The sequence below is a fragment of the Photorhabdus asymbiotica genome (genome assembly GCF_003634575.1).
GTDB classification, from domain to species: domain Bacteria; phylum Pseudomonadota; class Gammaproteobacteria; order Enterobacterales; family Enterobacteriaceae; genus Photorhabdus; species Photorhabdus asymbiotica.
Genome location: NZ_RBLJ01000001.1, coordinates 980,414 through 1,211,099 on the forward strand (window position 1 = coordinate 980,414; position 230,686 = coordinate 1,211,099).

The following is a 230,686-nucleotide window of genomic DNA, read 5'->3' on the forward strand; positions in this document are numbered from 1 at the left end:
TTTTCGGGCTTCTTCCGGTGACATCTTTCTACGCATAGCAAATTGAGAAAGTAAAATCATTAACCAGACCCACACCGTAGCAAAAGTGGCAATCGAAGCAATGATTACGAATATCTGTTCAGGGAGCAAGTAATTGAGAACAACAGCACACAGCAGCGCTAGCGTCATAATCATAATAGTCACCCAAGGCACGCCGTTACGGCTTAGATTCATAAATTTTTTATGCGCTAACCCTTTCTCAGCCATACCGTACATCATACGACCTGCACCAAAAATATCACTGTTAATAGCCGAAATCGCAGCAGTAATAACGATAATATTTAGAATATTCGCCGCCGAACTAATTCCTAGTCCCTGAAATATTGCAACAAATGGGCTGCCTTCCTGACCGATGCTGTTCCAAGGGTAAATTGCCATCAATACAAAAATAGTCAGAACATAGAACAGTAGTATGCGAAATGGAATGGAGTTAATCGCTTGCGGGATCATTTTCGCCGGATTTTTAGCTTCACTAGATGTAATACCAATGATTTCAATACCACCGAAAGCAAACATAACGACGGCCAAAGATTCGATGATGCCACCAAATCCATTAGGCATAAATCCGCCGTGTTGCCACAGATTTTGCACTCCAGTTGCCTGAAAATGGCCACTGAAACCAAATAAAATAATACCAACCCCGGCAATAATCATAGCGCTGATCGCGGCAACCTTCAGAATCGACAGCCAGAATTCCATTTCACCAAATACTTTCACTTTACAAAGATTCAGCGCGCCAATAATGAAAATAATGCTGAGTACCCATATCCAACGTGGCACTTCTGGATACCACAATCCCATATAAATACCGAAAGCAGTCACATCAGCCAGACAAACTATGATCATTTCAAAAGTATAAGTCCAGCCAGTAATAAATCCCAATAACGGACCTAAGTATTGATGAGCGTAGCTGGCAAAAGAACCGGCATCCGGCTTATGGACCGCCATTTCCCCAAGAGTACGCATTACCATAAAGACCGCAGCACCGCCCACTAAATAAGCTAACAATACCGCCGGACCCGCCATTTTTATTGCTTCAGCAGAACCATAAAAAAGACCTGTACCAATCGCAGAACCCAACGCCATAAACCGAATATGACGGGCGTTAAGTCCTCGTTCTAGTTGTGATGAGGCTTGCATGATTTACCCTCTTATCTTTTATTATTGGGTTTTATGAAATATAAATGCAACAATCGGGCCGGACAGCAGCCGGCCATCGGTTTATTTAACTGTTATTTTTAGTATGTAATATCTGTCCAGCAGGAAGTAGTGAGGAAAGGTGTTGCTCAGACAATAGCTGTACAGCGACAGCAATATCTGGAGCAAAAAAACGATCTTTATCGTAATAATCTACCTTTTCGCGTAGAATGCGACGCGCTTTTTCCAGAACCGGGCTACTTTTCAAACCATTTCGAAAATCAATTCCCTGACAGGCAGATAACCATTCAATTGCCAGAATACCTCTGGTATTGTCCGCCATCTCCCATAAACGACGCCCAGCAGCTGGGGCCATTGATACATGATCTTCCTGATTGGCTGAAGTAGGTAAACTGTCAACACTAGAAGGGTGTGCCAACGCTTTATTTTCACTGGCAAGCGCCGCCGCCGTCACCTGAGCAATCATAAAACCTGAATTCACACCACCGTTATCAACCAGAAAAGGTGGAAGCTGTGACATATGCGAATCCATCAACAACGCAATCCGCCGTTCCGATAATGCCCCTATTTCTGCTAATACCAGCGCCAAATTATCAGACGCCATTGCAACAGGTTCAGCATGGAAGTTACCACCAGAAATCACTTCACCTTGTTCAGCAAAGACCAATGGGTTATCAGATACAGCATTAGCTTCAGTTAGAATAACATCGGCAGCATGACGCAATTGAGTCAGACAAGCTCCCATGACCTGTGGCTGACAACGTAATGAATAAGGGTCCTGAACCTTAGGGCAATTTATATGAGAATCTGATAGTTCACTGCTTTTTTCTAATACGTAACGATACAATGTAGCAACATCAATCTGTCCCTGTTGCCCCCGAACGGCATGTACACGCGCATCAAATGGTTTACGAGAACCCAACGCCGCCTCTACAGATAAAGAACCGCAAACTATTGCCGCTGCTAACAGATCTTCTGCCTCAAATAATCCACGTAAAGCAAAAGCCGTGGATACTTGGGTACCATTGAGTAATGCCAAACCTTCTTTGGCTGCCAATGTAATAGGTTGTAAATTAGCTTTTGCCAGAGCTTCTTTAGCTGGCAACCACTCTCCCTGATAACGAGCCTGCCCTTCGCCAAGTAATAACAAGCTCATATGTGCCAACGGTGCCAAATCACCAGAGGCCCCCACCGATCCTTTACAGGGAATATGAGGATAAATTTCCGCATTAACTAACGCAATTAATGCCTGAATAACTTCAAGACGAATACCAGAGTAACCACGGGAAAGACTGTTAATTTTCAATACCATGATCAATCGGGTCATATTATCATCCAACGCTTCACCTATCCCTGCGGCATGAGACACGACAAGCGAGCGTTGTAGTTTTTCTAAATTATCTTTTTCAATTCGTGTACTGGCTAATAACCCGAATCCGGTATTAATTCCGTAAGCAGTGCGATTTTCAGTAAGAATAGCATTAACGCATTCCACGCTACGCTCAATTGCGGGAAAAATCTGGCTATCCAGTGTTATTTTTACTGGTTGTAGATAAACCTGACGTAATTCATCAAGGGTCAATTTGCCTGGGTAAATAGTTAACTGTTTCATAATATTCCTTATTTTGTATTGAGCATCGGCAAATCTAATCCTTGCTCTTTAGCACAATGGATAGCGATTTCATAACCTGCATCGGCATGACGCATCACTCCGGTAGCTGGATCGTTGTGTAGTACCCGTGCTATACGCTCAGCGGCTTCATCAGTTCCATCACAAACAATCACCATACCGGCATGTTGTGAGAAACCCATACCAACACCGCCGCCATGATGCAGAGAAACCCAGGTAGCACCGCTAGCAGTGTTAAGCAAAGCATTCAACAACGGCCAATCAGAAACGGCATCAGAGCCATCACACATAGATTCGGTTTCACGGTTCGGACTAGCAACAGAGCCGGAATCCAGATGGTCACGCCCAATGACAATAGGGGCAGAAAGTTCGCCACTGCGTACCATTTCATTAAAAGCTAACCCCAGCTTGGCTCGTTCCCCTAAACCAACCCAGCAAATACGGGCGGGTAATCCCTGAAAACTAATGCGTTCCCTTGCCATATCCAGCCAACGATGCAAATGTTTGTCATCGGAGAGCAATTCTTTAACTTTGGCATCAGTTTTATAGATATCCTGTGGATCGCCAGAAAGTGCTACCCAGCGGAAGGGGCCAATACCACGGCAGAATAACGGGCGGATATAAGCAGGAACAAAGCCAGGAAAATCGAAGGCATTTTCTACGCCGACCTCATATGCCATTTGGCGAATATTGTTACCGTAATCAAAAACAGGAATACCCCATTGCTGGAAAGTCAACATCGCTTCAACATGTTCTGCCATCGAAGATTTTGCTGCTTCGATAACTTCTGCCGGTGCTGAAATAGCACGTTGACGATATTCTTCCCAACTCCAGTTTTTAGGCAGATAGCCGTTGAGAGGATCGTGTGAACTTGTCTGGTCAGTGACCAAATCCGGACGTACACCCCGACGAACTAATTCTGGCAAGATTTCAGCAGCATTGCCGCACAATGCGATAGAGATGGCTTTGCCTTCCTGAGTATATTTTTCAATCCGGGCCAGTGCATCATCCAAATCTTTCGCTTGTTCATCAACATAACAAGTGCGCAGGCGGAAATCGATCCGACTTTGTTGACATTCAATATTCAACGAACATGCTCCGGCTAATGTGGCAGCCAGTGGTTGTGCCCCGCCCATACCACCCAAACCCGCAGTTAGCACCCAGCGCCCTTGTAAATTACCGTTATAATGCTGTCGGCCAGCTTCCACAAACGTTTCATAAGTACCCTGCACAATTCCCTGACTGCCAATGTAGATCCAGCTACCCGCCGTCATTTGACCGTACATAGCCAGCCCTTTAGCATCCAACTCGTTGAAGTGTTCCCAAGTAGCCCAATGCGGTACCAGATTTGAGTTTGCAATCAGTACCCGAGGGGCATTCTTGTGGGTTTTAAACACCCCAACCGGTTTACCCGACTGAATTAACAGCGTTTCGTCGTCTTCCAGTTTCTTCAACGTTTCAACAATCTTGTCATAGCATTCCCAGTTTCTGGCAGCTCGACCAATACCGCCATACACCACCAGCCCATGCGAATCTTCAGCCACTTCCGGATCAAGATTATTCATTAACATGCGCAGAGGAGCTTCAGTTAACCAGCTTTTAGCGGTTAATTGCGTTCCTCTGGGTGCCCGGATATCAATATCACGAAATTTACTCTTCTGGGCAGTCACGGTTTGGCTCCTTGTTTGTCTTTGTATATTTGTTAAATGTATAGTTGTATATACATGTATATTCAATAGACCAAACTGTTAGCTAAAATGATATATTTATAGGTTTATTGTTATTATTTTCTTATAAATCAATTTGTTAATATTATTTCTTTCTGATTATCAAGGAGTAATATTTTTCTTATTTTTGTGTTTATAATCACAAATTATTTACATTAATTTTACAAAAATATAATTTAAGGAAGGAAAGGCTTTACCTGATTTGTCACCAGTAATACAGGCAAGTTCTGAGCGGTAACAAACTGATACCCGGAGTAAATAAAAGGGCATCAGTCACTGTATTGATATGTTATAAAAGGTCCAAATTTGCAGTTGAACACGCATCTTTAACAGCAATCTCTATTAGGAAAGGGCTTTATAGCACTTCTTACTAAGACACTGTTTAGCTATGAACTGAAACGTCCTTTCAATTTGTAGCGATTTCCGGGAAATAGCAGCCCAGCACTGGAAACTGTGTAGTGAGTTGACCAAGTTCGTCGACTAATTAATAAACAGGGAGCACCTGACTCAATTTGCAACAATTTACAGGATCGGGGATCGCCAGCAATAGCCTCCACAATATGCTCACCTTCCGTTAACGGTGCAATCATTGACAAATAATCGTGTGGCGTAAGCTTCGTAAAATCCTGTTGCAAATAGCCAGGAGCTGCCTGGGCATTAACATAACGATCTTCTATCTGAACAGGAACGTCGTTTTCATAATGGACAATAACTGACTGGTAAATCGGCATACCAACGATAATATCCAATTCAGCGGCCTGTTTTACGTTAGCGTGCAACTCTGATAACTTTAATATTTTGCAGCGATGCTGATGAGAACGGGCTGAGATCTCATCAGCAATACTGTGAATTTCGAATAATGCGGATTGCCCTTTCGGCTCAGCAACAAACGATCCCACCCCTTGTAGCCGTACTAATAGCCCTTCCGCAGTCAATTCACGCAACGCACGGTTGGCAGTCATACGGCTACAGTTAAACTGCTTAACTAACTCAGCCTCCGATGGAACACGATCATTAACTTTCCATTCACCAGTATAGATTTTTTCGATAATGGACTGTTTTACTCTGGCATACAAAGGCACAGGTTTGGCAAATGATCCTGATAAATGTGTCGTCACAATAAATTCCTTGTTGCTATAAAAATGTTAAGTGATTAATTACACTAATTTTATCAGGCTATCTTTGCCAAAAAATAACAGCACCATAGTACTGTTATCTTAAGCAATCAATACCACCAATGTACTAATTGCCAGGCAAGACGTGCTGCCGCTTTCCCTCCCATCCCTTGAATATCAAATATTGGATTGAGTTCAACCAAATCAGCCGCCTGTAATTTCCCACTCTGACAAATCGGCTGAATCAATTGCAGAAGGCGTTCCAATGGTAACCCCAGTGCTGCCGGCGCAGAGACTGCTGGCATCTGATATGCAGGTAATACATCCAAATCGATTGTCATGTAAATCAAATCCACTTGCTGAAGTGTATCTTGTATCTGCTGTTGTACTCTGTCTAACATGGTTTCACAACACTGATTATCCCAAATGATCTTAACATTCAAGTGACTTGCTTCATCCAACAACGCTTGGGTATTAGACGCCAAACTTGCGCCAATACAAGTATAGTGAAATGGTCGGTGATGTTGCTGACAATATTCAGCAAGCTGACGAAATGGTGTTCCGGAAGTTGGTTGCGATGACCGCCGTAAATCAAGATGAGCATCAAAGTTAATAATACCAACACGTTGATGTGGAAAAGCATCATAAATTCCGACACCATGAGCAAAAGCTGTTTCATGTCCACCACCTAGTACCAGAGTGCGCACATTCTGATGTTGGCATTGAGTAACTGCATCAGCCAAGGCTTGTTGTGCCTCACTCAATTGATTGAGATTAACGCGAATACTGCCCAAGTCCACCAATCTGTCATGCCCTTTATGACTAGCCATATTTGCCAATGACTGCCGTAAATAATCAGGACCTTGATTAGCACCTGGCCTCCCCTGGTTGCGTTTTACACCCTCATCACATTCGAACCCCAGCAGTGCAATATGGTGAGAAAATTCTTCCGGTGTAAAATAAGGGGATTGTTTGATCGTTTGAAAAATCCGCAGTGCATTATCTGCTTCTGCCAAATCATTTCGCCCTTGCCAAATAGTAGGCGAAGTAGCATGCCATAAATTCATTTACTGCTCCTTATCTGCTATATATTAATATTAGAATGAGTAATAGCGCCACGAAATACCCTAGTATTCAATAGGTTACGACCTAGCTCATAGAAAATATCGACAGGATTTTCTGCATCCCAAACAATAAAATCAGCATAAGCACCTGCACGTAGCTGTCCATGACTATTTTCTCTACCCAATGCGCGAGCAGCATGTCGAGTAACGCCTAACCATACCTCTTCAGGAGTCAGCCCAAATTGCACACAAGCCATATTCATCGCCAAACGCAGAGAAGCAAATGGACTGGTTCCAGGATTAAAATCAGTAGATACAGCTATCGGTACCTTAAATTGTCGTAATAAATCGACAGGTGGGCGCTGTGTTTCCTGCAAAAAATAGAAAGCACCGGGAAGTAAAACAGCAACTGTGCCACTGTGGCTAAGAGCTTCTACTCCCGCTAGATCCAGATATTCAATATGATCAACTGAAAGACCGTGATAACGAGCTACCAGTTCACTCCCTCCCAAATTGGATAATTGCTCCACATGTCCTTTTACCGGGATGCCCCAGCGCTGTGCTTCCTGAAAAAGCCGCTCGGTTTGTTCCAGATTAAATCCTACGCTTTCACAGAAAACATCTACCGATTCAAACAACTTTTTTCGCCAGAGTTGTGGCAAGATCACTTCACAAACCAAATCCATATAAGCATTAGGATCGTGTTTATATTCAGGTGGGCAAGTATGAGCGGCGAGCAATGTCGCGCTGATTTCTATCGGATTATATTTCCCTAGGTTTTGTGCAACCTGTAGCAATTTTTCTTCATTTTCCAGATCTAATCCATAACCCGATTTAGCCTCAATAGTGGTTACGCCTTCAGCCATAAATGCAGTCAGACGCTGCTGGGCAGAATGGCCAAGTTGCTCAAGAGAACTAGTTCTAGTCGCTGAAACTGTCGCATTAATACCCCCTCCCTGTGCGCTGAGTTCAGCATAAGACATACCATTTAAACGCTGTTCCCATTCATAAGCTCGATTACCGCCAAAAACTAAATGAGTGTGACAATCAATTAAACCTGGGGTAATCAGGCGTTGTTGGACATCAATTACCTGACAACGATTCGTCTGTAATGTTGCTACAGGCAAAATAGCTAAAATTTTGTCATCACGCACCAGAAGATCATGTTCTGTTAATAATCCATAAGCTGCATTGATAGTCGAGTCCATTGTTGCCAGTCTTGCATTACGCCAGATGACATCAGTATCACGCAGTTCTATTGCCATGGTTAGAATCCTGTATTCGTCTGTATCTGATAAAGCAGGCCATTAGTTGTATATACATTTATTTTCTAACCAACAATAATTGTCAAATCATTTCGTTGACTACCTGAACACAACGTCTTGTTCGCATTTTCAGTCAACAAACCGGGCAAAGCCCGGTTCTATTAGACATAATCAGGTTAAACAGTTAAAAAGATAGCGTACACTTGTCACAAAATAGTTTGATTAATTGAGCAATGATGAAAAATAAATATTCCCTGAATGAGGAAGAGATTAACTTGTTTAAAGAATCGGTATCGGGTATCAAACGCATGAGCCAAGATACTGTCTTACATCCTCCCGTAAGAAAAAGAACCAGCCATGTTGCCCCTGAACGAATACAGCAAGAGCAAATTGATGCCAGCTACTATTTTTCCGATGAATTCCAACCTAACCTCAATACAGAAGGCCCTACTCGTTACATACGAGAAGATGCAAACCATTATGAACTGAAAAAACTACGCCGAGGTGATTATTCGCCAGAACTGTTTCTTGATTTACATGGGTTAACTCAAATGCAAGCCAAGCAGGAAATAGGTGCACTAATCGCTGCTTGCCGCCGGGAACATGTCTATTGTGCCTGCATCATGCACGGCCATGGAAAACACATTCTCAAGCAACAAACTCCACTATGGCTAGCCCAACACCCAGATATTATGGCCTTCCATCAAGCACCAAAGGAATGGGGGGGTAACGCCGCATTATTAATACTTGTCGAACTTGATGAGCCTATACATCGCTGAATTATCAAACTTTTGCTGCCAATTGTGACGGACTTACCTGCCAGACAAGAGTACCTTTACCAGTCTGGTTGTTTAAATCCACACATGTAATTGCAGATGTTGCAAACATCAGCGGAATTTCTGCTGGACATAGCTCTGCAACCAAATAACCGACTAACGGTAAATGAGAGACAACCAAAACAGCATCATGCCCTTGTTCAGCAAGAACCTGTAGATAGCTGCTAACCATAGCAGCATCACCTGATGGCGTTAATCCTGGTAACACTTCTTCACCGACTGGTAATGACAAAGATTTGCGAACAACCTGTAACGTCTGTTCAGCACGGATATAAGGACTCACTAACACCAGATCAATCTTAGGCCCCTGCTGTTCCAACCAATAAGCCATTTCTTGTGATTCATGGCAACCGCGGGGAGTGAGTTGCCGGGCTGAATCGCTGATGGCATCTAAAGCTGCTTCACCATGACGCATAATAAAAACTTGCATAGTCCACCGTATGAATGAGTTTACGTAGTTATTCTGCTAATAATAAATATCAGTAATTGCCACCTGAGTTATACAACAAAAATTGTTATCACAAAAACATTTCAGTATATAGTGAACGAACATCCTGCTGTGACTACTCCCCATTCTGAACCAAAAATTATCGCAAAAGGCTCGTGTTTCTTACTAAAACAAAGGCAAAAAATGATTTAACCACAATTTCAATTGATCTTACTGAAATTCAAAAGGGATTTTGTTATTCAAAAATCCTAAAGATGATGCCGGCGCTCCAATATGGTGCCGGCATCGATTTCTTCAAAAATGCAACATAGGTTACTATGGATAGAAATTTTTATTCTGTTCAGCCATTTTCACCAAACGCTCACAAGGTACGAATCTATCTCCATACTGACTTTCCAACCTACGTAGAATTTCCACCACCCTGGCACAACCAAGGCTATCAATATAGCGGAAGGGGCCACCAAAGAATGGTGGAAAACCTATACCAAATACCGCACCAATATCACCATCACGCGGACTTCTGATAATCCCTTCATCCAAACAACGAACGGCTTCATTAAGCATCAACATCACACAACGCTGAGCAATTTCTGAAGAAAGCATACGAGATTCAGGCTTTATATTCATCAAGGTATAAATTGAACTATCAACTTTTTTACCTTTCTTACCCATCCGCCAAAATTTTCCGGATTCTGATGTATATAAATAGAAACCACGACCGTTTTTCCTACCTTTGCGACCATCTTTCAGTACAACATTAAGAGATTCAGGAGCCGCAAAACGTTGCCCTAATTGCTCTACCAAAATAGGCATAATTTTGGTGCCAACATCAATTCCTACTTCATCCAATAAATTAATTGGCCCTATTGGAAAACCAAAATTAACCAGAGCCTTATCTATACGATCAATTGGCTCTCCTGCTACCAGGCAATTTGATGCCTCACTGATATAAGGAACAAGGATACGGTTTACATAAAATCCGGCTTTATCACCTACCACAATAGCGGTTTTACCCTGCTTCTTAGCCAAAGCAACTGCTGTAGCAATCGTTTTCTCACTGGTGTCTTTATGTGGAATAACTTCCACCAGAGGCATTTTATCTACCGGGCTGAAATAATGCAGACCAATAACCTGCTCTGGTCGTTGAGCTTTTTCAGCAATCTGATGGATAGGAAGCGAAGATGTATTAGATGCAAATACCGTTTCCGGTTTGGTATTCGCTTCAATTTCTGCCACCATTTGTTGTTTCAGTGATAAATCTTCAAATACCGCCTCAACAACAATATCTACCTGTTCGAAACCACTATAATCCGTCGTTCCTGAAATAAGCATCATTTGCTGATCTCGTTCTACCGGACGTAATCGTTTTTGTTTCACGCGCTTGGACAGTAAATCCCAAGAGTACTTTAATGCCTGGCTAATACCCTTTTCATTAATATCTTTAATACGCGCTGGTAATTTGCCCCGGGTAGCTGTTACATTCGCAATTCCCCCACCCATCAAACCACCACCTAATATGCCAACACGTTCAATTTTTGCTGGTTTCTCTGATGAACCAGTCTCATTTTTCAATGACGTTGCGGCAAAAAATAGATTGCGTAAAGCGGCAGATTCCCGTGTCATTGCTAGTTCACCAAATGCCATTGCCTCGGCCCGTAAACCTTGATTCATGCCTTTTTCAAGACCTTCTTTGACAACGTCAATAATTCGTTCAGTTGCAGGATAATGCCCACGAGTTTTCGCCAGTGTTTTTTTACGAACGATATTAAACAAAAAGTATCTTCCGACAGGCCCTACCAATAACCGCTGTTGCCACGGTAAAGACTTACGCATAGGAATGCCTTTTTTGACTTTTTCAACAGCAATTTCCAGCAAAATATCCAATGGCACAGCATCATCCACGACTCCCAGCCGCAATGCCTGTCTTGCTCTTAATTGCTTACCTGTCAGGATCATATCCAACGCTGAACTAACACCAATAAGTCTCGGCAATCGCTGAGTACCACCTGAACCAGGTAATAATCCAAGCTGAACCTCAGGTAATCCAAGACGGGTTTTATCATCCAGTGAACATATACGCCAATGACATGCCAGCGCTAATTCCAAACCACCTCCCAAACAAGCACCATGAATTGCCGCTACAACAGGCAAAGGATAATTGGCTATCTGAGAAAATAACTTTTGCCCCTTTTCAGCCAGATCTTGTGCTTCTTCTTTGGTTTTACATCCAGCAATCATCGAAATATCAGCACCGGCAATAAAATTGTCCGGTTTACCGGAAATCAATATTAATCCTTTAAGGCCAGAAACCTGCTGAGCTTGTTTGAAAACATGCAGAAATTGATCAACAAATTCTGCTTTCAGCGTATTTACTTTTTCTCCTGGCACATCAATCGTGATAACACCGATTTTATCCGGCCTGACATCAAAATTGAAAACAGAAGCAGCCTGTTTTGTATCTGTAGTAACGGCTACAGTATCATTCTGAAACTGAGTCATTATTCTACCTCCAATACCATAGCTGTACCCAACCCGCCAGCAGCACAAGCGGTTGTTAATCCAAGCCCCCCTCCACGGCGACGCAACTCATTCAATACCTGAGTCACCATGCGAGCTCCTGTTGCTGCAAACGGATGCCCATAAGCAATTGAACCACCTAAGACATTAAATTTATCCATATCTACTTCACCAATTGCTTGAGCACGCCCTAATTTATTACGGGCAAACTCATCACTGGCAAACATTTTCAAGTTTGCCAATGTCTGAGCAGCAAAAGCTTCATGCATATCAATTAAAGTTAAATCTTTCAGCGTAATACCGGCACGTTCGAGCGCTATTGGCGTCGCATACGATGGACCCAATAGCATATCCTGCCAAACATCAATCGCTGAGAATGCATAACTACGCAGATAACCCAGCGGTTTTATTCCCCATTCTTTAGCCACAGACTCACGCATCAACATGACTGCTGCGGCGCCGTCTGTCAGTGGTGTACTATTTGCCACGGTCACCGTTCCATACTTGCGATCAAATGCCGGGCGCAACTTTGCATAAGAAGTTAAGACTGAATTTTTACGAATATTATTGTCTTCAGGCAATGCTTCACGATATGGAGGAAAATGGGCTGTCATGACCTCATCAGACAACAAACCCTGTTCCCAGGCTTTTGCTGCAAGAATATGGGAACGATGTGCCAACGCATCCTGATCTTCCCGACTGATACGATAAGTCTTCGCCATTTGTTCTGCGGTATCTCCCATACGCAGACCTGTCGAATATTCTGCTACGGCCGGAGATACGGGCAATAAGTCACGAAATTTGAGGCGACTAAGTAATTTAAGACGCTGTGGCAAAGATTTCGCTTTATTCATATCAACAAGGGTACGAGCCAGAGATTTAGTTACACCAATCGGTAATACAGAAGAAGAATCTGCACCACCCGCAATCCCGATATTCACCGTACCAGCCATAATGCTTTCCGCCACATTGGCAATCGCCTGAAAACTGGTCGCACATGCACGAGATACGCTGTAAGCATCTGTATTCACACTTAACCCAGTACCAAGAACGATTTCACGGGCAATATTTGGCGCTTCAGGCATTTGCACTACTTGTCCAAACACCAGTTGGTCAATCTTTTCAGGGAGTAAACCACTTCTGGCTACCAGTTCATTGACCACTGATTTACCCAAATCCACAGCCGGTATGCCGTGATACGATGTTGCCTGTTTAGCAAATGGAATACGTAGACCGCTGACAATTGCGATACGATCACCTTGCTGTGTCACTTTTGTTAAAGGACGACTCATAACGGCTCCTGAAAAATTATTATTAACTACCTCAAATTACTGAAAAAATTTTTTGACCAACCTGGACAGGTCAGACCTGACAGATCATTGTTAGCGTAATGTTTATAAATAGCAAACCTGAATAAACTAAAAATGAGAGCGAGCGCAACTTTAATTTACTTAATGTCTAAATGATCTCAATGCCTCTTCGAGCATGTTCGCAAGCAGTAAAAAAGAAATAACGATTAAGGAGGGACTAAGTGAAATACCTCCGCTACCTACTTAAGACAACGGAGAATACCCGCTCTTGAATTAACGCAATCCCAACTGGAAAATCAGTGTTTCTGCCTGGCAACAGAAAACGAAATTAGCAATCAGTTGAACACCATCCTGAACGGGCTCAATTTTATGATTAATAACACAGGGTTCTGATTCAATAAATTTTGCTTTTTCAATCAAAATATTCAGCATTCCCTCTGCTTCCTGTTTATTAGCAAAAACGTGTTGGTAAGATACAATGCAGTCTGTATTATCTATCACCGTACCTACATCTACGCAGCAGCAAGCAGCCGTCTCTTCTGCATTATATTTCATTAGTCATACTCCACTCTCCAAATATTAATCACTTATCTTAATATTTTATTCCTCCCATCATCGGAGAACTAGTACTTACTTTTTATGAGTATATTTATCCTACCGAAATGAAATCTGATTTCAAAAATCCATTTTTAAACGTTTTTATTAACACCTAAAATCATTTTTTTGTTAACTGAGTCGCGTTTTTGATATCAATTTGGACATATTTTAAAAACATTCTTGCAACACCAACAGATGTCAGACCTATACTTCACCACTGGTCTGATTTGTCATGAAGGCAAACCGACTCTACAATCCTGCGCTCCTTGCTAAGTTAAGTGGCATAGTTAAATAATAAACAAGAGGGTTTTGGTCATGAACCAGAAAAACCTGTTCACCCGTTCAGCATTAGCGGTTGCAGTGGCTCTAATTTCATCCAACGCGGGTGCCGCTGGTTTCCAGTTAAATGAATTTTCTACTTCGGCTTTGGGCCGGGCTTTTTCCGGGGAAGGCGTTGTTGCTGATAACGCAACGGTAGGAAGCCGTAACCCAGCAGCAATGACTCTGTTTGATCGCCCATCATTTTCTATCGGTGCTATCTATATCAACCCAGATGTTGATATTACAGGTAAATCACCGGTGACGGGTAAAAGTACTAATGCTAAAAATATTGCTCCAGTAGCTTGGATACCTAACCTACATTTCATTATGCCTATTGATGATCAATGGTTTGTTGGTACTTCAGTCACTACTAACTTTGGACTGGCTACTGATTTTAGCAATAACTACGAAGCGGGCCTTATCGGCGGCAAAACTGACCTGACAACGTTAAACTTCAACCTGAGCGGAGCTTATCGACTAAACGATAACTTCAGCTTCGGTTTAGGGTTGAATGCTATCTATGCAGACGCAGAAATTACCCGTCATGCGGGTATTCTGGCACAACAAACTGGGGGTATGCTAAAACCAACAGATGAAGTTGCTAATCTGCAAGGTAAAGATTGGGGCTATGGCTGGAACGCAGGCATCATGTATGAAGTGGATGAAAATAACCGCTACAGCCTGACTTACCGTTCTAAAGTTAAAGTTAAATTTAAAGACGGTGACTATAAAAATGATATTCCTCCCGTGCGAGGCGCAATACTAAAGCAGCAAAGAGGAATCTCTCTACCTGCAACCGGAGGCCAAACTATTGGCGGCAGATTAGACCTCAATTTGCCGGACATCTGGGAAGTTTCTGGTTACAACCGCGTAGCACCTAAATGGGCTATACACTATAGCCTGGCATATACGGGCTGGAGTGAGTTTGATGAACTGAAAGGGACCAAAAATAAAGATGGCTCAGTTCTGTTTAGTAAACATGAAGGCTTCAAAGATGCCTATCGTATTGCCTTAGGTGCAACTTATTATCACGATGACAACTGGACATTCCGTACTGGTATCGCTTTTGATGACAGTCCAATTCCGGCTGAAAACCGTTCTATTTCTATTCCTGATCAAGACCGTTTCTGGTTAAGTGCTGGTGCAACCTACGCATTTAATAAAGACATGTCTGTAGACGTAGGTGTTTCTTATATGCATGGACAGAAAGTCACGGTTAAAGAGAAGTTGCATGAAAAACTACCTTACACATATGAATTTGATGCAAAAGGTTCTGCCTGGTTATATGGTGTGAACTTCAACTATGCATTCTAATCAAATGTAGTTTTCAAAAAAGGATAGCTCTACGGCTATCCTTTTTATTTATGAAGTTAACTCAGACAATGACTATCAATCAATACTGTCCAAATCATCCTGTAATGCTTCAGCATTGGGATTTTTTGTAGATTCCAGTTTACCGCCGCTTGCCATAAAGTCATGGCTCTGGAAGTAAGCCTCTCGCATCATCAGATACGGATCAGATGAATTCATCAACAAACCATCAGAATCCAGTAAACGAGCACGAGTTTCAATACCTTCAAACACCCACTTACCAGCTGACATCCAAATGGTCAAATAACTCAACATTGGATAAGTCATATCAGCCCAGTTTCCCCCTTCATCACGCAGAGTAAAACTGCCATAGCCGGGTAATACAACATAAGGACCATATCCCACATCATAATAGCCCAAAGTACTACCAAAACGGTTTGGCTCTTCTTTTGCCAACTTAGGGTTTGCCATAGTTGCAACATCAATCAAACCACCTATACCCCAAATGGTATTCAGGAAAAAACGATTAAAATGTTTCATTCCCTGATATGGGTTACCACGCAAGAAACTGTTTACCATACTGGCTGGTTCTTCGAGATTACTAAGAAAATTACCCAAACCATTTCGTACAGGCATCGGTACATAATCGCGCCACGTTACAGCTACCGGACGTAAGATATAGGGATCAAGGACATTATAATTAAAGTTGAACATTGTACGGTTAAAACCTTCCAGAGGATCTGCACGCCCCTGTTCAACACTATTAGATGAACCGGCACATCCCACAAGTAATGTAGCTGTAAGAACGATTCCGCCCAAACGATACTTCATACAATTCTCCAAGTAACAACCTTTTAGATCCGGCAAACCAATCTTGTCGCATTACCTGCCGATGATCATCAATAAATATAAATATTACTGACAATTCAATTTGAATGGTACTCAATTTGAGTGGTTGCTAAATAGGCAAACAGTTCATAACACCTTATATTAAGAAAAAAAAGCAGTTATAATGCGGCAGTTGTCTGTCCCCTTAGTTAAATGGATATAACGAGCCCCTCCTAAGGGCTAATTGCAGGTTCGATTCCTGCAGGGGACGCCATTAGCAGAACCAATAACCACATATGCAATATTTTGAGAAATGTAAGAAAATATTACGATAATATATGAATAAAATAATATTATTTTCATATGTATACCCAATAGATTTCAAGATGCATCGCGACGGCAAGGGAGCGAATCGCCGGGAGCATAGATAACTATGTGACCGGGGTGAGTGAGTGCAGCCAACAAAGAGGCAACTTGAAAGATAACAGGTATAAATTAATATTTTTATATAACAAATCAAATATAAAGTTTTATTTAACTTACCAAGATTATAAATATTCTAAATAAATTCAAGGTCATTTAATTTTATTGGTTTTTTCAACAAATCATATTCTTGTTAATTCGTTCAAAAAAAAATTGAATATATTTAATCATGCATTTAAAATTTCATATCAAACCTAAAAATTCATTACAATATTTATTTAAAACATGATTTAACTTTATTTTAAGATTTAAATAATATCATTAAAAACTAATTATAAGAATAATAATCTCCAATAAAAACATAACCGACCCATTATAAAATAAAACCTTCAACAATTTCAATTAAATAAAATATAATTAAATCTAAAAATTATTTATAATCCCACCTACAATTCTATAGTAACCAAGAAATAAATATATTATCTAAAATCCAACTGGAGTATTTTTATTATTGATTTAAAAATCTTATTATTCCTCCAACGATAAAACATGAAAATAAAAACCAAAAAAACTTAACTTTATTTTTATATTGATTAGTAAAAACAAAAATAACATAAAAGCATCACATAAAAAACAATAAAAATAACAACTAATATTTTCTCATAATTATTTAACTCATCAATTTACATTTAATAAATGTCACACTTTAAAAAATTTTAACCAGATATATACCCCATAGATTTCGAGTTACAAAGCGACGGCAAGTGAACAAATCCCCAGGAGCATAGATAACTATGTGACTGGGGTGAGTGAAAGCAGCCAACAAAGCAGCAACTTGAAGGATGAAGGGTATATACAATTATTAATTCTAATATGTATATATCTGTGTCTTTATAACTTAGGCAATCAACGATAACTGTTGCCGTAAATATGTCCCCGAACCTAGCAATCCAGGTTGTGGATGAGTAATCAAATAAACAGGAATCTGTTGTATTAATGTTTTAAAGCGCCCTTTATCTTCAAACCCATACAAGAAATTTGACTGCTTAAAAAAATCAAGAAATCGTGGCACTATACCACCAGCGATATACACACCACCAAAAGTTCCCAGATTTAACGCTAAATTTCCGCCAAATCTCCCCATGATTTCACAAAATAATGAGAGAGCACGATGGCAATATTGGCAACTTTCATCCAGCGCTCGCTGTGTCACTGTTTCTGGTTCCAAATCTTCCGGCTGACTATGATTCAAAATAGTAATGGCCTGATAGAGATTCACCAGTCCACTACCAGATAAGATTCTTTCGACCGAAACATGGCCCAGTTTGCGGCGCAAAACAGCCAATATTGCATCTTGCTCTTCACTATTCGCTGCAAAATCCACATGACCACCCTCACCAGGCAAACTTATCCATTGTTTGTCCACTTTTATCAGATGAGCCACTCCAAGGCCAGTTCCAGCTCCATAAACAGCAATCGGTTTATCTTCAACCGCCTTCCCCCCTCCCAACTGAACTTTATGTTCCTCTGTCAACATTGGAATAGCCATAGAGACGGCAGTGAAATCATTAATAACATCTAATTTTTCTAGCTTAAGCGCCTGTTTCAGCTCACTAATAGAAAATGCCCATTGGTTATTAGTCATTTCAACCCAATCACCACTGATCGGGCAAGCAATAGCGATACAAGCACAAGTTACTACTGTTTTTTGCTCCGCCAAATAGTGGCTAATAATAGACTCTAATCCAGCGTATTGTCTTGCGTTATATGTTTCAATCTGCTCAATAGCCCCATTTTTCAAATTACAAAGTGCTAATCTGGCATTCGTGCCACCAATATCAGCCACCAGTCCATAGAGATTCATTTTTATATCCCAATAATTAACTAGTACAACAATATATGTAAAGCTTATCTCATCTAGCATTATTGGTATATAGGTAGTTTGAGCGCGAATAACTCTCATAATTAAGGCATACACGTAGTATATGAAGTTAGTTTGCCCTCATTCGAATCTGTAACCATTGTTCAAAATCCAACAGTTCTACTGACTGAGCTAATGACCCACCCGGGATGGTATTTTGATTTAACTAGGCTTTTTAGATGGTGGGTCGTGCAGGATGACTCGGGCTACGCCCTCGCCCTTCGGGCCAGCGCTAAAGCGCTGTTGTCTCGCTTCGCTCGGCTCGAACCTGCGAACAATTGGTTAAAAGCCCACTGCTCTACCGACTGAGCTAACAACCCACCCGGGATGGTATTTTGATTTAACTAGGCTTTTTTGAATGGTGGGTCGTGCAGGATGACTCGGGCTATACCCTCGCCCTTCGGGCCAGCGCTAAAGCGCTGTTGTCTCGCTTCGCTCGGCTCGAACCTGCGACCAATTGATTAAAAGTCAACTGCTCTACCGACTGAGCTAACGACCCATCTGAGATGGTATTCTGATTTAACTAGGCTTTTTTGAATGGTGGGTCGTGCAGGATGACTCGGGCTACGCCCTCGCCCTTCGGGCCAGCGCTAAAGCGCTGTTGTCTCGCTTCGCTCGGCTCGAACCTGCGACCAATTGATTAAGAGCCAACTGCTCTACCGACTGAGCTAACAACCCACCCGGGATGGTATTTTGATTTAACTAGGCTTTTTTGAATGGTGGGTCGTGCAGGATGACTCGGGCTATACCCTCGCCCTTCGGGCCAGCGCTAAAGCGCTGTTGTCTCGCTTCGCTCGGCTCGAACCTGCGACCAATTGATTAAAAGTCAACTGCTCTACCGACTGAGCTAACGACCCATCTGAGATGGTATTCTGATTTAACTAGGCTTTTTTGAATGGTGGGTCGTGCAGGATGACTCGGGCTACGCCCTCGCCCTTCGGGCCAGCGCTAAAGCGCTGTTGTCTCGCTTCGCTCGGCTCGAACCTGCGACCAATTGATTAAGAGCCAACTGCTCTACCGACTGAGCTAACAACCCACCCGGGATGGTATTTTGATTTAACTAGGCTTTTTTGAATGGTGGGTCGTGCAGGATTCGAACCTGCGACCAATTGATTAAAAGTCAACTGCTCTACCGACTGAGCTAACGACCCATCTGAGATGGTATTCTGATTTAACTAGGCTTTTTGAATGGTGGGTCGTGCAGGATTCGAACCTGCGACCAATTGATTAAAAGTCAACTGCTCTACCGACTGAGCTAACGACCCATGCCAAAAATACACAATACCGCTGGAACAATCTAATGAAGTGGTGGGCGATACCAGATTCGAACTGATGACCCCCTCCTTGTAAGGGAGATGCTCTACCAACTGAGCTAATCGCCCACTTCAATGACTATCACTGCATTTATACCACTGAATCTATGATTGGTGGGCGATACCAGATTCGAACTGATGACCCCCTCCTTGTAAGGGAGATGCTCTACCAACTGAGCTAATCGCCCAATCATAAAATCATTTTTATCACAACGAGATGGTGGGCGATACCAGATTCGAACTGATGACCCCCTCCTTGTAAGGGAGATGCTCTACCAACTGAGCTAATCGCCCCGTCGTGATGGAGTCGCATTATAGGGATAGTTCAAGATGAGTCAACGCTTTTTCTAGGGAAAAATATCGTTCGTCTCAAAATTAAACAAACGTGAGATAATTATCATCACTTAGGGTATAGTTTAAGCAGATATGCTGACTTTTCTCAACAACACCCCGCTAACAGCATTGAGGAATTAAGGTGCAGTGATAAAATAACCCCCCACTTTATTACTTTAAATCACCAATAACGTTCATTGAAAAGTGAAACGTAATTAAGGGCAATCCCCAATGCGTAAAATTAAAACCCGTTTTGCACCTAGCCCAACTGGCTATCTCCATGTTGGTGGTGCACGTACCGCACTTTATTCCTGGTTATACAGCCGCCATAATAAAGGCGAATTTGTATTGCGTATCGAAGATACTGATCTTGAACGCTCAACTCAGGAAGCCATTGATGCTATTATGGACGGTATGAACTGGTTAAATCTGAATTGGGATGAAGGCCCTTTTTATCAGACAAAACGTTTTGATCGTTATAACCAAGTCATTGATCAAATGTTAGAACAAGGGTCTGCTTACTATTGCTATTGTTCTAAAGATCGTTTAGAACAATTGCGCGAAACTCAGATGGCCAATGGCGAGAAGCCCCGTTACGACGGACATTGCCGTGATAGTCAATGTCAGCATAACCCAGATCAACCCCATGTTGTTCGTTTCCGTAATCCACAAGAAGGCTCTGTTATTTTCAATGATAGTATCCGTGGCCCAATTGAATTCAGTAATCAGGAGCTTGATGATCTGATTATCCGCCGTACCGATGGCTCACCAACCTATAATTTCTGTGTGGTTATTGATGATTGGGATATGGAAATTACCCATGTAATTCGCGGTGAAGACCATATTAATAATACACCACGTCAAATCAATATCCTGAAAGCTCTGGGTGCTCCAGTTCCAGAGTACGCACACGTTTCAATGATTCTAGGGGATGATGGCAAAAAACTATCCAAACGCCACGGGGCTGTCAGCGTTATGCAATACCGCGATGATGGCTACCTGCCAGAAGCATTGCTGAATTATCTGGTTCGCCTAGGTTGGTCACACGGTGATCAAGAGATTTTTAGTCTTGAAGAGATGACCGAGTTTTTCAGTCTTGATGCTATCAATAAATCGGCTAGTGCATTCAATACGGAAAAATTGCAATGGCTAAACCATCATTACATTAATACTCTACCCCCAGAGAAAGTTGCTGTTCATCTGGCATGGCATATTGAGCAGCAAGGTATTGATACCCGTAATGGTCCACAGCTGGTTGATCTGATTAAGTTATTGGGTGAACGCTGCAAAACTTTGAAAGAAATGGCTGAATCCTGCCGCTACTTTTATGAAGATTTGACTGAGTTTGATACAGATGCAGCGAAGAAACATTTGCGCCCAGTTGCCCGTCAACCCCTTGAAGTTGTTCATTCAAAGCTGGCTTCAATTACTGACTGGACAGCAGAAAATGTTCATCATGCCATTCAATCTACAGCCGATGAATTGGAAGTTGGTATGGGTAAAGTCGGTATGCCGCTGCGCGTGGCTGCCACTGGTGCCGGGCAGTCTCCGGGTTTAGATGTGACTATTCATGCTATCGGGCAAACCCGTACTCTATCTCGCATTAATCAGGCTCTGGAATTCATTGCTCAGCGTGAAACCCAACAGTAATTAATGCAATAAAGGCATCACTAACTCTATAGCGGTGCCTTTCTTTCCTAAAAAAGCTTTCATTTAGCTGATCACATTATCCATCGATATCATACGCCCTAAGCTGATTTCTCTCTCACTGCAACCCATTGCCTAACCTTTATTTTATCGATTTATCACAAAAATGATGACTTTTTCAACGCTCGTTCTGAGAATGATAAGTTAGCCGTTGACAGTATTTGCTGGGTTTCATATTATGCGCCCCGTTCCATTAATTTTGATTGGGGCTATAGCTCAGCTGGGAGAGCGCTTGCATGGCATGCAAGAGGTCAGCGGTTCGATCCCGCTTAGCTCCACCAAATACTTTAACCAGAATAAAGTATTTGGTACTAAAATCTAAAATTAATGAAAACCACAATCGTGGGGCTATAGCTCAGCTGGGAGAGCGCTTGCATGGCATGCAAGAGGTCAGCGGTTCGATCCCGCTTAGCTCCACCAAAATTATTAGGCCCTGAAAGCTATGCTTTCAGGGCCTTTTCTCATTATCATTTATCACTACCATTAATAAGTTTTCACTTCGGTTGATTCTTTTTCAATGGTTTCACCAGTGAATCTAACCCTTCTATTTTTATTGCCAAAGTCATCTCCATCAGTGCCCCCAATTTTCCTTGTGGAAATTCACCCTTGCGGGCAAACCACAGTAAATATTCTTCGGGTAAATCAATCAGCATACGCCCTTTATATTTCCCAAACGGCATAACAGTATTAGCAATTTCTATCAAGTTTTCTTTTTCCATAATTTACATGTACATAAGGAGAAATATGCGAAAAGGAAGCTGCACCATTCATGATGCAACATTCCACGATAAAAAGTTATCCTTTTACAGCACCAAACCTGCAATAGCTGCGGATAGAAAACTAACAAGAGTTGAACCAAACAGGAGTTTCAAACCAAAGCGAGAAACTACGTTACCCTGTTTCTCATTCAAGCCCTTAATCGCACCTGCAACAATCCCAATTGAAGAGAAATTAGCAAAGGAAACCAAGAATACCGACAAAATACCCTGTGAACGCGGAGAAATTTCTGTAGTAATTGACTGCAAACTATGCATCGCAACAAATTCGTTAGAAACCAGTTTAGTTGCCATGATGCTGCCGACCTGCAACGCTTCATCAGCTGGGATACCAACCACCCAAGCAAATGGATAGAAAACATAACCCAACGTTTCCTGGAAATCCTTATCAAAAATCATGCTAAACAGCGCGTTAATAGCTGCAATCAGAGCAATGAAACCAATCAACATAGCAGCGACAATCAATGCCACCTTAAAACCAGCCAAAATATATTCACCTAGCATTTCGAAGAAACTTTGACTTTCGTGAAGATTACTCATCTGAATATCTTCTTCACTGTCAACAGTATACGGGTTAATTAGTGACAAAATGATAAAAGTGCTAAACATATTAAGCACCAGTGCCGCCACAACATATTTAGGCTCCAGAATTGTCATGTAAGCACCAACTATCGACATAGAAACCGTTGACATTGCAGTCGCCGCCATTGTGTACATTCGGCGTTCAGACATTTTTCCTAATACGTCTTTATAGGCAATAAAGTTTTCAGACTGACCCAATATCAAAGAACTGACCGCATTAAATGATTCTAGTTTACCCATGCCGTTAACTTTAGACAGTAGAGTACCGATAACTCGGATAACGATTGGTAATACTTTGATATGCTGTAAAATTCCAATCAATGCGGAAATAAAGATAATGGGACACAATACATTCAGAAAAAAGAACGCCAGTTTTGCACCCATCATGCCGCCAAAAATGAATTCAGTCCCTTCACGCGCAAATTTCAGCAATTGTTCAAATAAACCAGCAAATCCCATGACAAATTCCTGACCAGCATCAGAATTCAGGAAAAACCACGCCAGAACAAGCTCAATAACAAGCAACTGAATAATATAGCGAGGGCGAATCCCTTTACGGTTACTACTCGCCAGAATAGCAAGACCACCAATAACAACCAGAGCTAAAAGGAAATGCAGGATCTGAAACATATCATACTCCAAACATGAGAGAGCTAGTTTTAAATGCATTCTATACCCTATGGATTTCAAGATGCATCGCAACGGCAAGGGAGCGAATCCCCGGGAGCATAGATAACGCTGTGACCGGGGTGAGTGAGTACAGCCAACAAAGAGGCAACTTGAAAGATAACGGGTATATGCAATAAGAGCCAACAAAATAGGATAAATATCACACTAGGCTGAAATAATTCTTGTCCTAAATCTTTATTTAGTGAGATTGATCACATTTTTAACTGAATCGTGTAAGCTAGATTTAAAAACACCTCATCGCACATTACGGATTATTGAGAAACCTCCCAATAATCCGTATGCAAACAAAAAATTATTCACCCAATAAACGGATCATTTCTTCTTCATCAATGACTGCGATATTTAGCTCATTAGCTTTAGCTAATTTTGAACCCGCAGCTTCACCCGCGATCACCAAATCTGTTTTCTTAGAAACACTGCCGGTAACTTTTGCCCCAAGCGCAATAAGTTTATCTTTGGCTTCATCTCTGGATAGCTGATGCAATGAACCAGTAAGCACAATTGTTTTACCTGCAAATGGGCTGTCAATCTTCTCAGCCTTTGTCACGGCAATCGGTTCCCAGTTAATTCCTATATTATCAATCAGATCATCAATAACTTTTTGATTATGAGGTTCATTGAAGAAGTGAACTACATGTTTCGCCACTACTTCGCCAACATCTTGAACTTCTTTCAACGCTTCTTCATCAGCGGCTCGTAATTTATTCAGATCACCAAAATAAGCGGCCAGGTTAGCTGCGGTCGCTTCCCCAACTTCACGGATACCCAAAGCATAAAGGAAACGGGCAAATGTGGTTTTCTTTGCTTTTTCCAATGCATCTACCACATTCTGAGCAGATTTCGGCCCCATACGATCAAGCCCAGTTAATTTACCCGCCGTAAGCCTGAAAAGATCTGCTGGGGTTTCGACATATTCTTTATCCACCAGTTGATCAATAATCTTTTCTCCCATACCGTCAACATCCATCGCCCGCCGGGAAACAAAGTGTCTAAGCGCTTCTTTACGCTGAGCACCACAGACTAAACCACCGGTACAACGTGCTACAGCTTCCCCTTCAATCTTCTCAATATCTGCCCCACATACTGGACAATATTCAGGGAAAATCACTTCATCACTGTCCTGCGGCCTTCTGTCCTCCACAACACCGACAACCTGTGGAATAACATCACCGGCACGACGGATAATAACAGTATCACCAATACGTAAACCTAAACGTTCAATCTCATCTGCATTATGTAATGTTGCATTACTAACCGTTACACCAGAGACCTGAACAGGTTCTAAACGCGCTACCGGTGTAATTGCACCAGTACGCCCAACTTGAAACTCAATATCGCGAACAATCGTCATTTGTTCCTGAGCAGGAAATTTGAATGCCGTTGCCCAACGTGGCGCACGGGCGACAAAGCCTAGCGTTTCCTGTAATTCCAGCGAATTCACTTTAATAACAACACCATCGATATCAAATCCCAACGTTGAGCGCTGATTTTCAATATTTCTGTAAAAATCAATAACTTGATTGCTATCAGTACAAACTCTAACTTTATCGCTGACCGGTAATCCCCATTTTTTAAACTGCATTAATCGCTCATAATGACTGGCCGGTAATTCTCCCCCTTCCAAAACACCAACACCATAACAGAGGAAAGCCAGTGGGCGTTTAGCGGTAATACGAGGATCAAGCTGACGTAGAGAGCCAGCCGCCGCATTACGTGGGTTAGCAAATACTTTTGCACCAGTGCGACGGGCCTCTTCATTCAGTTTCTCAAACCCGTTTTGTGGCATAAAAACTTCACCACGGACTTCAATACGGGCAGGAATATTTTCTCCAATCAGACGCAACGGAACCGCGTTAATCGTTCGTACATTCGATGTAATGTTTTCTCCCGTTGTTCCATCACCACGGGTTGCCGCTCGCACCAGTTCACCATTTTCATACAACAAACTAACAGCCAGACCATCCAGTTTCAGCTCACAGCAAACGACTAAATCCTGAGTATCTTTCAAGCGATCACGTACCCGCTTATCAAACGCCAAATAACTCTCCTCATCGAATACGTTATCCAGTGACAGCATAGGAATTTCATGGCGGACTTGTTCAAAAGCAGCCAGAGGAGCAGCACCAACTCGTTGGGTTGGTGAATCAGATGTAATCAGTTCAGGATGCTGTCCTTCAAGAGTCTTCAGTTCCTGCATTAACCGATCATATTCTGCATCAGAGATCTCTGGCGCATCCATGACATGATACAGATATTCATGATGACGCAATGTTTTTCTGAGATTTTCTATTTGTTGAGCAGTTGATTTCATAACTTATAGCCAGCGATAAAAAGCCCCCGGCTGGCGGGGGCTTGAATGTTCGATAAGTTGATTATACCTGAGCATCGAGTGTGCTGCGAATACGGGCCTTATATAATTCGATTTTTTGCGGAGTTAGCATTTTGCGTTCATCATCAAGCACCACTCCTCCAACATCGGAAGCAATGCGCTGGGCCGCCTGCAACATTAACTTAAAATTCTGATTCGATTCTCCGTAAGAGGGTACCATCATAAACATAGAAACCCCTGGAGTGGTAAAATCAACCATCGCTTCAGGATTAAATGAACCTGGTTTCACCATATTAGCAAGACTGAATAACACCGGACCACTGCCTGATGGATTTAAATGACGATGAAAAATCTGCATTTCTCCAAACTGGAAACCAGATTGCAAAATACTTTGCAGCAGAGATTCACCATTTAATACCTGACCTTGGTGTGCTGCCACATGAAGAACCAAAACAATTTCTTTCAATTGGTTCTGCCCTTCTTCTGCGTTACTTCCCTCTTTTTTTGCCATTTCCTGAGACTTTTCTTCCGCCACTGGAGTTTGCTCAAACTCGTCCAGCTCTTCAGATTCAAACAGTCCAAGCTGCGGTTCCTGCTCTTCTTGTACTGTTTTTCTAGTTGCCGCTTCAGACCGACGACCAACCAGTAGCGGATCATGACTCTCTTCAGGAACTACAGCATCAATTGACTGACGGCGCTCAATCACCGGTTCAGCTTTATGCTCCTGATAGGGTTTCACCTGCTTATGGGCGTAAGGCTTTTGTTGATTGTCGAACACTTCATCTTCGCTGTCATCGACGAAACTATTCTGACGATCAGGTTTATGACGTTTAACTGGGCGATCACGAAAAAGCGAAGAACGCTCTTTACGGTTGGTCCACAACCCATGTAACAGCAAAGCTATTATTGCTATCGCACCAACAATGATTAATATCAGACGCAAATCCTGCATCATTGCTATCTCTGTTGTTTAAATTAATATGCCACCACGGCAGAACATTTTCTGTATTAACTCTATTTGTCAAATAACACAAGTGCAAGCTTATACACACTTTTCTTCTCAGAAACATGCCTGACAAGCATTTTTTGCGTTTTTTTTATACAGAACTAGGCTAGTCAGTCGAAAATCCTGCCTATATGATAGCGTTTCAATCATACAGAAGAGAATAGGAAGTATGCTTAATTTGACAAAACCGCCCAAAAATTTGAGCGGCTTTCAATATTTGATGAAAGGTTGCAGATTAATTACTCGACGTGGCATTAAAAGATTCGTTCTATTGCCCTTGCTGGCAAATATTTTGTTACTTGGTGGTTCATTCTGGTGGCTCTACCAGAAACTCGGAAACTGGGTCCACTGGATATTGAACAAAGTACCAGATTGGATGCAATGGCTGAGTTATATTTTATGGCCGCTGGCAGTGATTTCCATTCTGCTAATTTTTACTTATTTCTTCAGTACGATAGCAAATTTTATAGCCGCACCATTTAATGGCTTGCTGGCAGAGAAGCTGGAAGCGGATTTAACCGGAATCCCTGCACCAGATACCGGAGTTATAGAACTGGTAAAAGACGTTCCGCGTATCCTAAAACGGGAATTAGCAAAACTGCTCTATTATATCCCACGCGCTCTGCTATTACTGCTTCTTTATTTTATTCCTGTTATTGGACAAACTGTCGCACCTGTTATCTGGTTTATTTTCAGTGCCTGGATGTTGTCAATTCAATATTGTGATTATCCATTCGATAACCACAAAGTCAGTTTTCCCGCAATGCGTAACGCCCTCCGCCAAAATAAAATAGAGAATCTGCAATTTGGTGCCACGGTGAGTATTTTTACAATGATCCCTATTGTCAACTTAGTAGTTATGCCAATCGCAGTATGCGCTGCCACTGCGATGTGGGTGGATCGTTACCGCGATAAGCATGCAACTCATATTATGCAAAAATATTAATTTAAAGTTATTCTTTTAGACGATAAGAATATATTTAATCTATATTTCCATAAATTGATTGCTGGCGTATTATTAACCGGATATCACCAAAGATATCACTAAAGGGAGTTGAAAAACGAGTATGAGTAAAATTTATGAAGATAATTCTTTAACTATTGGTCGTACCCCGTTAGTTCGCTTAAAACACTTTGGTAATGGACGTATTCTGGCAAAAGTGGAATCCCGTAATCCCAGCTTTAGTGTGAAATGTCGTATCGGTTCTAACATGATTTGGGATGCTGAAAAACGCGGTATTCTGCAACCAGGAAAAGAATTGGTAGAGCCAACGAGTGGCAATACCGGGATAGCACTTGCTTACGTTGCTGCCGCTCGTGGTTACAAATTAACGCTGACGATGCCTGAAACCATGAGTATCGAGCGTCGTAAGTTGCTAAAAGCTCTGGGAGCAAATTTAGTGCTGACTGAAGGCGCTAAAGGCATGAAAGGTGCCATTGAGAAAGCTAATGAAATTCAGGCAAGCGATCCCGATCGCTATATCATTCTGCAACAGTTCAGTAATCCAGCAAACCCAGAAATTCACGAAAAAACCACTGGCCCAGAAATCTGGGAAGATACAGATGGTGAAGTAGATGTCTTTGTTACTGGTGTAGGTACCGGCGGTACACTAACCGGTGTCGCCCGTTATCTCAAAAACACCAAAGGTAAAAATATTACCGCAGTGGCAGTAGAACCCGAAGACTCCCCAGTCATTAGTCAGACGTTGGCCGGTGAAGAAATAAAACCAGGCCCACATAAAATTCAAGGTATTGGTGCCGGCTTTATTCCAGACAACCTTGATCTAAAACTGGTTGATCGAGTTTTCAAAATCAGTAACGAAGAAGCTATCAAAACTGCCCGTGAAATCACGAAGAAAGAAGGTATTCTGGCGGGTATTTCTTCTGGTGCGACCGTTGCAGCTGCCGTAAAACTTTCTCAGGAGCCAGAATATCAAGATAAAAATATCGTTGTTATTCTGGCTTCATCAGGTGAACGTTATCTGAGCAGCGTACTGTTTGCCGACTTATCCGATGAATAAAAGTATCTGAGTAAATTACTTAGTTTTATTGATAAAAAAGCACCTAAATGGTGCTTTTTCTGTGTGGTAGATCAAATTTTTACACTTTGCCAGATGATTTCTTACAATGGGTTTAGTATTTAACCAATAATAATTATTTCGATGCTCGAAATTAATTAACAGAAGTAGTAGTTTCGGTTAAGGAATTCTGCGATCTATCTTTACTTCAAACTATCAATCAGAAGCATCGAAAAAAACAATTTTTTGATAATGAATACTCAAGTTAAGATTTACCTACTACACATAGTCTTAGCTTAACAGCAGAAATCTAAGTTATTGAGGAAACGTTATGTTCCAGCAAGAAGTTACTATTACCGCGCCAAATGGTCTACACACCCGCCCCGCTGCCCAGTTTGTTAAAGAAGCAAAAAGTTTCACCTCCGACATTACGCTAACTTCTGGCGGCAAAACTGCCAGTGCGAAGAGCCTGTTTAAACTGCAAACTTTAGGACTGACTCAAGGTACCGTTGTGACCATTTCTGCTGAAGGTGAAGATGAGCAAAAAGCAATCGAACATCTGGTTAAATTGATGGCAGAACTGGAATAACAATCTGTTAGCCACAAAGCCAGTCAAGATTCAGACGTTATGAATAAACCGATATTCACTTAGCCGTCTTCCATCCCCGGATAAACCTTTATCTGGGGATGTCAGTTTAAATGCATATCCTAAACAGCAAACCATTTGCAGGCTGGCTCTTTTAAAAAATAATTATTAGTAGTTAGGTAACATTATGATTTCAGGTATCTTAGTATCACCAGGCATCGCTTTCGGTAAGGCTCTATTACTGAAAGAAGACCCCATCATTATTAATCAAAAAAAAATCAACCAAGAACAAGTCGAACAAGAAATCTCCTACTTCAAGCAAGGTCGTGAAAAAGCCTCATCCCAATTAGAAATAATCAAGAACATAGCAGCAAAAAACCTCGGAGAAGAAAAAGCTGAAATCTTCGAAGGACATATCATGCTGCTGGAAGATGAAGAACTTGAACAAGAAATTATTTCATTCATCAAAAATGAACTCAAAACTGCGGATGCTGCGGTTTACTCCGTCATTGAAACTCAGGCTCATGCTCTTGAAGAACTGGATGATGAATACCTGAAAGAACGGGCTACAGATGTGCGAGATATCGGTAAACGCCTGTTGAAGAACATTCTAGGTATGCCTATTGTCGATCTTGGTTCGATTTCTGAAGAAGTCATTCTAGTTGCCAGCGACCTAACCCCCTCTGAAACTGCACAGCTCAATCTGGAAAAAGTGCTTGGTTTCATTACTGATTTTGGTGGCCGCACCTCCCACACATCAATCATGGCCCGCTCTCTCGAACTGCCAGCAATTGTGGGTACCACTCATGCGACAACAGAAATCCAAAATGGCGATTACCTAATCCTAGATGCGGTAAATAACCATATTTATGTTAACCCATCCGATACAGACATTGAGCAGCTAAAAAAAACTAAAAATGAATATCTGGCAGAAAAAGCTGAACTTGCAAAACTGAAAGATCTGCCAGCCATTACACTTGATGGTCATCAGGTTGAAGTCTGCGCCAATATCGGTACTGTTCGGGATGTTGCCGGTGCTGAACGCAATGGCGCTGAAGGTGTTGGTTTATACCGCACAGAATTTTTATTTATGGATCGTGATTCACTGCCAACAGAGGAAGAACAATTCCAAGCTTATAAAGCCGTTGCTGAAGCAATGGGCAGCCAAGCAGTTATTATACGCACGATGGATATCGGCGGTGATAAAGATCTACCCTATATGAACCTACCGAAAGAAGAGAACCCATTCCTCGGTTGGCGTGCAATTCGCATTTGCCTTGATCGAAAAGAGATCTTACATTCTCAGTTACGTGCTATTTTACGTGCATCTGCTTTCGGTAAATTACGTATTATGTTTCCAATGATTATTTCTGTAGAAGAAGTACAGGAGCTGAAAGCAGAACTTGAATTGCTGAAAGGTCAATTACGTGAAGAAGGTAAAAAATTCGATGAAGCAATTGAAGTGGGCGTGATGGTAGAAACACCAGCTTCAGCAGTTATTGCTCGTCACCTGGCAAAAGAAGTTGACTTTTTCAGTATTGGGACAAACGATTTAACTCAGTATACTCTCGCTGTAGACCGCGGTAACGAGTTGATTTCTCATCTTTATAACCCGATGCTACCAGCAGTATTGAGCCTGATTAAGCAAACCATTGATGCTTCACACGCTGAAGGTAAATGGACGGGGATGTGTGGCGAGCTTGCAGGTGATGAACGTGCTACACTGTTGTTATTAGGTATGGGGCTAGATGAGTTTAGTATGAGTGCGATTTCTATTCCCGGCATCAAAAAAATCATTCGTAATACGCGTTACGAAGATGCAAAGGCACTGGCTGAACAGGCCCTTTCTCAGCCAACCGCTAAGGGATTGATGGAGTTAGTTGATACCTTCATTAAGGAAAAAACACTTTGCTAACAATATTCGGTTAAAACGCGGTCCAGTATAAACAATTAGGAGAAGATTCATGGGTCTGTTTGATAAACTGAAATCTCTGGTTTCAGATGATAAAAAAAACAGCGGCACTATTGAAATAATCGCGCCTTTGTCTGGTGAGATTGTCAATATTGAAGATGTTCCAGATGTTGTTTTCGCCGAGAAAATTGTCGGTGATGGTATCGCTATAAAACCTGCTGGCAATAAGATAGTTGCACCAGTTGATGGGACTATTGGTAAAATCTTTGAAACCAACCATGCGTTTTCTATCGAATCGGACAGCGGTATTGAGCTATTTGTCCACTTTGGTATAGATACGGTTGAGCTTAAAGGTGAAGGCTTTAAGCGCATTGCTGAAGAAGGTCAGCGTGTACAGAAGGGAGATTTAGTTTTGGAGTTCGATCTTAAACTCCTTGAGGAAAGAGCGAAATCAACTCTGACACCTGTTGTTATTTCTAACATGGATGAAATTAAAGAATTATCCAAACTGAGTGGCTCTGTCACTGTTGGCGAAACCCCCATCATGCGGATTAAAAAGTAGCAATACTTTTATTCCATATAAAAATACCATGTTCATCTTAAAAAACAGCCGACAATTGCGGCTGTTTTTTCATCCCGTTATTTAACCTATCCAACCTTCCCATTTAATAATCAGGTAATATGGGCAGGGTTTACCTTATTGAAGCTATTACTTTTTCCTCTACTTGCTCTAATTTTTTGATAGCTGCCAACATAACAGAACTCATGTTGGCTGCTACTCACCCCAGTCATATAGTTATCTATACGCCTGGAGATTCGTTCACTTGCCGCCGCGTTGCAACTCGAAATCTATTGGGTATACATGATATAAATTCAGAACGACATTGACGGATATTTTAATCAGATTAATTAAATACTCCGGTAGAAAGATACCTGTCACCACGATCACAGATAATTGCAACAATGATAGCGCCCGGATTCTGTGCTGCCACTTTTAATGCGCCAGCAATAGCACCACCAGAACTAACCCCACAAAAAATTCCTTCTTTCTGAGCTAATAAACGCATGGTATCTTCAGCTTCCTTCTGATCAATATCCAACACCTGATCCACCAGCTCCTGCTGAAAAATACCAGGCAGATAGGCTGGCGACCAACGACGAATACCTGGAATATGGCTATTTTCCGCTGGTTGTAATCCAATAACTTGCACACTATCAGACTGACTTTTCAAATAGCGACTAACACCGGTAATCGTCCCCGTTGTTCCCATGCTGGAAACAAAATGTGTAATGCGCCCTCTTGTCTGTTGCCAAATTTCTGGTCCCGTAGTAGTAAAATGTGCTAACGGATTATCCGGGTTATTAAATTGATCAAGAACCTTACCTTCACCATTGCGCTCCATTTGTTGCGCTAAATCACGTGCACCTTCCATACCCACTTCTTTACTCACCAAAATCAGTTCTGCACCATAAGCGCGCATAGAAGCTTGACGTTCAAGACTCATATTGTCAGGCATCAATAATTTAAGCTGATAACCTTTTATCGCAGAGATCATTGCCAACGCAATACCTGTATTTCCACTCGTTGCTTCAATTAATACGTCACCAGGAGAAATTTCACCTCGTAATTCAGCCTGCTGAATCATTGACAGTGCTGCTCTGTCTTTTATTGAACCCGCAGGGTTATTACCTTCAAGTTTTATCCATATTTCCACACCCAACTGATCGGTCATTCGTTGTAATTTTACCAGCGGGGTATTACCTATAAAGTGTTCCAAGCTTGCCACAGCTATTACCTAATTTTTATTTAATAGAAAAGCGAAATAACCATATTCAGAAATATATCACAAGACTTTAAATAAAAAATGCTCATCTCTTGGCGGTAAAGAGATGAGCAAATGGTACCAACCAAAATTTAAATTATTATCAAGCGGTCTGGGCTAAACTAAGGGCTTGCAGTTGTTTATCACCAGCATATAAACGTGCTTCAGTACCCCCAATAAAATAACGGCTTCCCCTCGCCGGTACTGAGGCTTCATCAAACCAAATAATAGCAACTGGCTCCTGATGCCAACCCAGAGGCTGAACGGAAAGCTGCCAAAAATGCCCACGAGGACTGACCTCAGTCACCTGTACCGGCAGTGGGCTAGATGGTGTAGGCTGCGAATTCATCATGACCTCCCACGGACGCAGGAAGACATCAACACTCCCCTGATGGATTGGGGTCACATTGAGGGGCAAGTGTTGTCCACCAATCAAAAGCTGAGAACCTTTAATCTCACCACGAAAGTGGTTAACCTCCCCCAAGAACTCCATGACAAAACGACTTGCCGGATAGCGCCATACCTCTTGTGGTGTACCTACTTGTTCAATATTACCTTGGCTCATGACAACAATCCGATCAGCCACTTCCATAGCTTCTTCCTGATCATGAGTCACAAAAACGCTGGTAAATTTTAATTCTTCATGGAGCCGACGCAACCAACGACGTAATTCCATTCTTACCTGAGCATCCAGTGCACCAAAGGGCTCATCCAGTAATAAAATTTGTGGTTCAACAGCCAGTGCCCTTGCCAATGCTACCCGTTGCTTTTGTCCCCCAGAAAGCTGCGACGGATAACGTTCAGCAAGATGAGTCAATTGCACCATTTCCAATAATTTCATCACCTTACGGCGAATATAAGCCGTATCAGGACGCTTACGTCGCGGAAGTACTGTCAGCCCAAAGGCAACGTTATCAAATACAGTCATATGCCGAAACAACGCATAATGCTGAAATACAAATCCAACCTGCCGTTCTTTTGCATGCATACGGCTAACATCCTGCCCGTGGAAACTCAGTTTTCCTGAAGTCTGCTGTTCCAGACCTGCAATAATCCTTAACAAGGTTGTTTTACCGGAGCCTGACGGACCAAGCAAAGCGACCATTTCTCCGGAAAAAATATTCAGAGTGATATCGCTCAGAACCTGAGTGCGACCAAAATATTTACTGATATTGTTAATTTCAATACTCATATTCGCTTCTGCCTTAACCATGCTGGCGGTTTAACCGCCATTGCAAAGCACTTTTAACAACTAATGTGATAATTGCCATCAACGCCAGCAATGCCGCCGCGGTAAATGCCCCTACGGTATTGTAATCTTGATGCAATAATTCAACCTGCAACGGCAATGTGTAAGTTTCACCACGAATAGCACCAGACACTACTGAAACAGCACCAAATTCACCAATCGCCCGGGCATTGGTCAAAACCACACCATATAACAACGCCCAACGGATATTTGGTAACGTCACCCGCCAAAACATTTTCCAACCAGATGCTCCCAGCAATATTGCTGCTTCATCTTCCTGGCTCCCTTGACTAAGCATCATTGGCACCAGTTCTCGAACAACAAACGGGCAAGTAACAAATACTGTCACCAGCACCATTCCCGGCCAGGAAAACATCAATTGGATATCATAGGCCTCCAGTACACTCCCAGCCCAACCATTCGAACCATAAAATAATAGGTAGAGCAAACCAGCCACTACCGGCGAAACAGCAAATGGAATATCAATTAACGTCAGCAAACATTGCCGCCCAGGAAACTGAAAACGTGTTACCAACCAAGCAATCATTACGCCAAAAATCAGGTTTACCGGAACCGTGATCAATGCAATCAATACCGTTAACCAAATGGCATGCAACATATCAGGATCTAAAAGATTCTGAGCGACTACGCCAATTCCTTTAGAAAAGGCTGTCATAAAGATCCACACAATGGGTATCACTAACAGTAAGACTGAAAACAGTACTCCTGTTGCGATAAGTGCCCATTTCCCCCAATTCACAGGAGGTCGTTGCACCACATAAGATTCGGATAATTCGACCATTAATGCCCTCCAATCCGCTTACCAAAGCGGCTTTGTAAGGTATTAATGCTAAACAGTAATATCAAGGATACAGCCAATATGACTGATGCAATGGCACTCGCAGCCGGATAATCAAACTCCTGTAAGCGAATAAAAATCATCAACGATACTACTTCTGTCTGCCATGCGATGTTACCTGCAATAAAGATCACTGCGCCAAATTCTCCCAAACTACGGGTAAAAGAGAGCGCGGCTCCCGCAATTAAAGCTGGAGATAATTCCGGTAATACTACTCGCCAGAAAGTCTGCCAACGGCTTGCGCCCAACGTCTGAGCGGCTTCTTCATACTCTGGCTCTAACTCTTCAAGTACTGGCTGAATCGTTCTTACCACAAATGGCAAGCTTGTAAATGCCATCGCTACCGCAATACCCAGCCAAGTATTCACTACTTTCACATCAAAATGCCCAAGCAGTGAACCATACCAACCGGTAGCAGAAAATAAGGTTGCTAATGTCAGACCGGCTACCGCAGTAGGTAACGCAAAAGGGAGATCCATCAAACCATCCAGTAAGCTACGACCGGGGAAACGATAGCGAGTGAGTACCCATGCCATTAGCATACCAAATACCGCATTAAACAAGCTGGCAGCCGCCGCTGCTAATAATGTGACTTTATAAGCCGCCACCACTTGAGGATTAGCAATAACCTGCCAATACTGTTCCCAGGTCATACTAGAAAGCTGCACAACCAATGCACTCAAGGGCAATAATAAGATCAGACAGGTATAGAACAAACTGCTGCCTAAACTCAGCCCAAAACCAGGCAATACCCGCTTACTGGAAACCGTAAACATTACTTATTCCCTTCTGCCAACAATTGATCCAAAGTACCACCAGTGTTAAAGTGAATTTTCATCACCTGCGGCCAACCACCAAACTGCTCTTCCAGCCGGAACAATTTGGTTTCTGGAAATCGGGCTTTCTGCTGCTCCATCACTTTCTTATCACTGACACGATAATTAAAACTGGCGATGATCCGCTGTGCCTGTGGGCTATAAAGATAATTCAGATAAGCCTTAGCCGCTTCCTCAGTGCCATTTTTCATAACATTCTTATCAACCCAAGCCACAGGGAATTCAGCCAGAATATCTACCGACGGGACGATCACTTCGTATTTGTCGTCACCATATTGTTTACGGATATTATTTACTTCAGATTCAAAACTTATCAGCGCATCACCCAAACCCCGCTCAATAAATGAAGTCGTTGCACCACGGCCTCCAATATCAAACACAGTGACATTTTTCAGGAAACGCTTCATCCACTCACGGGTTTTCCCCTGATCACCGTGATTTTTTTGTTGCATCGCTCCCCAGGCAGCCAGATAGGTGTAACGGCCATTACCGGAAGTTTTAGGGTTTGGGAAGACTAATTTGACATCCTTATGTACTAAGTCGCTCCAATCATGAATATTTTTAGGATTACCTTTGCGTACCAAAAATGCCATCGTGGAATAGTAAGGTGAACTGTTATTCGGCAGACGGTTTTGCCAGTCAGCTGGGATTAAACCGCCACGATCATGCAAAATTTGTACATCTGTCACTTGATTGTAAGTCACTACATCAGCCCGCAATCCTTGAATAATTGCCAGTGCCTGTTTGGAAGAACCTGCGTGGGATTGTTTAATTAGCAATTTGTCTTGTGGATGCAGTTCATTCCACCGTTTTTCAAATTCAGGATTAAGTGCAGAAAATAGCTCACGCGCAACGTCATAAGAGCTATTTAACAACTCTACAGCAAAGGCATTACCGCTGCTCAATAAAGTTACGGCTACTAGTCCGTTTAGTATTTTATTTTTCACTGAATACTTTTTCATTGCTCACCTTAGTGCCTATCTCAGCAGGGGTTATTGGTGCAGGAAAACAACATAGCCTAATGAAAGGTTCTTAACCTGTTATCTCACTCAAAACACGCCAGTCACTAATGTATCCAGTTTATTTATAACAGGGTAGATAACTATCGCTGTTTAATATACCGAATTGCAATTAGAAAGCATGAAACGCAATAAGCTGGCAAAAATAGTAAGGTTTTTAAATGAAAAATGCGGGCCTGCTACGGCTCCGCACAACATAATATGAAGAAAGAACGATGCTCCAATCAACAATAGCTCTTTATTGCTCCCAGACTATACGTTCCACTTTCCAGTTTTTCAGCACATCATCAGAAGGAATCAAACCTTCAGGACCATCCCAATTACCTGTAAACAGATAACTGACATTTTTGCTCTGCGGAGATACGCAGATAATCGCTTTCTTCTCTGATTCACTAACCGTATTTCGACAAGCACCAAATGCTTTGTTATAAAGCGCCGAGAATGGAGTACCAATCTTTGTTCCCCAAACGGTTTTAACGTCTTTATCTAACACATCAATACGACTAACCTTTCCACCGGCCTGACCGAAAAGTTCTATTTTCAATTGATTGCCGTCCATTGCTTGAAATACCGTCATCAACTGACCATTTTTAGTCGCCATACCACTACGTAAATGGTACTTCCCATCCAGCCCTTTATCTATCGCGTCTTTATTGATTACCGTCAGTGCATTTATTTCTCCAACTCCCTGATCTGAGATTTGTAGTGAATTACCAAACCAGCTAAAAGGCGACAAATCCGACCATGAAAAACCAGATGAACCCGCACAACCGGCCAATAACAATGAGCTACCTATTATGGCAAAACGTAATCCTGACAATATGTTAGCGAAAGAAAACTCCGGCATAACTGACCCCTTTTGATTAAATACAAGGATGGCTTACTGAGACACCACACCTGATCGTTAGTTTCAGAGAGCAAAAAAGTTTGCTTATTACTAACAATAGGTAAATATTATATTGATTAAATATCACTTCGCGGTATCCTTCTTTTCCCAAGAAAAAACCATTACTATTACAAGGTCAATATGATGAAAAAAACATTCGTAACCACCGCCTTAATAGCTCTATTCAGTGCGCCATTAATGGCTCAAACCTCACATATGCAATCTGGCGGTTTTTCTGGCCCAAATGCTACACAACCCCAAACCCAGACAGCACCACAAGGTGGTTTTATCGATAACAATGTAAAAATATCGACTACTGAACAAGTTAAAAATATGTGGGATGACAGCTGGGTTGTACTGGAAGGAAATATTGAATCCCGTATCCGTGGTGATCACTTCATATTCCGTGATAACTCAGGCGTCATTGAAGTCGAAATTGATCATAAGTATTGGAATGGTCAAACAATAACACCTCAGGATAAAGTCCGCCTTGAAGGTGAAGTTGATAAAGAGTGGAGTTCCACAACCGTTGATGTGAAAAAAGTGACTAAATTGCACTAATGATTTGTGGCTGAATGACACTCATTCAGCCACATGACTCAACTCAATATTCCTGATCAATAATCAGACGCTTACTGAAAATAACACTTTCCTGATGGCGATCTTCATATTCCAGCTTTTCACACATATAGAGAATGGCATCATTATCCTCAGGAACAATAAAAATTATTTTCGGGCAACCACGAGCCATCAGCTTCTTTTCCAACCGGGAGACCAATGCATTTGCAATTCCCCGCCCCCGGAATTCAGGATGAACCCCTAAATAATAAGCCGAACCCCGGTGACCATCATAACCACCCATAACAGTCCCAACCACTTCACCAGCCACTTCCGCGACTAAAAACAGGTCAGGATCATGAGTCAATTTACGCTCAATATCCACTTCAGGATCAACACCAGGATTAAGTAAATCGCAGCGTTCCCATAAGGTGATCACTTCTTCAAAATCATCTTGTCGAAATACCCGAATTTCCATCCCTAACCAACCTGTTTTTATTGAAATAACAATTTTCTCATTATCTCCGCTTTAACCTCGGAATCAATACGAAAATGCCTTCTCTATCACCAATAGGTATAATATGGTATATCACCGCATTACAATGAGAAAAGAGTAATGAACACACCAAACATTAATCAAATTAAATCTTTTTTCCTTTCATTACAGGATAAAATTTGCCAGCAATTGGAACAAGCAGACGGCACGGCAAAATTTACAGAACAGAGCTGGCAACGCAAAGAAGGCGGCGGTGGCCGCAGTCGAATTATGCAAGAAGGTACAGTATTCGAACAAGCAGGCGCTAATTTTTCCCATATATCAGGAACCAGACTCCCCGTATCAGCAACATCTTATCGCCCTGAATTAGCGGGTCGCAGTTATCAGGCAATGGGAATCTCTGTGGTTATTCATCCTTTAAATCCATATATACCAACCAGCCATGCTAACGTCCGGTTCTTTATTGCAGAAAAAGAAGGTGAATCTCCAGTATGGTGGTTCGGTGGAGGTTTTGATTTAACACCCTATTATGGCTTTGAGGAAGACGCTATTCACTGGCACACTACCGCCAGCAATATATGCCAGCCATATGGCGAAGATATTTACCCAAAATATAAAAAATGGTGTGATGATTATTTCTATATTAAACATCGTAATGAAGCTCGTGGAATTGGCGGTCTATTTTATGATGACTTAAACACCCCTAACTTTGAATATTGTTTCAACTTTACTCAAGATATAGGTAAAGGTTTTCTTCATGCCTATTTACCTATTGTAGAAAAAAGGAAAAGCCTATTATGGGGTGAACGTGAACGACAATTCCAATTATATCGCCGTGGTCGCTACGTAGAATTTAACTTAGTTTGGGACAGAGGAACTCTATTTGGATTACAAAGCGGTGGACGAACAGAATCCATATTAATGTCTATGCCACCTTTAGTACGCTGGGAATATGATTATCACCCTGAACCTGGATCTGCGGAAGCCTCTTTATATACTGACTTTCTACCAGTAAAACGCTGGATATGATTTTTTATAATGTTAGGAATATTACATACAATTATTCCTAACTAGTTATATTTTTAATACGACCAATACAAAAATCCCTCACACAAATGATATAACAATTTATTAACAACCCTTTAACATAAAAGAAGCATATCACCCTGATGACTATCAGCTGGAAACGTGTTTAATATGAAACCGTACTTAAAGAGTACCTCTTATTAAAAATCTAATAATTTATTCCAGGAGATATTTATGCAAATACAAAACAATAACTACAAGGGTTTAATACCACCGTACATTCTGCAAAATATTTATAACAATAATAGCGACAGTGAAAAACACAAGGCATTAATGACGTTAAATCATACCAATAGTTTAATGTTGAATAGTGTTATTGAAACCATAGAGCCATCTGATAAAGATGACAAAGTTGTCAGTACAACTCTACATCGTTCTATTCACGATGCAGAAAATAAACGCAAGTTGCCAGGAAAGTTAGTACGAGATGAAGGCGATCCAGATAATGGAGATAAATCAGTTGATAACGCATATAAATATTTAGAAGCAACTTATAATTTCTATAAAGAAGTTTTTAATCGCAATTCATTAGATGATAAAGGAATGAAATTGATTGCCACTGTGCATTATGGCCAAGAATATATGAATGCATTCTGGGGCGACGGTCAAATGGTATTTGGCGATGGAGATGGAAAACTTTTCAATGATTTCACAACATCTATTGATGTTATCGGCCATGAATTATCTCATGGTGTTATTGAAAAAACCGCAGACTTGGTCTATTTCTTCCAGTCTGGATCATTGAATGAATCAATAGCGGATGTTTTTGGCTCATTAGTAAAACAACATTATTTGAAACAAAAAGCTGACGAAGCCGATTGGATTATAGGCAGTGGGTTACTGGGCAAAGACGTTAAAGGTGTAGGGATTCGCTCAATGAAAAACCCCGGCAGTGCATATGATGATAAGGATCTCGGTAAAGATCCACAGCCTGGTCATATGGATGATTATAAAGACCTGCCGATTTTTAGAGATAATGGTGGTGTTCATATCAATTCAGGTATTCCTAATAAAGCCTTCTATAATCTGGCGACAAAATTAGGTGGATATTCCTGGGAGAAAGCAGGAAAAATATGGTACAACACATTGTTGGATAAAGATCTTGCACGTGATGCTAACTTCTCATCCTTCGCTAAATTAACAATTAAACATGCTCGTGAGTTATTTGATGAGGATGTTGAAAAAGCAACGATTGACAGTTGGAAAGAAGTGGGTGTTAAAGTAGAGGAAGATAAGGGCGACAAGGACAAAAATAAAGATAAAACTAAGGATAAAACTGAAGATTAATCTATCAACATATCGCTGGTTTAATGCCAGCGATATTTTATTATTTGTAATACCTGACTAGTAAAAAATATATCTAATAGAAGATGCCAAAATTGTTAACGACGAATTTCACGCTATACTAAAGAGATGTGAAAAATAACCGTAAGAAACTGGTATATCATGAATAATAAAACTTTCAAACTCACAACTGATAGTAAAATCACAATTTCCCTACAAGGAGGATTTGCCTCTACACCCGGCCTTAACCAAGATAAGGTTGTGAATTTAAATTCATTGTCTCCGCACCAACTGCAATTATTTCGTCAAGCCATAGAACAAGACTTCTCTGATTTCATGCCGCCATCACCATATCCTGATCAACATTATTATCTGCTCCACATTGTCACTGGAAATGAAGAACACTACCTAACCTTTCCAGAGTTAGATGCACCAGAAATAATTACCCAGATATGGGATGCTCACAAAAAGGGTGGTTAATACCACCCTTTCCTTTTTGAATTAACGCTTTTTTAGGTGAGCCATCAGACGCTTACGTTTACGCATCTGATTTGGTGTCAACGTATTACGTTTGTCTGCATACGGGTTTGCCCCTTCTTTAAACTGAATCCGAATAGGTGTCCCCATCACGTTCAGGGATCGACGGAAATAGTTCATCAGATAGCGTTTATAAGAATCAGACAAATTAGTTACTTGATTACCGTGGATCACAACGATTGGTGGATTATAACCACCAGCATGCGCATATTTCATTTTCACCCTGCGGCCACGGATCATTGGCGGCTGATGATCTTCTTCAGCCATACGCATAATACGGGTTAATAATGAGGTACTTACACGGCGAGTCGCGCAATCATAAGCCTCAAGAATCGAGTCAAACAAGTTACCCACACCACTACCATGCAAAGCAGAAATAAAATGGACTCTAGCGAAATCAACAAAACCAAGACGATAATCAAGCATCTCTTTCACTTGCTCTTTATCTTCCTGTGACATGCCATCCCATTTATTGACCGCAATAACTAACGAGCGCCCACTGTTCAATATAAAACCCAGCAACGACAAATCCTGATCAGAGATGCCTTCACGCGCATCAATCACCAGTAACACAACATTAGCATCCTCAATCGCCTGAAGCGTTTTGATTACTGAAAATTTTTCAACTGTTTCAGTAACCTTACCCCGCTTACGCACACCCGCGGTATCAATCAGAACATATTCTCGGCCATCGCGTTCCATTGGGATATAAATGCTGTCACGAGTGGTACCCGGCATGTCATAAACCACCACCCTCTCTTCACCTAAGATACGGTTAGTCAACGTAGATTTCCCTACGTTTGGCCTGCCGACAATTGCTAATTTCAATGGCAGAGTTGATGGATCAAAATCATCTTCCTCTTCTTCTGCCATCTCAGACTCATTCTGTTCCTGTTCAGCCCAATATGCTGCGTTCGCTTGTTCTTCGGTCAGCTCAACCTCTTCTTCCTCATCTTTACCGGAGAAAGGCAGCAATACCCGTTCGATAAGCTGGGTTACACCACGGCCATGAGAAGCAGCGATGGAATATATATCACCCAATCCGAGCGAATAAAATTCAGCAATGGATGTATCAATATCAATACCATCGGTTTTATTTGCAACCAAGAAAGTCGCTTTTTCACGGCTACGCAGATGTTTTGCTATAGCATGGTCTGCTGGCATTAAACCAGCACGGGCATCTACCATAAACAAAACAATGTCGGCCTCTTCAATCGCCATCAAAGATTGTGCTGCCATATGTGTTTCAACACCATCTTCTGTACCATCGATACCTCCGGTATCAATGATGATAAATTCCTGCCCTTCGACCTCAGCTCGACCATATTTACGGTCACGGGTCAAACCTGGGAAATCCGCTACCAGCGCATCTCTTGTACGAGTTAAACGGTTAAATAATGTGGACTTACCCACATTTGGGCGCCCTACCAGAGCGACGACAGGTATCATTTGTTGATGCCTCATGACTTAAATTTGAAATCAGTATCTTGCTGCTTATGGTTAACGCAACAGAATACTAAAAAGACGAAACGGCTCCTGTTCTTTTCAGGAGCCGTGGAACAATAACAACTCTTTATACCCTTCATCCTTCAAGTTGCTGCTTTGTTGGCTGCTTTCACTCACCCCAGTCACAAAGTTATCTATGCTCCTGGGGATTCGTTCACTTGCCGCCGCGCTGCAACTCGAAATCTATTGGGTATATCTTATTTCGATAAATAGATAGTAAAAATACTCAACGGGTAAACAGATAAACTGAGCCGTCTTTCGCCTGTACCATCAGTTTATCGCTGGCAACAACCGGACGACTCATTAAGCCAGAACTATCAACTTTATGCTGAGCAACAAACTTACCATCATCCATATTCAACCAGTGCAAATAACCTTCACTATCACCAACAACTAAATAGCCATTATACATTTCAGGTGCAGTCAGATTACGGTGCTGTAATTTTGTCTGAGTCCACAGCGTCACACCATCACTTTGACGCAGACTCATAACACGATCGTTTTGATCAACAATGTAAATATTATCACCAGAAACAACCATTTCGTTCACTGAACCCAAATCGCGTTTCCAGAGAATTTGACCTGAACGCATATCAAGCGCCACCAGATTACCATTATATGCTATTGCATATATCACACCCTCTGAAATAACGGGCGTCATATCAATATCATTAAGACGGCCAATTTCTGTAGAGCTGGTTACCTGAGAAATACGTTGTTGCCAAATCAGTTGCCCCTGAGAAATCAGGATAGCATTGATACGGCCATTATCTCCTCCCACAATTGCTGCACCATAAGCCACAGCAGGAGCCGATTCACCACGCAATGATAATGATGGCGTGTCCATATTAACAGACCACTGAATTTTACCATCTGACTCATTCAATGCCTGCAACATACCGTTGCTGGTATGAATCAACACTAAACCATCGCTCACAACCGGGCGCGACAATGCCTCACCGGCAACTTCAGATTCCCAAGCAACCTGACCATCCGCCGTATTCAGTGCAATCACTTTCGCACGTTCAGTACCTACATATAAATGATCCCCGGAAACCGTCAGACCACCAGAGAGCAACGCAGGTATGCGGGAAGAGAGAAAACCTGCTTTTTCAGCGAGATTTACCGACCATATCTCTTTGCCACTATCAATATCCAGCGCCTTAACGATGCCATTACGATCAGCAACATAGACAACAGAACCTTGCCAGGTTGGTGTCAAATGAGAGTAATAACGACCTACACCATCACCTACGGATTTATCCCAAACAACATGTGGGTTAAATTGATTTTCAACCTGTGGTAACGGTGACATAGTTACCGTATCCTGCTCACTTGCACAACCAGCTAATAGAACGGAAGTAACCAGACCAACCAAGAGTGTTTTACGCAATTGCATTGAAGAAATCCCCTTAGCTGGATAAGTTATTCAATTTAAGATTTAACATCGATTTGATCGCCTGAGATGGATTTGCTGCCAAACCTTTGGTATAGGCGGCACGAGCACCAGCAATATCGCCTTTTTTCAACAATGCATCACCACGGACATCCTCTGCGACTGCAATCCATCCAGAACCTTTCACCTGTTCAAGTGTTTTCAGTGCAACATCCGCTTTATCTTCTGCTAATTGAACCCTGGCCAAACGAATATTAACCAGAGACTGCAAATTTTCACTTTTTGTCTGCCCAACCGCTGTAGACAAAAACTGCTCCGCTTTAGCTAACTCATTCTTTTCAACAGCAAGCTTAGCCAGTTGCATATAAGCCATTACGCCATAACTATTATTCGTTTCACTGGCAAATTTCTCAACGGCAGTATTGCTCTCTTTTGTACCAGACAATAATCCACTATTTACCTGTTCAAAAGCTTCAGCACTTGTCTGCAACTGATTTGTCTGATGGGATTGCCAGTAACGCCAACCAATCAGTGCGCCAGCACCCAGCACCAACCCGAAAACCAACGCCTTACCATTATTGGCAAAAAAGCGGCGGATCGCGTCAACTTGTTCATTCTCATTGGTATAGACTTCCACAGAGTCTCTCCTTAGCCTAACAGTTCAGCCAAACGAGCTGCAATTTCGCCTTGCGACAACGTCTGTTGTTCGCCTGTACGTAAATCTTTAATGGCTACCTGACCAGAGCGTATTTCATCCTCACCAAGGATCAACGCAATTTTAGCGCCATGTTTATCTGCACGCCCTAGTTGCTTCTTAAAATTACCTCCGCCGTGGTTCATCATCAGGCGCAATTGAGGCAACATATCACGTACCTGTTCAGCCAAAATCAATGCTGCCTGCTGACTACCTTCACCGAAAGAAGCCAGATAAACATCAGCAACTGACAGCTCCGCCATAAATGCTGGGTTAATTTCCTGCACCAACAGAACCAAACGCTCCATTCCCATGGCAAAACCCACAGCCGGAGTCGAGCGGCCACCCAACTGTTCAACCAGCCCGTCGTACCGGCCACCAGCACAGACAGTCCCCTGAGCCCCAAGAGCCGTTGTCACCCATTCAAATACCGTGCGGTTATAATAATCCAGACCGCGAACCAAACGCTGATTAATCCGGTACTTGATACCAGTCGCATCAAGAAGTGCGCACAGGCTATTAAAATGCTCCTTTGATTCGGCATCAAGATAATCAAACAGTTCCGGCGCATTATTAAGAAGTTGCTGAACTTCAGGATTTTTCGAATCCAAAACACGCAATGGATTGCTGTACATACGACGCTTGCAATCTTCATCTAGCTTATCTTTATGCTGCTCAAGGAAAGCAACCAGTGCTTCGCGATAGCTAGCACGCGCTTCCAATGAACCAATAGAGTTCAGCTCAAGCGTTACATGTTCAGAAATACCAAGCTCACGCCACCAGCGGGCGGTCATTAAAATCAGTTCAGCATCAATATCAGGCCCCTGAAGACCAAATACTTCAGCACCTAATTGGTAAAATTGACGATAACGGCCTTTTTGGGGACGCTCATAACGAAACATTGGCCCGATATACCATACGCGCTGTTCCTGATTGTACAGAAGACCATGTTCAATACCGGCACGCACACAACCTGCGGTATTTTCAGGACGTAAAGTCAAACTTTCACCATTGCGATCATCAAAGGTGTACATCTCCTTTTCAACCACATCAGTCACTTCCCCGATAGCACGTTTAAATAATGGGGTCTGCTCTACAATCGGTGTGCGGATCTCACTATAACCATAACCCGCAAGCACTCGTTTCAAAGTATTTTCAATACGCTGCCAGATGGCAGTATCTGCTGGCAAGTAGTCGTTCATGCCACGGAGAGCTTGGATATTTTTTGCCACGTCTTATCTCTGTTAATAATTCAAAAATGATGTTGATTATAGAAGCGAATAGTGATGAGGTTCAATTAGCAAACAAAAGCAACACTAGCTCACAATAACTATGAGCCAGTGTCAGATTTATTATTTATCTAATTGACTTATTTCAATACGCTTATTCTCATCCAGCATTGATGCCTTAGCACGGATCTTAGCCTCAAGCTGATCGATCATATCAGCATTATCGAGACGCTCTTTCTGCCGTATTCCATCTTCATAAAAACCACTTTTCGTCTTAGCGCCGGTGACGCCCAAAGTGGAAACTTCCGCTTCACCCGGCCCATTGACCACACAACCAATGATCGAAACATCCATCGGTGTCAATAAATCTTCCAGGCGCTGTTCCAAAGCATTAACTGTACCGATAACATCAAATTCCTGACGAGAACAGGTTGGACAAGCAATAAAATTAATGCCACGGGAACGAATACGTAGTGCCTTAAGAATGTCAAAACCGACTTTGACTTCCTCAACCGGATCGGCGGCTAGTGAAATACGCAGGGTATCACCGATACCTTCTGACAGAAGAATCCCCAAACCAATGGCCGATTTTACAGAGCCGGCACGAGCACCACCGGCTTCTGTGATGCCAAGATGTAATGGCTGATCGATCTTCTGAGCCAGCAAACGATAAGCTCCAACCGCCAGAAATACATCAGACGCTTTTACGCTGATTTTGAACTGATCAAAATTAAGTCTGTCGAGAATATCCACATGACGCATAGCCGATTCCACCAAGGCTTCTGGCGTTGGCTCACCATATTTTTCCTGAATATCCTTTTCCAATGATCCGCCATTCACACCAATACGGATTGGGATACTTTTATCACGAGCAGAAGCCACAACCTCACGGATACGTGCCTCATTACCGATATTACCCGGGTTAATACGTAGACAATCAACACCGTATTCGGCAACTTTAAGTGCAATACGGTAATCAAAATGAATATCTGCAACCAAAGGAACATTAACTTGCTGCTTAATCAGCTTAAATGCTTCTGCTGCGTCCATCGTTGGTACTGATACTCGGACAATATCAACCCCAACACGTTCCAGCGACTTAATCTGTTTAACCGTTGCTTCCACATCTGTAGTGCGTGTGTTTGTCATTGACTGCACCGCAATTGGTGCATCATCCCCGACTGGCACATTCCCTACATAAATACGCGTAGATTTGCGTCTTTTTATCGGCGATTCATTATGCATACCGGTGTTTCTCCCATACTTCCATGTGCTTACTTATGAAATAACAATTAATGCTGTACTACCAAGGCATTTACTGTGTTTCTGGCACTTTAAGACGCGCAATACGACCCGCCTTAATGAAACTGCTCAAATCGACAGCCTGCCCTTGGAACTGCACATCCACTGCCGCTGGGGCACCAATAGTTAACTTATAAGGCAATGAACCGGAAAGGTTCAGACTATCACCCTTCTTTTTAGTTCCGCTAAACAGCGTTTTCCCATGAGCATCAGCAACCTGCAACCAGCAGGATGCTTTAAAATTCATCACCAATTTATCACTACCAGTCACTACCGCTGATCTATTTTCCACAACATCGGGTATTTGAGCTGTATTCTGATTAATTGAATTAGTTGGTAATGGGGCAGTCATCTGTGGCTGAACTTCAGGTGCTTCCCCTGCCTGCTTGTGAGTTGATATTACAGGTTGAGTCGCTTCTCCACTATTATTATTCGCTTGCGCGGTATTTTCTGTTGAGACAACAGGCACCTGCGGCTCACTGGTCTGCAATTGTGTTGTTTGCTCGTGATTTCCCGCAGATAAATCCACCGCGTTAGTATTTTGCTGAGCAATCTGCACTGCCGACTGATCAGCCATCGAAATCAATTCCTTCTGCTGAGCTGTGTGGTTTTGCCACCACCATGCTCCTGTCAAACTAATCACCACCAAAATAATTAGCCACGTAATCCGCATTAACCAGTTGTCACGCTTTTTACGTTTCTTACCCAATGAAAAACTCTGCATTGGTGAAACTTTTGCTGTTTTCGCCGGAGTATGTTTATCCAAAATTGCCAAGATTTCTGCCTCTGGAATTTGTACCAACTTAGCATAAGAGCGCACATAACCACGTAGAAAAGTCGGCACCATATTGGCCGGTATATTGTCCTCTTCAATATCGCGAATAGTGGAAAGTTTCAGACACAGGCGATCAGCCACAGTCTGCTGAGTTAGCCCGTGTTGTTCGCGAGCCTGACGCAGGAGGTGACCTGCTGTTAAGTGAGCTTGTTCTGGAGTCGTTTCAGTATTCATTAGCAAGAAGATGCAGCACTGTTCAGGTTGTGAAAAACTTCGCGCCGGCTTCTTGCGATAATTTTTACATTATACAACAGCCTGCGCGGCGAAATAGATTTGCTATTTTACTAGCGGCAAATCATTGATAACAAATACGCCTGTCAGCATTGCTCCCGGCAAACAAAGTTTTAGCTTCTTCATATTGCCCCTGTTCACAGAGAAAAGCGCTGTAATAATGCAATACCGTATCATTTCCTGACGCATACTGCATTGCTATTTTGTAACGCTGACGAGCAGCTTCTGGCTGGCCGGAATATTGTTCATATAATGCCATACCTAATTGAGCCTGATAATGGTTAGGCTCTACCAGTAATACTTTATCAAAGTGATACCTGGCAGCCGGTAAATTACCTTCAGCCAGATAAGCCATTCCCAGTTGAATCCGCGTTTCTGCTGCCACTATTCGCGGTTTATTTCCGTTTACTGGTTGACTGGAACAACCTACCAATAATGTAGCAGCAACAACCATTCCCGATAACATCCTTATCATACTATCCCCATTGATCAAGGATTCGCAATTGTAGCAATAATTTCAGTGACTGTATTTACAGGACATACGTGAATTCAGACTGTTCTCAGCTGAATAGGTTCACCTAACTGACGTTTTTTCAATGTACGTTTTGTACGATCAATAACATCACCAGCAAGCTGACCACATGCTGCATCAATATCATCGCCACGGGTCTTACGAACAATAGTTGTAAAACCATATCCCATCAGTACCTTGGCAAAACGGTCGATACGACTGTTAGAACTACGACCATATGGCGCACCCGGAAATGGGTTCCACGGGATCAAATTGATCTTACTCGGTGTATCTTTTAAGCATTCAGCTAATTGATGTGCCTGTTCCACGCTGTCATTAATATGATCCAACATGACATATTCCACTGTCACCCGCCCTTGATTGGCATTGGACTTAGCCAAATAACGGCGTACACCAGCAAGAAATTGCTCAATATTATATTTACGATTGATAGGGACAATATCATCACGAATATCATCTGTCGGTGCATGCAAGGAAATTGCCAAAGCAACATCAATCATATCGCCAAGTTTATCCAACGCAGGCACCACACCAGATGTAGATAGCGTCACGCGACGTTTGGACAGGCCAAAACCAAAATCATCCATCATGATTTCCATGGCAGGAACCACGTTATTCAGGTTAAGCAGAGGCTCGCCCATTCCCATCATAACGACGTTAGTAATCGGACGACGCCCGCTAGATTTCAATGAGCCAATAATTTTTGCTGCGCGCCAAACCTGCCCGATAATTTCAGAAACCCGCAAATTACGGTTAAACCCTTGCTGAGCGGTAGAGCAAAATTTACATTCCAATGCACAGCCTACCTGAGAAGAGACACACAACGTCGCTCTATCATCTTCCGGGATATAAACCGTTTCAACTTGTTGATCGCCAACACTGATAGCCCATTTAATCGTGCCATCGGCTGAACGTTGTTCTTCTGCAACTTCAGGTGCACGAATCTCGGCAACCTGCTGCAATTTTGCCCGCAGTGTTTTGTTAATATCCGTCATCTGCTCAAAATCGTCATAGCAGTAGTGATATATCCACTTCATCACTTGATCAGCACGGAAAGGTTTTTCCCCCATATCAACGAAAAACTGGCGCATTTGCTTGCGATCCAGATCAAGTAAGTTAATTTTACCGCTTTTCTTTTCCTGAGTTTCAGACACGACAGAAGCAGCAACTTGTGCCACAGTATTTGGTTGGGACATTTTTTATATCGCCTCGTTGTTACACTTTCGGCTCTACGCTGATGAATTCAACGCGAAGTTTCAATTCGGGTACCACTATCAATTTAGTATAGTGACAAATAATAAACGCCCCGTTGAGTTAACAACGGGGCGCCGCATTGTACAAACTTTAATGCGATGATGCTACGGCTAACTGTAAATCAGTTAGCGGGGGCAAATTTCATCTTCAGTGAAGAAATACGCGATTTCACGGTTGGCAGATTCAACCGCATCAGAACCGTGCACCGCGTTCTCAGTAAAACTGTCCGCGTAATCAGCACGCAGAGTACCGGCCAATGCATTATCAGGATTGGTTGCACCCATCAGGTCACGGTGACGCTGTACTGCATTCTCGCCTTCCAATACCTGAACTACAATTGGACCCGAAGTCATAAATTCCACCAGACCATCAAAGAAAGGGCGACCTTTGTGTTCTGCATAGAAACCTTCAGCCTGTTCACGAGTCAGGTGCAGCATTTTGGCGGCAATGATTTTAAACCCGGCGCTTTCAAAACGGGCATAAATAGACCCGATAGCATTTTTCTTCACAGCGTTAGGCTTAATAATAGAAAAAGTACGTTCAACCGTCATGGATAACCTCTTGGCTTTTCTTTCAGCAACAGATAATTTTAATTTTTTATTCCCGATAAAAATTGATCGGTCAATACTCATCCCACAACCCTAGCAGGGATAAAAGAGGCGTTGATTATAGGGGCACGAAAGACGGTTGCCTACAGAAAACATAACAATCTATTAAATTTTCCTTAGCGAAAATTACCATTTTTTCGTACAAATCACACTTTTAACTGAATCGTTTACTTCAAGATAAAATTAACAGAATCTATCTGCCCTCCCAAATCCAAAACACTAAGCTGATATTTTCCCGGTTGGGTCAATGTCTGCACCAACGCCTGATTATTTTCTGTGGTCATAATTTGTTCTCCATTTAGAAACCACCATTGCTGACCACTTCCTCCTTGAGTCGTAATACGTAAATCAAGACTGTCAATACCGGGAAGCCGTTTCAACACATCGCCGTTATGAATACCTACAATCAACAAGGGTGCTTGATCCGGCTTCAGCGGTGGGCATTGCAGATTAACCGGTGGCAGACGTTGTGCTCGACGCTCCTCCTCCGGTAACCATGATTCGAGAGTAATCGGCCATAAAGCAATATTTTTAGGCTCAGCATTAGGACAATCGGAAGCGACACGCAACTCTTTTTTATCCACCCAAACCTGTTCATTAATGCCCGAAATCCCTTCTTGCCCAACAGCAGGCAATGTAGGAGGAACCGTATGATCAAGTATCCAACTCAAACGACGTTGACGGCAATTACTATCTCCCGGCGGCAAACTCTGCCCTCCTGGCCAACAAATTATTGCCTGACTAACACTTGCCGGGCGTGGATCAGAAGGAATCCATTTAGCACCATTATGCATATTCGCCAACAACAAGTTATTGATCTGAGTCATTATCGGAATCGCAGTAGCGTAACCGAATTGCCCTACAACCGGCGTTCCATCCGGCCTGCCAACCCAAACACCTATGGTATAACGGGCATTTAAGCCAATAGCCCAAGCATCGCGGTAGCCATAGCTGGTACCGGTTTTCCAGGCCAGTGGCACTTGTGCCGGTAAAACATCGTCAGGTTGAGGGCGCCCTTCTCCAGCCATAATCCGTCTGACTATCCATGCGGCCCCCGGAGAAAAAAGTTGTCTGTCACGCAATTTCTGCTGCGGTGTGAATCTCAGAGGAGAAACCTTCCCCTGACGGGCAAACGCGGTGTAAGCCGCCACCAGTTGATCCATCCGAGCTGCCGTTCCACCAAGAATCAATGACAAATTAGGCTCACTACCGGGCGGAAAACGTAATACGGTTCCCACATTACGCATATTGGCGGTAAACCGCTTAGCGCCATATGCTTCAAGCAGTTGTACTGCGGGTAAATTCAACGAGCGGACCAATGCCTCACTGGCACTGACCGGACCATTAAAACCACTGTCAAAATTTCCCGGACGGTAATAATCAAAGCGGCGAGGTACATCCTGTAAAAGTGATTCCCCATGAATCATCCCGTCATCCAACACCATGGCATACAAAAATGGTTTCAGGGTTGATCCTGGTGAACGCCAGGAACTTATCATATCAACATGACCAAAACGGCTGTCATCCCGGAAGTCCAGAGAACCGACATAAGCTTTCACTGCCATATCCGTGTGATCAACCACCAACACTCCGACAGAGGTTTTATCCGATAATTGGTACTTCCAATTTACGGCCATATCCTCAAGTTGGCGTTGTAATCCCACATCAATAGTTGTTTTGATGATTTCCTGACGACGGCCTTTAGCCATTCGTCTGGCAAAAAGCGGCGCAAGTTGTGGAACCTGTCGCGGTGCTAACCACAATGTCTCTTGTCGAATATCAGCCACTTTCTCAGCCGGCCAAACTTTATACTCAGCCAACCGTTGCAACACCTTACCTCGGGCAGCTTGTGCTCGTTCAGGATAACGATCTGGTCTTAAACGGCTGGGGGCCTGGGGCAAAACCGCCAATAAAACCGCTTCTCCCGAAGAGAGCTCAGATGGCGGCTTTCCCAGATAAGCCCAACTCGCAGCGCCAATTCCCTGCAATGTGCCACCGAACGGGGCACGATTCAGATACATTTCAAGAATATCATTTTTAGAGTAGTGCCATTCAAGCTGTAATGTACGTCCGATCTGTTTCAACTTCCCGCTCAAGGTACGTGAATGCGGATCAATCAACCGGGCAACCTGCATTGACAACGTACTCCCCCCCGACAAAATTTTACCGGCTCGTATATCTTGCCAGGCAGCCCTGACAAGAGAAATCGGGTTAATTCCTGGATGCTGATAGAACCAGCGATCTTCATAAGTCAATAGTGCTTGAATATATTCCGGCGACACCTGATCCAATGTTACCGGATAGCGCCAAACCCCTTCATCATCAGCAAAACGCCAAAGTGGAGTACCATCCTCACTCACGACAATTCGCGCCATTTTGGCCTCACGCAATGGCAGAGGCCAGATTTTATCTGCCAGCCATAAACCTGCCAGAATCAGAAGCAACAACAGCACAATCAGCCAAATAAGGTGATATGTTTTTTTCATCGATGAGATACCTGACAAGAAATCAGCCCTTACGCCTAAGCGTAAGGGCTGAGTTTAGCGGACAACTTCCAGTGTTTCAGGCGTAGATCCCACTGCTCTCCAGTAAGGGACATACATAGATTCGACCTGAGGTGCCGGAATCGTGTAGACACCCGGTGTCACTGCACGAGCCAGATATAGCAACGTCACTGGCTGATATGGTTCAACTGCGACTGCTGCCACATACCGATCATCACGATATTCAGTATGACGGATAGTCGCCTGTTGCATATCACCAATCAATTCCTGGAGATTAGCCGCACTATCGCTCAAACTAGCACTGCTATTAGCCAGATTCTGGTTTTCCACTTCTAAACCGGCAGGCAGCAAATCAACAACCAAAGCATCCGGTACTGATTTATCTGAGTTGACCACCAGCTTCACCACCACCATTTCACCACTTCTCAGACGATCAATAGAAACCGAATTACCGTTTAGATCCAGATAACTACGCTGGATATTCAACACATTAGAGTAGGGTTTCGGTGAATGCTGTGGATAACCGACGACATTCAAACGAGAATAGAGCGTGCTGTTACCACGGTTGCTGATATTAACACCTTGCAAGATCTGCTCTGCATTCATCATCTGATTCCATGATCTGCTGCTGCTCAACGGTGGCACTTGCTGATTAACCACCGCTTCCCATGGTTGCTCCGAAGTATTTATAAAGAAACGCCCTGCCAGATAGAGCGAATTACTCTCCTGAGTTGAAAAATAGTTACGGGATGTCAACTCATCAGACAGTTCCAGCAATTTCTCATCACGATCTTTTGGCAACATATTATTTTCAGTCAACAGAGCGACAATCAAAGCATTGTCACGGATAGCACTACCGTAATCCCCCAACCCGAAATCATCATTACGGTTTTTATTGATTCCCAAGCGAACCGCCTCATCCGCTCTGGTGTTATCACCCATCAGTTTCAGTGCAACTCCCAATTGTACTAATGACAAGCCATTTCCTGCCTGATTACGACGTTCATAAACTTGTCTTAGGGCACCTAATGGGGCTTTCTGCTGACTGGCAAGCACCAAACCAGCATAAGCCTGAGCTGAGAACCGCATGGCTTCTTGATTCTGGCTGTAGCGATAGTTAATGACATTCTTATCCTGTAAATAACGCAACAGACGGTTATTGGCAGAATTGAGTACATCAATCGGTACGCTATAGCCTCTCTGACTTGCACGGAACAGAAAATCTGTAGCATAAGCCGTCAACCAATATTCTTCATCACCGGCCTTATCCCACAAGGCAAATCCACCGTCGTGGCGCTGCATACTTAACAAATGGATAATACCCTCATCAATACTCGCCCGACGTTGGTTGTCACTTTCCGTTTTGATACCCAGTTTTTTCAACTCTGCTTCATTTGAATAAAGCGATGGATAAAGTCCGCTGATAGTCTGCTCCAAGCAACCGTACGGGTAGGCGTACAGTTCACGAATATAACGTGAAATCTGTAACGGCGGACGGCTGGTCAGTAACAACTGTCCTTCGAGCGTTTCTGGTGCTAAACCCGATATTGCATCTAACGGCAACTGCCAATTTTCCCCCTGATGGATAACATCAGCAAACAGCATAGTTTCTGCTGGCTGCGCCGGACGCACACCAATCTTCCAACTATTTTTATACTGTTTCAGATCTTCACCCGGCAGATTAAGACCATCAGCTGTCAGGAAAATTTCCCCCTGACCAAAACCCCGATCCGCTGTAACAGGAATCTCAACTGTCACACGTTTACCTTTCTCCAGGGTTATTTCCTTATTGGCAGCGCCTTCTAATTTAATCAGACCATCAGTAGTAAAATTTAAAGTCAGATTTTGCGTCTGTTCAGTCAAGTTAGTCAGATCCAACGCTAGCAATGAATGATCACCACCGGCCATAAAGCGCGGTAATGCCATCTGTGCAATCACCGGTGCAGCAATGGTAATTTTGCTTTCAGCGTTGCCGAACTCATCCTCACTCCACGCCTGAGCCATCAACCTCAATTCACCATTGAAATCAGGAATTGGCAAAACGATCTCACCTTCTCCTTTTTCATTCAACGTTACAGGCTGTGCCTGTTCAGCGATAATATTGACTTCAGTCAGTGGTTTTCTGCCACCACGATCAAGCGCATCCTCATCACCATCACCATCACCACCAAAGCGCAAATTTGCCAGGCGACCTTCACCTTCAATCAACTGACCATACACATCATATTGGTCAACGCTGTAACGTTTACGACCAAAAAAGGCATCATAAGGATCGGGGGTTTTAAAATTAGTAATATTCAGTACGCCAGTATCAACCGCTGAAAGCAACACATTAACCTGTTTAGGCAATGACTGCCCTGGCTGTGGTATCGCTTTTACCTTAACTGTCAAGTTCTGATTCGGGCGCATTTTTTCTGGCGCAGATAACGTTAGATTTAATTTACGGTTCTCATCTGCCAACGGCAGATGTAATACGCCAATAGCACGCTTTGGTGTCGCCTGACGGGATTTATCACCCGGACGTACAACTACTGCTGTCAGATAGAGGTCATGACGACGCCACTCTTTATTGATCGGCACTTCCACATCCAGACCTTGTTCCGGCACATTAATTTCCTGCCACCAGAGCGGACCTTCGCTGGATTCCACCAACAGATAACCTTTACCTGCCTGTGGTGCAACCATATGCAATTTTACTTTCTCGCCCACCTGATAAGCCGGTTTATCCAGTGATAGTTTTACCTGATCAGGGCGAACGGCACCTGTACCACCGGTATTATCTTGCCATGAATAACCTGCCCAGAAATTAAGGCTGGTAACCAGTTGATTTTGTGGATTGACAACCTCAATACGGTACGAACCCCAATCAACTGGGAAACTGACCTTTGCCGTACCATCCTGAGCAATCTGGATATGCTCATCTGCCATCACCAAATCTTTCTGATCATAACCTGATTGCCAACCCTCTCCATCCGACCAACGCCAATAATAATCACGACGTTCATAAACCAGACGAGCCGTTAGATCTTTCGCCGCATATTTTTCACCATTAGCATCTGCATAAACTAGCTCAAATTCAGCTAATGAATTTTCATCCACGTTATAACGGCTTTGGTCGCGGCCAGTGCGATAGTTATAGACTTGTTTCTGACCAAACAATGGACGGATACCAACCAATTTTTCTGCCGGCCACACAGCTTGATCAACCCGACGTGTAACCGGGCGACCACCAGATTCGAGTAGGCTTGCCTGTACAATCACTTTTACTGGTGAAGTAACTGAACGCCAGTTTTCCGCATCAACATTCAGTGCAGTTTCACCATCACTATCCAACGTCAGATCAAACTCATCTAATGTGCGACTAAGATTTTCTTCATTGATAGCACCAAATTCATAGCCAGGTAGCTTTGCTACCGCATCACGGTCCGGACGCAGAAATAATTGTCCTTGCAAGCGATTATTCGCAGCAGGTGCACCGTACAAGTAACGGCCTTTGATGGCAAAATCCACATTGTGGTTGTTCATCACCGGCTGAGACTCACTGCTAATTTCCAGTGCCATACGCTCTGGCATAAAATCTTCTACATTAAACTTGTAGTAGCGAAGCTTGTTATCACCCAAATCAAAACGTAACGACCAAAGGCCGGTAGCTGCTGATTGAGGAATAGTGTAGTGATACTGATACAACCCATTTTCAGGTTGCCAGACAAAACTACGGGCTACCTGACCATCTGTTTTCAGCACATCGACTTTGACTGGCTGGCTTTTAATTGCATGGCCATCACCATCACGCAACAAACCATTGACAATCAAAGTTTCACCGGGACGATAAAGATCACGAGGCCCAAAGACAAAAAACTGTTTGCTGTACCCTTGTGGACCTGCGATATCAAATTCAGACAGATCCAACGCGGGTGACACCAAATCGATCATACTGGTTTGCCCATCACGAGTGGCAAGCAGCAATTTAGCTTTCGCACTCTTCTCCAAATTTGCGTGTCCATTACCATCTGTCATTGTCTTTGACAATAACTGTCCTTTATCATCCAACAGGCGTATTTCTACGCCTTTCAAACTTCTGCCTTGCTCCAGAGATTGGGTAAATACATCCATCTGATCCAGATAGCTATGCACAGAAACCCCAACGTCGCTTAACGTAAACATGGTTGCCGGATTGGTATCGGTGTATTTACCCGCCTGTTGCATAACCGCCATATAAACACCATCTTGCTGCAACGCTTTGATGTTATTTAATGGCAATAGCAATTTTTCGCGGGTATTCAGAGTTGGATTGAGATCGAAGCGACCGGTATAAACCAATTCCGCATCTTTAAGAATATCGTCAGATTCCCAAACACTTAGGCTATTGCGATATTGCCACTGGGCAATAAAAGAAGGTAATGCCGTATCTTTGATCCTGAAAAAATTAACATCAACGTGATTAACATTAAGTGCCAGCACCGGCAAACCTTCTGCGACTTTACTGGGTAGCAGAGATCCCTTGCTGGCAAAACCGACAGAGGGAGAAATAGTTGTGGTTGTTAGGGTTTTCTCATAAGCCGCTTCAAGCTGACGCTCATTGATACCTTTAACCCCTTTATCTACGACCAATTGCAACTTACGGGACGGAGGCAGATGACGCAGACGAAGTTCCATCATGTTATCTGACAGTTCCCAAGCACCATCAAGTTTGCCTTCTTTTACATCCACCAAATGGACATTCTGGGCAAAATTTTGATTTGGATCTAACGGAACAGAAAATGTCACCACCATTGCGCTGGCGCCATCAAGCTGAAGCTCAGAAGCATCTAAAATTGTCACCTCTTTACCCGCATAGCGTTTTGCCAATTCAGCCAATGATGCCGCATCTTTCTGTTTTACTAATTTGGGTGGAATATTTGATTGAGGAGATGCTTTCTCGCTTTGAATTTCTGAGGACTGTGATTGCGCGGCTTTATTATTACCAGAACTGTCAGACTGGTCACAACCAGAAAGCATCAGCAAAGAAGCCAAAATCACCGCAAAATAACGCCTTTTTCTTTCTGGCTGCTGCCAGAATTGACCTTGATTCATGACCGTAACCCCTGTCTTATCCCAACCAATCGGTGATAGGATTTAATGAATAACTTTATCTTTATATAGCCTTCATCTTTCAAATTGCTGCTTTCACTTACCCCGGTCACAGAGTTATCTATGCTCCCGGGGATTCGCTCTCTTGCCGTCGCGATGCATCTTGAAATCTATTGGGTATATACCCTTCATCCTTCAAGTTGCTGCTTTGTTGGCTGCTTTCTCTCACCCCAGTCACAGAGTTATCTATGCTCCTGGGGATTCGTTCACTTGCCGCCGCGCTGCAACTCGAAATCTATTGGGTATAAATCAACACATTAATTTAACGCAAACAGATTAAGTAATATATGCACTACTTGAATATAGACAATATACAAATATTAAGTTTATATAATAACCTTTTTTTTACAAATTAAATATCGCATAATGCGATAAATAAGTTTGAATTTATAGCTATAATCTATGATTAAGAACTCTATATATTTTATAAATGAATAGGCTTTCATTCCCATGAACTGGCGTAAATAACCTTTATTAAATTATATTTTCCTATAACTTACGAAAAACAAGAAAATATTAAACAAAATATTAACAGGAGTTAGATAATAAATGAATGATAATTACCACGCAGTTATTGAAAGCAAATAAGCAAATAAGCAAATAAGCAAATAAGCAAATAAAGATAGTAGATATAATCAATAATAACCTAAATTAACAAAATTATAAAGTTAATATCCAACACAGAAAATATTAATATTCAGTATAATATATAGGTGCATCATGCCACTTTATGACTAAAAGTGGCAATGATCACTTATACAAAGCCTTTGTTTTTTTAGTCGTTTTTTAGAAAATGCCGACAAAGCCCTCTATGAGAGAAAATACAATAGTAAATATCAATAAAATCAGTAATAGAAATATTCACTAATCGTTATTTATAGACCAAATGATTTAGGAAGACAAAAACGCCAATTCTTAACATTGGGGAAAATTGAGTAGTAACCCAATGAAAATCCGTATGAAAATTTGCGTTCTGCATAAATCGCATCGCCATTATCCGACCAATACCACTTGTCCTGTTTTCAATCCTTTAGCATTTGGCAACCAAAGCCTTCCCCAACTACCCGTACAATGACATCCATAGACTTCTTTGATATTTTCTTTTATGAAAAACTCTCTAATCTTCAATAACTCTGTCGGTAATGCTCTCCTCAAATGGAACCCGCCTATTACTGCGAATACTTTATCCACACCTGTAATCATTTTAGCGTGGTTAATTATTTCACAAATACCAGAATGACCACAACCAACAATAATAACCAGCCCGTGATCACTTTTCCAAATTAAAGCACTATCATCAAATATATAGTCATTAGCCCAGGAACTTTTTTTTACTAAACCATAGGATTTTCGATGATTATTTGCGATTTCTCCTGAAAAAACAAATCGCTCACTTATCTTCATATGAGATTTTGTCAAACGAAAAAAAACTTTCTTCTTGATTCTTTTATTAATTTTACCCGACATTTTCTTAAATTTTAAAACACTGCTTTTGAACTTAACTCCATAATATCTCTCATTTAATGCATCAGGATGACATATTAATTTAGCATTATGAGGGAAATAGTTAACACCACCGATATGGTCAGAATGACCATGAGAGATAACAATCTTAGATATATCATCAATAGATATTCCCATCCTGTTCGCATTCTCGATATAGCTGTCATCCGGACCGGTGTCAAAAATTATCTTCTCCTCTCCATCCTCAAGTAAAAGGCTTAACCCAGGCTTAGCTATCAAATATGAATCAGATGTTTTATTTTCCAAGAGTACAGTTATTTTTAATGACATGGTATATCCATTAATTTTGTTGAAGTAATGATTCTATAAAACGATACGGGTAACAATAGCATTGATGTACATCAATAAAACAATGAAAAGCATTTATATAGTCATATTATTATAAGCAGATCACAAATTATCACTTATTTTCTACACGTTAATTTTTCAACATAAAATGACTATCTCTCCATTATATTTATCGCCTTGTAATATTAACACACAATTATTATCCCTTACTGTACGACATATATTTACAGATAAAAATAACCATAACATTAAAAAAATAAAACTCAGAGAATAATCATGGGGATAATTTAACAGAATAAAACCAAACACAATATCCCAATATCTGGTGTTATTGTACAATCATTAGTTTTAAATCAAATCATTAATTAATACAACCATGCTCATTTCATCGGTATTATAGGAATATTTGCCAACATGCAATAATAAGTACTTATTATGAAAAATGGATTTCAAATAGAATAATTTTAATTCTTATCAAATTAAACAATCCTCCAGAATTATCATTATAATTTACGCACCACAAAACAACTTGTCTACTGACGGTAGCGGGCAAAACACATATTGTCCGCTACCGTCCGGCACTATAACAAATCCCCCGAAATCAAATCAAAAATTTCACCTCTAAATTGATTTTTTTCACCCTATCCCCTTTATTCATCAGTATCACAGCTGTGATTTAAATTCAGATCTAGCTTACCTATATACCCAATAAATTTCGAGTTGCAGCGCGGCGGCAAGTGAACGAATCCCCAGGAGCATAGATAACTATGTGACTGGGGTGAGTGAAAGCAGCCAACAAAGCAACAACTTGAAGGATGAAGGGTATATCATTAATTATCAAAACTTATATTAACTGCACCGCAGAATAATAGATTTTCATAGCCATAAAAAATATAATCAGCGAAGACAGTTTATTAACTAAGTGAATTTTAATCAGTAAATAATCACGAATTTTTTGATAATTTATAATCATGACTATCCCTCCGTACCATAAGAAACTGATTATGAAAGCCATTGAGATCATAATCACGGAAATACTTATATTGATATCCTGTGGTATGCTAACTGATACCGCGCTACTAATGAGCAAAATTGCTTTAGGATTATATAGTTGTAATATAAACCCAGACTTAAAGGTGCAGTCTCGCTTATCAGATAATGTGTTCAACTCAATATCATTCATTGGTTTTATTCGGAATAATCGATAAGCTAAATAAAGCAGGTATGTTCCTCCTAATATATAGAGAGTAGAAAGTATTACTGGTTCTTTCAAAACGAAAGTGAACCCACCTAACGCCAAGGTTGTGAATAATGAATTGGCCGTTGCAATACCGACCACACTCATCATTGCCACAGATTTTGGATAGGTAACCGCATTTTTCATCGTAACCAAGAAACCCGGTCCAGGGCTAGCAATACCTACCAATAAGATAGTGCAGAAACTAATAATAAATCCTTGTTCACTACTCATGTTACCCCACTAAATATTTAACATCTTTTTCATCATCGGCACAGAAACTAATATGAGACAGCTGCTCCAATGCTGTTTTTTTTCTAAAACAAAATGAAATTTTATTAATAGATTGACTAATATCGACGAAACCTCCTACACTATAGAACTTACCACCGAGACGGGACACATTCACATTGCTATCCTTATCAATTTCACCGATACCCAGTACAGCATGATCAATGAACTATTGTTATCTGGTATTTTTACCTATGGTGGTCAACAAGCACCAATGAATCCAAAGTTTTCATTGTATCGACCATTCCAGCTCGCATTACAAATTAAATTAATTAAATATTCAGGAGACATTGCGCTACCAAAAGAGACAATATCAATGGTTGAAACGCCTTTTAAGAGCTTTTTAAATCTAGCAATATCTGACAAGTTCATGGGTCTGTCCTTCTTTTGAGATAATCAAAGCATCAACTATCAGTTTTGCATCTCTGACGGTAAGCGAAGTTGCTTCTGTGAAGAAACGTGATCCATTTGTCATTGGACCAAGTACATAGATGTTTCTTTTATCATTGACTTTGCAATTTCTATCAACGTCAACTCCACTAATAAAATGCATCGGTAAGCAACTCATTTGAATAATTTCCAAATCCATTACTGGATTGAATGCTAAAATTGAATTTTTATTAACCGTGGTAGGATTATAACGTCGAGATGAAATAGACAGTTGTCCATCATCAATTAATGTCGCTAGTTTACGCGCATTTACTAATGGAAACATCGCTCTGGTTTCAATAAACTGATGTCTAATATTATGCAAAAGAACTTGATCATCCCGGCTCAATTTTTGGTAGAAATCAAGATAATTCATTGTTCCATTATATAACTTTTCTTGCCAAACAGGTGTATAAGCTGAACAATATTCGACTTCATCTTTTAACGCACAAAGAGGATTAAACAATATATCTTTCTCAATATCTTTCGTGACCAAAGATTTGAACCGCTGTATTATACTCTTAAAGGAAGGAATAATTGGATTATAGTCATCGAAAATCGATGCGCCCCCCGCTTTAAATTTCCCCCTCACTCTGGGAAACCGGCCTGATAGTGAATAACATTGCATCTTCAGATCTGGCCTGTATGTAGAAATATAAAGTAAAATGTCAATAGACGTCAGACCTGAACCGTATACATCAATTGTTCCACCGTATGGTAAACTTGCTATTCTATCAAATAAATGTTCATTTAGAATATCCTTTCCAAAACCGATACTTAGCACACTCGCATCAATTTTAAAACAGGTTCCATTGCATATGATATTACCCTCTTCATCTACATAATCTGCTTTTCCGTAAGTATGTACAACAATGCCTATTTTCTTTAATTGATCGATTAAGTTAGATTTCACATCTTGTAGATAATTACCATAAACCCGCCTCGGCAGATAATCGTCATCACAATAATCGTATTTCTTAGCAATCAACCAATCAGTTATACCTATTACGTCATTAAATTGGGTGAGAGAATCTAATCGAGTATTCATTATGAAAACTTCTGGAACATCTTTATATGCAAATCCGACTTGGTTATGATCTTTTGAAAATATTAAAATGGAACTAAGCGGATATTTATATTGTAATAAATGTTTAAGTATCGAAATACAACCCGCCCCACTACCTATAATTCCTATATTCATAATTATAATAACTCCATTCAGATCCCTACCGAAAGGTATCTTTCTGTTTGACTAGCCGCTATTGTTAGTATTTTTTTGCCTTTATTTACTTCCCTACTTGCCAATTCAATCGCACAATGCAAAGAAGCACCAGACGAAATACCGATTAATAATCCTTCACTTTCTATAATCTTTCTGGTAGTTTGGAAAGCTGAGTTTTCATCAATAATATATACTTCATCAATAATATGCCGGTCCACCGTATTCGCGATTATTCCAGGGCCAATTCCCAATATTCCATGGTTAGAGTTGATCTCATCTAAAGGAGTCATCTGGCTTAAAACAGCAGCACTTTTAGGTTCAATCGCAACAATATATGTATCCGATCGATATTTTTTAAGCGTATTCCCTATACCATTACAATGCCCACCAGTCCCAATACCTGCGATAAATATATCTGGAGTGCCATTAAAAAAATTAATAATTTCATTGCCAGTTTGATAATGTGCTTGAGGATTATTAATATTATTCCCTTGGTCAACAAGAAAATAGTTGGCCTTTTTTGAGAGCATTTGTGCTTTTTTTACTGCTCCAGCATAGTTTTCACCACTTGGCGTAAGGATAATTTTTGCTCCTAATAGAGTTAATAACTTTTTACGCTCTTCAGAAACATATTCTGGCATTACAATAATAAGCTTTAGTCCCATAGATGCACATATCCCGGCAAGAGAGATACCCGTATTACCCGTTGTCGCCTCAATAATCGTAGTTTGTGAATCTATCTGCCCATTTTTTATAGCTGATTCAAGCATTGACTTAGCTGCTCTATCTTTAATAGAACCCCAAGGATTAAGAAACTCTAATTTCACATAAATATCTGCATACAAATCTTTTGAGATCTTTTCCAACTTTATAATGGGTGTATTTCCAACTACATCATGTAATAACATTTAATTTCTCCCCCTTTAGATCTAACTTATATAGATTACTAAAACGTACACTTTAGAATAACAAACCACCTATCTCATTGATATTCACTAAAAACAATTTAAACAAATGATATAATCGCATACTTTTAAAAGGTGGAATTATATAGTTTTAATCCGTATCTATTAGTTAGTGTAACTTATGTGTTATTCGCCGCCCCTTCAAATAAATAAAATCTATATCACTTAATGTATAACAAAAATTAAATAATTCTCTAAGAAAAAATTAACAAAAACATTAATAAGATCACAAAAAATCAAGCACCACACGATTTCACATATGAAAATAAATAATTAAACCGTGCTTTATGCATGCGTATGAACTGATTATTTTGTTGTATCTATTAGTGTTAAAATAACACTTATAAGATAATTATTATAAAAAACTTATTTTTCAAAAAAAATACAACAAGAATAAGTAAGTTATCATTCAAAAAGGAAGTGTTTTTTTGACTGACAGTGTTGTTACGGTAATAGGAAAGAATGAAAATCAATATATACGATTAAAACCTGTCCCAACCTTGTGAACTGCCCCAGCAGGTTAGGCAGTTCAGAGCACACGGTCATCAAGGTCCAAGCTCTTTAACTTCTCTGAACTCAAACCTTTTAATTTCTGCTTGATTAAGTGATTATTGTCGTAATAGATACACTGTTCCAACTCTACCGACAAATATTCAATACACTCAAATTTCTTTAAGTAATACAACTAACCACACTATTATCTAAATAGTCACTTGTTCATTACCGGAATACTCCCGCGTAACCAACTGCCTAATTTACGCTGGTAAAATGGTTGCGTATGCTGAATCAAATAATGGCTGATACCACGCTCCTTTTCATCAACCAGGCAGAAGTCAATAGGCTCTTCTTCAGATGTGTATTCGCAAGCAATACCGCCAGCTTCTTGAATTAGCTGTTCAATCTCATCCTCCGTGCCATTCATTTCCAACCCAATTAATAAATTGGGTTTCTCATCCACATTTTTATCATGAGCTTGGATGATAAAAGCACGGCGGACCGGTTTACGCTGGCTAAATAAACTGACCAGAGCTTCTATGAGCTGTAAAGGATATTCTTCCAGCTGGCTGAGTGTTATCGCGCTGCCACTTGGAACATCAACCTCAACTGAAACCAACTCACTTAATGAACTCATAAAAATCTCCAATCAGTTTTTATATAAAATAGACTTATTTCGCTTTCGCCAACAACAGATTCGCAATCGAACGAACACCATAACCTGTTGCACCAGCGGACCAATGTTCTACAGCAGATTTACGGTAAGTTGCCGAGCAATCAATATGAATCCAACCTTTTTGGTATCCTTCCACAAAGTGGGACAAGAAAGCCGCCGCTGTGCTGGCACCAGCCGTATGTGACGGTGCCGCAACATTGTTTAGGTCAGCAAAATTTGATGGCAGTTGGCTACGATGGAATTCAGCTAACGGTAAACGCCAGAATAATTCATTCTCAGATTCAGAAGCAGCCAGCAGATCTGCCGCCAATTTATCATCAAAGCTGAATATAGAGTGATAGTCATTACCCACAGCCGTTTTCGCTGCACCTGTCAGAGTTGCTGCATCAATAATTAATTTAGCTTTCTCTTTGCTGGCATCAATTAAACCATCAGCCAAAACAAGACGACCTTCCGCATCCGTGTTCATCACTTCAACAGATTTTCCATTACGATAGCGGATAATATCACCCAATTTAAAGGCATTACCACTAACCATGTTATCCGCAATACAAAGGAATAGTTTGACACGCTGTTTCAGACCTCGACTGATTGCCAGGGCCAATGCACCTGCCAGCGTTGCCGCTCCGCCCATATCTGCTTTCATCGAATCCATAAAAGAAGATTGTTTTAGGCTGTAGCCCCCAGTATCAAATGTGATGCCTTTACCAACCAGACAGGCGAATGCAGGCGCTTGAGGGTTGTCAGTTGGATTGTAATCCAACACCAACAGAATCGGATCACGGGAAGAACCACGACCAACGGTATGAATACCCGCATAACCCTGCTCACGTAAATCTTCGCCTTTAGTAATACGATAACTTACTGCCTCATTCGCAACGCCACACATTAGGTCAATAGCACGTTTCGCCAATTGTTCTGGCCCAAGCTCTTCCGCTGACATATTGATGGTGTCACGTACCCAATCAATAATTTTAATTCTGTTTTCCAATTCTTGTTTTTCAGCCGCAGGCAATTGAGGCCATTCAATAGAGCGTTTACCTTTTGGCGCACGGAATCCCTGCCAGAATGCCCAACTTTTTTCTAAATCCCAGCCTTCGCCAACCAAAGCCACATGACGAATTCCCTGTCCGTCAATTTTACGCCCAGCACGTTGAACAGCACCCAGTTTACCTTTACCAACCAGATGAATAGTCATCCCTTGATCGCTCGAACTAATCAATGCTTTTTCACCCCAGCAAGCTGCTGCTGGTTCATAAGACAGTGTTATTGGCATGATTTGTTTAGTCATTCTTTTTTCACCTCTTATTATTACCGCTTGATGGCAGTTAAGGAGCTTATTCAAGCTTCTACCTGCATAATTCTTCGCCTGCCAGATATTAACCCGATAAAAAAACCGGCCAAAGCCAGTTTTTCATTGAAGGTCAGCCTACCTTAAAACGATGACTGATAAATAACAAATTTATGCTATTTGTTATTCAAACTCATCCAGCCAGATCAGGAGAATAGCTTCCAAAATCTTTTCATTAGATTTCTCGGGAGCATCATTAAAATCATCTAATTCACAAATCCATTGATGCATATCAGTAAAGCGAACTGTTTTTGGGTCCAGATTAGGAAACTTGTCATACAGTGCTTCTGCGATCTCACGGCTGTCAGACCATTTCAGACTCATTGATATTTCTCCTGCCAATCAGTGCTCACGAGCATGGTTAATAGTGTATTTTGGAATTTCTATTACCAAATCTTCATCAGAGACTCTGGCCTGACAACTCAGACGACTTTCCGGCTCCAGCCCCCAGGCTTTATCCAACATGTCATCTTCCAGTTCAGAACTCTCTTCCAGTGAATCGAAACCTTCACGAACGATACAATGGCAAGTTGTGCAAGCACAGGATTTTTCACAGGCATGCTCAATTTCAATTCCATTGCGCAATGCAACATCCAGAATGGATTCCCCTTCTCTAGCTTCCAGAACTGCACCATCAGGGCAAAGATCGTTATGAGGTAAAAATACTATTTTAGGCATAATTAAATCTCATCCACAGAATGGCCCGCCAATGCTCGACGAATAGATGTATCCATCCGACGCGCCGCGAATTCCTGCGTTTGCTTGTCCAGTTGTTTAATTGCGTTCTCTATAATTTGAGGATCGCTCCCCTCAACGCTTTTTATCAGTGCTTCTACAGCAGTGTTAATCGCCGTCCGTTCTTGTTCATTCAGTAGATCAGCATCTTTTTCTAACGCACTGGTGACACTTTCCAGTACCCGCGCCGCTTCTACTTTTTGTTCTGCCAGTTTGCGCGCATTGATATCTTCCTGAGCATTTGCCATAGAATCTTTTATCATGCGAGCTATTTCTTCATCAGATAAACCATAAGAAGGTTTCACCTGAATAGCCGCTTCCACACCGGTCGATTTTTCCAACGCGCTGACGCTCAGCAGACCATCAGCATCCACTTGAAAAGTCACTCTGATATGGGCACCACCAGCCGGTAATGGAGGAATACCACGCAATGTAAAACGTGCCAGTGAACGGCAATCGTTCACCAATTCCCTTTCCCCTTGCACCACATGAATACTCATTGCACTCTGACCGTCTTTGAAGGTCGTGAATTCCTGCGCTCTGGCTACGGGAATGGTGGTATTGCGTGGGATGACTTTTTCAACCAAGCCCCCCATGGTTTCTAATCCAAGTGAAAGCGGGATCACATCCAATAACAGCATGTCACTATCTGGTTTGTTACCCACCAAAATATCCGCCTGAATGGAAGCACCAATAGCCACAACTTTATCAGGGTCAATTGAAGTCAGTGGTTCACGGCCAAAAAACTCTCCAACCATATGACGAACCAGTGGTACACGGGTTGAACCACCCACCATAACCACCTGTAAAACTTCATCCGCAGCAACCTCTGCATCTTTCAACGCCCGGCGACTTGCCAACAAAGTACGTTTTACCAATGGGGTAATCAGTGCTTCAAATTCGGAACGGGTGATTTTCCCCTGCCAGCCAGCAATATCTATTGCTGCAACATCAGCATCACTCAAGGTAATTTTCACCTGAGTAGCAACATCCAATAGCTGGCGTTGTAGACTGTGGTCATTATGATTATTGATACCTGCCTGTTTACGAATCCAGTCAACCAGTATCAAATCGAAATCATCACCACCAAGCGCAGTGTCGCCACCGGTTGCCAGCACTTCAAATACACCACGGCTCAGTCGGAGAACAGAAACGTCAAATGTACCGCCACCTAAATCATAAACAGCAATCACACCTTCCTGACCAGAATCCAGTCCGTAAGCAATCGCGGCGGCAGTCGGTTCGTTAAGCAAGCGCAGAACATGTAATCCCGCTAAACGCGCTGCGTCTTTTGTGCCCTGACGCTGTGCATCATCAAAATAAGCAGGAACAGTGATCACAACACCATCAAGCTTACCACCCAATGTTTCTTCTGCGCGTTGTGCCAACAATTTAAGAATCTCAGAAGAAACCTGAATAGGATCAACTAAACCCATTGCCGTGTTGATTAATGGCAGCCCGTTCTCACTCGCCTGAAATTGATAAGGAAGATTGGGATAACGCTGTTGAATATCAACCAGAGAGCGCCCCATCATGCGCTTAACAGAACTGATGGTATTAGCGGGATCACGTGCAGCCTGTTGACGAGCCAACCAACCGATTTCAGTCCCATTTTCATGATAGTGAACAACCGAAGGAAGCAGGTAACGATCTTCACTGTCCATCAGGGTTTCCGCTTGCCCACTACGAACGGTTGCAACTAATGAATGCGTTGTACCTAAATCAATACCAGCAGCCAAACGATGTTGATGTGGTTCAGCTGATAAACCTGGCTCGCTGATTTGTAATAAAGCCATATCCGCTTTCCTCAAAAGTCGTCCAGTAAACGTTCTTCTAGCTGTTCAACTTGCTGTTGCAATTTATCCAGAAAACGCAATTTACGAACAGTATCGGCTGCCTGTCCCCACTGCTGTTCATTCAATTGTTGCTCCATTTGCTGACTACGGGTTTTAATCATCCCGTTCAGACGTGTAGCAAAATCCGCCAATGCGGTTTCTGCATCTGCTTTATTTTCAATAAACTCTAATTCTTCCCGCAACATAAGCTGTTCCATCAGGAAAGCATTATCATTCATAGTATGTTGCTCATTGGCTAAATCAAAACCATGTAGAGAGAGTATATATTCAGCACGTTTCAGTGGGTGTTTAAGCGTTTGATAGCCATCATTGATAGTCGCTGCCTGCTGCAACGCCAGCGTTTTTTCACGCTCTGGCTGACTAGCAAAGCGATCAGGGTGAAACTGACGCTGCAATTCCTGATAACAGTTTGTCAGTTGTTCACGGTCAATAGCATAACGAGCCGGCAGCCCGAATAGAGTAAAATAGTCCATAATCTAAACTTATTCTCTGGATTTAGCCGAAAAACGGAATTAAACGTTAAAACTTTCTCCACAACCACATTCGCTGGAAACATTTGGGTTGTTGAATTTAAAGCCTTCATTAAGGCCCTCTTTAACGAAATCCAGTTCTGTACCGTCAAGATAGACCATGCTCTTGCCATCTATGATAACTTTGACACCCTTATCTTCAAATACAGTGTCGTCTTCGTTAATTACGTCGGCAAATTCAAGCAAATATGCCATGCCTGAACAGCCTGACGTTCTAACACCAAGGCGTAAGCCAACACCTTTTCCACGGTTACTCAGGAATGACGAAACGCGTTGTGCAGCACTTTCTGTAAGGGAAATTGACATACAACAACCTCACTTTTCAAAACCAGCAAAGGCGGATACTGGATGATATAAACAGCCAGTATCCACCAAATTCATGTTCTATTTTTTTATTATCAAAGGGCAATTATTTGCCCTGGCGCTTACTTTTGTAATCCGCAATGGCTGCTTTAATTGCATCTTCTGCCAGAATAGAGCAGTGAATTTTCACTGGTGGCAGTTCTAATTCATCTGCAATTTCAGTATTTTTAATCGCTTCTGCCTGCTCCAGAGATTTGCCCTTCATCCATTCAGTGACTAAAGAGCTGGAAGCAATTGCAGAACCGCAACCATAGGTTTTGAAACGCGCATCTTCAATAATGCCTTCATTATTGACTTTGATTTGTAGTTTCATAACGTCACCACACGCCGGAGCACCGACCATGCCGCTGCCAACCGTTGGATCTTCATTATCGAAGGAACCAACGTTACGTGGGTTTTCATAGTGATCAATTACTTTTTCGCTGTAAGCCATAGTTGTTACCCCCAAAGCCGTCTAATTAGTGATGAGACCATTCGATACTGTTAAGATCTACACCTTGTTTAAACATTTCCCACAGTGGAGAAAGTTCACGCAAGCGGCCAATAGATTTGTGAATCAGTTCAATGGCGTAGTCGATCTCTTCTTCCGTGGTAAAGCGCCCTAAAGAGAAACGGATAGAACTGTGCGCTAGTTCGTCATTCATACCCAACGCACGCAATACGTAAGAAGGTTCCAAACTTGCAGAAGTACATGCAGAACCGGAAGAAACCGCCAGATCTTTTAATGACATCATCAGTGATTCACCTTCAACATAGTTGAAACTGACATTCAGAATGTGTGGCGCACCATGCTCCAAATCGCCGTTAAGGAAAACTTCTTCGATATCTTTGATACCACTCCACAAGCGTAAACGCAGACCACGCAGACGCTGAGATTCGCTTTCCATTTCCTGTTTAGCAATGCGATAGGCTTCACCCATACCGACAATTTGGTGAACAGGTAAAGTGCCAGAACGCATACCACGTTCATGACCGCCACCATGTTGCTGAGCTTCAATACGAACGCGTGGTTTACGGCGAACGTACAGCGCACCAATTCCCATTGGCCCATAAATTTTATGCGCTGAGAAAGACATCAGGTCGACTTTCAGTTTGGTTAGATCGATAGGGAGCTTACCTACGCTCTGAGTGGCATCAACATGGAAAATAATACCGCGGCTGCGACACATTTCGCCAATAGCAGCGATATCCTGTACCACACCAATTTCATTGTTAACGTGCATGATAGAGATCAAAATAGTGTCATCACGCACCGCAGCTTCCAGATCTTTTAAATCAATCAGCCCATTGCTCTGAGGCGCCAGATAAGTGACTTCAAATCCTTCACGCTCTAGCTGACGGCAAGTATCCAGAACCGCTTTATGTTCGGTTTTGCTGGTGATGATGTGCTTGCCTTTTTTCTGATAAAAATTAGCTGCACCTTTAATAGCAAGATTGTCTGATTCAGTTGCGCCAGAAGTGAAAACAATTTCACGTGGATCAGCACCCACTAAATCAGCAATCTGATTACGGGCAATATCAACCGCTTCTTCAGCCTGCCAGCCAAAACGGTGAGAACGGGAAGCCGGGTTACCAAATACCCCGTCCATGGTCAGATATTGCATCATCTTTTCAGCAACACGCGGATCAACCGGTGTCGTTGCTGAGTAGTCTAAATAAATTGGTAATTTCATTGCTCACATGCTCCCTACTTCTTAATACTTCAATTAGTCACAAGTTCTGCTTATGCGCGCAGATTGACATTAATTGTTTCTTGTGCTCTGCCATTAGGTGTACGGCGTTTATCGTTATCTTGGCGATCAGCAACATCTAACACTTCTTGATTATTTACTAATTCTTTTAAACTGATACTACTCAGGAAGCTGGTAATACGATCACTCAAATCGCGCCATAAAGCATGTGTCAAACAGCGATCACCGCCTTGACACCCTTCTTTACCCTGGCAACGGGTAGCATCTACCGATTCATCAACAGCGAAAATCACTTCGGCAACGACAATTTTACCCGCATCTCTGCCAAGCAAATAACCACCACCCGGACCACGGACACTTGAAACCAGACCATTTTTACGCAAGCGAGAAAATAATTGTTCAAGATAGGAGAGGGAAATACCCTGACGTTCAGAAATGTCGGCCAAGGGCACCGGACCTTCTTGTGAGTGTAACGCCACATCAAGCATGGCAGTTACTGCATAACGCCCTTTAGATGTCAATCTCATAAATGAATTACCCCGTGGTGAAATATGAATGAAATTGTGTCATTCCTGAGTATTTTAGTCAACTATTTAACCTAGTAATTCACTCAACTATTTTTTCGCCCATTTTTCAACAGAAGTCAGTATGCCTCGCAGAATATTCAGCTCCTGCATTTCAGGCCGAGCACGAGTAAAAAGTCGTCTTAATTTATTCATTATTTGACCAGGATGGGCTTTCCTGATGAAACCAGAATCATGTAATACATGTTCAAGGTGATGATAAAAACGTTCCATATCATCGACTAATGGATATTCAGTCTCATCTGCTGCCGGTTCAACTTTATCCTGACGCGCAAGATAGGCCATACGGATTTCATAACTGACAAGCTGAACCGCCATTGCCAGATTTAATGAACTGTATTCTGGATTAGTCGGGATATTCAGATGAAAATGGCACTTCTGCAATTCTTCATTAGTTAGTCCCACACGCTCACGCCCAAAAACAATTGCAACAGGCACATGTTCAGCTGCCTGGACGCTACGTTCGCCACATTCACGAGGTTCAACCATCGGCCATGAGAGGGTCCTTGAACGAGCACTGGTACCAATGACCAGCTCGCAACCCGCCAAAGCTTTATCCAGACTATCGACAATAGTCGCGCTACCAATAACATCGCTGGCACCAGCAGAGAGAGCAATTGCATGAGAATCTGGCTGAACGAGTGGATTAACCAGATAAAGATTAGTTAATCCCATTGTTTTCATTGCCCGGGCAGTTGAACCCATATTCCCAGTATGGGAAGTTTCAACCAGGATAATGCGGATATTTTCTAACATGACAACTTCTGGACTAGTTATAAGAGCCAAATATCTTAACACAGCATTAGTCATTTTTCCGAACTACTGCTATACTGCGCGCCGATTAATTATCCGTTCTTTAACATCCTGGTGGAAGATATCCCATGCATCCGATGCTAACCATCGCCATACGCGCTGCGCGTAAGGCCGGCAACCTGATTGCCAAGAATTACGAAACTCCTGATGCGGTTGAAGCGAGTCAAAAAGGCAATAATGACTTTGTGACTAACGTTGACAAAGCCGCGGAAGCGCTGATTATCGACGTTATCCGCAAATCTTATCCTAAGCACACGATTATTACTGAAGAAAGTGGCGAACTAGCAGGCGAAGATGATGATATTCAATGGGTAATCGATCCACTGGATGGCACCACTAACTTTATCAAGCGTCTTCCCCACTTCGCCGTTTCCATTGCGGTGCGCGTTAAAGGCCGTACTGAAGTTGCTGCTGTTTATGATCCAATGCGTAATGAACTTTTCACCGCCACCCGTGGCCAAGGTGCTCAGTTGAATGGTTACCGTCTGCGTGGCTCCAATGCCCGCGATTTGGATGGCACTATTTTGGCAACAGGTTTTCCATTCAAAGCAAAACAGCATTCCACTGTTTTCATTAATACCTTGGGCAAATTATTTGTTCGTTGCGCCGATTTCCGCCGTACAGGTTCAGCAGCACTAGATCTGGCTTACGTTGCGGCAGGCAGGGTTGATGGTTACTTTGAAATTGGCCTGAAGCCGTGGGATTTTATGGGTGGTGAACTGTTAGTTCGTGAATCTGGCGGTATCATAACTGATTTCGTTGGCGGCCATAATCACATTCATTCCGGTAATCTGGTTGCGGGTACCCCTCGTATTGTTAAAGATATTCTGGCCGAAATGCGTGATGAATTATCAGAAGCATTGAAACGCTAATTTTAAACCAGCGTTGCAAAACAGCAATTAGGTATACCGCAAAAATGCGGTATACCTTTCGATACGACAATCCCTTCAAAGTGTTGTTATTCCGCCAACCAATAAACGGCTTCATAAGGCTGTAATTGTATGTTTTTTGCAGGTAGCGGGGATTCAGGATAGTTCCCCATTAACTTAACCCACGAACAATGGGATAAAGAAGCATCCAGTGACCATTCTTGTACTTCCGCGCTGAGATTGGCGATAACCAGTAACGTTTGACTTTCCCAACGACGAACATAACACCAAAGGGAAGGATGAGACGGCAATAAGTCTTCATAGCTGCCATAAGTCAATACAGGATATTCTTTACGTAGCTTTATTAAGCGTGCATAACAATGAAAAACCGAATCACTATCCTGCATAGCGTTTTCAGCATTCACTTCCCTGTAATCACTATTCAGCGCGATCCACGGCTCACCCTGCGTAAATCCTGCATGATGAGTTGCATCCCATTGCATCGGCGTTCGCCCATTATCACGAGATTTCTTCGCCAGGATCGACAAGATTTTTTCTTTATCGCCGCCCTGCCCAATCTTCTCCTGATAAATATTTAAGCTTTCTATATCCCGGTAATCTTCAATTTGAGAAAAGTTCGGGTTAGTCATTCCCAATTCTTCCCCTTGATAGATGTAAGGAGTTCCCTGCATACCATGCAACACCATTGCTAACATTTTGGCAGATGGAACCCGCAATGCCCCTTCACCACCAAAACGCGAAACAATCCGCGGTTGATCGTGATTACACCAGAACAGCGCATTCCACGCCCGTTTATGCATTCCTTGCTGCCACTTAGTAAAAATTTTCTTCAGCTCAATAAAATCAGGTGATGCTGTCACCCATTTTTCGCCATTAGGGTAATCGACTTTCAAATGATGAAAGGCAAAAACCATCGATAGCTCTTCACCATCTAACGAGGAGTAACGCTGGCAATTTTCTAGGGAAGTAGAAGACATTTCTCCTACAGTCATTACCCCCGCAGGCTGGAATGCCTCTCTGTTTATTTCCTGCAAAAATTCATGAATACGCGGACCATCGGTATAGAACTGGCGCCCATCTCCCTCTGTTGCTTCAGGGAAATCCTGCTGCTTGGAAACCAAATTAATAACATCCAGACGGAACCCATCAACGCCAAGATCAGCCCAAAATTCACAAATCTTTTTAAGTTCAGCTCGTACTGGCTCATGCTCCCAGTTTAGGTCCGCCTGCTCAGCGGCAAACAGGTGTAAATAATACTGTTTGCTTTCCTCGTGCCACTCCCAGGCATTCCCGCCAAATTTTGACACCCAATTATTAGGCGGTGTCCCCGGTATCCCATCCCGCCAGATGTAATACTGCCGGTAAGGGCTATTAATATCTTGTGCTTGTTTGAACCAAGGGTGTTGAGTCGATGTATGGTTGAAAACAATATCCACGATAATACGGATATCACGTTGATGTGCTTCATTAACCAAACGCTTAAAATCATCCATTGATCCATAAGCTGGATCAATAGAATAATAATCAGCAACATCATAACCATTATCTACCTGTGGTGAGAGGTAAAAAGGGGTCACCCAAATAGCGTCTATGCCCAGTTTTTTCAAATAATCAAGCCGGTAAGTAATGCCGTTAAGATCACCGGTTCCACTACCAGTCGTATCCTGGAAACTTTTAGGATATATCTGATAGATGACACCTTGTAACCACCATGGAATGATTTTGTCCATCAAAAACGCCTTATCAATATATTTCCTGAATTAAAATTACTTTTAATCTGTTAGTCAGGTGAAGATTTAATAGAATTATTCAACAGCTAATACACTACTCATATTCTTCTTTCGATAAACAATCGTCGTCAGTACCAACGGAATAATAACAGCCACGAGCATAGCTAATGCGTAAATTGCCCAAAATTGCGGTTTAATCGAAAGAATACCTGGCAGACCACCAACACCAATACCGTTTGCTAATACACCACTCAACCCACAAATTAATCCAGCGAAACCAGAACCAATCATGGCACAGAGCATAGGGTATCGATATTTAATATTAATACCATACATAGCAGGCTCAGTGACGCCCAAATATGCAGAGATCGCTGCCGGTACAGATAACTCCCGTTCATTATGTTTTTTGCTGATTAAAATAATGCCAACCACCGCTGAACCTTGAGCAATATTAGATAATGCAATAATAGGCCAAATCGGCGTTCCACCTATACTTTGCACCATCTGCATATCTACCGCTAATGTGGTTTGATGAATACCCGTGATAACCAGCGGCGCATAAAAGAATCCAAATAAAGCTGCGCCGATAGGAGCAAAACTTCCCGTCATTAATGCCTTCACAACCCAAGCGACACCGTCTCCAAGTAACCGACCAAACGGCCCAATAAGACTATGCGCTAAAAAGGTTGCTAAGATCAACGAAACGACAGGAACAATCACCAAATAGAGATAACTAGGAACCACCCGTTTTAACTGAATTTCAATCCACCCCAAAGTAATACCAGCCAACAGTGATGGAATAACTTGTGCTTGATAACCAACTTTATCGATCGTAAACAAGCCAAAATTCCATATCTCAGGAATATGTTGCCCTAACTGATAAGCATTCATAAGTTGAGGAGATACCAATGTTATTCCTAATATAATTCCTAATATCGGTGTCCCACCCATTGTCCTGACGGCTGACCAACAAATACCCACAGGCAGATAGAAGAAAATAGCCTCACCTAGCAGCCATAAAAAATCATATATTGTTTTCCAGGCAGGATATATTTGGGCTAAAGATTTACCTTCACTGAAAGGAATATCACCAATAATATTACGGAAGCCTAAAATAAGCCCTCCGCTAATTAACGCCGGTAGCAAAGGAAAAAATATTTCTGCAAACTGAGAAATAATACGCTCTTGCCATTTCATATTTTTTTTCTTAGCCTGCTTTTTCTCAACCTGCTGTATATCTTTTTTACTTAATTCAGATTGACCAAGATAGTTATTTAAAACCTGATAGTAATCACCAACATTAGTACCTATCACTACCTGAAACTGTCCTGCATTGGTAAAACACCCTTTAACCATCGGCAGATTTTTTATTTTATCTGTCATCGCCTTAGCGGGCTCAACCAATACAAACCTCAATCGAGTAATACAATGAGTCACACTGGCTATATTTTCACAACCACCGATTAATGTAATTAGTTTTTCTATATCTTTAGAATTTATTTTATTTTTCATCATAGCCAATCATTATAAGTTAGTATCAATCACTAATTAGCATGCTTAGTAAAGTAATTTCATCCTAATATCATTCAGTAACGCTTGTCATGGGAACGTTCCCAAAAATGCGTTAAAGATCACATTGAAACTGCAATATTCTCACTTTTAAGCCAATTTACTGGGAACGATTACCTGCTGTTTTGGGTATTGTTGATTTATCTGAGCCATCAATTGATTAGCCGCATACTTACCTGCTTCACTATAGCCCAAATCGACAGAAAGCGTGTTAGGGTACAAAAAATTCAGCAAAGGTGTACTACCAATACTACCTATTTGTATATCTTCCCGATTATTTTGCTGCAAATACTTATATGCTCCCAACGCAAGGCTGTCTGTTGCACAGATTAAAGCCGTAGTTTCCTTTCTTAGTACTTTGTCAACATGCTGAAACCCACTTTGATAGCTTAAATCACATTGAACTGAAAGTGGGCGTAACTCTTTCTGTTCACAGCAATGTAAATAGGACTGATGACGACGAAAGCCTGTCGTGGTATCACAATCACCTACACCAAGAAAACTGATATCTCTGTGACCCCGCTGGTAAAGTTCATTCATTAGTAAGCGAACAGCACCCACATCGTCATAACATATGGAAGAAAAATCAGCATATTCACGTGCAAATACCACTATTTTGTCACGCCAGGGAAACAAGGATTCTTCTGACAATCCGGTGAAACCAAACAAAATAACACCATCCGCATTACGTAACGCCAATTGGCGTAGATGTTCCTGTAAAAGCTGCGGATTGAAATTACTTTCCATAATAATAGGATCATAACCATGCTGATAAAATAGGGGTAACATCGTACTTATAGACAGATTTTCCGAAAAGGACCCCAACCGTGACACAATTAAGGCAATAATTTTGTCACTTTTCACCCTCATCGCTCTTGCAGATTTAGAGGGAATAAAGTTATTTTGGTGAATAATCGCTTCGACTCTTTCACGTACCTGTGAACTGACGCTACTCTCATTGTTTAACACACGCGATACAGTTGATTTACTCACATTAGCCAAACGTGCGATATCTTTTATTGTTAACTTGTTCGACATGATATTTCATAAAAACATTATTAAAGCTATTCAGTTTCTTACAAAAAATTTCATAAGAAACTGAACCTATATTGTTAATAATTATGAGCTTTAACCTGTGGCCGCAAGAAGATGGCAGGAAAAGCAACTAAAGCCATTACCCAGAAAATTCCACTGTGCAGATAATCATACATAAATCCTGCAATTACCGTCATGACAGCAATCCCACCCCCCATTGCTAACGCAGAATAAGTCGCCTGCAATCGAACAATTTCCCCTTCCTTTCTGGCACCGATAAAACGCATTGCCGCCAGGTGGCAAACAGTAAATGTGCCGCAATGCAGGATTTGCACGACAATCAATACGGGTAATGAAGTGAATGTGCCCATTAATCCCCAGCGAACAACACCACATATACCGGAAAGCAGCAAAAGGTTACGAACATTCCAACGGCGGAATAATTTATTACTCAGCGTAAAAATAACAACTTCAGCTATTACTCCTAACGACCAAAGATAACCGATTATTGAGGCAGAATACCCCGCTTTCTCCCAATAAATTGCACTAAAACTGTAATATCCTGCGTGAGCGCCTTGCAACAAAGCCACACAGAGCAGAAATTGGCGTATCGATTTTTCAGACAATAGCTGTTTAAATGACACCATATCAACTTTGGCTGATTTCACGTTACTAGCAGGCATGATAGAGGGTTTCAGCAATGTTACCAGTAGCGTTGATGAGGCACTGAACAAAATAGTTATAAGAATGACTTGATGTCCCCAGACAGAGATAAACTCTCCGGTCAACGCAGAACTGATAATAAAAGCAATTGAACCCCAAACCCGTATTCTACCGTAATCGAAGGGAAATTGTTTTTGCCAAGTTCCTGCCAGCGCGTCACTTAATGGCATCATTGGCGAAAAAAACAGGTTGAAACCAATCATGATAAATAAGAGCCATGCCCAGTGATTTCCCAATGTAAAACCGATAAGAAAAACCAGAGTCAACAGTGCCAATATACGCAACGCAAGAATAAGTGCAGCCGGATTCTTAACCGTAGGGGCGATCAGTAAACTACCCAAAAAACGGGAAACTAAACCCGCACCCAATAAAATCCCCATCATATCAGGTGTTATACCTTCTCCCTGAAGCCAAACTGCCCAAAAAGGCAAAAATATCCCGTAAGAAAAGAAATATGTGAAGTAATCTAACGCCAGCCAACGCGTCGACTGAATAACCATCAATCCCTCCTGGTTAATAATGCAAAAAACCTGCTCGACACTAACTTTAAGCAAACAAGGTTAGCTGGAGCAGGTTTTAATAATGATTTATACCCTTCATCCTTCAAGTTGCTGCTTTGTTGACTGCTTTCACTTGTCGCCGCGCTGCATCTTGAAATCTATTGGGTATATTAAAATTATAATTTATGCGTAAACCGGATATTTTGCGCAAATAGCCAGAACTTTTTGCTTAGTTGTTTCAATGATCGCTTCATCATTGATGTTGTCTAATACATCGCACATCCAGCCTGCCAATTCCTGAGCTTCTGCTTGTTTGAAACCACGCCGAGTAATTGCAGGAGTACCAATACGTACACCGGAAGTCACAAATGGGCTCTTCGGATCATTAGGTACGCTATTTTTGTTTACGGTAATGTTTGCACGGCCCAACGCAGCATCAGCGTCTTTACCAGTGATGTTTTTGTCAACCAGATCCAGCAGGAATAAGTGGTTCTCAGTACCACCGGAAATGACTTTGTAGCCACGCGACAGGAAGACTTCAACCATTGCTTTCGCGTTATCAGCAACCTGATGTTGATACGCTTTAAATTCTGGTTCCATCGCTTCTTTCAATGCAACTGCTTTACCGGCAATAACATGCATCAAAGGTCCACCCTGACAACCTGGGAATACAGAAGAATTCAATTTCTTATACAGTTCTTCGTCGCCACCTTTTGCCAAAATCAAACCACCACGTGGACCCGCCAATGTTTTATGCGTCGTGGTAGTCACAATGTGAGCATGAGGAACTGGGTTAGGATAAACGCCGGCGGCAATTAGGCCAGCAACATGAGCCATATCAACGAACAAATAAGCGCCGATACTGTCGGCGATTTCACGCATTCTTGCCCAGTCAACAACCCCGGAATAAGCAGAAAAACCGCCAATAATCATTTTTGGCTGGTGTTTTTGAGCTTGTGCCGCGATATCGTCATAATCGATCTTACCGCTTTCATCAATACCGTAAGGTACGATGTTATATAATTTACCAGAGAAGTTAACTGGGGAGCCATGAGTCAAATGACCGCCATGTGCCAAATTCATCCCCAACACCGTATCACCTGGTTGCAGCAAAGCCATATAAACTGCCGCGTTCGCTTGAGAGCCAGAGTGAGGCTGAACGTTGGCATAATCAGCACCAAACAGCGCCTTAGCACGATCAATAGCCAATTGCTCAACAACGTCTACATATTCACAACCGCCGTAGTAGCGTTTACCCGGATAACCTTCGGCATATTTGTTAGTGAGCTGGGAGCCCTGTGCCTGCATAACTCTTGGGCTGGTATAGTTTTCAGAAGCAATTAACTCGATGTGTTCTTCCTGACGAACAACTTCTTGCTCCATCGCCTGCCATAGTTCGGGATCATAATTAGCAATATTCATTTCACGCTTTAACATTGGGTTCTCCTGACTCAGCTAACTTCTCTTCAAACAACACCCCAAAGGGCAGAATGGCACACAGTGTAAACCCTTTTCACAGAATGAGATAGTCTTGACAAAATATTTTACGCAAACGATTGCATGTCAATTGCAATAAGGTATTGGTTTTTTCAGACATAACAAAAACTCCCTATATTTTGGGCCATTGTCGGAATTTGTGACCTAGGGCAGCCTCAGCCTTAGTGTAAATATCTACTACAAATATTTTTTTATCATAAAGACCACATTTTATATTTACAAAATCTCCCAAAAACTATAAGTTGTATTTTATTTACATGTTATAGCTTTCATCATCACTTGAAAGAAATTCAGGAGTTTCAATCATGCTGGATAGTCAAACCATTGCAACTGTCAAATCTACTATTCCACTGCTCGCTACTACTGGCCCGAAACTAACAGCCCATTTTTATGAACGGATGTTCAAACATAATCCTGAGCTGAAAAATATTTTTAATATGAGCCATCAACTCAATGGCGATCAGCGTGAAGCCCTATTCAATGCCATCTGCGCCTATGCAGCCAATCTTGACAATCTGACAGCCCTCTTGCCGGCAGTTGAAAAAATTGCGCATAAACACGCCAGCCTGAATATTCAACCAGAACATTATCAAATTGTCGGCACTCACCTGTTGGCAACATTGGATGAAATGTTCCAACCGGGAAATGAAATTCTGGACGCTTGGGGGAAAGCTTATGGTGTGTTGGCTGATGTTTTTATCAATCGTGAAGAACAGATCTATCATAGTGGCGAATCGACAGATGGCGGCTGGCGTGGCTTGCGTCCATTCCGTATCAGCCGGAAACAAGTAAAAAGTGATGTCATTTGCAGCTTTGAGTTTGTGCCACAGGATGGCGGAAAAGTAATGGACTACAAACCCGGCCAATATTTGAGCATTTATCTGGAAGATGATAGTTTTGATAACCGTGAAATCCGCCAATACTCATTGACAACCGCACCAAATGGTTCCAGTTATCGCATTGCGATCAAGCGAGAGCCACAAGGAACCGTTTCCAACCATATGCACGATAAGATGCAAGAAGGCGACACTGTTTGGTTGGCCGCTCCACGCGGAGATTTTTTCCTTGATATTAAGCCAGAAACACCGGTTACTTTGATTTCTGCGGGGGTTGGCCTGACACCGATGATGAGTATGCTGCATCAACTCCACCAGCAAAACCACAACAGCCAGATTAACTGGTTACATGCAGCAGAGCACGGTGGTCATCACGCATTCACCCATGAAGTTGCAGACATCGCGCAAACAATGCCGAATCTTAACCGCACAATTTGGTACCGCGAACCAAGAGATGGAGACCAACAAGGCATCCATTATCAACATAAAGGTTTTATGGATTTGTCAGTTCTAAATGGGGCGCTCAACACTGAAGGAATGCATTTTTATTTCTGTGGCCCGGTTCCCTTTATGCAATATGTAGCAAAACAGCTATTGGATATAGGAATTGATAAACAATTTATCCACTATGAATGCTTTGGTCCGCATAAAGTAATTTAAATTTTCAGTTTAGTATTAAAAACGTTATACGGTGAAAATAGCCAATAAAGTCAACTGAACAGAAGCTATCTTTAATTTATGGACTCTGATGTTCAATATTCAATATTTATGTGTATTGAATGTGTTTAATATGACTAAAAAAACCAATTCATCACTATTTTAGAGACTTTAATAGATTTGTTTATCATGGAGCCCGTCCAGCTGGACGTCAGCTCCATTGATTTCAAAAATCATGGGTAAACTTAACTGGCAATTAATTTCGCCCCACAAGCTGTTTGCATTCCTTCAAGCGCAATAGGTTTCCCTTTATACCCAATAGATTTCGAGTTGCAGCGCGACGGCAAGTGAACGAATCCCCAGGAGCATAGATAACTATGTGACTGGGGTGAGTGAACGCAGCCAACAAAGCAGCAACTTGAAAGATGAAGGGTATATATTTTAAAGAGTCAGCCCCCTGAATAATAGGAAATACACCTTTGCATTGGAGACATGCGACCAAATCTCCTTTACCTGCTATAGGAATACCATTGTGAGTATATTCATCAACAGCGGTAATCACCTTACCGCCATGATCTGTCGTATCACCCAATAAAATAACCGCTTTTGACATTAAGATTCTCCACACTTTCCAATTGGCAAATAACCTCTCTCCCTATCAAACATCAGTAATTAATGGCAATAATCCCAGGTTCAGCAACTGTATTTCAACATCATTGGATTTATCAATATCGTCCTGATTTCTTCCATCAAAAATACCTTTTTGGGTGACAATCAGAGTACCTATCTGTTCATTATTCTGGTGCACTGGAAGCACATCTTCCGCCATAGGCAGATAGGATTTATCAATAATACGGGGCTGGTAAAGCATCCAGCCAACACTGAGACGGTCTGGGAAAACTTGCTTGCCTTTTAAGGTATAGCCGTTGGTTTCTACTTGAATATAAGGAAAATCACGACTGGTCGCTAAATATTTAACTAAATCAATTAATCGGGATACATTCAGTTGACTGCTGTCAATTTTTAAATTGAATTCTTGCCAAACCCAGTTGATGCCTCTTGTAGACAGTTTATTATAACTAATACCATTAGCTATCTCATCCCGCTCTCCATCCCACATATCTTCAATAAGTGAAGGAAAATCTTTTTTATAAGATTTTTCAAAATAGCTCACTGTCTTTTCTGTTGGCCCTTGTTTATCAAACACAATGTGTTTTAGGGCCTCTTTTCGTGAATAGCCCGTTAAATACCATGTCTTTTCCTGCCTGAAGAAGATATCGATTTGCCGTGTAATATGAAATAAATCCATTAACGCTGTATTTACGGTAATGGTTTCCTGTTGTTCATAATACACATTGATTTTTATACGAATTATTGTCATTTAAACCTCGAATTAGATTCTAGTCATTAAATCGGCATAGGGAGTATAATGGACACTGATATTTTTAAATTGACTAAATATTCCCTTAAAATAGGCATAACTGATTGGTTGTAAAAAATGCCATTCCACATGCGGGGTACCCTCTAGTGTGTCACAAACAGTTTGATGCCTTTCCGCCTGTTTTTTACCCGACTTACTCCCTTTCCACCAAATTTTTGGTTCACCTTCAGTATCAAAAAACTGGTCATACCGCGCTTTGGCCTCCAGAAATAAGCAATACGCCGGTCGCCAGCCATCAAAGGTCACTTTCAGGCACTGAAATTCCTGGATCATCTGTATAGTGGGATCATATTTCGTTTGGGCAATAAATCGCTGATAGTTAATTGTGATGGCGCTCCAGCGGCTCACCTTGCGATATTTTTCACTCGTCACCGGAATAGCCAGGCAAGCCTTGCACTCTTTTTTACTCTCCGTTTTTTCACACTCTTCCGCCTTAGACTGGGACTTTGCCTGAACCGCACTGGTATCAACTGATTCATCCTCTAAATCATCATCCTCCCAAAAATCCGCATGCGCTTCGGCACTCCAGACAATATTTCTGTCTTCATCCGTGATTTCAGGACTTATCACAAAATCCATTTTTTTACGGTGAATGTGTTCATCGTCTTCAACCGGTTTTTCTTTACTTGCTTCCATGATGCCGACAGCAATTAGTACCCCGACACAAGCGCTGGCAACATATTCAGCCGCACCCACTGCGACAGGGGCCAGTAACGGTATTGGCATATTAACGTCTCCTGTTTATCTTATTTTTTGCAATATAAAGAATATCTTTAAACTGTTGCTCAGATTTCTGATCAGGGGATTCCAGAGCAGATTTGATTGGCGAGGCATGCTGAAAATCAGGATTAAACGCGACCAGAGATAAATAGGATTGAATCAAGTATTTATCCTGAAAGTCTAATGTCAGTAAATAGTCATAAGCAGCCATTAGCCGTTTGTTCAACGAAGACGGAGAAGGTATTAATTCAGCGTGTTTAGCTAGAAGTTCGGCCTGTATACGATCAATAACGGTCTGCTTTTCCAGTTTGGTAATGATATCAAGTTGTGTCTGGGTCAATTCAATCATAATGGGTCTCCTGACACCGAATAGTAAGTAGCATTGTGTTGATAAACCCATACGTTAATACCCTGCATAAATGCAGACATTTGCTCATGGCTAAAAATGTCACGAATGCGATGCAAAATACGGGGATCATAAAAACGTAGCAGTGCCGTCTGTTTTGCCGACAGCTGAATATTTAAATATGGCACAAGATGGCGGGTCAATTTATCCAATGACAGAGAGGTTAACAGCCATGATACTGCCGGAGACGTTTTTTCAAGTGTTGATAATTCATCTTGCCACTGATGAGCGTATTCCATATCAAACAGCCACGGGCCTGCAAACGCAATTTTTGAATCTGGATAGTGCCGGAACAGTGGGTTGTTGATACCCGCGATATAGTTAATTTCCTCACCAAAACAGCGCTCATATTGCAAACCATTCACCAGCGCATAAAGCCGAACGCCGGGATGTTCTTTCTGATAATTAGCCAGTTTTTCGCTTAATTCAGGTGCCATGACTGCCCCCAGATAGTAGTAATAAAAGATCCCTTCATCAGCTAACAGACGCTGTAAATAGCCATAAGTAATTGTTACCTATAATTAAGTTATCATCCCGCAATATGCCCCAGACAAAATGATCACAAAAGAAGCAATCATACTGTTTTTTAATCAATGAAACAATTAAATCATAAGAAAATATGATTAAATATAACATTGGCACCAAAGTGGAATAAGATTTTATGGATTTGCCAGTTCTGAATGGGACGCTCAACACTGAAGGAATGAATTTTTATTTCTGTGGCCCAGCTCCCTTTATGCAATATGTAGCAAAACAGCTATTGGATATAGGAATTGATAAACAATTTATCCACTATGAATGCTTTGGCCCGCACAAGGTGATTTAAATTTTCAGTTTAGTATTAAAAATGTTATACGGTGAAAATAGCCAATAAAGTGAACTGAACAGAAGCTATCTTTAATTTATGGACTCTGATGTTCAATATTTATGTGTATTGAATGTGTTTAATATGACTAAAAAAACCAATTCATCACTATTTTAGAGACTTTAATAGATTTGTTTATCATGGAGCCCGTCCAGCTGGACGTCAGCTCCATTGATTTCAAAAATCATGGATAAACTTACTTTGACTGGCAATTAACTTCGCCCCACAAGCTGTTTGCATTCCTTCAATTGGCTATCAGAGACGCCGCTGATTAATCATTAATCAGGCAGAAATTTGGTTATTGTGCTGCCCAAGGAAGAGCAAACGATTATAAGCTCAATAAGGCAATGGAAGTTGGATACTTTTCCAATCCCGGTGCAGCTAATAACTCTTGGTGGTATGGTTGGAATCAATTACACTATTAAATCTTCAGGTAACCTTTTAACAAATAACTTTTCCTATTACTGTCAAGTAAGAGATAGTTGCTCATTAAGTGCCGGATAAAAATCAGCACTTTTTTATTAATCTGAATTGAACCATTATACAGTTCAATTGTTGCTCAATTAACGCCAGCAGCTTCTAAGGAAATGATTCTGTCGGCTGAAGAAATTGTTGACTGTCGATGGGCAATAATGATTCTGGTTATTTTTAATTGTGCTATTGCTTGGTTAATGATGGCCTCATTTTCCAAATCTAAATGACTCGTCGCCTCGTCCATAAATAAAATGCTAGGCCGACGATAAAGTGCCCTGGCAATCAATAATCGCTGTTTTTGTCCACCAGACAAACTTCCACCCAATTCTCCAACCAATGTTTCATATCCCATCGGCATTCGTTGAATATCATCATGGATATTACAACGTTTAGCACATGACTCTATACGTCTTAGATCTAATTCAGAATCGAACCCCGATATATTTTCTGCAATAGAGCCAGAAAGCAGCTTGTCATCCTGAAGGACGCAAGCAATGCATTGGCGATAATTATTAACTCCGATATTATATATATCTACCCCATCAACCAAGATCATCCCCGAATCCGGTGCCAGCAGCCCACACATCAACTTCATTAATGTTGTTTTCCCGCCTCCTGACGGTCCTGCAATTGCAACACTTTCTCCGGCTCGGATGCTCAGGTTAAAATCCTTAATGATAGGTTTGGAAAAATTATCATATTGATAACTCAGATTACGAACCTCAAAATTAACCGCTTTTCCTGAGGAGAAAAATTGACGATTAGGCAACTGTTTTTCTGGCTGGGATAGCACAATATCAGCAACCCTTTCATTGTGCAGGCTGAGCATGCGCAGTTTCAACATTACGTCAATTAGGCTGCTTGCCCGTTGAGAAAACTGCCCTCGGTAAGCATTGAAAGCAACAAACATCCCTATAGTCATTTGATTATCAATAACCAGTGAAGCACCTAACCAAAGGATAATAATTTGGTCGCAGGTTGCAATGAATGTATTGAGCCCACCGAACATCATATTCATTTTGGTGAGCTTAATCCCAGCATTGATAGTTTCAACATTCAAGTTCAACCAATACTGGGAGCGGGTTTCTGATAGTCCCAACGTTTTAAGAGTACCAATACTGTACAGGCTTTCCATGAAGTGAGAGCTGGCTTTAGCTCCTTTCACCAATTGCTCTTCAGCTATTTGCCTATAATATTGGTAAGTTGATAGCCGTAAAATCACATACAACACTGTAAAACCTAAAACTACCCACACCAGCCAACCACCATACAGCAGCATCATGATAAATACCCCAACTGACATGATGCTATCGACAATGCTGATCACAATATTTGTGGTGAACGTAGACCGTATAATATCCAGAGAACCAAATCGTGACTGGATATCGCCTAGCTTGCGCTTTTCGAAATAAGCTAGCGGGAGCTTCATCAAATGGTCAAATACTCCCGCCTTCCATTGGATATCAATCAGTGTTTCCATGACGATGGATATCCATGAGCGCAGCATTGATACTCCAGTACGGAACAAAATAAAGAACAACAGTCCGATGCATATCAATGATAACAGCTCATGATCGCCGGCAAAAATAACGTGATCCATAACCAATTGGGAGCCAATCGGTAGTAACAAATTACTAGCCTCTATCACCATCGATAAAGAAAAGATCTTGATCAAGGTACTTTTCAAACCGTGAACATTTGTCAGTAAGGTACGTAAACGCATTCGGTTATGTTGTTTAACCGGACTAAATTCACTATCTGGTCACAACTCTAATGCAACACCAGTAAAGTGCCGTGATAGTTCTTGCATCCCCAAAACCCTGCGGCCAAATGCAGGATCATGAACTGCAATCCGTCCACGGTTTACACTGACTAAGACAACAAAGTGATCCATGTCCCAATGTAAAATACAAGGGGCTTTCAATGCATTCAATTCATCAATATCTAGTGATAACGCTCTAGTTTTCAGTTTAAGATCGTGAGCAATATCAACCAAGGTTGCTAACGTCGCTCCCCGCGAAAACAGTCCATAACTGCTACGTAAATTAAAAAGATCAATTTGTAACCCATAGTAATGGCATACCATAGCTAAACTTGCAGCCCGCATTCCGCTGCCTCTGTTTGCAAAATTTGTGGTACCTTCCTTCTGCCCAGCGTCAAATTCAGCTTTGTCATGAGGGTTTCAAAATTCTCTTTAGTCATGAACTGGTCCCATTAGGCTTTTTTTCATATCGTAGAAAGAAGAGAACATCCATTGGTAAAGGGGTCTCTTCTCAAGGAATAACGTCGATTGAGTTCGCATACCGTTGGTAAGCTGTAGCTCTTTGCCCTGATAACTGAATCGACTCTTGTCCAAAGCCACCATTACTTTGTAATAGGATTCTGTTTGTGCATTAGATTGATAAACGGGGGGACTACTGTAGGTTGCCATTTCCTGAATAGAAGCAGGTGCATATGTAATATTTTCAATCCGACCTGAAAACTGCCCAAACTTTTCGAAAGGAAATGCATCATAGCGAATGTTAATAACATCACCAACGGAAACATAGGGAATGCTGCTATTTGGTAACCATAGCACTAAATAATAAGTTGCATTTATATTGGGAGTTAGCTGGGCTAAACTGTCCCCCATATTAACCATTTGACCTAAAGTTACGCTGAGTGATTCAATACGACCATTTGTTGGAGCATTTATAATTAAAGTGCCGTTTGCATTAACTTCTGCAAGTTGGCCTTGTAGGTTATTGCGTTGGAGTTCATATTGTGATAATTGATTGTCAAAATCTGCAGCACGAGTGACTATTTCACTGTCCAAGTTAGTAATTTGCAGTGAATCCTTAATATGTTGACTGTATAGGTTTTGAAAAAGGCTTTGCTGTTGGTAATACGAGTATGTCTGACTGCTGAGTTGATCTTTGGTAATTAACCCACGCTGTTGATAATCTTTATAGGACTGCATATTATTTTTAGCAAACTCAACACCTTGTCGCACATTGTCCAAAACACGTTTGGATTGCTGATGTGCTGCCTCATACTGTTGCTTTTGCATACGGATATTGTCAAGTGTGGTACGTTTATTGTCGCGCAATTTTTGAATAATATTGTCAACCTGCGCTAATTGGCTTTCTAAGGCGTGACGTGTATTAGCGCTCACTTTTCCCGATTCAGTAACTTGGCTGACATCAATTTGATAAAGGCGCTGGCCTTTTTCAACCACTTCCCCTACGTTTATAAATCGTTGTGAAATAAATCCTTGCTGAGGAGCAAAAATATTTACCGAACGTGGTTGTGTTGTGATTTCACCATAAACATTAATTCGCCGTATATAGTTACCGAAAACAAGTAATGTCAACAATATCAGTACAAAGAGAGTCGACAATACACTAATTATCCAAGTTGGTATTCCGGATATTAGCAATGCTTTTCCTACCCATTTGACTCTTTGATATTCAACAGCTTCTTTCCGAAATAAATCCCACATAAAAATCCATATTCTAGAGATAATCCCTAGATCCGATTCCAATTCAATCAAAAAAATAACATGAGTAGAAATGGTTGGTTATTCTTAACAAAAAACATTCATTTTCACACACTAATGCCTTGTCGAAATAACCATTTAAAAAATCCTACGCATGATTATTTAAGTTTCAAGTATCTTTACATAAGATGCTGTTGTCGTTTTCGTGTTATACAGAATAGCAATTATTATAATATGGAGATATACAATTAAATGCAACCTCTTTGAAAAGGTGAATAAGGTTTAATCACATTGATATATCCCTATTTTTCATTCGTTTTTAATTGTTCTAATAAATAAAATAGGTCACTTGAGACAGACTATCAGGGAAGTGTCCATTCTGCCATATTTGGCATACCATTTATAAATGTAGGCGCTGCCAATTATTGGTTTACGGTAAAATTCAGGAATCAGTGTATCTACTTCAGCCTATTTAAAGATTTTCTCAGGTTTAGAGAACGGGAAAACTCCACTTATGAACCCTCAGTTTTTTTGGGAGGATTACCCTTATCCACTTTTTATACAAATCTGTCTTGATTTATATGAAAAACAATTGTAAGGTAATTGAAAAATTTGTTAATAGCAGGTATAAATTGTATCATTATGTAATTATTATACCTCGATTTCTTGCCTATCTATACCCAATAGATTTCGAGTTGCAGCGCGGCGGCAAGTGAACGCGGCCAACAAAGCAGCAACTTGAAAGATGAAGGGTATAGAAATGCAGGAAATATTCTTAACTCATTTTTACTATTTATTCATTTTTTCCTTTATTTATAAATTATCGGAGAGAAGTATCATAAACAACATATAAGGCGGCTTTAATCCAATATATATCAATATATCAGAACGTAACTGAATAATTATTATATGGAGTAAAAATATGAAATCAGCCATCTTGAATATTATGAGTCTCTGTATTGCTCTCGCATTGGTTAATTCATCATCAATTAATATTTTACATCATAGCGAGAAAAATATCGCTGATATAGCTCTTTGCACTCTGTCTTTTTTGGGGGCGAGATATGCTCTTTTACTTGCTATTAAGATCTATTCTGGACTCCAAAGCAATGGAAGATAATTTTTTGCCACGAAAACCGTACCTTACATCAATTAAGCAAAACAAACAATGGAGAGAAAAAATGAGGCCGATACGTAATGACTTACTAAATAACATTTCAGGTGGCGCAGGAGCACCTGTTACTCCTGCTAATCAAATTGGAGCAGCTATGATTGTAGGGGCTGCTGCGGGGATAGCTGGTGGGCCAATTGGAGTTGCCGGTGGAGCTATTGCAGCAGGCACAACAATGGCAATTGGCCTTATGACTCCTAAGGGGCCATTATTTGGCAGTGACGGTAACAGTGGTAGTGGTAATAGCGGCAATAGTGGGGGTGGGAGTAGTGGTATCAATAGTAGTAATGGTGGGTTTGAGAGGATTGATAGGTATGATGACCGCTGATGTATATTAAATCATTTTGTGTGAACTAAGTAATCTAAGTTTGCAATCGAAACCACTTAGCTAATATTATCGTTGGGGCTGAAAATTTCATCAACCCCAATAATACCAAATATGGCTCTACTCTATACCGGTTCTGTTCAAACAAGATTAGAGAGTTCATTTCCAAAAGAATTGTCAAACTTAACAGGTGTTATGTTAAATAACCATTTTCTGAATATGATTTTTAAGGACGGAGATAGCCAAGATATACTATAATCCAAATAAAGGTTAAAACTTACTCTGTTTAACGTATTGGATTATGACTGATTTTCAGTACAGAGCTATCTCTTAAGGTACCAAAAAATATATTCAATTAGAAGGATCTTGCTATATTTTTTTCCTTCTCTAAGTTTGTCATCTAGTTATTCAAATTAACATCCGTAGTCTCAAAGCGACTCCAATATGGCCAAGTTGAGCTTTATACGTCGTTGTGGTAGGGGAATATCTGGCATTAATGAAGATGATATTCACTGTACCTTCTGGCGTAATGCATTAAGAAAGAAAATTCATATATTCATTTAATTAGATTAGCCAATGAAAAATTTGTCAGAATTGAAAGAAACACTTATACCCTTTATTGCACACCGTATCAAATCGGGTGTGTTGTGGCATAAAAATTTGTCAGACATCGAAATTAAGAAAATTCAAGCAGAAACAAGCTATCTGATCTCCAATAGATCTGATATCTCTGTTTTTAACGGTGAACCACTCCTCTCTGAGGAGAAAGTTTTTTATGCGGAACGATACGGTGGAGACGGAATTTCCCGCAATGGTGGTGGTGCACGCTGTGGCTTTGATGGTCAATGGCAAGTAAAAGGTATTGGAGCCAACCCGCTCATTGGTAAAGACTCAAAACAAGTTGATGGCGAGCTGACTATGACTGGAGCTATGTTGGAAGTTTTATGGGGAAGTCTCATGGAAAAGCTTCTGCCTTTTGGTGCTGTTCCCAATGTGGTTGTATTACTGACGGATCAAGCTATCTCTGGAAAAAAACACGCAATATCGTTTCGCTCTCAGGATCTACGTACACTGTTGGTACGAGAACCAACTATTCGCCCCGCTCATTTTTGCCGTGCACCTTATTATCTTCCCTATGCAGCTATGCTATCACAACAGCATGATGCAAGCCGAGTTGAAAACCTAATTTCTAAACTTATTGGATGCCTTCCTCATCCTTTATCAATGGACGAAGAACAATGGCATAATTTATCCCCCGAAGAAAAAGCAGGTCATGGACTCGTCGAATTAACTAGCAGACTTGCTACACAAATAGCCTACTGCCGTACACGTCATCTGGTGATGAGGACTTCACCCTCAAACTGTGACATGAGTGGCCGATTGCTCGATTTTCATGGGGTACGTCATGCCTTCCCTGCTGATAGAGAGCAAGGTATACAGAGCTATATCCGATATGAAAAATTAAACGGAGATGCCCAAATATTACTTAACGGGATGTTAGATTTATGTTTCTATCTGGCAAAATATATATTTGGCTCTGCTTTTCAGATTTATGTACAGAGACAGATAATCAATGCTTTTAATAGCAGCTATCAGAGAACATCTTGGGTAGAAAATCTACGTATAGCTGGTTTCGACGTTGAATTCTTGCATACCGTTTGTACTTACCCTAGCTATGCTGCTATGGGAAACCGATTACAGCTTATACTTGACATGTCGGTAGGTTCATTTACGCAAAAGCTGGGTGTTGGTCAGAGAGATTCTCACCCTGCAATTGCCTTGTTACACAATTTGATTGATACTTTGCAAGTAAAAAAGGCTGAAATTTTTCTAAAGAACTTCCAAACCACTGGAGAAAGTTTTTCCTTTGCCTTCCAACATCTTTGCTGTGATTATCTTCATTATAAAACCAACCAAGGTAAGTCTGGTACTGAGGTTAGAGATGAAATGAAAAATACTATTGCAAGGAGGCTTCAATCTAGGACGTTTATGAACCGTGAAGTCATATTGAAAGAAATTAATAGCTACCAAGGGACAATCAATGACATTGCTTTACAAATTAAGGAATATCAATCTCATTTTGAAAAAAAAGCTATAGATATACTTAAATAATTGGTTAGAGGAATAACTATGAGCCTTATTAAGGAAAGTTGTAATGGCAAGGATGATTTTTCCGATCACGAGAAGTTAGGTTTTGCCGTCAGCTGTATGTTAATGAACAACAATTATAGTTTTTATCATATAAAGACCTTACAGTATTGGACCTTAGAAGCGATAGGCCAAAAACAATTTAAGATTCTGTTCGATTATTTAGATAGACCCCTTGGTTATATAACCTGGGCCTATCTAAGGGAAGATACTTTACATCGATTAATCCATGATCCACATTATTGTTTGCATATTAGCGAGTGGAATGAAGGTGGGATTATGTGCATTCTTGACTTTTGCTGTCGCCCTGGCAGTGCGGTCTATTGCCTTGATTATTTCAAAGGGGTTACCCCTTTTGCTAACGTAGAAAAAATGGTTTGGCAATCCAAAAGATCCGGTAGGTTGATGACAAGAAAAAATAGAATGCAAAGAAAATAAAGTCATTCTAAATAAGAAAAATGTTGGATAAAGAAAATGGGAAAGAATATATTGTTGGATTCACAAAGTGGATTCTATTATGGAAGTAAGGAAAATATACAATCATCTTATTATAATATTGCAGAATATATTGAAATAAGTCATGCTCTTAATATTACAATATTGAAAAAAGCTATTGGGTATGTGATAGATGCAACGCCAACACTGAGAATACGGTTTGCAGAGGATAATGGCATACCATTCTTAGAAGAAGTTAATACATATTCCACGGTAGAGGTTATAAATCTAACACATTTGAAAGATAATAGAGTTGAAGCAATACTCATGATGGAACAAGATGTCACAATAGATATTGACATTTCATCTCCACCTCTATATAGACATAAAATTTTTATTCTAGGAAAAACACATTTTCTATGGTATTTCTGTACCCATCATATTCTGCTCGATGGGTATAGCATCTATTTATTTTTCCACAAGGTAGCTGAGGTATATCGCTCATTAGTAAATGGGAAATTAAATTCACTAGGGAGTCCATCTATCTCAGAAATCATAGAATCTGAATCTAAATATAAGAAATCTCTTCGTTACTCCGCGGCTAAAGATTTTTGGCAGACAGAATGTAGCCATATTCCTTTTCCAACAACATTGGCGCTAAAAAATTCACCACAGGGACGTGTAATCCGTCATTGTGCCACATGGGAATGTACGGATAATTTTTTTAAATTTAAAAATAAAGAGCCTTCATGGTTGTCGAAAATGATCGCCATGGTCATGATATACATGTACTTGTGTTCAGATGAGCAAAAACAATCCATTGGACTACCGATGATGGCTAGAGCAGATGATGTGTCGCGTCAGGCATTAATATGCAAAACCAATGTAGTTCCTCTCATACTTAGTATCGATGAAACATCCAGTTATCTTTCCGTCGCCCATGAAATAGAAAACAAGATAAAACAGTTAAAAAAACATCAGGATTTTAGATATGAGGAAATAAAAAAACTGAGGGGTAATGATAATAATACCAATCTCTTTAACGTTGTTGTTAACATTATCCCATTCGATAATGAAATTCGATTTTTAGACAATACTGACAGCAATATACATAACGTACGTTCTGGAAGTGCTCACGATATCGTTTTTAATATCCGCCCGAATGCTGCTCGGAAAAATATCAGATTAGAGATTGATGCGAATTCTGGGCTATATGACTATGAGCAACTTTCATTGCATTGCTCATCCATACAGCACCTGTTTACCTTTTTGGATAATAGTCAACAAGACTTCACAGTATCCGCTCTAAGATGCAAATTGCCAGCATCACATCTAGGTACTATTCAAACCACAGGAGAACCTGATGATATCATACAACGCATTATTCGACACGGCACGTCATGTTTTGCTGGCAACATAGCTATCCAAACACCGGAACATCTCTTGCCTTATTTCAGGTATATTTCGTACCGTCAGTTGGTAGACTATTCTTATTCTTGGATAGAACAACTGAGCAAATATCACTTGTCATCTTCTACAGTACTTCTGATTAATCTACCAAAAGGCCCTGAAGCCGTGGCCTGTATGATTGCTGCTCTTTCCTTAAAGCTTCCATTTGCAACTTTAAACATCTCAGCCAGTGAGCAAGATTGTATCTGGCTAATAAGTCAGTTTTCCGATGTAATTGTAGTTAGCTCTCAGTTATCCTCCCTCATGGAAAAGGTAAGGGTATCCCCTGCTTGGCAAATCACACAAGGATTTTGCCCACGGTTATTTCCCCACTGTGCTCTTATCCAACTAAAGACGGATCATGTGACAATTGAGCTCCCTGCCAATGTTGCCTATATTATGTTCACATCAGGTACTACAGGTACCTCGAAAGGTGTTATATGCGGAAGAGAATCATTAAACACGTTCATTCAAAGCGCAATAAGACGTTATGGTATTGTATCTGAAGACCGTATTTTAAATTTTTCTCAATTGCATTTCGATGCATGCATAGAAGAGGTTTTTTCTACACTTACTTCTGGCGCTAGTCTTATCATACCCCCTGAGTACATATCAGGAAGCTTTAGTAAATTCCTCTCATTTTGTGATGTGTATGATATAAGCGTTCTTGATTTGCCAACAGCCTATTTTAACGAATTGGTATTTTCGTTAAATGGTAAATTGCGTCTACCTCCTCAGCTGAAGACACTCATTATTGGTGGAGAAAACCTGTTGCAGCAAACCAAAAAAACATGGTTTGAACATCAACCGGAAGGAAAACGTTTGATCAATTCTTATGGTCCAACAGAAGCAACCGTGGTTGCTACAACTGCTGAAGTCCAAAGTGATAATACCCCGATATCCATTGGTCAACCACTCGACAATGTCATGACCATGATTGTAGGTAAAAACCTCCGTGTGGTTCCCAAGGGCATTGCTGGTGAATTGCTAATCGCTGGCCCAACGGTCTGCCAAGGCTATCTGAACAACCCTGAACTGACCAAAGAAAAATTTATCATTATCAATGTAGGTGGGCAACATGTTCCAGCATACCGTACTGGGGATATTGCCTATCAAGCACAAGATGACACTCTTGTGTTCCTCGGCAGAAAAATAAGAGAAGTGAAAATTGCAGGTCACAGAGTTAGTCTCGACCACATTGAATCTTGCATATCTGATGTATCTGGCGTTATTGAGGTTTGTGTGATCGCTAAAATCACTACTTCAGGTCAAGTTTTATGTGCCCATTATTACTCAGAGAAAAACCTCGAGAAAGAGATTAGATATGCCCTGCTTTTAGCACTACCAAACCTCCATGGATCGAGAGTTTTCATTCATCACAAAATGCCTTTGGAGAAATTACTCAATGGTAAGATAGATTACAAAACAGTAGAAAATTATCCTCTAACGCTTCCGAAGAAGCAAAAAATATTTAGCTCCACAACATTGCGGCTCCTCCTTGACGAGGTTTGGAGTTCAACGCTGGGAAACGCTGATGGTAATTTCTTCGATCTTGGAGGAGAATCTTTACAAGCAATAAAAATTACTAATAGAATTAATGCCTATTGTCAGCTTGACTTGAGCTTGCAAGATGTTTTTGAACATCCTGAAATTACGGATTTTTACCATCACCTGATTGAGATTGCCAATCATAATTTTGATCTGAGTGTGGATATGCTAGATATTCGTTGTCTCATCAACCAATGTATTGATGAGCATAGTTCGAATTCAATCCACGGTAGGTTAACGTTTTTTATTGAAAACCCATCATACCAAGATGAACATCAATTCTTATCGAAAATTACCAAGAAAAATAAGGTTGTTATTGTTACTTCATCAGATGCATTCTTTGGTAATTCAAATAATACAGTACATGTTGGTTTCGATGATCATATCATAAGAATGGATATTAGGGAGATTGAAGATGCTGTGGAGAGAGACTCAATTTCAATGACCATTTTCAACGTACCAAACTCAGAACAAGAAATATTACAGTGGTTGGTAAAACTAAAATCCATGTTATTACGCTTGGTGGCACTACGCACAAAAGAGATTATTTTCTTGTGTACACCAGAAAGTATGAGAATATTCAGGAAAATCTTTTTGAATGGTTATTCTCACAAAAGAATAAAATTTATTACTAAATTTGAGCACTATGAATTTAATAAGATAGAGAGAAATATCTCTAATCTTATCGATGCATCTGCCCTTATGGGGTATTTCCCCAATATAATGTTTAATTCAGCCGACGAGTTGTTATTCAGTTATGCAATGAGAAAGTTAGCTCTTGATGGGCTTAATTGCCAGGATGAAACAATTGATCATCAGACGGCATTTATGGAAGTTCAAAAGCGGAATCCAGGTGTGCAATTGTGTAAATTTACACATTGGTTAAACCTGTTTTCCGAGCATTGCCGCTCCATGAATAACAGTAAAGAATAGGTTGTAACAAAAATTGTTGCCATAGAAAGCTTATACGCAGATTAACTGTAATGGATTGATATAATGAGTATTTTTGGATTGATTAAGTTAATGGAACTGGCTAAAGCAGGAGTCCGGTTTGAACAACTATCTCCGCAACATAGGGTTATTTGCTCTGCTGCAATAAAAAACATTAATACAGACGATCCGGATATCGTTGATTTTATAGCTGGATGCCGCCATGAAACACAGCTAGATAACACAGCTATCAAGGAACGCTATGACATTGACAGGTATGCAGGTCAATATCTTTGGTTGTATGAAAACCTGACCAAGGGAAGTGCGATGTACAATATTCCTATTGCAAAGGAAATCATCGGGGACTTTGACCCTATAAGGCTAATATCCGCTCTAAAGAAACTAATAAGCTGCCATGAGATACTCCGCGGAATATACAAGATGGATGATGACACTATCTCTATCGAATTCCGTGAACCTGATGCGGAGGTTTATAACTCATGTTATCAGGATATCAGTCACTTACCTATTGAGGAGCAGGAACAGATTATTGCAGAGACATTAGCTGGACAATGCACGCAACCTTTTAATCTTGCTTCCGAACTTCCAATACGTTGTCACATATTAAAAACAAATAAATTTTGCCATTACCTTTTCCTAACTTTTCACCACTGTATAGTTGATGGCTGGACAGCAAATATCCTAGTTAATGAACTCAATCATAACTATCGGGGCGACGACAGTATATGTTCTCGTTCTGATAGAAAGTTTTTCCAATTTCTTGAAGACCCCTTCATTAACGTCAGTGACGTTGATCATAGTCTGAAATTTTGGAGGGATGAACTCCATGGTGCACCGGAAAGACATAAGTTACCTTATGATATCACAATCAACTATGACGAATTAAAAACCAATATTATCAGAAATAGTCTTCCTTGCCGCTTAACAAGAGACTTGATAAAGACGTCAAACCGTGAAGGTACATCGTTGTTCACCTTATTACACACAGCATTTGCGGTACTGATCGCCAAGAAATCTGAATCTGAACGTGTTGTTATTGGCAGTCCTGTTGCCAACAGAAATATACAGGAATTGAATAGCGTGCCCGGTAGTTTCGTTAACACTGTTGCTTATCAGTTCCAGATACGAGAAGAATATACATTCGCGGTTTTGTTGAAAGAAACGGCCAACAAATTTGCAGAGGCTTACAGGCACCAAGGGCTGCCATTCGCCTATTTGATTGAAAAATTGCAGCCAATACGTGGGCATTTTCATCCTATATTCCAAATTATGTTCGTTTGCCAACATAGAAAAAGCAATGAATTTGTTTTTGGCTCAGCGCAGATTAAAACGCTTCCTAGGCATTATGCTCCACCGAAGTTTGATTTGGTACTGGAGATTATCTCTACCGAAGAAGGCATTCACCTTGAATGGCAATATAACTCAAACTTATTCAATATTAATACGATACGTGCATTATCTGGAGCTTACCTCATTCTATTAGAACAAATTGCTCACAACGACATGTTAACCCTCAACAACTATGATCTTAATACTTCATCCGACATGGAGGAATTGCGGCGACTTTCAAAAGGTTTGGATATACCTTCATTTCTACAACAAACATTACCTTCTAGACTATGGCGAGAAATGAATAATAATCCAACGCTGCCAGCTTTAATTGAGGGGGATAATGTATTGAATTATGCCCAGCTTATAGAAAAAGCAGGCACCATTGCTCGTTGGCTGAATAACAATATCCATACGAATGACATTATTGCTGTTGACATCTCCCGTGGTGCACTTCAGGCTATCGCAATGCTGGGTATTGTGCTATCGGGGCGAACTTATTTGCCATTACCTGCTGGTCTACCACTCAAACGTATTGCATCGATTCTGGAACTTTCTAATAGCCAAATCATCCTGAGCACTGAGCAATCTTCATGTACTCAAGCCATCAGAGGAACACGCAGGGTTATTCTGAATGACAATTTTTTTACAGCTGCTAAGTCTGCCGTAGATTTTGTGCCCATAAACTGCCAGCCGCAGGATCTTGCCTATATAATCTATACTTCAGGGACAACTGGCAAACCTAAAGGAGTTGCCATTGAGCATGCATCCGTTACTAATACTCTACTGTCTATGAATCATCTTTTTGCAATTACGTCTCGGGACAATGTGTTATCTATAGCAGATGTTGGCTTCGATTTATCGGTTTATGATCTGTTCGGCAGTTGGCTTGCAGGAGCAACCGTAGTTTGTATGCATGAAGACGATATCAGAGAACCCTCTATCTGGCTGGAACTGATACAAAAACACTATATTACTGTATGGAATTCGGTGCCGGCCGTTTTGCAACTACTAGTCAGCTACTGTGAGCAAGAAAACATCTCGGAGCTACCTAGTTTACGCCATATCTGGCTTAGTGGTGATTGGATCTCTACTAGGCTAGTAAACCAAGCTCACAAACTTTTTCCTAACGCAATGATTACCAGTCTCGGTGGTGCAACGGAAGCTTCCATTTGGTCTGTATATTACTCACTAGAAAACAGCATCAGTTATAGACAATGCATTCCTTACGGCGTTGCATTGCCAAATCAAAGTATGTTCGTGCTAGATGAAAACTATGAACTATGTGGTTACGGTAAAACAGGCGACATTTATATTGGTGGTGCCGGAGTAGCACGGAAATACTGGCGTGACCACGAAAATACAACCTCCAGTTTCTTTTTTCATTCTGAGCTGGGCTGCAGATTATATAGAACTGGAGACCGTGGTAGATGGAATCGATCCGGCTATATAGAGTTTCTTGGTAGGGAAGATTATCAGGTTAAGTTACAAGGCTTTCGTATTGAAATCAATGAAGTGGAAACGGCACTTAAAAGTAGCGGTCTCATTGGCGACGTTCGTGTTATCTGTTGCAATAAGGAATCGATGTTTGAAGAGCGTTATCTGGAAGCTTATATTACTCTGTCAGATGTTTGTCTGGATCTGGTTGAATCAACAGAATCACAACTTCGTGCGCATCTTTCTACCTTGCTTCCTGTCTATATGCATCCTACAAAATACCATTTCATAGAACGTTTCCCTCTATCACGTAACGGAAAACTGGATCTTTCTCAATTGATATCGACTACTGCCATTGCTTTGCAACGAAAAGTTAGCACTGAGTTGTATGAGACAACTGAAATGGGAACTCTTAAAACATTATTGGCCGAAACTTTAACTTGTGACGAACAAGATATCACCCTTCATGCGAGTTTTTTTCAACTTGGTGGTAGTTCTTTATCCGGCATTACTTTGCTGGGAAAACTCAAGAAAGTATTTAATACCAACTTAACTTTAATGGACATCCTTGAGTGCAAGAAATTAATTGACATTACATACAGGATCACCCAGAAAAAATCTACGTTTTTACCGCTTACAAGCTTGTCAGGTAGCGATGACAAAGCAGGTAGCCCAACACTATATCTGGTTCATGCTGCTGGAGGTCATTTGCAATACTATTCTTTCTTGATTAGCCAGCTGAAAGATTATGCCAATATAAAATTTATCAGCAGCCCATGGCTGGCAAGCGACACAGTTACGTCTGATAAAACATCACTCTATCAGCTTGCTATGTCTCATGTTGACACACTCCTTCAGCGTTCGGCGACAAAATCCAACATGCTCATCGGTTGGTCCCTGGGAGGGCGATTGGCTATGCACATGGCCGCTATTGCTGCAGATAAAGGTTTTCCTTTTGCTCACGTTGGTGTGATTGATATGAGTCTTTCTGCTCAACAAACGAAAACAATCAGCATAAAAAAATGTTATAATAATATTTGTGATTCGTTTGGCATCGACCGGAGTAAACTGAAATACTCACAACATCATGAAAGTGGGGAGGACTTTTTAGCTGAGGCAAAACATACTTATATGTTAAACAAAGACATTATGTCGAATAAAGTGAGTTTGGAACAAACTCTGACATTCTGCCGAGCAATAGAAAAATCACATGGACTTATCAATGCGGACACGCACATGCCGATAATTGACAGTCCTTTATCAATATGGTTAACCAAGAAAAGAATGTCGAGATTTCAGAGTTTGACCAGCCTGTGGCAAGCCCAATCCACACAGGCAGTGAATATTTCCTATGTTGATGAAAATCATTATAGTATTCTGAATAACGTTCAAATTGTGGACGAATGTAAAATCATATTACAGAAATTAAAAGAGATTTATATACCGGACCTTAAGCATTAAATCTTTAGAAGATCTTTCCCAATGTGTTGTCTTTAAATTATTTAATTTTTTCTGGAGCGACTTCAGAACATTTATTAGATAGATACTTCATGCCTAATTCAGATGATGTTCTATTTCTGTCCATACCCGATGGATAATTACCTCTAGTATCGAAAGGCAGTCAAACATCCACAGTTTGGCTGCTTTGAACAACGAGACAAAAGGCCAGAATTGCCTTGACTATTTCTGGTATGAACAATAGCAGGATTCAGCAATTTATTTCCCCTAACTACAAAAGAGCCACCGTATAGGGAAAGCTGTACAAAATAGCCGGAGTTTACGTAACCTTGTATCTACCAGTAGTAATTTATTGATTAATATGTGACGAATAACTCGAAACGTCAACAACTCCTAGTATTTGTTTATTCAGATGTACCTCATTGATGATGACATCTTGTAGAGTGCTATGACCGGCAAAGTCGGAAGCTATGAAAAAGATGGCATTAGCAATTTCATCAAGTAAGGCAATTTTTTTCATCGTCTGATTAATTCGAAGTGAAAATTTTTGAAATCCCGATGACTTAGAATTTAAAAGGCGATCATGATAGTCATTATCTCGCTGCACTCATGTGGCTATGACGTCTGCGTTTACCGCGATTATCCTCAATACACTGTTGCTCCCGTTGCGGAATGAAAGTGTAGCAAAAATCATCGAAATCACAGAAGAATTCAACTAATTTGTCCATTCCTATTCCCCATAAGATCGGTTTTTTCTTGGTTAAAAACTCTAATCCTAGAATAGGCAATCAGTTCAATTTTCTATCCAGAGTTCCGATTAAATAACAAAACACCCGCGCCATTCCGAGGGTGTCGCAAAAGGGTTGAGGTCATTTTTCCAACGCGTTAAATTGAGCCCAGATTCCATTTTTTAGTGCCTGTTATTTGTACGAATAACAAGCTAAAAATCACCCAGAATATCAGAGCCACTGCTCTTGATAAGTTATAGGCCACCGCATGCAGGGTAAATTGCAGCTTTACCGCTGACAATCCCTTGCGTCGAAAGCGTTCCAACCCCTGAATTCCCCGCAATGCTGAAAATACCGGTTCTACGATGCTCTTTCGTTGACTCAATATCTGTTTTGACTCAGGGGTAGCCATATGTAAACGAAGTTCACCCCGCTTTTCATCTTTCAGATAGCGTTTTACGTTTATCCCACCTTTGGCCTGTGTACATTGGTTTTTTTACCTGCATTGGACGCAATTGGCACCGCCATAAACCCGATACCTCGCGTTTTTTCCGACGCGGCCACTGTGCTTTTCAAGGATAATTGATAGTGGGCAGGACAGGTATAACTGTCTTGCTCAGCATTATAGATAAATAACGATTTGGGTAGATTTTTCGGTGGCTCTGTCAGTTGGCATTTTCAGAGCAAAACAGCCGGATTTGATATTTTTGTGTCTCAGCAATCACCGCGTCATGGAAACAACCGGCATCCAATAACAATTTGTCCGGGTGATATCCCGATAAATTAAAATTCTGCGCCAATAAATTTGAAGTCAACCAATCTTTCTGAATACGAATCCCTCGGCTATGCATCAAAAATTCTGACAAATATCCATCATGAGGTACCAGTGGAGCCATCCATGTTGTTGGAATATACCCGTTATCTTTCAAGTTGCCTCTTTGTTGGCTGCACTCACTCACCCCGGTCGCATAGTTCTCTATGCTCCCGGGGATTCGCTCCCTGGCCGTCGCGATGCATCTTGAAATCCATAGGGTATATTTCCTACATAAATATTACTGATAGTTGTATCACTGAAAATAGAGTCCAGAATTTCACGTTTTTTCGAGAAGACAGTAACAACTAGCGACTTTGATAGCATTTGTAAGCTATCTGGATTCTTATAGGGTGCCACGGTTACACATGGAAATGGAAGTTCACGTTGAATTAAAGGATCTATTGGATTATCGACAACAGTAACATGGGGCCTAAGGACATATCCCAATGATGTTTGATCACCAAACAGCCGAAAATCTTCATCATTTCTCTTTTCCGAATAAAGCGACTTCTGTAATAAAACCGTGGTATTCAATGATCCTAACGGAAATATTTCTTCAGCATCCATCTGATTAAAAGCTTCAGATAAACGTTTACCAAAATCAGCAGGCTCTCCTTCTACTAATACCGCGCTAGCAGAAACACATGCTGCACCACCAAAAGCCGTGACAGATCGCGCAACAAGTGAAACTGCTTCATCAATATTAGCATCTGAACCCACCACAATCTTCGAGTGCCCCGGTCCTTGTATTAACACTCTAGGATTCGAATAGTATTTATTAATAACATCTTGTCCGCCATAAATAATAGACAAGTCTGCTACAGAAACCATTTCGTCCGCACCTTGATGATCCGTCGGTATGAGCGCGACATAATTTCCGAGTCCAGCCTGTTCCAATGAGGCAACTAATCGCTGAGCTGTGAATGGTTCACGAACAGAAGGCTTAATTAAGATTCGATACCCAAAAGCGAGGGCTTGTGGCCATAAAGCATGTGCTCCAGGTCCATTACCTCCAGTAATAACAGCCAACACATCTGCACGTCGGCTGAATAAAGCGCATCCTTCCGCAACTCTCTCATCATCCACATCCCAAATAGCGCCATGCGGCATAGATGCTTTGATTATCTCCGGCATCATCATAAGCACTTCTGAAATTTCAGTCAGCGACCTTTCGATAATACCTGCGGGTAATCCAATGACCCTATGCACCAATTGCACATACTCTGACGGAGAAAGACCAGCAACATTCTCACTGGAATAAATTATTGCAGCCTTCTTCATCGCTACATGAATTTCATCCAACCTCAATCGAGGGGCAATTCTCATCTTTCGGATAACTTCACAGATATAAACAGGGGGAACTACCGCAGTTTCTCCAACAACTTCATTGCGAGAGCTTCCACCTGTTGCAATTTGCTCTCCCTTGCTGTTTTTGCGTCAGGATTTACACCATCGATTAACATTAATAAACCCCTTCTATCACTGCCTGACCAGAAATCTCCTCAACAGGACGCACCAAAGCAACGGCAGCCCCTGGGTAATTATCTATCCTTGGCAGTCGCACAGCGGTATCACGCTCCAACATATTCGGGAATAAGGCAAATTTACTGAGACAGTTCATCACAACCTGGCCTCGCTCCCCAAAAGGAACAGGTTTTTGCGTTAACGGATCAATAACGTCAAAAAGAACGTTAGGGGCAAAACTATCAAAAATAGGTGAACCGTCAAAATCCTGACCATCTCTTGATTTGGATTCGCCAAGTATCATCGTACTGCCATAACTGGCTGTTATTTTGACATCAGGAAAAATAGAGGATTGTAAACATGCCAGTGTATCCGGGTCCATATGAGTTCCGCCCCAGACAATAAGGTCCAAAGTTTTATTCAAATGACTGACCAGAGCCGCTCTTCTTACCATGCGTTCTAAAAGTGGCGGCGTTATAATCAGATAACTAATATGTTGCGTATTAATAATATCTTCAGCCTGATCAATAATATGTTCGCAATAGGCATCTACCCCAGTAGTATCACCTTGTTGGATCATCTTCTTGACCCAACGTGGATCTAAATCTATGGTGAAAAAATATCCTCCACTGAAGCGAGCCCGAAAACGGCTTATTGCTCCTATAACATGAGGCCCGGAAGGAACCAATGCGAGCGTATTCTTTACTGCCCTCTTATTAATGATTTGTATATCATTCAGACGCCAAGTTATAAGTTGTTCTAACCATTCTTCAAATACAACAACCCGCTTAGGACGCCCTGTCGTACCACCACTTTCAAATATGCCTGCGATCACAGCTCCCTTCAAACCTCGAGGTACCAAACTTTCAACAGGAACATCCCGGAGTTCATCAGTAATATCTGGAAATAACATTAAATCAGAGAAAGTGCGCACATCTTGCAATGGATCAAAATCTAATGTTTTGCATTTCTCAAGCCAAAATGGTGTTCCCGTTTCAGGAGAAAAATGCCAATCCATGACTTGAAACAAATGAGAGTTAAAACGATGAAAATCTGTCATATGTACCTCTACATTATTAAAGTGAAGTTTATACCTGTTATCTTTCAAGTTGCCTCTTTGTTGGCTGCACTCACTCACCCCGGTCACATAGTTATCTATGCTCCCGGGGATTCGCTCCCTTGCCGTCGCGATGCATCTTGAAATCTATTGGGTATATAGTTACTACTGCATCAGCCTAAAAGGAGATAATAAATTCAATTACCTATAAGACTCTTGAGCTCCTCTCTTTAGTTAGAAAGATACTATTGCTGCAATAATACAATTTTAATTTAACTTTTAAAGACAGACTCAAATTCTTATAACAAATTCAGATTAAAAATAATAAAGTTAGCGATTAACAATTGATTTAAAAAAAATTTGTCAATTGTAAAAACAATATTACACATCAATTATCATGTTCGATTATTAAAAAAATAAATTTATTTATTAAAATCGGGTGTAACTGACTTTAAAAAAATTGATTTATATAATGGTATTTATAAATAATTGCTTAATTAAGCATATAACACATCACAATTAATGAATATATTAGACTGACATTCCTATGATATTGGCAATATTTTTACCTCAACCTATCTACAAAAAATCCAATTTTTATATTTAAGGGTGGTACTTTGATTTGCCTATTACCACCCTCAAAAATTAAATTATGCTAAATCGCCTCTTCGTCCTGTTCACCAGTACGAATACGGACAACGCGGGCAACATCAAAGACAAAGATTTTACCGTCACCGATTTTTCCGGTCTGTGCTGTCTGCATAATGGTTTCAACACAGGTATCGACAATATCATCTGGCACAACAATCTCTATTTTTACTTTTGGCAGAAAATCCACCATATATTCTGCTCCACGGTATAACTCTGTATGCCCTTTCTGACGCCCAAAGCCTTTCACCTCTGTTACCGTCATTCCAGTAATACCAACTTCCGCCAGAGCTTCACGCACATCATCCAGTTTGAAAGGTTTGATAATCGCATCAATCTTTTTCATGAAGTTTTCCTGTTGTTACCAGTTTTTACGACCGAAACCAGAGGTAATCGGGTAGCGTCTGTCTTTACCAAAATTGCGGGGAGTAATACGCGGGCCAACCGGAGCCTGACGACGTTTATATTCGTTAATATCAACCAGACGAATCACTTTGCGTACTACTTCTTCATCAAAACCCGCAGCCATCAGCTCATCTACAGATTTATCCTGTTCCACATACCCCTCCAGAATAGCATCCAGAATGTCATAGGGCGGTAAACTGTCCTGATCAAGCTGCCCAGGTGCCAATTCTGCTGATGGCGGACGATCAATAACTCTTTGAGGTATCGCTGGAGAAACCGTATTACGATATTTTGCCAATTCAAATACCAATGTTTTCGGTACATCTTTCAACGCATTAAAACCACCCGCCATATCGCCATATAATGTGGAATATCCTACAGCCGATTCACTCTTATTACTGGTTGTCAGCACCAGCCGACGACGCTTATTAGACATCGCCATCAGAATAACGGCACGACAACGCGCTTGTAAATTCTCTTCAGTGGTATCTTTGACGGTACCAACAAACATAGGTTCAAATTGCACCATAAATGCATCAAACATCGGCTCTATCGACACAACATTAAACTCAACACCCAGCATATCAGCCTGCTCTTTGGCATCTTCTATACTCATTTCAGATGTATAGCGGAACGGCATCATTACCGCCTGAACATACTCTTTACCCAATGCATCAACAGCAATGGCCAGCGTCAGGCCAGAATCAATCCCCCCAGATAAACCTAGCAGAACACCTTGAAAGCCATTCTTGCGCACATAATCACGCACTGAAAGTACTAAGGCTTGATACACCTGCTGCAATGGTGGTAATTCAGGTGCCGGATTAACCATCGGTTCAATCTTTAATTCATTAAAGCAACATTGCTGAATTTGTTCATTAAATGCAGCCAATCGGTGCGTAATTTCACCACTTGCATTAAAAACTTTAGAACAACCATCGAAAATCAATTCGTCCTGACCACCAACCTGATTAAGATAAACCATCGGTAAGTCTGTACGTTGGCAATGTTCTCTAATCAGTTCATAACGTATATAAGGTTTTTCACGATTGTATGGAGAAGCATTAATAGAAAGAATTAAATCCGCACCAGCCTGTTGCAAAGCATCAATCGGTTCATCAAACCATAAATCCTCACAAATCAACAGACCAAGATTATAGCCCTTAAACGGCACAACGCAGCTTTGATCGCCCGCTTTAAAATAGCGTTTTTCATCGAAAACACCGTAATTTGGCAACCGTTGTTTAAAATAACGTGTCAAGATCTCCCCTTGCCAGAACAAGGAAAGCGCGTTGTAAATTTCACCATCCTGTTCCCAAGGATGGCCAACCAAAATAGCCACTTGATCACTGGCAGCCTGTAAACGCGCTAGTTGCTCACGGCAACGTTGATGAAAATCAGCACGGAATAATAGATCTTCTGGAGAATAACCGGATAGTGCCAGTTCAGAAAACATGACCAAATCGGCACCTTGTTGCTGTTGCTCCTGCACTGTCTGCAACATACGTTCACAGTTGCCTTCAATGTCACCAATCATCCAATTAAGCTGTGCAAGGGCAATATTAAGAGTACGACTCATACAATTTGGCTCTCCCAAGCCATCAATCTTTAATACCAGTGTAAAAACTGCCTAAACAGCATAAAAGTTATTCTTTAAAATCATTCGCATCTAATTCATGACGCGCCAGTAATTTGTAGAATTCAGTCCGGTTACGCCCCGCCATACGCGCAGCATGAGTCACATTACCTTTGGTCATTTGCAGTAATTTACGCAGGTAATTCAGTTCAAACTGATTTCTCGCTTCTGCAAAAGTAGGTAACGCGGTATTCTCCCCTTCTAGCGCCTGCGTAACCAGCGCTTCGCTAATAACAGGTGCAGTAGTCAATGCAACACATTGTTCAATCACGTTAACAAGTTGGCGCACATTTCCAGGCCAGCTTGCCGACATCAAACATTTCATTGCATCAGCGGAGAAACTGCGGACAAAAGGTTTATGACGCTTCGCTGATTCACGTAACAAATGATTCGCTAGCAAAGGAATATCTTCAGCTCTTCCATTCAAGGCAGGAATCTTCAGATTCACAACATTTAGGCGGTAATAGAGGTCTTCACGAAATTCATTTTTTGCCATTGCCTTTGGCAAATCGCGATGGGTGGCAGAAATAATCCGCACATCAATCTCCAAATCACGGTTACTGCCTAGTGGACGCACTTTACGTTCCTGTAATACCCGCAACAACTTAACCTGTAAAGCCAACGGCATATCACCGATTTCATCAAGAAACAGCGTTCCCCCCTGTGCAGTAAGAAACAGCCCTTCACGGCTACTGACCGCACCGGTAAACGCGCCTTTGGCATGACCAAACAGTTCAGATTCAAGCAATTGTTCCGGCAAAGCCCCACAATTAATAGCGATAAACGGCTTTTTCGCTCGTGGACTGGCACGATGAATTGCCTGGGCTAATACTTCCTTCCCCGTACCACTCTGGCCATTTATCAATACACTCACATCAGATTGAGCAACCATCCGTGCCTGTTCCAACAAACGCAACATAACCGGGCTACGGGTGACGATTTGCTCCCGCCACTGCTCATCCCCCGCTGGCGTAGACAACGCCAATGCTCCATCAATTGCCTTATACAGTGCATCCCGGTCAACAGGTTTAGTCAGAAAACTGAAAACCCCTTGCTGAGTTGCTGCAACCGCGTCAGGAATGGAGCCATGGGCTGTCAAAATAATGACCGGCATTCCAGGCTGTTGTTTCTGAATTTCAGCGAACAGCGCCATACCATCCATTTCATCCATGCGCAGGTCACTGATCACCAAATCGGTTTTTTCTTTAGTTAGTAGCCTCAGCGCTTCATAACCACTTTCCGCCGTTGTGACACGAAAACCTTCGCTAGTAAGACGCATACCCAATAATTTCAACAAACCAGGATCATCATCAACCAGAAGAAGATGGGCTGGCTTACGTGCTGTCATTGTGCTGCTCCTTTATCCGATTCAGATGTGTTACCTGGCATGCTATTTTCGCCAGGTGATAGCGCCGCTGGCATTTCAGTATGTTCATTGGCATTACTTGAACTGGCACTATTCTGATTTTGTTTCCGGGAAGAGAGCTGACGTTCAATATCTGTCAGATTTTCCAGTTTACGAGACGTTTCCTGTAGTTCAAATTCTAGCCGCGCACGACTTTCACGCAGACGGTCTATTTTGTTATCAGTATCTACCTGTAATTTCTGGAATCTTGCCCGTTCCTCAGTAACTGCAATTTGCTGAACCTGTTGTTCGCGCCATAACTGCAATAACGATCGCAATGAGGTTGGGAATTTAAGTCTGTATTTGTTGAGATTTTCAACCATTTTTCGACGCTCAGCTAGCGTCGGCCTAGCACTGTTAAGTAAAATACTCTGCTTGAAAGCTGAATCCCAAGTAACCGGAGTAATATGTTTCGCAATATTACGCGCTTTAGCTGACGTCAGGCTATTTGAACAATCTATCATCTTCAGCCAGTAGAGCGCGTTCTCGATCGATTGCGGTGTCTCTAAATCCCATATTAAATCGCAACCTGCGATACGGTAATCTGTCACCTGTTGTTCTGGTATTACCACCGCTGTAGTTAAATTGTTATTAACCGGACTTTTGACACAACCCGCCAATAACAAAGGAGTGAGGATCAGCGGAATCATTCTAAAACCCCAAACTGAGACGCGTGGTAATAATAGTCTGGCGACAAAAACGTTTTTCCCAGGCTGTACCGCAATATTCTGCCGATCCGTCTTTTGTACAAAACGGTAAGTAGACCTGTTATACATTATTTATTCTCAGCAGTTAATGGCAATTCAATACGAAAACATACATCAGCAAATTCGCTCTGAATTAATAACAGTTCACCTCTCATGCGCTTAATACAATCCTGTGCAATGCTTAACCCAAGGCCGCTACCTTTCACTGCACCTTTACGCTGGAGCGTTCCCTGGTAGAACGGTTCAAAAATCATACTACGCTCTGATTCAGGAATTGGAGTACCTGTATTAGCAACATCAATTTGAACGCATTTGCCGATCTGACGACTAGAAACCCAGATGTTACCGGATTCAGCGCCATAGTGCACCGCATTGGAGTAGAGATTATCAATAACCCGCATTAATAGTGTAGGTTCTGCCCAGCAAATATCAGCATTAAGTTGAATTTCAGTCTGAATATTCTTTGATCTCGCAGGCAAACTGTGTGATAAAACCACTTCATTAACAATTTCCCATAAAGAAACTTGCTGCTGTTCCGTCGAGCTATCCGCCAGTTTACGGTTATAATCTAACAATTGTTCGATCAACTGCTGCAAATGTTTACTACTATTATCAAGAATAGCAACCACTTCTTGCTGATCAACCGTCAATGGCCCTGCAACTTCATCAGCCAGTAATTCTGTCCCTTCTCGCATACTTGCTAATGGTGTTTTCAGTTCATGAGAAATATGACGCAAAAATTCATGGCGTTGTGATTCCAACCAAGCCAATCGCTCACTAAGCCAAACAATCCGCTGTGCCAAAGAGCGAAGTTCTCGCGGCCCCTGAAAAGAATCTATACGAATTCCCAATGATTGCCCTTCTCCCAATCGGTTAATCATTCGTTCAATGCCTTTCACTGGCCCGATAATCATACGGGTAAATAACGCAACCAGTAGCGCACTCAATAAAAACAAAATAAGGCTCTGCCAGCCAAAGAATTGTCCTTTCTCGGCAATATCTTTCTGTAGTTGTTCCCCTCGACTGAAAATAATATCGCGAGTGGTCTGCACCATCTGACTATTAACATTAGAAAATTGCTCAAGTAATTGAGATGCAGATTGTGTGGGTTCACTATTGAGGCAAGTGATTTCTGTCAATGGTGACAGTAGATCGTTAAGCATCTTGATATGCTGTTGATCATCAAGTATAGCCATTTGATCTTTCAGCATCTTAGAGTATTGCCGATATTGCTTCTGATAGAGATTTTCCAGCGTTTTATCCCCCAGCACACAATACTGGCGGTAGCTACGTTCCATCTCCAACGCAATACCGGTCATAGCTTCACTACGGCGGGCGTCAGCTAACGTGGTACGGTTTATATCAGCCGCTTGTTCACTGAGCTGATCAAGACTTTGATAAGCCTGATAAGCCAAAATCAATAATGGCAATAGCACTAGCCAGAAAGCCATCACAACTAATTGGCGCAATGAGCGCGGAAATAAACGCCATTTTTTCAAGGAAATCATCTCGTAACCTGTCAGTACACCAATGCTAACCGACAAAAGGCAGATAGAAAAACCTGTCGGCTGATAAATTCTGCTGTTACTGATAAATAATCAAGATGCAAACATCCATACGATGAGGCAGGCAAACACCTGAATTATGACGGCGGGACAATAGCTTTAGCTACTATCCCGCCAGTGAGGATAACACTCTCCTGCCGTTTATCTACAGTCAGGATAGGTGGTGCCTCACTCCACGTGTCGCCCGATGTTTGATAAGGCCCGAAAGCGATATCACTGAGTTGGACGGTAGGCACCTTACTCTGGCATCATTCGATAGTTTATGTGGCATGTTTCCACCGATGTGGGCCAACATAAGAAGCTGAATGAGCAACTGTGCCAACTTAATGCAGGTTACGTGCCAATATTTAAATATTAATCATAATTAACTGTTTTTACTTAATAAAAAATTAAAATCAGCGTTTCAGCAACCAAAAATCTTTTTTTCAATATCAATAAAATCTATTTTCTGTCTCCAATTACAGACACTTAAAATCACCCAAATAAAAACAGATTAAAATCAAGCAATTAAATGTCTCCTTTTGGAGACACTTATAATAGACATTTGTCGGGTAATTGAGACACACAGAGAAACAGGACCTGAATCCCTGAAAATTTCCGATACAAAACTTTTTCATCTGAATCCCCAGGAACATAATAACTCTGTGACTGGAGTGAATGAAAGCAGTCAACAAAGCAGCAACTTGAAGAACGATATAACCATCGTAGATAATAGAAGCAAAAAGTCTCTATTCGGGGGAAAATATGTGTCAAACCCAAAACGGGGAACCGTTATATATGGTTCAAGATCCGACTCAATTTGAAATGCAGCAAGAACAAATAGCATTACTGCGCTTGCTATCCTTTGCTGAAAAAGACGTAAAATCTGGACGAATTGTGTCATCTAATGAACTGCGAAATAACCTACGGAATTTGACAAATTGAGCAATAAAAGGGTGAGCAATTTCTGCCCACCCTTTTTCGTAATTAGCTCAACATATCCTTTCCACTGTTATAACTTAATCATCTCTGTGTACTTATTCATTGCAGTATTACCCTAACTGCCTACGAGCATTACGGAAAATTCGCATCCATGGACCATCTTCATTCCATTCCTCTGGATGCCACGAGTTACTGACAGTGCGGGCTACCCTTTCCGGATGCGGCATCATCACAGTTGCCCGTCCATCAAGGCTGGTAACAGCAGTAATACCATTCACTGAACCATTTGGATTAGCCGGATAATTTTCAGTGACCTGACCATAGTTGTTCACATAACGCAGAGCCACTAACTGGCTGCTTTCAAGCATATGAAGATGTTGACTATCGCGGAATTCCACTTGCCCTTCCCCATGAGAAACCGCAATCGGCATACGAGAACCCACCATATCTTTCAGGAATAATGACGGGCTGTCAGCAACCTCTACCAAACTGAATCGTGCTTCAAAGCGCTCTGAACGGTTACGCACAAAACGCGGCCAATGTTCTGCACCTGGAATTAATTCCCGCAAGTTAGACATCATCTGGCAACCATTACAAACACCAAGCGCCAAAGTATCCGGTCGTGTAAAGAAAGCCGCAAATTCATCACGAACACGTTCATTGAACAGAATTGATTTTGCCCAACCTTCACCCGCTCCCAATACGTCACCATAAGAGAAGCCACCACAGGCAACCAGTGTCTGGAACTGGCTTAATCCAATACGTCCAGACAACAAATCACTCATATGAACATCAATAGCCTCGAAACCTGCTCGGTGGAACGCAGCGGCCATTTCAACATGAGAGTTAACGCCCTGTTCACGTAATACAGCGACTTTCGGTCTTACCTGCTGCAAAATATAAGGCGCTGCAATATCTTCTGCGGGATCAAAGGTCAATTTAACATTCAAACCCGGGTCCTGATTATCCTGTTTAGCCTGATGCTCCTGATCGGCACATTCTGGGTTATCACGCAGGCGCTGCATTTGCCATGTCGTTTCTGCCCACCACAGACGCAAAGTACTGCGATTCTGACGATACACTTCGGTATTACCGCTGAAGATGACAAAATCATCACCCGCTTTAGCCTTACCCAAATAATGCACACAATCAGCCAGACCATGTTCTGCCAGAACGTTTTCAACAAATGCTCTATCAGATGCACAAATCTGAATCACGGCCCCCAACTCTTCCGTAAAGAGCGCTGCCAGAATGTCTTCATCAAACACACTAATATCGGCTTCAATTCCACAATGACCAGCAAAGGCCATTTCAGCCAACGTTACCAACAAACCACCATCAGAACGGTCATGATAAGCCAGTAATTTCTGTTCCGAAATCAGTTGCTGAATCGCATTGAAGAATCCCGCCAATTGTTTCGCACTACGCACATCTGCGGTTTTATTACCCAATTGACGGTAAACCTGCGCCAATGCTGTACCGCCCAATGTGTTCTGCCCTTTCCCCAGATCGATTAGCAACAACGCATTATCTTCATCAATGGAAAGCTCTGGCGTTACGGTACGGCGTACATCTTCCACTCTGGCAAAAGCAGTAATAACCAGCGACAAAGGTGATGTCATTTCGCGCTCTTCACCTTTAGCATTCCAGTTGGTTTTCATCGACATAGAATCTTTACCCACAGGAATAGTCAGCCCCAACTCCGGACACAACTCCTCACCCACCGCTTTGACCGCCGCATACAAACCAGCATCTTCACCAGGATGACCGGCAGCAGACATCCAGTTAGCTGAAAGTTTAATACGCTTCAAATCCTGGACATAAGCAGAAGCGATATTGGTCAACGCTTCACCAACAGCCAGACGAGCAGAAGCGGCAAAATCCAACAAAGCAACTGGAGCACGTTCACCCATAGACATCGCTTCGCCATAATAACTATCAAGGCTGGCAGTAGTCACAGCACAGTTAGCTACCGGGATCTGCCATGGACCTACCATCTGATCACGAGAAACCATCCCCGTGACTGAACGATCACCTATGGTTATCAAGAATGTTTTTTCTGCCACGGCTGGCAAATGCATAATACGTTTAACCGCTTCTGCCAAATCAATATCTCGACGATCAAGGCTTTCCCCTTTGGCTTTTAATGTACTGACATTACGCAACATTTTTGGCGTTTTACCCAGCAACACATCCAGAGGCATATCGATTGGTTGGTTATCAAAATGCTCATCATTCAGCAGCAAATGACGTTCTTCTGTTGCCTCACCGATAACCGCATAAGGTGCACGCTCACGCCGACAAATCTCTTCAAACAAAGGAAGTTGTTCTGGCGCAACAGCCAGTACATAACGCTCCTGAGATTCATTACACCAGACTTCCAGTGGACTCATTCCTGGTTCATCATTAAGAATCTTGCGTAGTTCAAACCGTCCACCGCGACCACCATCACTCACCAATTCAGGCATAGCGTTGGAAAGCCCACCAGCACCAACATCATGAATGAACAAAATCGGATTGCTTTCGCCCAATTGCCAACAACGATCAATCACTTCCTGACAACGGCGTTCCATTTCTGGGTTATCACGTTGTACAGAAGCAAAATCCAGATCAGCATCGGATTGACCAGATGCCATAGAAGATGCAGCACCACCACCCAAACCGATGTTCATGGATGGACCACCAAGAACAATCAGTTTCGCGCCAACAGAAATCTCACCCTTTTTGACATGTTCATCACGGATATTACCAATCCCGCCAGCCAACATAATTGGCTTGTGATAACCGCGCAATTCACTGCCATTATGACTGTTTACTTTTTCCTCATAAGTACGGAAATAACCAAGCAACGCTGGGCGGCCAAATTCGTTATTAAATGCAGCGCCTCCCAAAGGACCTTCAGTCATAATATCCAGTGCGCTGACGATACGCTCCGGTTTACCAAAATCCTCTTCCCATGGCTGCTCAAAACCCGGTATCCGCAGATTAGATACAGAAAATCCTACCAACCCAGCTTTTGGTTTGGCACCGCGTCCCGTCGCACCTTCATCACGAATTTCACCACCGGAACCGGTCGAAGCGCCCGGCCAAGGAGAGATTGCCGTTGGATGATTATGGGTTTCAACCTTCATCAGAATATGCACTTGTTCCTGATGATAATCATATGAACCGTCTTCTACACCAGCAAAGAAACGGCCAACCGAAGATCCCTCCATCACTGCGGCATTATCTTTATAAGCTGACAACACATAATCAGGGGTTTGCTCATAGGTATTTTTAATCATTTTAAACAATGACTTTGGCTGTTCCTGACCATCAATGATCCAATCAGCATTAAAGATTTTATGACGGCAGTGTTCTGAGTTAGCTTGAGCAAACATATAAAGTTCAACATCTGTTGGATTGCGCCCCAATTTTTCGAAGGCTTCCACCAGATAATCAATTTCATCCGATGCCAATGCCAATCCAAGTTCAGTATTGGCTTTCTCTAGCGCACCTCGCCCTTCTTGTAGAATATCAATGCGCTTTAATGGAGTGGGTTGCTGATGAGCGAATAATTTTTCCGCTTGTTCCAGTTGAGTAAAAACCGTTTCCATCATCCGATCATGCAGCAATGAGGACAATATTTGCCACTGTGGCTCACTCATTTCACCACACTGGATGTAATAAGCCAGACCACGTTCCAGACGCACAACCTGAGACAAACCACAGTTATGAGTAATATCAGTTGCTTTGGAAGACCAGGGAGAAATCGTCCCCGGACGAGGAGTCACTAGCAGCAATGTTCCTTTTGGTTCATGCTCAGCTAATGAAGGACCATATTTTAGTAATCGTTGTAACTTTGCTGAATCAGTATCACTCAAAGGTGCATTAATTTCTGCAAAATGAACATATTCCGCATAAATATCATTGACCGGAAGTTGCTGTTCCTGACACACAGAAAGGAGCTTGGTGATACGAAATGCCGATAAAGCGGGGGAGCCACGCAGAATTTTCATAGTAATAAATTCTCTCATCTTAGAAGCAAAACCTGACTGATGCCTTAGGGGAAAATAAACATATTATAGAGGATTGCAACCAGTGACGAAACCGTTTGCGTGATGATTATTAAGGCTAATTATTTGATCGCCAGATTATGCAAATAGTATCAATATAGGTTGCGCAGTAAGTTTTTGTTCCGCAAAATGCTCAATCACTGGAAATTTAACCATGATAATATAGCGCGTTTCCACATAGCACCACGCCGCATTACAAAGAGATAACAGTTTGAATAATATAAAAATAAACTACTTCGTTATCATTGTTATCGCTCTTTTTTCTGCTGCCATTATCAGTCTAAACATCAGTTGGCCGAACAAACAGCAGGAGCAGATTAACAGGATCATTACCAGAGGAGAGCTACGGATCAGCACCATCAGCTCACCTCTGATTTACCTTACAAGTAAAAAAGAACCAAATGGATTCGATTACGAATTGGTAAAACGCTTTGCTGATTACCTCGGTGTTAAATTGGAAATCAAATTCAGAACCAATATCAACCAACTATTTGACGATCTGGAAAATGGTGATGCTGATTTTCTAGCCGCAGGTCTGACCTATAACAAGGAAAGGTTGGAACAAACCCGTACTGGCCCAGCTTACTATTCTGTTTCTCAGCAGTTGATTTACCGTAAAGGTACGCCACGCCCTCGTTCTTTTAAAGATTTAAAAGGCAAACTACTCGTCACTTCCGGTTCAACTCACGTCAGTACACTGAAAAAAATAAAAGAGGAACTTTATCCAGAACTTGAATGGGATGAAACACAGCAATACAACACTCGCGAACTACTAGAACTAGTTTCAGAAGGTAAATTAGATTACACCTTAGGCGATTCTATCAATGTTGCATTGCAACAACGTACTCACCCTAATCTAGCCATCGCTTTTGATGTCAGTGAAGATAATCCCTTAACGTGGTATTTAAAGCGCACTGATGATTACAGCCTTTATGCTGCTATGCTGGATTTTTTCAGTCAAATGACGGAAGAAGATGTCATGCCACGGTTAGAAGAGAAATACTTTGCTCATGTCAGCTCGTTTGATTACTTCGATACACTCTCTTTTCTGAGTGCCATTGATAACGTTTTACCGACTTATCAACCATTATTTGAAAAATATTCCGGTGATATCAGCTGGCAACTGCTGGCGGCAATTGCCTGGCAGGAATCTCACTGGGACCCGCAGGCAACATCTCCTACAGGAGTCCGTGGCCTGATGATGTTAACCAGCCAGACGGCTAAAGGGCTTGGTGTCGTTGACCGCCTTGATCCAGAGGAAAGCATTAAGGGGGGTGCAATTTATTTGCAAAATTTGATGAAACGGCTACCAGAAAGCATCCCTAAAGATGAGCGGATATGGTTTGCACTGGCTGCTTACAATATGGGCTATGGCCATATGCTGGATGCCCGGAAATTGACAGCCGCCCAAAAAGGCAATCCGGATAGCTGGCTTGATGTAAAAGCCCGAATACCGCTGTTAAGTCAGAAAAAATATTATACGAACACCACCTATGGTTATGCTCGTGGACATGAAGCTTATCGCTATGTTGAAAATATCCGTCGTTATCAGCTTAGTTTAGTTGGATATTTACAGGCAAAAGAAAACCGGCAGAAATTAGTTGCTCAGGAAAAAAAATCAGAAACAGAGTAAGCAATTAACTGCCGCTAAAAATACCATTATAGTTAATTATATATCCCCAATCATATTATGTTTTACAGTAAATTAAACTAACTATACTAAATTTATCAGGATACTATCTTACTTAAAGGATGCGTCATGATTAATTTAGATATTAACGAACAAAGCAAGATTATGGTTGTAAGTAGCCATGTATGTAACCCAACCACTGCAAATGGTCGTGCATTTACAGAGTTAATAGATGCATTGAAAAAGAACAATTTTGCTGTTATCCCTGCTGCAACATTTCAAGATGGCATAGCAACGGTTTCTTCTGATTCTTCATTGTGCTGTATTTTTGTTGACTGGACTTCAGGTGACAATAACGCGGAATCTCATGAACAAGTATCAGAATTACTGAGAGAAATACGCAGACACAATATCACTATCCCGGTACTGCTAACGGCCGAATACTCCAGCATAGATACTTTGACACTCGAAGCAATGAAATTAGTAGATGAATTCGTCTGGATGCTTGAAGATACCGTTGGATTTATCGCCTCCCGCGCTAATTCCTTGATTAAAAAATACTATGCTCAGTTATTACCTCCTTTCACTCGAGCATTATTTCAATATACCCAAGAGTCACCAGAATATTCTTGGACTACACCTGGACATCAAGGGGGCGTCGCTTTTACCAAAACGGCAGCAGGAAGAGAATTAATCAATTTCTTTGGGGAAAATCTATTCAGAAGTGATCTTGGAGTAGAAAGGACAGTACTTGGATCACTTTTAGATCATACCGGTGCAATCAAAGAATCAGAAGAATATGCAGCCACTATTTTTGGTGCTCATCAGAGCTATTGTGTTCTTACCGGCACTTCTGGTTCCAACCGTATTATCATGAGTGCAGTTATTGGCGAAAAAGAAATTATTATATGCGACCGCAATTGCCATAAATCCATTGAACAAGGTGTAATAATGACAGGGGCTTTGCCCATATACCTTATTCCACAACGCAACCGCTATGGCATTATCGGCCCTATACCTAAAGATCAATTTCAACCAGAATATATCCAACAAATCATCGATGAACACCCGTTAAAAGAGCATGCTACAGACTGCCGACCTGTTTATGCTGTCGTAACCAACAGTACTTACGATGGGATATGTTATCACTCAGAACAAATAGAAGATTTATTGGCAAAAAGTGTTGATCAAATTCATTTTGATGAAGCCTGGTTTGCTTATGCCCGTTTTAACCCTATGTTTCAACATCGTTATTCCATGCGTGGTGAACCAGATGATTTTGATAGTAATGGCCCGACAATATTTGCTACTCAATCCACGCATAAAATGCTGGCGGCATTATCGCAATCATCCTATATCCATATTCGCAATGGCAGAAAACCTATTGAACACTCCCGTTTCAATGAGTCTTATATGATGCAATCCACAACTTCACCGCTATATCCGCTGATCGCGGCTAATGAAATTGGCGCTGCTATGATGGATGGCCCACAGGGACAAAGACTGATACAAAGTATTATTAATGAAGCCGTGGACTTCCGTCTGACTTTGGCAAAAACTCATCATGAATTTCAACAAAACGATGATTGGTTCTTCTCACCTTGGAATGCGAGAGAGATTATCAGTTCAGATAGCGGTCAATTAATTCCTTTCCATGAAGCAAGCAGAGAACAATTAGCAAATGATCCCTCCTGTTGGGTATTAAAAGACGGAGACAAATGGCATGGATTTAACAATCTCTCAGAAGAATGGTGCCTACTTGATCCAATGAAAATCGGTATTTTGTGCCCAGGAATGAGTGATAATGATGAACTGATGGAAAATGGCATTCCAGCTGAAATTCTTTCCGCTTATCTGAGCCAGCACGACATTGTGCCGGCACGTACCACTGATTTCATCGTGCTTTGCCAGTTTACTATCGGTGTCACCAAAGGCAAATGGGGCACGTTGCTCAATGTATTATTAAGCTTCAAGAAACACTATGACGCTAATACACCACTTAAACAATGTTTGCCGAAACTCACTAAGCAATATCCCCAAAATTATAAAGATATAGGACTAAAAGATATTTCGGACGAAATATTCAGATATATGAAAGAATATGAAATGGATATTGAACAAACAAGATCATTTGGCCAATTACCTAACATAGTGAAGCTCCCTCGGCAGGCATTCCTAGACCATATGGCAGGCCGTACTGAACATATACCACTCAGTAAACTTGCAGGACGTACATCGGCTGTTGGCGTTATTCCTTATCCACCGGGTATACCCATCATCATGCCGGGAGAATCCTTTGGTGATGAAAATTCTCCCTGGTTACAATATATTCGCCAGATCGCTGAGTGGAATAAAAAATTCCCAGGCTTCGAGAAAATTCTGGAAGGCGCAGAGATGATAAATGGCGAGTACCATGTATGGGTGCTAAGAGAGTGAATCAACAATATTTATTGATTTTCTTCCTGCTGTCTTCTGGCTGCTTTTAATGCCTTATGCTGCTCCCGACGTTGTTTGAAAAAAACACTCAACATCGTGGAGCACGCCTCAGCAAGAACTCCACCTGTAATTTCAATTTGATGATTCATACCAGGATGGCGCAATATATCAATCAAAGAACCGGCGGCCCCCGTTTTCATATCGCTGGCACCATAAACCAGCCGTTGTATTCGGCTATGTATCATAGCACCGGCGCACATAGCACAAGGCTCAAGCGTGACATATAAAGTGGTATTCAGCAGACGATAATTTTGTAACTGCTCTCCCCCTTTCCGTAGCGCAATAACTTCTGCATGAGCAGAGGGATCATGGGCAATAATAGATTGGTTCCAACCTTCAGCAATGATTTCATTATCAGCGACCAATACAGCGCCTACCGGTATTTCCCCCTGCTCCCACGCTTTTATTGCTCGTTCCATCGCCTGCTGCATCCAATATTCATCACTATATATTTTAGTCACTGCGGTATCTCACTTCATTATATCAGGGACAATTATAACGATTTATTTTTCCTATTTTCCAGCTATATTTACTAATCATTACACTGGTAACATATATTCGAGACTATTTGATATATTCTCTACCGCTGTATTTTATATTATTTTCAAACAACATTTAATTCACACCAATATATTTAAGAATAAAAAACAAAGCCGGAATAAAAATCCGGCTTACTATTTATTTCCATATATTAATTAATAACCGATTGCGAAATAGTCTCCATATACATAAGTATCACTAGCAGATAACCTGATTTCATTTCCATAAGCATTAATAGTTCGCGCAGCAACCCAAGAATCAAAAGTATTCAAGGTTCCGTTAGGTGCTGCTGACATCGGAAATATCCAATCACCAACCGGTGACATAAAAACCTTCAAACAACCATGCTTAAAAGGTGTTGGTAAAATAACCTTGTTTATAGTTAATGGAGTAAAATTATGTCTTCCCCATTGAAGTATTAATCCACCCGGCAATTGTTGATAACCGTTAGGTGACAAGTTAACAGGATATTGTTTTTTCATATGACACTGCAACGAATCAGTAAACGTCTTATTAAGTGTTGCCAAATCGCCATTATCCAGAACATCCTTTTCACACTGAGTTGACATAAAATTAGCCACGACAGAAGCTATTGTGGACGATTGACGTAATGCCTTATTTAATACATGCGTGGTAAGACCTACTGGGGGAAATCCAGTCTGCAACTCTGGACTATTTTCATATAAATTTTGATCCACCACATTAGCACCATCTTTAATAGAAAAAGCTTTAAAATCATTTTTATTACTCATTTATCCTCCTGGTATAAAATAACAAATATTATTGATTAGAAATTTATCCACATGGAAAATCACAAATAAAAATCTAACATAAATATATAAAAAATTCAGAAAACTAATTTTAACAATGACATTAATTTAATTAACTATTTTATATTAATGCAAATAATCCCATTTAAAAAACATACAGTTAACATTATTAACTCTGGATTTACGAAGACAATATAATCAGGCATTAATAATAAATTGTAATAAATTCCTCCACCAACGAAAGAGGAATTGATATCTATAGCCGAAGCCTAAAAAGCGCAATTGATATTTTTTGCAAATGAGAAAATAACACCACTTGCTGATGCAGTAGAACTGGATATAGCCACAAATGAAGAAATGCTATCACTTAAAGCATGGAAAAAATACCGCGTAATGCTTAACCGGGGTTGATACTTCGAAAGCACCAGAGATTGACTGGCCAATTCCACCATCACTGTAACTAATAAAAAGGCTGGGATTAAGGTAGACACCGGCCTCTATCACTTTGTTATTGTATTATTGCTAGCACTACAGCAATAAATATTCTGTTATCATCCGAACTATTCTCCATGCGATATTAGTGACCTTGTTCGTCATTGAAATCTACTTTCCATAATTAATCTTTCAATAGAGAAATCATTTAAGATAGTTTCTATAAAACAAGTATTAATTACTTAGATATTCTTTCAATTGAAACATATTAAATTATTTACTCAAAAATCCATACAAAAATAATAAGCCCCATAAGTTATAAGAACATTTCATTATTATTTTTTATCCCTAAACTATAAGAAAAAGCAAATTATCCTCACAATAATTCAAGATATTACTTATAAAATCAACTGTTAAACCTTAGGAAAAAACATATGAATCTCAAGAATGATTTTAAAGCATTTTCTATTAAAGATGGTGCTAATGTGGTGGATCAAAATTTATATGAAAATAGTCCAGAGTTGCAGACTGGATTTCCCCCAATAGGTCTTACCACGCATGTACTAAATAAAATATTACGTCAATCATCAACAATATCCTCTGTTGTCGCTGATTTTATTGCGACAGAATCCGGCAGCGATGTTTTGGATGATGGTAATATAGCCAAACTCACTGCACAATTAAATAAAGCGTTAGAACAAAAAATAAAAAAACAAGTTCCCGATGCCTCATTAACACAGAAAGGTGTTGTTCAACTCACAGATGTAATTGGCAATAGTCATACACTGGTTGCCACTCAGAAGCTTGTCTCCGATATAAACAATAATGTGAATAATAGAATTAACCAGCTTCCAAATATGTCGTCTTTCACCGCAAATCTGGTTCAGAATGGTTGGCAAAAGTTACCGTCCGGTTTAATTGAAATGTGGGGAGTGGCTAACGTTTCTTTCGGAGGAAAACCTTATAGAGGATATCTTAATCACTTTCCAATACCATTTCCAAATAATTGTCTCAATATCACATTAACTCACTATGGTTATGGCCCTCAGGCAGCAGGAGTATTTTCAGTAATCATAGAAAATCAGCAACAGTTCAGATGTTATAGAAGTATAAGTGACGATCAACCTTTTGTTTTGACATTTTTCAGAGCAATAGGATATTAATTAAAAAATTATTATGATTATTTAATTGAATTTGGAAAAATTTTATGAATGACAAAACCTGTGTATTTTTAGTGAATTAAATAAAGAATTTTATCCGATATCATTTGAAAATAAGAAAACAACTCTACTTTCTTATGTGATAAAAATTGATCGACCAATTCCATCATTATCATAGCTAATAAAGAGACCGGAATTAAGCCAGAAATCCGGTCTTAATCATTGTATTATTGCTAATACTATAGTGGTAAATATTCTGTTACCATCCTAGCTATTCTTCATATGACATTAATTACCTGTTCGTTATTGAAATTTAATTTCCAAAATAAACTTTTCAACATGGACATTATTCAAGATAGTTCCCAGAATAGAAACATCAATTATTTAGATATATTCTAAATTAATACATATTGAATTATTTATTATTCAAAACATACGAAAAATAATTAATCCCATAAGTTATAAAGATATTTAATTATTCTTTTTTATCTCTAAACTATGAGCGTTGTGAAATTACCCTTACAATAATTCAAGATATTACCTATAAAACCCACTATTAAACCTTAGGAAAATATATATGAATCCCAAGAATGATTTTAAAGCGTTTTCTATTAGTAATAACGCAAATGTTGTGAGTCAAGAAAGATATGAAGACGAGCAAAGTTTGAAAACTGGGTTTCCTCCAGACGGTATTACCACTCATGTATTAAATAAGGCATTACGCCAGTCGTCCACAATAGCCTCTGTTGTCGCTGATTTTATTACGACAGAATCTGGCAGTGATGTTTTGGATGATGGTAATATAACCAAACTCACTGCACAATTAAATAAAGCGTTAGAACAAAAAATTACAACAAAAATTCCCGATGCCTCATTAACACAGAAAGGTATTGTTCAACTCACAGATGTGGTTGGCAATAGTAATACACTGGCTGCAACTCAGAAACTTGCCTCCGATATAAATAATAATGCCAATAACAGACTGGAAAAAACGCAAAACGGCGCTGATATCCCTAATAAAAATGAGTTTGTGAAAAATTTAGGTTTAGATGACGCAGCAAAACGGAAAGTAGGCACTGGAATTAATCAGATTCCAGATATGTCGTTCTTCACCGCAAATTTGGCTCAGAATGGCTGGCAAAAGTTACCTTCAGGTCTAATTATAATGTGGGGAATAGCACTAGTTTCTTTCGGTGGAAGTGGAAAACCTAATAGCGGATATCTTAATAACTTTCCAATCCCATTCCCAAATAAATGTTTTAGTATCACTTTAACTCATAATGGTTGGGACCCCATTGCAGCAGGAATATTTGGAGCAAAAATAGAAAATCAGAGTCAGTTTCGGTGTTATAGAAGTCATACTGCTTATACTCCTGATGTTCAAACATCTTTCATAGCAATAGGACATTAATTGAAAAATAATTAATTTACTATAATGATTATCTAATTAAAATAGGAAAAAAATTATGAACAATAAAAACTATGTATTTAGCACATTAAATAAAGCATTTTATCCGCTATCATTACAACAGGATTATATTGAAGCAGGCTCATGGCCAAATGATCCTATACTTGTAACTGATGATATATTCTATAAATTTTCAGGAATGCCGCCCATAGGCAAAATACTTTCCTCTGGCGAAGATGGTCTTCCTTGTTGGGAAGATATTCCACCGCCAACGAAAGAGGAATTGATATCTATAGCCGAAGCCCAAAGAGCGAAATTGATATTTCTTGCAAATGAGAAAATAACCCCACTTTCTGATGCTGTTGAACTTGATATAGCAACAAATGAAGAAGCACTATTGCTTAAAGAATGGAAAAAATACCGCGTAATGCTTAACCGAATTGATGCTTCGAAAGCACCGGAAATTGATTGGCCAATTGTGCCATTATCGTAATTAACAAAAAGACCGGGAGTAGGATAATACCCGGTCTTTATCATTTTATCTATTCAAATATTTGTAACCTTTCAATATCTATTATATATTTACCACCATCTTATTTACCAAAATCAGTGACAAGTTATTTTAATAGGAGATTACAGAACTCCAAATTCTCTTCTAAAGTTAAAAAGTCGCCAGATGTTAAATATAAATAGCCTGAATATACTTTCGATTAAAAAAACATTGAGTACTTATTTCCACCAAAAATATAAAAACAGTTAATCTTATTAGGAATAATAACACACCCCTATTTTTATTCTGAACTAGACTATGATAGGTTTTAATCACGATAAGCCATCCAAATAATAACTCAATGTATTAATTACATAATAATATTATTTAATTCAAGGAGTGTATATGAATCCTAAAAATGATTTTAAAGCGTTTTCTATTAAGAGTGGTGCTAATGTAGTGGATCAAAATTTATATGAAAATAGTCCAGAGTTGCAGACTGGGTTGGAACCAAATAGATATATTGATATTCATTTGTTAAATAAGGCATTACGTCAATCGTCAACAATAGCCTCTGTTGTCGCTGATTTTATTGCGACAGAATCTGGTAGTGATGTTCTCGATGATGGTAAGACCGTTAATCTCAACGCTCAATTAAATAGAGCGCTAGAACATAAAATTACAACAAAAATTTCCGACTCCGTACTAGAAAAAGCAAAAAACGGCGCAGATATCCCCAATAAAAATGAATTTGTCAAAAACTTAGGTTTAAATGAAGCTGCAAAAAGAGAAGTAGGTACTGGTGTTAATCAAATTCCAGATATGTCGTATTTCTCCGCAAACTTAACTAGTTTTGGTTGGCAAAAATTACCTTCAGGTTTAATTGAAATGTGGGGATTTGTACTAGCTGACGGCTATGCTTCTCTCGAAGCTGGATATTTAAATAATTTTCCAATACCATACCCTAACGCGTGTTTAAATATTACGTTAACTCATGGTGGTTATAACCCCCAAGATGCCGGAATATGTTCATTACACGTAGTAAATCGGAGTCAATTCCGATGTTATCGAAGTCCTACTAATCATATTGGTCCTGTTGGAGTATTTTTTAGGGCAATAGGATATTAATTTAAAAAATTAAATTATTATGATTATTTAACCAAAACTGGCAAAAAACTATGAATGATAAAAACTATGTATTCAGTGCATTAAATAAAGCATTTTATCCGTTGTCATTACAACAAGATTATATTGAAGCAGATTCATGGCCAAATGATCCTATATCCGTAACTGATGATATATTCTATAAATTTTCAGGAATGCCACCCATAGGAAAAATACTTTCTTCTGGCGAAGATGGTCTTCCTTGCTGGGAAGATATTCCACCGCCAACGAAAGAAGAATTGATATCTATAGCAGAAGCCCAAAGATCAAAATTTATATTTCTTGCAAACGAGAAAATAACGCCACTTGCTGATGCGGTCGAACTTGATATAGCCACAAATGAAGAATTGTTATCACTTAAAGCATGGAAAAAATACCGCGTGATGCTTAATAGGATTGATACATCAACAGCCCCGGAAATTGATTGGCCAATTGCGCCATTATCGTAATTAACAAAAAGACCGGGAGTAGGATAATACCCGGTCTTTATCATTTTATTGATTCTAGTATTTTGTAGCTATTCAACATCAATAATCATTCAAACATTAAAACACTTATCACCACCAATTATATAAAAATAGTTAACCCTATAAGTTATAAGAATATTCCATTATTCTGTTTTCTAACTAAACTATAGCCGGCGTGAATGTGGAGAAATGATTTTTATAAAAACTCACTATATTGCTTATAAAACGCAGTACTTAATTGGAGAAAAATATATGAGTCAAAAGAATGATTTTAAGGCTTTTTCTGTTAGTGACAATGCAAATATAGTGAAGCAAGAAGCATATGAAAAAGAGCAAAAATTGCAAACTGGGTTTCCAACAGGAGATATTACCGCTGAACTATTAAATAAGACATTACGTCAGTCGTCAACCATATCCACTGTCGTCGCTAATTTTATTGCAACACAATCTGGCGAAGATGTTCTGGATAATGGGGATATAGACAAACTCACCGCCCAATTCAAGAAAGCCTTAGAACAAAAAAACACAACAGAAATTCGCGATGCCTCATTAACAGAAAAAGGAATTATTCAGCTCACAGATCAAATAGGCAACAGTAATACACTCGCTGCAACTCAGAAGCTTGTTTCTGACGTAAATAATAATGCTCTGGCAAAAGACAAAAACGGCGAAGATATTCCGGATAAAGCTGCATTTATAAAGAACCTTGGTTTATCAGATTCAACAAATATAACGATAGGGAATGGTGAAAATCAGGTACCTAATATGTCGTTTTTCACCTCTAACCTGAATCAGGTTGGATGGCAAAAATTACCTTCGGGTTTAATTGAAATGTGGGGAATAGCATCAGTTAAAGGCAATGCTTATGCCGAACCTGGTGCTTTAAATAATTTTCCAATCCCATTCCCGAATAAATGTCTCAACGTCACGTTAACTCACGTTGGTAACGCCCCTCAACATGCTGGCACATTTTCAATAATGACGGTCAATAATTCACAATTCCAATGTTTTAGCAGTATTCCAAATTTACAAATTCCTGTAGCAGCATTTTATAGAGCAATAGGGTATTAATATGAATGATAAAAACTACGTATTTAGCGCATTAAATAAAGCATTTTATCCGATATCATTACAGCAGGATTACATTGCAGCAGGCTCATGGCCAAATGACCCTTTACCTGTAACTGATGATATATTTAATGAATTTTCGGGAATACCTCCCGCAGGAAAAATACTTTCCTCTGGCGAAGATGCTCTCCCTTGTTGGGAAGATATCCCACCACCGACAAAAGAGGAATTGATATATATTGCGGAAAACCAAAAAGCGCAATTCATATCTCTTGCAAATGAAAAAATAACGCCACTTTCTGATGCAGAAGAACTTGATATAGCAACAGACGAAGAAATGCTATTACTCAAAGAATGGAAAAAATACCGTGTCATGCTTAACCGAGTTGATACGTCAAACGCACCAAAAATTGACTGGCCAATTACGCCATTATCGTAATTAACAAAAAGACCGGGATTAGAGTAATACCCGGTCTTTATCATTTTATTTATTCTAATACTATATACCCTTCATCTTTCAAGTTGCTGCTTTGTTGGCTGCGTTCACTTGCCGCCGCACTGCAAATTGAAATCTGTTGGGTATAGGTTGTAAATACTCTGTTATTATTCAAGCTATTTTCTCTCAAGACCTATTAACCATATAATATTGGAAGTTTTACACGTCCTTGACATATTTCCTATATAGCTAACTGAATAATAAAGTTTACCCATAAGCGTTTTCTAAGATAGAAAAAATTTCATATATTATGGTTTTTTATTGCCAGATTTGGTTTTTCAATGTAGTTTATGCCGTATAAAAATACAATAAGTGTGTAAGAGTAAGAAATTAAAACTGACGATAACACACTGGTATAAAATGAAAAATAAACTAAGTTATTAAAATGTCGTTATTAATCAAAAAAAGCTGTATCAATTGTGATATGTGTGAACCCGAATGTCCTAATCAAGCTATATCAATGGGAGATGAAATTTATGAAATCGATGCTGAGCGTTGTACCGAATGTGTCGGTCATTATGATATTCCAACTTGCCAATCAGTCTGTCCGATAAATAATACCATTATTACCGATCCAGACCGACAGGAAACAGAAGAGCAGCTGTGGGATAAATTTGTATTACTGCATCATGCAGATAAAATCTAAAATTAACTCTCTAAAATAACGGTTGCACAAGCATAACGGCGTTCATCCGCCAGTGTCACATGCAAAGACATTGCTCCCAGTTTCTGAGCCAATTCTGCTGCTGCACCATAGAGCCGCAAAGTCGGTTTTCCCAGAGCGTCATTAACCACTTCAAACTGGTTAAATGCCAGACCATTACGGATACCGGTTCCCAGCGCTTTTGCCGCCGCTTCTTTTACTGCAAAGCGTTTAGCCAGAAAACGAACCGGTTTTTCATGATACTGATATTGTTTCCATTCTGATTCACTAAGAATACGTTTTGCCAAGCGCTCACCTGAGCGCTCAACAACTCCCTCAATACGGGCAATTTCAACAATATCCGTGCCCAATCCGATAATAGCCATTAACCGCGCACTTTCCGCATTTGAGTTTTCATATCTGCTACAGCAGCAGTCAAGCCACTAAATACCGCCCGTCCGATAATGGCATGACCAATATTCAATTCATAAATTTCCGGCAGAGCCGCAATACGTTGTACATTATGATACGTCAGCCCATGACCTGCATTAACCGTCAGCCCAATACCCACAGCATAGGTCGCGGCCTTTTTAATCCGTTGAAACTCTTTTTCCTGTTCAATTTCATTTTCTGCATCAGCATAAGCACCCGTGTGAATCTCAATAAAAGGTGCACCAACTTCTCTGGCAGCATCTATTTGCTGATGATCCGCATCAATAAACAGAGATACAAGAATGCCCGCTTCAGATAGACGTTTAACCGCTGCCATAACCTTATCTTTCTGACCGACAACATCTAAACCGCCTTCTGTTGTCACTTCCTGCCGTTTTTCAGGTACCAAACAACAAAATTCAGGTTTGATGCGACAGGCGATATCCACCATTTCATCTGTCACAGCCATTTCGAGGTTCATCCGGGTTTGGATAGTTTGACTAAGTAGTTCAACATCCCTATCAGTAATATGACGGCGATCTTCACGCAAATGAATGGTAATACCATCTGCACCAGCCTGTTCTGCAACAAATGCTGCCTGAACCGGATCAGGGTAATTTGTGCCACGAGCATTACGCACTGTCGCAATATGATCGATATTAACGCCTAACAATACCTCAGCCATATTTATCTCCATGTAGCCGTATTAAATGTATACCCTTTATCTTTCAAGTTGCTGCTTTGTTGGCTGCGTTCACTTGCCGCCGCACAGCAACTTGAAATCTATTAGGTATAATAAGTTTACACTTCCCATCATGAAGGAAAACAAATTCATTAGTTTTCTTTCCCTTCCGGCTTTTTACGTACAAACTGCCGGAATAATTCACGACTTTTTAAAGGGTTACCACCAAGGTAAGGTTTCAGTGCAATACGAGTGAAACGCTTCGCTGCTTTCAATGTTACCGAATCAGGGAATTCACGGGTTGCCAATGATTTTAATTCATGGCCCGTAAAACTATAGTGATCAACCACCAGACTAGCGATAAATCCTTTTTCTTCCCTATAACGGTAGGTCATCGTATCGGTCACAGGTTCACCACTTCCTGCACAATGAAGATAATCAACGCCATAACCAAGATTTGCCAGTAACGCTAGCTCAAACCGACGTAATGCATGTTCTGGTGTGTATTCACTGGCAGCAAGAACTTGTAAACATTGCAGGTAATCAAAGAATAACGCCGGATAAGCCGTTCCTTGTTCAAGCACTCTTGACAGCAATTCATTGACATATAAACCGCTGTACAGCACGCTGCCAGTAAGAGGAAGCGTTAAAGAAATAGGATCGGCATCACGCAACGTTTTAACTACACCCCGCCCACTCCAACGAATCAGCAACGGGGTAAATGGCTGCAAGCAGCCTTTCAAATTGGAACGACGGCTGCGCGCACCTTTAGCCAACACACTGATCCGCCCTTCATTTTCAGTAAAAAGATCCAGTAACAAACTGGTTTCACTGTAAGGGCGCCTATGAAGAATAAAAGCACGCTGCCAACCGTCCACAGGCAATGCCTTATTTCAAATCATCGACGTAACCCAGGCTTCGCAGCGCCCGCTCGTCATCAGCCCAACCCGCTTTAACTTTAACCCACAGCTCCAAATGGACCTTAACATCAAACAGTCTTTCCATATCCTGACGGGCTTCAATACCAATGGTTTTGATTTTACTACCTTTATTACCAATAACCATTTTCTTCTGGCCATCACGTTCAACCAGAATCAAACCGTGAATATTGTAACCGCCGCGCTCGTTCGCTACGAACTGTTCAATTTCAACCGTAACCGAATATGGCAATTCATCACCGAGAAAACGCATAAGTTTTTCTCGGATAATTTCAGAAGCCATAAAACGCTGGGAACGGTCAGTAATATAATCTTCCGGAAAATGGTGAGTTGCCTGCGGCATATGTCCGCGCACAATCTTTGCAATTGTATCGACATTCATACCTTTCTCAGCGCTCATCGGTACAACATCAAGAAAGTTCATCTGTTTGCTGAGGAAACCAATATGTGGTAACAGAATAGCTTTATCAATCACGTTATCCACTTTATTGATAGCCAGCAAAACCGGACAACGCAGATTACGCAGTTTATTCAGCACCATTTCGTCATCTGGCGTCCAGTGGGTACCTTCAACAACAAAAATGACCAGCTCTACATCACCAATAGAACTGCTGGCTGCACGATTCATCAGACGATTAATCGCCCGCTTTTCTTCAATATGCAACCCAGGTGTATCCACATAAATAGTCTGATAAGTCCCTTCCGTGTGAATACCCATAATACGGTGACGGGTAGTCTGTGGTTTACGGGAAGTAATAGACACTTTCTGACCCAAAAGCTGATTCAGCAATGTGGATTTCCCTACATTAGGCCGTCCGACTATTGCGACAAATCCGCAATAGGTTTCTTGTTCGCTCATTCAAGCTCCAGTTGTTTTAATGCTTGCTCTGCCGCTGCCTGCTCCGCTTTGCGGCGGCTGGAGCCTGTTCCTTTAACCGGCTGTTCGATACCACTCACCTGACAGTGAATAGTAAATTCTTGGTCATGGGCTTCACCACGAACCATAACAACCAGATATGACGGCAAAGGCAAATGATGCCCTTGCAGATATTCTTGTAGCCGGGTTTTCGGATCTTTCTGTTTATCACCCGGACTAATTTCATTCAAACGAGTTTCGTACCATCTCAGAATAGTTCTCTCAACCGTTTGAATATCACTATCAAGGAAAATACCGCCGATCAGTGCTTCCACAGTATCAGCCAGAATAGATTCACGACGGTAACCACCGCTTTTCAATTCTCCCGGTCCAAGGCGAAGACATTCACCTAATTCAAATTCCCTCGCCAACTCAGCCAAAGTGTTACCACGAACCAATGTGGCACGCATCCGGCTCATATCCCCTTCATCTACACGAGGAAAGCGATGATATAGTGCATTAGCAATAACAAAGCTTAGAATTGAATCACCGAGAAATTCCAGCCGCTCGTTATGTTTACTACTGGCACTACGATGAGTTAATGCTTGTATCAGCAGATCATGCTGATCAAAAGTGTACCCCAGCTTACGCTGCAATCTGTTAATTACGATGGGATTCATGTGCTACCAAATATAGGTCAGAATTCGTCAAATAAAAACGCACACGCAACAGACCTGTACGGGAAGCCCTGACAAAACTGTTGCGTTTGCACTGGCTCCTTATCAGGAGCCAGTCATTAAGTTTGAAAGGATATTCTACACTGCGAGTAAAATTAATGCTTCGCTAATATTAATTAATTCCACCAATACGGCTAAAGCGAACTCCGGTAGGCCATTCCCCTTCCTGTTTTTCAAAACTCATCCAGATTGCTGAAGCGCGGCCAACCAGATTTTTCTCAGGAACAAAGCCCCACTCACGGCTATCAGCACTATTATCACGGTTATCACCCATCATGAAATAATGACCTTCAGGCACAATCCACATTCCCTCAGGCAAACCAGGCTGACGGAAATTCGGCCTCGGCAGTACACCCGGAATCTCTAAAATATGGTGGGTTGTCACACCCAGATTCTCAATCCGTTCACCCTGCCGCATGCTGTAAGGTGGTAAAGTTTCTTCAACAGGTATTTGAAAAACACCTATCTTTTTCAGGCTCTCACCATGGGAATTGACACCATACTGTTTCATTGTCCACTCACTTGGGAACAGTGAACCATAAGAAACCGGTAGCTCTTCCTTACAACTTTCTGTTTCACCGCAACCAGAAAAAACACGCAGTTCTTTCTTCAGCGGATCATAAATAATTTTATCACCCGGCAAGCCAATCACTCGTTTGATGTAATCAAAACTTGGGTCCAGCGGATATTTGAATACGGCAATATCACCGCGCTTTGGTTCACCAGTCTTAATCAATGTGGTTTGAGTGATAGGATCTTTCAATCCGTATGAATATTTCTCCACCAGAATGAAATCACCAATCAATAAAGTTGGCATCATAGAACCCGATGGGATCTGAAATGGCTCATAAACAAAAGAGCGCAGGATCAGAACCACGGCCAGCACTGGGAAAATGGATGAACAAGTATCTATCCATGTTGGTTTGTTAATAGTCTCAGCCAGATGCTCCTGATCCATTGTACCTTCAGTTAGCTCCTGCAATCTGGCAAGTTTCTTCTTGCGCGCTGGGGCCCATTTGAAACGATCAATACACCAAATAATGCCGGTGACTAACGTTGCTAACGTTAGGATCAGGGCAAAAGTGTTAGCCATTTAGACTCCTTACAACCTTATTAATTGTCTTTACCAACATGAAGAATGGCTAAGAAAGCTTCTTGTGGTAACTCAACATTACCAACCTGCTTCATGCGTTTCTTACCCTCTTTCTGTTTCTGCAATAGCTTTTTCTTACGGCTAACGTCACCACCATAACACTTCGCCAAGACGTTTTTACGCAATTGCTTCACTGTTGAGCGAGCAATAATATGATTGCCAATCGCAGCCTGGATCGCGATATCAAACTGCTGACGAGGAATGAGCTCTTTCATCTTCTCAACCAATTCCCGGCCACGATACTGGGCATTATCACGATGAGTAATCAACGCCAATGCATCAACTCGTTCACCATTAATTAACACATCCACACGCACCATATCAGATGCCTGGAAACGAGTGAAATTATAATCCAGTGAAGCATAACCACGAGATGTAGATTTCAATCGATCAAAGAAATCCAACACGACTTCAGCCATCGGTATTTCGTAAGTCAGTGCAACTTGTTTACCATGGTAAACCATGTTGGTCTGCACTCCACGCTTCTCAATACATAAGGTAATGACATTCCCCAAGTATTCCTGAGGTAACAACATGTGACACTCAGCAATAGGTTCACGCAACTCTTCAATATTATTCAACGGCGGCAATTTAGAAGGACTGTCCACATAGAGAATATCGTGGCTAGTCGTTTCCACTTCATAAACAACCGTTGGTGCAGTTGTAATAAGGTCGAGATCATATTCACGTTCCAGACGCTCTTGAATAATCTCCATATGCAATAGACCAAGGAAACCACAACGGAAACCAAAACCCAGTGCAGAAGAACTTTCTGGCTCATAAAACAGAGAAGCATCATTCAGACTCAACTTACCCAATGCATCACGGAATGCTTCATAGTCATCAGAACTGACAGGGAATAATCCTGCATAAACCTGTGGTTTTACTTTCTTAAAACCTGGCAGTGGTTTTTCCGCAGGTTGGCGGGCCAACGTCAATGTATCTCCGACAGGGGCACCAAGAATGTCTTTAATCGCACAAACCAACCAACCTACTTCACCGCAATCTAATACATCGCGGTCAACTCGCTTCGGTGTGAAAATTCCAAGACGATCAGCGTTATATACCTGACCGGTACTCATCACTTTGATTTTATCGCCCTTGCGCAAGGTACCATTTTTAATACGCACCAGCGAGACAACACCGAGATAGTTATCAAACCATGAGTCGATAATAAGTGCCTGTAACGGCGCATTAGGATCGCCTTCCGGAGCCGGAATCTCTTTAACTAAACGCTCAATGACATCCTGTACGCCGACACCCGTTTTAGCTGAACAGCGCACTGCATCAGTAGCATCAATCCCAACAATGTCCTCAATTTCTTCTGCTACGCGCTCAGGTTCCGCAGCAGGTAAATCGATTTTATTCAACACAGGAACAACTTCCAGATTCATATCCAGAGCGGTATAACAGTTAGCCAGTGTCTGAGCTTCCACACCCTGCCCAGCATCAACCACCAGCAATGCTCCTTCACAAGCAGCCAACGAACGGGAAACCTCATATGAGAAGTCAACGTGCCCTGGCGTGTCGATAAAGTTTAATTGATAGAGCTGCCCATCATTGGCTTTGTAATCCAAGGTAACACTCTGCGCCTTGATGGTGATACCACGTTCACGCTCAAGTTCCATAGAGTCCAGCACTTGCTCTGCCATTTCACGATCTGTTAAGCCACCACAAATTTGAATAATACGGTCAGATAACGTCGACTTACCGTGGTCAATGTGGGCAATAATGGAGAAATTTCGTATTTGCTTCATTATAAATATTTTTCTGCCTTGGTATTTCTGAATCATTCGCCTAATGGACACACAGAGGGACATAAAGCGACGGTTTATAGGTTCGGCCACTGGCCTAAAAGGCTGTATTCTACATGCCAAATCTGTGAAAACCTAGTCATGCCTGTGGCTTTAGTATGATCAGTAAATTAAAAGTTCTGTGTGATTAAAACAGATTTATTCCCGATGCTGAACACGAACTGCATCAGGAGGCAAGCCAATTTGTAAAACTACCGGCTGGTATTCCTGCTGATTATCCCAATAAGTAGCAACTTTACGGGCAAAGAAAAATCCTGAGATTCCTCCCAATATCCCGCCACAAAACACCCACAATTGATTGGTCATCCATAACTGAACAAGTGCACCACCAAGGAATAGCCCAATAAGTGGAGTCAGATAAACCAATAACGCTGAACGCAGTAAGCTTCCTTCAGGGATACCAACCTCCACTTTCTGCCCTGGTTGTAACGGCTGTAAAATATCGAGTTCGATCTGATGAACACCATCAGGCCCTAATTTGTTCAGTAAATAAGAACCACACGCAGTACGAGCCTGACAACTGCCACAACCAGAAGAAGAACCATAGCGCAATAATGCTCTGCCTTGCTGCCAATGGATGACTGTTGCCCATTCTTTGATCATCAGTTAGCTCCCATAAATGCAACACCTGCGGCAACATACTTAGCAGTTGCCAATGGTAGTTCACCAATAACAGTAACCTCCTTTGCCCCACGTGTTACACTATAAATCGTTCGGTGCCCACGACGAAGAAGATGCTCTAATTTACTGGTCTTATCCGCGTTAATCACATTCACTGAAAAACTGAATAAACCATCACTGAACATAATAGACTCGAGCGAATCATTATTCGACAGTTTACGCCGGTTGCGCGAAACCTCCGTGAAACCATCCGGCAATTTACCTACTTTCCAGTTGAATACCGCCTTCTCCGATGATGGAATGACCAACATTGGTGGCATATTCAGGCGAGTAATCACACTCATTGCATCATAGACATCCCCACCTATTGTCGAGGAAACAACCCGAAACTGCTCAAGTGTTTCACTATCACGATCAAGTAAATCAATACGTAAGGGTAAATGTGTTTCTTCGTCGATAAGTAAAATGTAATTATAACGTACTTCATCTTTGGAAATGATGCGTACAACCCGGCAAGGTCTGTCACCTATATGAGTACGACCAACATCGATGAAATTGTAGTATTTTTTCAACTGAGTGAAGTCAGCAAAAACAACCGCAGGTAAATAATCAATAATATGATCACCATTAAGACTGAAAGCATCCAATCCTGGTTCAAAATAACTGATCTCATTACCGCGCTGGACAATCTCCCTACGGGAACCATCCATCTGCATGATTTGAGCAATTGGAATACCATTGATAATGGCATGTCGATAACGAACTGAGACAATAGCTTGCGGGCTGAGATTAATAAAAGCAAGCTCATAAGTTAGAGACTGAGTGGCGCTACCCATCTCCTGCAACAAAGCCTCAGCGCTGCTAAGCTGTGCCGAGGCTTGTAGAGGAGTAAACAGGCTGCCCGCCAGCAAAAAGACGGAAAACCAGATATATTTCATTACTACTGTTGTGTTCCTAAAGATTGCGTTCCGGGAACCGGAATGGCAGTCTGTGGTGGTATTCCCTGTCCGTCATTTTGTTCAAAATGTACACGGCGATCAAGTTCATATTGTTGTAGCATGATGTTAATGCGTTTATTACGTTCCTGCACCTGCATACGCTGATCATTACCAAACATATCTTCGCCAGAAGGCACCCCCAAGCTCACTGGGGATGCAGATCCCATTATCGGCAATGTATTGAATACCGGTGTATCGGATTGATATCCAAGATCCACAGAATTATGGCTATTGTACTGCTGTACACCTATCAGTACTGCCAACGAAACACAGGCTGCAACACCCACTTGAGTAATTTGACTTCCCCAAGGACGGAGTTTTTGCCAGAACGTCGCTTTCTGCCAAGTCTCCGGCTGAGGCTGAGATTCAGGAACAGCCCCAGGGTTAAAATGAACCGGCTCCTTTTCAAGTGCCTGCGCAACCCGGCTTGCAATATCCATATGCAATACTTCAGTCACATCACCGCGCAATGTATCACGGATCAAGTGGTAATTTTCCCAGTGTTTCTGCATTGCAGAATCTTTAGACAAAATACTAACGACTTCACTATCAAGAGCTTCGCCATCCATCAGTGCGGAAAGTTTTTCTCTTTGCATGCCAAAGTACCCTTCAGTATTATCCCACTATTTTTAATTTTAAATCAGTGGTTGAATTTTATCATCAATGGCTTCCCTTGCCCGGAAGATACGGGAACGAACTGTACCTACCGGACAATCCATAACAACGGCTATCTCTTCATAGCTTAGCCCATCTAATTCCCTCAGCGTTATTGCCATTCGCAAATCCTCAGGAAGAGATTCAATGGTCCGGAAAACCACCTGCCTTAATTCTTCTGACAACATTAAATTCTCAGGGTTCGAAATTTCTTTTAGTGCGTTCGAAGCTTCATAATTTTCAACGTCATTAACATCCAAATCAGTGGATGGTGGACGTCTCCCTTGAGAAACCAAATAGTTCTTTGCAGTATTTACTGCAATACGATACAACCAAGTATAAAAAGCACTATCGCCACGAAATGAAGCTAATGCCCGATAGGCTTTAATAAATGCCTCCTGCGCAACGTCAGGAACATCACCCTGCGGAATATAGCGGGATACAAGGCTCGCTACTTTATGCTGATATCTCACCACCAGTAAGTTAAACGCCTTTTGGTCACCTTTCTGCACTCGCTCGACCAGCATTTGATCCGTTAACTGCTCGCTCATCCGAGGTTAAATCTCCTGAAGCAAAACTCCGCATTCATATTTATTAAACCAACCATTCTGTCCTGTTTCTCGAGCAAGCATGGCTTTGAGTAATAAAATTCTGCGAAGTTCAATTTCTGTCATCATTTTGTTGCAATCATAGCCTTTATCATATCTGATAGGCTAACATGATTTTTACTCATCTTCTCCAACATCATCAATTATGCAATCATTATTCTCACAACATTACAGTGATGTACTTATTATAGGCAGTGGTGTGGCTGGTCTGTCTTTAGCTTTACGACTAGCTTCACAACATAAAATTACTGTATTAAGCAAAAGTATTCTCAGCGAAAGCGCATCTTATTATGCACAAGGGGGTATCGCCGCTGTATTTGATAAAACAGATAGTATCGCATCTCATGTTGAAGACACTTTGATCGCCGGAGCAGGACTTTGCGATAAAAGTGCCGTCGAATTTATCACCAGTAACGCCCGCCATTGTGTACAATGGCTGATTGATCAAGGTGTTTCATTTGATACAGAAACCCGTGAAGATGGAGAAAAACAATATCATCTGACCCGTGAAGGTGGACACAGCCATCGACGTATTCTGCATCATGCAGATGCAACGGGTAAAGAAGTAGAAACCACACTGGTTGAAAAAGCCAAGTCTCATCCGAACATTATTGTGAGAGAACGCTGTAACGCAGTTGATTTAATTACCTCAAATAAAGCTCAATTCAATGGGAATAATCGAGTAGTTGGCGCTTACATTTGGAACCGCCAGCAGGAACAAGTAGAAACTCATCGCGCAAAAGTCGTTGTACTGGCAACTGGTGGCGCAGCTAAAGTTTATCAATACACCACAAATCCCGATATCTCATCCGGTGATGGCATTGCAATGGCATGGCGTGCCGGCTGCCGCATCGCCAATCTAGAATTTAATCAGTTTCATCCGACTTGTCTGTTTCATCCACAAGCACGTAATTTCCTGCTAACTGAAGCTTTAAGAGGTGAAGGTGCTTATCTGAGACGACCAGATGGCAGTCGTTTTATGCCTGATTTTGATGAACGTGCTGAACTTGCTCCTCGCGACATCGTAGCGCGAGCTATTGACCATGAAATGAAACGCCTTGGCGCTGATTGCATGTTTTTAGATATTAGCCATAAACCCGCTGATTTCATTATCCAGCATTTTCCAATGATTTATGAAAAACTGCTGACATTGGGCTTTGATCTAACCAAAGAACCGATTCCAATCGTGCCTGCCGCACATTACACCTGCGGGGGTATCGTCGTCGATCATCAGGGGCGTACTGACCTCAACAATTTATATGCTATCGGTGAAGTCAGCTACACTGGCCTGCATGGTGCAAATCGTATGGCATCCAATTCTCTGCTGGAATGTTTGGTTTACGGCTGGTCTGCTGCTGAAGATATCCAACAACAGATTGAAAAAATCGAAGAAGTACCAGAACTCCCCCTTTGGGATGAGAGCCGCGTTGATAATTCAGACGAACAAGTCGTCATTCAGCACAATTGGCACGAATTACGCTTGTTTATGTGGGATTACGTTGGCATCGTGCGTACAACCAAACGCCTGGAACGAGCATTGCGCCGCATTAATTTGCTACAGCAAGAAATTCACGACTATTACTCCAATTTCAGAATCTCCAATAATCTACTGGAATTACGAAATTTAGTGCAAGTCGCTGAATTAATTGTACGTTGTGCACTAGAAAGGAAAGAGAGCCGGGGTCTGCATTTCACGCTGGATTATCCCAACTTACTGCCAGAGTCAAAACCGACGATTCTGACACCTTGATCTCTGCCGGCAAAACCTACTCATAACGACACCTCAGAGTGATTATTTCAATAATAAAGATAGAAATCCGTCACCAGCTGCTGAAATTCCAGTGTGTATACACCATCTGGCTGACGGATGGTCAACTCACTGATTAAACCTGTACTTTCCTGACGAGAAAGTGCCAACAACATCCGATGCAATGGTTTACCTTTCCTATCACGAATATTAACCCGATCATGAGAAAACCAGCCTCGCTGACACGCCATTGTTTCGAATACCTCACCAATAGCATATGGTAATACCACACAGAACAGACCGTCTGGCGTGATTAGCTTTTCTGCGTCTTGCAATAACCGCTGATGAGTCAGAGAGCCAGTATAACGAGCCTGCTCCCTCGCTTCATTCCGGCAAGCAATAGCAGGCTCAAAATAAGGTGGATTACTCACAATCAGGTCATAACATTGTGAATATCGATCAGCAAAATCATTAATATCCTGATGATAAACATTTACTTTTCTTCGCCATGGAGACTGCTCTACATTCTCTTGTGCTTGGAATGCGGCATTTATATCCAGTTCCACCGCGTCAATTTTTGTATTTTTATCGGTTCGCTGTGCCAACATCAGAGCAATCAACCCGCTACCACAGCCAATATCTAAAATTGCTTTTTTGTCACTAACCGAAGCCCATGCACCCAATAGAACACCATCAGTCCCTACTTTCATCGCACATCGATCATGACCGACAAAAAATTGCTTAAAAGTAAATCCACCCCGACGCAGAGATCGTTTCTTTTCCAAATTAATAACCTACATCTGTCAGCACAAAAAAATTTCGCTATAGGATAAGGGGAATTACGTTCCGATAAAAGCGATCTGCTTCCCTGACAGTATTAATAGATGAACAATATGCCTAACCTGTTTATAATCGGCGACCCAAACAGAGGTATATAATGACTGCAACAAATTTTTCTGAACTTGACCTAGATGAACGCCTGCTTGATGCTCTGAATAACAAAGGTTACTCCCGCCCAACAGCAATTCAAGCCGCGGCTATTCCAGCAGCAATGGATGGACGTGATGTTTTGGGTTCCGCACCGACTGGTACAGGCAAAACTGCGGCCTATCTACTGCCAGCTCTGCAACATTTACTGGATTTTCCACGCAAAAAATCTGGCCCACCACGCATTTTGATCCTAACACCAACCCGTGAACTGGCAATGCAGGTGGCAAACCAGGCAAAAGAACTTGCTGCACATACCAATCTGGATATTGCTACGATTACTGGCGGCGTAGCATATATGAACCATGCAGAAGTTTTCAGTGAAAATCAAGATATTGTCGTCGCTACTACAGGTCGTCTGTTGCAATATATCAAAGAAGAAAACTTTGATTGCCGAGCAGTTGAAACGCTGATCCTTGATGAAGCAGATCGTATGCTGGATATGGGTTTTGCCAATGACATTGAAACCATCGCCGGTGAGACCCGTTGGCGCAAACAGACTATGCTATTTTCTGCTACTCTGGAAGGAGACGCTATTCGTGATTTTGCTGAACGCTTACTGAAAGATCCAATTGAAATTGATGCAGAACCATCACGCCGCGAACGCAAAAAAATCCAGCAATTCTACTATCGCGCAGATAATCTGAAACACAAAACTGCCCTACTTTGCCATTTGCTGAAACAACCGGATGTTACTAAATCCATCATTTTTGTTCGTAAACGTGAACGTGTACATGAGCTTGTAGATGAATTGCGCCAAGCCGGTATCAAAGCCTGGTACCTTGAAGGAGAAATGGTACAGGCTAAAAGGACGGAAGCTGTTAAGCGCTTGAATGATGGCAGTGTCAATGTTCTGGTTTCCACTGATGTTGCTTCCCGTGGGTTAGATATTGATGATATTAGTCATGTTTTCAACTTCGACTTACCACGTACCGCTGACGTATATCTACACCGTATTGGCCGCACGGCTCGCGCAGGTCGCAAAGGTACCGCAATTACCTTAGTGGAAGCACATGATCATCTTTTATTAGGCAAAATCAGTCGCTATATAAACGAACCTCTGAAGCCACGGACTGTTAATGAACTTCGTCCAACAACCAGAGCACCAAGTGAAAAAACCAGTAACAAGCCATCGAAAAAAGTACTGGCTAAGCGCAAAGAAAACAAAGAGAAAAAGAAAGCCGAAGAACTAAAGAAAAAAGTAAAAATACGCCATCGAGATAGTAAAAATATTGGCAAACGCCGTAAACCTTCCGGTAATCCAAGACCTGAAACTTCAACTAACAGCGATGAGTAACTCTTTAAACGGGCCGATTGGCCCGTTGATTATAATATGCAGTTTCGCATAGTAAGATTATTCTGTGAGTAAATAAGCTCTCAGCAAACGCTTCTTTATTTCTATTAATAATTTATCAGGTATACCGCATGGCTGGGGAGAACAGAGAGTATTAGAGCTTCATAAACACTATTTGTAGACGCTCTTGGTCCTGTTTCTGTACCAAGGAATAAAAAGATTTAGCGTTCCGCCCCAGAAAATACCGTCAAGCACACCATTACTAAAGCAAAAAAACAGATTAAAATGTAACGAATGCAACAACGCAAGGTGAATGCTTAACATGGCCGTAATAATAAACTTAACGATAAATGTGATAACAATCAGCGTCAGCGTTAACGAAATACCAGGACGGATGATTAAATCACTGCCTGCTTTTTCGCGTAACCTTGGTTGAGAACTCCACAAACCCCATCCCATTACAATCCCGACAAGTAAACCGGCTATCATCGCTATCAAGGCTAACTCTGAGAATGTGGCTTCATAAATGACGTTATATATTCCCCAGACCAGGAATACTATTGGTAGTAAGAAAAGACGATCAATTCGCATTTCACGATCATACAAGGCACTAATCCCGAGCCTGATGAGAAAAGCAAAAAGAATCCAAACCCATATTGGGGTATCTTTAATAATGGTGGTCAGTGACATGTTATTTATATGAACGTCCCGCTTGCAAGGACCTCCATCATTTTAACTCTGACAGATAGGTTGCAGCCTTTTAAAGCTGCGAACCCCTATGTAATCCACTGACTCACGCCTTATTTCTCCGACAAGCTTTAAGCTCAGAATAACATTCAGGTTTGGGGAGTCCCGGTCTTACCTGTCGTTGTTATCACGCTGGCTGCCAAAGCAACCTTTCTGCATTCACCCTTTTGTTAAAAATTAATGTTTGTCTGTATCAGTGATTAATATGGTCTGACACTGACGTAATCTTTAGAACCGGACGTACAGAACTACCGCATCCGGCTCCCAACAAATCCGTGTCCCCACACACATATTCAGCAAGAACTGAACATTACGATTGAGCCACCGGTAGATCATTTTCACACTTTGGTAGATAAACTGCCCAACTCGTCTCTAGTTATCAGATATGCCGTGATAATTTATCCAGCTTCTGTCACTCTGATGACGATATTGAGGGCTTACCATTTGTCGGTGCTGAGGTTCTTCCAGAGGAAGTCCCTGAGTCCCTTCAATTTAGCGGCGAGACAGTCTTTTCGGCTGGTTAATTTCAGCCGCCAGTGTCCTTTCTACGGCGGGAATTTTACCTACAAGATCAGTACAGCTTTGCCCAGCGCACAGTTCACTACATTTTTCCTTTAGCGAGAAAGATGTCTGCTATAGCAACTGACCATCAAGACGGTAGCTTATTAGTTAAATCCAAGATTTATTCATACTGACACTAAAACACCTGTAAAAATAACTTTTTCAACAATATCACATTAAGTAATAAAACCATTAAGCAACATATGGAAACACTATTTCATATATATATTCATACAGATTAACTTCATCCAAGATGATAAACGCCTTGATTGAATTACCAAACTCTAAATCAAAATCCCTTTTATCAACAATATTAATCACAATTTCAGCCGTACCGTTTTTTACGCCAAATATAGTCTCAACCTTCCCTTTTATTGCCCCATACTTGAGATAATCATAAGCATCCATTTTTAATTCTACGCTCTGTCCAATTTTAATCTTTCTAATATATTTTTCACTAACAACTCCTTTTGCTATAAAGTGATTACCATCAGGATATATAGTAAAAACCAACTCTCCTTTTTTTACCTGCTTAGGCCTGATGCCATTAATATTATTAAACTCAACCTTACCATCAGCTTTTGCAATTCCTTCTATTCTCAACTTACCATTCTTTATACTCTCTATCCGTGTGTTTTTTACATTCAACTCTGAGACAAGAACAGAGAGTTCACCTCTTAACTGGTTAAGCTCCATATCTAACTCTTTATATTTGGTTGCTCCAATTATGTATCTACTCTGCTCATCATCTAAACTGTATTTTCTTTTCTCTAAGTCTAATATATCAGATTCAAGATTAATCAAGCCACGACGTGATGAAAATAATTCCATTTTATATTTAATAATATCTTTCGTGGATAAATAATTATTATTATGCTTTAACAATTTATCTACAAAATTCATCTGTTCTCTGTAGCTTTGACTAAAAAAATCATAGTCATCCCTATGGTCATTCAAAATAGAGTCTATATTTTTTAATTCACTTTCATTTTTATTAAACTTAAAATCTTCATAATTTTTTTCAATCTTCATCCGTTCATAGACATTATCTATATACTTTTCCATCGCATTAATTTTTGTATTATCTCGTTTTATATTTTGCAATAAAATAGATTCAGCCTCCTCTAAATCTGGATTAATCGCATTATAAATAGAATCTCCTTTTTTAATCACATCACCATCACGAACATTATAATTTTTAATGTCTATATCCTTTTCTGCATAAAATAATACAGGTTCTGGTGCGGTTTTAATAAAAGCATTTTCTAAAACAACTCGCCTCTTTATAGTCACAACAAAAGATAAAGCAAAACATATAATCAGCAAAAAAACTGTTATACTTATAATTAATTTATATTCTTTATGCAGTTCTGACTTAACTTCATTATTAGAGTTTAATTTATTCATTAAAAGCCTCTAGTTTGAAGAAATCATAGTCCTTTTCACTTTTCAACTCTAACACTTCATGATTTTCACAATCGATAGTAAAATCATGAGCGACATAGAATATAATACAACCTTCTTTTTCTGAAATTAATTTACTTACGACTTTAGCATTTTCATTATCAACTCCTCTAAATATTTCATCAAATATCAATACCGATTTATCTGACAGATAACCTCGTAAAAAGAGTAATACTTGTCTTTGTCCTTCAGAAAAGGGGTTAACCTTATCACTAATAACGGTATCTAGTTTTTCAGGCAGGCTATCTATTGTCTGCCATAAATTTAATTTTTTAAGCATACTCTCAACTTTATTCCTATCAACGTCTCTTCCTAATGTAATATTTTCAATAATACTTGTAGTAAAGAGTATATCTTGTGGGAAGTATGCAGCGCATTGATTTATATGAATTTCAGGCTTAATAGTTTTATCAGAAACATAAAAATTCACAGATCCATTTACAGGTGGAATCAAGCCAATCAAAGTCTTACATAAAGTTGTCTTACCAATACCATTCTGTCCTATTATTTTATATATCTTATTACTTTGAAAGGTAAGATCCGGAATTTTACAGACGATATTTCCATTAGTACCAATATGAAGATTCCTCACTGTAATTTCGTCTACACTAACAATATTATCATCTAATTCAGTATTCAATAAACTCTCATCTACAACATTATTCCCCATGAATTCTTTATACCTTTCAAGAGTAATACTTGATCTTTTCAACTCCATAAAAGAAACTAAAATCTGCATTGTATGTTTTAGAGACATTTCTGTAAAAGCAATTAATGTCAACATTATACCTAGTGAAAAACTACTATATCTAATAATGCTAATAACCATGACACATCTAATAACAGTACCAATGATTGTGTTAACTGTTAGAGTTTTACTTTTCACACCAGCAACAAGTAATGCAACATTTTTCTCCCTATTCAAAAAATCATTCATCCTGTCAACACATCTATTCAGAATCCTGTTTCGATAATTATTGCCTCGTATCGTTTCCCTTCCTCCAATAATATCATCCATAATTGAAAGAAAATTTGATTTAATTTTAAAACGCTGCTCTTCTAAAATAATCATTTTCTTGATAGACAAAAAATAGAGAACCACCAGCATAATTATTCCTAAGATCAAGAAGCTGACAACTAGAGGACTAACATATAGCACTATGATTGATAATATTAAAATCGTAACAAGCTTAACAATAATATCTATTAGCAGAGTCAAATAATACTTTTTAATATTTTGAGCATCATAAATCCTTTGAATCAATCCACCTTTATTATAATCATTCAATATAGATAATCTTGTAGTAATCAAAGCAAGTAAATATTTATCTAAATAATAATAGTCCAAATATTTTTCCAGTGATGCTCTAAAGCGAGCAGTCAAATAAGTTAGTATCATATTGAATGATTCATATAATAAATAAGATATCATAAAGATAAATAAAAAACGCAAGTCACCTGATGATATAACCGCGTCAATCAGATACTGCATAAAAAATGCAGCAAAAGAACTAATGACACTTAATAGTAAAGAGTATAGTAATAAAGATTTTATATAACCTGTCGCAAAGTTATCCTTCAATGTCACATCCATTTTCATGCTAAATTCCTGGATAATATTAATATAATTTACAACAATGAAATAACCGTGAATTCAACAACAAGTTAGTTCATTATCCAATTAGAAAACCTAATTAAAATACATATAGCACTATTTTGGAATATTATTTAGTTATCAACCACATTCAGTATGTTCATAATGCCCTGACTCACAAATTTTTCATCAGAATTTGTTTCACCACCAAGAAGCATAATAACCTCTCTATAAAGAAAATCTATTTCCTTAATTCTTGTTTCTATATGATTAGGGCTCATTGCCAGTGAGAAATGCTCAGCAAAACTTTCATCAATATCTTTGAGCTGGCTAATCATTTTGCGAAAACCTTGCAGCCCCCAATGACGATGAAGTCTGATATAAGAATCTGCAATATTGAGCAAAAACTTAGAACATGCAAATTCGAAAAATCCAAGGTCATCTTTCACTTGATGTACCTTCCGGTATAGGCTTTCAATTAGCAATGCACTTTTCCTTCTATTTTCTATAGAAAATGTTTCTACAATAGGCGACTCGACTATAGAATAGGTTTTTAGTTTCAATTCTCTTGCTATATTTTTATTATCAAAAATAATCTCTGAATCCAACATATGCTTTATTGTTGGTCCATGCTTATAAGATAAAAGTTTTACTAAAGATTTTTCTGCCATATACCGAAGTTCAAATTCTACTTCACGATAGACTACCTTCTTTCTAAATAAATCAATTTCACTTCCATCTATAATAAGCAAGTCAATATCACTGCTTCCATTTTTATATTTACCTGTAAAATATGATCCATATCCAAGAATAGCTAAGACTTTTTCTTCTCTCTTTATTTTTTCTACAATTTCTTTTAAGCATTCTTTAATATCGTCCATGCTACCTCTCTTAGAGTATCTGTCACAAAAAATATAAAAATCATTCACTGGAAACTACAGCATATTTCACATCAAAACATTTCAACTATTTTAACTCGATTTCATTCAGGTGAAATCGAACATCGTTAGGTTTGTTCATATACTCTGATAATGGTAAGTTACTCTTTATTGTATTTCGTAATTGATCTAGCTTCTTAATATAATTTAATCTAGTTTCTGATTGGAATCCAGTAACAGACGATGTGGTAAGAGAGCTTTCTCTTTCTATCTTTACATAGAGGGGACGGTTAATATTCCTGACCTTTACACAATGAATAGCCCTAAGTAAAAAATCATCATCAGCAGCAATTCTAGTTGTACCATCAAAACCACCAAGGGTACGAAATATACTAAATCTAATTAACTGAGAAGGTTGAAAACTCAGATACTTCTTACCAAGTTGATGTGCAATATAAGGGATTCTATAAAATTTCTTAATGCGAAATGAGTTAACCGTATGGAAATTTTGGTAGAAATCTATATATGAAGAACCTAATATATCAATATGACTATTTTTGTTCATCAGATTATACAGGCAATCTAGTCTCATTGGTACAGAATAGTCATCTGCATCATGAAAGGTTATAAATTCAGTATCAATTCTATTGATGATATCATTTTTCAATCGATAAGTCCCGACATTAACATCACTCCTAAACAACCTAATGTTTAAATTAGTTTTACTTGCTAAATATTCTAAAACATATTGGAGCTGTATATAGTTGTCTTCTGATGAATGATCATCAGTAACTAAAATCTGCACATCACTCAAACAAGTTCTCATTATAGACTCAATAGCACTAACAATAAGTATAGGCTGATTATAATGGGGGATTAGTACAGAAACTCTACTCATGTGAGCTACTCATTTAAAATAATTATCAGTTATTCAAATTACAATGAACACCTTCAACTACAACTCCAAATTGGCGAAATATCTTTATTAAATAATGTATGTACAGGTTTGGATGCCAAAAGAAAAAACCAATCCTCACAATAGTAAATGGGATAATGAGAGCAGTAATCCATACCTTACTCAGTTCATTATTATTAAATATCCTATAATTTGTTCTTCCTACTCTAAAACTTCTTTTTAATACCCAAAAAATATTTGCACGATTTTGGTCGTAGAATTCATAGGCCAGTGCATCACGGCAATAAAAACAGCTAATCCCAATTTGCTTTGCTCTATGGAAAAAATCCGTATCCTCTCCTCCTGTAACACCAAAATTCAAGTCAAACAGCTGCTCCTTCATCGATTCATATACTCGGCGTACAATAAATACATTACAAGTGCTGACATTTATATCTTTAGGATCTGATGCTAATAAGTCTCGGTAATAAAATGAAATTTTTTCCATCCATTTTCTTTTTTTATCCAAAAAAATAGGATAAGTGTTACCTTGTATCACATCAGCATTTGTCTGTATCTGGCATTCAATAAGTGCATCTAACCACCGAGAACTAACAATCTCATCATCATCAATCATAGCAACTGCATCGCACTTATATGTTTCAAAGGCCAAAGTTAACAGTATATTTCTAACTAATGAGATATTTTTATCTTCAACAAGAATGACATCAATATGGAAATTAAAATCATCTTTGATTTCATTGATCATGTTAAAAGACTCTTGCTGAGAAGAATCGTTATCTGCCACAATGACAGTATAGTTATTTAATGTCTCTAATTTTTCAATGGATTTCAATAAACGTAATAATGATGAACTACGTTTATAAGTAGGAATAAGAATTGCTATTTTCCGTAACATCCATTACCTCCTAATAAATTTAACTATAATGAAGTCATTATACTCTATCTTTCTGAATGTATTTTAAATTAAACGTATCTCTTAACCATTTAAAATCATTAATGGTTGATAACAAGAATTCCATATTTTCAATATTTTCCTCATAAAAATGAGCAGCATCATTAGCTCCTTTTAATATCCAATCACCAAATTCTATCCGAGTATCAATTAAACTCCATGCCGTTAATCTTTCTTTACGGATAATATCTTCTTTAGGATTTTTCCTTGGTATACTGAGTTTTATACACTCTCGAAAAGCAGCTCTCCAGGAATGGAAACTACTTGTGTTAATAACTGTATCTGAAGCAACAATATTGACTACGTGATAATTAGGACTAAGAGATATGGTCATATCTCCAGAAAAACTTTTAACCTCCTGAAACAACATTTTATTAAATAATTTCACACCTCCATTCCCATAGCATAAGCGATTAACTGAGTTAACACTTCTCCATACATAGGCCGCAGTTGAGCATAAAGGTTCCACTGGTAACTCAAAATTAAACTCATCTCTAATTCTATTGTCTCCGTCTACAACAAAAAACCATTTAGCCATTACAGAATCAGCAGCAACTTTATGAGCTTTTAAGATACCATTGACACCATGAATTCTTTTTGCATCAGGAAATCTATTTTTCAAATGATTCCAATTAGATTCAGCACATGGTTCATCATAAGATATAAAAACAATGTCATATTTCATCTATATTCCCCCCTCAGCAAATCCATCATTAAGTATTATGTTAGCTAAATGTTTACTTTGAATATTAATATTGAAATCATTCATTATTTTTTGATGTGCATTCGTCCTTATAATATCTTTATCCTTTTTGCTCAACTCGTCTATATATGATATTTTTTCTGATAAATCTACAATATCTCCTTCATTGACAAGAAATCCATTGACATTATCTTCAATTAACTCAGTAATCCCACTATGGTAGGTAGACAAAACTATCTTTTTCATAGCCATTGCCTCCATTAATACCACCGGTATACCTTCCATGTCACCAGAGTGAGATGTTTTGGATGGAAGTATTAAAACATCTGCGTCTTTCATAAAATCTAAGACTATGTGATGGGGTTGAAAACCATGCATTTTTATATGTTCATTCAAATTAAGTTTTAATATTAATTCATAACAATATTCATCGAGTTCCCCATCGCCAACAATGTCTAAAGCAAATGACACTTTACTGCTTATTCGTGCTAGAGATAACAATAAATCAGGCAATCCTTTTTTTTCTGTCAAACGGCCGACAAAAATTATCTTCATTTTTTCTTTATTAGATTCATTTGGATATAAAAATGAAAGAGCATCAATATCAACCCCCAGATGTAGCACCTCAACATTGGTAGGATGACATCCTAGATTAATAATTCTATTACGCATATGTTCACAAACTGAAAAAATTTTATTTGCTTGGTCAAATAAAGTTCCATAATGACTTCCCAGATCACTAAGACTCTTTTCTTTAGTAATTTCATATGCATGTAATACACTATATAGTGCATTCTTAATATATCCATATTTTTTCAATTGTGCCGCCATGATACTAGCCATACCAAAATGGCTTATAACGATATCATTAGATTTTATTTGTGACGGATTGGATAGAAATTTAAATAACAAGCGTTTACGGTAACAATTTCGTTTAAATAAACTCATTCGAGAAAATAAATAACCAGAGATTATAGAAAAATAAATGAATTTAAATATTGCATATATAGGATGAACGTTTTTTATATCTTCTAGACAAACATAGGGAATTATAGAATCATTGGCACAGATTGTATCACTAGATTTAGAAACAGATACAACTCTTACATTAAATCCTACTTTCTTCAAACTGATAATCTGTTGATGTACAAAAGCTTGTGTTAAGACTGGATATTCTTCAAGAAAAAAAACTATATCACGCATAGAAGATCCTTTTCTTTTTCTACTCGTTATCTTTCAAGTTACCTCTTTGTTGGCTGCACTCACTCACCCCGGCCACAGAATTATCTATGCTCCCAGGGATTCGCCCCCTTGCCGTCGCGATGCATCTTGAAATCCATTGGGTATATATGGTTAAACAGAGCCACATTAACATAGAAATTATACTGTAATCTATTCCTTTAATTTTTATCACAGCGGGTTTCATAGAAAATCCTCACATTATCAATTTATTCGTGGATAATTATTATTTTCAAATAGCAATATTATCAAAATAAGATTTATTTTTCCTATAGAAAAACAAACTCATTGTAAGCCCAATACAAATAGAAAGAACATGGCCTGGCTTCGGGTAGTGAGCATAAATAAAATCTAGAACTATTGCCGGCAGCATGGAAAAAACAACAGCAAACTTTAATATACTAGAGGTATGCTCTTTGACAAAAACCAACAGCAATGCAAAGGAGGATACGCCCAAAACAGCTTGTGATGCTCCCGTACCAATATTCCAAGGGTAACTAACAAAGTTAGTGCTATAAAGAGTTCCCAAGGCACCAGCAGTAAACCATAAAACTAATAAAAATTTAGATCCAAGATGTTTTTCTAATAAAATTCCCAGTATGGAAAGTGATAGCACATTGTAGACCATATGCAGTTGTTTAACATGTATGAACTGAGAAACCAGAAGTCGCCAATACTCAAATTCATATAATCTATTTGGTGTTAATCCTCCATATTTCTCTAGATCTATAATACTCATTTTACCGATAAAGCTATCTGTTAATGAATATGAAACAAATGTGGAATAAACAATTGTCACACATACTATAAATACTGTTGTTATAGGAACTTTTTTAATTTGGAACATTCAATACTTCCTTCATAATCATTACATGACATCATAAATTATATCAGATAAATCTTTAAGTGTAACATCTATATCATCAATTTTACTTGATTCTATGTTACGCTTAAAGTTAGTAACAATCTCAGGATTGTCCAACCATCTTTTTATTAAGCTAGGCCCATTAGATTGATTTTCAAAACAAAAACCAAATTTTCTTTTGTTTGTCAACTCTACTATCCACCTTTCCATTGGTAACCCAGAGAAATGTACTAAAACCGGTAAATTGAATCTAATTGATTCCAATACTGTATTTGGACCAGATTTAGAGTATAGAAATGATCTGTTGTTTGTTGAAGCCTCTAGTGCCAACTTTAGATAATCCTTATTAGCTAATGTATTATAAATATATGCTCTATCTGCATATTTTCTATTTAAATCTATGCATTCATCATACAATTTCTTATTCGAAACAATAACCATGAAAATTTTAGGTTTCGAAGGATGTTCGAAAGAAGTTTTTAATACATCAAAGTAACCTTCTTCACATCCATTGCAGAGAATTAAAATAGAAGGAATATCCTTCTGCTCGATTTGATAATTTGAAACTGGCTTAAATAATGGAACAGTCTCTAATCTATGAAATTTTTTAACCATATCAGAATTTGGGTAATAACTTGTAGTTCTAATCGTCAAATCACTACTAAAATGTTGATGTATTTTAATATCTAACAAACCAGGATTAGTTATGAGGTTCACAGTTTTGAAATCAAAGTCGAATTTTTTTTGAATGCATGGACTACTTTTGCAATAATGCCTTTTGTCGATATAATTAACGATGGAAAATCATTTTCAATGACACTCGATAATGATTCATTTAATACCTGCTCATTATTGAAATTACTAATCCATGAATCAATATCATCTATCAACTCATCATATAACTTCAATTTAATGTAAGGGGCATAGTAACTTGCAGCAATCTCTTGCATCCTTAATCCAAACTTGCTGAACACAGGCACTAATTCATCAAAACAGATTAGCTCTGCAGAAAAAATCTCTTTACTGGCTAGTTCTGACTCAATTTTTTTTGCTGCTTCATAATTTCCTATTCTCCCCCAAGTTCTCATGCAAATAATCAATATCTTCTTCATTTAAGTAATATCCCCACAGTAACTCATTAAATAACGTTTCATAATTTTGCTACACATGGCCTTCTTCAACCCACTGTTATACATAGAATTATTGGTGGTATAAGATGTAGCACTATTTTGGAATCTTATTTAATATAAATTCAAAATCTAATATAAATTCACAACTTTCACCTGATTGAGTTTTAATATATTTTCTAGGCAGGATTCACTATCTAATAGTATTAATATATATGTTACAAAATTTCATCTAATTATCTAGTTGAACAACACGCACGATTAGCAACTAGAAAATAAAGTTTCTTGTTGTATGAATGATAAGTGCTCAAGATAAATTAATTGCAAATGGTCTCCGTAACCTTCCAATCAAGTCTTTAATTCATACTTCCTTATCGCACGAGCAAGCCCGTCCTTCGTGTACGGACCTCCCCGTACTCGTGATTCAAAGCAAGTTGTTGCAACATGATTCATTCAAGCTCAGAAAGGACTATCTTCGATTTCATAAAAACAGGTGGAAAGTCAGATTATCATATTACCCATTATAACAAGAATGCAGATAATTTATCTGATTAACTTAGTTCATTTCTATACTAAAAAAATCATAATTATTTACGATTCCTTTAGGATCCAGACGTTTCTTGAGTGCTAAAATTTTTATATAATCATCTCCATATATTTTTATTTTATCTTCATATTTCATTTCATGCCATCCCGCAAGATAAGGCCGTCCTTCATTTAAAATACACTCTTCTAATATTTGACTATGCAATAACTTTAATCTTTCATATTCTTCTCTTTCGCTTCTAGGAAACGTAAAGTACACCCCAACCCCGAATACAATTCCACTCATTTTTTTTGATATTGGTTCGAAAGGAAAGAACTTACTTAAACTAGGACTTTTCTTTAAAATTATAAGAAGCCTACCTTTATTCCTTATAAAAATGTCATTGTTAATTATTTTGTTTAATAGAAAATTAGCAAAAGCCATAATATTATTCTGATCAACACAATAATCTCCCCAAAGATTGACATGCTCTCTATTCCAGAGATCATGCCTATAGGCACCAAATGTTCTTCCTCTATAATCACTTACTGAATGGTATTTGTAGCCTATACACCCTGTTACTTGACACTCTAATACCTTATTAATAATATTAGTCTGAACAGAATTATTGCTGAGAACCATATTAACATAGTATCTGCCTCGATATAATTGACAGGTGACAGCCTCAATATCCAGATTGGAATATTCAGATATAAGTATCAAAAAATTCAGTAAATGAAAAACCCCTTCAAACTCTATCACATAAAGTATGTTCTCTACTCTTAATGGGATTGCCTCAAAAGTCACATCTTCAATAATACCAAGTATTCCTAATGATACGAGTCCGAAATTATAAAGTTCTGAGTTTGAATCTTCTGAACATCTATGCCTTTTCCCATCAGGTGTTATTAGCGTATACGATTGAATACACGATGCTTGACTTCCATATAGATATGAATCTTCTCCATATCCACCAACAGAAAGTGTTCCTCCAACAGTCGTATCAGGATGCCTAGTCAAAATAGGAAATGATAAGCCATTTTTTCTCAAAAAATACTCAACAGACAACCATGTTTCAAAAGCTGAAACTTTAAACTTATACTCATCTATTTGTTCAAATACCGGATTTTCGACTGATACTACTAATACAATTCCCTTTGAAAGCGATTGTGTACCAAAAGAATGCCCAACACCACGTATATTTACTGGTATCTCATTTATATTACAATAGTGAATTATATCTATTATTAAATTTGTATTTTTCACACAGACAACAGCAAGCGGTGATATTGAATACATTCCACCAAAGTTTGTACAAAATGTTGATAAATATTCTTCCGTCAATATAACAGAAACTCCACACAATTGACTAAGATCATTATAAATTTTCTTTTTTTTATGCCAATTAGCATTCATTATTCCAGCACCTAATTTTATTCTATAGTTAGAAAACAAGGTATACTTTTATGAAAACCTATCAAAATAGAGGATATTTATTATCATGCAGACTTATATTATACCCTTGATTAAATTCTCTATACATTCTAATCAGTACAATTTATCAAAGTAGTTCTGTAATATATCTGTCCACTCTTTCTTAAACCAAGGTGTACAAAACTCTTCATTATTATTAATGTATTCTTGGACATCTTTAATATTAATAAAAAATCCCTCTGATACTTCTTCTGGGTTTTCCATTGGTAGTGCATCAGTAAAAACAATAAAGACATGACATAATTCATGTTCATATCCTACATCTTTATATTTTTCTTTATATTGGAACTTATATATAAACTTTGGTTCTTCATTTATTACAATACCTAGTTCTTCTTCCGCACGTCTCATCACGGCATGAGAAATTTCTTCATCCGGTCTCGGGTGACTGCAATATGAGTTAGACCAATATCCGGGCCAGAGTAATTTAGACTGTGCTCTCTGCTGAATGTATACCTCATCTTTTGAATTAATAATAAAGCAGGAAAAGGCTCGGTGAAGATAATCACCGTCTAAATGAGCGTCAATCTTATTAATACATCCGACTCTATTATCATTCTCATCGACTAAAACAACATCTTCCATATTAGAAATTCCTCATTAATATCTTCTTTCTTTATTTAATATGTTTATAGCATTGTTATTCCAATTGACTTCTTCAAATGTAGTTCCAATTGAAACAAAATCAGCACCAGAATATAACAAGTTATCTACCTGCTCAGTGTTTGATATTCCTCCACTAACAAACAACAGTATATTATCTCCAACAAGAGATTTTACAAAACCGCATATTTCATTAGAAATTATACTGTATCTTGAATAAAGGTAAAAAACCTTCAACAAATTAAAATCTATACCTTCCAATGCTTTAGAAATACTTTCTGTTGAGTGATCTACAGTTTTTGAATAAACAAACTTTTGAGACTTTTTATCATTGCCTAGAACAAGAGCAGCAGAGCTGATTAAACAGTTGTCGCCATACTTTTCAATACTCTGCTTGATGGACTCTCTCTCTAATGATAAAGAGCTGTAGTATTCCATATTGGAATTTATCACTGATGTGGCAAAAAATGCATCTGCGAGAGGTGATGAAGGAAATCCGTTTGGTTTCTGAGGAGGAAAATGCGTTATGATAGGGATGGTTTTAATCTTTGATGCAGCAGCTATAAAGGGAGCTACTTTCATTTCAAAGTTTTCACAATCCGTACTAGCTACTATACAAAAAGGAGCATATTTTTGAAATATTAATAATCTATTTATATTTATTTCATAATTAAATTTAAATGGATCGATAATAGGGATTATTGACTTTCTACATGAAGTCATATATTTGTAAATATCCATAGTAAACTCTATTTTAACGTTATTAATTTAATAACCTAATTTGACAAAACAATTTTATTAATCAAATAAAGATTTTTTTCTTTCAAACTTTTAGTTTTTTCCCAAGAATATGCAGACCATGCTATTTCTCTTAACGGATTGCCTGAAAATCTTCTAATAAACAATTCAATCAATATGACTACATGCCATATTAAGAATATAAATTTAAATACACTTTTTATAATATTATCTTTAATAGATACATTGATAAACATGGCTGGGAACAACCCATTGAACTGAACTTCTTTCAAATAATACAAGCACTTATCCAATGGATAATCAGCACAATAGACTACAGTGCTAATAATGGATCTACGTATACGGAAATATGTATCTTTAACATTCCCTCCAACATAATGTTGACATATAGATTCCTCCACGATCCTCATATTATTTTGAGGATTTTCTAATTTCATGTCTAATAATTCAAAAAAGAAAAAACCATCATCACAAATATATCTAGCAGGAATCAAATTTTTTATTGATGAGACACCTACCATCATACAACAGCCATGTGGATATTTTGTTTTCTTTGTAGACATTTTATTTTTAGCAAAATTCAAAAATTTTGAAGTAGGATATTTTTTCGGTGTCGGGTATTTCAATGCACCAGAACTCCCTATAAACTCTCTGCGGCGAAGATCTTCATACAGGTGTAAAAATGCATCATCAGATAGAATAACATCATCATCCATCCATCCAACTGCTGAACAGTTTATCCTTCTTGCTAAAAGAACCGTTTGATTTATTGAATATGCTTTGCTTCTGACATCTGTAAGAAACAGTATTAACTTGTCGTAAACCTCATTTTCATTCAAAAGCTTTTGAACACTATCAATAATATCTTCTCTATGATTATAGTTAGACTGAATACTAACCATTAATACAGAATTAAATTTGATGCATTGTTCTATTCCTCTTTGAATTGCTTCTAATATCTCAGATTTATCACATCGCCCCCATAGTGTCGGCAACAATATGATACTATCTACATTTTTTATATAAGATAATTGTGCACACTCCTTCAATTCTACTTCATAACAACACTCATCACTAAAATGTAAATATATATCTTTATGTTTCGAATAGTTCCAATTATTCCCTTTTACATAACATTTGGATATTTGCTTTTGCATTACCTCAAATATATTCATCATGTTATACCCCAACAAAATCACAATATTCACATATTCCGACTCTATTTCTATTCTTTAATTGTGCTCTAATTTCATTTAAATTATTTGAATTCCATATCTCAAGAATGCTTTGATGGTTAAGATCTCCTATAATGGCTTCTTCCATCCAATCCTGACAGCACAAAACAACAGTACCGCTGAATGTTATTGTGAGTTCAGTAAATGGTTTTACACATGAATTATTTAGAAATACCTTCTTTTTTTCACCAATATTTCCAGCACGATTTGTCAAGCTTTCATAGTCATTTCGTGTTACAAATATTAAATTATCAATAATATTCTCCTCCCATTTTTTTATTTTCTTCATTACTATTTTATCATCAGTATAGTCATTCACTATTAACTCAGCATATTGACCGAGCTCCCTCGCAATTTCTTCCTTTAATAAGGAACCATTTGTCTGAATAACTATTTTTGCATTTGTTTCATTTTTTATCTTTTTAGCCCAATCTATAATTCTCTTATCCATCAATGGCTCATTTCTAAAAAACAAACTAATATAACCATTAAAGTCTTTTAACTGCTCCACTATTTTATCAAATAATTCTTGCTGCATTTTCCCTTGTTTCATTTTGACTTTATTTGTGGGACAAAATGAGCAAGAATAGTTACAGCCACTTCTTGTTTCTATTTGTATAATCTTAGGGAAATCTGGCACATCTAATTTACTACTTATTAATTTAGATAAAAATGACTCTATGAATTTTGATTTGATATACTTCCTATTTATACCACTAATTGTATTTAGAACACCTTTCCTTTTTATTCGACTAAAAATATAGCGGATTTTTTCTTTATTTATAACATTCATCTTAGTAAAATATCCTCTTTATAAATTTTGACTCAATATGTTAAGTTAATTAGATAAATTATCTGCATTCTTGTTATAATGGGTAATATGATAATCTGACTTTCCGCCTATTTTTATAAAATCGAAGATAGTCTTTCTGAGCCTGAACACAACTGTAGATATGGGAATAAAATCATGACACACGCTACCACTCATGGATTATAGGCTCCAAAATCCTAGGACAGCCCCAATAGTTATTCATGACAAATGTGTAGTGTAGTATCCATTTTGGCACGCTACCGCTCCTAGACAGTTACCCAGTACTTATAGAATTCGTTTTTCCTCTAAATAACTAATTAATGAAACTTTAAAAAAACACTCCATTAATCCAGAAATCAGCGTAGGGTAGATCACGAATAATTAACATTTATACTTAACTATTAAGATTTTTAAAATGCAAACGTGATGAAAAATAAATTTATGTGAGAACCTCTAAATACTTCCCTTGATCGCGAAATTGAGCAAAATACAAACAATGGTCGTTCCTGACAAGGTAACCTCATCAGATGATTCACTCTTCTCAACAAAAATATCCTAGTACAGGTAATTTACCTAAGTGCTATGCTTACTTATTGGAAACATTAAGCATGTTTGAATTACCAGCGAAGCTTCCTGACAGAAAATATCCGAGAGTAGTGAGGCGTAAACCACAAAAATACCCGGTAAAAAGGGAAGCCAGCCAGTTTAACTGACTGGCATTAGGCCAAATAGCCCGTTTTTATCTTACTTCAAATAATACCGGCTGACTTGCTGCGCTTTCAGCCAATGATTGACTTTATCATATTCCGCTTGCATCTCACGGCTCCGCACTTTTAGCGGTGTGAGATTGAGATACATCTGGAACGTTGATTGCTGCTTGTTTTGCAATTTAGGATCAGCGCCTGACTTCAACAATATCAGCACCAGTTCCGGCGAATTAACTTTGGCTGCAATATGTAACGGAGTATCCCCAATCCGATTAGCCTGATTAGGATTAGCGCCGGCAGCCAACAATAATTCAACCTGCATTTTTCCCCCTACCTGAACCGCAACTTGTAAAGGCGTCGCTAAGGTTACAGGATGCATAATATTCACATCAGGCGCTACTGATAATAAAGATTTGAGATAATCAGAGTTGCCAATTTTCGCAGCCGTATGTAAAGCACTTTCTTGTTGCAAACCAGGTTGAGTAGGATCAGCGCCCTCTTTCAGCAAATTATTAACATCATCCATTCTCTGATTGAATATAGCCCATTGTAACGGAGTTATATTTTCTTCACTCCACTGACAATCCAGTTCCGATTCAGGCTCAATTACTTCACCAATTTTCATCACACTTCTCTTTAATTATGCGGAAACGCTCAGATCAGACTCATTAAGCATGACTAAAGATTCTTCTTGCTGTTCATCATTTAAAGATGACCAAGGTTTGTATATCGTTAATAATTCCAACACCTTTTCAAGAGAATGTGCTTTCAATCCTCGTATCAGATTATTAGGAAATCCTGTACCTGACTCTTCCAAATCATCATTATATTTCAATAAGATTTTATGGCCTATCGGCTGAGATACCGGCAATTTCTGTTGTAATACATCAAGTAAATCATGTTCCACAACATAATGACGTATCAATCCATTTTCAGCGATAACCCTACCCTCTTGTGGTGAAAACCCCAAATTTTTCATCATATTGTCAGAAACACCGGCTGAATTAAATATTACCGCAGGCTTTCCAACTGATAATGCAGCTGTCGCTGCTAATCCGCCCCCCAAAGAATGCCCTGTAAATAGCAAATTTTCCCCAAATGTTATTCTGGCAGTACGAGCTAAATCAACCGCCTGATGATATTGAGCTTCATCAAATCCAAAACCTTGCCGTAAGTTAGTCAATATGTCCTTCAAATCGTTAGTGCCTACAAAAGCGACGATATAGAGATCACCATTACGATAAATACCTGCCTGAAAACCCGTTGTTTCATCTCTCAAATTTGCCGGTTCTATTCCTGCTTTTAATAATTCACTATCAGAAAGGCGAACATAATCACCTATTCCCATAGTGGTTCTAATGTAGACATCATCAGAAATCAAAGTCAGCATATAATCAATTTCATGAGATTGCTTACCACTAATCTGTTCAACATTAATATCTGTTATTGATTTTAAATTGGTGTTAGTACTCTGCTCATTAACTAATGACTGGTAGGTTCTATTATTCTGCTTGGTTGTTGCAGAAATATAAGAAATTTCAGTAGTTACTTTCTTAATATTCTGGGTTGAAACAGAAGATGGTGTAACAAGTTCAAGCTGATTTGAAACAGGAAAACCTGAATCAACCGATAGACTTATACCAATTGATAAACTCATAAACTTCCCCTAAGGATAGTTGAAAATAATTAGCTATTTAATTGGTGCAATTAATCTATCGGCAGGGAATAACATTAAGTTAAATGAATGTTTAATTTATGTTATAAAATATAATGAATTGTGATTTCTATCTCTGATATCAGATCAAACTCTACCTAATATTTATCAGCGACTTAAATACCAGTAATCATTTCTATCGCTATGTTCATGCAACAAAGCAAACTACCAAGCACATCATTCCGGTTATTTGGTCAAACCAATATATTTGACACCCACATACCAACATGTAACGAGGATATCCATTGATTCAGTCCAATTAATTTCATATAGTTACTACAAATATATTGTAACCTTATAGTTTAAATAGGTATTTATAGCTAACTGCAAAGGAATTGTTTTGATAAATTTTCAAAAATACTTTATGACATTGAAATAGTTATCAAAAATTTAGTTTTAGTGTTCATCAAAGGTTTCCCTCTGATTTTGGAGTCGGTAAGCTAACGTCCATCTGGTAATTATATAGAAAGGATTTGTTATGTCCGCACCTCTCACATGGCACAACGTGATCGGTAATGAAAAAAAACAACCTTATTTTATCGACACACTGGCCTACGTCGCCAAAGAGCGTCAAGCAGGTAAAACTATTTATCCACCACAACAGGATGTATTTAATGCATTCCGTTACACCGAATTGGCCGATATTAAAGTTGTAATACTTGGGCAAGACCCTTACCACGGCCCTAATCAGGCACATGGTCTCTCTTTTTCTGTGCAACCCGGTATTCCTGCACCACCTTCCCTGGTTAATATGTACAAAGAACTAGCATCTGATATACCGGGCTTCCAACATCCAAATCACGGTTGTCTGATCAGTTGGGCCAAACAAGGAGTGTTACTACTCAATACCGTATTAACCGTAGAACGTGGCAATGCTCACTCTCACGCGAATCTGGGCTGGGAAACTTTCACAGACAAAGTCATTGCAGCTATCAATGAGCATCGCTCAGGCGTAGTTTTTCTTCTCTGGGGATCTCACGCGCAGAAAAAAGGTTACTTTATCGATAGTAACAAACACTATGTCCTCAAAGCACCTCACCCATCTCCTCTATCCGCCCATCGAGGATTCTTTGGCTGTAAACACTTTTCAAAAGCCAATGAATTGCTTGAAAAACAAGGGCTAGAACCAATCAATTGGACACCTGAGTTACCACAGTAAAAAAATGCCGCCCCAACTGGAGCGGCATACATTATCTACATACTGAGCTAAAATTACTTTGATACAGCTACCATTGCTGGGCGCAATAAACGACCATTTAAGGTATACCCTTTCTGCATGACCATCATGACATGATTCGGCTCATGCTGATCAGAATCCATCATAGTCATGGCCTGATGAACTTCAGGATTAAAAGGAACATTTGTGTCGTCAACAATTTCAATACCAAATTTACCCACAGCCCCAAGGAAAGACTTTAACGTCAGTTCAATACCTTCAATCATTGGTGCTATTTCAGTGTTAGTACGATCCACCGCATCCAGCGCTCGCTCAAGATTATCAATCACTGGCAACAGTTCATTAGCAAATCTTTCTAACGCAAACTTATGGGCTTTTTCTACATCTTGCTCAGTACGACGACGGATATTTTCAACTTCAGCTTTAGCACGCAAAATGGCATCACGTTCACGCTGTTGCGCTTGCTTGAGCTGTTCTTCCAGCTCTACGACACGCGGATCAACAACGTTTTCAGTCTCTGATGCTTCTGCTTTATCCGCACTGTTTTGCTGTTCAGATACAACTTCCATATCTTCCGAGACTTGCTCGTCAGGCACTTTTTGTTCTTTACTACTCATGAATATCTCCGCGTATTTGGCATTAATCTCGCTACTTAGCTTATTATGGGGATCTAAACTAGGGATTCAAGGGAACCCGTCATATTGTGAGGACAAAACCTCTTGCTGAAGGAAATTACAACGATGAATAAAAAATTCAAATGCATTGGTATTGTTGGGCATCCTCGTCACCCAGAAGCACTTGCTACTCATGAAATGCTTTATCACTGGCTAAAATCCAAAGGTTACTGCGTGATTGTTGATCGCCAAGTCGCCAAAGATATTGGCTTGAAAGATGCACAGACCGGCGGCTTGACTGAAATTGGTAAACTAGCTGATTTGGCTGTTGTTGTTGGTGGTGACGGCAACATGCTAGGCGCTGCTCGGGTTCTTTCCCGTTATGACATTAAAGTTATCGGAATTAACAGAGGCAATTTAGGTTTTCTGACAGACTTAGATCCTGATAATGCTCTGCAACAACTTTCCGAAGTACTCGATGGCGAATATCGCAACGAACATCGTTTCCTACTCGAAGCACAAGTCAAAAGAAACGGTCAAAAACCCCGCATCAGTAGCGCAATCAATGAAATAGTACTCCATCCGGGGAAAGTGGCTCACATGATTGAATTCGAAGTTTATATTGATGAACGTTTTGCTTTTTCCCAACGTTCTGACGGACTGATTATCGCAACACCAACCGGGTCTACAGCTTACTCACTTTCCGCAGGAGGGCCAATTCTAACACCTAATCTGGATGCTATCGTCCTAGTGCCTATGTTCCCACATACATTATCTTCCCGCCCATTGGTTATCAGTAGTGAAAGCAGTATCAGATTGAAATTTTCCCAAAACAGCAACGATTATGAAGTCAGTTGCGATAGCCAAATAGTTTTGCCTATACAAAATGGTGAAGATGTCATTATTAATCGTAGCAAACAGAAGCTCAATTTGATCCACCCTAAAGATTATAATTACTTCAATACCCTAAGTACAAAACTCAGCTGGTCTAAAAAAATGTTCTGAAAAATGGACATCACTACTTTACTGTATAAAAAACCAGTTTATACTGTATGAAAATACAGAGGTGTTTTTATACACAGGAGAGGAAGAATGCTCACCCAGTTAACCATCAGCAACTTTGCGATTGTTCGTGAACTTGAAATTGAATTCCGACCCGGTATGACAGCCATAACGGGTGAAACTGGTGCCGGTAAATCTATCGCAATTGACGCATTAGGTTTATGCTTGGGTAATCGAGGTGAGACCAATATGGTGCGCAATGGAGCCTCTCGTGCTGATATCTGTGCCCGTTTTTCTCTTGCTGATGCTCCTTCAGCGCGTCAATGGTTGGAAGAGCACCAACTTGACGACAGTAACGAATGCCTGCTACGCCGCACTATAACTTCAGATGGCCGTTCAAGAGGCTTTATCAATGGTACCGCGGTACCACTTTCCCAATTACGTGAATTGGGTGCCCATCTTATTCAGATTCATGGTCAGCACGCTCACCAATTACTACTGGATAGCAACCACCAAAAACGTCTGCTCGATACTTACGCTAATCAATTCAATCTGCAACATGAGATGAAACAGGCATACCAGAAATGGCACCAAAGCTGTCAAAATTTGGCTCAATTCCAACAACAAGCTCTTGAGCGCCAATCCCGTCAACAGCTACTGGAATACCATCTGAAAGAGCTAAATGAACTGGCACCACAACCAGGTGAATATCAGGAACATGATAATGAATACAAACGGCTAGCAAACCGTGGTCAACTATTATCTGTCAGTCAAAATGCTCTCCAGCTACTGAGTGATAATGATGAACAAAATATTATCAGTCTGTTGAATCACGCTAAACACGAGCTAGCAGAACTCATCACTATGGATGATAAATTCAATAACTTACTCATCATGCTGGAAGAAGCATCCATCCAAATTAACGAAGTTAATGATGAACTTCGTCACTACGGTGATCAATTGGATATGGACCCAAACCGCCTATTTGAACTAGAACAGAAGATTTCTCAGCAAATCAGAATAGCTCGTAAACACCATGTTGTACCGGAAGAACTTCCTTCTCTACATCAACAACTACTAGAAGAACAACAACTATTAGCTCAACAAGAAGATGATTGTGCTCATCTCAGCGAACAGGTTAATAAACACTATAAGCAGGCATTAGAGGTAGCAGAAAAATTACATCTGATTCGCCAGCAATATGCCAAAGAATTAAATGAGCTAATTACTAACAGTATGCATCAGCTCTCTATGCCTCACGGACGCTTTACCATTGATGTCTCTTTTATGCCTGAACACCTAAATATCGATGGTGCAGATAAAGTTGAATTTAATGTTACAACTAACCCTGGTCAACCACACCAATTACTGGCAAAAGTTGCTTCAGGTGGTGAGCTTTCCCGTATTGCACTGGCAATCCAGGTTATAACGGCCAAAAAAATGGAAACTTCAGCTCTGATTTTCGATGAAGTAGATGTAGGTATCAGTGGCCCAACAGCTGCAATTGTCGGTCGCCTATTACGAGAATTGGGCGAATCCACTCAGGTCATGTGCGTCACTCACCTACCCCAGGTAGCCGGCTGTGGTCACCAACATTTTTATGTCAGTAAACAGACTGACGGTGAAGAAACTGAAACCCAAATGCAGTTGCTGGATAAAAAAACCAGATTACAAGAGCTGGCACGACTTCTCGCTGGTAGTGAAGTCACAAAAAACACCTTAGCAAACGCAAAAGAGCTGCTGGCTGCATGATAGACACAACTTTTACGTATATTTGGGGTCATAACTAAGGCTTGTAGAGGTTTTCAATCTCGTCAAGGTCTATTATTATCAACATCCTGACTCCTAAAGGAATGTAATTACCATGCGCTGTAAAATGTTGACTGCCGCTGCTGTATCATTCGTTATGCTGACTGCGGGTTGCTCTATGTTGGAACGGGTTGTTTATCGCCCTGATATTAATCAGGGAAACTATCTGACATCTGCGAATGTATCAAAAATCCACAAGGGAATGACCCAGCAACAGGTAGCCTACACATTGGGGACACCAATGTTACAGGACCCGTTTGGTACTCAAACATGGTTTTATGTGTTTCGTCAGCAACCTGGGCATGAAAAAGTGACTCAGCAAACCTTGACACTGACATTTGACAGTAATGGTGTACTGACTGACATTAAAAACGAAAATTCACTTACTAAGAATCTTCAATAACAAAGAGATATAAACAGCCAGTCAGAAAAACAAATGACTGGCTGTTTATTGATAACTATTGAGCATTATTCTTAGCCCGCTCGGCCCGCTTACGACGCATTTCTTTTGGATCGGCCAATAATGGGCGATAAATTTCCACCCGATCACCCTCCTCCAAAATATCCGTCAGCTTGGCAGGACGACTATAAATTCCGACTTTATTTTTTTGCAGATCAATATCATTACGCAAAGTCAACAAACCTGACGCAATTATCGCCTGCTCTACAGTCGCACCTTGGGACAATTTCACAGTACGTAGATATTGACGATCAGGCAATGCATAAACAACTTCGATATTGATATCAGACACTATAAACCTCACGTGCACGTAAAGTAAAAGCCTGAATCATACTTCCGACTAATTCCTTAAAAATCCTACCGAAAGCCAATTCAATTAGTTTATTGGTAAATTCAAAATCCAGGTACAGCTCAACTTTACACGCATCTTCACTAAGTGGAATAAACTGCCAACCACCCATCAACTTACGAAAAGGCCCATCCACCAGTTGCATATTAATGCTTTGATTATCAGCCAGAATATTCCGAGTAACAAAAGTCTTACTAATACCCGCTTTGGAAACATCGACTGACGCAGTCATTTCATTACTACTGATACTCAACACACGACTGCCGACACATCCCGGTAAAAAATCCGGATAAGAACCAACATCATTGACCAATTTGTACATTTGTTCCACGCTGTACGGTACTAACGCAGAGCGACTAATCTGTGGCATATCATTTCCTGTAAGGCTTAATTGTGGCAAATAATATCACCTATACGTGATCAAAGAAAAATCTGTCAGCGTATGATGCAATAAATACTCATTAATCAGCAAATATGCTGCGGGAAAAGATTTCTTTCATCAAAGCATTCAGTATAATGCATACACTATGACAAAGAAAAAAGCACACAAACCCGGTTCGGCAACCATTGCCATGAATAGACGAGCCCGTCACGAATACTTCATCGAAGAAGAATTTGAGGCTGGTCTCTCGTTACAAGGATGGGAAGTCAAGTCACTGCGCGCTGGTAAAGCCAACATCAGCGATAGTTACGTTTTGCTCAAAGATGGAGACGCTTATCTTTTTGGTGCCACCATCACCCCATTAAATGTAGCTTCTTCCCATGTCGTCTGTGATCCAATGCGCTCACGCAAACTCTTACTCAATCAGCGCGAACTTGACTCATTATATGGTCGAGTCAATCGCGAAGGTTATACCGTTGTTGCCTTATCTCTCTATTGGAAAAACGCCTGGTGCAAGGTCAAAATTGGCGTAGCAAAGGGTAAAAAGGCACACGACAAACGTTCGGACATTAAAGAACGTGAATGGAAATTAGACAAAGCACGTATTATGAAGAATGCTGGGCGATAAATTCTGGCATTATAGTTTAATATTCTGATATACTCGTGTTTAAGACACTTGGGGCTGATTCTGGATTCGACGGGATTCGCGAAACCCAAGGTGCATGCCGAGGGGCGGTTGGCCTCGTAAAAAGCCGCAAAAAAATAGTTGCAAACGACAACGAATACGCACTAGTAGCTTAATAACCTGCATAGAGCCCTCTCTCCCTAGCCTCCGCTCTTAGGACGGGGATCAAGGGAGGTCAAACCTAAAAGAGATCGCGTGGATGCCTTGCCTGGGGTTGAAGCGTTAAATCTAATCAGGCTAGTTTGTTAGTGGCGTGTCTATCCGCAGCTGGCAAGTGAATGTAAAGATTAGACTAAGCATGTAGTACCAAGGATGTAGGAATTTCGGACGCGGGTTCAACTCCCGCCAGCTCCACCAAATAATGATCCGGATACGTCCGGTGAAATCCTGAAAGCCCGCATGGCACAAGCTCTGCGGGCTTTTTTGTGTCTGTAGTTGTCCGAGAACATCCGGCTAAATCCGGTGATTATTGGTATACGTTTAGGTATACGGTAGGATGTATACCTAAAAGCGTATACCAATTCATGAAGGAGCGGCCACAGTGGCACGGACAACACTCCCCCTGACCAACACCGAAGTTCTACGCGCTAAAGCGTTAGAAGAAGGATCTAACGCTGCATGATGGCGATGGGCTTTTCCTGATAGTGAAAACCAGCGGCAAGAAACTCTGGCGCTTTCGCTATCAACGTCCGGCAACAAAACAGCGGACAATGATGGGGCTTGGTGCTTTTCCAGCCCTTTCACTTGCTGATGCCCGAGGGTTAAGAGCGGATTATCTTTCCTTATTAGCTAATGGCACCGACCCCCAAGTTCAGGCCGAAGTTGTTGAAGAACAGCGACAGATAGCCCTAGACAGTATTTTTTCGACTGTTGCGGCAAACTGGTTCCAGCTCAAAAGCAAAAGCGTTACCCCTGATTACGCAAAAGACATTTGGCGCTCACTGGAGAAAGATGTATTCCCTGCCATCGGTGAGATCCCCGTTCAGCAAATCAAAGCCCGTACATTGGTTGAAGCGCTTGAGCCAATCAAAGCTCGTGGGGCGCTTGAGACTGTACGTCGACTGGTGCAGCGCATTAACGAGATAATGATTTATGCCGTAAACACTGGTCTGATTGATGTCAATCCAGCATCAGGTGTTGGGATGGCCTTTGAAAAGCCCAAAAAACAAAACATGCCGACGCTGCGGCCAGAAGAATTGCCGAAGCTGATGCGTTCTTTAGTCATGTCAAATCTGTCTGTTCCGACTCGCTGTCTCATTGAATGGAAACTCTTGACACTTGTTCGCCCTTCTGAGGCCTCCGGTGCTCGTTGGGCAGAGATCGATCTCGATGCAAAGCTCTGGACTATTCCAGCCGAACGGATGAAGGCTAAGCGTGAGCATATTGTTCCTTTATCGCCCCAAGCATTAGAGATTCTGGATGTGATGAAGCCAATCAGCGCTCATCGTGAACATGTTTTTCCAAGCAGAAATGATCCAAAACAAGCTATGAATAGCCAGACGGCTAATGCTGCTTTAAAACGCATTGGGTATGGCGGTAAATTGGTCGCGCACGGATTACGTTCCATAGCGAGTACAGCGATGAATGAAGCTGGATTAAACCCAGACGTTATAGAAGCAGCACTTGCTCACAGTGATAAAAATGAAGTTCGTAAAGCCTACAATCGTTCAACCTACCTTACTCAAAGAAAAGACTTAATGAACTGGTGGGGGTTGTATTTTATTCATTCAATGAGTACACACAAATGAAAACTTACAAACAAGACATTAAACAAAAATCCAGATTAGACATATGGAAAACTGCTATTGAGAGATTGACCACTCAATCCGAAAAATCAAGGATATTAGAATCTAATTATTTGAAAAATCTTATAGATTTTTGTTGGAAAGATACACTGAATCTTGCATTTAATTATAATGAAAATGATTTATTACGTAATGGTTATAATTGGGTGCAGGAAATCAGTGATAGCTACAAACCTAAAAAAGCGAATGAACTAAAAATTGCTTTCTTTTGTGGGCCAGAGCCAGAAAACGATCTGGACATACTTTTATCTTTAGATATTAAAATAGAAAATATCTGGGCTTTTGAAATTGATAATAACTCTTATGCTACCGCATTAAACAAAGCTAAAGAATCCTATCCGAAATTAAAAATACTCCCAGGCTCTATAGGTGATTTTTTCAAAACCACCCACCATACCTTTGATATTATTTATCTTGACTTCATCAGTTCATTATTAACTAAGCCAAGCCCCCCGATTGGCGTAATAAACTCTGTTTTTGACAATCAAGCGCTATCAGACTTAGGAGTATTAATTGTAAATTCTTGCGAGCCTGACGCAAATGAGGATAATGCAAAATTTCTCGCAAGTTACTTCATGAATCACGAAATGATCGAGTCATCTGTCCTTGAAGCCACCAATGATGATGATGATGATTTTTCATATTTTACTGAATCACCTACATCACATGGATACGATCTGCAGTCTTTAGAAAAAATTATCAAATGTAATATATCTGGCGCATACTCAGCCTTTTCAACAAGTTATGTAATGCACTATGCATCAATGATAAGTCCGACAATTCGTTTTTTACAAAACAACTCATTACGAAAACAATTATTCAACGAAAAAAAGGCTGAAGTCACAGCTACTTTTGCAGAGATTGAATCCACAGATTTTTTTAAAAGCTTGATATCAATGGATGACAAGGACGAGGAATCATTTTTTTCTCCCATATCCGGAAACAGGTTCATGGACAATGAAAGCTATCCGTTCTGGAATTTTATTGATTCATTAAATGGTTCAGGCAAAAGCGTTTCATCATATTTCAAAACTTTCTTTAACCAAAGTAAAGAAGGCGTTTCTATATTAAATGCAGCCCAATTTCGAGAATCATTTCATTCAATGCTGACTGGAGCTGACAAATTATTATCTCAACGGATGCTCAACGCAATACCCAAAATCATGAAAGCAATTCCTGATGCTCGAGGTGGTTTATTCTGTGATATTCCTTTACCGCATCTTTGGTTAGAGGTAGCTCTTAATCAGTTAGGGGCACCGTACCATTCAAATGTAAAGATGCATAAAAGATGGAAATACAAAGCAAAAGTTCGCACGATGCATACAGATTTATTTGTTTTTGATAGATGTAGGGGTTTTTACGAGTCAATGCCTATGATCGATCAATACGAAACGATTCTTACAGACATTGAAGAACAAATTTTCGCCAGATGCTGCATTGATATTATTGGTAAACAATGTCGCTGGCCAATTCCGAAACTCTATTATGGCTCGAACTTAATTTGTATAAATGATTCTGATTGGTCTAATTTCGCCGAGCTTAGAAAAAGAGAAATTATAAAAGAATAAATATCACAGGACGCAATGCTATCCCCGCCACGCCTGCCCGCTTTAGTGGTCGCTTTTAATGCAGGTGAATGAGTAGCCTCAGGGCGCGCCAGTGCTGGCGCTGGCGGGGTATTCAGTGACGTCAAAACGCATGCAAAACCATGCACCTTGTGCATGCATGGCTTTTTTGCAGAAAAATAACGGGATTTTCAGGGATTTTTGAGCGGTCTACTGTGCGGCCAGTTCTGCTCGTCGGCGGGCATAAATCATGTTTTGTGCAGGGGTGAATTTTTCGCGACTGTCATCCCGCGAGGGCGCTTCCGGCCTGTATCCGATGGCCGTTAAAATGTTGCTGTCCTGTTCTGAATAATTAATTTCCGCCCCCGTAGCGATCCACCCTGTGAGAGCTTCCCGCAGATATGTCATTGAGCGGTCGACAGCGCGATTTTGTATCATAGCAGGCTGTTTTTTTAATGCCCATCAGCTCAGGTGCCAGTGCTGCGGCCAATTCCGCGCCGTGTTGCTGCATAAAGTCATTCAGACGGTCACGAATACTGATTCGTTGTACTTCCTCGTGCGAGCGGATATAGAGCCCGGCGCTCCGATTTACTTCCCATGATTTCACGTCAAAACGTTCACGCAAGGGGGCAATTTTTTCAGCGTTACCGGGAGAACTCACTGCCAGTACAGCGGCAAGCTCGGCCTCAACCTCTGCCAGTTCCGCTTTACGGTTATGCCAGCTGGTTTTACTTGTCTGGCAGGCATCAAAGGCCTGCTGTAATAAGAAAAACAAGATGTTATTGAGAGGAGTGAGCTCCCAGACTGCTGGCCTACCAACGGGTAAACTTTTGAGTCCTTCCAATCCCTATAACCTAAACCATTTAACCCAGCGATTGACAGAAGAGCGGGCGGCATGAAGGATTTTAGCGACTTCGGTCACAGTAACGCCTTCATTTAACAGCAGTAATGCGGTTAATCGGCGAGCATAGTCCTTGTCGCGAGTTTTATGGATAAGTTTTTTCATTTTTTGGCGTTCATCGTGGGGGATAGATGTTATTATTGGCATCACTCAGTCCGGGTTGGGGTTTGGGATTTTTTGCAATTGATCAGATCGCAAAAATTGGACTGAGTTCCCTTCAAGTGATCTATTATTTTGAAAAGTTATTTAAATACTTTTTACATTTAATTATCATGCTTCAACTCATCAACTTTATTTATAACCCAATCATTAAATTGAGAACTAAATAAAACATGACGAATTTCTTGTTTAGACATTGGATTAGTACCTTTATTATAACGTGAAAATATCTCTAATTCTAAACCAGGATCATCCTGAACGTGAATATAATTTACATTTAAGCTAGTTTGAACTGATAATTTATTTTTCAGCTCAACAGAAAGATCATTAAAACACATTAAATTTAAATGTTTTAATGTTTCTAATCCAGTTAATTAATATCCATTATTTATATGATGAGGCTAAATATATCGTAGGAATAGGTATTCCCAATCGCTAATGATATCTGACTTCATCGGAGGATATTTTATTCTAGACATGACATCAGCGGCCAGTATTGCAGTGCTAGCTTTGCCTTCCCTTTCATATGTAGCAACGGCTGTGAAGTAGGAAAGTAACGTGAGCTCATTACTGCTTCACCGTGATTAATGAAAATCTCTACACTGGAGCGATCGATCATTATTTGCAAATGCTGAACTGTGCCACGCCAGTAGCGGTGTTCCTCTTGATTACTACACAAACTATTACGTATCAAGCTCAGCAATCCACCATCCCATGTAAGCTGCATAGCATCACCAAAGCAAACGTTGAACAATCCCTGTGGCACAAGAATCAGTTCAGCACTAGTGATATCCAAGGGCGGAGCGTCGTTGGCAACACCCTGCCAAACAGTCTGTTCACCGCGCAATTGCTGTAGTTCGCGCACTGGTTGCTGATATAACTTACCGTCACACAACGTCAATTCGCGTGGGCAGGTCATAGTGTGAATCCAACCGTAGCGAATGGTCGGATGATATTGCTCATCTTGATCCGGCACACCCATCCAGCCAATCAGTAGACGGCGGCCATCTGCGATCTGCGTGGTCTGCGGCGCGTAGAACTCAAATCCAGCATCCAGCTCGTGGAATTCACCATGCGTAAAATGAACGGCCTGATAATCCAGTTTTCCACTCAAATAACCCGCCTGATAGGTGTTAAGATAACGTTCATTCTGTGCTTCCAACCCTTGCGGGCAGCAGATAAGCACCTCAGTGTCGCCCAATGTGAACAAGTCTGGGCACTCCCACATATAACCAAAATCCCCCATTCCATTCAGTTGTGAACCGGCAATTTCACCCAACATTTGCCATTTGTATAAATCAGTGGAACGTAGTAGCAACACCTTACCCTGATCTTGTAAATCGCGTGCGCCAAGCACCATGTACCAGTTATCTTGATAGCGCCACACTTTTGGATCACGCACATGACCACTGTAGCCTACAGGTAAAGGTAACACCGGGCCGATTTTGTCATATTCGTCACATTCGTTTTTTCGTGCCAGACACTGATAGGTCGTGCGTGAACCGTCCGGGTATTTCACATTACCGCTATATACAAGTATGATGTTGCCGTTTTCCTCCACCGCCGAACCAGAATAGCAGCCGTGCTTGTCATAATCAGCACCCGGCAACAGCGCCACCGGCTGATGTTGCCAATGAACCAGATCCGTTGACTGCCAGTGCCCCCAACATTTGTGCTTGTGATCGCAGGCCAACGGGTTCCATTGGTAGAACAGGTGATAGACGCCATTGTGCTGAATGAAACCATTCGGATCATTGAGCAGACCAACAGCTGGCGCCAGATGCCATACCGGACGATGCGGATCATGCGCTGCGCACTGCTGGCCGTTCATTAATGCCAGTGTAGTTTGTTTCATGAAACTAAGTTCTTGCATTATTCACTGTCCGTTTTGTATTTCAGCAACAGAGAAATGACAAAAGCACTACCAAAAGCGATAACCATACCAATAACATAGTTCAGCATTGAACCAGCCTGTACGATCGCCATACCGGGAATCGCAGTTAGCCCAATAGCACTCATGCCAACGTGATTAACAACCACCCAGGCACCGCCGAGCGCACCACCTATCAACGCCGCAAGAAACGGTTTTACAAAGCGCAGGTTGATACCAAACAGCGCTGCTTCAGTGATGCCGAGTATGGAAGAAAAACCGGACGGTACCGCGATAGCTTTAATTTTGGCATCACGGGTTTTGAAATACACTGCCAGACAAGCACCACCTTGGGCGATATTAGCCACTGACCAGATCGGTAGTAAAAAATTGGCACCAATGTTTGGATTACCCAGTAGTCCGGCTTCAATAGCATGAAAACTGTGATGGATACCAGAAATGACAATTACCGAATATAGACCACCAAATAGCAACCCCGCTAACCAACCAATATGGGTAATTAGCAAACTGAGAATGAACGAGATACTGTCACCAAGTATGCGCCCAGCAGGACCAATAAATAGTATGACGATAAAACCTGAGATAATCACTGTCAGGAATGGTGTCAGGATTAGATCGAGTGCATTGGGGATGACTTTGTGTAACTGCTTTTCCAACATGCTCATGAACCACACTGCAAGCAACACGGGAAACACCGTACCCTGATAGCCGATCAGAGCAATTTCTAGCCCGAAAAAATTCATAGTATGGAAGCCGCTAACAACCCCCCAAGCATTGGTCAAAACCGGATGGGTGAGGATACCGCCGAGCGTAGCCCCCAGATATGGGTTGCCACCGAATTCACGTGCGGCAGTGAAACCGATTAAGATCGGAAGAATAATAAACGCCGCTGAGCTGAACATATCCAGCATCACAAATAGAACGCTATCGGTATCAGCCCAACCGTAGGTTCTCATCATGCCAAGCAAACCCATCAATAAACCAGAAGCGACGATGGCTGGAATAATCGGTACAAAGATATTCGATAACAGGCGCGCAATACGCTGTAATGGATTTAACTTTTTTGCGGCAATGTTGGCGGCTTCCAACTGACTGGATTCACTAACATTCGTCACCTTAATGAATTCTGAGTATACCTTGTTGACCAGCCCGGTGCCGAAGATCACCTGGATCTGCCCGGCGTTGTTGAAGCAACCTTTCACCCCTTCGAGTTTACCGATGGCGGTCTTGTCCACCTTGCTATCGTCCACTAGCACCAAACGTAGACGGGTCGCACAATGGGCAGCGTTAACAATGTTTTCTTTACCGCCAAGCAGTAACACTAGTGCGTTAACAGTTGTAATTATATCCATGTGATGCCCCTTATAAACCAAAATATCTCATGGATAATATAAGCTATGGCGGCAATCAGTTAACTTGCATCAGAAGAGGTATTTAAATCTGGCACGCGCTCCGTAACGCTGATCGTTATGACTGTTGGCAATTCTGTTGTTAGCATCCGTTTCCAACATGGAGACATAAGCTCCAAGATAGAGATTGAAGTTCTTCATATTCATGAGGTTAGGAATCTGATATGACGTATGGATGGTACGAATGTCATATTCGCCGGGTTCATTGAACGGCTGCTCAATACGCGCGGCCATACCGTCAGTGTTGAACTCTTTGATATTGTTGTGAGCATAGATATAGCCCAGTTCGAAGCGACGCCACATCACATTGATTCCAGCTGTGAAATTCTGCTCGCCTGAAGCATCTAAGTAGGCAGTGTTCAGGTTAGCGACAATGCCGTTCTCTGGATCTGTCGCCAGATTGTTCCAGCTTAATGTCATACCGTAGCCATTGCGTTTGGATTGATCGATCCATTGCCCTTGGGCATTCTGGTAGCCGTAGGCGTTGTTGACCACATTGCTTTCCATAGCCACGGCTGCACTAAACTGGTCTTTTTTCCAAGCTATCACTGGACGCAGATAAGCAACATTTTTATTATTCTCCAATGTGTTACCGTGATAGATGCTATCCTGAAATAGCGAAGTACCATCTTCAAGTAACGTATTGAGTTCGAAATACCAGTTACCGGTGTATTTGCTCAACATCAGGCTACCGCCACTGTTACTACGGCCACGCCCCTCTTTCATCATGTAGATGTAACCGAAACCATCAGCATACAAATCGTTAGCAGTATTGCCAGAATACTGAATAAAAGTATCTTGGTTAAGAGGAAACATATCGTAAGCTTCAAAACGTCCGATTTTAGTCTGCCAGTTTTTCTCGTTGCCGAAGAAGAAGGCAGCATCATCGAGATTCATTTTTCCAGTCATATCTGCCAATGGCTGCACGCTGAAGCCGGCGAAGTTACCATTCTGATTACTACGATAACCATCTAATCCAATTAAAATACGGCCATTGATACCCCAGCGCTCTTTGTCACCCGGTTTCCAGTCTTTATTATCACTCGTTTTCAGAGAGGTCAGCTGACCACTTCGACTGGCGCCATCAAGATTGAATTCTACATCGCCGTACAATTTCAGATTACCGAAATCATTCAACTTCAAATTATTAGTTGGCGCGGACTTGCCTTCTTGTGCATTATTTTCCAACAAAGCGCTACGTTGTATTACTTGTACAGTCTGTTGTTCGTTTTTAACGGTGTGTTCCAAACGTTGTGCACGTTGTTCAGCCGCTATGGCACGTGCTTCTGCTTGGGCAGCCCGCTGCTCTGCTTGTTGCAGTCGCTGCTCTAATACGTTAAGACGCGCTTCGATGTTGTTATAGGAAGAAGCAAAGACAGAAGCTGAAAATATTAATCCTGGAGCGACAATCAAATAGTGGAGGTTTTTCATAATACTCGACCCATCGAGATAGAGTTATTCTTGTTCTACTAAATTACAAAACCGATTTTTCAGGAAAAGGTAATCGAGTTGATTGGCAGATAGTAATCAAGTTCGTTAACCAGCTCAAGCCATTGTGATAGATTCCCCAAATTCGGCGGGAAAATGAGGAATGGTAAGTCAGATGCCCGCCATCATATACTCAGGTGCGCATCTGTAAGAAAGCGTTCAATTCATCCGCATATGGCAGCGCAGTCATCGCACCTTTAGCGGTAGTCGACAATGCACCGCACGCTTGAGCCTGAGCGATGACCACCGCCCATTCGTCATTCTGCGGGATACGTCCTAGTTTTGCCAGTGCAGCCAACAAACCGGCAACAAATGCATCACCAGCACCGGTCGTATCAACAGGGATAATTGGTGTAGCACCAAAATGACGGAGTTGTTTGCCATCGTGCACGTAAACACCATCACGACCGAGCGTAACCAAGAGTAAGCATAATGGAAAGCGAGCCATCATCCAGTCAATCGCGTTCTCCAGTTGATCAATGTTGCTGATAAAATTGAGTTCATCGCGTGAGATTTTCACTACATCCGCCAACATCAACGCCTTTTCCAAACACAGGCGCAATTCTTCCGGTTGCTTCCATACCTCCTCTCGGATATTGGGGTCAAAACTCACCCAACCACCGGCTGCCTTAATGTTTTCCATTGCATTCAATGTGGTACTACGGCTTGGCTCCTGCGACAAAGCGATTGAACAGATATGTAACCATTCCCCAGCGCTAAATTCTGGTACATCAGAAGGCTGTAGAAACAGATCGGCGCTGGGAGTAACCATAAAAGTAAATGAGCGCTCACCCTGCTGATCCAGATCGACAACCACAGTGGAAGTGTGATATTGGTCGTCCTGTATCATATAACGGATATCCACGCCTTCAGTGTGCAGCACCTGTCGCAGGAATGTACCAAAGCTATCTTTACCTACGCGACCAATAAAACCGCTAGTACCTCCCAATCGTGCGACACCCACTGCCACATTGGCTGGCGCACCACCAGGACACTTCAAGTAACTATTTGAATTTTCAGGCACCAAATCAACAACAGCATCACCCAGCACCCATACGCGATTAGCCATGTTTAATTCCTGTTTCCTATTAAGATAAAATAACGAGTTAAAATAAAAGAACCAATTTAGCAACACAATGAAATCATGCCAAACAACATCAATAGAGTGAAATATACCTGTTATCTTTCAAGTTGCCTCTTTGTTGGCTGCTTTCACTTACCCCAGTCACAGAGTTATCTATGCTCCCGGGGATTCACTCCCTGGCCGTCGCGATGCATCTTGAAATCCATAGGGTATATAATATTAATGTAGCCAATCGGTATTTATTCATTATTCTTAACTGATAACGACCATTCATATAATTGAATAAAGATGCCAAATTTATCTCTCATATAATTCATCTTTTTCTCCCACACAAATAACAGGGATCTGTAGATTGTATATTCCAGAAACTGGAATTAACAAAAATATAGTTGGATCAACAGCATACATTTTATTTCGTTAGAAATATAAATTTCAAGCACAATATATATTCAACAGATTTTCAACAATACAGCAAAAAATTATACCGAAAAGTGAACTTATTACCTATTATTGAATAGTAATTAGTAACTCAGATATACCCTTCATCTTTCAATTTGCTGTTTTGTTGGCTGCTTTTACTCACCCCAGTCACAGAGTTATCTATGTTCTTGGGGATTCATTCACTTGCCGCCGTTCTGCAACTCGAAGTCTATTGGGTATAAATTATTTGACTCCAATAAACCTGATGAGGTACCAACTATGAAGAAGTTATCAGCTTGCCTTTTAGCGTTAAGTATTGCCACTTTCTCCTCCAACCCAGCATTCGCAACTATCTGTTTGCAAAGTGATAAGCCACTGACCAAATGTACTCAAGTATGCGGACCGATAGCCCTTTATAGCATTTTTTTCTCAATAGCTTGTTTTTAAATCAATTAATAGCAAGCAAAAGTGGCAGGAATAATTTTATTCTTGTCACTTTATCATGAGGTTATCACTCTCATTCATAACAATATATCCTTACACTTAGCTATTTCTAATTGTCAATCATTAGAGAATTATTTCAGCAGCAGAAAAATTTTTTTACAATTCTCTAACAACCAAAACAAGGTCACATTTAAGACTATTTTTCTACCTATTTAAGATCATTATTTCTTAAAACCATGTTTGTAAATAATCAATAAAATAGCCAAAAACATTAAATAGAAACACAATTTTCAAAAATTCTTATTAATGGTTGATAATTACATTGATAAGCAGAAATATTGGCCTCAATCCACTGCTTAGCATCTATAGATTCAAAAGAGATTTTATATCCACAGTTTACAACAATATATTCAAATAACAGACGTTGTGTTCGCCCATTCCCTTCTCTAAAAGGATGAATCACATTTAATTCTGCATAATACCCAGCAAGTTTTCTGATGAATTCCTGATAGTTTAATCCCATAAGATAATTTTCACTTAATAACATATTGAATATTCTATTCCCTTCTATTTCAATACGTTCAGCATTACAGAAACGAGTATTACCTTTTGATACATCAATTGTTCTCAGCTGCCCCGCCCAATCATATAAATCAGAAAATATTTGTTTATGGAGTTGACACCAAAAAGCTAAATCGTAAGGTGGTTCCAGAAATGAAATATTTAATATAGCCAGCTCAGTGAATTCCCTCTCTGCCTGCTCCAGAATGATTGAATCACGAATGCCCAATTTATTGACGAGAATATCTGTGCCTAAGTATGTGTAGGGATCTTGTCCTGCGCCATATTTATCTATACTCGTCATCTTTCAAGTTGCCTCTTTGTTGGCTGCGCTCACTCACCCCGGTCACATAGTTAGCTATGCTCCCGGGGATTCGCTCCCTTGCCGTCGCGAAGCATCTTGAAATCTATTGGGTATATCATAATCTCCTCGCTGTTCACTGTATTTTCTAATTAAATGATTTCTCAGATTTTCTTGCTCTTCTTTAGTTACAGGTAAGCTATTCATAATAATATTCATTCCCTCAAGACGCATACTATGCCTGTAGTTTTTCAGTTTTACTCGATCAAAATAACGCTTCTTTTCATTATAAGTTGTCATTATTACTTTTTTATCTTTTTTGTTTCTAATATTTTTCTCTTGTTGACGGGAATATTTAAACTTAGCAAGATCCAAATCACTCAATTTACAATTAATTGCCTGTCCACTTTCAAATATTCCCCAGGAAATAACTTCGAAATAACTAACCTTACCATTTCTGATACGGTTAATCTTTACCTCTAAGTCTTGTTGCAGTGTTTGCAATACCTGTTGTACTTTGCGCTCAGATATCCCTGTCGCATCCACAATTGAACGAGTATTAGGATGATTTAATTTAGTCAGAGCCGCCATAACAGCTAATTCATATTTCATTTGTATTCCCAAATACGTATATATATGCAACAGCAGTATAAAACACCAAAGTAGCAAAAACCAGAAAGGAAACCAACGTTATTACTGACTGATTCTATAGAGTACATGTTCACGAAGCGGATGCCCATTCGGTAATAAAGGATGCAAAAAAGTATTTTCATCTTTCACCATTCCAAGCTTCTCCATAACTTTTTGAGATCGCAAATTAGAAACTGTAGTAAATGCAACCACTTCCTCAAGTTTTAATCTAGTGAAAGCAAAATCCAATGCCTGATAAGCCGCTTCGCTAGCATAACCTTTCCCCCAAAATGGCTTATCAAGACGCCAGCCAATTTCGACACAAGGTGAAAAAGGTAATTCCGCTACAGGAATATTCAAACCAACAAAACCAATAAAATCCCCAGTTTCTTTCAGCTCCACAGCCCATAACCCCCAATCACCCTGTTGCTCAAATTTCTGAATAATTTTGTCCACCATTGCATTACTTTGTTCAACCGTCAAAGTGGCAGGAAAGTATTCCATAACCTCGGCATGACTATTCAAAAGAAAGAACGGTACCCTATCCTCCTCTTTCCATTTTCTCATTATTAATCTGTTGGTTTCCAATATCACCATTATATTTCCCTCAACATCAGCTAAAGAATATGCCTATATATACCCGTTATCTTTCAAGTTGCCCCTTTGTTGGCTGCACTCACTCACCCCGGTCACAGAGTTATCTATACTCCCAGGGATTCGCTCTCTTGCCGTCACGATGCATCTCGAAATCCATAAGGATACCCTTCATCCTTCAAGTTGCTGCTTTGTTGGCTGCTTTCACTCACCCCAGTCACATAGTTATCTATGCTCCTGGGGATTCGTTCACTTGCCGCCGCGCTGCAACTCGAAATCTATTGGGTATATATGCAGTAAACCGCATTTTTTAGATTCATATCAACCAGGTAAATTAAAATATAGCCAATAGGTAAGCTACTATAATGAACAACAAGCTTAAAGGTAAACAGGGTAAATGAATTCAAAAGACTAAGAATTTATCAAGGAAGGAAATGGCCCGTGCCGGAAATGATCAGAATCACACGCATCACACGGGCCTGACTATCAGGCACTTGTTTTTACCGTGGCCTTATCTTTGGATTTATCATTATTGCTATCTTTAATTGGTACAACACGCTCAGATGCGGATTTCTCTTTATTTTCAATCTGTTCTGATTGACCTAAAAACAAACCACCACGCTTAATAGACATACTGCCACAACGACTGATACCACGTAGTTCACCATGTTCAAGAATATCCAACGTTGCTGCGCAGCAAGTCCCTTCAACATTGCCATCAATAATGATTTCTGGAGCACTGAGTTCACCTTCAACCTGTCCGGCATGCATAACTCGAATTGCCCCCTCTTTCACTCGGATATTCCCAATCACTTTGCCCCAGATCTGTATATCACCTTCCACATCAATATCGCCCTTAAATACCGAGCTTTTAGCGACAATTGTACAACGGCGGGCGTCTGCATTGGTGTTCTTTTTACCATCAACAACTTGAGACATCGGTTCAGCAACCACTGTCTCTGTTTTTTTTCCAAACATAGTTTTTAATCTCGACCTCATGTGAATAAAGCAAAATATTAAAGCCAGAAAAGAGAGAATCGCTGTCACTGCACAGCTAAGAAAATTACCAGCCAGATAGAATCCCAGAGCAATGCTCCACATGATCCATATACAGCTTAGAAAAATGTTGTCTGAAAAACGATGTTTTGCCATGTTCTTTCGCTTTCTTATTATTTTTCATGCTTTTTTCATTAGAAAATACAAATCAAATCACTATCTTAACAGAATCAGTAGCAATCAATGCTAAGGGAAAGCTAGTATTTACTGTGCTATTAAACGGTTAAAACCATTATCCATTCTTCTGTAAGGTGCTCAGATCACAACTAATAAGGAAAATTTAATATTAAAATGGAAGCATTAATTATAGATTTGATAACATAGCTTAATAATAAAGTCACGTTATTAATGTTTAATTTTATTTACAAGTCAAACGATAATGAAAATATTTATCAATCGAATAAGACTAGCATGACAATAATCAGAGACAGGAAATGAAGAATGGAATACTCTATAGAAATGATAATTTAAGCCCCAGATTCTTCTTGAAAATCACTGAATTCCTCAGTTTCATAATTAGAGAATTTAATCAAACAACAACTATTGAAAAGTGGAAATTGCTATTAATATGAACATGCTAAGTTTCTCCCACTGGCATGATTTTGGCGGTTTATCTGGTTTATTCATAACCCCGGGTAAAGCCAACAATACTTTTAAAATCACCCGAGATAATAACCGCTGAACGACTGGTTCTAAACTGCAATTTTTCCAACGGATCTCGGCATTCTTCGGGGGCAGGATCTTTTCTCCTTTCAATTCTCCACTGGGACTCACAGTCTGATCGAAAGTATTTGGATCGATGGAATACGATATAGTAATAATAGAGTCACTGAAAGTAACAATGTAATGGCATTGAGTCGCCTTATTTGCAAAAGAAATAACGCAAAATGTTAATATAACCACTATTACAATTTTATTCAGTTTCATTTCTAATCATTAATATATTGATAACAATAAAATTCAGGTCAATCTAATAGCAATTAATATAAGTGAAGGATAAGAATGTGTTCTAAATAAAAACGCATTCCATTAGACTATTTTATTTTTCCTTCTTTTATAGTTAAAGGGTGTCCCCAGCTAATGCTCCAACTATTTTCTCCGTAATAAATATACCTGTTATCTTTCAAGTTGCCTCTTTGTTGGCTGCACTCACTCACCCCGGTCACAGAGTTATCTATGCTCCCGGGGATTCGCTCCTTTGCCGTCGCGATGCATCTTGAAATCTATTGGGTATAATGGCTATTTGAAATAGACAGTAAATAACTTTATAAATTCTTATAAGTGAAATTTATTAAAAAATAGCTAAAGTACCAAAATTCATTGGCATAAATACAACTGCTAAGAAATACAAAAAAATTAATTTATATACAATCAGTCTTATTGAATACAAAGAAATACAATTATTCCATTAGCAATTCTACTTTAGTCTCATCAGAATCAGAAAAAAAATTAACACAACGTATTGATCATTCAGAAATGTTTATATATGAACCACTTCCCTATCGACTTTTTAAGTATTACAGAATAATTCAATTAATAAAAACAAAAAATACAAATTCAAATAATTTCACAACAAAATACTTAGATAACATTTCAATACTATAATTTGCGATCTATAGTGTCGCAAATTATATCTATATTAGAATAAAATTCTTTTTTTATTGTATTTTTTAAATTAAAAGATATAAAATTTTAACTTTTCGATATAATCAATTGACATCGTATGAAAACCAACCTAGAAAAAACAGGATATAGCCGGTAATTCGTTATGAACGAACATTCAGATTGCCCTCATGTGCTGATCAACCGTTGGATCACCCCGAGTCATTCAAGATGTCTAACTGGATTCAATAAAGCCTGGAGTTAATATGGAAAATCGGAAAGATTCGACTCAACCTTCCCAAACGGATCAAGTACTTAATGTCATATCCAAATTATGTACTGTTCGGAAGATGCAAGTGGCTCCTCCACCAGAATCATGGCCCAGCACTCGTGACGTTGCCGAACAGTGCAATTTCACTATCTATAAAGCTCGTTACCTATTATTGAAGTTGGCTAACAAAGGGCTCGTTATGGTCACTCCGTCTCCCGTTAAAAACTCTCTTCGATGGTATATATCGGAAGACAAAATTAAGCCCATCTAACCACTTTTCTTTCAAACAAATCTGAAGAAATGAGTGCTGACTCTACTCAACAGGGCCTGTCCAAATAGTCGAAACCTTGAAAAGACAACATACGGCCCTAAGGTGTGATTTATTTAAAAAAATAATATAACTGCATGCCAACGCCAGAATGCTGACGATGGTAAATATATTTCTATTTAGATAATCTGTCCCATCATTTCTGCTATGATTGCATTAGCGATCTTATTATTTTTAATGATAAAAATCCTATTAAAAATTTCCAGTACAGAGATGTAATAACCAATTAATATTATTTCATATACCCTATGGATTTCAAGATGCATCGCGACGGCAAAGGAGCGAATCCCCGGGAGCATAGATAACTCTGTGACCGGGGTGAGTGAGTGCAGCCAACAAAGAGGCAACTTGAAAGATAACAGGTATATACCCAATAGATTTCGAGTTGCAGCGCGGCGGCAAGTGAATGAATCCCCAGGAGCATAGATAACTATGTGACTGGGGTGAGTGAACGCAGCCAACAAAGCAGCAACTTGAAGGATATAGGATTAGAAACTGGCATTAACACCTAGGCTGAAAGCATAGGTATGATTCTGAACATCGCCATCATTGCGTGATATTGATGCAAAAGCGCCCCAATCCTTATTAATAACAGTATTCATACCAATGACATATTCACGCCAATTGGTATCCTGTTTTGGGCTTTTGCTAACGGGAAATGTCTCAGTTGAGTTGATAGCACCGCGAACTTGATAACGTTTTTCACCAAACTGACGGTTAAATCGAATTTCGGCATAGGGACTAAAACGATTAAAGTTCGTATCCAAACGCCAGCCTAATGTTCCAACCTGAGAGTCATAACGTTGATCGCCGAAATGCATAGATGTGCTGTTATTACCCGATTCACGATAGCCTTTAACATAACTCTTATCCCAGGCGTACTGGATAATCGGGCTGGTCGTGACAGTAGGTGCCAAAAGAATATCCCAACCCGCGGTAATGCGTCCTCCCCACTGATGACCGGTAGTCGAAGCATGCTCATTACGCAGCCACTCATTGAGCACGACACCACGCGTAATATCCTCATATTTCATGTCCAAATAGTGAAGATCGCCGCTAATCCAACCTTTATCATAGTAACGCCATAAACCATAGGCAGTGAACACATAACCACGGCCATCATAGCGGAAATTATCAACTGAGCGATTATCCTGATAACGCGAAATCATCCCACCTAACAGAATATTATCCGTGAGTTGATAGTCACTACCGAGTGTTAGAGTATGGTTATGATTACCACTATAACCCCCAAATACACCAACTTTACCTTGTTCATTACCCACGCTACGTAGCTGTTGCAAACGACCATCAAGAGAGGCAAGAGCCCCCTTTACTGGCACATTGTTCGCCTTCGTCAGTAACATAACTTGCTGCCCAGCATTAAGAATTGAGATAGCATACTGACCCATCATATGCTGTGCCGCTGGGGTTGGGTGAAAATCATCAGCAAATAAAAAAGGCTTACTCGCATCAAAACCAGGATCAGTAGAATGGCAGGCACTAGCATTAACCCCTTGAGGACAAGCGTAACCTATCGTGTTAAGAAAACCATAGCGTAGAGGATCTGCCATAACTTCATGTAAAAGAGCATTAATATCAACCCGAACAATATTTCCATCGCCCTTACTCAGTAAGGTATCTTCTAATTGATTGTAGCTATCAACCAATTTTGAAGCATCGCTGCTTAATTTTCTATAAGTATCAAGCAATTGCTGAGTTATCGCCTCCGCTTTTTTAGCATCACCGCCTGAAACATCAGAACCGATATTTTTAAAAACACCTTGGATAACTTGAAGACGGGTACCTTCATCGATGGTTGGATACTCGTTAACTCCCGCATGAACTTTACCCAGCGCCGCTTTAATTTGGCTTTCAGTAGCTCCTCTAGATGCGAGTCCTTTAGAGATAATGGTTTCCATAAGCTTCGGAGTGACACCAACATCAGGAACCGTAGGCACGATCACCAACCCGGCCCCCGCATCGAGAAGCGTATATACCTGGGATGCAGCCGCAGTCGCACTCTTATCAATCATATCTTGTGCTTTACCCAGATCTTCCAATGCCTCCTTAATATCATTACCACCAATCCAGTGAATATACATGCCATTAGAATCTGCACGTCCACCGTGACTTGCCAGATAACGAGTTATCTGATCCTGCGTGTTATCTTTACTATTTAAACTGGCAACAGCAGTCGCACCACCAGCTGCATAATTAGTTCCTCCACTGTTAGAGTGGGTCAGTTCTGTTCCTAATTTTCGAGCAATAATATCGTGATATAGATCACTGGTCTTACCATCTACTGTGTATCGACCATTATTTCCACTATCACTTAGGCTATCGCCAAAAACATAGAGATTGTCATAAGTGTGTGCGTTCGAAATTGCACTTATCGAAAGTGCTAATATGCCCGGTGCAAATATAAATGATCGTTTCATTAATATGATCCTCAAGAAATAATTTTATATTTATCATTGAACTAGCCGTTCAGCTGAAATGATCAATCCAAACAGAGCCTGCGTTGATGAAATATAACGCGTTCCTTCTCTTGGCTAGCCAATACCTCATTATAGTTAGTAAAAGAGAATATCCTGTATTATTTTTTTTACGTCTTAAGGCTGAGTGCTGCTTAATAGTTCAAATAACCAATTTGGTTAAAATTCAACTATCTATAAAAAGTAATATTAGACCAAATAGATTCAAACCTCTCTTTCTCTTCATGAAACAGATCACAAAATAACAACAATTTTAACAACTTGAGATCTTAATAAAGATAACAGCTAAGTTCGGGTAATATCTGAAGCGATTCATCACAATAAACGTGATAGCATCAATCCATCATCGATTTAGAAAAATAAAAGATTAAGAAAAATGAATATAAAAATTCAGCAGGCAATGAAGACAGATTTCAATAAACTAATCGAAATCTGGGAAGCCTCTGTCCGGGCAACCCACAATTTTTTATCTGACGGACATATTAATGAACTACGTCCATTAATTCTGCATACCTATTTGCCAGCACTTACTGTTTATAAAGCAATAAATGACAAATACGAAATTGAAGGTTTTATTAGCGTGGATCGGCATCGGGTTGAAATGCTGTTTATCTCTCCTGATTCGCGCGGTAAAGGCATCGGCAAAGCACTTCTGAATTTTGCTATCGTTGAATTAGGTATCAATGAACTTGATGTCAATGAACAAAACACTCAAGGAGTTGATTTCTATCAGCACCAAGGATTTAAAGTTTTCAGCCGTTCAGAAATTGACGGCCAAGGTAATCCATTTCCGTTATTACATATGCGGATTGAACAATTGAACTCCGAAACGACATAACCTTACTCTAGTTCAACATCATACTATTGTTGTCTACACAGCGAAGGTCGCTTCTCAGCTCCTTCGCTATTCATGACTTTTTCACTTCAAATTAAATTCGATCGCTAATGTGAGATCTCTCGGCAAACCGGGCGGTTTCACTCCTACTGACCGGGCTTGTTGGATAGCCGCAAGAGCAGCCCGATCCAGTTCATCAGCTCCCGAACTTTGCACTAATTGAGGATTGGTCAGATCACCACTATCCAGCAAACTAAATCTTACCTGTACCGTACCCTGTTGTTTCATCTTCTTAGCTCGACGCGGATAACGTTTATGTTTTTCAATTTCACGACGTAAAGCGGACTGATAACTTTGTAAATCATCGGAACCCAAGCCGATCATCGGTTGGCTGGTCGTTGCCTGACGCGCCCCAGCTTGTGAATCCACTGCATCTTTTCCTGCCGCTTGAGAATGTCCCGCTGTTTGCGCTGTTCGGTTTTGCTCAATTGCCGATTTACTTTCACGTTCCGCTAGTTTGGGCTGACGATCTTCTACCGGCTTTTTCTGTAGCTGGGGCTTATTCCTCGGTTTGGTATCTGTATGCTTTTCCAATGGTTGCCTCTTCCGTGGCCGATCCACTGGCTTATTGAGTGCTATTTTTGCCTCAAGTGGTGACTCTGCTACTACGACTTCTGGTAGTCGTGGGGGTGGAATAGGTTCCGGCTCTACAGCTTGCTCTTGCTCAGCAGGTGCCGCCGCAGCCACCATTTCTATTGACATACTGATTATTGGCGAATTCACTGATTGATTATTCGCGCTATCATCATGTAATAAATGCCATGCCATAAACACAGCGATGACTGCATGTAATAGCAAAGAAGCAACTAAGCCAATACAAAGACGATTTTTTATCATAACTCAAGCCATCTTTCCGTTCGTTATCTATAGAGACTGCCAGCGATCTCTTAACCGGCAACTGGCTAATCTCCCTTAAAGAGTCAGAACTGACTGGTGACACTAAGCTTAAACGTTCGTCCGGGCGCTGGCATCATGGAACGGGTTAGCGGGTCCAAATAATAGCGATCGGTTAAGTTAGTGCCAGATAATTCGACGACAATATTTGGCGTAACCTTATAATTAATATAAGCATCCACGGTCATGACCGGATTCCAACGCATCGGGTTATTACTTATCCCTTTATAAACACCAGGCATTTTTTTCATTAACCATTTTTCATCCTTATTCTCCACGCTACTGTGATACAACACCCGGCTACCAATTTCTAAATCTTCATCTAATAACCGACCGCCAATATTCAGGTTAAGAGAATAACGCGGAGGAATCGTTGTTCTTAAAAAACCACCGGGAAAACCGCCATCAATACACTCTGGAACACCAAATTGATTAGTCAGATCTAACCTACCTGATGCCGTTTTATCACAAACTTTATTTTTAAGATTATAAGACAAACCAAAATGGGTAAAGAAACCACCATTATCATAACGGCCTTGTACTTCTAAACCCGATAATTTCTGTTTATCTAATTGAGTAAATGTAAAGTTACTATCACGGTCAAAAACATTTTCTATGACGGTATTGTAATAAGCGAATTTAATATCTGCATTATTCTCCGCTCCCAGCAGATGACTTAAATCATGCACATAACCGACTTCAACGGTTTTACTCCGTTCAGGTTTAAAAGCGCGTGCAGGTTTATCAATAGAACTGGAGGAAAATCCGACAGTATCTTCAAAAATACTCGGCATACGTACTGCTTCCGCGTAACGGGTATAGATACGTGCATTATCACTCACATAAGCCGTTGCGGAAAATACCGGCGCCCAAGCATGATCCTTACGTTTAGGTTGTTTAGCCCAGCGTTCTTGTTCACTTTTTTCTTTATAAACTAAACCGCCATCGCCGTTACTCAATATCTCTCCAGAACGATCAACATAACGGCTATTATTTTGAGCGCCGCTGTATTCATATTTATATACTTCTTTATTCGTGACAGGATCAATAACACGTTCATTCATATCAAGCTCCCCATTAAAATAGGGGTTATCTTGTTTATATAACTTACCATCGTCACGATATTCCCACAGCACATCTACCGGTATCGTAGGACGCAGGATTGAATCTCGTTCTTCTGATTCCGAGAAACCCTTTTTAAAATATTCATCTAATTCATCATCAGTTAAACACTCAAAACATTCATTAAATTTTTTATATAATTCGGCTTCCTGTTCGGTCAGTGTTCTCTTATATTGCAAACCCTGACCAACCAGTTTTTTGTCCTTACTATAACGGGCATCACGAACAGCTAAACGTTCATTTAAAAAATCATCCTTAGACCAATAACTCACTCGCCTAGCACCAGCACTTAATGACAACCATGAGGTGGGACGCCAGTCAAAATTAAAGGCAATATTGTTTTCCTGACGGCGCCCCTTTCTTGGTAATGAACGAAAATTAGAGAAACTCTTTGCTTCATAATCATCATGAGAACCCAAACGTTCCCGTTGTAGGCTGGCTGACAATGTTAAATCCAGATCCGCCGTCAATGCAAAAGCATTAGAAAGGTCAACCCCCCAACGGTTATTATGCGCATTGGTGGAAGCAGTATCTACTAAACGACCATCTTTATTAGGATCTTTTTTCTGCTGATTCTTATTCCAGACCTCATCCCGATCCCGCGGCTCACGTGGATATCCTCCGGCAGTATTGGTATCACTAATAGTACGGGTAATCCAGAATTTCATATCAAAATCAATAAAATTGTTCCCATCAGGATTCCATTTATAATCTACATTAAACGCCTGCTGATGGACATTAGCCAAAGGCCATTGCGGTACAACATTATCCTCAGCTCTAACCCAACCAAGCCGCGAAGGCATAATCTCACCATAAATCGTTTTAGTATCGCGGATGCCAAACTGGATAGTCTGTTGATTAGCTAGATGCCAAGTATTTTTCAGTAACCACGATTCCATTTCACTGGAAGTATTCGGTACCTCATTACCGGGACGATATATACGTGCCGCGAAAGGCAAATAAGGATCATATGCTCGAGTACCTCCATCAAGAATAACTTTATCCTCATCACTGATCGGAGCATCATAACGATGAGCACCTCCCTTACCAGCAAAGTAATTGCCTTTACTGCGATAACTATAGGCTGCCATTAAATCAAAATATTCCTGCCGGGTGCCGATAGCCAGACGTATCGCATTATCTTTAAGACCCAATAATTTATTATCTTTTGACGTCTTCGGCGTAATTTCTAACCCAGGATCAGCATAATTAAACCCCTGCATAAAATCAGGAATATCACGATAATCTTGTCCCAATTGCAGATTCGGTACACGTTCCTTGACTGCATTACTGCTGGTTTCTAATTTTAGATTAATACCGAAACGCTCATCTACGGGTACCACATCATCAATATTCAAGGTTTTTATCATTATGGCCCCACCTATTGACCCCTTTACCCCACGGGTCAGTGATGGTCCTTTTTCTATTTCAATACTGCTGATCAAGTTAGGATCAATATAATTACGGTTATTGGCACCGTTATAACCACGCCAGGTCGTAATCGCTTGTTCAGTGCCATCAATGGTAACAGGAACCCGCCCCTGTCCTTGGATGCCGCGAATATTAGGATCTAATGCGCCACTGTTTCTGGCATCTCCACTGAATACGCCAACTGCACTTTTTAACACATCCGCCGGGGAAGCGCCCTTATAGCGTTCTACCAAATCCTTGCCTAAGTAAATATTAGTAATATCTTTATCGTAGACCGCATCATAACCTGCCTGATCTTTTTCGCTGGTTGCTGAAACATGGATTTTACCTAAGTCAGCCTTATTTTCAGTGGACTGCTTGGCTGGCTGAGAAGAAGCTGTTGGTGTTTCTGCATCAACGCGATAAGGCATCATGCTGTAGGTTAATGCCAGCATGAATGTTATTTTGCTATATTTATTATTTAATTTATACATAGTGATTATCTGCCATAGTACGGATTTAAATAACCTATTACTTCAATTAGCATCAAAAATATTTTTCGAACTTAACTAAAACCTCATTCTTACTATATGAATATAACCAATCGACATTGCTATTATTTTTTCTGTATCGATAAGTGATCACTGGGGTTAAACCAAACACTTCAAATTTAGGCATACTGACAATTGCCGAATAGAATTGTTCATTATCTTTACGATGTGCATTTAGTGGCACACTGTAATCACCAAATTGCCGCTGACGTAAAGCAGTAAATACCACCGCATTAATTCCCGGATATAATTGGGTAGAAATACCTGCTCTTACCCCTTTCTGCTGATAATCATCCGCTTTTTCAACACTGGTTTTATTAACCCAATCGACACCCGCAAAGGTAATTGTTTGATCCGTTAAATAATAAGATAACGTAGCATAAACAGAAGTCATATTACCGTCATTATGATTATAAAGTTTATGATAACGAAACTGCTTATATTCTCCTTCTAAATTTAATGCCAAATTTTGAGATAAAATATTCATCCATTCCGCTTTCGTTCCAGTAGTACGATAGCGGAAACGATTGCCAACATGATTAAACTCAAGAATTGGCCCCAGCAGGAAATCATTCTTTAGCGCTTTATAGTTATAACCCAAATAAGCAGAAGTGGTATTTTCATTCTCATCACTATGATGATGGTAACTTTCGCCATAAGTCATCGAACGCAGAAATATACCATGATGACCACTTAACGAATATACCTTACGCAACGTGGCATCATAACTCATTCCACTCGCCTTCTTCGCCAAAGGCAATTTACGTTCTGTCCTGCAACTACCATTTTCATAATACTGGGTGCAAACAGGAGGCTGATTCGGAGACATATTAGTGTTATCGTTAAAAATATAGCCTACAGAAAAAGATCCACGCCATGAATTACGCAAACTAATGGCATCCTGATAACTGGTTATATTCTTAATGACTGCCGGTGGTAATTTATTTTCGTTATTGTGATTAGCCGCAGCAATTTCATTAAACAGTAAGCTGGCCTCTTTATTTTTTTGATTTTCATAATAGACCCTGGCTAACTCTAATTTAGCGCGGGTAAAATCAGGTTGCTGGTGCAAGATAGCTTGATAATGCTGTTCTGCCGTCACTAAATCACCCTGTGAACGTGCAAGATTTGCCTGAGCAAAATGGACCAATTGGGTATCATGCCTAGGTAACTTCTGATACATCGCTAAAAAGCGCTCAACATCCTTAACTTGTTGATGATTAATGGCCAAATACAATGCCTGACCAATATCATTGACATTATTTTCGACGCTAAAAGTCAAACCATTAAGTACTATCGATAAATTATCACTATTCTGATTGACTATTTCATCAGTGACGAGTGCTTTTTCTTGATCCTGCAAATTTCGCTGTACGTTATGCCACAATCTTCTGCCGGTATCTTCATCTGCCAGAACCAGAGATGACTGAATAAACAAACAGCTCATTAACAAAATAAAACGGCTAATAGGGGCATTTAACATCAGGACATCGCTACTTAATAGTCGGACCGATAAATAGGCAAAATAAGATAAAGTCCATGAAGACTTTATCTTATTCAGTTAACACAAGCTTACATTATGGGTTTTTAGTCCCACCAAAAGCAGTATCTTTGCTATGATCCGTAGGGAACGTAGCTGCTCCTGCTAAACTAGCTGCATTATCGCCAAAGAAGTGGCCGCGGTTTGTACCGACAACATCTCCGGCTGTTGCCCTACCCACAAATGAACCATCTGCTCTAATTCTGGAATTAATATCAACGGTTAATGCACTATTTGCTATTGAACCATTAAGCCTCTTCTGACCAAAATCAGCCGTAAATGTGCCTTGCAGAGCATTGCTGCCACTATATTGGTTGATCCCTTTAACTGTATAAGTCGCTATACCACCGGTAGGTAAATTAGTTGTCACATCTTTACCAGAATAATAGGCGGTATGAGTAGTATCACTTACTTTACCGGTTTGTGACCATTCACCAAAATAGACATCAGCATTAGCCACCTTGCTGAAGTTAAACACCCCCATACCTTCATGGCTACTTGATCCAGGCATAGAAATCTTATGAATTCCGTTCTTATCCGCCTCAACATAACGAGCAAGACTTGAAAAACTGGTAATTTGACCTCTAGCAACAGATTGCACCCCAATTCCGGGCTCTCCACCTAAGGTCGGATGACCACCACCACGCGGTTCAGTCACACCGACTCTAATACTTTGGTTATAAGGATCAAAATTTTGAGTTTGCCCAGTACCAGGAGCAGCCATTGCTTGTGTTACTAATCCACATGTACCTAATACTGCAATTAACACTTTAACTTTGTTCATAGCATATTCCTTATGTTAACTAATTAAATGTTAGAGCATTGCTTATTACATAGTTTTAGTACCGTCCGAAGACTGCCGCGCATATTAACGCACTTTTAATAAAAAATGAAATGATAATCATTATCAAAAATTTATTACACATACTTGTATAAAATGGCAATAAATACATCTAACTATTTAATTATTAAATCAATATTTGCTATAACCATAATATAATAATGGAATTAATCTTAAGTAGAAAAAACCAACAATAAGTGTAAAAAAATTAATACACGCAAATAAAAACAATGTATATTATTTCAACATGAAATAAAAACTATAGTTATTATAATCTTTAAATACTAATATAATTCTCATTATTGATCTAAAATTAATAAAAATTTGTTTAACAATGAAAAACAAAAATTCTAAAAAGACAATTCATTTTATTGATTTAAAAACAAAAAATTATCCGACAAAATTTCAATTTAATTATTCATGAAAATATCACTGATATATAACTTACCAAAATCACTAAAATAAATATATTACTACAACGATTTAAACTCAAAAAATATCATCTAAAAGTCAATCAGGATTTAATAACCATAATCTTAAGAAGTAAATTATTATTCACCACTAAATTTTTCTTAAAATAAATTCAGAAAAATCTCCCCCTTTAGATTCCTTACATCCTATATCCGCTTTTTTATGAACATATACCCTTCATCCTTCAAGTTGCCTCTTTGTTGGCTGCACTCACTCACCCCGGTCACAGAGTTATCTATGCTCCCGGGGATTCGTTCACTTGCCGCCGCGCTGCAACTCGAAATCTATTGGGTATAGATTATTTACCAAAATATTCTGTAGTTAAATCAGGAAATTAACCGAGAAATTATTGTATTCCGTCTAACCCTTAATATAATAAATAGCAAAATAGCATTCACAAGAAGCCCCAAAACCAACCCATACCAAAACCCTATAATTCCCATATTCTCGGTTACCAAGTCTGTCAAAGCTAAAATAAATCCTAATGGAAAACCAATTAACCAATAACCAAATAAAGGCGCATAAAATACCGATCGGGTATCATGAAAGCCCCGTAAAATACCAGATAAAGCCGCCTGACAAGAGTCAAAAAATTGGAACAGGCATAATAGAAAAATTATATTAGTCGCGATTATTATGACTTCATGGTCGTTAGTATAGAGTGAAACAAATGAATCTGCGAAATAGTAAATTAAAACACCAATAAATGCAGAAATAGATAAAATCAAAGCAATTGATATCTTTATAGTACCTGTTAATGAGGTTTTATCTCTCCTCCCAATACAGGAACCGACTCTTACTGTCACCGCGGCTGCAATTCCCCCAGTTATAGTATAGATAATAGAGGTAATATTAAGCATAATATTATGTGCAGCAATGACTTGAGCACCTAAAGGAGCGGCAGTGATAGCAATCACATCCAGAAAAACCATTTCAACAAAAAGAGCCAATCCACTTGGAATACTAATATAAAAAGTTCTAATTAAATCATGATATTTTGGCAAACTGAAATCTAGCCTATATCGACGATATTCATTCTTTAGCAAAAAATAGATAATCAGGCATACAGCGCTTAGATTATTAATAATTGCCGTTGTAATACCAGCACCAATACCTCCCATTTCTGGCAAACCCAGTTTTCCATAAATGAATATATAATTTAATGGTATATTCAACAATAAAGCACCAGCAGACAAATACATGGCGGCTTTTGTATCTTCCAATCCTTGTAGAAAGGAACGAAAAACATTAAATATCATAACACTAGGAACACCACATGCCATAACCAGAACATAGCCCTGGGTAATTTCTAAAATATGCTCATCAATACCTATAAACGAAAATAACCAGCTAACTAATATTAATAAAAAAATTATTGGTATCGAAAGTATCACCGCCAGAAACAAATAATTCCTAAGACTTGCTTTAATCCCTTCGTCATCATGTTGCGCTTTCTGCTTTGCTACATCTGCTGCCAGCATGATAATCATCCCATACCCTAATACAAATATAGGAAACCAAATACTACTTCCTAATGTTACGGCTGCTAAATCAGCTGTAGCATAGTGACCAGACATCACAATATCGACAAAACTCATTGCCGTACGTGCTATCTGACTAACGATGATAGGTAAAGAGAAAAATAATAGTTTTTTTAACTCCAGCCGGTTCGAAAACTTAGCCATAAAAATTCCATTAATTTATTGATTAGTACCAATATTGGTCATACTAACAATAAATTACGACCAAAATTATTTAGAAAAGTTTGAAAAATTAGCATGATGAGTATACCTTCTATTTTCTCTCAGGCAACAACGAAGCAATAAATTAAAGCAATCTAACGAAAACTAACTATTTCACAGAAATTTTTGTGATCTTTCTAAAAGATTGAATATTTATTTTCGTATTTTGTTCTCATTTTTTATTTTAAAAGTTAATGTTACTTGTCTAAAATCATTGATGCCTTTTGTGACAATATCCACATAATTAAAAAATAAAGGCAGCAGACATATAACTGAAGCAAAATAAAATAATTAGTCACTTTTTAAAATTATTTCTTTAATTAATAAATGATTATACCCAATAGATTTCAAGATGCATCGCGACGGCAAGGGAGCGAATCCCCGGGAGCATAGATAACTCTGTGACTGGGGTGAGTGAAAGCAGCCAACAAAGCAGCAGCTTGAAAGATGAAGGGTATAAATTAAGCTCCTTATGAGAAATCATAAATGGGACTATGGTTCTAATAAAAACCACTACAACTATTCACCCAAAATACATGTCATCTTACCGATATAAAGAAGAGATCAAAAATGAAACCAGAAACTCTTGCTATCCACGGCGGATATTCTCCTGACCCAACAACTAAAGCTGTTGCCGTTCCTATCTATCAAACGACATCTTATGCGTTTGACGATACTCAACACGGCGCCGATCTGTTTGATTTAAAGGTCGAGGGAAACATCTATTCCCGTATTATGAACCCAACCAATGACGTACTAGAAAAACGGGTTGCTCTACTTGAAGGCGGGATAGCCGCATTAGCCGTTGCATCGGGTATGGCTGCCGTTACCTGCGCAATTCAATCCATTGCTAGCATCGGAGATAACATTGTATCCGTCGCTAAGTTATATGGCGGTACTCATAACCTGCTGGCTCACACATTACCTCGATTCGGTATTGAGACCCGATTTGCTGAACACAACGATATTGCCGCATTAGAATCACTGATTGATGATCGTACTAAAGCGGTATTTTGTGAATCTATCGGTAATCCAGCGGGTAACATTGTTGATCTGAAAAAATTTGCAGAAGTGGCTCATCGTCATGGCGTTCCCTTAATTGTTGACAATACTGTCGCCACCCCTGTACTTTGCCGCCCCTTCGAGCATGGCGCTGACATTGTTATTCACTCTCTAACCAAGTATATGGGAGGGCATGGTAACTCTATTGGTGGCATTATTGTGGATTCTGGCAATTTCCCCTGGAAAAAGCATCAGCAACGCTTTGCGATATTAACTACTCCAGACCCGTCCTACCATAACGTCACCTATACCGAGCAATTCGGCAAAGCTGCATTTATCGGACATTGTCGTGTCGTACCGTTACGTAATATGGGAGCAGCATTGTCTCCTTTTAATGCCTTCCTTATTTTACAAGGATTGGAAACACTGGCGTTAAGAATGGAGCGTCATACTGAAAATGCACTGAAAGTTGCTCATTATCTGCAAGATCACCCTCAAGTTAGCTGGGTAAAATATGCAGGACTGCCAAACCATCCAGAACATGAACTGGCACAACAGTATGTCAATGGGAAACCATCGGCGCTCCTTTCCTTTGGTATTAAAGGTGGAAAAGAATCCGGTGCAAAATTTATTGACGCGTTAAAGCTGATTGTGCGCCTGGTTAATATTGGTGATGCTAAATCACTCGCTTGCCACCCAGCGTCAACAACTCACAGCCAATTAAATGATGAGGAGTTAATTAAAGCCGGCGTATCACATGATATGATCCGTCTATCAATCGGCATTGAACATATTGATGATATTATTGCCGATCTTGCCCAAGCTTTGGATGCATCGAAATAATTCAGAATAACCATATACACACCCCGTTTTGATGAGGCTGTCGCAAAAGGACGGGGTTTTACGGCGCATCGGATAAATAGTGGCGTCCAATCACTGGACGCCACTTTCTAATTAAAATGTGACATTCATTTTAGCCCACACCGTCCTACCCGGTTCATTCACTGAAGTATTCGCTGAATAACCAAAGGTGCTATTACCGGCAAGGTTAAGATGTTCGCTGTATTCTTTATCTAAAATATTGTCGATGCCAGCGCTAACTTTGACATTTTTATTAACCTTATAAGCAACGTTCGCAGAAAGTACACCAAAACCTGGGCTGCTTTCAAAATCTTTACCAACCACGTTTCCTTGATTTACAGCAATCCGATGTTGACTGCTCACCAAACGCCACAAACCGGTACTACTCCAATCGCCACGTTCATAAGTCAATCCAAAACGGGCTTCCAGAGGTGGAATCTGAGGCATCGGCTTATTATCCGTGGTGTTTTCCCCCCAGGAATAAGCCAGGCTGGCATCCGTTTTCCAATGCTCTGTCAGTTGATAACCAAAGCCCATCTCTCCCCCCATAATATTGGCATTGACATTATCAGCCTGACTAATGCGGGCATTGTGCGGGCTATATCTAAATAAAATGAAATCATTTACACGCCCTACGTAAGCGGATACCCAGCTATTAAAACGTTCACTGGTATATTGAGCACCGATATCAAGTTGGGTAGTTTTCTCGCTTTTCACCCCATCAAAAGCGCTGGCACTGCCAGCCGGACCATATTTAGGCGAAAAGAGTTCCCAATAATCAGGAAAACGCTCGGTATAGCCAACACCGGCATAAAACATTAGTGGTACATCCGCAAGAGTATGCTCTAAGCGCATAAAACCACTTGGCAAGGTATCATTGCGTTCTTTCTCACTATTTCCAGCAAATCTTTTTACCAAAGTGCGATCAAGACGAGCACCGGTTATCAACTCACTCTGTTCTGTGGCATACCAGGTCAATTCACTAAACAAACCATAATTACGGAATTGGGCATCCTTTTGCCATGCACCGCCAGCTTTATTACGATGGGTATTGGTTTGCGTATCTGCACCACCTTCCAGTTTGAAGTCTTGCCATAGCCAGGTCCCCATCGCTCTCCCTCCCACGACACGGCGATCCAGTTGCATCGACATACCGTGGTTCATATTCATGTGCATACCACACATATGCTTACAGGTCGAAGAAGACATGCCCATGTTCGGAGAACGCAGGGTGATATTGTCCATAATATGGTTGGTGTAGTTGTAATAAACCTGAGCTTCAACTTTATCAAGAACTTCACTAATGTTAGATTTCTCAAAACGCAGGCCGAGACTTTCACGTTTGAATTGTGAGCCATCCATGCCACGTCCAGCATAGCGTGCCTCCCCATCACCTTTTCCTGCGGTCAATTCTAGCAAGGTATCTTTATCTGGCGTCCACCCTAATGCCAGATCACTATTCCATTTATCCCAACGAGACGGAACACGATACCCACTGCCATCTTTATAATCATCTGAACGGGATTTATTCCCCATTAAACGTAAATATCCCAATTCACTGCCGATACTGGCATCAACATTGCCATCCCAACGACTATTTGAACCCGTCAGTCCACTGGCATTGACCTTTACCCCCGGCTCATCGAATCGGGGATGTTCACGTTCAAACCTTATAGTACCTGCTGAAGCACCCGGCCCCCACAGCACGGATTGAGGCCCTTTAATCACCGTCAGCAAATCATAACTTTCCGGTGAAATATAAGATGAAGGTGCATCCATTCTGCCCGGACAAGCGCCCAACATTTCTGAACCATCAGTTAAGATCTTAAGCCTTGAACCAAACATTCCCCGAAATACCGGGTCACCATTAGTTCCACCATTACGGATTTGTGAAAACCCGGGTATGGTTTTTAAATAATCAGAGCCATCACTTGCTGGAACGGGCTGACGGGGAGTTTTTGGCGAAGTGACAATTGCCAAAGGAGAACGCAAAGGAGCTGTTACAGTGATTACATCGCCATCATTAATTTTGGGGCCATTCTGATGCTCATGTGAATCTGATGTAGTTTCAGCCGCATAGCCATTGAAAGCAGCTAACAGAAAAAGCGGCATTGCCGAACTAATACAACGAGATAACCTATTTTTTTTATGAGAATAATTTCTTTCAAACATCATTTTTCCTTAATGCGAATCCACCTCTTGAAAGATATCTCCCTCAAAAGTGGAATACGTCACAGAACCAAACCAAACAGTTTTGGCATAAACAGACTTTTCCTGACTTTACAATTAGCAGGACAAAGCATTTCGTTATGTTTAAATCAATGGGATCAGAGCTGTCCAGGCGGAGCGCGAGGTAACGAATCAGAAAAGATGAAATGCGGCAGAAAGGAAGCTACGGTTTGAATCGGTGGTGGTCGTGCAGTCAGCGAGGTTGACCAAAATAGCGGTGTATTCGCCAAATCCAGCATGGGTACATGGATCAAAAAAACGCAGTATCCACAGGCAATATCTTCCAACATCGACATACCACCACCAGCATGCATACCCATCTGCATGCCATCATGATGGTTAGTACCGGAAGAAACGTGTGATGCGGAAGAAACCTCAGAATGAGACATATTCCTGGGCATATCATCGTTAGATGATATCACCATATGGCAATCGACCACTTTCGATGAATGAGCCTCACCAATGCGCGCATGTTCCAGTGACCGAGAAATCACTGGCGCAATAAACAACATCAGTATCGCGAATATACCGAGCCAAGCTGGCTGGCGGCCCCGCGATGTGTAAAATTGGATCAGTGACACACTAAGCCTATTCTTGTAGAGAACACATTCAGGGCCGGGATTGTACGTATTTAACGACCAAATGTTAAAACACTTTATACAAGAATGTCGCTTTGACGACAAAATTTGATGTTTTTCTCAGGTTAGCGAGATGGATTATGTTCATTAACTCGACTAAAAATATCGAAAATCCAGCTTGTCATAATAACCGCATTCTTAACAAGATAAACGTAACGATAAAAGCCAACGGTACCTAACGTGAAACTAATTGCTCGCCCTTTACTATTTAGGAAACCATTGGCCGCATAATTTCTAAATAAATGACAACAATACCCACAATCTACGTGAATTCCAAATGAACACCGAACAAAATCACAGAGATTAACGTCACATGCAATAAGGTAGATTTGACTAAGTATATCTACACAATACTGTTTCCATATTGACTTTTACCATATAACCCATAGAGCTTCATATTACAGCCACATTTTTTTATCCTTTTACAAAAAACACTCATTAGAAAAACCTTAAGTCATGCAACTTTTTTCGATTGTAAACATCAGAAAAAATGCACACTTAAGGTCTCTATAGCTGAAATACAACACATGATAAATCGGAATAAGGAGGTCAGTCTTCCAGACGGAATTTCCGATTAATTAAGAATAGTCTTAAAAATAAACTCATTGATATTATTTTGTGATTTAGGTAACATTTTTTGACATGAACAGATATTCACCACACACGAATAATATCTGATTAATTTTTGACACTTAATTATTTAATTCTGATAGTTTTTCACTAGAAGGGAAAAAACAAAAAAAATTTACCTTTATGAACACTAATGAAAACAGATTATTGTACTGCATTAGTGCAGAAAAACAGCGTTTTGTTATAACAACATTGATAAAAAGATGCCCATTTAAGACACACCAGAAAATCAGCAAAAGAGCTGTTTCAATGAACCAGCACTAATTACATCTTTTTTTAGGGGCATATTTGAGGGAAGTTTTAATAAGAACTTTACTTGCTCCATTACTTAAACTTAAAACTCTGGAGAAAATTGTGACTTTATGTACCAAAACAGTTCCCAAAATTTGGGGCATCATTACTAAACAATTAAACATAAGCAACCATACATTCAAAATGTCGGCTTGGAAAAATCATTGCGAATCTGCGTTAAATGATGCTTTAGTTTATGCTCTGCATTCTTACCGATTCTTACTCCACCATTTGAGTGTGATTTACCGAAATATTTTATTGATCCCGTTTCTTCTTTGCGAATTATTATTGGCAACCCCATCATTCGCACAAACAGAGATACCTTTAAAAACATCAGATATTCGAACTTCTATCGGTCCAGTAGTAAAGGGTGGAGTATACAACTATGCGCCTTCCGTGATGTTGGACGGGGTATATCGGATGTGGTGGTGTGGTTCCGATCCCACTCATCCCGGTGACCATATTTTCTATGCCGAATCTTCATCTCTTGATGGCCCTTTCCGTGCCCGTGGGGGTAAAGATGCCTACCAGATTGTTTTTTCTCCTAATAAGGCGGTAGACGCATTTGATAAAGTCCATACCTGCGATCCCTCGGTCATACGAGTTAACGGCACATATTATATGTATTATGGTGGATGGAACAGTATTCGCACTGAAACCGGAGGTATAACAAAAATTGGCCTCGCAACCAGTACTGACGGAATTAACTGGACACGTGCAAATAATGGTAATCCGATAATCTTACCCGCTAACAAGAAACTAGATGGCAATCCTTATGGAGCAGGACAACCCTCCGTGTCCTATCTCAATGGCATGTTTTACCTTATGTACACCGATACGACCGGAGCAAATTCTCTAGATAAAATTTACGGCGGCGGGGGGCAATATGTCTTAAGATCTCCCAATCCAACCTTTCAAAGTGAAGTTGAAGAACTCACTCCTAATGGATTCGTCACAAAAACGGAAGAAAATCATACCGAATACCGTCAAAACTATTGGGTAAGCGTCGACATGCAGTTCTCAGATGCACTCAATGCATGGATAGTGGCTCACAATGATGGCTCCAGACTATCTTTAAGCTTTTATCCGCCAGACTTCTCTACGAAAATTTACAACGATGTCCAATTAAGTACCTCCACTGTAGAAGGTCCCGGTATTGTATCAAGACCGGATAAGCACTCAGTTGTCTCAAGTACCGGACAGTGCAGTATACTGCCAATCGATGTTATCAATGCAACTGCACGTAATTTCCCTCGTATGTCGCCTACAAATTTGGCACATATTGGTATCGACGTCAGTGCTGGAATGAGCTGTAAAAATATGCTTCCCAGTCAGGTAGCAAACATCTACGAAGGTTACGGAATCAAAGCAGCCGGTTTACCTTTAACATTTGTTATATCTGGAACGCGTTTTCAAGCTGAGTCAATTCGGACAATTCAGTTCTTAACTAAGAATTTCGTTGAAGTCACGCCTGAGATTTTCCATGTCATTCCATATGGCGCTTCATTAAAAATCGGTGCTCCCGTTATTGGTACAACTGGACAACCAGCCGCATTTCTTCTTGATTCCGCTAAATGGCCAGTAAATGGATTAAAGATAATCAGGGATAATAAATCATCTATTAAGATGGTACCGTCAGCTGAATACGATTCCTATCCAACAAAACATCCACTCTACCTGGTGCAATAAACATTTCACCCAACCGAGTCAAGCATAGCAACTTCTTAATATGCTGAGCTTCGATGTTACCTCATGGTCGTAGACACGATATTGAATGTTCACGGCCATATATTGACAAGATGAATTTTAGGATGAAATTTTCAAATTACCGATAAAACAATAATGCAAGCCATTGAATCTATAAACCTTTCCCTTGATTAGAGTAAGAATGTCAAGATCTGTTAGCGGAAAATAGCCTCTCGAATAACCTCTAATGAAGCAGGATTTTCAATCAGGGAAAGATCACCCGGCTCACGCCCTTCACATATTGCCTGCATGGTTCGACGCAACATTTTTCCTGAACGGGTTTTGGGAAGCTGAGAGACAAAATAGATCCGTGCCGGACGGCCCACACTGCCAATTTGTTTATTTACCAAACCCATCAAAACCGTTTCCAAAGAGGCAAAATGCTCAGCATTCTGGATTTCCCTTCCATCCTTGAGGACGACAAAAGCCACCGCAACTTGCCCTTTGACGGCATCCTTGATACCAACAACAGCCACTTCAGCAACATCTTCATGACTGGCAAGGCACTCTTCTATCTCTCTCGTTCCCAAGCGGTGTCCCGCAACGTTAATCACATCATCCGAACGTCCCAAAATAAAATAATAGCCGTCACTATCACGGATACCCCAATCGAACGTGGAATAAACAGAATGATCGAAGTGTCGCCAATAAGTATTGATAAAACGCGGATCATCACCATAGATAGTTTGGATACAACCGGGTGGCAAAGGCCCCTCAACAACCAGCATCCCTTTTTCGTTATCACCACACTCTTCGCCGGTGAGTTCATTAATGAGCTTGACATGAAAACCATACATCGGAAAACCCGTACTACCAAATCGGCTCGGTCTGTCATCCAAGCTGCGGGCAATCGCCATAATCGGCCAACCTGTCTCAGTCTGCCAGTAATTATCAATAACAGGGACGTTGATAGCCTCAGCTATCCAACGCGCAGTATGCTCATCAAGCGGTTCTCCCGCCAAATATAACGACTTAAGTGATGAAATATCGTATTGTTCAATATATTCAACCGGATATTTTTTCAATACACGAATAGCCGTAGGTGCCGAAAACATCCGTGTTACCTGATACTTTTCCACGATCTTCCACCAAATGCCTGCATCCGGCTGTATCGGCAGCCCTTCATACATGATCGTCGCCATTCCCGCGATCAAAGGGGCATAAGCAATATAAGAATGCCCTACAACCCAGCCAATATCTGACGTACAGAAAAACACCTCTCCAGCTTTACCTCCAAAAATAACATCCATGGATGTTGCTAATGCGACAGCATAGCCTCCAACATCACGTTGTACTCCCTTTGGGGTGCCCGTCGTGCCAGAGGTATAGAGCACACAGGAAGTCTCATTGGATTCAAGCCAAGTCACAGGAACATCAGCATCAAGGTATTGCTGTCGCAATGTCGCAAAATCGATATCTCTTTCAGGCAACCAAGCCATTTCAGCCAGTCCACGATTAACCATCAGCACATGGCGAGGTTGGTAGTTCGCCAGTTCGATAGCTTCATCTAACAACGGTTTGTAAGGAATGATTTTTCCACCGCGCGATCCCCCATCAGCAGATACCACCAGCACCGGCTCGGCATTATCCAACCGTGTGGCAAGACTATGGGAAGCAAAACCACCGAAGACAACCGAGTGAATAGCCCCGATACGAGCACAGGCAAGCAAAACAAACAGCGCTTCAGCCATCATCGGCATATAAACCAAAACTCTGTCACCTTTTTTCACGCCCAAAGAGAGCATCATAGCGGCGGTTCTATTCACTTCCTGATGTAATTCCTTGAACGTGAATACTTTCTCACTATTCGTTTCGGTTGAGATCGTGATGAGCGCTTTAGCATCAGGCTGGCTTTCCAACCAACGATCTAGCGCGTTGTAACACAAGTTGGTTTTTCCTCCGCAAAACCAACGGGCAAAAGGAGGATTACTATGATCTAAAACCTGCTCAAAAGGGTGTTGCCAGAAAATACGTTGAGCCTGTTCAGCCCAAAAAGAGTCTGGCTCATTAATGGATTGCTGATAAAAAGTTTTGAATGACATAGTCTCTCCTGGTGCTGCGTAAATGATAGGGGCAGCACTCTGGGAGAGCAGCCGCTGATAGCATTTCAGATCATATAACGTATAAATCAAGGTATTCATTTACCGGCATGTTTTCCAGCAATGAACGATCAAGGGAAATAGACAGAATTTTCCTCTGCTGGGATTCAGGGAATTGACGTGCCAGATTGGTTTTGAATTTTTCCAGCAATAATGGCATACCTTCTTTACGACGACGAGCATGTCCAATAGGGAATTCAACCTTAACTTCATCAAGTTGGCTGCCATCTGCTAACGTAACCGTTAATGCATTGGCAATAGCGCGTTTTTCTGGATCGTGATAATCACGGGTAAAATCAGGATCTTCAACACACACTATTTTTTCCCGCAGTGCATCAATACGGGGATCTGCCGCGACGCTATCTTCGTAATCCGCAGCAGTGAGACGACCCAAAATCAAAGGCACTGCAACCATATATTGAATACAGTGGTCTCTGTCAGCGGGATTATTTAATGGACCTTGTTTATCGATAATCCGAATACACGCCTCATGGGTACGAATAGTGATTTTTGCAATGTCATCAATGGTCTTACCGATGTCTTTCAATTGCTGATGCAGACTCATTGCCGCTTCCACCGCAGTTTGTGCATGAAATTCTGCCGGGAAAGCGATCTTAAACAGCACATTTTCCATCACATAAGAACCATATGGACGCTGGAATTTAAAAGGCTGACCATTGAACAGGACATCATAAAATCCCCAAGTTTTTGCAGTTAACACCGAGGGATAGCCCATTTCACCCTTTTGTACCATCAGAGCTAAGCGAACCGCACGCGATGTCGCATCACCCGCAGCCCAAGATTTACGCGAACCCGTATTAGGAGCATGACGGTACGTTCTCAACGCTTGCCCATCAACCCAAGCGAGCGACACGACATTCAGAATCTCTTCTCGATTCAACCCCAGCATTTCAGCAACAACGGCTGCCGAGGCCACTTTTACCAGAACAACGTGATCCAGCCCAACTTTGTTGAACGCATTCTCCAATGCAAGGCATCCCTGAATCTCATGTGCTTTGATCATACCGATCAAAACATCTTTGATCGTAAGAGGCTTTTTCCCACCCGCGACGGCATTTCTCGATATCCAATCAGCCACTGCCAATATGCCACCGAGATTGTCGGATGGATGTCCCCATTCCGCCGCAAGCCATGTGTCATTGAAATCCAACCACCGAATCATCGTACCAATGTTAAATGCCGCCTGTACGGGATCAAGCTGGAACTGGGTTCCCGGTACCCGTACACCATTGGGCACAACCGTACCTGGCACAATCGGCCCCAGCAGTTTCTTACAGGCCGAATATTCTAAGGCTTCTAGCCCGCAGCCTAGCGTATCCAGAAAGCAGTAATAAGCTGTTTCATGGGCGATGGATGATGTGACGGTATATTCCATAACATAATCCACAATATCCACAATCACCTGATCGTAGGCAGGACGGTTATTTGCAACAGAGGTAGACATAATAATTCCTTGTTAAAAAAACATTAATACAGGAAACCCTACACCAGAAATAATAATGTTATCCACGTTCATCAATTGACATAAATACCTGATTTTCTGGTCCAGTATAGTTGGCCGAAGGGCGGATAATTTTGTTATCAATCCGCTGTTCAATGATGTGAGCAGCCCATCCCGCGGTACGAGCCATCACAAATAACGGCGTAAACATTGCGGTTGGCACCCCCATCATGTGATAGGAAACCGCAGAGAACCAATCAAGATTCGGGAACATTTTTTTATTAGCCCACATCACAGATTCCAGTCGATCCGCAATATCAAACATTTTGGTTGTTCCAGCCTGTCTGGAAAGTTTCAAAGCTAAATCTTTAATCACTTGGTGACGAGGATCTGAGATGGTGTAAACCGGATGGCCAAAGCCGATAATGACCTCTTTCCTTTCCAGACGTGCCAAGATATCTCTCTCTGCTTCGTCAGGATTTTCATAACGCTGCTGAATTTCAAAAGAGACTTCATTTGCTCCACCATGTTTTGGTCCTCGTAATGCGCCAATCGCCCCGATGATAGCGGAGTAAATATCTGTGCCCGTTCCTGCGATAACCCGACTGGTAAATGTTGAAGCATTAAATTCATGTTCTGCATAAAGGATCAGGGATGTATGCATAGTTTTTTCCCATGATTCACTGGGTTTTTCACCATGCAGAAGGTGAAGAAAATGCCCACCTATTGACTCATCATCGGTTTCTACCTCGATGCGGCGCCCGTTATGGCTATAGTGATACCAGTAGAGCAACATGGAACCGAAAGAGGCCAGCAATCTGTCAGCGATATCACGCGCACCCGCAAGATTATGATCGTCTTTCTCCGGTAATGTGCAGCCAAGAACAGAAGCTCCAGTACGCATAACATCCATAGGATGAGCGGCTGCGGGCAATGTTTCCAGTGCAGCCTTGACGCTACCCGGCAAGCCTCGCAGTGCTTTTAATTTCGTTTTATAGGCAATCAGTTCAGCGCGAGAAGGCAGTTTTTCATGGATCAACAGGTACGCGACTTCCTCAAATTCACATTGGGTTGCAAGATCAAAAATATCGTAACCACGGTAGTGCAAATCGTTACCGGTTTTTCCAACTGTACAAAGTGCTGTGTTACCTGCACTGATTCCTGAAAGGGCAACCGATTTTTTAGGCTTGAATGTGGTTGCTTCAGTCATCGTATTCTGTTCGCTCATGGGTATCACCTCTACCGTTTTATGCCATATAAAGTGATGAAATTAGATGGAACTCTGTTTGTCATTGAGATTTTTTCTGGGAGAAAAGTGCATCCAGCTTTTGTTCAAAATCATAGTAGTTGATGCTTTCGTATAACTCGTTACGCGTCTGCATCATGCTGATCACGTTCTTCTGGGTTCCTTCGCGCCGTAGAGTGGTGTAAACCTGTTCGGCAGCCTTATTCATTGCCCGGAAGGCAGAAAGCGGGTAAAGCGCGATGGATACATCCACACTTTTCAACTCTTCAGTCGTGAAAAGTGGGGTCGCCCCAAATTCGGTAATGTTAGCCAGCACTGGAACCCTGGTTGTTGACGCAAATGTTTTATACATGTGTAATTCAGTGATCGCCTCAGGAAACAGCATATCTGCCCCTGCTTCAATATAGGCTTTGGCTCTGTCAAGCGCCGCTTCTAATCCTTCAACAGCTAAAGCATCAGTACGGGCCATGATGATGAAATTCTCATCAGTGCGGGCATCGACTGCGGCCTTGATGCGATCAACCATTTCCCCTTTAGACACAATCTCTTTATTCGGGCGATGACCGCAGCGCTTGGCGCCGACCTGATCCTCAATATGTAATCCCGCAGCGCCAGCTTTAATCATTGAACGCACTGTGCGGGCCACATTAAAGGCAGAAGAGCCAAAACCGATATCAGCATCCACCAGCAATGGCAAATCACAAACGTCTGTAATACGACGAATATCTGTCAGCACATCATCCAGCGTTGAAATTCCCAGATCAGGCATACCCAATGATCCCGCCGATACACCGCCACCAGAAAGATAGATGGCTTTATACCCCGCCCGTTTTGCCAACAACGCATGATTCGCATTAATGGTGCCGACAACCTGTAATGGGGATTCAGCTTCTATAGCCCGACGAAATGCCAAACCAGCAGAGAAAAGCGCCATACACAACCCTATTGTTATTAAAATGAAATTCATTTGTTACAAAGCAATGTACGTGCCAATAGAGTGAAAGGTGATGAATAAACTTAAAAATAAAGATAACACTTGATATAATACATTGTTTTTAAATTAAAAAATAGCATTTAAGCTGTTTACTTTCCTGTAGGGAAGCATCGTTGATACAAAAACGTATTTGTTTCATAATGAATCAATTGTTGTTTCATGAAACATTAAAGAAACAAACTCGAAACATTAAATTATTGTGGTAGGGAAAAATAAAAACAGCGCACACTTAGGGGAGAACAGGATGGCAGAAACACAATCAGCAGAACGCGATAACAGTGACAAACCGGTCATTTGGACCGTATCGGTTTCCCGTCTTTTTGATCTATTCCGAGACATCACACCGGAGTTCGATCATCAGGCAGATATCACACCCATTCAACTTGGTTTTGAAAATGCGGTTCAGCACATCCGTAAACGCTTAACAACCGAACGTTGTGATGCGGTGCTCTGTGCCGGCTCCAATGGAGCCTATCTGAAAAGCCGTTTGTCAGTACCTGTTATCATTGCTAAAGCCAGCGGGTTTGATTTTATGCAGGCATTAGCTCGTGCACGACAAATCAGCTCCCGCATTGGCGTTATCACCTACCAAAATACCTTGCCTGCACTGGAAGAATTTCAGCAACGGTTCAACCTACGCATTGAACAGCGCAGCTACGTCACGGAAGAAGATGCTCGTGCCCAAGTCAATGCATTAAAAGCCATCGGCATTAAAGTGATTGTTGGTGCCGGGCTGATTACCGATCTCGCCTATGAGGCTGAACTTGTGGGTGTCTTTGTCTATTCTGCGGATTCTATTCGCCAGGCATTCCATGATGCACTGGATATCGCCAGAATGACTAAGCTTGACCGGGCTGCAATGGCTGTCTATCCAACAGAGAATACCTTACATATCCGCCATACTCTCAATGATATCCAAGGGAATTCAGCAGCGATGGAACATATACGCAACACCATCATGCTATATGCCCGTTCGCCTGCCACAGTGCTGATACAGGGAGAAAGCGGCACAGGGAAGGAACTTGTCGCACAAGCTATTCACCATGAATATGCCCTGCGATACGGTCAAGTTACTGGTAAATATCAGCGTCCGTTTGTTGCCGTTAATTGCGGCGCTATTGCTGAATCCCTACTGGAAGCTGAACTGTTTGGTTATGAAGAAGGCGCTTTCACTGGCTCCCGGCGTGGAGGGCGCGCCGGTCTTTTTGAAGTCGCCCATAGAGGCACGCTATTTCTGGATGAAATTGGTGAAATGCCACTACCTCTTCAGACACGGCTATTGAGAGTGTTGGAAGAAAAATCTGTTGTCAGAGTAGGAGGGCATCGTCCAATTGCCGTTGATGTTCGGATCATTTGTGCCACCCATTGCGATTTGGATACCTGGGTCCAAGAAGGGCGTTTTCGAACAGACCTGTTCTACCGCCTGAGTGTATTACGAATCAACATTCCGGCTCTCAGGGAAAGGGGTAATGATATTAGTCTATTGGCGCTAGAATATCTGCGGCGAGCATTTGCTGCATTAAATTTGCCAATATCACAATCAAGAGTACAAGAACTTTCTGCCTGTCAGGAAGCATTACAAACCTATCATTGGCCCGGTAATGTCCGGGAACTGCGTAATCTGATGGAACGGCTCACGTTATACCTCAGTGCCCACCCTAAGCATACATTGACTCCAGCATTGATATTAGCCCTTTCACCGGAGCGCCAGCTTACATCCAGGCTGGCAGAAAAAAGCACGAAGTCCCTCCCTTCCCTGGCTAAGCAATCTTCACATGTTGCATCACTTTCAGTTCATGAAACCTTGAAACGATTTGCTGGCAATCACCGTGCAACAGCGGAATATCTGGGGGTCAGCCGCACTACGTTGTGGAGACGATTAAAACAGGAAAGGACCGGGAATACGGAAACACAGGACAAACGTTGACGAAAAAGTAATTTAAAGCGTCGTCTTGAAGCGCTTACGGTAGTCCTGTGGCGTACTACCAAACGCCCTGAAGAAACTACGGCGTAAAGTGTCTTCACTACCGAAACCACAACGGAATGCTATGCACTTGAGCGATAGCGTGGAGTCAACTAAAAGATGACGCACCGCTTCTAGGCGGAATCGCTCCACTGCTTTGGCTGGCGTAACTCCCACATGTTGACCGTAATGACGCACGAAACTGCGCTCACTCATATTGGCACGGGCGGCCAAGGCTGTCACTGAAAGGTCCCCGGCTAAATTGTTAGTCATCCAGGCGTGCAAATCGGCAAATTTACTCGTGCTACTTTGTAATGCCAATGGAACACTAAATTGTTCTTGCCCACCTGGACGTTTGAGAAACATAACAAGCTCCCGTGCAACATCCAGTGCCATCTTATGACCGAGATCTTCCTCCAGCAGCGCCAGAGCCAGATCGATGCCAGCGGTAACTCCGGCAGAAGTCCACACCGGGCCATCCTGAATAAAGATGGGATCACATTCCACCCGCAATTTACTGTAACGCTGGGCCAGTTCAGCACAACTGTTCCAGTGCGTGACAACTCTGCGGCCATCAAGCAATCCACAGGCAGCCAGAACAAATGCCCCACTACATATAGACACAATACGCCGGGCCAGCGATGCATGGCCCTTTAGCCAATTACGTAATGGCGGATAGTTCGCCGCTGACTCAACACCAATTCCCCCTGCAACAAGCAGAGTATCAGCGGGAGAATCCAGCTCAGGTAGAGGTTCTGCCTGCACCGTTATTCCGGCCTGCGTCATGACTTGCCCGGGATCGCAAGCCACAACTTTTATGGCATATGGCTGCCTGTAACCAGCCTTCTCCGCCAGCTCATTAGCTGTCGTAAAGACCTGCAATGGTCCTGAAAGATCCAACAGATTTACGTTAGGGAAGATCAGCAGATAGAGAGTTTTGATGTCCATAAGGCGATTATGACACTTGGCGTAAATCATCGCAATATTGGCATATACGCCAATTAACTAACGGTTACAGTTACCCCATGAATTCACTACCGGGAATACAAATATTCAGCGATTCGATTAAAGATAATGGGAAATGTATTTCGGTTCGCTTTTCAATCTCGATTAAGGACAATTTCGCTATGAAAAATATATCTATTGATAGAAGAAATTTTATTATTAAATCCGCACTGGCAATTTCATCGATAGGCACTTTTGCCAATCAGAACGCTTTTGCCAAGGAACGCCCCTCAACATTACCTGTGGCAATGAAAGCATCGTCTGAAGGAAAACCCACCCTCGCTTTTGTCATTTTTCCGGGCATGACACCACTTGATATGATTGGCCCCGCGACGGTTCTTGCGGTAGGAGAATGGTTAAATATTGAATATGTTTGGCGCGATTTACTTCCGGTACGCACTGAGCTGGAACATATCTCATTCTCACCGAGTATAACGTTTGAGCAGTTAGATAAAGTCGATATTTTATGTATTCCCGGTACAGGAAATCCTTATGCTTTACTCACCGAATTAGACATGCTTGATTGGATACATAAAGTGGGCAGTAAAGCGTCCTGGGTAACCAGCGTGTGTACAGGAGCTATCCTGCTAGGAGCCGCTGGCTTGCTGAAAGGATATAAAGCAGCGACTCATTGGTCGATGATGGACGATCTTGGCAAGTTCGGCGCGATGCCGATTAATAAAAGAGTCGTTATTGATAGAAATCGGGTCACAGGGGGCGGAGTGACTGCGGGTATTGATTTTGGTTTGACATTGCTCGCTGAAATTAAAGGTGAAGAACATGCACAAATAGCTCAATTGGCGCTGCAATATAACCCAAAACCTCCGTTCAATAGCGGGATTCCAGAATTCGCAGGAAAAGAAATAACCGATGCCACACATCAAGCTATATTGTCCAATGTGGAAAAACAGACGCCTGATTATCAAGAAATATTGACTAAAAGTGCCAATAGAATATCTAATATCTAATGAATCTATTTTCATATTATAAAAATTATATATAAGTAGAGTTCCCAACCAATGAATTTACTGCCCGCCTCACCAGCGTGGTACAGGAATAATTTATTTACTGAATATTAAAATGTTATTAACATTCCAAGCCAGCAATGCTGGCTCTCTTTTTAGAATAGACTTAAGAATTAATTTTAAATCAGATTTCTTTGCTTTAATGTTATTTTTGTTGCTTCATTTAAATCATATTTATATAAATCCTCCTTCATCACCCAAGCATAACTTTCAAATTCATCATTAATGATTATTTTGGTGTTTTTAGCATAGCAATTAAAAATAAGGTAAATCATATAAATTTCTTCTGTTGAGCCATCCTCATAAGTTTTTACTCTAATGTCATCCCTAAATGTCCAAGGCTCTATATGATCTAATTCCAACTCTGAACCTAACTCTTCTCGGATTTCACGTAAAAGAGCCTGTTCAATAGTTTCTCCCGCTTCAACTCCTCCTCCGGGGAGGGCCCATTGCCCTGGAAATACACCTTTGTTAGAAGGCATTTTGCACAACAAGTATTTGTTATCATATTCAATTAATGGGCATACAATAATGCGTTGACGCATGACTCTCTCCTATTTATACCCGTCATCCTTCAAGTTGCTGCTTTGTTGGCTGCTTTCACTCACCCCAGTCACATAGTTATCTATGCTCCTGGGGATTCGTTCACTTGCCGCTGCGCTGCAACTCGAAATTTATTGGGTATATAAAACAACTTGTTAATAACCGTATCAGTTATCTCGGTGCAAGTGAGCGATGGCTCAAAAACGATAACTTTCTCCCTCTCTTTTTCTGTTAATTTTGCGAAAAATTCATTATATTGCTTAAACCAGCCAGAAATCCAGATTTTTTTGGTTTCTTCATCTGGAAATTCCCTAGGTCTAATTCCTAATATTTCATCTCTTGCCAGATTATCAAGAGAAAACTCAACAGGAAAGTCCATAAATACGATTACATCCGGCTCAGGAAGATGATTTTTTATTTCATCCCAAATAACCAAATATGCGTCATGATCATCATTCGATATGTAGCCTTTTTCATACATAAACTCTATAAATATATAATCCTCTAAATGTGATCTTTCCATTACAAGATTATATCCCGCATCAATCCAAGCCTTTATTAATAATGCCCGTTGGATCATAAAGTTTATCTGAATGAGATAGCCATAGCGACGAGTATCAGAAAATAGTGACTGGAGAAAAGGATGATGAATAGCTTTTTCATCAATTGCTATTGTGTAGTTATCCAAGTTATATAATGCAGAACCTATTGATTTTAAAAGAGTACTCTTCCCAACCCCAGAATTTCCTGTTAAGCAAATATATTTAGGCTTCCGAACAGGAACATATTCCTGTGACGGTAATTTCCACGGATCTGAATAAAGATAATGCAACGATTTATTGTTCATTTTAATACTCTCTGTTGTTCTATCCAGAATCTATTATCCTGACATTTTTTTACTATTATTGGATTACCAAAGATTGACGAAAGAATTTTTTCCTTATCATCATTTTTCATATTACACAATAGCGTATAGTTCTCCCCATCTGGAATAATTATATCAAAATTAGGCTCCATAACGACATTTGCTTTATCCCTTTCTTCAAAAGTAGCCCAACTAATAGGAACATCAGGGAAATCTTCTTTCAGGGTTCTCATTTCATCAAGAAATACATATTTATCTATTTCCAATTTTTCACGTTTTTCTTTTCCTACACCTAATGGACAGAACTGATAAAATCGCCAAGATTGTACGCTATAAGGCAATCTGCTCACCCAAGAAACGATATCATGGAGCTTATTGATATTTGCATTGGAAACAACCGTGGTAAGTTTGATGTTTATTTTATTATTAACACCAGAAAGCCACTTTAATATATTTTTAACAACATGATGCTGGTTACTCATTTTCTCACTGCGAATATCGATGTTAACGTCTTTATCTATACCATCAATAGGGATACCAACCCAATCAAGAATATCATTTAGTTGCGCATGATCCATGGAAAAACGATGACCAACAGTAGAGAGATAAGTGAGAAAACCTTTTCTTTTCGCGTATTTTATCAATTCAATATAATCTTTTCTGCTGGTTGGCTCTCCACCGGTAAATCCTATTTTTCTGAATCCTATCTGGTACATTTTATCTATCACGGGTAAAATTTCAGTAGTTGTATTATCTGAAATCCCCGGATTTCTAAAACATAGATCACAACCAAGATTACAATACGATGTTATTCGAAAATCTAATAATAGTTCTTCAGGCTTGTACATAGATCCATCCTTTTTGATGAAAAATACCAACAAGATATTAACTAATTAGTATCATAATTTATATGGTTATTGTATGTGCTAAATCAAATTTTGGATGGTAATAAATCAGAAAAAAAAGAAATTAAAATCAAAATATGACGGATGTTGGAAATTATAGATTTCAATAGACAACAGCCGATGAAGAAATAAAAAAACTTTCACTCATTTATTGTTCTTTAACAAAATAGTAAATACCTGGAAAGACTTCGGAACAAATAATTCAGCGGGCTATCACACTTAATAAATAGCCCAGGTATTAACTGTTCAAATACTATTTCAATATAGAAAACCCAATACCAGACAAAAAAATATGACTTCAATCTTATACAAATAATATACCGCTTCTATGTAAAGTTTCGTGCACTTTTGCACGAACTTTTATGCCGATAAGGTATCGGAATAAGTCAATCGGCTATTTGTTCAAGCTTACTCCGGCTCATCACAATAATTTTCATTATTGTTGATAGACTCCTTTCGGAGAAATACCGTTTGCAGCTTGAATGCCGAAACGGTATTTCGGTTAATAATTAATAGACTTCGGTTAAATAATTCAGTAACGCGATATTGTTAAAATTATATTTATTGAATCCAGCTAAATTAACTACTTATCTGAATATAATTTTTCAGCGGATTTCAACGCCTTAATATCTGAAGCACAGAGATAGGGTTTTAAAGCATTAAATTTCTCTTCTGACCAATCATATATTTTTAACGCTAACAGTTCATTTATGATCTGCGGCTCAAATCGATATTTAACGAATTTCGCAGGCGATCCAGCCACAATACTATATGGCTCAACATCTTTAGTTACGACGCTATTAGCCGCGACGATAGCACCTTCTCCGATAGTGACACCTGGCATAACCATTGAACGAATACCAAGCCACACACCATCATGAATATGCGTATTACCTTTGCCTACATATGCCTCTTCAATATATTCCATAAATGGATATAAACAGAACCAATCTGCTCTGTGCGTATTGTTTCCACCCATAAGAATGATAGTTTCAGCACCTATGCAAACATAATCGCCAATATACAATTTATCAATTGGCCACTTAGACTCCCACTGAAGGCTGATCTTATCACCGTATAAATAACGCACGACAGATTCTTCAAAACTACCACTCCAACAATCACTATAGTAGCTATGTGTGCCTTTGATGATGATATTTTGATTAGTTACAGCTTCATGTAAAAGTTGGGTTTTCGACCAATGTTTTTCTTTCATGGTAAACAGCCTCTATATGATTATTTATTCACCATATACCCGTTATCTTTCAAGTCACCTCTTTGTTGGCTACACTCACCCCGGTCACCGAGTTATCTATACCTGTTATCTTTCAAGTTGCCTCTTTGTTGGCTGCACTCACTCACCCCAGTCACATAGTTATCTATGCTCCCGGGGATTCGCTCCCTTGCCGTCGCGATGCATCTTGAAATCTATTGGGTATATGCTCCCGAGGATTCGCCCCCTTGCCATCGCGATGCCTCTTGAAATCCATAAGGTATAGAATGCTTTCTATGGTGATGTATCCACATTCAAAATACATCACATCTAGCTGATTCGAGGTTGATTTAATAATGGGATTATTTTCATATTAGATAATATCTTAGCCATTAACTTTAGGAAGAGGCAAAACTGGAGCGAGCGAAGGGAATCGAACCCTCGTATAGAGCTTGGGAAGCTCTCGTTCTGCCATTGAACTACGCTCGCAGGGGATAACATAAATTATTATAGCGATTTAATTAGCGCCAGCAAGCCACTATTTATTTAAGTTGCTTGTATTTCAATCAATTGAAAATGACAACTCCCGTGGCGCTATTCCCTCGGGAGTTGTCATTTGAAACTTAATTCAGGTTATTATTTCTGTGGACGCATTGCCGGGAATAAAATAACGTCACGAATGGTATGGCTGTTAGTAAACAGCATTACCATGCGGTCAATACCAATACCCAAACCTGCGGTTGGTGGCATGCCATGTTCCAAAGCCGTTATATAATCTTCATCGTAGAACATCGCTTCGTCATCACCTTCATCTTTCTGACGAACCTGCTCAGCAAAGCGTTCTGCCTGATCTTCCGCATCATTCAATTCTGAGAAACCGTTACCAATTTCACGTCCACCAATAAAGAATTCAAAACGATCAGTGATAAACGGATTGTCATTATTACGACGCGCCAGCGGAGAAACTTCTGCCGGATATTCAGTGATAAATGTTGGTTGAATCAAGCGGCTTTCAGCCGTTTCTTCGAAAATCTCACACTGAACGCGGCCAAGGCCCCAACCTTTTTCCACGTCAATACCAAGAGATTCAGCGATAGCCACCGCTTTATCCATATCATCCAAATCAGCCATGTTAGTTTCAGGACGATATTTACAGATAGCTTCTTTCATGCTCATTTGGGCAAATGGTTTACCGAAATCGAATTCCTGCTCACCATATTTAACCCGTGTATCCCCCAAAACATTCTGAGCCAGGGTACGGAATAACTCTTCGATCAGTACAATCAGATCTTTGTAATCAGCATAAGCCATATAGAGTTCTAACATCGTGAACTCAGGGTTATGTCGTGGAGATACACCTTCGTTACGGAAGTTACGGTTAATTTCAAACACACGCTCAAAACCACCAACCACCAAACGTTTCAGGTAAAGCTCCGGCGCAATACGCAGATACATATCAATATCCAACGCATTGTGATGAGTGACAAACGGACGTGCCGCCGCACCACCAGGAATCACCTGCATCATCGGTGTTTCCACTTCCATAAAGCCTTTGCTGATTATAAAGTTACGCATCACGGACAAGACCTGAGAACGAATCTGGAAAGTCTTGCGCGATTCTTCATTAGCGATCAAATCCAGATAGCGCTGGCGGTAACGGGTTTCCTGATCTGCCAAACCATGAAATTTATCTGGCAATGGACGCAGAGCCTTAGTCAGCAGGCGCAGCTCAGTACAATGAATGGAAAGCTCACCGGTTTTAGTTTTAAACAACTTGCCACGAGCACCTAGAATGTCTCCCAAGTCCCATTTTTTAAACTGTTCGTTATAAATACCTTCCGGTAAATCATCACGGGCAACGTATAGCTGAATACGACCGCCCGCATCCTGTAGCGTGACAAAAGAAGCCTTACCCATGATGCGACGAGTCATCATACGACCACCAACTGTCACTTCAATATTCAGTGCTTCCAGCTCTTCCTGAGTCTTATCGTCATATTTTGCGTGCAATTCTTCTGACATGTTTTCACGATGGAAATCATTTGGGAAAGCAATGCCATTTTCACGTAAAGCCGCGAGTTTTTCACGGCGGGTTTGCAATTCATTATTTAAATCGGGAGCCTGTTCTGCACCCTGTTGTTGTTGTGACATTTTAGTTCCTCATAAGCCAGCTTTAAGGCTTGCTTCAATGAATTTATCCAGATCACCATCCAGCACTGATTGAGTATTACGAGTTTCAACACCGGTGCGTAAGTCTTTGATTCGTGAATCATCCAGAACATAAGAGCGGATTTGGCTACCCCAGCCAATATCAGATTTATTCTCTTCCATTTCCTGCCTATTAGCGTTCTTCTTCTGCATTTCCAGTTCATACAGCTTCGCTTTCAGCTGTTTCATTGCCTGGTCTTTATTTTTATGCTGAGAACGGTCATTCTGACACTGAGTCACAATGTTAGTTGGAATATGGGTAATACGCACTGCAGATTCTGTTTTGTTAACGTGCTGCCCACCCGCACCTGATGCACGATAAACGTCAATACGTAAGTCTGCCGGGTTAATTTCAATATCAATGTCATCATCCACTTCAGGATAGATGAACGCAGAACTGAATGAAGTATGGCGACGGCCACCAGAATCAAATGGACTCTTGCGGACTAAACGGTGAACACCGGTTTCAGTACGCAACCAACCATAAGCATAATCACCCATGATCCTAATAGTTGCTGATTTCAATCCGGCAACTTCACCATCTGATTCTTCAATGATTTCAGTTTTAAAACCTTTGGATTCAGCCCAACGCAGATACATACGCATCAACATACTTGCCCAATCCTGAGCTTCAGTACCGCCAGAACCTGCCTGCAAATCAAGATAACAGTTAGCACTGTCATACTCACCAGAGAACATACGGCGGAACTCTAACTGACCCAATTTGCCTTCAAGCTGTTCCAACTCTGCCACCGCTTCATGGAAAGTCTCTTCATCGTCAGCTTCTACGGCCAGTTCCAGCAAGCCTTGTACATCTTCCAGACCTTGCTCAAGCTGATCAATGGTCTCAACAATCTCTTCCAGTGAGGAGCGTTCTTTACCCAAAGCCTGTGCCCGTTCCGGCTCATTCCAGACATCAGGTTGCTCCAGTTCGGCATTAACTTCTTCTAAGCGTTCTTTTTTGACATCGTAGTCAAAGATACCCCCTCAGAACCGTTGTCCGTTCAGACAGGTCCTGAATGTGGTTTTTTACCGGATTAATTTCAAACATATTTTAGTGTCTTACGTTGTGTAGTCGTAAATAAATGGGATGTTTTTCGAACCGCGTATTGTAGCGGATTTAGCAAAGGGTTTATAGCACTTCAACCGATTTGTAACGTATTCATTGCTGCCAGTTTATGGAAATGTTCATGCATCGTCTTGGTTATTGATAAATCAAGCAAGATTCCCGTTGAGCTTGCACAGCACAAAATGGTCTGGCTGGAGATTTTACATCAGGCAAAGCTTTATCCCCTCTGGTAGTTGCAAAGATAAACTACGCCCGGCGCCCTGATAGATACGACATGACTAAAAACGGCTTATTTACTGCCCTATTTAATGATTTATCGACGATGTTATCCCTACATTTATCTTATATTTACCTAATCCGCTATAACTATTTGAAAGCATAAGTGCAGGGATATTAAAGTTTTTATATTAAAGGCAAATTTAAATCAATAAATGCACTTTTCAAAAAGATAGTTAACTGTATTTAATCGAAGCCCATTAACCATTAATAAAGAGTTGAAAAGCAATCGGTGTAAAAACGAATATTATCCGAACAGACAGGTATTTATACCCAATAGCTTTCTCGCCGTTATTTTATGCAGTAAATCCCCAAAATAACCAATAAAAAAATGGATAAAACGGTTAATCTGGCAAAGTTTAAGCCCTAAAAAAAGGGGGGATTATTCGTAAAAACATCAAGAGGATGCCTGATTAAAACTATTCAGGATTACCGGTAAAACAGCATCATTAAAACTAAAATCGACTATGATTAATGTTCATTAAACGTAAAACCACTATACCCGTTATCTTTCAAGTTGCCTCTTTGTTGGCTGCACTCACTCACCCCGGTCACATAGTTATCTATGCTCCCGGGGATTCGCTCCCTGGCCGTCGCGATGCATCTTGAAATCCATAGGGTATATATGCCATGACGATTAAATTTGTTAAAAATCAGGCGTTAAAAGTGGTTAAAACTTTATCCCGATTAAAACCAAGGATTAATACTATGACTTTTAAAATAGTTTAAAACTGGTTTATTATAAAACCATCAGTGAAAAATAAAAAAACTAACGCGGTGAATACTTATATCTCTTTTTGGAAAAAATGAAAATAAGAATATGAGTCGTTTAATCATAAAATATATTTTATAAAAGGGAATGATTTTATTAACGTTTTTAACCTGAAGTAAATTTTTTCGGATATATACCCAATAGATTTCGAGTTGCAGCGCGACGGCAAGTGAACGAATCCCCAGGAGCATAGATAACTATGTGACTGGGGTGAGTGAAAGCAGCCAACAAAGCAGCAACTTGAAAGATGAAGGGTATAGATTAAATAGTCATAATTAATACATTTTACCCCCCAAATAATAATTAAAAGATTGCTTTTCAATAAAAATTTCCTGATAAGATTTTCCCAAGATATTTATTAATGCTTCAATATTAACTGCCATTGTTTATATAACCTCTTTATCCAATAAAAACAGAAAATTGAAAAAACATTCAAATTATTAACCGGAATAATTTCCTTTTCAATAAATTGCTCTGCGGTTTTCTCTAAGTAATTCATTAAAATATTAATATTGATCACCTTTATTTATGTAACCCCGTTCTTGGTAAAACCCATTCATCTGCTATTTGGATTTCCAAGCTGCCTGCAAATGAATTGGCTTTTAAAAAGAACCTCCCATGTTTATTATTAACTACCAACGTACTTCTGATGTGGGTAAGAATGTCACCAGTTTGACCTGTTCTAGTAGATCATAATCAATCTGCATGCTGGTTGGAATACGAAAATCCAATAACGTATATAGCTCAGTCCAGCCAATTTCTTTAGTCAACCTTTTTCTTGGTGGGAGTGATTTTTCAGGATCACCAAAATGTTCATGAATCCATTGCCGGAACATGATAGGAATTAGTGGTGATGGTAGTTCATTTGGAAACTGGTATGAATTTTTTTTCTCATCAATCAAGATAAGCCCTATCGCAAATAAAACTTTGTTATCTCTCTTAAACGCAAGATGTACACCTTCTTTAATCATATGCAGGGATATCTCAGGATCTCCAGGATATCCTGTTGGTTTGGTTTTATAAGGAATTAGCCCTTCATCAAAAATTTCCCGATAGGTTGTCCCCAAACTATTAATTAATTCTTCAACATTGATCGTCATTATTGATATAACCTCTTTATTTATATCTAACCTATAGCATATATACCCAATAAATTTCGAGTTGCAGCGCGGCGGCAAATGAACGAATCCCTAGGAGCATAGATAACTATGTGACTGGGGTGAGTGAAAGCAGCCAACAAAGCAGCAGCTTGAAAGATGAAGGGTATACACCGGCGGCATATTCGGGATGGGAAGTACCAAAATATAATCGCGGAAATCCTTTTCCTCATTTACCGAATCCCAGTTATTCCTTAAAGCCAGGTTTGCCGTTTTTAGCTCGCCATTCCTTTATAACTTTAAGCACACCTTCAGGGCTATCTTCCACTCCATTTTCTGGGTAGAAAATTAACCCATTTCGTCTGGGATGCTCGGTAATTATTTCAATATGTTTTACTAAACTGTGATATTCATACTCAGTTTTACATTCACCATTGAAAATTTTATTCAGCAGAACTAAAAATTCAGTTTCTGTATAATCTTCCAACTTACTTTTTAAATTCATCCCACTTTTCTCCTTTATTAGCGTGTATTTTTATATGCCGCTTCGGCGTCAATATGCGAAGATTATCCATGTTATAAACCTCACCACCTTCATTAATTGATTTAACATGATGAATCTCAAATACTTCTCTACCTCCAGCCTGCTCTTCAGGAATTGTATATGGGGAATAACCTTTAGGTACGTTTACCGCATTTGCTCTTGTGAATTGTTTAGACAATTCCGGATCACTACCAACCTCTTTCCAAAACACCTTTCTGAAATCGTCAAAGCTATTAAATCTCCTCCCACGTAATTTATCCGCTATCTGACTGGGAATGGGGGCTCCCATACCTTGTCCTGCGCGACTTAACCAATTTCCTTCGATTTTTGCCCCCGACCAGTAACTACGCCCGGTTGATTTCGGGGAGTATTGAACATCACATAAATTGGTTTCATGCCTGAACCGGCAGGAAAGACCAGAATATAATCGAGGAAATCCTTTTCCTCATTTACCGAATCCCGGTTATTCCTTAAAGCCAGGTTTGCCGTTTTTAGCTCGCCATTCTTTTATAGTTTTTAAAATTCCCTCTGGAGAATCATTTTCTCCATTTTCGGGATAATAAATTAAATCTGTCCCCGAAGGATGTTCAGTTATTTTTATAAAATTCTCTAATAAAGTATCTTGCTCTTTCTCCGTACCTTCATCCGATATTATTCTTGAAATTAAATCTATAAATTCATTTTCGGTATATTCTTCCAATTTATTTTTCAGTTTCATTTTTCTTTATCTCTTTATTTGAATGAATTTCAATATGCCGCTTTGGTGTCACGACTCGTAGATTATCAAAATCATAGATATTGCCGCCATTCTTAACCAAATCAACATGATGGATTTCAAAAGAACGCCTCTTTCCTAATGTATCAATAAATCTTGCTCTAGGCGCTCTTCCATGTTTCATTCTAGTTCCATTCCTTGGAATAAATTGCTTAGACAACTCAGGATCATTAGCAACCTCTTATCCGGCTCCGGCGGGTGTTTCTTATTTGGGGGCGGTGGTTCCGGTTTCGGCGGTGTCACCGGCGCAGGCGATGACGAAACCTGATAGATCCCCATGCGCCCGAAATTATCCGCGGGTTCCGCGTCGGTTCCAGCATCAGTACAGCCTTTACCCCGCAGACAAGACTTGGTAAACACCGGGGTTGGCGGCGGGGCTTTTATCACCGGAGGCGGCCCGGATTGCACGCTTTCCGCTTCCTTAACCGGCGATGAGATATTCTGAGCCGCCATATTAACCGGCGCTGTGGCCGGATGATTGGGCTGCTCCTGTTTTTCGTAACTGTCCCTCTCCGAATTAATAAACCAGGCCCGACAGGGGCAGGTACTGACACTGTCCAATGTGCCCGCCAGTTTGCGTCCCATGTCAAACACATCTGAAACACCCCCGACAATCATATAAGTACCGGGATGTTTACCGCAGGTCACCTTATCCCCTTCACGCGCGGTTGCCTTCCCGTTAAATGTCATCGTGTGGTCACCGGTAATAATCTGGCCGCCACAAGTCGTCTTATCACCAACGAGCAAAAAATATCCTATTGCAATCTATTCGCTTCTCCATTGGCTGACCACATGAAGAATGGGTTTAACTGAAATCACTATCATATTTTTACCACTTGTGAGTTAACAAATGGTCAGTAATGCATCGAATTTAACTTAAGGTATATAGGAATAGTCCGAAAATGGCTGATTTTATCGCCTCGAATATATGTAATAACTTATGTTTTATAACAAGCCATAAACACATAATTAACACAAGGACCAGTAAAGGGGGATAAACAAGATACGACTGAAGTGATTATTACAAACCATTCTTTTGAATGAATAGTGAATGAGGACAGCCCACAAAACTATCGAGGTTCTTCTGTTGAAAAAGGAAAATACGGCGGTAGTACTCAATTGCAATCAATGCTATTTAATGATTTATCGACGATGTTATCCTTGCCTTTATTTTACATTGACCTAATCCTCCATAAAATGCAGGGATATTAAAGTTTTTATATAATAAAAGGCAGATTTAAATCAACAAATGCACTTTTCAAAAAGATAGTTAACTGTATTTAATCGAAGCCCATTAACCATTAATAAAGAGTTGAAAAGCAATCGGTGTAAAAACGAATATTATCCGAAGAAACGGGTATTTAAACGCTTTTTCTCTGTTATTTTATGCAGTAAATCCCAAAAATAACACAATAAAAAATGGATAAAACGATTAATCTGGCAGGATTTAAGACCTAAAAATAGGGGATTATCCGTGAGGACAACTTATTAAAACTATTCAGGATTACCGGTAAAACAGCATCATTAAAACTAAAATCGGCTATGATTAACGTTCATTAAACGTAAAACCACGATATGCCATGATGATTAAACTTGATAAAAATCAGATGGTAAAAATCATAATTAAAACTTTACACCGACTAAAACTGAGGATTAACACGATAACTTTTAAAACAGTTTAAAACCGACTTATTATAAAACCATCAGTAAAAAATGAAAAATAAAAATCAACTCTACTAATTCTTATATCCATTTTTGAAAAAAAGAAAAATAAGAACATGATTCGTTTAATCAGAAAGTATATTTCCCAAAAGGAAATGATTTTATTAACTTTTTCAATCTGGAGTAAACTTTGTCGTAGATAGATTAAATAGTCATAATTAACACCTTTTACCCAAAAAAAATAATTAACAGATTGATTTTCAATAAAAAATTTCCTGATAAGATTTTTTCAGGCTATTTATTAACACTTAAACATTAACCACCATTATTTTTATAACCTCTTTATCCAATAAAAGCAGAAAATTAAAAAAACATTCAAATTATTAACCGAAATAATTTCCTTTTCAATAAATTGCTCTGCGTTTTTCTCTAAGTAACTTAATTAACATATTAATATTAATCACCATTGTTTATATAACCCCCGTTCTTGGTGAAACCAATTCATCTGCTATTTGGATTTCCAAGCTGCTTGCAAATGAATTGGCTCTTAAAAAGAATCTCCCATGTTTATTATTAACTACCAACGTACTTCTGATGTGGGTAAGAATGCCACTATTTTAACACGTTCTAGTAAATCGTAATTAATTTGCATACTAGTTGGAATACGAAAATCTAGCAGTGTATATAATTCTGTCCAGCCAGTATCTCTCTTTAATATTTTCTGAGGAGGAAGTGATTTTTCAGGATTTCCAAAATACTCATGAACCCATTGCCGAGACATCATCGGAACTAATGGTGAAGGTAGCTCATTTGGAAACCGGTATTGTGGTTTCTTCTCATCAATTAAAGTAAGCTCTATAGCAAATAAAACTTTATTAACCCTTCTAAAGGACAAGTAAACACCTTCTTTAGCCATATTTAAAGATATATCAGGATCTCCAGCAAACCCTGCAGGTTTGGTTTTATAAGGAATTAATCCTTCATTAAAAATTTCCTGATAAGTTCTTCCTAGATTGTTTATTAGTACCTCTACATTGACTGTCATTTATACAACCCCTGTTCCTCGTTTAGTTTATGCATCCTATGGCGAGCATTTTCAAGCTGTACTTCTGTTGCACCATAGCTTTTCAAGCTCGGTTTTATGGCATCAAAATTCCTATCTAATGCCGCACGTAAATCTTGCGAATCTCTTTCAATCTGTTCTGCCGAATTTCTTCCTCCATAAGTTTGACTGAGTTTTTTATGTACCTCTTCCGGAATAATAATTGCAGATACATTTTTAGAATCAGAATTTAATTCGGAAGGTAATAATTTAGGATATAACGCTTTTAACCTTGCCTTAACCGCAGCAGCCGAAGGCATATGATCAGCATGTGTTCCATTTCTTAATCTGCCCGCAAAATTGCGATACAAATCCACTTCAAACAATTTCACCGGCGGTTTACTCAAATACACATACACCGGCGGCATATTCGGAATGGGAAGTACCAGAATATAATCGCGGAAATCCTTTTCTTCCGGCATCGGTAGCGATTCAATATCGCTGCCCACTTTATCCGGGATCGGCAATACGGTTATTTGCGATGGAATAAACGGCGGTTCTTCATTCCCGGTATGGGCCGGAACTTTAAATTCCTGTTCGTTCGGCGTCCATAAAATCGTCGGCCTGTTCTCTCCCGGCTCCCAGAACTCGTAATTCCCCGTGGTCTGGTTCAATCTCATCACATGAACCGGCACTTCATCCAGCCCACTTTCCGGGCTGACGTGATACCCCTGAACCGTCATCCTGCCGCTTTCTTCATCTCTGATCCAGCGGAAACGAACACGAGTCGGCACTTTACCAAACTGTTCGGCTATTTGCCTGAGTTGATACTCACTTAAATAATCCTCCTCACCCTGATTCAGCGACGGCGAATAGAACAGTCCCATTAGCCCAACCGTTACCGGATTCGGGGCCACCAGCCAGCGTCCGGCACTGATGGCGCTACCACCGATGTAACGCATCGCCAGTGCTTCCCCTTCCGCTACTGCGCTGCGGGCAGTCGCAGCCATCGCGGTCGCGGCGGCTTCGGTTTTATCTTTGCCATCACTCAACCACCGTTTATACCACGGTAATTTTTTATCCTGCGGTTTATCCGGTTTCGGCGAGTGTTTTCCGCCTTGTGGGGGCGGTTCTGGCTTCGGCGTCGTCACCGGCGCAGGCGATGACGAAACCTGATAGATCCCCATGCGCCCGAAATTATCCGCGGGTTCCGCGTCGGTTCCGGCATCGGTACAGCCTTTACCCCGCAG

191 protein-coding genes, 14 tRNA genes, 1 other RNA gene and 10 pseudogenes (2 of these 216 cut by a window edge) are annotated in these 230,686 nt (G+C 40.4%); 53 read left to right on the forward strand and 163 right to left on the reverse strand.

The window, feature by feature from the left end; all coding sequences use genetic code 11:
* The 6 genes from BDD30_RS04270 to hutI form a co-directional block, all read right to left on the reverse strand.
* Positions 1-1,179, reverse strand: partial view of an amino acid permease gene (locus BDD30_RS04270; RefSeq protein WP_015833570.1) — the 5' portion only. The gene continues 213 nt to the left of window position 1, outside the view; 1,179 of the gene's 1,392 nt are visible here — the first part of the coding sequence; it begins with the start codon at positions 1,177-1,179; the stop codon falls past the left edge of the window.
* A gap of 85 nt (positions 1,180-1,264) precedes the next feature.
* Positions 1,265-2,809: a histidine ammonia-lyase gene (gene hutH / locus BDD30_RS04275; RefSeq protein WP_015833569.1), complete on the reverse strand. Its 1,545-nt coding sequence runs from the start codon at positions 2,807-2,809 to the stop codon at positions 1,265-1,267.
* 8 nt (positions 2,810-2,817) lie between these two features.
* Positions 2,818-4,497, reverse strand: coding sequence for a urocanate hydratase (hutU, locus tag BDD30_RS04280; RefSeq protein ID WP_015833568.1), 1,680 nt, complete (start codon positions 4,495-4,497; stop codon positions 2,818-2,820).
* A gap of 443 nt (positions 4,498-4,940) precedes the next feature.
* Positions 4,941-5,672, reverse strand: coding sequence for a histidine utilization transcriptional repressor HutC (hutC, locus tag BDD30_RS04285; protein ID WP_015833567.1), 732 nt, complete (start codon positions 5,670-5,672; stop codon positions 4,941-4,943).
* Between the two features lie 107 nt (positions 5,673-5,779).
* Positions 5,780-6,736 carry a formimidoylglutamase gene (gene hutG / locus BDD30_RS04290; protein WP_015833566.1) on the reverse strand — a complete coding sequence of 319 codons (957 nt, stop codon included), beginning with the start codon at positions 6,734-6,736 and terminating at the stop codon, positions 5,780-5,782.
* A gap of 17 nt (positions 6,737-6,753) precedes the next feature.
* The gene (hutI, locus tag BDD30_RS04295; protein ID WP_015833565.1) at positions 6,754-7,998 is read right to left on the reverse strand and encodes an imidazolonepropionase; all 1,245 of its coding nucleotides are present in this window, start codon (positions 7,996-7,998) and stop codon (positions 6,754-6,756) included.
* Between the two features lie 236 nt (positions 7,999-8,234).
* On the opposite strand from hutI, the gene smrB reads away from it, so the two are divergent.
* A complete protein-coding gene (smrB, locus tag BDD30_RS04300; RefSeq protein WP_041381697.1) occupies positions 8,235-8,777 on the forward strand; it encodes an endonuclease SmrB in 543 nt (180 codons plus the stop codon).
* Between the two features lie 4 nt (positions 8,778-8,781).
* Here smrB and sixA read toward each other — a convergent pair whose 3' ends face one another.
* From sixA to BDD30_RS04320, 4 genes are all read right to left on the reverse strand, one after another.
* Complete coding sequence (gene sixA, locus BDD30_RS04305; RefSeq protein ID WP_015833563.1) at positions 8,782-9,264, reverse strand: phosphohistidine phosphatase SixA; 483 nt, start codon at positions 9,262-9,264, stop codon at positions 8,782-8,784.
* Between the two features lie 333 nt (positions 9,265-9,597).
* On the reverse strand, positions 9,598-11,781 hold the full coding sequence (gene fadJ / locus BDD30_RS04310) for a fatty acid oxidation complex subunit alpha FadJ (RefSeq protein WP_015833562.1): 2,184 nt from the start codon (positions 11,779-11,781) through the stop codon (positions 9,598-9,600).
* The gene (gene fadI, locus BDD30_RS04315) at positions 11,781-13,091 is read right to left on the reverse strand and encodes an acetyl-CoA C-acyltransferase FadI (RefSeq protein WP_015833561.1); all 1,311 of its coding nucleotides are present in this window, start codon (positions 13,089-13,091) and stop codon (positions 11,781-11,783) included. The genes fadJ and fadI overlap by 1 nt, the downstream gene beginning before the upstream one ends.
* 291 nt (positions 13,092-13,382) lie before the next feature.
* On the reverse strand, positions 13,383-13,664 hold the full coding sequence (locus BDD30_RS04320) for a YfcZ/YiiS family protein (RefSeq protein ID WP_015833560.1): 282 nt from the start codon (positions 13,662-13,664) through the stop codon (positions 13,383-13,385).
* 357 nt (positions 13,665-14,021) lie between these two features.
* Here BDD30_RS04320 and fadL point away from each other — a divergent pair, with 357 nt between their 5' ends.
* A complete protein-coding gene (gene fadL / locus BDD30_RS04325) occupies positions 14,022-15,341 on the forward strand; it encodes a long-chain fatty acid transporter FadL (protein WP_041381695.1) in 1,320 nt (439 codons plus the stop codon).
* Between the two features lie 75 nt (positions 15,342-15,416).
* On the opposite strand, the gene mlaA is transcribed toward fadL, so the two are convergent.
* On the reverse strand, positions 15,417-16,169 hold the full coding sequence (mlaA, locus tag BDD30_RS04330; protein ID WP_015833558.1) for a phospholipid-binding lipoprotein MlaA: 753 nt from the start codon (positions 16,167-16,169) through the stop codon (positions 15,417-15,419).
* A gap of 196 nt (positions 16,170-16,365) precedes the next feature.
* Here mlaA and BDD30_RS04335 point away from each other — a divergent pair.
* A tRNA-Arg gene (locus BDD30_RS04335) sits at positions 16,366-16,440 on the forward strand.
* A gap of 161 nt (positions 16,441-16,601) precedes the next feature.
* Positions 16,602-16,733, forward strand: a complete 132-nt coding sequence (locus BDD30_RS24605; RefSeq protein WP_282958019.1) for a hypothetical protein — start codon at positions 16,602-16,604, stop codon at positions 16,731-16,733.
* 754 nt (positions 16,734-17,487) lie between these two features.
* Here BDD30_RS24605 and glk read toward each other — a convergent pair.
* The 11 genes from glk to BDD30_RS04390 all read right to left on the reverse strand — a co-directional run bounded on the left by glk (position 17,488) and on the right by BDD30_RS04390 (position 20,117).
* On the reverse strand, positions 17,488-18,453 hold the full coding sequence (gene glk, locus BDD30_RS04340; RefSeq protein WP_015833557.1) for a glucokinase: 966 nt from the start codon (positions 18,451-18,453) through the stop codon (positions 17,488-17,490).
* Between the two features lie 237 nt (positions 18,454-18,690).
* A tRNA-Lys gene (locus BDD30_RS04345) sits at positions 18,691-18,830 on the reverse strand.
* Positions 18,831-18,869: 39 nt separating this feature from the next.
* Positions 18,870-19,009 (reverse strand) — tRNA-Lys (locus BDD30_RS23435).
* A gap of 39 nt (positions 19,010-19,048) precedes the next feature.
* Positions 19,049-19,188, reverse strand: a tRNA-Lys gene (locus BDD30_RS04355).
* 39 nt (positions 19,189-19,227) lie between these two features.
* Positions 19,228-19,367, reverse strand: a tRNA-Lys gene (locus tag BDD30_RS23440).
* A gap of 39 nt (positions 19,368-19,406) precedes the next feature.
* Positions 19,407-19,546: transfer RNA gene (locus BDD30_RS04365), tRNA-Lys, on the reverse strand.
* Positions 19,547-19,585: 39 nt separating this feature from the next.
* Positions 19,586-19,661 (reverse strand) — tRNA-Lys (locus BDD30_RS04370).
* A 38-nt stretch (positions 19,662-19,699) separates the two neighbouring features.
* Positions 19,700-19,775: transfer RNA gene (locus BDD30_RS04375), tRNA-Lys, on the reverse strand.
* A 41-nt stretch (positions 19,776-19,816) separates the two neighbouring features.
* Positions 19,817-19,892, reverse strand: a tRNA-Val gene (locus BDD30_RS04380).
* 43 nt (positions 19,893-19,935) lie between these two features.
* A tRNA-Val gene (locus BDD30_RS04385) sits at positions 19,936-20,011 on the reverse strand.
* Between the two features lie 30 nt (positions 20,012-20,041).
* Positions 20,042-20,117, reverse strand: a tRNA-Val gene (locus BDD30_RS04390).
* Positions 20,118-20,387: 270 nt separating this feature from the next.
* Here BDD30_RS04390 and gltX point away from each other — a divergent pair.
* From gltX to BDD30_RS04405, 3 genes are all read left to right on the forward strand, one after another.
* Positions 20,388-21,806: a glutamate--tRNA ligase gene (gene gltX, locus BDD30_RS04395; protein WP_015833556.1), complete on the forward strand. Its 1,419-nt coding sequence runs from the start codon at positions 20,388-20,390 to the stop codon at positions 21,804-21,806.
* 262 nt (positions 21,807-22,068) lie between these two features.
* Positions 22,069-22,144: transfer RNA gene (locus BDD30_RS04400), tRNA-Ala, on the forward strand.
* Between the two features lie 63 nt (positions 22,145-22,207).
* Positions 22,208-22,283 (forward strand) — tRNA-Ala (locus BDD30_RS04405).
* Positions 22,284-22,357: 74 nt separating this feature from the next.
* Here the strand turns inward: BDD30_RS04405 and BDD30_RS04410 are convergent.
* On the reverse strand, positions 22,358-22,582 hold the full coding sequence (locus BDD30_RS04410) for a DUF3820 family protein (protein ID WP_015833555.1): 225 nt from the start codon (positions 22,580-22,582) through the stop codon (positions 22,358-22,360).
* 84 nt (positions 22,583-22,666) lie between these two features.
* Positions 22,667-23,851: a NupC/NupG family nucleoside CNT transporter gene (locus BDD30_RS04415; RefSeq protein WP_041381693.1), complete on the reverse strand. Its 1,185-nt coding sequence runs from the start codon at positions 23,849-23,851 to the stop codon at positions 22,667-22,669.
* Between the two features lie 14 nt (positions 23,852-23,865).
* Between BDD30_RS04415 and BDD30_RS23445 the strand changes: the two genes are divergently transcribed.
* On the forward strand, positions 23,866-24,027 hold the full coding sequence (locus BDD30_RS23445) for a hypothetical protein (RefSeq protein ID WP_170152942.1): 162 nt from the start codon (positions 23,866-23,868) through the stop codon (positions 24,025-24,027).
* A gap of 176 nt (positions 24,028-24,203) precedes the next feature.
* On the opposite strand, the gene ligA is transcribed toward BDD30_RS23445, so the two are convergent.
* A complete protein-coding gene (gene ligA, locus BDD30_RS04420; protein WP_015833553.1) occupies positions 24,204-26,222 on the reverse strand; it encodes an NAD-dependent DNA ligase LigA in 2,019 nt (672 codons plus the stop codon).
* 61 nt (positions 26,223-26,283) lie between these two features.
* Positions 26,284-27,195 carry a cell division protein ZipA gene (gene zipA, locus BDD30_RS04425; protein WP_015833552.1) on the reverse strand — a complete coding sequence of 304 codons (912 nt, stop codon included), beginning with the start codon at positions 27,193-27,195 and terminating at the stop codon, positions 26,284-26,286.
* Positions 27,196-27,445: 250 nt separating this feature from the next.
* On the opposite strand from zipA, the gene cysZ reads away from it, so the two are divergent.
* The 5 genes from cysZ (at position 27,446) to crr (ending at position 32,324) form a co-directional block, all read left to right on the forward strand.
* Positions 27,446-28,192 carry a sulfate transporter CysZ gene (gene cysZ, locus BDD30_RS04430; RefSeq protein ID WP_197535168.1) on the forward strand — a complete coding sequence of 249 codons (747 nt, stop codon included), beginning with the start codon at positions 27,446-27,448 and terminating at the stop codon, positions 28,190-28,192.
* A 121-nt stretch (positions 28,193-28,313) separates the two neighbouring features.
* Entirely contained in the window at positions 28,314-29,267 is a 954-nt protein-coding gene (cysK, locus tag BDD30_RS04435) for a cysteine synthase A (protein ID WP_015833550.1), read from the forward strand.
* Positions 29,268-29,595: 328 nt separating this feature from the next.
* A complete protein-coding gene (gene ptsH, locus BDD30_RS04440; RefSeq protein WP_015833549.1) occupies positions 29,596-29,853 on the forward strand; it encodes a phosphocarrier protein Hpr in 258 nt (85 codons plus the stop codon).
* A 184-nt stretch (positions 29,854-30,037) separates the two neighbouring features.
* A complete protein-coding gene (gene ptsI / locus BDD30_RS04445) occupies positions 30,038-31,765 on the forward strand; it encodes a phosphoenolpyruvate-protein phosphotransferase PtsI (protein ID WP_015833548.1) in 1,728 nt (575 codons plus the stop codon).
* 49 nt (positions 31,766-31,814) lie between these two features.
* A complete protein-coding gene (gene crr / locus BDD30_RS04450; RefSeq protein WP_015833547.1) occupies positions 31,815-32,324 on the forward strand; it encodes a PTS glucose transporter subunit IIA in 510 nt (169 codons plus the stop codon).
* Positions 32,325-32,667: 343 nt separating this feature from the next.
* Here the strand turns inward: crr and cysM are convergent, their stop codons facing one another.
* The 6 genes from cysM to BDD30_RS04485 form a co-directional block, all read right to left on the reverse strand.
* Entirely contained in the window at positions 32,668-33,549 is an 882-nt protein-coding gene (gene cysM, locus BDD30_RS04460) for a cysteine synthase CysM (protein WP_015833546.1), read from the reverse strand.
* Between the two features lie 139 nt (positions 33,550-33,688).
* Positions 33,689-34,777: a sulfate/thiosulfate ABC transporter ATP-binding protein CysA gene (gene cysA, locus BDD30_RS04465; RefSeq protein WP_041382745.1), complete on the reverse strand. Its 1,089-nt coding sequence runs from the start codon at positions 34,775-34,777 to the stop codon at positions 33,689-33,691.
* A gap of 13 nt (positions 34,778-34,790) precedes the next feature.
* Positions 34,791-35,636 (reverse strand): sulfate/thiosulfate ABC transporter permease CysW, encoded by an 846-nt coding sequence (gene cysW, locus BDD30_RS04470; RefSeq protein WP_015833544.1) that lies wholly within the window; start codon positions 35,634-35,636, stop codon positions 34,791-34,793.
* Positions 35,636-36,469, reverse strand: a complete 834-nt coding sequence (cysT, locus tag BDD30_RS04475) for a sulfate/thiosulfate ABC transporter permease CysT (protein WP_015833543.1) — start codon at positions 36,467-36,469, stop codon at positions 35,636-35,638. Before cysT ends, cysW begins: the two co-directional genes overlap by 1 nt.
* On the reverse strand, positions 36,469-37,491 hold the full coding sequence (locus BDD30_RS04480) for a sulfate ABC transporter substrate-binding protein (RefSeq protein ID WP_015833542.1): 1,023 nt from the start codon (positions 37,489-37,491) through the stop codon (positions 36,469-36,471). Before BDD30_RS04480 ends, cysT begins: the two co-directional genes overlap by 1 nt.
* Before the next feature lie 295 nt (positions 37,492-37,786).
* On the reverse strand, positions 37,787-38,395 hold the full coding sequence (locus BDD30_RS04485; RefSeq protein WP_015833541.1) for an RpoE-regulated lipoprotein: 609 nt from the start codon (positions 38,393-38,395) through the stop codon (positions 37,787-37,789).
* Positions 38,396-38,578: 183 nt separating this feature from the next.
* Here BDD30_RS04485 and BDD30_RS04490 point away from each other — a divergent pair, with 183 nt between their 5' ends.
* Complete coding sequence (locus tag BDD30_RS04490; RefSeq protein ID WP_041381691.1) at positions 38,579-38,995, forward strand: YgiW/YdeI family stress tolerance OB fold protein; 417 nt, start codon at positions 38,579-38,581, stop codon at positions 38,993-38,995.
* A gap of 43 nt (positions 38,996-39,038) precedes the next feature.
* Here BDD30_RS04490 and BDD30_RS04495 read toward each other — a convergent pair whose 3' ends face one another.
* Positions 39,039-39,470, reverse strand: coding sequence for a GNAT family acetyltransferase (locus BDD30_RS04495; protein WP_015833539.1), 432 nt, complete (start codon positions 39,468-39,470; stop codon positions 39,039-39,041).
* Positions 39,471-39,608: 138 nt separating this feature from the next.
* On the opposite strand from BDD30_RS04495, the gene hemF reads away from it, so the two are divergent.
* The 3 genes from hemF to BDD30_RS04510 all read left to right on the forward strand — a co-directional run bounded on the left by hemF (position 39,609) and on the right by BDD30_RS04510 (position 42,338).
* Positions 39,609-40,517, forward strand: coding sequence for an oxygen-dependent coproporphyrinogen oxidase (hemF, locus tag BDD30_RS04500; protein WP_015833538.1), 909 nt, complete (start codon positions 39,609-39,611; stop codon positions 40,515-40,517).
* Between the two features lie 231 nt (positions 40,518-40,748).
* Positions 40,749-41,861 (forward strand): metalloprotease PrtS, encoded by a 1,113-nt coding sequence (gene prtS, locus BDD30_RS04505; protein WP_015833537.1) that lies wholly within the window; start codon positions 40,749-40,751, stop codon positions 41,859-41,861.
* Positions 41,862-42,020: 159 nt separating this feature from the next.
* Positions 42,021-42,338 carry a protealysin inhibitor emfourin gene (locus BDD30_RS04510; protein WP_015833536.1) on the forward strand — a complete coding sequence of 106 codons (318 nt, stop codon included), beginning with the start codon at positions 42,021-42,023 and terminating at the stop codon, positions 42,336-42,338.
* A gap of 21 nt (positions 42,339-42,359) precedes the next feature.
* Here BDD30_RS04510 and der read toward each other — a convergent pair whose 3' ends face one another.
* The 28 genes and pseudogenes from der to trmJ form a co-directional block, all read right to left on the reverse strand.
* Entirely contained in the window at positions 42,360-43,844 is a 1,485-nt protein-coding gene (gene der / locus BDD30_RS04515; protein WP_041381689.1) for a ribosome biogenesis GTPase Der, read from the reverse strand.
* 283 nt (positions 43,845-44,127) lie between these two features.
* Positions 44,128-45,300, reverse strand: coding sequence for an outer membrane protein assembly factor BamB (gene bamB / locus BDD30_RS04520; RefSeq protein ID WP_015833534.1), 1,173 nt, complete (start codon positions 45,298-45,300; stop codon positions 44,128-44,130).
* 13 nt (positions 45,301-45,313) lie between these two features.
* Positions 45,314-45,934 (reverse strand): YfgM family protein, encoded by a 621-nt coding sequence (locus BDD30_RS04525; protein WP_015833533.1) that lies wholly within the window; start codon positions 45,932-45,934, stop codon positions 45,314-45,316.
* 11 nt (positions 45,935-45,945) lie between these two features.
* Positions 45,946-47,223, reverse strand: coding sequence for a histidine--tRNA ligase (gene hisS / locus BDD30_RS04530; RefSeq protein WP_015833532.1), 1,278 nt, complete (start codon positions 47,221-47,223; stop codon positions 45,946-45,948).
* A 120-nt stretch (positions 47,224-47,343) separates the two neighbouring features.
* On the reverse strand, positions 47,344-48,465 hold the full coding sequence (gene ispG / locus BDD30_RS04535) for a flavodoxin-dependent (E)-4-hydroxy-3-methylbut-2-enyl-diphosphate synthase (RefSeq protein WP_015833531.1): 1,122 nt from the start codon (positions 48,463-48,465) through the stop codon (positions 47,344-47,346).
* A 70-nt stretch (positions 48,466-48,535) separates the two neighbouring features.
* Positions 48,536-49,531 (reverse strand): cytoskeleton protein RodZ, encoded by a 996-nt coding sequence (gene rodZ / locus BDD30_RS04540; protein WP_015833530.1) that lies wholly within the window; start codon positions 49,529-49,531, stop codon positions 48,536-48,538.
* Between the two features lie 121 nt (positions 49,532-49,652).
* Positions 49,653-50,063, reverse strand: coding sequence for a tetratricopeptide repeat protein (locus BDD30_RS04545; RefSeq protein ID WP_041381688.1), 411 nt, complete (start codon positions 50,061-50,063; stop codon positions 49,653-49,655).
* A 74-nt stretch (positions 50,064-50,137) separates the two neighbouring features.
* A complete protein-coding gene (gene rlmN, locus BDD30_RS04550) occupies positions 50,138-51,316 on the reverse strand; it encodes a dual-specificity RNA methyltransferase RlmN (protein ID WP_015833528.1) in 1,179 nt (392 codons plus the stop codon).
* 183 nt (positions 51,317-51,499) lie between these two features.
* Positions 51,500-51,925 (reverse strand): nucleoside-diphosphate kinase, encoded by a 426-nt coding sequence (ndk, locus tag BDD30_RS04555; protein ID WP_036774737.1) that lies wholly within the window; start codon positions 51,923-51,925, stop codon positions 51,500-51,502.
* 224 nt (positions 51,926-52,149) lie between these two features.
* On the reverse strand, positions 52,150-54,468 hold the full coding sequence (gene pbpC / locus BDD30_RS04560; protein WP_015833526.1) for a peptidoglycan glycosyltransferase PbpC: 2,319 nt from the start codon (positions 54,466-54,468) through the stop codon (positions 52,150-52,152).
* A 54-nt stretch (positions 54,469-54,522) separates the two neighbouring features.
* Positions 54,523-59,559, reverse strand: coding sequence for an alpha-2-macroglobulin family protein (locus BDD30_RS04565; RefSeq protein ID WP_015833525.1), 5,037 nt, complete (start codon positions 59,557-59,559; stop codon positions 54,523-54,525).
* Between the two features lie 1,050 nt (positions 59,560-60,609).
* Positions 60,610-61,410 (reverse strand): MBL fold metallo-hydrolase, encoded by an 801-nt coding sequence (locus BDD30_RS04575; protein ID WP_015833523.1) that lies wholly within the window; start codon positions 61,408-61,410, stop codon positions 60,610-60,612.
* A gap of 862 nt (positions 61,411-62,272) precedes the next feature.
* Positions 62,273-62,899, reverse strand: coding sequence for a LysE family translocator (locus BDD30_RS04580; RefSeq protein WP_015833520.1), 627 nt, complete (start codon positions 62,897-62,899; stop codon positions 62,273-62,275).
* Position 62,900: 1 nt separating this feature from the next.
* Positions 62,901-63,074 (reverse strand): hypothetical protein, encoded by a 174-nt coding sequence (locus tag BDD30_RS23450; protein ID WP_015833519.1) that lies wholly within the window; start codon positions 63,072-63,074, stop codon positions 62,901-62,903.
* An 83-nt stretch (positions 63,075-63,157) separates the two neighbouring features.
* The gene (locus BDD30_RS23455; protein ID WP_158307055.1) at positions 63,158-63,328 is read right to left on the reverse strand and encodes a hypothetical protein; all 171 of its coding nucleotides are present in this window, start codon (positions 63,326-63,328) and stop codon (positions 63,158-63,160) included.
* Positions 63,306-64,586 (reverse strand): FAD/NAD(P)-binding protein, encoded by a 1,281-nt coding sequence (locus BDD30_RS04585; protein WP_015833518.1) that lies wholly within the window; start codon positions 64,584-64,586, stop codon positions 63,306-63,308. Before BDD30_RS04585 ends, BDD30_RS23455 begins: the two co-directional genes overlap by 23 nt.
* 17 nt (positions 64,587-64,603) lie before the next feature.
* Positions 64,604-65,515: a PLP-dependent cysteine synthase family protein gene (locus tag BDD30_RS04590; protein WP_015833517.1), complete on the reverse strand. Its 912-nt coding sequence runs from the start codon at positions 65,513-65,515 to the stop codon at positions 64,604-64,606.
* Positions 65,516-66,281: 766 nt separating this feature from the next.
* A pseudogene (locus BDD30_RS04595) lies at positions 66,282-66,674 on the reverse strand (enhanced serine sensitivity protein SseB C-terminal domain-containing protein); the annotation flags it as partial.
* Positions 66,675-66,738: 64 nt separating this feature from the next.
* Positions 66,739-68,034, reverse strand: a complete 1,296-nt coding sequence (pepB, locus tag BDD30_RS04600; protein ID WP_015833514.1) for an aminopeptidase PepB — start codon at positions 68,032-68,034, stop codon at positions 66,739-66,741.
* Between the two features lie 183 nt (positions 68,035-68,217).
* A complete protein-coding gene (gene iscX, locus BDD30_RS04605; RefSeq protein ID WP_015833513.1) occupies positions 68,218-68,418 on the reverse strand; it encodes a Fe-S cluster assembly protein IscX in 201 nt (66 codons plus the stop codon).
* 18 nt (positions 68,419-68,436) lie between these two features.
* Positions 68,437-68,772 carry an ISC system 2Fe-2S type ferredoxin gene (fdx, locus tag BDD30_RS04610; RefSeq protein ID WP_015833512.1) on the reverse strand — a complete coding sequence of 112 codons (336 nt, stop codon included), beginning with the start codon at positions 68,770-68,772 and terminating at the stop codon, positions 68,437-68,439.
* A gap of 2 nt (positions 68,773-68,774) precedes the next feature.
* Positions 68,775-70,625 (reverse strand): Fe-S protein assembly chaperone HscA, encoded by a 1,851-nt coding sequence (gene hscA / locus BDD30_RS04615; RefSeq protein WP_015833511.1) that lies wholly within the window; start codon positions 70,623-70,625, stop codon positions 68,775-68,777.
* A gap of 11 nt (positions 70,626-70,636) precedes the next feature.
* A complete protein-coding gene (hscB, locus tag BDD30_RS04620; RefSeq protein ID WP_015833510.1) occupies positions 70,637-71,158 on the reverse strand; it encodes a co-chaperone HscB in 522 nt (173 codons plus the stop codon).
* 39 nt (positions 71,159-71,197) lie between these two features.
* Positions 71,198-71,521, reverse strand: a complete 324-nt coding sequence (iscA, locus tag BDD30_RS04625; protein WP_015833509.1) for an iron-sulfur cluster assembly protein IscA — start codon at positions 71,519-71,521, stop codon at positions 71,198-71,200.
* Positions 71,522-71,624: 103 nt separating this feature from the next.
* Complete coding sequence (gene iscU / locus BDD30_RS04630; RefSeq protein WP_015833508.1) at positions 71,625-72,011, reverse strand: Fe-S cluster assembly scaffold IscU; 387 nt, start codon at positions 72,009-72,011, stop codon at positions 71,625-71,627.
* Between the two features lie 25 nt (positions 72,012-72,036).
* Positions 72,037-73,251 (reverse strand): IscS subfamily cysteine desulfurase, encoded by a 1,215-nt coding sequence (locus BDD30_RS04635; RefSeq protein WP_015833507.1) that lies wholly within the window; start codon positions 73,249-73,251, stop codon positions 72,037-72,039.
* A 50-nt stretch (positions 73,252-73,301) separates the two neighbouring features.
* Complete coding sequence (gene iscR / locus BDD30_RS04640; RefSeq protein ID WP_015833506.1) at positions 73,302-73,796, reverse strand: Fe-S cluster assembly transcriptional regulator IscR; 495 nt, start codon at positions 73,794-73,796, stop codon at positions 73,302-73,304.
* A gap of 87 nt (positions 73,797-73,883) precedes the next feature.
* A complete protein-coding gene (trmJ, locus tag BDD30_RS04645; protein ID WP_041381679.1) occupies positions 73,884-74,609 on the reverse strand; it encodes a tRNA (cytosine(32)/uridine(32)-2'-O)-methyltransferase TrmJ in 726 nt (241 codons plus the stop codon).
* A 125-nt stretch (positions 74,610-74,734) separates the two neighbouring features.
* Here trmJ and suhB point away from each other — a divergent pair, with 125 nt between their 5' ends.
* The gene (gene suhB, locus BDD30_RS04650; RefSeq protein WP_015833504.1) at positions 74,735-75,538 is read left to right on the forward strand and encodes an inositol-1-monophosphatase; all 804 of its coding nucleotides are present in this window, start codon (positions 74,735-74,737) and stop codon (positions 75,536-75,538) included.
* An 86-nt stretch (positions 75,539-75,624) separates the two neighbouring features.
* Here the strand turns inward: suhB and treC are convergent, their stop codons facing one another.
* The 5 genes from treC to glyA all read right to left on the reverse strand — a co-directional run bounded on the left by treC (position 75,625) and on the right by glyA (position 82,550).
* A complete protein-coding gene (gene treC, locus BDD30_RS04655; RefSeq protein ID WP_015833503.1) occupies positions 75,625-77,286 on the reverse strand; it encodes an alpha,alpha-phosphotrehalase in 1,662 nt (553 codons plus the stop codon).
* A gap of 75 nt (positions 77,287-77,361) precedes the next feature.
* Positions 77,362-78,801: a PTS trehalose transporter subunit IIBC gene (gene treB, locus BDD30_RS04660; protein ID WP_015833502.1), complete on the reverse strand. Its 1,440-nt coding sequence runs from the start codon at positions 78,799-78,801 to the stop codon at positions 77,362-77,364.
* Positions 78,802-78,945: 144 nt separating this feature from the next.
* Positions 78,946-79,893 (reverse strand): trehalose operon repressor TreR, encoded by a 948-nt coding sequence (gene treR, locus BDD30_RS04665; protein ID WP_015833501.1) that lies wholly within the window; start codon positions 79,891-79,893, stop codon positions 78,946-78,948.
* Positions 79,894-79,967: 74 nt separating this feature from the next.
* Positions 79,968-81,113, reverse strand: coding sequence for a 3-phenylpropionate MFS transporter (locus tag BDD30_RS04670; protein WP_015833500.1), 1,146 nt, complete (start codon positions 81,111-81,113; stop codon positions 79,968-79,970).
* Positions 81,114-81,296: 183 nt separating this feature from the next.
* The gene (gene glyA, locus BDD30_RS04675) at positions 81,297-82,550 is read right to left on the reverse strand and encodes a serine hydroxymethyltransferase (RefSeq protein WP_015833499.1); all 1,254 of its coding nucleotides are present in this window, start codon (positions 82,548-82,550) and stop codon (positions 81,297-81,299) included.
* 365 nt (positions 82,551-82,915) lie between these two features.
* On the opposite strand from glyA, the gene hmpA reads away from it, so the two are divergent.
* Positions 82,916-84,106 (forward strand): NO-inducible flavohemoprotein, encoded by a 1,191-nt coding sequence (gene hmpA / locus BDD30_RS04680; protein WP_015833497.1) that lies wholly within the window; start codon positions 82,916-82,918, stop codon positions 84,104-84,106.
* 253 nt (positions 84,107-84,359) lie between these two features.
* Here the strand turns inward: hmpA and BDD30_RS24865 are convergent, their stop codons facing one another.
* Genes BDD30_RS24865 through BDD30_RS04705 form a run of 5 tightly spaced genes read right to left on the reverse strand, consistent with a single transcriptional unit; the run spans position 84,360 to position 87,107 of the window.
* A complete protein-coding gene (locus BDD30_RS24865) occupies positions 84,360-84,716 on the reverse strand; it encodes a PAAR domain-containing protein (protein WP_015833496.1) in 357 nt (118 codons plus the stop codon).
* A gap of 45 nt (positions 84,717-84,761) precedes the next feature.
* Positions 84,762-85,484, reverse strand: a complete 723-nt coding sequence (locus BDD30_RS04690) for an Imm52 family immunity protein (RefSeq protein ID WP_015833495.1) — start codon at positions 85,482-85,484, stop codon at positions 84,762-84,764.
* Positions 85,485-85,496: 12 nt separating this feature from the next.
* The gene (locus BDD30_RS04695; protein ID WP_015833494.1) at positions 85,497-86,270 is read right to left on the reverse strand and encodes a restriction endonuclease fold toxin 5 domain-containing protein; all 774 of its coding nucleotides are present in this window, start codon (positions 86,268-86,270) and stop codon (positions 85,497-85,499) included.
* A 1-nt stretch (position 86,271) separates the two neighbouring features.
* Positions 86,272-86,613: a hypothetical protein gene (locus tag BDD30_RS04700; protein ID WP_015833493.1), complete on the reverse strand. Its 342-nt coding sequence runs from the start codon at positions 86,611-86,613 to the stop codon at positions 86,272-86,274.
* Entirely contained in the window at positions 86,610-87,107 is a 498-nt protein-coding gene (locus BDD30_RS04705) for a DUF4123 domain-containing protein (RefSeq protein WP_015833492.1), read from the reverse strand. The genes BDD30_RS04700 and BDD30_RS04705 overlap by 4 nt, the downstream gene beginning before the upstream one ends.
* A 224-nt stretch (positions 87,108-87,331) precedes the next feature.
* Between BDD30_RS04705 and BDD30_RS04710 the strand changes: the two are divergent.
* Positions 87,332-87,496 (forward strand): annotated as a pseudogene (locus BDD30_RS04710) (NO-inducible flavohemoprotein); the annotation flags it as partial.
* Positions 87,497-88,094: 598 nt separating this feature from the next.
* On the opposite strand, the pseudogene BDD30_RS04715 reads toward BDD30_RS04710, so the two are convergent.
* Together BDD30_RS04715 and BDD30_RS04720 are read right to left on the reverse strand one after the other, a co-directional pair.
* Positions 88,095-90,211, reverse strand: a pseudogene (locus BDD30_RS04715) (peptidase domain-containing ABC transporter).
* Positions 90,204-91,490 (reverse strand): HlyD family secretion protein, encoded by a 1,287-nt coding sequence (locus BDD30_RS04720; protein WP_015833488.1) that lies wholly within the window; start codon positions 91,488-91,490, stop codon positions 90,204-90,206. Before BDD30_RS04720 ends, BDD30_RS04715 begins: the two are co-directional and overlap by 8 nt.
* A 919-nt stretch (positions 91,491-92,409) precedes the next feature.
* On the opposite strand from BDD30_RS04720, the gene BDD30_RS04725 reads away from it, so the two are divergent.
* From BDD30_RS04725 to BDD30_RS04750, 6 genes are all read left to right on the forward strand, one after another.
* Positions 92,410-92,607 carry a hypothetical protein gene (locus BDD30_RS04725; RefSeq protein WP_041381675.1) on the forward strand — a complete coding sequence of 66 codons (198 nt, stop codon included), beginning with the start codon at positions 92,410-92,412 and terminating at the stop codon, positions 92,605-92,607.
* A 61-nt stretch (positions 92,608-92,668) separates the two neighbouring features.
* On the forward strand, positions 92,669-92,986 hold the full coding sequence (locus BDD30_RS24965) for a hypothetical protein (protein ID WP_015833487.1): 318 nt from the start codon (positions 92,669-92,671) through the stop codon (positions 92,984-92,986).
* Between the two features lie 573 nt (positions 92,987-93,559).
* Positions 93,560-95,095, forward strand: a complete 1,536-nt coding sequence (locus BDD30_RS23875) for a hypothetical protein (RefSeq protein WP_015833485.1) — start codon at positions 93,560-93,562, stop codon at positions 95,093-95,095.
* Between the two features lie 18 nt (positions 95,096-95,113).
* Positions 95,114-95,569: a toxin-activating lysine-acyltransferase gene (locus BDD30_RS04740; RefSeq protein WP_015833484.1), complete on the forward strand. Its 456-nt coding sequence runs from the start codon at positions 95,114-95,116 to the stop codon at positions 95,567-95,569.
* A 36-nt stretch (positions 95,570-95,605) separates the two neighbouring features.
* Positions 95,606-99,496 carry an AMP-binding protein gene (locus BDD30_RS04745; RefSeq protein WP_015833483.1) on the forward strand — a complete coding sequence of 1,297 codons (3,891 nt, stop codon included), beginning with the start codon at positions 95,606-95,608 and terminating at the stop codon, positions 99,494-99,496.
* Between the two features lie 63 nt (positions 99,497-99,559).
* Positions 99,560-103,741 carry a non-ribosomal peptide synthetase gene (locus BDD30_RS04750; RefSeq protein ID WP_015833482.1) on the forward strand — a complete coding sequence of 1,394 codons (4,182 nt, stop codon included), beginning with the start codon at positions 99,560-99,562 and terminating at the stop codon, positions 103,739-103,741.
* Positions 103,742-104,331: 590 nt separating this feature from the next.
* Here the strand turns inward: BDD30_RS04750 and BDD30_RS24610 are convergent.
* The 12 genes and pseudogenes from BDD30_RS24610 to purL form a co-directional block, all read right to left on the reverse strand.
* Complete coding sequence (locus BDD30_RS24610) at positions 104,332-104,466, reverse strand: hypothetical protein (RefSeq protein WP_015833480.1); 135 nt, start codon at positions 104,464-104,466, stop codon at positions 104,332-104,334.
* Positions 104,467-104,623: 157 nt separating this feature from the next.
* Positions 104,624-104,950: pseudogene (locus BDD30_RS04760) on the reverse strand (transposase); the annotation flags it as partial.
* Positions 104,951-105,131: 181 nt separating this feature from the next.
* On the reverse strand, positions 105,132-105,425 hold the full coding sequence (locus BDD30_RS23035; RefSeq protein WP_015833478.1) for a hypothetical protein: 294 nt from the start codon (positions 105,423-105,425) through the stop codon (positions 105,132-105,134).
* Between the two features lie 17 nt (positions 105,426-105,442).
* A complete protein-coding gene (locus BDD30_RS04770) occupies positions 105,443-106,606 on the reverse strand; it encodes an aldehyde dehydrogenase family protein (protein WP_015833477.1) in 1,164 nt (387 codons plus the stop codon).
* Positions 106,607-106,742: 136 nt separating this feature from the next.
* Positions 106,743-107,891: an AMP-binding protein gene (locus BDD30_RS04775; protein WP_249039913.1), complete on the reverse strand. Its 1,149-nt coding sequence runs from the start codon at positions 107,889-107,891 to the stop codon at positions 106,743-106,745.
* A 565-nt stretch (positions 107,892-108,456) separates the two neighbouring features.
* Positions 108,457-108,795: a nitrogen regulatory protein P-II gene (glnB, locus tag BDD30_RS04780; RefSeq protein WP_011147501.1), complete on the reverse strand. Its 339-nt coding sequence runs from the start codon at positions 108,793-108,795 to the stop codon at positions 108,457-108,459.
* Between the two features lie 15 nt (positions 108,796-108,810).
* A complete protein-coding gene (locus BDD30_RS04785) occupies positions 108,811-110,433 on the reverse strand; it encodes an NAD+ synthase (protein ID WP_015833475.1) in 1,623 nt (540 codons plus the stop codon).
* 67 nt (positions 110,434-110,500) lie between these two features.
* On the reverse strand, positions 110,501-111,838 hold the full coding sequence (gene glrR, locus BDD30_RS04790; RefSeq protein WP_015833474.1) for a two-component system response regulator GlrR: 1,338 nt from the start codon (positions 111,836-111,838) through the stop codon (positions 110,501-110,503).
* Entirely contained in the window at positions 111,835-112,671 is an 837-nt protein-coding gene (qseG, locus tag BDD30_RS04795) for a two-component system QseEF-associated lipoprotein QseG (protein WP_015833473.1), read from the reverse strand. Before qseG ends, glrR begins: the two co-directional genes overlap by 4 nt.
* On the reverse strand, positions 112,671-114,110 hold the full coding sequence (locus BDD30_RS04800; RefSeq protein WP_041381670.1) for a sensor histidine kinase: 1,440 nt from the start codon (positions 114,108-114,110) through the stop codon (positions 112,671-112,673). Before BDD30_RS04800 ends, qseG begins: the two co-directional genes overlap by 1 nt.
* A 134-nt stretch (positions 114,111-114,244) precedes the next feature.
* Positions 114,245-114,403, reverse strand: coding sequence for a hypothetical protein (locus BDD30_RS23460; protein WP_158307054.1), 159 nt, complete (start codon positions 114,401-114,403; stop codon positions 114,245-114,247).
* 795 nt (positions 114,404-115,198) lie between these two features.
* Positions 115,199-119,086: a phosphoribosylformylglycinamidine synthase gene (gene purL / locus BDD30_RS04810; RefSeq protein ID WP_041382741.1), complete on the reverse strand. Its 3,888-nt coding sequence runs from the start codon at positions 119,084-119,086 to the stop codon at positions 115,199-115,201.
* Between the two features lie 268 nt (positions 119,087-119,354).
* Between purL and mltF the strand changes: the two genes are divergently transcribed.
* Both mltF and BDD30_RS04820 read left to right on the forward strand, forming a co-directional pair.
* Entirely contained in the window at positions 119,355-120,776 is a 1,422-nt protein-coding gene (gene mltF, locus BDD30_RS04815) for a membrane-bound lytic murein transglycosylase MltF (RefSeq protein ID WP_049795193.1), read from the forward strand.
* A 126-nt stretch (positions 120,777-120,902) separates the two neighbouring features.
* Positions 120,903-123,209: an Orn/Lys/Arg family decarboxylase gene (locus tag BDD30_RS04820; protein ID WP_015833467.1), complete on the forward strand. Its 2,307-nt coding sequence runs from the start codon at positions 120,903-120,905 to the stop codon at positions 123,207-123,209.
* 11 nt (positions 123,210-123,220) lie between these two features.
* Here the strand turns inward: BDD30_RS04820 and tadA are convergent, their stop codons facing one another.
* The gene (tadA, locus tag BDD30_RS04825) at positions 123,221-123,730 is read right to left on the reverse strand and encodes a tRNA adenosine(34) deaminase TadA (protein WP_015833466.1); all 510 of its coding nucleotides are present in this window, start codon (positions 123,728-123,730) and stop codon (positions 123,221-123,223) included.
* A gap of 234 nt (positions 123,731-123,964) precedes the next feature.
* Positions 123,965-124,561 carry a gp53-like domain-containing protein gene (locus tag BDD30_RS23880; protein WP_015833465.1) on the reverse strand — a complete coding sequence of 199 codons (597 nt, stop codon included), beginning with the start codon at positions 124,559-124,561 and terminating at the stop codon, positions 123,965-123,967.
* A gap of 243 nt (positions 124,562-124,804) precedes the next feature.
* Between BDD30_RS23880 and BDD30_RS04835 the strand changes: the two are divergent.
* The 8 genes and pseudogenes from BDD30_RS04835 to BDD30_RS04870 all read left to right on the forward strand — a co-directional run.
* Positions 124,805-125,039, forward strand: a pseudogene (locus BDD30_RS04835) (tail fiber assembly protein); the annotation flags it as partial.
* A 406-nt stretch (positions 125,040-125,445) separates the two neighbouring features.
* Positions 125,446-126,174 (forward strand): gp53-like domain-containing protein, encoded by a 729-nt coding sequence (locus BDD30_RS04840; protein ID WP_015833463.1) that lies wholly within the window; start codon positions 125,446-125,448, stop codon positions 126,172-126,174.
* A 574-nt stretch (positions 126,175-126,748) separates the two neighbouring features.
* Positions 126,749-127,582, forward strand: coding sequence for a phage tail protein (locus BDD30_RS04845; RefSeq protein ID WP_015833462.1), 834 nt, complete (start codon positions 126,749-126,751; stop codon positions 127,580-127,582).
* A gap of 55 nt (positions 127,583-127,637) precedes the next feature.
* A complete protein-coding gene (locus tag BDD30_RS04850) occupies positions 127,638-128,072 on the forward strand; it encodes a tail fiber assembly protein (RefSeq protein WP_015833461.1) in 435 nt (144 codons plus the stop codon).
* Between the two features lie 402 nt (positions 128,073-128,474).
* Entirely contained in the window at positions 128,475-129,197 is a 723-nt protein-coding gene (locus tag BDD30_RS04855; protein ID WP_015833460.1) for a DUF2501 domain-containing protein, read from the forward strand.
* Positions 129,198-129,247: 50 nt separating this feature from the next.
* The gene (locus tag BDD30_RS04860; RefSeq protein ID WP_015833459.1) at positions 129,248-129,682 is read left to right on the forward strand and encodes a tail fiber assembly protein; all 435 of its coding nucleotides are present in this window, start codon (positions 129,248-129,250) and stop codon (positions 129,680-129,682) included.
* 270 nt (positions 129,683-129,952) lie between these two features.
* The gene (locus tag BDD30_RS04865; RefSeq protein ID WP_015833458.1) at positions 129,953-130,771 is read left to right on the forward strand and encodes a phage tail protein; all 819 of its coding nucleotides are present in this window, start codon (positions 129,953-129,955) and stop codon (positions 130,769-130,771) included.
* A gap of 1 nt (position 130,772) precedes the next feature.
* Entirely contained in the window at positions 130,773-131,207 is a 435-nt protein-coding gene (locus BDD30_RS04870) for a tail fiber assembly protein (protein ID WP_015833457.1), read from the forward strand.
* Between the two features lie 49 nt (positions 131,208-131,256).
* On the opposite strand, the gene BDD30_RS24615 is transcribed toward BDD30_RS04870, so the two are convergent.
* Positions 131,257-131,379, reverse strand: coding sequence for a hypothetical protein (locus tag BDD30_RS24615; RefSeq protein WP_015833723.1), 123 nt, complete (start codon positions 131,377-131,379; stop codon positions 131,257-131,259).
* Between the two features lie 270 nt (positions 131,380-131,649).
* Here BDD30_RS24615 and BDD30_RS04880 point away from each other — a divergent pair, with 270 nt between their 5' ends.
* Positions 131,650-131,910: a YfhL family 4Fe-4S dicluster ferredoxin gene (locus tag BDD30_RS04880; protein ID WP_015833456.1), complete on the forward strand. Its 261-nt coding sequence runs from the start codon at positions 131,650-131,652 to the stop codon at positions 131,908-131,910.
* A gap of 2 nt (positions 131,911-131,912) precedes the next feature.
* Here the strand turns inward: BDD30_RS04880 and acpS are convergent, their stop codons facing one another.
* The 11 genes from acpS to rpoE all read right to left on the reverse strand — a co-directional run bounded on the left by acpS (position 131,913) and on the right by rpoE (position 141,343).
* The gene (gene acpS, locus BDD30_RS04885) at positions 131,913-132,293 is read right to left on the reverse strand and encodes a holo-ACP synthase (RefSeq protein WP_015833455.1); all 381 of its coding nucleotides are present in this window, start codon (positions 132,291-132,293) and stop codon (positions 131,913-131,915) included.
* The gene (pdxJ, locus tag BDD30_RS04890) at positions 132,293-133,024 is read right to left on the reverse strand and encodes a pyridoxine 5'-phosphate synthase (RefSeq protein WP_015833454.1); all 732 of its coding nucleotides are present in this window, start codon (positions 133,022-133,024) and stop codon (positions 132,293-132,295) included. The genes acpS and pdxJ overlap by 1 nt, the downstream gene beginning before the upstream one ends.
* Positions 133,025-133,173: 149 nt before the next feature.
* Positions 133,174-133,899 (reverse strand): DNA repair protein RecO, encoded by a 726-nt coding sequence (recO, locus tag BDD30_RS04895; RefSeq protein ID WP_015833453.1) that lies wholly within the window; start codon positions 133,897-133,899, stop codon positions 133,174-133,176.
* Positions 133,900-133,909: 10 nt separating this feature from the next.
* On the reverse strand, positions 133,910-134,818 hold the full coding sequence (gene era / locus BDD30_RS04900; protein WP_015833452.1) for a GTPase Era: 909 nt from the start codon (positions 134,816-134,818) through the stop codon (positions 133,910-133,912).
* Positions 134,815-135,495 (reverse strand): ribonuclease III, encoded by a 681-nt coding sequence (rnc, locus tag BDD30_RS04905; RefSeq protein WP_015833451.1) that lies wholly within the window; start codon positions 135,493-135,495, stop codon positions 134,815-134,817. The genes era and rnc overlap by 4 nt, the downstream gene beginning before the upstream one ends.
* Positions 135,496-135,664: 169 nt before the next feature.
* On the reverse strand, positions 135,665-136,645 hold the full coding sequence (lepB, locus tag BDD30_RS04910) for a signal peptidase I (RefSeq protein WP_015833450.1): 981 nt from the start codon (positions 136,643-136,645) through the stop codon (positions 135,665-135,667).
* A 20-nt stretch (positions 136,646-136,665) separates the two neighbouring features.
* Positions 136,666-138,462: a translation elongation factor 4 gene (gene lepA, locus BDD30_RS04915; protein ID WP_015833449.1), complete on the reverse strand. Its 1,797-nt coding sequence runs from the start codon at positions 138,460-138,462 to the stop codon at positions 136,666-136,668.
* A gap of 195 nt (positions 138,463-138,657) precedes the next feature.
* Positions 138,658-139,122, reverse strand: coding sequence for a SoxR-reducing system protein RseC (gene rseC / locus BDD30_RS04920; protein WP_015833448.1), 465 nt, complete (start codon positions 139,120-139,122; stop codon positions 138,658-138,660).
* Positions 139,122-140,078: a sigma-E factor regulatory protein RseB gene (gene rseB / locus BDD30_RS04925; RefSeq protein WP_015833447.1), complete on the reverse strand. Its 957-nt coding sequence runs from the start codon at positions 140,076-140,078 to the stop codon at positions 139,122-139,124. The genes rseC and rseB overlap by 1 nt, the downstream gene beginning before the upstream one ends.
* 2 nt (positions 140,079-140,080) lie before the next feature.
* Positions 140,081-140,734: an anti-sigma-E factor RseA gene (gene rseA / locus BDD30_RS04930; RefSeq protein WP_015833446.1), complete on the reverse strand. Its 654-nt coding sequence runs from the start codon at positions 140,732-140,734 to the stop codon at positions 140,081-140,083.
* 39 nt (positions 140,735-140,773) lie between these two features.
* Entirely contained in the window at positions 140,774-141,343 is a 570-nt protein-coding gene (rpoE, locus tag BDD30_RS04935; protein ID WP_015833445.1) for an RNA polymerase sigma factor RpoE, read from the reverse strand.
* A 202-nt stretch (positions 141,344-141,545) separates the two neighbouring features.
* Here rpoE and nadB point away from each other — a divergent pair, with 202 nt between their 5' ends.
* Positions 141,546-143,150 carry an L-aspartate oxidase gene (gene nadB, locus BDD30_RS04940; RefSeq protein WP_015833444.1) on the forward strand — a complete coding sequence of 535 codons (1,605 nt, stop codon included), beginning with the start codon at positions 141,546-141,548 and terminating at the stop codon, positions 143,148-143,150.
* A 47-nt stretch (positions 143,151-143,197) separates the two neighbouring features.
* Here the strand turns inward: nadB and trmN are convergent, their stop codons facing one another.
* On the reverse strand, positions 143,198-143,932 hold the full coding sequence (trmN, locus tag BDD30_RS04945; protein WP_015833443.1) for a tRNA(1)(Val) (adenine(37)-N(6))-methyltransferase TrmN: 735 nt from the start codon (positions 143,930-143,932) through the stop codon (positions 143,198-143,200).
* Positions 143,933-144,084: 152 nt separating this feature from the next.
* Here trmN and srmB point away from each other — a divergent pair, with 152 nt between their 5' ends.
* Positions 144,085-145,431 carry an ATP-dependent RNA helicase SrmB gene (gene srmB, locus BDD30_RS04950; RefSeq protein WP_015833442.1) on the forward strand — a complete coding sequence of 449 codons (1,347 nt, stop codon included), beginning with the start codon at positions 144,085-144,087 and terminating at the stop codon, positions 145,429-145,431.
* A 168-nt stretch (positions 145,432-145,599) separates the two neighbouring features.
* On the opposite strand, the gene BDD30_RS04955 is transcribed toward srmB, so the two are convergent.
* The 20 genes and pseudogenes from BDD30_RS04955 to BDD30_RS05045 all read right to left on the reverse strand — a co-directional run bounded on the left by BDD30_RS04955 (position 145,600) and on the right by BDD30_RS05045 (position 164,269).
* Complete coding sequence (locus BDD30_RS04955) at positions 145,600-146,118, reverse strand: DUF6622 family protein (RefSeq protein ID WP_015833441.1); 519 nt, start codon at positions 146,116-146,118, stop codon at positions 145,600-145,602.
* Between the two features lie 369 nt (positions 146,119-146,487).
* A pseudogene (locus BDD30_RS04960) lies at positions 146,488-146,720 on the reverse strand (group II intron reverse transcriptase/maturase); the annotation flags it as partial.
* A 208-nt stretch (positions 146,721-146,928) separates the two neighbouring features.
* Positions 146,929-148,143 (reverse strand): HlyD family secretion protein, encoded by a 1,215-nt coding sequence (locus tag BDD30_RS04965; RefSeq protein WP_015833440.1) that lies wholly within the window; start codon positions 148,141-148,143, stop codon positions 146,929-146,931.
* Positions 148,136-149,800, reverse strand: coding sequence for an ATP-binding cassette domain-containing protein (locus BDD30_RS04970; RefSeq protein ID WP_015833439.1), 1,665 nt, complete (start codon positions 149,798-149,800; stop codon positions 148,136-148,138). Before BDD30_RS04970 ends, BDD30_RS04965 begins: the two co-directional genes overlap by 8 nt.
* Positions 149,801-149,928: 128 nt before the next feature.
* Positions 149,929-150,675, reverse strand: a complete 747-nt coding sequence (locus BDD30_RS04975) for a nucleotidyltransferase domain-containing protein (protein ID WP_015833438.1) — start codon at positions 150,673-150,675, stop codon at positions 149,929-149,931.
* Between the two features lie 85 nt (positions 150,676-150,760).
* Positions 150,761-151,570, reverse strand: coding sequence for a glycosyltransferase family 2 protein (locus tag BDD30_RS04980; protein ID WP_015833437.1), 810 nt, complete (start codon positions 151,568-151,570; stop codon positions 150,761-150,763).
* Positions 151,571-151,595: 25 nt separating this feature from the next.
* Entirely contained in the window at positions 151,596-152,486 is an 891-nt protein-coding gene (locus tag BDD30_RS04985; protein ID WP_015833436.1) for a glycosyltransferase family 2 protein, read from the reverse strand.
* Between the two features lie 37 nt (positions 152,487-152,523).
* Positions 152,524-153,228: a hypothetical protein gene (locus BDD30_RS04990; protein WP_015833435.1), complete on the reverse strand. Its 705-nt coding sequence runs from the start codon at positions 153,226-153,228 to the stop codon at positions 152,524-152,526.
* Complete coding sequence (locus BDD30_RS04995; RefSeq protein ID WP_015833434.1) at positions 153,229-154,449, reverse strand: glycosyltransferase; 1,221 nt, start codon at positions 154,447-154,449, stop codon at positions 153,229-153,231.
* 19 nt (positions 154,450-154,468) lie between these two features.
* Positions 154,469-154,672 (reverse strand): hypothetical protein, encoded by a 204-nt coding sequence (locus tag BDD30_RS23040; protein ID WP_041381664.1) that lies wholly within the window; start codon positions 154,670-154,672, stop codon positions 154,469-154,471.
* Positions 154,673-154,717: 45 nt separating this feature from the next.
* Complete coding sequence (locus tag BDD30_RS05000) at positions 154,718-155,332, reverse strand: rhomboid family intramembrane serine protease (protein ID WP_015833433.1); 615 nt, start codon at positions 155,330-155,332, stop codon at positions 154,718-154,720.
* 21 nt (positions 155,333-155,353) lie between these two features.
* Positions 155,354-156,067 carry a hypothetical protein gene (locus tag BDD30_RS05005; protein WP_015833432.1) on the reverse strand — a complete coding sequence of 238 codons (714 nt, stop codon included), beginning with the start codon at positions 156,065-156,067 and terminating at the stop codon, positions 155,354-155,356.
* Positions 156,064-156,462, reverse strand: a complete 399-nt coding sequence (locus tag BDD30_RS05010; RefSeq protein WP_015833431.1) for a hypothetical protein — start codon at positions 156,460-156,462, stop codon at positions 156,064-156,066. Before BDD30_RS05010 ends, BDD30_RS05005 begins: the two co-directional genes overlap by 4 nt.
* Before the next feature lie 571 nt (positions 156,463-157,033).
* Entirely contained in the window at positions 157,034-158,419 is a 1,386-nt protein-coding gene (locus tag BDD30_RS05015) for an FAD-binding oxidoreductase (RefSeq protein ID WP_231849193.1), read from the reverse strand.
* A gap of 132 nt (positions 158,420-158,551) precedes the next feature.
* Positions 158,552-159,082 (reverse strand): isopentenyl-diphosphate Delta-isomerase, encoded by a 531-nt coding sequence (idi, locus tag BDD30_RS05020; RefSeq protein ID WP_015833429.1) that lies wholly within the window; start codon positions 159,080-159,082, stop codon positions 158,552-158,554.
* Positions 159,083-159,097: 15 nt separating this feature from the next.
* Positions 159,098-159,841, reverse strand: a complete 744-nt coding sequence (locus tag BDD30_RS05025) for a geranylgeranylglyceryl/heptaprenylglyceryl phosphate synthase (RefSeq protein ID WP_015833428.1) — start codon at positions 159,839-159,841, stop codon at positions 159,098-159,100.
* Positions 159,842-159,876: 35 nt separating this feature from the next.
* Positions 159,877-161,037, reverse strand: coding sequence for a hypothetical protein (locus tag BDD30_RS05030; protein WP_015833427.1), 1,161 nt, complete (start codon positions 161,035-161,037; stop codon positions 159,877-159,879).
* A 1-nt stretch (position 161,038) separates the two neighbouring features.
* Complete coding sequence (locus tag BDD30_RS05035) at positions 161,039-161,887, reverse strand: radical SAM/SPASM domain-containing protein (RefSeq protein ID WP_015833426.1); 849 nt, start codon at positions 161,885-161,887, stop codon at positions 161,039-161,041.
* Between the two features lie 762 nt (positions 161,888-162,649).
* Positions 162,650-163,237 (reverse strand): ankyrin repeat domain-containing protein, encoded by a 588-nt coding sequence (locus tag BDD30_RS05040; protein WP_015833424.1) that lies wholly within the window; start codon positions 163,235-163,237, stop codon positions 162,650-162,652.
* Between the two features lie 15 nt (positions 163,238-163,252).
* Complete coding sequence (locus BDD30_RS05045) at positions 163,253-164,269, reverse strand: Tle-like phospholipase domain-containing protein (protein ID WP_015833423.1); 1,017 nt, start codon at positions 164,267-164,269, stop codon at positions 163,253-163,255.
* 535 nt (positions 164,270-164,804) lie between these two features.
* Here BDD30_RS05045 and ung point away from each other — a divergent pair.
* Positions 164,805-165,485 (forward strand): uracil-DNA glycosylase, encoded by a 681-nt coding sequence (gene ung / locus BDD30_RS05050; RefSeq protein WP_015833422.1) that lies wholly within the window; start codon positions 164,805-164,807, stop codon positions 165,483-165,485.
* A gap of 53 nt (positions 165,486-165,538) precedes the next feature.
* Here the strand turns inward: ung and grpE are convergent, their stop codons facing one another.
* Complete coding sequence (gene grpE / locus BDD30_RS05055) at positions 165,539-166,120, reverse strand: nucleotide exchange factor GrpE (protein ID WP_041381662.1); 582 nt, start codon at positions 166,118-166,120, stop codon at positions 165,539-165,541.
* A 123-nt stretch (positions 166,121-166,243) separates the two neighbouring features.
* Between grpE and nadK the strand changes: the two genes are divergently transcribed.
* The 3 genes from nadK (at position 166,244) to bamE (ending at position 169,331) form a co-directional block, all read left to right on the forward strand.
* Entirely contained in the window at positions 166,244-167,122 is an 879-nt protein-coding gene (gene nadK / locus BDD30_RS05060; RefSeq protein WP_015833420.1) for an NAD(+) kinase, read from the forward strand.
* Positions 167,123-167,209: 87 nt separating this feature from the next.
* Positions 167,210-168,871: a DNA repair protein RecN gene (gene recN / locus BDD30_RS05065; RefSeq protein ID WP_015833419.1), complete on the forward strand. Its 1,662-nt coding sequence runs from the start codon at positions 167,210-167,212 to the stop codon at positions 168,869-168,871.
* A 112-nt stretch (positions 168,872-168,983) separates the two neighbouring features.
* On the forward strand, positions 168,984-169,331 hold the full coding sequence (gene bamE / locus BDD30_RS05070; RefSeq protein ID WP_015833418.1) for an outer membrane protein assembly factor BamE: 348 nt from the start codon (positions 168,984-168,986) through the stop codon (positions 169,329-169,331).
* Between the two features lie 55 nt (positions 169,332-169,386).
* Here bamE and BDD30_RS05075 read toward each other — a convergent pair whose 3' ends face one another.
* Complete coding sequence (locus BDD30_RS05075; RefSeq protein WP_015833417.1) at positions 169,387-169,680, reverse strand: RnfH family protein; 294 nt, start codon at positions 169,678-169,680, stop codon at positions 169,387-169,389.
* Entirely contained in the window at positions 169,673-170,107 is a 435-nt protein-coding gene (locus tag BDD30_RS05080) for a type II toxin-antitoxin system RatA family toxin (protein WP_015833416.1), read from the reverse strand. The genes BDD30_RS05075 and BDD30_RS05080 overlap by 8 nt, the downstream gene beginning before the upstream one ends.
* 157 nt (positions 170,108-170,264) lie before the next feature.
* On the opposite strand from BDD30_RS05080, the gene smpB reads away from it, so the two are divergent.
* From smpB to BDD30_RS05100, 4 genes and pseudogenes are all read left to right on the forward strand, one after another.
* Entirely contained in the window at positions 170,265-170,747 is a 483-nt protein-coding gene (gene smpB, locus BDD30_RS05085; RefSeq protein WP_015833415.1) for an SsrA-binding protein SmpB, read from the forward strand.
* Between the two features lie 50 nt (positions 170,748-170,797).
* Positions 170,798-171,161, forward strand: a transfer-messenger RNA (tmRNA) gene (gene ssrA, locus BDD30_RS05090).
* Between the two features lie 184 nt (positions 171,162-171,345).
* Positions 171,346-172,552, forward strand: a pseudogene (locus BDD30_RS05095) (integrase domain-containing protein).
* On the forward strand, positions 172,549-174,177 hold the full coding sequence (locus BDD30_RS05100; protein WP_015833412.1) for a hypothetical protein: 1,629 nt from the start codon (positions 172,549-172,551) through the stop codon (positions 174,175-174,177). Before BDD30_RS05095 ends, BDD30_RS05100 begins: the two are co-directional and overlap by 4 nt.
* A gap of 207 nt (positions 174,178-174,384) precedes the next feature.
* On the opposite strand, the pseudogene BDD30_RS05110 reads toward BDD30_RS05100, so the two are convergent.
* The 11 genes and pseudogenes from BDD30_RS05110 to BDD30_RS24620 form a co-directional block, all read right to left on the reverse strand.
* A pseudogene (locus BDD30_RS05110) lies at positions 174,385-174,952 on the reverse strand (phage polarity suppression protein).
* Between the two features lie 72 nt (positions 174,953-175,024).
* Positions 175,025-175,222 (reverse strand): annotated as a pseudogene (locus BDD30_RS23465) (helix-turn-helix domain-containing protein); the annotation flags it as partial.
* Between the two features lie 478 nt (positions 175,223-175,700).
* On the reverse strand, positions 175,701-177,107 hold the full coding sequence (locus tag BDD30_RS05120) for a sucrose-6-phosphate hydrolase (protein WP_015833407.1): 1,407 nt from the start codon (positions 177,105-177,107) through the stop codon (positions 175,701-175,703).
* On the reverse strand, positions 177,107-178,477 hold the full coding sequence (locus BDD30_RS05125) for a sucrose-specific PTS transporter subunit IIBC (RefSeq protein WP_015833406.1): 1,371 nt from the start codon (positions 178,475-178,477) through the stop codon (positions 177,107-177,109). Before BDD30_RS05125 ends, BDD30_RS05120 begins: the two co-directional genes overlap by 1 nt.
* A 69-nt stretch (positions 178,478-178,546) precedes the next feature.
* On the reverse strand, positions 178,547-179,965 hold the full coding sequence (locus BDD30_RS05130; protein WP_015833405.1) for a carbohydrate porin: 1,419 nt from the start codon (positions 179,963-179,965) through the stop codon (positions 178,547-178,549).
* Between the two features lie 190 nt (positions 179,966-180,155).
* Entirely contained in the window at positions 180,156-181,091 is a 936-nt protein-coding gene (locus BDD30_RS05135; protein ID WP_015833404.1) for an aminoimidazole riboside kinase, read from the reverse strand.
* A gap of 1,150 nt (positions 181,092-182,241) precedes the next feature.
* Positions 182,242-182,835 carry a putative adenosine monophosphate-protein transferase Fic gene (locus BDD30_RS05150; RefSeq protein ID WP_015833403.1) on the reverse strand — a complete coding sequence of 198 codons (594 nt, stop codon included), beginning with the start codon at positions 182,833-182,835 and terminating at the stop codon, positions 182,242-182,244.
* A gap of 54 nt (positions 182,836-182,889) precedes the next feature.
* Positions 182,890-183,444, reverse strand: a complete 555-nt coding sequence (locus BDD30_RS05155) for a YhfG family protein (RefSeq protein ID WP_015833402.1) — start codon at positions 183,442-183,444, stop codon at positions 182,890-182,892.
* A gap of 81 nt (positions 183,445-183,525) precedes the next feature.
* Positions 183,526-184,059, reverse strand: coding sequence for a GNAT family N-acetyltransferase (locus BDD30_RS05160; RefSeq protein WP_015833401.1), 534 nt, complete (start codon positions 184,057-184,059; stop codon positions 183,526-183,528).
* A 483-nt stretch (positions 184,060-184,542) separates the two neighbouring features.
* The gene (locus BDD30_RS05170) at positions 184,543-185,208 is read right to left on the reverse strand and encodes a bactofilin family protein (protein ID WP_015833400.1); all 666 of its coding nucleotides are present in this window, start codon (positions 185,206-185,208) and stop codon (positions 184,543-184,545) included.
* Between the two features lie 938 nt (positions 185,209-186,146).
* A complete protein-coding gene (locus BDD30_RS24620) occupies positions 186,147-186,278 on the reverse strand; it encodes a hypothetical protein (protein WP_015833398.1) in 132 nt (43 codons plus the stop codon).
* 702 nt (positions 186,279-186,980) lie between these two features.
* Here BDD30_RS24620 and BDD30_RS05180 point away from each other — a divergent pair.
* On the forward strand, positions 186,981-187,256 hold the full coding sequence (locus tag BDD30_RS05180) for a FaeA/PapI family transcriptional regulator (protein WP_015833397.1): 276 nt from the start codon (positions 186,981-186,983) through the stop codon (positions 187,254-187,256).
* 545 nt (positions 187,257-187,801) lie between these two features.
* On the opposite strand, the gene BDD30_RS05190 is transcribed toward BDD30_RS05180, so the two are convergent.
* Positions 187,802-189,751 (reverse strand): autotransporter domain-containing esterase, encoded by a 1,950-nt coding sequence (locus BDD30_RS05190; protein ID WP_015833395.1) that lies wholly within the window; start codon positions 189,749-189,751, stop codon positions 187,802-187,804.
* A gap of 433 nt (positions 189,752-190,184) precedes the next feature.
* On the opposite strand from BDD30_RS05190, the gene BDD30_RS05195 reads away from it, so the two are divergent.
* Positions 190,185-190,646 carry a GNAT family N-acetyltransferase gene (locus tag BDD30_RS05195; protein WP_015833394.1) on the forward strand — a complete coding sequence of 154 codons (462 nt, stop codon included), beginning with the start codon at positions 190,185-190,187 and terminating at the stop codon, positions 190,644-190,646.
* Positions 190,647-190,727: 81 nt separating this feature from the next.
* On the opposite strand, the gene BDD30_RS05200 is transcribed toward BDD30_RS05195, so the two are convergent.
* The 5 genes from BDD30_RS05200 to BDD30_RS05225 all read right to left on the reverse strand — a co-directional run bounded on the left by BDD30_RS05200 (position 190,728) and on the right by BDD30_RS05225 (position 199,217).
* On the reverse strand, positions 190,728-191,540 hold the full coding sequence (locus BDD30_RS05200) for an energy transducer TonB (protein ID WP_015833393.1): 813 nt from the start codon (positions 191,538-191,540) through the stop codon (positions 190,728-190,730).
* A gap of 83 nt (positions 191,541-191,623) precedes the next feature.
* Positions 191,624-194,623, reverse strand: a complete 3,000-nt coding sequence (locus BDD30_RS05205) for a TonB-dependent receptor domain-containing protein (RefSeq protein ID WP_015833392.1) — start codon at positions 194,621-194,623, stop codon at positions 191,624-191,626.
* A gap of 52 nt (positions 194,624-194,675) precedes the next feature.
* Positions 194,676-196,163, reverse strand: coding sequence for a surface lipoprotein assembly modifier (locus BDD30_RS05210; RefSeq protein WP_015833391.1), 1,488 nt, complete (start codon positions 196,161-196,163; stop codon positions 194,676-194,678).
* A gap of 94 nt (positions 196,164-196,257) precedes the next feature.
* Positions 196,258-197,004: a Slam-dependent surface lipoprotein gene (locus tag BDD30_RS05215; protein ID WP_015833390.1), complete on the reverse strand. Its 747-nt coding sequence runs from the start codon at positions 197,002-197,004 to the stop codon at positions 196,258-196,260.
* 854 nt (positions 197,005-197,858) lie between these two features.
* Entirely contained in the window at positions 197,859-199,217 is a 1,359-nt protein-coding gene (locus tag BDD30_RS05225) for an MATE family efflux transporter (protein WP_015833389.1), read from the reverse strand.
* A gap of 627 nt (positions 199,218-199,844) precedes the next feature.
* Between BDD30_RS05225 and BDD30_RS05230 the strand changes: the two genes are divergently transcribed.
* Entirely contained in the window at positions 199,845-201,119 is a 1,275-nt protein-coding gene (locus BDD30_RS05230) for a bifunctional O-acetylhomoserine aminocarboxypropyltransferase/cysteine synthase (RefSeq protein WP_015833388.1), read from the forward strand.
* A gap of 111 nt (positions 201,120-201,230) precedes the next feature.
* Here BDD30_RS05230 and BDD30_RS05235 read toward each other — a convergent pair whose 3' ends face one another.
* On the reverse strand, positions 201,231-203,312 hold the full coding sequence (locus tag BDD30_RS05235; RefSeq protein WP_197535153.1) for a TonB-dependent copper receptor: 2,082 nt from the start codon (positions 203,310-203,312) through the stop codon (positions 201,231-201,233).
* Positions 203,313-203,464: 152 nt separating this feature from the next.
* A complete protein-coding gene (locus BDD30_RS05240) occupies positions 203,465-203,947 on the reverse strand; it encodes a DUF2946 domain-containing protein (protein WP_015833386.1) in 483 nt (160 codons plus the stop codon).
* A gap of 975 nt (positions 203,948-204,922) precedes the next feature.
* Between BDD30_RS05240 and BDD30_RS05245 the strand changes: the two genes are divergently transcribed.
* Positions 204,923-206,614, forward strand: coding sequence for a glycoside hydrolase family protein (locus BDD30_RS05245; RefSeq protein WP_147408120.1), 1,692 nt, complete (start codon positions 204,923-204,925; stop codon positions 206,612-206,614).
* Positions 206,615-206,826: 212 nt separating this feature from the next.
* Here the strand turns inward: BDD30_RS05245 and BDD30_RS05250 are convergent, their stop codons facing one another.
* From BDD30_RS05250 to prpB, 4 genes are all read right to left on the reverse strand, one after another.
* Positions 206,827-208,713, reverse strand: coding sequence for a propionate--CoA ligase (locus BDD30_RS05250; RefSeq protein ID WP_015833383.1), 1,887 nt, complete (start codon positions 208,711-208,713; stop codon positions 206,827-206,829).
* A 70-nt stretch (positions 208,714-208,783) separates the two neighbouring features.
* Positions 208,784-210,235, reverse strand: coding sequence for a bifunctional 2-methylcitrate dehydratase/aconitate hydratase (locus BDD30_RS05255; RefSeq protein WP_015833382.1), 1,452 nt, complete (start codon positions 210,233-210,235; stop codon positions 208,784-208,786).
* A 58-nt stretch (positions 210,236-210,293) separates the two neighbouring features.
* On the reverse strand, positions 210,294-211,460 hold the full coding sequence (prpC, locus tag BDD30_RS05260) for a bifunctional 2-methylcitrate synthase/citrate synthase (protein ID WP_015833381.1): 1,167 nt from the start codon (positions 211,458-211,460) through the stop codon (positions 210,294-210,296).
* A 61-nt stretch (positions 211,461-211,521) separates the two neighbouring features.
* On the reverse strand, positions 211,522-212,412 hold the full coding sequence (gene prpB, locus BDD30_RS05265; protein WP_015833380.1) for a methylisocitrate lyase: 891 nt from the start codon (positions 212,410-212,412) through the stop codon (positions 211,522-211,524).
* A gap of 304 nt (positions 212,413-212,716) precedes the next feature.
* On the opposite strand from prpB, the gene prpR reads away from it, so the two are divergent.
* Entirely contained in the window at positions 212,717-214,399 is a 1,683-nt protein-coding gene (prpR, locus tag BDD30_RS05270; RefSeq protein ID WP_015833379.1) for a propionate catabolism operon regulatory protein PrpR, read from the forward strand.
* Between the two features lie 12 nt (positions 214,400-214,411).
* Here the strand turns inward: prpR and BDD30_RS05275 are convergent, their stop codons facing one another.
* Entirely contained in the window at positions 214,412-215,383 is a 972-nt protein-coding gene (locus tag BDD30_RS05275; protein ID WP_015833378.1) for a GlxA family transcriptional regulator, read from the reverse strand.
* A 179-nt stretch (positions 215,384-215,562) separates the two neighbouring features.
* Between BDD30_RS05275 and BDD30_RS05280 the strand changes: the two genes are divergently transcribed.
* Positions 215,563-216,408 carry a DJ-1/PfpI family protein gene (locus BDD30_RS05280; protein WP_015833377.1) on the forward strand — a complete coding sequence of 282 codons (846 nt, stop codon included), beginning with the start codon at positions 215,563-215,565 and terminating at the stop codon, positions 216,406-216,408.
* A 176-nt stretch (positions 216,409-216,584) separates the two neighbouring features.
* On the opposite strand, the gene nudI is transcribed toward BDD30_RS05280, so the two are convergent.
* From nudI to BDD30_RS05365, 16 genes and pseudogenes are all read right to left on the reverse strand, one after another.
* Positions 216,585-217,010: a nucleoside triphosphatase NudI gene (nudI, locus tag BDD30_RS05285; RefSeq protein ID WP_015833376.1), complete on the reverse strand. Its 426-nt coding sequence runs from the start codon at positions 217,008-217,010 to the stop codon at positions 216,585-216,587.
* An 80-nt stretch (positions 217,011-217,090) separates the two neighbouring features.
* Positions 217,091-217,855: a deoxynucleoside kinase gene (locus tag BDD30_RS05290; protein WP_015833375.1), complete on the reverse strand. Its 765-nt coding sequence runs from the start codon at positions 217,853-217,855 to the stop codon at positions 217,091-217,093.
* Complete coding sequence (locus tag BDD30_RS05295) at positions 217,852-218,721, reverse strand: radical SAM protein (RefSeq protein ID WP_015833374.1); 870 nt, start codon at positions 218,719-218,721, stop codon at positions 217,852-217,854. The genes BDD30_RS05290 and BDD30_RS05295 overlap by 4 nt, the downstream gene beginning before the upstream one ends.
* A 640-nt stretch (positions 218,722-219,361) precedes the next feature.
* Positions 219,362-219,994 (reverse strand): CatB-related O-acetyltransferase, encoded by a 633-nt coding sequence (locus tag BDD30_RS05300; RefSeq protein WP_015833373.1) that lies wholly within the window; start codon positions 219,992-219,994, stop codon positions 219,362-219,364.
* Positions 219,995-220,406: 412 nt separating this feature from the next.
* Positions 220,407-220,480 (reverse strand) — tRNA-Gly (locus BDD30_RS05305).
* Positions 220,481-220,627: 147 nt separating this feature from the next.
* Entirely contained in the window at positions 220,628-222,142 is a 1,515-nt protein-coding gene (lysS, locus tag BDD30_RS05310; RefSeq protein WP_015833372.1) for a lysine--tRNA ligase, read from the reverse strand.
* 9 nt (positions 222,143-222,151) lie between these two features.
* Positions 222,152-223,250, reverse strand: a protein-coding gene (gene prfB, locus BDD30_RS05315) for a peptide chain release factor 2 (RefSeq protein ID WP_121302561.1) whose coding sequence is annotated in 2 segments (ribosomal slippage) — positions 222,152-223,174 and positions 223,176-223,250 — 1,098 coding nt in all. Because the reading frame shifts where the segments join, the coding sequence is not laid out codon by codon here.
* 1,698 nt (positions 223,251-224,948) lie between these two features.
* Entirely contained in the window at positions 224,949-225,416 is a 468-nt protein-coding gene (locus BDD30_RS05320) for a DUF6392 family protein (RefSeq protein WP_015833367.1), read from the reverse strand.
* A 244-nt stretch (positions 225,417-225,660) separates the two neighbouring features.
* Entirely contained in the window at positions 225,661-225,918 is a 258-nt protein-coding gene (locus BDD30_RS05330) for a bacteriocin immunity protein (RefSeq protein ID WP_015833366.1), read from the reverse strand.
* On the reverse strand, positions 225,902-226,246 hold the full coding sequence (locus BDD30_RS05335) for an HNH endonuclease signature motif containing protein (protein WP_015833365.1): 345 nt from the start codon (positions 226,244-226,246) through the stop codon (positions 225,902-225,904). Before BDD30_RS05335 ends, BDD30_RS05330 begins: the two co-directional genes overlap by 17 nt.
* Positions 226,247-226,263: 17 nt before the next feature.
* Complete coding sequence (locus BDD30_RS05340; RefSeq protein WP_081461568.1) at positions 226,264-226,437, reverse strand: S-type pyocin domain-containing protein; 174 nt, start codon at positions 226,435-226,437, stop codon at positions 226,264-226,266.
* On the reverse strand, positions 226,421-226,675 hold the full coding sequence (locus BDD30_RS05345) for a bacteriocin immunity protein (RefSeq protein ID WP_015833364.1): 255 nt from the start codon (positions 226,673-226,675) through the stop codon (positions 226,421-226,423). The genes BDD30_RS05340 and BDD30_RS05345 overlap by 17 nt, the downstream gene beginning before the upstream one ends.
* The gene (locus BDD30_RS05350) at positions 226,659-226,856 is read right to left on the reverse strand and encodes an HNH endonuclease signature motif containing protein (RefSeq protein WP_015833363.1); all 198 of its coding nucleotides are present in this window, start codon (positions 226,854-226,856) and stop codon (positions 226,659-226,661) included. Before BDD30_RS05350 ends, BDD30_RS05345 begins: the two co-directional genes overlap by 17 nt.
* A gap of 56 nt (positions 226,857-226,912) precedes the next feature.
* Positions 226,913-227,497: pseudogene (locus BDD30_RS05355) on the reverse strand (PAAR domain-containing protein); the annotation flags it as partial.
* A 1,474-nt stretch (positions 227,498-228,971) separates the two neighbouring features.
* Positions 228,972-229,439 (reverse strand): DUF6392 family protein, encoded by a 468-nt coding sequence (locus BDD30_RS05360; RefSeq protein ID WP_015833361.1) that lies wholly within the window; start codon positions 229,437-229,439, stop codon positions 228,972-228,974.
* Positions 229,436-230,686, reverse strand: the 3' portion of a protein-coding gene (locus tag BDD30_RS05365) for an S-type pyocin domain-containing protein (protein ID WP_015833360.1). 423 nt of this gene lie beyond the right edge of the window; only the last 1,251 of its 1,674 coding nucleotides appear in the window; the start codon falls outside the window, past its right edge — the gene reads right to left on this strand; it ends in the stop codon at positions 229,436-229,438. The genes BDD30_RS05360 and BDD30_RS05365 overlap by 4 nt, the downstream gene beginning before the upstream one ends.

Excerpts from the sequence above, each read along its gene's own strand:
- hutH (WP_015833569.1), bottom strand. The coding sequence starts at position 2,809 with ATGAAACAGTTAACTATTTACCCAGGCAAATTGACCCTTGATGAATTA.
- hutG (WP_015833566.1), bottom strand. The coding sequence starts at position 6,736 with ATGAATTTATGGCATGCTACTTCGCCTACTATTTGGCAAGGGCGAAAT.
- hutI (WP_015833565.1), bottom strand. The coding sequence starts at position 7,998 with ATGGCAATAGAACTGCGTGATACTGATGTCATCTGGCGTAATGCAAGA.
- smrB (WP_041381697.1), top strand. The coding sequence starts at position 8,235 with ATGAAAAATAAATATTCCCTGAATGAGGAAGAGATTAACTTGTTTAAA.
- sixA (WP_015833563.1), bottom strand. The coding sequence starts at position 9,264 with ATGCAAGTTTTTATTATGCGTCATGGTGAAGCAGCTTTAGATGCCATC.
- fadJ (WP_015833562.1), bottom strand. The coding sequence starts at position 11,781 with ATGACTCAGTTTCAGAATGATACTGTAGCCGTTACTACAGATACAAAA.
- fadI (WP_015833561.1), bottom strand. The coding sequence starts at position 13,091 with ATGAGTCGTCCTTTAACAAAAGTGACACAGCAAGGTGATCGTATCGCA.
- BDD30_RS04320 (WP_015833560.1), bottom strand. The coding sequence starts at position 13,664 with ATGAAATATAATGCAGAAGAGACGGCTGCTTGCTGCTGCGTAGATGTA.
- fadL (WP_041381695.1), top strand. The coding sequence starts at position 14,022 with ATGAACCAGAAAAACCTGTTCACCCGTTCAGCATTAGCGGTTGCAGTG.
- mlaA (WP_015833558.1), bottom strand. The coding sequence starts at position 16,169 with ATGAAGTATCGTTTGGGCGGAATCGTTCTTACAGCTACATTACTTGTG.
- glk (WP_015833557.1), bottom strand. The coding sequence starts at position 18,453 with ATGAATCTCTATGGACTGGTGGCTGATATTGGTGGCACGAATGCCAGA.
- gltX (WP_015833556.1), top strand. The coding sequence starts at position 20,388 with ATGCGTAAAATTAAAACCCGTTTTGCACCTAGCCCAACTGGCTATCTC.
- BDD30_RS04410 (WP_015833555.1), bottom strand. The coding sequence starts at position 22,582 with ATGGAAAAAGAAAACTTGATAGAAATTGCTAATACTGTTATGCCGTTT.
- BDD30_RS04415 (WP_041381693.1), bottom strand. The coding sequence starts at position 23,851 with ATGTTTCAGATCCTGCATTTCCTTTTAGCTCTGGTTGTTATTGGTGGT.
- BDD30_RS23445 (WP_170152942.1), top strand. The coding sequence starts at position 23,866 with ATGAGAGAGCTAGTTTTAAATGCATTCTATACCCTATGGATTTCAAGA.
- ligA (WP_015833553.1), bottom strand. The coding sequence starts at position 26,222 with ATGAAATCAACTGCTCAACAAATAGAAAATCTCAGAAAAACATTGCGT.
- zipA (WP_015833552.1), bottom strand. The coding sequence starts at position 27,195 with ATGATGCAGGATTTGCGTCTGATATTAATCATTGTTGGTGCGATAGCA.
- cysK (WP_015833550.1), top strand. The coding sequence starts at position 28,314 with ATGAGTAAAATTTATGAAGATAATTCTTTAACTATTGGTCGTACCCCG.
- ptsH (WP_015833549.1), top strand. The coding sequence starts at position 29,596 with ATGTTCCAGCAAGAAGTTACTATTACCGCGCCAAATGGTCTACACACC.
- ptsI (WP_015833548.1), top strand. The coding sequence starts at position 30,038 with ATGATTTCAGGTATCTTAGTATCACCAGGCATCGCTTTCGGTAAGGCT.
- crr (WP_015833547.1), top strand. The coding sequence starts at position 31,815 with ATGGGTCTGTTTGATAAACTGAAATCTCTGGTTTCAGATGATAAAAAA.
- cysA (WP_041382745.1), bottom strand. The coding sequence starts at position 34,777 with ATGAGTATTGAAATTAACAATATCAGTAAATATTTTGGTCGCACTCAG.
- cysW (WP_015833544.1), bottom strand. The coding sequence starts at position 35,636 with ATGGTCGAATTATCCGAATCTTATGTGGTGCAACGACCTCCTGTGAAT.
- cysT (WP_015833543.1), bottom strand. The coding sequence starts at position 36,469 with ATGTTTACGGTTTCCAGTAAGCGGGTATTGCCTGGTTTTGGGCTGAGT.
- BDD30_RS04480 (WP_015833542.1), bottom strand. The coding sequence starts at position 37,491 with ATGAAAAAGTATTCAGTGAAAAATAAAATACTAAACGGACTAGTAGCC.
- BDD30_RS04485 (WP_015833541.1), bottom strand. The coding sequence starts at position 38,395 with ATGCCGGAGTTTTCTTTCGCTAACATATTGTCAGGATTACGTTTTGCC.
- BDD30_RS04490 (WP_041381691.1), top strand. The coding sequence starts at position 38,579 with ATGAAAAAAACATTCGTAACCACCGCCTTAATAGCTCTATTCAGTGCG.
- BDD30_RS04495 (WP_015833539.1), bottom strand. The coding sequence starts at position 39,470 with ATGGAAATTCGGGTATTTCGACAAGATGATTTTGAAGAAGTGATCACC.
- hemF (WP_015833538.1), top strand. The coding sequence starts at position 39,609 with ATGAACACACCAAACATTAATCAAATTAAATCTTTTTTCCTTTCATTA.
- prtS (WP_015833537.1), top strand. The coding sequence starts at position 40,749 with ATGCAAATACAAAACAATAACTACAAGGGTTTAATACCACCGTACATT.
- BDD30_RS04510 (WP_015833536.1), top strand. The coding sequence starts at position 42,021 with ATGAATAATAAAACTTTCAAACTCACAACTGATAGTAAAATCACAATT.
- der (WP_041381689.1), bottom strand. The coding sequence starts at position 43,844 with ATGATACCTGTCGTCGCTCTGGTAGGGCGCCCAAATGTGGGTAAGTCC.
- bamB (WP_015833534.1), bottom strand. The coding sequence starts at position 45,300 with ATGCAATTGCGTAAAACACTCTTGGTTGGTCTGGTTACTTCCGTTCTA.
- ispG (WP_015833531.1), bottom strand. The coding sequence starts at position 48,465 with ATGCATAATGAATCGCCGATAAAAAGACGCAAATCTACGCGTATTTAT.
- rodZ (WP_015833530.1), bottom strand. The coding sequence starts at position 49,531 with ATGAATACTGAAACGACTCCAGAACAAGCTCACTTAACAGCAGGTCAC.
- BDD30_RS04545 (WP_041381688.1), bottom strand. The coding sequence starts at position 50,063 with ATGATAAGGATGTTATCGGGAATGGTTGTTGCTGCTACATTATTGGTA.
- rlmN (WP_015833528.1), bottom strand. The coding sequence starts at position 51,316 with ATGTCCCAACCAAATACTGTGGCACAAGTTGCTGCTTCTGTCGTGTCT.
- ndk (WP_036774737.1), bottom strand. The coding sequence starts at position 51,925 with ATGACGGTTGAACGTACTTTTTCTATTATTAAGCCTAACGCTGTGAAG.
- pbpC (WP_015833526.1), bottom strand. The coding sequence starts at position 54,468 with ATGAAAAAAACATATCACCTTATTTGGCTGATTGTGCTGTTGTTGCTT.
- BDD30_RS04565 (WP_015833525.1), bottom strand. The coding sequence starts at position 59,559 with ATGAATCAAGGTCAATTCTGGCAGCAGCCAGAAAGAAAAAGGCGTTAT.
- BDD30_RS04575 (WP_015833523.1), bottom strand. The coding sequence starts at position 61,410 with ATGTCATTAAAAATAACTGTACTCTTGGAAAATAAAACATCTGATTCA.
- BDD30_RS04580 (WP_015833520.1), bottom strand. The coding sequence starts at position 62,899 with ATGAGTAGTGAACAAGGATTTATTATTAGTTTCTGCACTATCTTATTG.
- BDD30_RS23455 (WP_158307055.1), bottom strand. The coding sequence starts at position 63,328 with ATGAACTTGTCAGATATTGCTAGATTTAAAAAGCTCTTAAAAGGCGTT.
- BDD30_RS04585 (WP_015833518.1), bottom strand. The coding sequence starts at position 64,586 with ATGAATATAGGAATTATAGGTAGTGGGGCGGGTTGTATTTCGATACTT.
- BDD30_RS04590 (WP_015833517.1), bottom strand. The coding sequence starts at position 65,515 with ATGTTATTACATGATGTAGTTGGAAATACACCCATTATAAAGTTGGAA.
- pepB (WP_015833514.1), bottom strand. The coding sequence starts at position 68,034 with ATGACTAAACAAATCATGCCAATAACACTGTCTTATGAACCAGCAGCA.
- iscX (WP_015833513.1), bottom strand. The coding sequence starts at position 68,418 with ATGAGTCTGAAATGGTCTGACAGCCGTGAGATCGCAGAAGCACTGTAT.
- fdx (WP_015833512.1), bottom strand. The coding sequence starts at position 68,772 with ATGCCTAAAATAGTATTTTTACCTCATAACGATCTTTGCCCTGATGGT.
- hscA (WP_015833511.1), bottom strand. The coding sequence starts at position 70,625 with ATGGCTTTATTACAAATCAGCGAGCCAGGTTTATCAGCTGAACCACAT.
- hscB (WP_015833510.1), bottom strand. The coding sequence starts at position 71,158 with ATGGACTATTTTACTCTATTCGGGCTGCCGGCTCGTTATGCTATTGAC.
- iscA (WP_015833509.1), bottom strand. The coding sequence starts at position 71,521 with ATGTCAATTTCCCTTACAGAAAGTGCTGCACAACGCGTTTCGTCATTC.
- iscU (WP_015833508.1), bottom strand. The coding sequence starts at position 72,011 with ATGGCTTACAGCGAAAAAGTAATTGATCACTATGAAAACCCACGTAAC.
- BDD30_RS04635 (WP_015833507.1), bottom strand. The coding sequence starts at position 73,251 with ATGAAATTACCAATTTATTTAGACTACTCAGCAACGACACCGGTTGAT.
- iscR (WP_015833506.1), bottom strand. The coding sequence starts at position 73,796 with ATGAGATTGACATCTAAAGGGCGTTATGCAGTAACTGCCATGCTTGAT.
- trmJ (WP_041381679.1), bottom strand. The coding sequence starts at position 74,609 with ATGTTAGAAAATATCCGCATTATCCTGGTTGAAACTTCCCATACTGGG.
- suhB (WP_015833504.1), top strand. The coding sequence starts at position 74,735 with ATGCATCCGATGCTAACCATCGCCATACGCGCTGCGCGTAAGGCCGGC.
- treC (WP_015833503.1), bottom strand. The coding sequence starts at position 77,286 with ATGGACAAAATCATTCCATGGTGGTTACAAGGTGTCATCTATCAGATA.
- treB (WP_015833502.1), bottom strand. The coding sequence starts at position 78,801 with ATGATGAAAAATAAAATAAATTCTAAAGATATAGAAAAACTAATTACA.
- treR (WP_015833501.1), bottom strand. The coding sequence starts at position 79,893 with ATGTCGAACAAGTTAACAATAAAAGATATCGCACGTTTGGCTAATGTG.
- BDD30_RS04670 (WP_015833500.1), bottom strand. The coding sequence starts at position 81,113 with ATGGTTATTCAGTCGACGCGTTGGCTGGCGTTAGATTACTTCACATAT.
- glyA (WP_015833499.1), bottom strand. The coding sequence starts at position 82,550 with ATGTTAAAGCGTGAAATGAATATTGCTAATTATGATCCCGAACTATGG.
- hmpA (WP_015833497.1), top strand. The coding sequence starts at position 82,916 with ATGCTGGATAGTCAAACCATTGCAACTGTCAAATCTACTATTCCACTG.
- BDD30_RS24865 (WP_015833496.1), bottom strand. The coding sequence starts at position 84,716 with ATGTCAAAAGCGGTTATTTTATTGGGTGATACGACAGATCATGGCGGT.
- BDD30_RS04690 (WP_015833495.1), bottom strand. The coding sequence starts at position 85,484 with ATGACAATAATTCGTATAAAAATCAATGTGTATTATGAACAACAGGAA.
- BDD30_RS04695 (WP_015833494.1), bottom strand. The coding sequence starts at position 86,270 with ATGCCAATACCGTTACTGGCCCCTGTCGCAGTGGGTGCGGCTGAATAT.
- BDD30_RS04700 (WP_015833493.1), bottom strand. The coding sequence starts at position 86,613 with ATGATTGAATTGACCCAGACACAACTTGATATCATTACCAAACTGGAA.
- BDD30_RS04705 (WP_015833492.1), bottom strand. The coding sequence starts at position 87,107 with ATGGCACCTGAATTAAGCGAAAAACTGGCTAATTATCAGAAAGAACAT.
- BDD30_RS04720 (WP_015833488.1), bottom strand. The coding sequence starts at position 91,490 with ATGTGGGATTTATTTCGGAAAGAAGCTGTTGAATATCAAAGAGTCAAA.
- BDD30_RS04725 (WP_041381675.1), top strand. The coding sequence starts at position 92,410 with ATGAAATCAGCCATCTTGAATATTATGAGTCTCTGTATTGCTCTCGCA.
- BDD30_RS24965 (WP_015833487.1), top strand. The coding sequence starts at position 92,669 with ATGAGGCCGATACGTAATGACTTACTAAATAACATTTCAGGTGGCGCA.
- BDD30_RS23875 (WP_015833485.1), top strand. The coding sequence starts at position 93,560 with ATGAAAAATTTGTCAGAATTGAAAGAAACACTTATACCCTTTATTGCA.
- BDD30_RS04740 (WP_015833484.1), top strand. The coding sequence starts at position 95,114 with ATGAGCCTTATTAAGGAAAGTTGTAATGGCAAGGATGATTTTTCCGAT.
- BDD30_RS04745 (WP_015833483.1), top strand. The coding sequence starts at position 95,606 with ATGGGAAAGAATATATTGTTGGATTCACAAAGTGGATTCTATTATGGA.
- BDD30_RS04750 (WP_015833482.1), top strand. The coding sequence starts at position 99,560 with ATGAGTATTTTTGGATTGATTAAGTTAATGGAACTGGCTAAAGCAGGA.
- BDD30_RS24610 (WP_015833480.1), bottom strand. The coding sequence starts at position 104,466 with ATGGACAAATTAGTTGAATTCTTCTGTGATTTCGATGATTTTTGCTAC.
- BDD30_RS04770 (WP_015833477.1), bottom strand. The coding sequence starts at position 106,606 with ATGAGAATTGCCCCTCGATTGAGGTTGGATGAAATTCATGTAGCGATG.
- glnB (WP_011147501.1), bottom strand. The coding sequence starts at position 108,795 with ATGAAAAAGATTGATGCGATTATCAAACCTTTCAAACTGGATGATGTG.
- BDD30_RS04785 (WP_015833475.1), bottom strand. The coding sequence starts at position 110,433 with ATGAGTCGTACTCTTAATATTGCCCTTGCACAGCTTAATTGGATGATT.
- glrR (WP_015833474.1), bottom strand. The coding sequence starts at position 111,838 with ATGACAGCACGTAAGCCAGCCCATCTTCTTCTGGTTGATGATGATCCT.
- qseG (WP_015833473.1), bottom strand. The coding sequence starts at position 112,671 with ATGTATAACAGGTCTACTTACCGTTTTGTACAAAAGACGGATCGGCAG.
- BDD30_RS04800 (WP_041381670.1), bottom strand. The coding sequence starts at position 114,110 with ATGATTTCCTTGAAAAAATGGCGTTTATTTCCGCGCTCATTGCGCCAA.
- purL (WP_041382741.1), bottom strand. The coding sequence starts at position 119,086 with ATGAAAATTCTGCGTGGCTCCCCCGCTTTATCGGCATTTCGTATCACC.
- BDD30_RS04820 (WP_015833467.1), top strand. The coding sequence starts at position 120,903 with ATGATTAATTTAGATATTAACGAACAAAGCAAGATTATGGTTGTAAGT.
- BDD30_RS23880 (WP_015833465.1), bottom strand. The coding sequence starts at position 124,561 with ATGAGTAATAAAAATGATTTTAAAGCTTTTTCTATTAAAGATGGTGCT.
- BDD30_RS04840 (WP_015833463.1), top strand. The coding sequence starts at position 125,446 with ATGAATCTCAAGAATGATTTTAAAGCATTTTCTATTAAAGATGGTGCT.
- BDD30_RS04845 (WP_015833462.1), top strand. The coding sequence starts at position 126,749 with ATGAATCCCAAGAATGATTTTAAAGCGTTTTCTATTAGTAATAACGCA.
- BDD30_RS04850 (WP_015833461.1), top strand. The coding sequence starts at position 127,638 with ATGAACAATAAAAACTATGTATTTAGCACATTAAATAAAGCATTTTAT.
- BDD30_RS04855 (WP_015833460.1), top strand. The coding sequence starts at position 128,475 with ATGAATCCTAAAAATGATTTTAAAGCGTTTTCTATTAAGAGTGGTGCT.
- BDD30_RS04860 (WP_015833459.1), top strand. The coding sequence starts at position 129,248 with ATGAATGATAAAAACTATGTATTCAGTGCATTAAATAAAGCATTTTAT.
- BDD30_RS04865 (WP_015833458.1), top strand. The coding sequence starts at position 129,953 with ATGAGTCAAAAGAATGATTTTAAGGCTTTTTCTGTTAGTGACAATGCA.
- BDD30_RS04870 (WP_015833457.1), top strand. The coding sequence starts at position 130,773 with ATGAATGATAAAAACTACGTATTTAGCGCATTAAATAAAGCATTTTAT.
- BDD30_RS04880 (WP_015833456.1), top strand. The coding sequence starts at position 131,650 with ATGTCGTTATTAATCAAAAAAAGCTGTATCAATTGTGATATGTGTGAA.
- acpS (WP_015833455.1), bottom strand. The coding sequence starts at position 132,293 with ATGGCTATTATCGGATTGGGCACGGATATTGTTGAAATTGCCCGTATT.
- pdxJ (WP_015833454.1), bottom strand. The coding sequence starts at position 133,024 with ATGGCTGAGGTATTGTTAGGCGTTAATATCGATCATATTGCGACAGTG.
- era (WP_015833452.1), bottom strand. The coding sequence starts at position 134,818 with ATGAGCGAACAAGAAACCTATTGCGGATTTGTCGCAATAGTCGGACGG.
- rnc (WP_015833451.1), bottom strand. The coding sequence starts at position 135,495 with ATGAATCCCATCGTAATTAACAGATTGCAGCGTAAGCTGGGGTACACT.
- lepB (WP_015833450.1), bottom strand. The coding sequence starts at position 136,645 with ATGGCTAACACTTTTGCCCTGATCCTAACGTTAGCAACGTTAGTCACC.
- lepA (WP_015833449.1), bottom strand. The coding sequence starts at position 138,462 with ATGAAGCAAATACGAAATTTCTCCATTATTGCCCACATTGACCACGGT.
- rseC (WP_015833448.1), bottom strand. The coding sequence starts at position 139,122 with ATGATCAAAGAATGGGCAACAGTCATCCATTGGCAGCAAGGCAGAGCA.
- rseB (WP_015833447.1), bottom strand. The coding sequence starts at position 140,078 with ATGAAATATATCTGGTTTTCCGTCTTTTTGCTGGCGGGCAGCCTGTTT.
- rseA (WP_015833446.1), bottom strand. The coding sequence starts at position 140,734 with ATGCAAAGAGAAAAACTTTCCGCACTGATGGATGGCGAAGCTCTTGAT.
- rpoE (WP_015833445.1), bottom strand. The coding sequence starts at position 141,343 with ATGAGCGAGCAGTTAACGGATCAAATGCTGGTCGAGCGAGTGCAGAAA.
- nadB (WP_015833444.1), top strand. The coding sequence starts at position 141,546 with ATGCAATCATTATTCTCACAACATTACAGTGATGTACTTATTATAGGC.
- srmB (WP_015833442.1), top strand. The coding sequence starts at position 144,085 with ATGACTGCAACAAATTTTTCTGAACTTGACCTAGATGAACGCCTGCTT.
- BDD30_RS04955 (WP_015833441.1), bottom strand. The coding sequence starts at position 146,118 with ATGTCACTGACCACCATTATTAAAGATACCCCAATATGGGTTTGGATT.
- BDD30_RS04965 (WP_015833440.1), bottom strand. The coding sequence starts at position 148,143 with ATGAATAAATTAAACTCTAATAATGAAGTTAAGTCAGAACTGCATAAA.
- BDD30_RS04970 (WP_015833439.1), bottom strand. The coding sequence starts at position 149,800 with ATGAAAATGGATGTGACATTGAAGGATAACTTTGCGACAGGTTATATA.
- BDD30_RS04975 (WP_015833438.1), bottom strand. The coding sequence starts at position 150,675 with ATGGACGATATTAAAGAATGCTTAAAAGAAATTGTAGAAAAAATAAAG.
- BDD30_RS04980 (WP_015833437.1), bottom strand. The coding sequence starts at position 151,570 with ATGAGTAGAGTTTCTGTACTAATCCCCCATTATAATCAGCCTATACTT.
- BDD30_RS04985 (WP_015833436.1), bottom strand. The coding sequence starts at position 152,486 with ATGTTACGGAAAATAGCAATTCTTATTCCTACTTATAAACGTAGTTCA.
- BDD30_RS04990 (WP_015833435.1), bottom strand. The coding sequence starts at position 153,228 with ATGAAATATGACATTGTTTTTATATCTTATGATGAACCATGTGCTGAA.
- BDD30_RS04995 (WP_015833434.1), bottom strand. The coding sequence starts at position 154,449 with ATGCGTGATATAGTTTTTTTTCTTGAAGAATATCCAGTCTTAACACAA.
- BDD30_RS23040 (WP_041381664.1), bottom strand. The coding sequence starts at position 154,672 with ATGAAACCCGCTGTGATAAAAATTAAAGGAATAGATTACAGTATAATT.
- BDD30_RS05000 (WP_015833433.1), bottom strand. The coding sequence starts at position 155,332 with ATGTTCCAAATTAAAAAAGTTCCTATAACAACAGTATTTATAGTATGT.
- BDD30_RS05010 (WP_015833431.1), bottom strand. The coding sequence starts at position 156,462 with ATGAAGAAGATATTGATTATTTGCATGAGAACTTGGGGGAGAATAGGA.
- BDD30_RS05015 (WP_231849193.1), bottom strand. The coding sequence starts at position 158,419 with ATGAATGCTAATTGGCATAAAAAAAAGAAAATTTATAATGATCTTAGT.
- idi (WP_015833429.1), bottom strand. The coding sequence starts at position 159,082 with ATGGAAGATGTTGTTTTAGTCGATGAGAATGATAATAGAGTCGGATGT.
- BDD30_RS05025 (WP_015833428.1), bottom strand. The coding sequence starts at position 159,841 with ATGGATATTTACAAATATATGACTTCATGTAGAAAGTCAATAATCCCT.
- BDD30_RS05030 (WP_015833427.1), bottom strand. The coding sequence starts at position 161,037 with ATGATGAATATATTTGAGGTAATGCAAAAGCAAATATCCAAATGTTAT.
- BDD30_RS05035 (WP_015833426.1), bottom strand. The coding sequence starts at position 161,887 with ATGAATGTTATAAATAAAGAAAAAATCCGCTATATTTTTAGTCGAATA.
- BDD30_RS05040 (WP_015833424.1), bottom strand. The coding sequence starts at position 163,237 with ATGAAAATTGGTGAAGTAATTGAGCCTGAATCGGAACTGGATTGTCAG.
- BDD30_RS05045 (WP_015833423.1), bottom strand. The coding sequence starts at position 164,269 with ATGAGTTTATCAATTGGTATAAGTCTATCGGTTGATTCAGGTTTTCCT.
- ung (WP_015833422.1), top strand. The coding sequence starts at position 164,805 with ATGTCCGCACCTCTCACATGGCACAACGTGATCGGTAATGAAAAAAAA.
- grpE (WP_041381662.1), bottom strand. The coding sequence starts at position 166,120 with ATGAGTAGTAAAGAACAAAAAGTGCCTGACGAGCAAGTCTCGGAAGAT.
- nadK (WP_015833420.1), top strand. The coding sequence starts at position 166,244 with ATGAATAAAAAATTCAAATGCATTGGTATTGTTGGGCATCCTCGTCAC.
- recN (WP_015833419.1), top strand. The coding sequence starts at position 167,210 with ATGCTCACCCAGTTAACCATCAGCAACTTTGCGATTGTTCGTGAACTT.
- bamE (WP_015833418.1), top strand. The coding sequence starts at position 168,984 with ATGCGCTGTAAAATGTTGACTGCCGCTGCTGTATCATTCGTTATGCTG.
- BDD30_RS05080 (WP_015833416.1), bottom strand. The coding sequence starts at position 170,107 with ATGCCACAGATTAGTCGCTCTGCGTTAGTACCGTACAGCGTGGAACAA.
- smpB (WP_015833415.1), top strand. The coding sequence starts at position 170,265 with ATGACAAAGAAAAAAGCACACAAACCCGGTTCGGCAACCATTGCCATG.
- BDD30_RS05100 (WP_015833412.1), top strand. The coding sequence starts at position 172,549 with ATGAAAACTTACAAACAAGACATTAAACAAAAATCCAGATTAGACATA.
- BDD30_RS05120 (WP_015833407.1), bottom strand. The coding sequence starts at position 177,107 with ATGCAAGAACTTAGTTTCATGAAACAAACTACACTGGCATTAATGAAC.
- BDD30_RS05125 (WP_015833406.1), bottom strand. The coding sequence starts at position 178,477 with ATGGATATAATTACAACTGTTAACGCACTAGTGTTACTGCTTGGCGGT.
- BDD30_RS05130 (WP_015833405.1), bottom strand. The coding sequence starts at position 179,965 with ATGAAAAACCTCCACTATTTGATTGTCGCTCCAGGATTAATATTTTCA.
- BDD30_RS05135 (WP_015833404.1), bottom strand. The coding sequence starts at position 181,091 with ATGGCTAATCGCGTATGGGTGCTGGGTGATGCTGTTGTTGATTTGGTG.
- BDD30_RS05150 (WP_015833403.1), bottom strand. The coding sequence starts at position 182,835 with ATGACGAGTATAGATAAATATGGCGCAGGACAAGATCCCTACACATAC.
- BDD30_RS05155 (WP_015833402.1), bottom strand. The coding sequence starts at position 183,444 with ATGAAATATGAATTAGCTGTTATGGCGGCTCTGACTAAATTAAATCAT.
- BDD30_RS05160 (WP_015833401.1), bottom strand. The coding sequence starts at position 184,059 with ATGGTGATATTGGAAACCAACAGATTAATAATGAGAAAATGGAAAGAG.
- BDD30_RS05170 (WP_015833400.1), bottom strand. The coding sequence starts at position 185,208 with ATGGCAAAACATCGTTTTTCAGACAACATTTTTCTAAGCTGTATATGG.
- BDD30_RS05180 (WP_015833397.1), top strand. The coding sequence starts at position 186,981 with ATGGAAAATCGGAAAGATTCGACTCAACCTTCCCAAACGGATCAAGTA.
- BDD30_RS05190 (WP_015833395.1), bottom strand. The coding sequence starts at position 189,751 with ATGAAACGATCATTTATATTTGCACCGGGCATATTAGCACTTTCGATA.
- BDD30_RS05195 (WP_015833394.1), top strand. The coding sequence starts at position 190,185 with ATGAATATAAAAATTCAGCAGGCAATGAAGACAGATTTCAATAAACTA.
- BDD30_RS05200 (WP_015833393.1), bottom strand. The coding sequence starts at position 191,540 with ATGATAAAAAATCGTCTTTGTATTGGCTTAGTTGCTTCTTTGCTATTA.
- BDD30_RS05205 (WP_015833392.1), bottom strand. The coding sequence starts at position 194,623 with ATGTATAAATTAAATAATAAATATAGCAAAATAACATTCATGCTGGCA.
- BDD30_RS05210 (WP_015833391.1), bottom strand. The coding sequence starts at position 196,163 with ATGTTAAATGCCCCTATTAGCCGTTTTATTTTGTTAATGAGCTGTTTG.
- BDD30_RS05215 (WP_015833390.1), bottom strand. The coding sequence starts at position 197,004 with ATGAACAAAGTTAAAGTGTTAATTGCAGTATTAGGTACATGTGGATTA.
- BDD30_RS05225 (WP_015833389.1), bottom strand. The coding sequence starts at position 199,217 with ATGGCTAAGTTTTCGAACCGGCTGGAGTTAAAAAAACTATTATTTTTC.
- BDD30_RS05230 (WP_015833388.1), top strand. The coding sequence starts at position 199,845 with ATGAAACCAGAAACTCTTGCTATCCACGGCGGATATTCTCCTGACCCA.
- BDD30_RS05235 (WP_197535153.1), bottom strand. The coding sequence starts at position 203,312 with ATGATGTTTGAAAGAAATTATTCTCATAAAAAAAATAGGTTATCTCGT.
- BDD30_RS05250 (WP_015833383.1), bottom strand. The coding sequence starts at position 208,713 with ATGTCATTCAAAACTTTTTATCAGCAATCCATTAATGAGCCAGACTCT.
- BDD30_RS05255 (WP_015833382.1), bottom strand. The coding sequence starts at position 210,235 with ATGTCTACCTCTGTTGCAAATAACCGTCCTGCCTACGATCAGGTGATT.
- prpC (WP_015833381.1), bottom strand. The coding sequence starts at position 211,460 with ATGAGCGAACAGAATACGATGACTGAAGCAACCACATTCAAGCCTAAA.
- prpB (WP_015833380.1), bottom strand. The coding sequence starts at position 212,412 with ATGGCGCTTTTCTCTGCTGGTTTGGCATTTCGTCGGGCTATAGAAGCT.
- prpR (WP_015833379.1), top strand. The coding sequence starts at position 212,717 with ATGGCAGAAACACAATCAGCAGAACGCGATAACAGTGACAAACCGGTC.
- BDD30_RS05275 (WP_015833378.1), bottom strand. The coding sequence starts at position 215,383 with ATGGACATCAAAACTCTCTATCTGCTGATCTTCCCTAACGTAAATCTG.
- BDD30_RS05280 (WP_015833377.1), top strand. The coding sequence starts at position 215,563 with ATGAAAAATATATCTATTGATAGAAGAAATTTTATTATTAAATCCGCA.
- nudI (WP_015833376.1), bottom strand. The coding sequence starts at position 217,010 with ATGCGTCAACGCATTATTGTATGCCCATTAATTGAATATGATAACAAA.
- BDD30_RS05290 (WP_015833375.1), bottom strand. The coding sequence starts at position 217,855 with ATGAACAATAAATCGTTGCATTATCTTTATTCAGATCCGTGGAAATTA.
- BDD30_RS05295 (WP_015833374.1), bottom strand. The coding sequence starts at position 218,721 with ATGTACAAGCCTGAAGAACTATTATTAGATTTTCGAATAACATCGTAT.
- BDD30_RS05300 (WP_015833373.1), bottom strand. The coding sequence starts at position 219,994 with ATGAAAGAAAAACATTGGTCGAAAACCCAACTTTTACATGAAGCTGTA.
- lysS (WP_015833372.1), bottom strand. The coding sequence starts at position 222,142 with ATGTCACAACAACAACAGGGTGCAGAACAGGCTCCCGATTTAAATAAT.
- BDD30_RS05320 (WP_015833367.1), bottom strand. The coding sequence starts at position 225,416 with ATGACGATCAATGTTGAAGAATTAATTAATAGTTTGGGGACAACCTAT.
- BDD30_RS05330 (WP_015833366.1), bottom strand. The coding sequence starts at position 225,918 with ATGAATTTAAAAAGTAAGTTGGAAGATTATACAGAAACTGAATTTTTA.
- BDD30_RS05335 (WP_015833365.1), bottom strand. The coding sequence starts at position 226,246 with ATGGGAGCCCCCATTCCCAGTCAGATAGCGGATAAATTACGTGGGAGG.
- BDD30_RS05345 (WP_015833364.1), bottom strand. The coding sequence starts at position 226,675 with ATGAAACTGAAAAATAAATTGGAAGAATATACCGAAAATGAATTTATA.
- BDD30_RS05350 (WP_015833363.1), bottom strand. The coding sequence starts at position 226,856 with ATGAAACATGGAAGAGCGCCTAGAGCAAGATTTATTGATACATTAGGA.
- BDD30_RS05360 (WP_015833361.1), bottom strand. The coding sequence starts at position 229,439 with ATGACAGTCAATGTAGAGGTACTAATAAACAATCTAGGAAGAACTTAT.